Source organism: Pacificimonas aurantium (genome assembly GCF_020092905.1).
GTDB classification, from domain to species: domain Bacteria; phylum Pseudomonadota; class Alphaproteobacteria; order Sphingomonadales; family Sphingomonadaceae; genus Pacificimonas; species Pacificimonas aurantium.
This window is the reverse complement of the sequence record NZ_JAGSGB010000002.1, coordinates 1077623-1282500: the sequence shown is the minus strand read 5'-3', so window position 1 is coordinate 1282500 and position 204878 is coordinate 1077623. Positions and strand designations below refer to the sequence as shown.

The 204878-nt window shown below is 62.7% G+C and carries 188 protein-coding genes and 1 pseudogene (2 of these 189 running past the window's edge); 133 read left to right on the top strand and 56 right to left on the bottom strand.

Features of this window, described 5'->3' with window-relative positions; translation table 11 throughout:
• Positions 1-541: the 3' portion of a hypothetical protein gene (locus KCN53_RS12870; RefSeq protein ID WP_143712206.1), read on the top strand. The gene continues 47 nt to the left of window position 1, outside the view; the window shows 541 of its 588 coding nt (coding positions 48-588); its start codon lies beyond the left edge, outside the window; it ends in the stop codon at positions 539-541.
• 32 nt (positions 542-573) lie between these two features.
• Here the strand turns inward: KCN53_RS12870 and KCN53_RS12865 are convergent, their stop codons facing one another.
• The 3 genes from KCN53_RS12865 to KCN53_RS12855 are packed head-to-tail and all read right to left on the bottom strand — an operon-like array spanning position 574 to position 3149.
• The gene (locus KCN53_RS12865; RefSeq protein ID WP_088712077.1) at positions 574-696 is read right to left on the bottom strand and encodes a DUF2474 family protein; all 123 of its coding nucleotides are present in this window, start codon (positions 694-696) and stop codon (positions 574-576) included.
• A gap of 2 nt (positions 697-698) precedes the next feature.
• Positions 699-1709 carry a cytochrome d ubiquinol oxidase subunit II gene (gene cydB / locus KCN53_RS12860; RefSeq protein ID WP_088712078.1) on the bottom strand — a complete coding sequence of 337 codons (1011 nt, stop codon included), beginning with the start codon at positions 1707-1709 and terminating at the stop codon, positions 699-701.
• 3 nt (positions 1710-1712) lie between these two features.
• Complete coding sequence (locus tag KCN53_RS12855) at positions 1713-3149, bottom strand: cytochrome ubiquinol oxidase subunit I (protein WP_088712079.1); 1437 nt, start codon at positions 3147-3149, stop codon at positions 1713-1715.
• A 265-nt stretch (positions 3150-3414) separates the two neighbouring features.
• Here KCN53_RS12855 and KCN53_RS12850 point away from each other — a divergent pair, with 265 nt between their 5' ends.
• The 3 genes from KCN53_RS12850 (at position 3415) to KCN53_RS12840 (ending at position 15967) form a co-directional block, all read left to right on the top strand.
• Entirely contained in the window at positions 3415-11022 is a 7608-nt protein-coding gene (locus tag KCN53_RS12850) for a choice-of-anchor I family protein (protein ID WP_088712080.1), read from the top strand.
• 225 nt (positions 11023-11247) lie between these two features.
• A complete protein-coding gene (locus tag KCN53_RS12845; protein ID WP_088712081.1) occupies positions 11248-14427 on the top strand; it encodes an Ig-like domain-containing protein in 3180 nt (1059 codons plus the stop codon).
• 73 nt (positions 14428-14500) lie between these two features.
• Positions 14501-15967 carry an alanine/glycine:cation symporter family protein gene (locus tag KCN53_RS12840; RefSeq protein ID WP_088712082.1) on the top strand — a complete coding sequence of 489 codons (1467 nt, stop codon included), beginning with the start codon at positions 14501-14503 and terminating at the stop codon, positions 15965-15967.
• Between the two features lie 9 nt (positions 15968-15976).
• Here the strand turns inward: KCN53_RS12840 and KCN53_RS12835 are convergent, their stop codons facing one another.
• From KCN53_RS12835 to KCN53_RS12810, 6 genes are all read right to left on the bottom strand, one after another.
• Complete coding sequence (locus KCN53_RS12835; RefSeq protein WP_088712083.1) at positions 15977-16759, bottom strand: transglutaminase-like domain-containing protein; 783 nt, start codon at positions 16757-16759, stop codon at positions 15977-15979.
• A gap of 58 nt (positions 16760-16817) precedes the next feature.
• Positions 16818-20150 carry an error-prone DNA polymerase gene (locus tag KCN53_RS12830; RefSeq protein ID WP_088712084.1) on the bottom strand — a complete coding sequence of 1111 codons (3333 nt, stop codon included), beginning with the start codon at positions 20148-20150 and terminating at the stop codon, positions 16818-16820.
• Between the two features lie 21 nt (positions 20151-20171).
• Positions 20172-21596 carry a DinB/UmuC family translesion DNA polymerase gene (locus KCN53_RS12825; protein WP_224199667.1) on the bottom strand — a complete coding sequence of 475 codons (1425 nt, stop codon included), beginning with the start codon at positions 21594-21596 and terminating at the stop codon, positions 20172-20174.
• Between the two features lie 82 nt (positions 21597-21678).
• Positions 21679-22230: an ImuA family protein gene (locus KCN53_RS12820; RefSeq protein WP_224199658.1), complete on the bottom strand. Its 552-nt coding sequence runs from the start codon at positions 22228-22230 to the stop codon at positions 21679-21681.
• A gap of 364 nt (positions 22231-22594) precedes the next feature.
• Complete coding sequence (locus KCN53_RS12815; protein ID WP_088712086.1) at positions 22595-23269, bottom strand: OmpA family protein; 675 nt, start codon at positions 23267-23269, stop codon at positions 22595-22597.
• Between the two features lie 31 nt (positions 23270-23300).
• On the bottom strand, positions 23301-23975 hold the full coding sequence (locus tag KCN53_RS12810) for an OmpA family protein (protein WP_088712087.1): 675 nt from the start codon (positions 23973-23975) through the stop codon (positions 23301-23303).
• A gap of 150 nt (positions 23976-24125) precedes the next feature.
• On the opposite strand from KCN53_RS12810, the gene KCN53_RS12805 reads away from it, so the two are divergent.
• On the top strand, positions 24126-25442 hold the full coding sequence (locus KCN53_RS12805; protein ID WP_088712088.1) for a hemolysin family protein: 1317 nt from the start codon (positions 24126-24128) through the stop codon (positions 25440-25442).
• 6 nt (positions 25443-25448) lie between these two features.
• On the opposite strand, the gene KCN53_RS12800 is transcribed toward KCN53_RS12805, so the two are convergent.
• From KCN53_RS12800 to KCN53_RS12790, 3 genes are read right to left on the bottom strand one after another with little or no spacing between them, the layout of a single operon-like run.
• Positions 25449-26567, bottom strand: a complete 1119-nt coding sequence (locus KCN53_RS12800) for an endonuclease/exonuclease/phosphatase family protein (protein ID WP_088712089.1) — start codon at positions 26565-26567, stop codon at positions 25449-25451.
• Positions 26564-27280 carry a dienelactone hydrolase family protein gene (locus KCN53_RS12795; RefSeq protein ID WP_088712090.1) on the bottom strand — a complete coding sequence of 239 codons (717 nt, stop codon included), beginning with the start codon at positions 27278-27280 and terminating at the stop codon, positions 26564-26566. The genes KCN53_RS12800 and KCN53_RS12795 overlap by 4 nt, the downstream gene beginning before the upstream one ends.
• Positions 27280-28353 carry a phosphotransferase family protein gene (locus KCN53_RS12790; RefSeq protein ID WP_088712091.1) on the bottom strand — a complete coding sequence of 358 codons (1074 nt, stop codon included), beginning with the start codon at positions 28351-28353 and terminating at the stop codon, positions 27280-27282. Before KCN53_RS12790 ends, KCN53_RS12795 begins: the two co-directional genes overlap by 1 nt.
• Positions 28354-28487: 134 nt before the next feature.
• Between KCN53_RS12790 and KCN53_RS12785 the strand changes: the two genes are divergently transcribed.
• A complete protein-coding gene (locus KCN53_RS12785; protein ID WP_088712092.1) occupies positions 28488-29318 on the top strand; it encodes an oxygenase MpaB family protein in 831 nt (276 codons plus the stop codon).
• A gap of 13 nt (positions 29319-29331) precedes the next feature.
• Here KCN53_RS12785 and purD read toward each other — a convergent pair whose 3' ends face one another.
• Positions 29332-30591: a phosphoribosylamine--glycine ligase gene (gene purD, locus KCN53_RS12780; protein ID WP_088712093.1), complete on the bottom strand. Its 1260-nt coding sequence runs from the start codon at positions 30589-30591 to the stop codon at positions 29332-29334.
• A 44-nt stretch (positions 30592-30635) separates the two neighbouring features.
• Here purD and xseA point away from each other — a divergent pair, with 44 nt between their 5' ends.
• The 6 genes from xseA to KCN53_RS12750 all read left to right on the top strand — a co-directional run bounded on the left by xseA (position 30636) and on the right by KCN53_RS12750 (position 37245).
• Positions 30636-32051 carry an exodeoxyribonuclease VII large subunit gene (gene xseA / locus KCN53_RS12775; RefSeq protein ID WP_088712094.1) on the top strand — a complete coding sequence of 472 codons (1416 nt, stop codon included), beginning with the start codon at positions 30636-30638 and terminating at the stop codon, positions 32049-32051.
• Between the two features lie 41 nt (positions 32052-32092).
• Positions 32093-32311, top strand: a complete 219-nt coding sequence (locus KCN53_RS12770) for a DUF2093 domain-containing protein (RefSeq protein ID WP_088712095.1) — start codon at positions 32093-32095, stop codon at positions 32309-32311.
• 197 nt (positions 32312-32508) lie between these two features.
• Positions 32509-33282 carry a M23 family metallopeptidase gene (locus KCN53_RS12765; RefSeq protein ID WP_172406207.1) on the top strand — a complete coding sequence of 258 codons (774 nt, stop codon included), beginning with the start codon at positions 32509-32511 and terminating at the stop codon, positions 33280-33282.
• Between the two features lie 245 nt (positions 33283-33527).
• The gene (locus tag KCN53_RS12760) at positions 33528-36509 is read left to right on the top strand and encodes a TonB-dependent receptor domain-containing protein (protein ID WP_088712096.1); all 2982 of its coding nucleotides are present in this window, start codon (positions 33528-33530) and stop codon (positions 36507-36509) included.
• Between the two features lie 130 nt (positions 36510-36639).
• Positions 36640-36924, top strand: a complete 285-nt coding sequence (locus tag KCN53_RS12755) for a hypothetical protein (protein WP_088712097.1) — start codon at positions 36640-36642, stop codon at positions 36922-36924.
• 36 nt (positions 36925-36960) lie between these two features.
• A complete protein-coding gene (locus KCN53_RS12750) occupies positions 36961-37245 on the top strand; it encodes a hypothetical protein (protein WP_143712207.1) in 285 nt (94 codons plus the stop codon).
• A gap of 88 nt (positions 37246-37333) precedes the next feature.
• Here the strand turns inward: KCN53_RS12750 and KCN53_RS12745 are convergent, their stop codons facing one another.
• From KCN53_RS12745 to KCN53_RS12735, 3 genes are all read right to left on the bottom strand, one after another.
• Complete coding sequence (locus KCN53_RS12745; RefSeq protein ID WP_088712099.1) at positions 37334-39115, bottom strand: sensor histidine kinase; 1782 nt, start codon at positions 39113-39115, stop codon at positions 37334-37336.
• 113 nt (positions 39116-39228) lie between these two features.
• Positions 39229-41802 carry an ATP-dependent chaperone ClpB gene (gene clpB, locus KCN53_RS12740; RefSeq protein WP_088712100.1) on the bottom strand — a complete coding sequence of 858 codons (2574 nt, stop codon included), beginning with the start codon at positions 41800-41802 and terminating at the stop codon, positions 39229-39231.
• A gap of 158 nt (positions 41803-41960) precedes the next feature.
• Complete coding sequence (locus tag KCN53_RS12735; RefSeq protein ID WP_088712101.1) at positions 41961-42596, bottom strand: hypothetical protein; 636 nt, start codon at positions 42594-42596, stop codon at positions 41961-41963.
• Between the two features lie 81 nt (positions 42597-42677).
• On the opposite strand from KCN53_RS12735, the gene KCN53_RS12730 reads away from it, so the two are divergent.
• From KCN53_RS12730 to ubiG, 4 genes are read left to right on the top strand one after another with little or no spacing between them, the layout of a single operon-like run.
• Complete coding sequence (locus KCN53_RS12730) at positions 42678-43517, top strand: ABC transporter ATP-binding protein (protein ID WP_224199656.1); 840 nt, start codon at positions 42678-42680, stop codon at positions 43515-43517.
• A complete protein-coding gene (locus KCN53_RS12725; RefSeq protein ID WP_224199654.1) occupies positions 43514-44998 on the top strand; it encodes a glycine betaine ABC transporter substrate-binding protein in 1485 nt (494 codons plus the stop codon). Before KCN53_RS12730 ends, KCN53_RS12725 begins: the two co-directional genes overlap by 4 nt.
• 19 nt (positions 44999-45017) lie before the next feature.
• Complete coding sequence (locus KCN53_RS12720; RefSeq protein ID WP_224199652.1) at positions 45018-47153, top strand: penicillin acylase family protein; 2136 nt, start codon at positions 45018-45020, stop codon at positions 47151-47153.
• A 16-nt stretch (positions 47154-47169) separates the two neighbouring features.
• A complete protein-coding gene (gene ubiG, locus KCN53_RS12715) occupies positions 47170-47898 on the top strand; it encodes a bifunctional 2-polyprenyl-6-hydroxyphenol methylase/3-demethylubiquinol 3-O-methyltransferase UbiG (RefSeq protein ID WP_088712102.1) in 729 nt (242 codons plus the stop codon).
• Positions 47899-47913: 15 nt separating this feature from the next.
• Here ubiG and KCN53_RS12710 read toward each other — a convergent pair whose 3' ends face one another.
• From KCN53_RS12710 to KCN53_RS12690, 5 genes are all read right to left on the bottom strand, one after another.
• Complete coding sequence (locus tag KCN53_RS12710; protein ID WP_088712103.1) at positions 47914-48372, bottom strand: CYTH domain-containing protein; 459 nt, start codon at positions 48370-48372, stop codon at positions 47914-47916.
• Position 48373: 1 nt separating this feature from the next.
• Positions 48374-49303: a CHAD domain-containing protein gene (locus tag KCN53_RS12705; RefSeq protein ID WP_088712104.1), complete on the bottom strand. Its 930-nt coding sequence runs from the start codon at positions 49301-49303 to the stop codon at positions 48374-48376.
• Positions 49304-49363: 60 nt separating this feature from the next.
• The gene (locus tag KCN53_RS12700; protein WP_088712105.1) at positions 49364-50164 is read right to left on the bottom strand and encodes a LytR/AlgR family response regulator transcription factor; all 801 of its coding nucleotides are present in this window, start codon (positions 50162-50164) and stop codon (positions 49364-49366) included.
• A complete protein-coding gene (locus KCN53_RS12695) occupies positions 50161-51264 on the bottom strand; it encodes a sensor histidine kinase (protein WP_088712106.1) in 1104 nt (367 codons plus the stop codon). Before KCN53_RS12695 ends, KCN53_RS12700 begins: the two co-directional genes overlap by 4 nt.
• 89 nt (positions 51265-51353) lie before the next feature.
• A complete protein-coding gene (locus tag KCN53_RS12690) occupies positions 51354-51671 on the bottom strand; it encodes a 2Fe-2S iron-sulfur cluster-binding protein (RefSeq protein WP_088712107.1) in 318 nt (105 codons plus the stop codon).
• Positions 51672-51772: 101 nt separating this feature from the next.
• On the opposite strand from KCN53_RS12690, the gene KCN53_RS12685 reads away from it, so the two are divergent.
• Entirely contained in the window at positions 51773-52390 is a 618-nt protein-coding gene (locus KCN53_RS12685; RefSeq protein WP_088712108.1) for a DNA-3-methyladenine glycosylase family protein, read from the top strand.
• 42 nt (positions 52391-52432) lie between these two features.
• Here the strand turns inward: KCN53_RS12685 and KCN53_RS12680 are convergent, their stop codons facing one another.
• Genes KCN53_RS12680 through KCN53_RS12665 form a run of 4 tightly spaced genes read right to left on the bottom strand, consistent with a single transcriptional unit; the run spans position 52433 to position 55436 of the window.
• The gene (locus KCN53_RS12680) at positions 52433-53068 is read right to left on the bottom strand and encodes a glutathione S-transferase family protein (protein WP_088712109.1); all 636 of its coding nucleotides are present in this window, start codon (positions 53066-53068) and stop codon (positions 52433-52435) included.
• On the bottom strand, positions 53065-53454 hold the full coding sequence (locus KCN53_RS12675; RefSeq protein ID WP_143712208.1) for a hypothetical protein: 390 nt from the start codon (positions 53452-53454) through the stop codon (positions 53065-53067). Before KCN53_RS12675 ends, KCN53_RS12680 begins: the two co-directional genes overlap by 4 nt.
• Positions 53455-53489: 35 nt before the next feature.
• Positions 53490-54149 carry a hypothetical protein gene (locus tag KCN53_RS12670; protein WP_088712111.1) on the bottom strand — a complete coding sequence of 220 codons (660 nt, stop codon included), beginning with the start codon at positions 54147-54149 and terminating at the stop codon, positions 53490-53492.
• 30 nt (positions 54150-54179) lie between these two features.
• Complete coding sequence (locus KCN53_RS12665) at positions 54180-55436, bottom strand: Glu/Leu/Phe/Val family dehydrogenase (RefSeq protein ID WP_088712112.1); 1257 nt, start codon at positions 55434-55436, stop codon at positions 54180-54182.
• A 112-nt stretch (positions 55437-55548) separates the two neighbouring features.
• On the opposite strand from KCN53_RS12665, the gene KCN53_RS12660 reads away from it, so the two are divergent.
• Positions 55549-56571, top strand: coding sequence for an aspartate-semialdehyde dehydrogenase (locus KCN53_RS12660; protein ID WP_088712113.1), 1023 nt, complete (start codon positions 55549-55551; stop codon positions 56569-56571).
• 48 nt (positions 56572-56619) lie between these two features.
• Here KCN53_RS12660 and KCN53_RS12655 read toward each other — a convergent pair whose 3' ends face one another.
• Together KCN53_RS12655 and KCN53_RS12650 are read right to left on the bottom strand one after the other, a co-directional pair.
• The gene (locus KCN53_RS12655; protein WP_088712114.1) at positions 56620-57849 is read right to left on the bottom strand and encodes a GGDEF domain-containing protein; all 1230 of its coding nucleotides are present in this window, start codon (positions 57847-57849) and stop codon (positions 56620-56622) included.
• Positions 57850-57897: 48 nt separating this feature from the next.
• On the bottom strand, positions 57898-58821 hold the full coding sequence (locus KCN53_RS12650) for a glutaminase (RefSeq protein ID WP_088712115.1): 924 nt from the start codon (positions 58819-58821) through the stop codon (positions 57898-57900).
• Positions 58822-58950: 129 nt separating this feature from the next.
• On the opposite strand from KCN53_RS12650, the gene KCN53_RS12645 reads away from it, so the two are divergent.
• From KCN53_RS12645 to KCN53_RS12625, 5 genes are all read left to right on the top strand, one after another.
• Complete coding sequence (locus tag KCN53_RS12645; RefSeq protein WP_088712116.1) at positions 58951-59706, top strand: DUF4336 domain-containing protein; 756 nt, start codon at positions 58951-58953, stop codon at positions 59704-59706.
• Positions 59707-59847: 141 nt separating this feature from the next.
• Positions 59848-60930 (top strand): class I SAM-dependent methyltransferase, encoded by a 1083-nt coding sequence (locus tag KCN53_RS12640; RefSeq protein WP_207790600.1) that lies wholly within the window; start codon positions 59848-59850, stop codon positions 60928-60930.
• Between the two features lie 82 nt (positions 60931-61012).
• Complete coding sequence (locus KCN53_RS12635) at positions 61013-61771, top strand: alpha/beta fold hydrolase (RefSeq protein WP_088712117.1); 759 nt, start codon at positions 61013-61015, stop codon at positions 61769-61771.
• A 67-nt stretch (positions 61772-61838) separates the two neighbouring features.
• Complete coding sequence (locus KCN53_RS12630) at positions 61839-63668, top strand: M2 family metallopeptidase (RefSeq protein ID WP_088712118.1); 1830 nt, start codon at positions 61839-61841, stop codon at positions 63666-63668.
• Complete coding sequence (locus KCN53_RS12625) at positions 63656-64435, top strand: SIMPL domain-containing protein (RefSeq protein ID WP_088712119.1); 780 nt, start codon at positions 63656-63658, stop codon at positions 64433-64435. The genes KCN53_RS12630 and KCN53_RS12625 overlap by 13 nt, the downstream gene beginning before the upstream one ends.
• Positions 64436-64510: 75 nt before the next feature.
• Here KCN53_RS12625 and KCN53_RS12620 read toward each other — a convergent pair whose 3' ends face one another.
• Complete coding sequence (locus KCN53_RS12620) at positions 64511-64993, bottom strand: peroxiredoxin (RefSeq protein WP_088712120.1); 483 nt, start codon at positions 64991-64993, stop codon at positions 64511-64513.
• A gap of 148 nt (positions 64994-65141) precedes the next feature.
• Here KCN53_RS12620 and KCN53_RS12615 point away from each other — a divergent pair, with 148 nt between their 5' ends.
• The 9 genes from KCN53_RS12615 to trxA all read left to right on the top strand — a co-directional run bounded on the left by KCN53_RS12615 (position 65142) and on the right by trxA (position 78748).
• Entirely contained in the window at positions 65142-65702 is a 561-nt protein-coding gene (locus KCN53_RS12615; RefSeq protein ID WP_088713394.1) for a YqgE/AlgH family protein, read from the top strand.
• A gap of 109 nt (positions 65703-65811) precedes the next feature.
• Entirely contained in the window at positions 65812-67200 is a 1389-nt protein-coding gene (gene ahcY, locus KCN53_RS12610) for an adenosylhomocysteinase (protein ID WP_088712121.1), read from the top strand.
• Positions 67201-67368: 168 nt separating this feature from the next.
• On the top strand, positions 67369-69777 hold the full coding sequence (locus KCN53_RS12605) for a sensor histidine kinase (protein WP_088712122.1): 2409 nt from the start codon (positions 67369-67371) through the stop codon (positions 69775-69777).
• Positions 69778-69800: 23 nt separating this feature from the next.
• Positions 69801-70220: a tRNA (adenosine(37)-N6)-threonylcarbamoyltransferase complex ATPase subunit type 1 TsaE gene (gene tsaE, locus KCN53_RS12600; protein WP_088713395.1), complete on the top strand. Its 420-nt coding sequence runs from the start codon at positions 69801-69803 to the stop codon at positions 70218-70220.
• Positions 70205-71233 (top strand): aminoglycoside phosphotransferase family protein, encoded by a 1029-nt coding sequence (locus KCN53_RS12595; protein WP_088712123.1) that lies wholly within the window; start codon positions 70205-70207, stop codon positions 71231-71233. The genes tsaE and KCN53_RS12595 overlap by 16 nt, the downstream gene beginning before the upstream one ends.
• A complete protein-coding gene (locus KCN53_RS12590; protein ID WP_088712124.1) occupies positions 71230-71991 on the top strand; it encodes a nucleotidyltransferase family protein in 762 nt (253 codons plus the stop codon). The genes KCN53_RS12595 and KCN53_RS12590 overlap by 4 nt, the downstream gene beginning before the upstream one ends.
• A complete protein-coding gene (addB, locus tag KCN53_RS12585) occupies positions 71984-74953 on the top strand; it encodes a double-strand break repair protein AddB (RefSeq protein ID WP_172406208.1) in 2970 nt (989 codons plus the stop codon). The genes KCN53_RS12590 and addB overlap by 8 nt, the downstream gene beginning before the upstream one ends.
• Positions 74946-78320 carry a double-strand break repair helicase AddA gene (gene addA, locus KCN53_RS12580; protein ID WP_172406209.1) on the top strand — a complete coding sequence of 1125 codons (3375 nt, stop codon included), beginning with the start codon at positions 74946-74948 and terminating at the stop codon, positions 78318-78320. The genes addB and addA overlap by 8 nt, the downstream gene beginning before the upstream one ends.
• A 107-nt stretch (positions 78321-78427) precedes the next feature.
• Complete coding sequence (gene trxA, locus KCN53_RS12575; RefSeq protein ID WP_088712127.1) at positions 78428-78748, top strand: thioredoxin; 321 nt, start codon at positions 78428-78430, stop codon at positions 78746-78748.
• A 25-nt stretch (positions 78749-78773) separates the two neighbouring features.
• On the opposite strand, the gene KCN53_RS12570 is transcribed toward trxA, so the two are convergent.
• Entirely contained in the window at positions 78774-79676 is a 903-nt protein-coding gene (locus tag KCN53_RS12570; protein ID WP_172406210.1) for a glutathione S-transferase family protein, read from the bottom strand.
• 82 nt (positions 79677-79758) lie between these two features.
• A complete protein-coding gene (gene argJ, locus KCN53_RS12565; protein WP_088712129.1) occupies positions 79759-80964 on the bottom strand; it encodes a bifunctional glutamate N-acetyltransferase/amino-acid acetyltransferase ArgJ in 1206 nt (401 codons plus the stop codon).
• A gap of 156 nt (positions 80965-81120) precedes the next feature.
• On the opposite strand from argJ, the gene KCN53_RS12560 reads away from it, so the two are divergent.
• The 33 genes from KCN53_RS12560 to rplQ all read left to right on the top strand — a co-directional run bounded on the left by KCN53_RS12560 (position 81121) and on the right by rplQ (position 104519).
• The gene (locus KCN53_RS12560; protein ID WP_317988424.1) at positions 81121-82098 is read left to right on the top strand and encodes a GGDEF domain-containing protein; all 978 of its coding nucleotides are present in this window, start codon (positions 81121-81123) and stop codon (positions 82096-82098) included.
• 146 nt (positions 82099-82244) lie between these two features.
• Positions 82245-84959, top strand: a complete 2715-nt coding sequence (secA, locus tag KCN53_RS12555) for a preprotein translocase subunit SecA (RefSeq protein ID WP_088712132.1) — start codon at positions 82245-82247, stop codon at positions 84957-84959.
• A gap of 315 nt (positions 84960-85274) precedes the next feature.
• Entirely contained in the window at positions 85275-85646 is a 372-nt protein-coding gene (gene rpsL, locus KCN53_RS12550; protein WP_088712133.1) for a 30S ribosomal protein S12, read from the top strand.
• Positions 85647-85710: 64 nt separating this feature from the next.
• Positions 85711-86181, top strand: a complete 471-nt coding sequence (gene rpsG / locus KCN53_RS12545) for a 30S ribosomal protein S7 (protein ID WP_088712134.1) — start codon at positions 85711-85713, stop codon at positions 86179-86181.
• Between the two features lie 60 nt (positions 86182-86241).
• Positions 86242-88392, top strand: coding sequence for an elongation factor G (gene fusA, locus KCN53_RS12540; RefSeq protein ID WP_088712135.1), 2151 nt, complete (start codon positions 86242-86244; stop codon positions 88390-88392).
• A 52-nt stretch (positions 88393-88444) separates the two neighbouring features.
• Positions 88445-89635 carry an elongation factor Tu gene (tuf, locus tag KCN53_RS12535; protein WP_088712136.1) on the top strand — a complete coding sequence of 397 codons (1191 nt, stop codon included), beginning with the start codon at positions 88445-88447 and terminating at the stop codon, positions 89633-89635.
• An 88-nt stretch (positions 89636-89723) separates the two neighbouring features.
• On the top strand, positions 89724-90038 hold the full coding sequence (gene rpsJ, locus KCN53_RS12530) for a 30S ribosomal protein S10 (protein WP_008603064.1): 315 nt from the start codon (positions 89724-89726) through the stop codon (positions 90036-90038).
• 134 nt (positions 90039-90172) lie between these two features.
• The gene (gene rplC / locus KCN53_RS12525) at positions 90173-90892 is read left to right on the top strand and encodes a 50S ribosomal protein L3 (RefSeq protein WP_088712137.1); all 720 of its coding nucleotides are present in this window, start codon (positions 90173-90175) and stop codon (positions 90890-90892) included.
• A 4-nt stretch (positions 90893-90896) separates the two neighbouring features.
• Entirely contained in the window at positions 90897-91517 is a 621-nt protein-coding gene (gene rplD, locus KCN53_RS12520) for a 50S ribosomal protein L4 (protein WP_088712138.1), read from the top strand.
• Entirely contained in the window at positions 91510-91821 is a 312-nt protein-coding gene (locus KCN53_RS12515; protein WP_088712139.1) for a 50S ribosomal protein L23, read from the top strand. Before rplD ends, KCN53_RS12515 begins: the two co-directional genes overlap by 8 nt.
• On the top strand, positions 91821-92663 hold the full coding sequence (gene rplB, locus KCN53_RS12510) for a 50S ribosomal protein L2 (protein ID WP_088712140.1): 843 nt from the start codon (positions 91821-91823) through the stop codon (positions 92661-92663). The genes KCN53_RS12515 and rplB overlap by 1 nt, the downstream gene beginning before the upstream one ends.
• 9 nt (positions 92664-92672) lie before the next feature.
• Complete coding sequence (gene rpsS, locus KCN53_RS12505) at positions 92673-92948, top strand: 30S ribosomal protein S19 (RefSeq protein WP_088712141.1); 276 nt, start codon at positions 92673-92675, stop codon at positions 92946-92948.
• Positions 92948-93325 carry a 50S ribosomal protein L22 gene (gene rplV, locus KCN53_RS12500; RefSeq protein ID WP_088712142.1) on the top strand — a complete coding sequence of 126 codons (378 nt, stop codon included), beginning with the start codon at positions 92948-92950 and terminating at the stop codon, positions 93323-93325. Before rpsS ends, rplV begins: the two co-directional genes overlap by 1 nt.
• 4 nt (positions 93326-93329) lie before the next feature.
• Complete coding sequence (gene rpsC / locus KCN53_RS12495) at positions 93330-94025, top strand: 30S ribosomal protein S3 (RefSeq protein WP_088712143.1); 696 nt, start codon at positions 93330-93332, stop codon at positions 94023-94025.
• A 67-nt stretch (positions 94026-94092) separates the two neighbouring features.
• Entirely contained in the window at positions 94093-94512 is a 420-nt protein-coding gene (gene rplP / locus KCN53_RS12490) for a 50S ribosomal protein L16 (protein ID WP_088712144.1), read from the top strand.
• Positions 94513-94514: 2 nt separating this feature from the next.
• A complete protein-coding gene (gene rpmC / locus KCN53_RS12485; protein WP_088712145.1) occupies positions 94515-94721 on the top strand; it encodes a 50S ribosomal protein L29 in 207 nt (68 codons plus the stop codon).
• A 4-nt stretch (positions 94722-94725) separates the two neighbouring features.
• Positions 94726-95040 (top strand): 30S ribosomal protein S17, encoded by a 315-nt coding sequence (gene rpsQ / locus KCN53_RS12480; RefSeq protein WP_088712146.1) that lies wholly within the window; start codon positions 94726-94728, stop codon positions 95038-95040.
• Position 95041: 1 nt separating this feature from the next.
• Positions 95042-95410, top strand: a complete 369-nt coding sequence (gene rplN / locus KCN53_RS12475) for a 50S ribosomal protein L14 (protein ID WP_088712147.1) — start codon at positions 95042-95044, stop codon at positions 95408-95410.
• 2 nt (positions 95411-95412) lie between these two features.
• Entirely contained in the window at positions 95413-95733 is a 321-nt protein-coding gene (rplX, locus tag KCN53_RS12470; protein ID WP_088712148.1) for a 50S ribosomal protein L24, read from the top strand.
• Positions 95726-96307: a 50S ribosomal protein L5 gene (gene rplE / locus KCN53_RS12465; RefSeq protein WP_088712149.1), complete on the top strand. Its 582-nt coding sequence runs from the start codon at positions 95726-95728 to the stop codon at positions 96305-96307. The genes rplX and rplE overlap by 8 nt, the downstream gene beginning before the upstream one ends.
• 30 nt (positions 96308-96337) lie before the next feature.
• Complete coding sequence (rpsN, locus tag KCN53_RS12460; protein WP_088712150.1) at positions 96338-96643, top strand: 30S ribosomal protein S14; 306 nt, start codon at positions 96338-96340, stop codon at positions 96641-96643.
• A gap of 18 nt (positions 96644-96661) precedes the next feature.
• Entirely contained in the window at positions 96662-97060 is a 399-nt protein-coding gene (gene rpsH, locus KCN53_RS12455; protein WP_088712151.1) for a 30S ribosomal protein S8, read from the top strand.
• Between the two features lie 13 nt (positions 97061-97073).
• A complete protein-coding gene (rplF, locus tag KCN53_RS12450) occupies positions 97074-97601 on the top strand; it encodes a 50S ribosomal protein L6 (RefSeq protein WP_088712152.1) in 528 nt (175 codons plus the stop codon).
• Between the two features lie 2 nt (positions 97602-97603).
• The gene (rplR, locus tag KCN53_RS12445) at positions 97604-97960 is read left to right on the top strand and encodes a 50S ribosomal protein L18 (RefSeq protein WP_088712153.1); all 357 of its coding nucleotides are present in this window, start codon (positions 97604-97606) and stop codon (positions 97958-97960) included.
• Complete coding sequence (rpsE, locus tag KCN53_RS12440) at positions 97961-98728, top strand: 30S ribosomal protein S5 (protein ID WP_088712154.1); 768 nt, start codon at positions 97961-97963, stop codon at positions 98726-98728.
• 6 nt (positions 98729-98734) lie between these two features.
• The gene (gene rpmD / locus KCN53_RS12435) at positions 98735-98929 is read left to right on the top strand and encodes a 50S ribosomal protein L30 (protein ID WP_088712155.1); all 195 of its coding nucleotides are present in this window, start codon (positions 98735-98737) and stop codon (positions 98927-98929) included.
• A 68-nt stretch (positions 98930-98997) separates the two neighbouring features.
• Complete coding sequence (rplO, locus tag KCN53_RS12430) at positions 98998-99483, top strand: 50S ribosomal protein L15 (RefSeq protein ID WP_088712156.1); 486 nt, start codon at positions 98998-99000, stop codon at positions 99481-99483.
• A 163-nt stretch (positions 99484-99646) separates the two neighbouring features.
• On the top strand, positions 99647-101038 hold the full coding sequence (secY, locus tag KCN53_RS12425; RefSeq protein ID WP_088712157.1) for a preprotein translocase subunit SecY: 1392 nt from the start codon (positions 99647-99649) through the stop codon (positions 101036-101038).
• Positions 101035-101682 carry an adenylate kinase gene (locus KCN53_RS12420; RefSeq protein ID WP_088712158.1) on the top strand — a complete coding sequence of 216 codons (648 nt, stop codon included), beginning with the start codon at positions 101035-101037 and terminating at the stop codon, positions 101680-101682. Before secY ends, KCN53_RS12420 begins: the two co-directional genes overlap by 4 nt.
• A gap of 374 nt (positions 101683-102056) precedes the next feature.
• On the top strand, positions 102057-102425 hold the full coding sequence (gene rpsM, locus KCN53_RS12415) for a 30S ribosomal protein S13 (RefSeq protein WP_088712159.1): 369 nt from the start codon (positions 102057-102059) through the stop codon (positions 102423-102425).
• A gap of 12 nt (positions 102426-102437) precedes the next feature.
• Positions 102438-102827, top strand: coding sequence for a 30S ribosomal protein S11 (gene rpsK / locus KCN53_RS12410; protein ID WP_088712160.1), 390 nt, complete (start codon positions 102438-102440; stop codon positions 102825-102827).
• A gap of 120 nt (positions 102828-102947) precedes the next feature.
• On the top strand, positions 102948-103997 hold the full coding sequence (locus tag KCN53_RS12405) for a DNA-directed RNA polymerase subunit alpha (protein ID WP_088712161.1): 1050 nt from the start codon (positions 102948-102950) through the stop codon (positions 103995-103997).
• A 99-nt stretch (positions 103998-104096) separates the two neighbouring features.
• On the top strand, positions 104097-104519 hold the full coding sequence (gene rplQ / locus KCN53_RS12400) for a 50S ribosomal protein L17 (protein WP_088712162.1): 423 nt from the start codon (positions 104097-104099) through the stop codon (positions 104517-104519).
• A gap of 135 nt (positions 104520-104654) precedes the next feature.
• Here rplQ and KCN53_RS12395 read toward each other — a convergent pair whose 3' ends face one another.
• Positions 104655-105002, bottom strand: coding sequence for a hypothetical protein (locus KCN53_RS12395; RefSeq protein ID WP_088712163.1), 348 nt, complete (start codon positions 105000-105002; stop codon positions 104655-104657).
• A gap of 311 nt (positions 105003-105313) precedes the next feature.
• Between KCN53_RS12395 and KCN53_RS12390 the strand changes: the two genes are divergently transcribed.
• The 6 genes from KCN53_RS12390 to KCN53_RS12365 all read left to right on the top strand — a co-directional run bounded on the left by KCN53_RS12390 (position 105314) and on the right by KCN53_RS12365 (position 111009).
• Positions 105314-106426, top strand: a complete 1113-nt coding sequence (locus tag KCN53_RS12390) for an iron-containing alcohol dehydrogenase (protein WP_243444625.1) — start codon at positions 105314-105316, stop codon at positions 106424-106426.
• 3 nt (positions 106427-106429) lie between these two features.
• Positions 106430-106870, top strand: a complete 441-nt coding sequence (locus tag KCN53_RS12385; RefSeq protein ID WP_088712165.1) for an acyl-CoA thioesterase — start codon at positions 106430-106432, stop codon at positions 106868-106870.
• Positions 106871-106933: 63 nt separating this feature from the next.
• The gene (locus KCN53_RS12380) at positions 106934-107518 is read left to right on the top strand and encodes a hypothetical protein (protein WP_088712166.1); all 585 of its coding nucleotides are present in this window, start codon (positions 106934-106936) and stop codon (positions 107516-107518) included.
• 46 nt (positions 107519-107564) lie between these two features.
• Positions 107565-109124 carry a glutamine-hydrolyzing GMP synthase gene (gene guaA / locus KCN53_RS12375; protein ID WP_088712167.1) on the top strand — a complete coding sequence of 520 codons (1560 nt, stop codon included), beginning with the start codon at positions 107565-107567 and terminating at the stop codon, positions 109122-109124.
• 263 nt (positions 109125-109387) lie between these two features.
• Complete coding sequence (locus tag KCN53_RS12370; RefSeq protein WP_431768019.1) at positions 109388-110674, top strand: tyrosine-type recombinase/integrase; 1287 nt, start codon at positions 109388-109390, stop codon at positions 110672-110674.
• Positions 110674-111009, top strand: coding sequence for a type II toxin-antitoxin system ParD family antitoxin (locus tag KCN53_RS12365; RefSeq protein WP_224199645.1), 336 nt, complete (start codon positions 110674-110676; stop codon positions 111007-111009). The genes KCN53_RS12370 and KCN53_RS12365 overlap by 1 nt, the downstream gene beginning before the upstream one ends.
• A gap of 141 nt (positions 111010-111150) precedes the next feature.
• Here the strand turns inward: KCN53_RS12365 and KCN53_RS12360 are convergent, their stop codons facing one another.
• Positions 111151-111429 (bottom strand): helix-turn-helix transcriptional regulator, encoded by a 279-nt coding sequence (locus tag KCN53_RS12360; RefSeq protein WP_088712168.1) that lies wholly within the window; start codon positions 111427-111429, stop codon positions 111151-111153.
• Positions 111430-111692: 263 nt separating this feature from the next.
• On the opposite strand from KCN53_RS12360, the gene KCN53_RS12355 reads away from it, so the two are divergent.
• The 7 genes from KCN53_RS12355 (at position 111693) to KCN53_RS12325 (ending at position 117751) form a co-directional block, all read left to right on the top strand.
• Positions 111693-112652 (top strand): ArdC family protein, encoded by a 960-nt coding sequence (locus KCN53_RS12355; protein WP_088712169.1) that lies wholly within the window; start codon positions 111693-111695, stop codon positions 112650-112652.
• Positions 112649-113053: a DUF2958 domain-containing protein gene (locus tag KCN53_RS12350; RefSeq protein WP_088712170.1), complete on the top strand. Its 405-nt coding sequence runs from the start codon at positions 112649-112651 to the stop codon at positions 113051-113053. Before KCN53_RS12355 ends, KCN53_RS12350 begins: the two co-directional genes overlap by 4 nt.
• Positions 113054-113177: 124 nt before the next feature.
• Entirely contained in the window at positions 113178-115304 is a 2127-nt protein-coding gene (locus KCN53_RS12345) for a ParB/RepB/Spo0J family partition protein (protein ID WP_088712171.1), read from the top strand.
• Between the two features lie 420 nt (positions 115305-115724).
• On the top strand, positions 115725-115889 hold the full coding sequence (locus KCN53_RS12340; protein ID WP_121583342.1) for a hypothetical protein: 165 nt from the start codon (positions 115725-115727) through the stop codon (positions 115887-115889).
• 194 nt (positions 115890-116083) lie between these two features.
• A complete protein-coding gene (locus KCN53_RS12335; RefSeq protein WP_088712172.1) occupies positions 116084-116632 on the top strand; it encodes a hypothetical protein in 549 nt (182 codons plus the stop codon).
• Positions 116633-116697: 65 nt separating this feature from the next.
• A complete protein-coding gene (locus tag KCN53_RS12330) occupies positions 116698-117114 on the top strand; it encodes a hypothetical protein (protein WP_088712173.1) in 417 nt (138 codons plus the stop codon).
• Positions 117107-117751 carry an antitoxin of toxin-antitoxin stability system gene (locus KCN53_RS12325; RefSeq protein ID WP_088712174.1) on the top strand — a complete coding sequence of 215 codons (645 nt, stop codon included), beginning with the start codon at positions 117107-117109 and terminating at the stop codon, positions 117749-117751. The genes KCN53_RS12330 and KCN53_RS12325 overlap by 8 nt, the downstream gene beginning before the upstream one ends.
• Before the next feature lie 39 nt (positions 117752-117790).
• On the opposite strand, the gene KCN53_RS12320 is transcribed toward KCN53_RS12325, so the two are convergent.
• Both KCN53_RS12320 and KCN53_RS12315 read right to left on the bottom strand, forming a co-directional pair.
• Positions 117791-117964, bottom strand: a complete 174-nt coding sequence (locus tag KCN53_RS12320; protein ID WP_088712175.1) for a YegP family protein — start codon at positions 117962-117964, stop codon at positions 117791-117793.
• A gap of 10 nt (positions 117965-117974) precedes the next feature.
• The gene (locus tag KCN53_RS12315; RefSeq protein ID WP_088712176.1) at positions 117975-118259 is read right to left on the bottom strand and encodes a hypothetical protein; all 285 of its coding nucleotides are present in this window, start codon (positions 118257-118259) and stop codon (positions 117975-117977) included.
• Between the two features lie 225 nt (positions 118260-118484).
• Here KCN53_RS12315 and KCN53_RS12310 point away from each other — a divergent pair, with 225 nt between their 5' ends.
• Positions 118485-121022, top strand: coding sequence for a strawberry notch-like NTP hydrolase domain-containing protein (locus tag KCN53_RS12310; protein ID WP_224199644.1), 2538 nt, complete (start codon positions 118485-118487; stop codon positions 121020-121022).
• A gap of 135 nt (positions 121023-121157) precedes the next feature.
• Here the strand turns inward: KCN53_RS12310 and KCN53_RS12305 are convergent, their stop codons facing one another.
• Genes KCN53_RS12305 through KCN53_RS12295 form a run of 3 tightly spaced genes read right to left on the bottom strand, consistent with a single transcriptional unit; the run spans position 121158 to position 124614 of the window.
• Entirely contained in the window at positions 121158-122162 is a 1005-nt protein-coding gene (locus KCN53_RS12305; protein WP_007015829.1) for a tyrosine-type recombinase/integrase, read from the bottom strand.
• The gene (locus tag KCN53_RS12300; RefSeq protein WP_006832488.1) at positions 122159-123073 is read right to left on the bottom strand and encodes a tyrosine-type recombinase/integrase; all 915 of its coding nucleotides are present in this window, start codon (positions 123071-123073) and stop codon (positions 122159-122161) included. The genes KCN53_RS12305 and KCN53_RS12300 overlap by 4 nt, the downstream gene beginning before the upstream one ends.
• Positions 123070-124614: a tyrosine-type recombinase/integrase gene (locus KCN53_RS12295; RefSeq protein ID WP_088712177.1), complete on the bottom strand. Its 1545-nt coding sequence runs from the start codon at positions 124612-124614 to the stop codon at positions 123070-123072. The genes KCN53_RS12300 and KCN53_RS12295 overlap by 4 nt, the downstream gene beginning before the upstream one ends.
• Positions 124615-124730: 116 nt before the next feature.
• Between KCN53_RS12295 and KCN53_RS12290 the strand changes: the two are divergent.
• The 5 genes and pseudogenes from KCN53_RS12290 to KCN53_RS12270 all read left to right on the top strand — a co-directional run.
• Positions 124731-126527 (top strand): annotated as a pseudogene (locus KCN53_RS12290) (strawberry notch C-terminal domain-containing protein); the annotation flags it as partial.
• The gene (locus KCN53_RS12285; protein WP_088712179.1) at positions 126527-127564 is read left to right on the top strand and encodes a DUF7146 domain-containing protein; all 1038 of its coding nucleotides are present in this window, start codon (positions 126527-126529) and stop codon (positions 127562-127564) included. The pseudogene KCN53_RS12290 and the gene KCN53_RS12285, both read left to right, overlap by 1 nt.
• A gap of 342 nt (positions 127565-127906) precedes the next feature.
• Positions 127907-128833 carry a DUF2493 domain-containing protein gene (locus tag KCN53_RS12280; RefSeq protein WP_088712180.1) on the top strand — a complete coding sequence of 309 codons (927 nt, stop codon included), beginning with the start codon at positions 127907-127909 and terminating at the stop codon, positions 128831-128833.
• A 266-nt stretch (positions 128834-129099) separates the two neighbouring features.
• Entirely contained in the window at positions 129100-129540 is a 441-nt protein-coding gene (locus KCN53_RS12275; protein ID WP_088712181.1) for a hypothetical protein, read from the top strand.
• Positions 129541-130145: 605 nt separating this feature from the next.
• Positions 130146-130472, top strand: a complete 327-nt coding sequence (locus KCN53_RS12270) for a DUF736 domain-containing protein (protein ID WP_047166144.1) — start codon at positions 130146-130148, stop codon at positions 130470-130472.
• A 66-nt stretch (positions 130473-130538) separates the two neighbouring features.
• Here KCN53_RS12270 and KCN53_RS12265 read toward each other — a convergent pair whose 3' ends face one another.
• Together KCN53_RS12265 and KCN53_RS12260 are read right to left on the bottom strand one after the other, a co-directional pair.
• Positions 130539-131780: a type II toxin-antitoxin system HipA family toxin gene (locus KCN53_RS12265; protein ID WP_088712182.1), complete on the bottom strand. Its 1242-nt coding sequence runs from the start codon at positions 131778-131780 to the stop codon at positions 130539-130541.
• Entirely contained in the window at positions 131773-132078 is a 306-nt protein-coding gene (locus KCN53_RS12260; protein ID WP_088712183.1) for a helix-turn-helix domain-containing protein, read from the bottom strand. Before KCN53_RS12260 ends, KCN53_RS12265 begins: the two co-directional genes overlap by 8 nt.
• A gap of 306 nt (positions 132079-132384) precedes the next feature.
• Between KCN53_RS12260 and KCN53_RS12255 the strand changes: the two genes are divergently transcribed.
• The 15 genes from KCN53_RS12255 to KCN53_RS12185 all read left to right on the top strand — a co-directional run bounded on the left by KCN53_RS12255 (position 132385) and on the right by KCN53_RS12185 (position 143100).
• Positions 132385-132633, top strand: coding sequence for a helix-turn-helix domain-containing protein (locus KCN53_RS12255; protein WP_047166147.1), 249 nt, complete (start codon positions 132385-132387; stop codon positions 132631-132633).
• A gap of 117 nt (positions 132634-132750) precedes the next feature.
• On the top strand, positions 132751-133011 hold the full coding sequence (locus KCN53_RS12250) for a DNA -binding domain-containing protein (protein ID WP_088712184.1): 261 nt from the start codon (positions 132751-132753) through the stop codon (positions 133009-133011).
• A gap of 176 nt (positions 133012-133187) precedes the next feature.
• Positions 133188-133463 carry a transcriptional regulator domain-containing protein gene (locus KCN53_RS16260; protein WP_189489600.1) on the top strand — a complete coding sequence of 92 codons (276 nt, stop codon included), beginning with the start codon at positions 133188-133190 and terminating at the stop codon, positions 133461-133463.
• Positions 133453-133947: a DUF2285 domain-containing protein gene (locus KCN53_RS12240; RefSeq protein WP_224199643.1), complete on the top strand. Its 495-nt coding sequence runs from the start codon at positions 133453-133455 to the stop codon at positions 133945-133947. The genes KCN53_RS16260 and KCN53_RS12240 overlap by 11 nt, the downstream gene beginning before the upstream one ends.
• Before the next feature lie 138 nt (positions 133948-134085).
• Complete coding sequence (locus KCN53_RS12235) at positions 134086-134367, top strand: helix-turn-helix transcriptional regulator (RefSeq protein WP_088712186.1); 282 nt, start codon at positions 134086-134088, stop codon at positions 134365-134367.
• Between the two features lie 20 nt (positions 134368-134387).
• Positions 134388-135536, top strand: coding sequence for a replication initiator protein A (locus tag KCN53_RS12230; protein WP_088712187.1), 1149 nt, complete (start codon positions 134388-134390; stop codon positions 135534-135536).
• Positions 135533-136186 (top strand): ParA family partition ATPase, encoded by a 654-nt coding sequence (gene parA / locus KCN53_RS12225; RefSeq protein WP_088712188.1) that lies wholly within the window; start codon positions 135533-135535, stop codon positions 136184-136186. The genes KCN53_RS12230 and parA overlap by 4 nt, the downstream gene beginning before the upstream one ends.
• The gene (locus tag KCN53_RS12220; RefSeq protein WP_088712189.1) at positions 136183-136437 is read left to right on the top strand and encodes a ribbon-helix-helix protein; all 255 of its coding nucleotides are present in this window, start codon (positions 136183-136185) and stop codon (positions 136435-136437) included. Before parA ends, KCN53_RS12220 begins: the two co-directional genes overlap by 4 nt.
• The gene (locus tag KCN53_RS12215) at positions 136434-136955 is read left to right on the top strand and encodes a DUF2840 domain-containing protein (protein ID WP_088712190.1); all 522 of its coding nucleotides are present in this window, start codon (positions 136434-136436) and stop codon (positions 136953-136955) included. The genes KCN53_RS12220 and KCN53_RS12215 overlap by 4 nt, the downstream gene beginning before the upstream one ends.
• On the top strand, positions 136952-137497 hold the full coding sequence (locus KCN53_RS12210) for a S26 family signal peptidase (protein WP_088712191.1): 546 nt from the start codon (positions 136952-136954) through the stop codon (positions 137495-137497). The genes KCN53_RS12215 and KCN53_RS12210 overlap by 4 nt, the downstream gene beginning before the upstream one ends.
• 67 nt (positions 137498-137564) lie before the next feature.
• Positions 137565-137903, top strand: a complete 339-nt coding sequence (locus KCN53_RS12205) for a DUF736 domain-containing protein (protein ID WP_088712192.1) — start codon at positions 137565-137567, stop codon at positions 137901-137903.
• 3 nt (positions 137904-137906) lie between these two features.
• Complete coding sequence (locus KCN53_RS12200) at positions 137907-138677, top strand: lytic transglycosylase domain-containing protein (protein WP_088712193.1); 771 nt, start codon at positions 137907-137909, stop codon at positions 138675-138677.
• A gap of 243 nt (positions 138678-138920) precedes the next feature.
• Positions 138921-140660, top strand: coding sequence for a relaxase/mobilization nuclease domain-containing protein (locus KCN53_RS12195; RefSeq protein ID WP_088713398.1), 1740 nt, complete (start codon positions 138921-138923; stop codon positions 140658-140660).
• Positions 140661-140683: 23 nt separating this feature from the next.
• Positions 140684-142663: a conjugal transfer protein TraG gene (locus KCN53_RS12190; protein WP_088712194.1), complete on the top strand. Its 1980-nt coding sequence runs from the start codon at positions 140684-140686 to the stop codon at positions 142661-142663.
• A gap of 5 nt (positions 142664-142668) precedes the next feature.
• A complete protein-coding gene (locus tag KCN53_RS12185; RefSeq protein ID WP_088713399.1) occupies positions 142669-143100 on the top strand; it encodes a CopG family transcriptional regulator in 432 nt (143 codons plus the stop codon).
• Between the two features lie 100 nt (positions 143101-143200).
• Here KCN53_RS12185 and KCN53_RS12180 read toward each other — a convergent pair whose 3' ends face one another.
• From KCN53_RS12180 to KCN53_RS12170, 3 genes are read right to left on the bottom strand one after another with little or no spacing between them, the layout of a single operon-like run.
• Entirely contained in the window at positions 143201-144187 is a 987-nt protein-coding gene (locus tag KCN53_RS12180; protein ID WP_088712195.1) for a GTP pyrophosphokinase, read from the bottom strand.
• Complete coding sequence (locus tag KCN53_RS12175; protein WP_143712209.1) at positions 144184-144714, bottom strand: nucleoid-associated protein; 531 nt, start codon at positions 144712-144714, stop codon at positions 144184-144186. Before KCN53_RS12175 ends, KCN53_RS12180 begins: the two co-directional genes overlap by 4 nt.
• Positions 144653-145267 (bottom strand): hypothetical protein, encoded by a 615-nt coding sequence (locus KCN53_RS12170; protein ID WP_143712210.1) that lies wholly within the window; start codon positions 145265-145267, stop codon positions 144653-144655. The genes KCN53_RS12175 and KCN53_RS12170 overlap by 62 nt, the downstream gene beginning before the upstream one ends.
• A gap of 389 nt (positions 145268-145656) precedes the next feature.
• Between KCN53_RS12170 and trbB the strand changes: the two genes are divergently transcribed.
• From trbB to KCN53_RS12085, 17 genes are all read left to right on the top strand, one after another.
• Positions 145657-146661 carry a P-type conjugative transfer ATPase TrbB gene (gene trbB, locus KCN53_RS12165; RefSeq protein ID WP_088712198.1) on the top strand — a complete coding sequence of 335 codons (1005 nt, stop codon included), beginning with the start codon at positions 145657-145659 and terminating at the stop codon, positions 146659-146661.
• A complete protein-coding gene (locus tag KCN53_RS12160) occupies positions 146658-146990 on the top strand; it encodes a TrbC/VirB2 family protein (protein ID WP_088712199.1) in 333 nt (110 codons plus the stop codon). Before trbB ends, KCN53_RS12160 begins: the two co-directional genes overlap by 4 nt.
• Entirely contained in the window at positions 146990-147271 is a 282-nt protein-coding gene (locus tag KCN53_RS12155) for a VirB3 family type IV secretion system protein (RefSeq protein ID WP_088712200.1), read from the top strand. Before KCN53_RS12160 ends, KCN53_RS12155 begins: the two co-directional genes overlap by 1 nt.
• Before the next feature lie 10 nt (positions 147272-147281).
• Entirely contained in the window at positions 147282-149774 is a 2493-nt protein-coding gene (gene trbE, locus KCN53_RS12150) for a conjugal transfer protein TrbE (RefSeq protein ID WP_088712201.1), read from the top strand.
• Positions 149771-150553: a P-type conjugative transfer protein TrbJ gene (gene trbJ / locus KCN53_RS12145; protein WP_088712202.1), complete on the top strand. Its 783-nt coding sequence runs from the start codon at positions 149771-149773 to the stop codon at positions 150551-150553. The genes trbE and trbJ overlap by 4 nt, the downstream gene beginning before the upstream one ends.
• A gap of 20 nt (positions 150554-150573) precedes the next feature.
• A complete protein-coding gene (gene trbK-alt / locus KCN53_RS12140) occupies positions 150574-150858 on the top strand; it encodes a putative entry exclusion protein TrbK-alt (protein ID WP_088712203.1) in 285 nt (94 codons plus the stop codon).
• 6 nt (positions 150859-150864) lie between these two features.
• The gene (trbL, locus tag KCN53_RS12135) at positions 150865-152229 is read left to right on the top strand and encodes a P-type conjugative transfer protein TrbL (protein WP_088712204.1); all 1365 of its coding nucleotides are present in this window, start codon (positions 150865-150867) and stop codon (positions 152227-152229) included.
• Between the two features lie 2 nt (positions 152230-152231).
• Positions 152232-152915: a conjugal transfer protein TrbF gene (trbF, locus tag KCN53_RS12130; protein ID WP_431768022.1), complete on the top strand. Its 684-nt coding sequence runs from the start codon at positions 152232-152234 to the stop codon at positions 152913-152915.
• Positions 152912-153928 (top strand): P-type conjugative transfer protein TrbG, encoded by a 1017-nt coding sequence (gene trbG / locus KCN53_RS12125; RefSeq protein ID WP_088712206.1) that lies wholly within the window; start codon positions 152912-152914, stop codon positions 153926-153928. The genes trbF and trbG overlap by 4 nt, the downstream gene beginning before the upstream one ends.
• Positions 153929-153963: 35 nt before the next feature.
• Positions 153964-155064, top strand: coding sequence for a TrbI/VirB10 family protein (locus KCN53_RS12120; protein WP_172406304.1), 1101 nt, complete (start codon positions 153964-153966; stop codon positions 155062-155064).
• Positions 155065-155066: 2 nt separating this feature from the next.
• Entirely contained in the window at positions 155067-155297 is a 231-nt protein-coding gene (locus KCN53_RS12115) for a DUF2274 domain-containing protein (protein ID WP_088712208.1), read from the top strand.
• A 129-nt stretch (positions 155298-155426) separates the two neighbouring features.
• Positions 155427-156341, top strand: a complete 915-nt coding sequence (locus tag KCN53_RS12110; protein ID WP_317988423.1) for a WYL domain-containing protein — start codon at positions 155427-155429, stop codon at positions 156339-156341.
• The gene (locus KCN53_RS12105) at positions 156334-159201 is read left to right on the top strand and encodes an SNF2-related protein (protein ID WP_088712210.1); all 2868 of its coding nucleotides are present in this window, start codon (positions 156334-156336) and stop codon (positions 159199-159201) included. The genes KCN53_RS12110 and KCN53_RS12105 overlap by 8 nt, the downstream gene beginning before the upstream one ends.
• Before the next feature lie 29 nt (positions 159202-159230).
• Positions 159231-162500 carry a DNA methyltransferase gene (locus tag KCN53_RS12100; protein ID WP_088712211.1) on the top strand — a complete coding sequence of 1090 codons (3270 nt, stop codon included), beginning with the start codon at positions 159231-159233 and terminating at the stop codon, positions 162498-162500.
• Between the two features lie 3 nt (positions 162501-162503).
• Complete coding sequence (locus KCN53_RS12095) at positions 162504-165758, top strand: DEAD/DEAH box helicase family protein (RefSeq protein WP_088712212.1); 3255 nt, start codon at positions 162504-162506, stop codon at positions 165756-165758.
• 111 nt (positions 165759-165869) lie between these two features.
• Positions 165870-169403 carry a DEAD/DEAH box helicase gene (locus tag KCN53_RS12090; RefSeq protein WP_088712213.1) on the top strand — a complete coding sequence of 1178 codons (3534 nt, stop codon included), beginning with the start codon at positions 165870-165872 and terminating at the stop codon, positions 169401-169403.
• Positions 169400-172573 (top strand): sacsin N-terminal ATP-binding-like domain-containing protein, encoded by a 3174-nt coding sequence (locus tag KCN53_RS12085; RefSeq protein WP_143712211.1) that lies wholly within the window; start codon positions 169400-169402, stop codon positions 172571-172573. Before KCN53_RS12090 ends, KCN53_RS12085 begins: the two co-directional genes overlap by 4 nt.
• Positions 172574-172597: 24 nt before the next feature.
• Here KCN53_RS12085 and KCN53_RS12080 read toward each other — a convergent pair whose 3' ends face one another.
• Positions 172598-173269 (bottom strand): HEPN domain-containing protein, encoded by a 672-nt coding sequence (locus tag KCN53_RS12080; protein ID WP_207790601.1) that lies wholly within the window; start codon positions 173267-173269, stop codon positions 172598-172600.
• A 20-nt stretch (positions 173270-173289) separates the two neighbouring features.
• A complete protein-coding gene (locus tag KCN53_RS12075; RefSeq protein ID WP_088712215.1) occupies positions 173290-174273 on the bottom strand; it encodes a helix-turn-helix transcriptional regulator in 984 nt (327 codons plus the stop codon).
• 118 nt (positions 174274-174391) lie between these two features.
• On the opposite strand from KCN53_RS12075, the gene KCN53_RS12070 reads away from it, so the two are divergent.
• From KCN53_RS12070 to KCN53_RS12060, 3 genes are read left to right on the top strand one after another with little or no spacing between them, the layout of a single operon-like run.
• Positions 174392-177685, top strand: a complete 3294-nt coding sequence (locus KCN53_RS12070; protein ID WP_088712216.1) for a TM0106 family RecB-like putative nuclease — start codon at positions 174392-174394, stop codon at positions 177683-177685.
• Positions 177686-180916 (top strand): AAA family ATPase, encoded by a 3231-nt coding sequence (locus tag KCN53_RS12065; RefSeq protein ID WP_207790602.1) that lies wholly within the window; start codon positions 177686-177688, stop codon positions 180914-180916. It begins immediately after the preceding gene.
• A complete protein-coding gene (locus KCN53_RS12060) occupies positions 180916-182232 on the top strand; it encodes an McrC family protein (RefSeq protein WP_088712217.1) in 1317 nt (438 codons plus the stop codon). The genes KCN53_RS12065 and KCN53_RS12060 overlap by 1 nt, the downstream gene beginning before the upstream one ends.
• A 36-nt stretch (positions 182233-182268) precedes the next feature.
• Here the strand turns inward: KCN53_RS12060 and KCN53_RS12055 are convergent, their stop codons facing one another.
• The 5 genes from KCN53_RS12055 to KCN53_RS12035 form a co-directional block, all read right to left on the bottom strand.
• Positions 182269-184812, bottom strand: coding sequence for a S8 family peptidase (locus KCN53_RS12055; RefSeq protein WP_088712218.1), 2544 nt, complete (start codon positions 184810-184812; stop codon positions 182269-182271).
• A gap of 51 nt (positions 184813-184863) precedes the next feature.
• Positions 184864-185874, bottom strand: a complete 1011-nt coding sequence (locus tag KCN53_RS12050) for an AAA family ATPase (protein WP_088712219.1) — start codon at positions 185872-185874, stop codon at positions 184864-184866.
• A gap of 401 nt (positions 185875-186275) precedes the next feature.
• Positions 186276-187205: a plasmid partitioning protein RepB C-terminal domain-containing protein gene (locus KCN53_RS12045; RefSeq protein ID WP_088712220.1), complete on the bottom strand. Its 930-nt coding sequence runs from the start codon at positions 187203-187205 to the stop codon at positions 186276-186278.
• Positions 187198-188067 carry a plasmid partitioning protein RepB C-terminal domain-containing protein gene (locus KCN53_RS12040; RefSeq protein ID WP_210319917.1) on the bottom strand — a complete coding sequence of 290 codons (870 nt, stop codon included), beginning with the start codon at positions 188065-188067 and terminating at the stop codon, positions 187198-187200. Before KCN53_RS12040 ends, KCN53_RS12045 begins: the two co-directional genes overlap by 8 nt.
• A 29-nt stretch (positions 188068-188096) precedes the next feature.
• Positions 188097-189665, bottom strand: coding sequence for a recombinase family protein (locus tag KCN53_RS12035; protein WP_263435062.1), 1569 nt, complete (start codon positions 189663-189665; stop codon positions 188097-188099).
• Between the two features lie 112 nt (positions 189666-189777).
• Between KCN53_RS12035 and KCN53_RS12030 the strand changes: the two genes are divergently transcribed.
• The gene (locus KCN53_RS12030; protein ID WP_088712222.1) at positions 189778-190443 is read left to right on the top strand and encodes a DeoR family transcriptional regulator; all 666 of its coding nucleotides are present in this window, start codon (positions 189778-189780) and stop codon (positions 190441-190443) included.
• A gap of 48 nt (positions 190444-190491) precedes the next feature.
• Here the strand turns inward: KCN53_RS12030 and KCN53_RS12025 are convergent, their stop codons facing one another.
• Positions 190492-192795, bottom strand: a complete 2304-nt coding sequence (locus KCN53_RS12025) for a UvrD-helicase domain-containing protein (RefSeq protein WP_224199642.1) — start codon at positions 192793-192795, stop codon at positions 190492-190494.
• Between the two features lie 21 nt (positions 192796-192816).
• Here KCN53_RS12025 and KCN53_RS12020 point away from each other — a divergent pair, with 21 nt between their 5' ends.
• Positions 192817-193260 carry a hypothetical protein gene (locus KCN53_RS12020; RefSeq protein ID WP_224199640.1) on the top strand — a complete coding sequence of 148 codons (444 nt, stop codon included), beginning with the start codon at positions 192817-192819 and terminating at the stop codon, positions 193258-193260.
• A 149-nt stretch (positions 193261-193409) separates the two neighbouring features.
• Here the strand turns inward: KCN53_RS12020 and KCN53_RS12015 are convergent, their stop codons facing one another.
• Genes KCN53_RS12015 through KCN53_RS12005 form a run of 3 tightly spaced genes read right to left on the bottom strand, consistent with a single transcriptional unit; the run spans position 193410 to position 194644 of the window.
• On the bottom strand, positions 193410-193607 hold the full coding sequence (locus tag KCN53_RS12015; RefSeq protein ID WP_028035883.1) for a hypothetical protein: 198 nt from the start codon (positions 193605-193607) through the stop codon (positions 193410-193412).
• 13 nt (positions 193608-193620) lie between these two features.
• A complete protein-coding gene (locus KCN53_RS12010) occupies positions 193621-193818 on the bottom strand; it encodes a hypothetical protein (protein WP_088712224.1) in 198 nt (65 codons plus the stop codon).
• Positions 193819-193843: 25 nt separating this feature from the next.
• On the bottom strand, positions 193844-194644 hold the full coding sequence (locus KCN53_RS12005) for a DUF1883 domain-containing protein (RefSeq protein WP_088712225.1): 801 nt from the start codon (positions 194642-194644) through the stop codon (positions 193844-193846).
• 259 nt (positions 194645-194903) lie between these two features.
• On the opposite strand from KCN53_RS12005, the gene KCN53_RS12000 reads away from it, so the two are divergent.
• From KCN53_RS12000 to arsH, 5 genes are read left to right on the top strand one after another with little or no spacing between them, the layout of a single operon-like run.
• Positions 194904-195272 carry an ArsR/SmtB family transcription factor gene (locus tag KCN53_RS12000; protein WP_317988422.1) on the top strand — a complete coding sequence of 123 codons (369 nt, stop codon included), beginning with the start codon at positions 194904-194906 and terminating at the stop codon, positions 195270-195272.
• Positions 195265-195807, top strand: coding sequence for an arsenate reductase ArsC (locus KCN53_RS11995; RefSeq protein WP_088712227.1), 543 nt, complete (start codon positions 195265-195267; stop codon positions 195805-195807). The genes KCN53_RS12000 and KCN53_RS11995 overlap by 8 nt, the downstream gene beginning before the upstream one ends.
• Before the next feature lie 8 nt (positions 195808-195815).
• Positions 195816-196241, top strand: a complete 426-nt coding sequence (gene arsC / locus KCN53_RS11990) for an arsenate reductase (glutaredoxin) (protein ID WP_088712228.1) — start codon at positions 195816-195818, stop codon at positions 196239-196241.
• A 9-nt stretch (positions 196242-196250) separates the two neighbouring features.
• Complete coding sequence (gene arsB / locus KCN53_RS11985; protein ID WP_088712229.1) at positions 196251-197306, top strand: ACR3 family arsenite efflux transporter; 1056 nt, start codon at positions 196251-196253, stop codon at positions 197304-197306.
• On the top strand, positions 197306-198019 hold the full coding sequence (gene arsH / locus KCN53_RS11980; protein ID WP_047165825.1) for an arsenical resistance protein ArsH: 714 nt from the start codon (positions 197306-197308) through the stop codon (positions 198017-198019). The genes arsB and arsH overlap by 1 nt, the downstream gene beginning before the upstream one ends.
• A gap of 42 nt (positions 198020-198061) precedes the next feature.
• Here the strand turns inward: arsH and KCN53_RS11975 are convergent, their stop codons facing one another.
• Together KCN53_RS11975 and KCN53_RS11970 are read right to left on the bottom strand one after the other, a co-directional pair.
• Entirely contained in the window at positions 198062-198976 is a 915-nt protein-coding gene (locus KCN53_RS11975; protein WP_088712230.1) for a nucleotidyl transferase AbiEii/AbiGii toxin family protein, read from the bottom strand.
• A complete protein-coding gene (locus KCN53_RS11970; protein ID WP_047165823.1) occupies positions 198976-199824 on the bottom strand; it encodes a type IV toxin-antitoxin system AbiEi family antitoxin domain-containing protein in 849 nt (282 codons plus the stop codon). The genes KCN53_RS11975 and KCN53_RS11970 overlap by 1 nt, the downstream gene beginning before the upstream one ends.
• 404 nt (positions 199825-200228) lie before the next feature.
• On the opposite strand from KCN53_RS11970, the gene KCN53_RS11965 reads away from it, so the two are divergent.
• The 3 genes from KCN53_RS11965 (at position 200229) to KCN53_RS11955 (ending at position 201880) form a co-directional block, all read left to right on the top strand.
• On the top strand, positions 200229-200459 hold the full coding sequence (locus KCN53_RS11965; protein WP_088712231.1) for a YrhK family protein: 231 nt from the start codon (positions 200229-200231) through the stop codon (positions 200457-200459).
• 72 nt (positions 200460-200531) lie between these two features.
• On the top strand, positions 200532-201239 hold the full coding sequence (locus KCN53_RS11960; protein WP_088712232.1) for an endonuclease III domain-containing protein: 708 nt from the start codon (positions 200532-200534) through the stop codon (positions 201237-201239).
• Positions 201233-201880, top strand: coding sequence for an endonuclease III domain-containing protein (locus KCN53_RS11955; RefSeq protein WP_207790603.1), 648 nt, complete (start codon positions 201233-201235; stop codon positions 201878-201880). Before KCN53_RS11960 ends, KCN53_RS11955 begins: the two co-directional genes overlap by 7 nt.
• 4 nt (positions 201881-201884) lie before the next feature.
• On the opposite strand, the gene KCN53_RS11950 is transcribed toward KCN53_RS11955, so the two are convergent.
• Positions 201885-202367, bottom strand: coding sequence for a methyltransferase family protein (locus KCN53_RS11950; RefSeq protein ID WP_172406211.1), 483 nt, complete (start codon positions 202365-202367; stop codon positions 201885-201887).
• A gap of 67 nt (positions 202368-202434) precedes the next feature.
• Between KCN53_RS11950 and purT the strand changes: the two genes are divergently transcribed.
• The 4 genes in view from purT to panB are tightly spaced (at most 11 nt apart) and all read left to right on the top strand, a layout consistent with a single transcriptional unit that may run on beyond the window.
• On the top strand, positions 202435-203610 hold the full coding sequence (gene purT / locus KCN53_RS11945) for a formate-dependent phosphoribosylglycinamide formyltransferase (RefSeq protein ID WP_088713404.1): 1176 nt from the start codon (positions 202435-202437) through the stop codon (positions 203608-203610).
• Positions 203607-203993 (top strand): ArsC family reductase, encoded by a 387-nt coding sequence (locus tag KCN53_RS11940; protein WP_088712234.1) that lies wholly within the window; start codon positions 203607-203609, stop codon positions 203991-203993. Before purT ends, KCN53_RS11940 begins: the two co-directional genes overlap by 4 nt.
• A 6-nt stretch (positions 203994-203999) precedes the next feature.
• Positions 204000-204863 carry a DMT family transporter gene (locus tag KCN53_RS11935; RefSeq protein ID WP_207790604.1) on the top strand — a complete coding sequence of 288 codons (864 nt, stop codon included), beginning with the start codon at positions 204000-204002 and terminating at the stop codon, positions 204861-204863.
• An 11-nt stretch (positions 204864-204874) separates the two neighbouring features.
• A protein-coding gene (panB, locus tag KCN53_RS11930; protein WP_088712235.1) for a 3-methyl-2-oxobutanoate hydroxymethyltransferase crosses the window boundary here: on the top strand, positions 204875-204878 show its 5' end (the start). The gene runs 863 nt beyond the window's last position; only the first 4 of its 867 coding nucleotides appear in the window; it begins with the start codon at positions 204875-204877; its stop codon lies off the right edge, out of view.

Here is a 204878-nt window from a genome sequence, read left to right as displayed (position 1 = left end):
CGAAGCCGGGGAACTTGTGCAGGCCGATTGCGAACGGCTTCTTTCCGGGTCTGCAACGCGCAGCCTGACGAAGACGTCTCTGACGGAAATGGCAATCCGCTGTTTCGAACGTCGTGTGGAAGGGGCAGTCGAAGCCTGCCTTTCCCAGCCGGGGGACCGTTGCCGAGAGGATGAAGCCTTTCTGGTGGAGCTTGATCACGTACTCGACATATTCGTCGACCGGATGCCCCTGCTGGTCGCGCCCTTTACCAGCGAACTCGCGCTCGCCAGGAACGATATCCACCGACTGCATGAGATTCTGGCGAGTATCGTCGCGGATGAACGCAAGCAGATCGCGCAGCTGCTAAAGCGGCGGATTCAGCAGAGCGCGGAATTCCGCGTGCCGGCCTCCGCGAGCCTGTCGGTTGTATCGGCGCTGAGCAGCGGGCTGGGACAGTGCGCCGCGTTCTGGGCCCGTCTCCCTCGCGCGGGCATGGCATCGGTGGTCGCGCGGGCAGTGGAGTTCAGTGCAAAGACCTCTCAACACGAGGTTGCGGCATAGCCCTATCGCCCTTCCGGGCAGCGAGCTCAATCTCAGCTGCCCAACCAGAACTTAATGGCGAGCGCGACGAGGCCGAGAATGGTAATGCTGGCCATGTACAGGCCGACCAGCCATCCGACGCGCTTCCAAAGCGGGCGCTTTTCCCCGCTGTTCATGCTCAGTGATAGCCCTCTGCGCCGACCTTCCCGCGAAAGACCCAGTAGGCATAGGCGGTATAGGCAATGATCAGCGGCATGATGATGAGCGCCCCGACAAGCATGAAGATCTGGCTCTTCTCCGGCGCTGCGGCGTCCCAGATGCTGACGGCGCCCGGTATGATGTCGGGCCACATCGAGACCCCAAGGCCGATGAAGGTGAGAAAGAAAAGCGCGAGCGACGTGAGAAAGGGCGTGGCATGCGTTTCCCGCTTCATGGCGCGCCAGAAGGCAAAAGTCGCGATGACCGTGAGAAGCGGGACCTGCGAGGTCACATATATGGCCGGTGCCTCCAGCCACTTGTCGCGATATCCCGCGCCGAGGAGCAGCGTCGCGATGCTGACGGCGACGATGCATGCCAGGACGGCGAAGAACAATGTCCAGGCGAGCCGCTTCGCCCGGTCATGCGGCCGCCCGTCGAGCTTGTACATCAGCCAGGTGGCGCCGAGCAGCGCATAGCCGATGACGACACTGACCCCCGTCAGCAGGCTGAAGGGCGTCAGCCAGTCCCACCAGCCGCCGGCGTAGGCCCGGCCTTCGACATCGATACCTTGAAGGAGCGCGCCGAGAGTTATCCCCTGGGCGAGCGCCGCCACGATCGATCCGCCGGTAAAAGCCGCATCCCAGAAGGCGCGGTGACGTGGATCCCGCCAGCGATATTCGAAGGCGACGCCGCGAAAGATCAGACCCAGGAGCATGGCGATGATGGGCGCATAGAGAGCCGGCAGAATGAGCGCGTAGGCCAAGGGGAAGGCGGCAAACAGACCGCCGCCGCCGAGGATCAGCCAGGTCTCGTTGCCATCCCAGACGGGCGCGATCGAGTTCATCGCACGATTACGTCCTTCCCCGGCGGGGAAGAACTTGAACAATATACCCACGCCCAGGTCGAAGCCGTCCATCACGACATAGGCAAAGATCGCTAAGGCGATGATGACCGCCCAGATGACCGTCAGGTCGAAATTATAGTCGAGCATGGCCTATGCTTTCCCGTCCACCGGCTCGGCATCCGGAATGGTGCCGCGCCGCTCCACCGAGGGTGCGGGGGTGATCCCTGCGGATCTTATGGGCGTTTGTGCGGGCTCCTCCTCATGGCTGTGCGGCAGCGTGCCCATCAGTTTGAGGAGATACCAGGTGCCGGCGCCGAAGACTGCGAAATAGACGAGAACGAAGGCGACCAGCGACGTTCCCACAGCCGGTGCATCGAGCGGCGAAACGCTGTCGACTGTCCGCAGTACGCCGTAGACGGTGTAAGGCTGCCGCCCGACCTCCGTCGTGATCCAACCGGCAATAACGGCAACGAAACCGGACGGGCCCATGACGAGCGCGAAGCGGTGTAGGAGCGGCCAGTCGTACAGCTTTCCGCGCCAGCGCGCGACTAGGCTGAGGGCCCCGAGCCCCAGCATCAGGAAGCCGAGCGCGACCATCACCCGGAAGGACCAGAAGACGATCGCGACCGGCGGCCTTTCTTCCTCGGGAACCGTATCGAGCCCGTCGAGCGGAGCGTTCGGATCATGTTTCAGGATGAGTGACGAGAGTTTCGGAATTTCGAGCGCATAGTCGACGCGTTCCCGCTCTTCGTCGGGCAGCCCGAAAAGGATGAGCGGTGCGCCCTCCGGATGGCTTTCGAAATGACCCTCCATCGCCATCACCTTGGCGGGCTGATGCTCCAAGGTGTTGAGGCCGTGGAGATCGCCGAGGAAAATCTGCAGCGGTGCGACGAGCGCTGCCATCCACATGGCCATCGAGAACATCTTGCGGGCATGTGCACTTGTCCGGTCGGACAGAAGGTGCCACGCGCCGACCGCCCCGACGACCAGGCTCGTGGTGAGATAAGCCGCGGTCACCGTATGAGCGAGACGGTAAGGAAAGCTGGGATTGAAGATGATCTCCAGCCAGCTTGCGACCGGGAGAAACTGTCCGTTTTCGGCGATCTCGAACCCCGTGGGCGTATGCATCCAGCTGTTGACGCTGAGGATCCAGAAGGCGCTGATGAAGGTGCCGGCGGCGACCATCAAGGTGGCGAAGAAATGCAGCTTCGGCCCGACCCGGTCCATCCCGAACAGCATCACGCCCAGAAAACCGGCCTCGAGAAAGAAGGCGGTCAGGACCTCATAGGCCATAAGGGGGCCGAGAATGGGACCAGTCCTGTCCGAGAAGACCGACCAGTTGGTGCCGAACTGGTAGGACATGACGATGCCGGACACGACACCCATGGCGAAGGCGACGGCAAAAATCTTCGCCCAATATTTGAAGAGGTCGAGATAGAGCGGGCGGCCGGTCGCCAGCCACATCGCGTTGAGGACCGCGAGGAAGCTCGCAAGGCCGATGGAGAATGCCGGAAAGATGAAATGAAAGCTGACCGTGAAGGCGAACTGGATCCGCGCCAGCAGGACCGGGTCGGCGAAATCAAACATGTCCCCTCCGTTCGAGGCGTACCTTGTCCGCTCCCCTTCTCCGTCGCAACCACCTAGCGGAACAGGTCCGCCTCGTCCTGCGGTGCATCGGCGCACATGCGGGAATTCTGCGGCGCAAAAAAGCGTCCGCAACAAATCCTACACCAAACTGACGCCCATTCTTCAAAGATTTGGGCGCCCAAGTGTCATGAACCGATCCTAACCGCCCCTCGACAGAGCGTCCTGCTCTGATCGGAAAACGGGTCTGTTAAGAGGGGTTTGGCTCATGGATTTCGATATCTCGCTGGTAGGGACGTTCGATAGCGGCGTCGGTGAAGCCGGTTCCGAAGTCGTCTCGGTCGATGGCGACATTCTGGCGGTAACGAACGGGGCCGCGGGCCGCGTCGACCTGTTCTCCCAGTCGAGCGGCGAGCTCGTCCTTGCCGTTTATCTCGGAGCGGAGCTGCCCGACGACGCGCCGGCCGGCGCGGTCCTTCTCCCGGTAGCAGGCTTTGACGGCCTTCAGTCTGTCGCCATCAACAACGGCATCGTCGCCGTGGCGATTGCGCGCGACAGCGCCGACGGCGTCGTGCAGACCTTCAGCGCCGCCGACGGCAGCGCCCTTGGGACTTATGAGGTCGGCAATCTGCCTGACCAGGTCAGCTTTTCGCAGGATGGTACGAAGATTTTCGTGGCCAACGAAGGCGAGCGCGGCGACGCGCCCGCCAGTGAAGATGGCGGCGCCGGCACGATCTCGATCATCGACCTGACCGTCGATGCCGACGCGCCAGGGGCGGTGCGGAACTTCGGGCTTCAGCAGTTCAACGACATCACCGGCGACGGCGTGTTCACCGCCGAAGATCGCGCGCAATATCTCGCGCAAGGCATTCGCGCCGCCGCCGATTCCGTGCCGTCGCTCGACTTCGAGCCGGAATATATCGTCGAAGGTGAGGACGGGCGACTTTATGTCAGCCTGCAGGAAGCGAATGCGATCGCCGTGTTCGACCTCGAAACAATGGCTTTCGTCGACCTGTTTTCGGCGGGCCTGAAGGACTATTCGGTTCCGGGCAACGGCTTCGATCCGTCCGACGAAGACGGCGCGATCACGATCCTCAACTATGACGTGATCGGGTTCAACATGCCCGACGCGCTTGCCAGCTTCACGATTGGCGGCGAGACCTACATCCTTACCGCGAACGAAGGTGACAGCCGCGACTTCGACGAAACCCGCGTCGAGGATCTCGATCTGGATCCGACGGCCTATCCCAATGCTGCCGAGCTCCAGGCCGAAGCCGCTCTCGGCCGGCTGCAGGCCGTGAATACCGAGGGCGACACCGACGGCGACGGCGACATCGACCAGATTTACGCCTTCGGCGGACGGTCGTTCACCATCCTCGATTCCGACGGTAATGTGGTGTTCGACTCCGGCGACGATTTCGAGCAGATCATCGCGGCCGCGCGCGTTCCGAACGCCTTCAACAACGACGACTATGTGCCCGGGGAAGGCGACCCTGCCGAAGTCGACGACAACCGCTCCGACGCCAAGGGGCCCGAACCCGAAGCCATCGCGGTCGGAGAGATCGATGGACAGGTCTACGCCTTCATCGGCATGGAGCGCGACAGCGGCATCTTCGTCTACGACGTGACGAACCCTCAGCTGGCAACGTTCGTCGACTATATCGATGCGCGCGCCGACGGCTTCATCTCGCCCGAAGTGATCCAGTTCATTTCCGCCGCCGAATCGTCCACCGGTCAGGCGCAGATCGCCGTCAGCTTCGAGGTCTCGGGCAACACGGCGGTTTACGAACTCGGCCTTGACGGCTTCGGCCTCGACATCGGCCAGGTACAGGGTACTGGCCAGGTCTCCGAATATGCCGGTACGCGGGTCGGAGTGCGCGGTATCGTTACCGCCGTCGACTCCAATGGCTTCTACCTGCAGGACGCCGACGGCGACGGAAATATGGCCACCTCCGACGCCATCTTCGTCTTCACCGGCGGTGCGCCCGCCGTGGAGCTTGGCGACGAGCTCGATGTCCAGGGCACCGTTTCCGAATATACGCCCGGTGGCAGCTCCACCGGCAACCTCTCCACCACCCAGCTGTCGAGCGCCGATATTACCGTCCTGTCATCGGACAATGCGCTTCCCGAAGCCGTGCTGATCGGCCCGTCCTCGGGCATCCTGCCGCCGACGGCCAGTGTCGAAGAGGGCGTCGCCTTTTACGAACAGTTCGAAGGCATGCGCGTCACCTTCGAAAGCCCGGTACTGGTGGCGCCGCAGTCGCAGTTCCGCGAGTTCTTCGCGGTGCTGTCCGACGGCGAGGGCAACCTCTACGGCACGAACTTCTCCGACCGCGGAACGATCAACATCGTTGGCGGTGAAGGCGGCCTGGGCTTCACGAATACCATCGGCGGCGACTTCAATCCGGAAATCGTCCAGTTCCAGAGCGACTTCTTCGGTGTGTCCGACGGCATCAGCCTGCCCGATGTCATCGCCGGCGCCCGGTTCGGCAATGTCACCGGCGTGCTCAGCTACGACTTCGGTGTGCCGGAGCTGCTGGTGACCGATGCGCCCGAACTCATCTCGGATGGCACGATCGAGCCGGAAGTCACGACCGTCGCCGGCGATGAAGACACGCTAACCGTTGCTTCCTTCAACGTTCTCAATCTCGACCGCGTCGATGCCGACGGCAACGGCGAGTTCGACGTGGATGCCGACAGCGATGTGGCGGAAGGCAGGTTCGACGCGGTTGCCGACATCATCGTCAACAATCTCGGGGCGCCGGATATCATCGCGCTGCAGGAGGTGAACGACGATAGCGGCACGCTGCTCGACGGCGTCGTGACGGCGGAAATGACGCTGGAGGATATCGTCGCCGCCATCGAAGCGGTTGGCGGTCCGACCTATTCCTATATCGATAATCCCTTCATCACCGACGAGGCATCGGGCGGCGTTCCGGGCGGCAACATCCGCAACGTCTTCCTGTATCGTGACGACCGCGTCGACCTGGTCGAGGGCTCGGTGACGTCGATCCAGTTCGAGGATCAGGCGACGAACGAAGAGAACCCCTTCTACGACGCCCGCCTGCCGCTTGTCGCGGAGTTCGAGTTCGGCGGCGAAAGCTACACCATCGTCAACAACCACTTCTCATCGAAGGGCGGCTCCACGCCGCTGCTGGGTGTCGAGCAGCCGCCGGTCAACGGCAGCGCACTGGAGCGCGCCGCACAGGCAGATGCGGTTGCCGACTATGTGGAAAGCCTTGGCGGCGATGCGCAGGTGGTCGTGCTGGGCGACCTCAACGAGTTCGAATTCGAAGAGCCGCTAGACCCGCTCTACGATGCCGGGCTCGTCAACCTGACCAACCGGCTGCCCGAGGAAGAGCGCTACACCTATCTCTTTAACGGCAACTCGCAGGCTCTCGATCATATCTTCGTCTCGCAGAATGTCGCCGGCGGCGCGGAATACGACATCGTTCACGCCAGCGCCGAGTTCAACGACCGCGGGGCGCCGCTCAGCGATCACGATCCGGTCATCGTTTCGATCGATACGGGCGTCGACTACAGCCTGCAGCTCCTCCATGTCGGCGACCCGGAACTGGGGCAGTTCTCCGAGACGGCCGAAAATGTTGCCGCGCTGATCGACATTTTCGAAGGCCAGGCGGACAATTCCATCACGCTCTTTTCTGGCGACAACTACATTCCGGGTCCTTTCCTGACGGCCGGCTATCTGACGACGGGCGACTTCGTCGACATCCAGATCATGAACGCCATGGGTGTCGAGGCGTCAGCCATCGGCAACCACGAGTTCGACCTGGGAACGGGCGTCTTCGCCGACGCGGTGTCCACGGCCGCATTCCCCTATGTCAGCGCCAATCTGGATTTCTCCGGCGATAGCAGTCTGGCGGACCTGTACTTCGACACCTCTGCCACGAGCGGGCTCGACAATGCGGCCGATCTCGCTGGCCGCATCGTGCCGGCAACGGTCATCGAAGAGGGCGGCGAACGGATCGGTGTCGTCGGCGCGACCACGCAGATCCTGGAGAGCATTTCGTCCACTGGCGGCGTCGAAGTCATTGGACCGAATGCGGACGACATGTCCGCGCTCGCCGCAATCCTGCAGCCCTACATCGACGAAATGACGGCGGCCGGCGTGGACAAGATTATTCTTGTCTCTCACCTGCAGCAGATCCAGCTCGAAGAGGCGCTCGCACCGCTTCTCGACGGCGTCGACATTATCATCGCCGGCGGCTCGAACACGCTTCTTGCCGATGACAATGACGAGCTGGCGGCGTTCACCGGCCACCCGGCCGAGGCGGACGGTCCGTATCCGATCATGACCAATGACGCGAGCGGCAACACGACTGTCATCGTGAACACCGACAACGAATATACCTATCTTGGTCGTCTCGTCGTCGACTTCGATGCGGATGGCAACATTATCGCCGATTCCATCGAGGAAAATGCCGACATCGCCGGTGCCTATGCCGCGACGAAGGAAACCGTAGCCGATGCCTACGGGGTCGACATCGACGAACTCGACGACACCGCCTTTGCCGACGGCACGCGCGGCGGTGAAGTCCGCGACCTGATCCAGCCGGTCCAGGACGTCATCGACGATGCAGGATCGAACGTGTTCGGCTATGTGAGCGTCTATCTCGAAGGTGCGCGCGGCGAGGTCCGAACCCAGGAAACCAACCTGGGCAATCTGACCGCCGATGCGAACGCCTACGCCTACCGCGAACGCGCCGGAGAAGGTGACGATACGGTCGTCGTCTCCATCAAGAATGGCGGCGGCATCCGCGCCGCCATCGGCACCTTCTCTTCGCCGGGACCTAACGGCGAAGTCGACGAGCTGCCCCCGGCCGGCGGCGGTGTCAGCGAACTCGACATCGCCAACAGCCTGCGGTTCAACAACACGCTGGTGGCGCTTGATACCGATCCGGCGGGTCTGAAGGCGATCCTCGAAAACGGCGTATCGGGCATTGCCGGCGCGACCGAGGGCCGCTTCCCGCAGGTGGCGGGCGTCCGCTTCAGCTTCGACCAGTCCCAGCCCGTCGGAGAGCGGGTCGAGGATATCGCTCTCGTCGATGGTGACGGGAATATTATCCCGCTCTACGATGACGGTGTCCTGATCGAAGGAGCGCCGGCGAACATAACGGTCGTGACGCTCGGCTTCCTCGCTGAGGGCGGCGACGGCTATCCGTTTGCGGATGTCGGTACCAACTTCCGCGCCATCACCGAGGACGGCATCGAAGATGTCACTTTCAACCAAGACGGCGAACTTGACCTGCCCGGCGACACGCTCGGCGAACAGCAGGCGTTCCAGGACTATCTGTCCGAGGAGTACCCGACGCCGGAGCAGGCATTCGATAGCGAAGATACGTCGATCGAGGACGACACCCGGATCCAGAACCAGGAGTTCCGCGAGGATACCGTTCTTACCGGTGATCCTGTCGGCGGCTCGGGCGCTGCGACACTGCAGTTGCTCCATTTCGGCGATCCGGAATTCGGCCTTCTGGCGGGCGATACCGCCCCGCTGGTCGCCGCGCTGCTCGACGCCTATGCGGACGATTATGCAAACACGCTGATCCTGTCGTCAGGCGACAATTACATCCCCGGCCCGTTCCGCACCGCTTCCGACATCAACGGGACGGGTTTCGCCGAAATCCAGGTGCTGAACGCCATGGGCGTGCAGGCAACGGCAATCGGCAACCACGAATTCGACCTCGGTACGGGTCTGTTCGCCGATGCCGTGTCGGCGTCGGACTTCGCGCATATCTCTGCGAACCTCGACTTCTCATCCGATAGCTCGACTTCGGACCTCTTCGTCGAAACGGTCGGAACCGGTGGGCTCGAAACTGCCGAGGAACTGGCTGGTCAGATCGCGCCTTCCGCCGTCATCGAACAGGACGGGGCAACCTTCGGCATCGTCGGGGCGACGACGCAGATCCTTGAGACCATCTCCTCCACGGGCGGTATCGACGTGGTCGGCCCGGACATGGACGACATGCAGGCGCTGGCGGCAATCCTGCAGCCGGTTATCGACGACCTGACCGCGCAGGGTGTGGATAAGATCATCCTGCTCTCGCATCTCCAGCAGATCCAGCTGGAGCAGGCGCTGGCGCCGCTGCTCGAGGATGTCGACATCATCGTCGCGGGTGGGTCGAACACTCGTCTGGGCGACGAGACCGACGAGGCGGTTGCCTTCCCCGGTCACGAAGCGGAGTTCGAAGGCAGCTATCCGATCGAAACCCAGGACGCGAACGGCAACCCGCTGCTGATCGTCAACACCGACAATGAGTTCACCTATCTCGGTCGGCTCGTGGTCGATTTCGACGAAAACGGCAACGTCATCAGCGACAGCCTGGAAGAGAATGTCGAACTTTCGGGTGCCTATGCGGCGACCCTGGAAAATGTCGCCGAAGCCTACGGTTTCGACACGGTCGGTGCGCGCGTCAGCCTGAATGCCGGCCAGTCCGGCGGACTCGGTGCCGGTCGCTTCAACATCTTCGGCACGGCCTCGGCGGATGAGACGATAACCGTTCTCGACGGTGCTGTGCTGACTCTCGACGCCTCGTTCAACCGCGGCGGCGACACGATTTCCTTCGCGGGCGAAAGCGCCGAATATAGTGTCGACCTGACCGGATCGGTGCTGGTCATCCGGGGCGACGACGGCACCATCGTCGCCCTGCCCATCGGGGCCGAAGGGGCGACCCTCGAATTCGCTGACGAGAGCTTCGTGGCTCGCTTCGACGGCGCCAACGTCTTGGTTGGCGATCAGGTGGTCACCTCCACCGAGACCTATATTGGCGGCGAGGAAGCCGACCGGGCCATCGCCGACGATATGTTCGGGCTGAACGGCCTTGCCTTCGAGGAGGGCAGCCGTGCCGACGAGGTTCGCGATATCATCGCGCCGGTCCAGGAAATCATCGACGAGGCCGGGTCGAATATCTTCGGCTTCACCGATGTCTATCTGGAAGGTGCCCGCGGGGCGGTTCGGACCGAGGAAACGAACCTTGGCAACCTGACCGCGGACGCCAACCTCAACGCGCTGGAAGACCGGATCGACCTGGGCGACAATTTCGCAGTCTCGATCAAGAATGGCGGCGGCATCCGCGCTGCCATCGGAACCTTCTCCTCGCCGGGTCCGAACGGCGAGGTGGACCAGCTGCCGCCGCCGCCGAACGGCGGGGTGTCGGAGCTCGATATTTCGAACGCGCTGAGGTTCAATAACCAACTCGTCGCCGTCGATGTCGATGCCATTGGCCTGAAGGCGATCCTGGAGCATGGCGTGTCCGGCATTGCCGGGGCCACCGAGGGCCGCTTCCCGCAGGTCGGCGGCGTCCGCTTCAGCTTCGACCAGTCGCAGCCGGTCGGGGACAGGGTCGAGGATATCGCCCTTTTGACCGAAGACGGGACGCTGGTCCCGCTCTATTCCGACGGCGAACTGGTGGACGGCGCCGGCGACCTCGGCATCACCATCGTCACGCTGAACTTCATGGCCGAGGGCGGCGACGGTTATCCCTTCCCCGACGTCGGTGCGAACTTTCGGGCCCTGACGGAGGACGGGGCGGTCGCGATCTCGCCGGACGAGAACGACGAGCTGCCGTTGCCGGGCAATTCGCTCGGTGAACAGCAGGCTTTGCAGGAGTATCTGGCGGAAGAATATCCGACCGAGGGCGAAGCCTTCTCGATGGAGGAAACCTCGATCGAGAACGATACCCGCATCCAGAACGAGGAGTTCCGCGAAAGTACTGTACTCGAGGGCGAAGCAGACAGCGCTGCGGCGGCCTTCGCCCCCCTCAGCGCCGACGACGACCTCATCGAGTGTTTCACGGGCTTCGACGATCTCATTCCGCCGATGCTTGTCGAGGAGACGGCCGCCTTGATCCTCTAGGCTCACCCCCGACGCAGCACGTCCCCGCGACATGGACGGTATGCGAACCCTGTCAGGTCCGTCGGCGACGCTCTCGCCTGCGGACCTTTTTCTTTTCGGCCCCTTTTCGGCATTCGGCGCGTTTTCTGCTCGCCTCGGCGTGCCGTTCACTCGCCGGCCAGCTAAGGCTGGCTATCTGTTTCGGCACACAGACATTACCGATCCACCGCATTGGGGACCTGCGCCATGGGCTTTCTGCCGACCGAATTCGAACAGCTGCAGCTGGAGCTGATCAGTCTTTTCCGCATGGACCCTGAGGGGGAGTTTGACCGGCTGATCGTGAACGGCGAAGGCGTGACGCCGGAAGTCGAAGCGGCGATCCAGTTTTTCGGCGTCGATCTCGCAGCGCTGGAATCCCAGTTGGATGCGCTCTCGGCCGTGGCACCCCTGGCATGGAATACGGCTCTGGCGGATGCCGCCGACTTCCATTCCGGCATCATGATCCAGACAGATAGCCAGACGCATCAGGCACCGGGTGAACCTGGCCTGCGAGAGCGAACTCTCGACGCGGGTTATACTGGTCAGAGCGCGCTCGGTGAGAATGTCTTCGCCTTTACGGATGATCCCTTGCAGGGGCATGCGGGCTTTATCATCGACTGGGGCTATGACGCCAGCGAAACGGGTAGCGGCAACTTTGCCGAGACCGGCGACGGAATTCAGGATCCCCCGGGGCACCGCGATAGCCTGATCAACGCCACCTTTACGGAAATCGGCATCAGTGCCCTGCAGGAAAGCGACCCCTCTACGCAGGTGGGGCCCTGGGTGGTGACGCAGGACCTGGGCGGTGCGCTCGACTATGAGGCTCAGTTCGTCGGCGTCGTGGCCGACGACCAGGATCTGGACGGTTTCTACGACATGGGGGAGGGGCTTGGCGGCGTCGATATCACGCTGACCAATTCCGCCACCTCTCAGCAGTTTTCGACGACGAGCTGGGATTCCGGCGGATGGCAGATCGCTGTTCCGTCGGGCACCTACCAGATCACCTTTTTGGGCGGGGGGCTGGCGCAGTCATCGACCGAAACGGCGACCCTCGGTACCGAAAATGTGAAGGTGGACTTCTACCAGGGCGCGGTTGTGGTTCTGACTGCCTCTGACGACCAGGCAGAGGTAAGCGAGGACGGGATGCTGATTCTCGACGTGCTTGCCAATGACGAGGGCGGGACCGGCCCGTATTCCATAACAGCGACCAGCACGCCCGGCTTCGGCGAGGTGGTCGTGAACGACGACGGCACCATCACTTATACGCCCTCCGCCAATGCGAACGGCACCGACGGCTTTACCTACACAGTTGCGGATTCGACGGGGGCTTCCGACACTGCCGCTGTCGAGGTGGTCGTCTCGCCGGTCAACGACGCGCCCACGGCATCCGACGTGGCCGGGACCGGCGCGGCGGGCGAGGCCATTACTCTGACCCCGGACCTCGCCGATATCGACGGAGACGGCGTGACCATCGTCTCGGTCGGCAATCCCGATGGCGGAACGGTGGAAATCGTGGGTGAGGGGCAGTCGCTTCGCTTCGTACCTGACGCCGACTTCGCTGGAGTGGCAACGGTCGACTTCATCGTGTCAGACGGAAATGGCGGAGAGGCGCTGGCCTCGGCAGCCTTCACCGTCACCGCTGCCAATGCGCCGCCGGTGCTCAACGACGACGAAGTCGTTACTGCCGAGGGCGAGGTGGTCACCGTCGAACCGCTGGTCAATGACACCGACCCCGATGAAGATTCGCTTGTCATCACCGCCGTCGGCTCGCCGCAAAACGGCGCTGCGGTTATCGTATCCGGCGGCCTGGCGATTCAGTATACGCCGTCCGCCGGTTTCAACGGCGCCGACAGTTTCAGCTACACGGTCGACGACGGAAATGGCGGCACCAGCACCGCCACCATCAGCGTCCTGGTCGACGCCCGCAACGATGCGCCGGCGGCTGCCGACGATGCGGCCTCGGTCGATGAAGATGCCGCGATCCTGATCGACGTGCTGGCGAATGACAGCGACCCGGACGGCGACCCCTTGAGCATTGATTCGGTCCTGTCGCCCAACCGGGGCGGGACAGTCTCCGTCGAGGGCGATCAGATCCGCTTCGAGCCGTTTGCGAACTTCAACGGCCAGGCCGAGTTCAGCTATACGGTCGTCGATGCGGGCGGCCTGACGAGCGAGGCATCGGTCATCGTCACCGTCGATCCGGTCAACGACCTTCCCGAGGCAACGCCGCTCACGGTGGAGATCGAAGCCGGCGAGCCCGTCACGCTGACCCCCACCGGCGAGGACATCGACGACGATCCGCTTACCGTGGTGAGCATCGGGACCGCCGCGAACGGCGCCGCGGTTCTGAACAGTGATGGCAGCGTCACCTATACGCCCGCTGCCGGTTTCACGGGCGAGGACAGCTTCTCCTTCCTCATCAGCGACGGAAATGGCGGCACCGACGAGGGGCAGGTTACGGTTCTTGTGGGTGAAGAGGGCGATCCGACGGCCTTTCCCGCAATCGGTGCCCGGCTCGTCCTTGGTAGCGGTGAAATTGCCGGCATCGGAGAGGCGGCCACGGAAATTCTTGGCACCCGGTTGGGCAGCGAAACGGTCATCTTGCTCGGAGAGGGGCAGTACCGGTTCGGGGGCAGCTTCAATCAGGGCGGCGACACCATCGTCGTCGCCGGTCAATTCATGGACTTTACCGTCACTCGTGAAGGCTCGACTCTCTTTCTCTACGACTCTGGTGAAACGCTGATCTCTCTGGCGCTTTCCGGAACGGATCCGGTTACGATGATTTTCGACGATGCGGCCTACGATGTCAGCTTCTCAACCGCGCTTGGGGAGGTGCAGTTTGAAGAGGTCGTGCCTATCCCCGTTTCCGTACCTGCCGTGCCCGAGGGGGAGCCGCCCGCTATCGCGTCCGCAGGCGGCTCGCAGTTGATCCTGTCAGCCGGTGAAAGCGTCGTGACGGGCCGCGGATTCGTTCAGGTTTTCGGAGTGGGCCAGGACAGCGAAACCGTGGAAGTGGCCACCGGTTCGCAAGTCCGCTTCGATCCCGGCTTCAATGCGGGCGGCGACATCATCGTGCTACCCGGAAGCCAGGCCGATTTTACGCTCGCACGATCGGGCTCCACCGCCATAATCTATGGTGAGGAGGCCGCCGCTGCGCTGCCCATTTCGCAGGACGTGGCAACGCTCATTCAGTTCGACGACGTTACCTTCGAACTGTTCTTCGACACCGCGGAGGGCGAATTGGTGTTCCGCGAGGAAGAGGCCGATATGCCGGCGTCGATGGCGTTTGCCTCCAGTGAAAGTGCAGACCTGTCGCCGGCTGAGTTGGAGACGCCGTTGACGGCGGTCGTTTTGCCCGAAACGGAGGTGCTTCCGTTCATCGCCTGACGCTGGACACGGCGCGCGAATTCGCTAACCCCCTGTGAAAATTTTCTGACAAAATCGCGGGGGCGCGCGTCATATGAGCCTGATCGATCAGGTCACCAACATCAGTGATTTCATCTGGGTCGGCACCTGGGCGGGGGAAGAGGTTCTGGCCTTTCCTCCCATGGTGATCATCCTGTTCGGTGTCGGCCTGTATATCATGGCCGGCCTGCGCTTCTATCCGATCCGGAAACTCGGCAGCGCCTTTGCGGGGCTCTTCACCGGCAGAAAGGGCCAGGGCGCGGGCGAAATTTCGCCATTCGCCGCTCTCTCGACGGCCCTTTCCGGGCAGGTCGGTACGGGTAATCTGGCGGGCGTTGCGACGGCGATCACGCTCGGCGGACCGGGTGCGATTTTCTGGATGTGGATTACGGCGCTGATAGGTATGGCGCTCGCCTTTGCGGAAGGGTCGCTGGCGATTCGCTTTCGCGAGCGCGCCGCCGACGGCAGTTATCGCGGCGGTCCGATGACCTACATCATGCTGGGTCTTGGCAAGAAGTGGACCTGGCTGGCGATCCTTTTCTGCATCGGCACGCTCTTCTCCGCTCTCGTTACCGGCAATTCGATCCAGGCAAACGCGGTTGCGGACGGCCTTAATGAACTGTTCGGTATCGAGGAATGGCTCGGCGGGCTGATTACGGCCGTTGCGGTCTTCGTCGTCATCATTGGCGGTATCAAGTCGATCGGCTCGGTCGCGGAGAAGGTCGTGCCGGTCATGGCCGCGGCCTATCTTGTCATGGCGATCCTTGCGATCATCCTCGACATTCAGGATATCCCCGAAACCTTCGGCCGGATTTTCGACGGCGCATTCAGCACTCAGGCCGCTAGCGGCGGCTTCCTTGGCGCGGCGGTGATTATCGCCATTCGCGCGGGTGTGGCCCGCGGGCTGTTCTCCAACGAGAGCGGGCAGGGTTCGACGCCGATTGCGCACGCGGTTGCCCAGACCGACGACCCCGCGCTGCAGGGCCGCTTCGCAATGATGGGCTGTTTCATCGACACCATCGTGATCTGCACCATGACCGCGCTCGTCATTCTGACCGTCGAAGGCGACTTCATTGGAGGGGGAGAGGCGGTTCGCCATGCTTGGCAGTCCGACCTCAATGGCTTTGCCATGACCTCGGGGGCCTTTGCAGCCGCGTTTCCCTATCTGATCGGCGGCATCCCGATCGGGACGCTGATTGCCTCGCTCGCGCTGATCCTGTTCGTCTTCACCACGCTTCTGACCTGGAGTTACTACGGCGAACGCGCCATTACCTTCATTTACGACCGCGTACCGGGAGCAACGCCGGGCGGCGAGAAGGTGCTGCACATGCTGTGGCGGGTGCTTTGGTGCGTCGGAATCTTCGTTGGAGCTTCGCAGCCGCTTGAGCTGGTTTGGCGCCTCGGCGACATTTCCAACGCGACCATGGCGCTTCCCAACCTGATCGCGCTTGCCGCCTTGTCGGGTGTGGTGTTCGCGCTTGCTCGCGGTGACAAGACCGCGGGCCGGAAGACCGAGGACTAGCCGGCTCGTCTAGCTCTTCATCTTTTTCACGGTCACGGACTGGTCGTTCATCTGCGCCTGTCCGTAGACCGTGAGGAAGCTGATATCGGCGGCGTCCCGGCCGACCCCGATCTTGGCGATGCCGTCCGGCGTCGTCATGCCGGTGGGGTCGACCAGATGCCACGCATCGTCGAGATAGACCTCGCACACGGCATGAAAGTCGGGCGGTTTGACACCCAGCGCGTAGACGCTGACCATGCGTGCGGGAATGGCCGAGGCGCGTGCGAGCGAAATCAGCAGGTGGGCATAGTCGCGGCAGATGCCGCGCCGGCTGACGAATGTATCGACGGCCGTGGTTTCCGCGTTGCTGGCGCCGGGGGTGTAGGCAAGCTTCTCTTCGACCCAGTCGCGCATCGCCATGATGCGCTTCCCCCCCTCCAGATCGGAAAACTTCTGACTGACGAAGCTCTGGAATTTGGTCACGTCGCAATATTGCGAGCCCATCAGATATTTGATCACGTCTCCGGGCAAGTCGTGCATGTCGACCTTTGCCAGGTCGGTACAGTCGATGGCCCCGCGTGTGACCGAAACCTTGGCTTCGTACTCGACGGTCAGCCGCTTTTCGCAGCGTAGCCATCGGCGCGTGCCGATATTGTCCTCGCCGGGCACCTGATAGTTTTCGAGGTCACCGGTAATCTTGAGTTTTTTCTCGAAGACCGACTGGTCGTCCAGTTCGCCGACCTCGACTTGAAGGAGGACGTCGCTGGGGCCGGAAAGGGAATAATCGAGCGAGCTTGCGAGGTGGATGTGCATGTCTGAGCAACCGCCGACATGGCGCTTTGTGCCACCCGTTTCGGGGAAAGCTGCGTCGCTAGTGGAAATCGCGGGAACGGGGAATGACCTGCACGTTGCGCGGATGTTTCGCCACCTGCGACGGAAGCGGGCTGACCACATGATCAGCCCGCGCTAGCGGCTGGCGCAACATATCGTCCGACAATTCCGACAGCCGGTTCGTATGGTCCAGCATTTCCCGTGCCACGACATGGATGACGGCATCATCCATCTGCACTGTGCCATGAACGGCCATCAGCCGCGCGCCCATGACGGTCTTGCGATAGGCTTGAAGTGCGTCCGGCCAGACGACGAGGTTCACGACGCCCGTTTCATCCTCCAGCGTGATGAAAACCACGCCCTTCGCGCTGCCCGGCCTTTGCCGGATAAGGACGACGCCCGAGATGGAGACGCGCTGTCCGAAGCGCAGGCGCCGCAAATCGGCAGCTTTCGTAAACCGCTCTGCCTCGTACCGGGCGCGCAGGAACTGCATGGGATGCGCCTTCAGCGACAGGCGCGTTGTCTGATAGTCGGAGACCACATGTTCGCATAGCGGCATGGCGGGTAGCAGGACCGGCACGTCCTCGCCCTCATCGGCGGTCTCGGCAGCGGTAAACAGCGGCAGGTCCGGACCGCCCTTCAGCGCCCGCGCATCCCACAAGGCCTGGCGGCGATCGAGGCCCAGCGAGCGAAAGGTATCGGCAGCGGCCAGTCGTTCGATCGAGGGGACCCCCATCCCGGCCCGTTCCTTCAATTCGGCGATCCGCGAATAGGGCCGCTGCCGTGCCGTAAGCAGCCGCGCGGCGTCGGCCTCTTTCAAACCGTCGACCTGGCGCAGACCCAGCCGCAGCGCGAAGCTGCCCGGTGGGCCGCCTGCTTGGGGTTCGAGCACATTGTCCCAGTCACTCATATTCACGTCCGCCGCGCGCACATCGACGCCGTGTTCGCGAGCGTCGCGGACGATCTGGGCGGGGGCGTAGAAGCCCATGGGCTGCGAATTGAGGAGGGCGGCGGCAAAGGCGGCTGGATAATGGCATTTCAGCCAACTCGAGACATAGACCAGATGGGCAAAGCTGGCCGCATGGCTTTCGGGAAAGCCATACTCGCCGAAGCCCTCGATCTGGGAAAAGCAGCGCGCGGCGAATTCCGGGTCGTAGCCGCGCCCGATCATGCGGCTGACCATCTTGTCCTTATGCTCGGACACCATGCCCTTCGACCGGAAGGTTGCCATCGCCTTTCTCAACTGGTTCGCCTCCTCGGGCGAGAATTCGGCTGCTACCATGGCGATCTTCATCGCCTGCTCCTGGAAGATCGGCACCCCCAGCGTACGGCCGAGAATCGCCTGCAATTCGTCCCGGGGGCCATGTTCCGGGGATGGGTAGGGGTAGACGACAGGTTCCTTCCCCTGCCTGCGCCGCAGATAGGGGTGCACCATGTCGCCTTGGATGGGACCGGGCCGCACGATCGCCACTTCGATGACGAGGTCGTAGAACTTGGCCGGCTTCAGCCGCGGCAGCATGTTCATCTGCGCCCGGCTTTCGACCTGGAAGACGCCCAGCGAATCTCCCTTCTGCAGCATGGCGTAGGTAGCCGGGTCCTCTTCCGGAACGGCGGCGAGGGTCAGCCGGCGGCCATATTGCGCGGCGAGGATGTCGAAGCATTTGCGGATGCAGGTCAGCATACCGAGCGCCAGGACGTCTATCTTCATGATGCCGAGCGCGTCGATGTCGTCCTTGTCCCACTCGATGAAGCTGCGGTCGGGCATGGCGCCGTTTCCCACGGGCACGGTTTCCACCAGTGGGCCCTGGGTCAGGATGAAGCCGCCGACATGCTGGGACAGGTGGCGCGGCATGCCGATCAGCTGGTCGGCAAGGGCGATGGTACGCTTCAGGTGCGGATCGGACAGGTCCAGGCCCGCTTCGGCCACCTTGTCCTCGTCGACCGAGGAGCCCCAGGATCCCCAGACCGTCCGGGCGAGAGCGGCGGTCACATCCTCCGACAGCCCCATGGCCTTGCCGACTTCGCGGATCGCCATGCGCGGCCGGTAGTGGATCACGGTGGCGCAGAGCCCGGCACGGGTGCGGCCATAGCGGCGGTAGATGTGCTGGATCACCTCCTCGCGCCGTTCATGTTCGAAATCGACGTCGATATCGGGCGGCTCCCGCCGCTCTTCCGATATGAACCGCTCGAACAGCAGGTCGTGCTTGGCGGGATCGACGGCCGTGATGCCGAGGCAGTAGCAGACGGCGCTGTTCGCGGCGGACCCGCGTCCCTGACACAGAATGCCTTCTCCGCGGGCGAAGGTCACGATGTCATAAATGGTCAGGAAATAGCGCGCGATGTCCATTTTAGCGATCAGCGCGAGTTCTTTCGTCACCAGGCTCCGGACCTTCTGCGGAATGCCTTCCGGATAGCGGCCAAGAGCCCCTACCCAGGTCAGGTCGGCCAGCCGCTCTTCCGGCGTCTGGCCTTCCGGCACGGTTTCCTCGGGATATTCATAGTGCAACTCGCGCAGGTCGAAGGTGCAGGCGTCGGCGATGGCCCGGGTCTCCGCCACCGCGCCGGGCCAGTCCGCGAAGAGCTGCTGCATTTCCGCCGGCGTTTTCAGGTGGCGTTCGGCATTGGAGAGCAGGCGGGTCCCCGCCTCGAATATGGTGCACTTTTCGCGGATGCAGGTCAGGATGTCCTGCAGCGGCCGTCGCTGCGGAGTGTGGTACAGCACGTCGTTCACCGCGACCAGTTTCAGGCCATGCGTGACGGCCAGCGCCTGCAGCCGGTTGATGCGCGCGCGGTCGTCGCCCCGGTAGAGATAGGCAGCAGCGATATGGCTGAGCCCGGGTAGCGCCTGTACCAGGCGCGGCAGTGCGGCGGCAAAGCCGTCCAGCTCCGTCGCCGCTTCCGGCACGGCGATCAGGGTGACGCCGCTGTCCGGCGCGCCGAGCCGGTCGGCAACCATGGCGAGATCGAGTTCGCACACGCCCTTTTCCTGCCAGGCGCCCTCACGGGTCTGCATCATGCCGCCGGACAAGAGCGCGGTCAGGCGGCCGTACCCCTCCCGGGTTCGGGGATAGGCGTAAAGCGACGGGGCATCGCACAGGTCCAGCCGGCAGCCGGTCAGCGGCCTGATCTTTGCCCGGTGCGCTTCCGACCAGTGACGCACGGCCCCCGCCAGCGAATTGCGGTCGGCAAGGCCCAGCGTGTCGTAGCCCAGCAGGTGGGCCGTCAGGACCAGGTCGATGGGGTCCGAAGCGCCGCGCAGAAAGGAAAAGCTGGTGGCTAGGCCCAGCTCGACATAGGGCGCGCGCGGATTGGCCCGGAAATCCTCCGGGTTCGCAATGGTCCGTTTGTCGGGCGTCAGGGGCGGTTCGGGCATGGGGGCGGCAGCCTCGGGTCGTCACCCGAACAGTCCCTGCACGAACCATTGCGGCGCGCCGCCGCGTCCATCCCCCGGCACGCCTTCGCGGTACAGCCAGTAACGGCGTCCCTCATCATCCTCTACGCGGTAATAGTCGCGCAGACGGGTGGTGGATTTTTCGCGCCACCATTCCGGCGCGATCCGTTCCGGCCCTTCGCTGCGCACGATCCGGTAAGTGCGGCGGCGCCAGGTCATGCGTGCGGGCGGTCCTTCCGGCACGGCGTAAAGGACCTGCGCGGCTTCCGGCCGTGTCAGCAGGCGGGCGGGGCGCCCGTGTCCCCGGGGGACTGCATCCCAGCCTTTTGCAGAAGACGGGGAGGGGGGGGCGTCGCCGGCTGCCAATGCCGACACATGCACCTGTGCCCGTTCCGGAAGGTGACTGCCTGCGGGATGCAGACGCGTGACGTTGCGAGGACCGAGACGCGCCACCAGCCGGTCGACGAGCGCTGCCAGCGGGACGCCCGCCTCGGCCTCGCCGGCCAGTTCGTCCTGCCGTGCGGAAAGCGGGTCGTGGCGCACCGCTTCAAGTCCCACGGCGTCGAAACCGAAGCCCGGATCGAGGCGGGGAAGCTCTTCGGCAAACAGCCGCGCCAAATGACCGGCGTCCCGGCTGGGAGTGGAGGTCCGCGCTTCGATGGCCTGCAGGGTGCCATCGACCCGGTATCCCAACAGGCGCAGGTGGCGTGCGCCCAGCTCCTCCTCCGCCAGGCGGCGCACCAGGTCCGCTACCAGATCGCCCAGAATACGCGAAAGGTCGTCCGGGTCGCCCACCGGCTCGGCGAAGCGGCGAATGGCGGAAGGGGGAGGGGCTTCCCGTCCGGGAACCAATGGTTCGGCCAGCCGCCCCAGCGCCTGATCAAGTCGCAGGACGGGGTTGGCGTCCATGCCTGCCTTGCGAAACCGGCGCATCAGCGCCTCGCGCGGCACCGCCATCAGGTCGCCGACCCGCTTCAGGCCCAGCCGGTTGAGTAGCAGCAATGTATCGCCTTCGAGGCGCAGGCTGGCGGCGGGCAGCGGCGCGAGCATGGCTTCGAGGTTTTCCGCTTTGCAGGACAGGCGGCGGGAGGGGCCGTGACGGCACAGGGCCCAGGCGGCGCCCGCCGTAGCGGCGGCGGCGGCGTAGATGGTCAGACCCGCGGCGGCAAAGGCCCGGGCCATGTCGTTCAACAGGGCTGTTTCGCCCCCGAACAGGTGCGCACAGCCGGATATGTCGAGGAGAAGGCCATCCGTTCCGTCGACCTGCGTCCAAGGGCACCAGCGCCGCGACCATATGGCTAGCCGCTCCAGGTCGGCTGCATCATCCGCGGGCATCGCATCCTCCACCAGCAGGTCGGGGACGAGCGCGCGCAGGTCGGTGACGCGCGCACCGCGTTCCAGACCCATCGCGCGGGCTGCGCCGTTCATGTCATGCACAACGGGCCCATGGGGGCCGGGCAGCGCCAGTACCAGCGCGTTTGAAGGTGCCTGACTCTCGGGTGGCCCCTGTTCACGCGGCGCGGCGGCGGTCTCCTGGCACCGGTCCCGGCTCGGCTGTCCTGTGCGCCGGGCGGTCCATCTTTCGATCGGGAAGTGGGGCAGCCAGATCGAGACGATGCGCCTGCCGGTCATAGCGCGCGGTCCATGTGCCGGGCGCCCGCCCCTGAACGCGGAACAGCTCCGCCTGCCAGACCGGTTCTCCCGCAGCCCGGCCGTCCAGCCGGTTCGTGGCGGAAGGCAGGGAGGTCAGCCGCCATCGCCGACGCGCCGCCGAAAGGGTGGGGACAGCCTGCCAGCGAATGAGCGCGGCATGGATACCGCTTCGCTCGGCGCGCCGGACCAGACGTTTCGTGGCGGTGAAGCCAAGCTCGCGCGGGTTTTCCCAGATTTCCCCGACGACGGCGGCAAGGCTGCCACAGTGGAGCCCTTCCTCCATGGTCCACAGCACATCCGCAGCGCTGCGACCGCACACCAGCAGCAGTTCGTCCATCTGCCGGCCATAGCTGGCCAGGCCGGGTCCGTAGGGGCTCCCCGCTTCCAGCGCGCTCAGCTTGTCCTGCACCCACAGGATCTTTCCCGGTGGCAATTGTGCCAGGGTGAACGCTGCTGCAGCGGCGTCTCGTGCGTGGCCGAAGACTTCCCACAGGCTCGGAAGGCCGGGCAGAGGGGGAGGAGCGTGCAGTGTCGGCGAGTCGGGCGCTGTCGCCCTTAGCTCCCTGGCATAGCATACCCCTGAAATGTTGGAATAATCTTGAGAAGACATGCATGGATCAGCGGACATTGTTCATGGTTTGTTCCACATGAATCCAGAAGTGCCCTATGGAGTCAATCATGGGCAGTGCGACCGATCGCGCGCAGGCGATCTGCGTCGGGGCAATGGGGACGAGGGCAGGGCCCGAAGGTCCTGCCTCAGGGGCGTAAGGGTATTAGGTGGCCGGCCCTGTAGCCGTGACGGGGATGATACGGATGTCGACCCGGCGGTTGAGCGCCCGGCCTTCCTCCGTTTCATTGGTCGCCACGGGCTCTCGCTCCCCGGCTCCTCGCGTGGCGATACGCACACGCTTCACGCCCCGCGCGGCTAGATAATTGGCCACGCTTGCCGCGCGGCGCTGCGAAACCTCAAGATTGACGGCATCCGATCCGGTCGAATCGGTATGGCCGATCACATCGACATAGCTTTGCTGATAGGTGCCGAGTACCTTGGCGATCTCGTCCAGAGTCTGGCGAAAGACCGGTCCTATGACTGCCGAATTGACGGCGAAGGCAGCTGTACCGGGCATGGTCAGCTGCAGGGCGGCTTCCTCTCGGCCTACGCTGAAATCGCTGCGGCTGCCGATCCGTTCGAACTGGGCCTGCTGAAGGTCGAGATAGCCCGGCACCTGGTTCAGCGGCAGCGGTTCGATCGAACCTTCGTTCCGGATGATGTCGAACCGGTCGGCATAGCCGCCGATAGGTGGACGGGACGGAAGTGTAACGGACGGCCGTTCGGCAGTCCGCGGCACCGCTTCCGGTGCCGGGCTGGTCTGCCGGGGCGCCGGTGCCTGCGGTGCCGTGCACCCTGCCAGAATGGCGCTACCGAGTAGAAGGGCGAACCCCCTCATCTTCCGTTCCCCCAGTTGTCAGCTTGTCGCCTCAGGCGCTCGGATCTTCCGTGATCGGCACGATCTTGAGTTCCACCCGGCGATTCTGCGCTTTGCCCGTGGCGGTTTCGTTGCTGGCGATGGGCTGGGTTTCGCCGAAGCCGCGCGTTGCGATACGCTGACGGATGACGCCGCTGGAAATCAGATAGTCCGCCACCGACTGGGCGCGCTGTTCGGACAGGCGCTGGTTATAGGCCTCGGTACCGTCGGAATCGGTATGGCCGTAAACGTCGACGAAGCTGCGCTCATACTCGTTCAGGACCTGGGCGACTTCATCGAGCACGGGCCGGAATTCGGGGGAAATGGTCGAGGAGTTGGTGGCGAAGGTTACTTCGCTGGGCATGTTCAGCAGCAGCGAATCTCCGGTATTCTCGACTTCGATGCCGGTGCCTTCGGTGGCCTCTTCCAGCTTTTTGCGCTGGTTTTCCAGATAGACGCCCACTGCCGTCCCTGCGACGGCGCCGATACCGGTGCCCACCAGCACTTCCGTGCGGTTGTTCTTGCCGCCAAGTACGGCGCCGAGAAGGGCGCCTACGCCCGCACCCGCCGCGCCGGTATAGACCGCCTGATTCACACGCTGCTCGCCCGTAACGGGATCGGTCATGCAGCCGGTCAGGGCAAAGCTGGATGCCGCGGTGAGGAGAAGCAGGGAAGAACGAATACGCATGGGAAGGTCCCTTCTGTTGGACTTGCCTCCCAAGTACGAAAGGAAGCCTCTGGGGTTCCCACAGTCTTTTCCCGCATGACGAGAAGAATCCAGCCTGCTTGTTCGGGAATCGCCAAATAGCGTCCTTGAGGGTACAGAGCCGCCTGCATCATGACGACATTTCCCTGGACCGACCTTCTCATCATCCTTGCCCTGATCGCCGCGAATGGCGTCTTCGCCATGTCGGAAATGGCGATCGTTTCCTCACGTGAGACGCGGCTTCAGGCGATGGTCAATCGCGGGACTCGGGGAGCGGAAACAGCACTGGGTCTCCACCGCGAACCCGGGCCGTTCCTCTCCACAGTTCAGATCGGCATCACTCTCGTCGGCATCGTGAACGGTGCCTATTCGGGTGCGACGCTCGCCGAGCCGGTAGGGCTCGTGCTCGTAGATGCGGGCGTTTCTCCGGACCTGGCGGGAAATATCGGCCTGGTTCTCGTCGTCACTCTCATCACTTATCTGACGTTGACGGTGGGCGAGCTTGTCCCAAAGCAGATCGCGCTCCAGTCACCCGAAAAACTGGCGGCACTGATCGCTGCGCCGATGTCGGTGCTTGCCAAGATAGCCGCGCCGTTCGTCTGGTTGCTCGACAAGACGACCGGCCTCCTTCTGAGGCTTGCCGGTCAGGGCGGCGAGACGGAACAACGGGTTACGGCCGAGGAACTTCATCTGCTGGTAGCGGAAGCCCAGCGGTCCGGAGCCATCGAGGAAACGGAGCGGCTGATGATCTCGGGCGTCATGCGCCTTGCCGACCGGCCGGTGCGGGGCGTGATGACCCCGCGCACCGAAATCGACTGGCTGGATGCCAATGCGCCGCCAGAGGCCGTCCGCGCTCATCTGGCGGAAAGCCCGCATACGCGTATTCCCGTTGCAGACGGTACTGTCGACCGCATCGTCGGGGTGCTGCAGGCGCGCGATGTTCTTTCTGCGCTGTTGAACGACGACCCGTTGGACCTGTCCGTTCTCGTGCGCTCCGCGCCCCTTATTCCCGACGTGATGGATGCCTCGGACGCTCTCGATATCCTTCGCAAATCCGACATACCCATGGGTCTCGTTCACGACGAATATGGCCATTTCGAGGGGGTTCTGACGCCCTCCGACCTGCTGTCGGCGATCGCCGGGGTGTTCCAGTCCGACATCGACGAGGGCGCAAGCGAGCCGGCCGTTGAGCGTCCGGATGGATCGTGGCTTCTTTCCGGGGCCATGCACGCGGACGAGATGGCCGACCGGCTCGGCATCAGCATCCCCGACCCCGATGACCGCGACTTCGAGACCGTGGCCGGCTTCGCGCTCGCGGTTCTCACGCACATCCCGCATGTCGGCGAGACATTCGAATTCGATGGCTGTCAGTTCGAAATCGTCGATCTGGACGGTCACAAGATCGACAAGGTTCTCGCCATTCCGCAGGACGAGGAAGAAAAGGAATAGGGCCGGTCAGTCGGCTTCCGGGGTCATCGTCTCGTCCTCACCCTTCGCGACTTCTTCCGCTTGCTGCTCAAGCCCCTCCTGGACTTCCTCGATCGCCTCTTCATTCAGCGCCGGGTCGCGCGCATCCTGCTCCTCGTAGGGCGGGTCGGGGTCGGTCAGGCAAAGCGCGGCGTAGAGCGGCTCGTGGTCGCTGCCGTGCCGATCCAGCGTTTCGATTGCCAGAAGTTCGAAATTGTTCGTCGCGTAGATGCTGTCGAGCGGCCAGGACAGGCCGGGTACACCGGGGAAGAAGGTCGGGTAATTCCCCCGTCCTTCGCGGGTTTCCTTGACCTTCGCGAGCGACGCAAAGAGCTCCGACGTCTCCGACCAGGGAACGTTGTTCATGTCGCCTGCGACGATGGTGGGATGAGGCGAAGCGGTAACGTCGCCTGCCGCCAGAACGATTTCCGCGTCGCGCGTACCGGTATCCTTGCCCGGAAGCGGAGGGCGCGGATGCAGGCCCACGAAGCGGACCGTTCGCCCCTCCGGCAGGCTGAACTCGGCAAGGATGGAGGGAATGTCCGGCTCCACCACATATCGAACCGTCTCGCTTACGAGCGGAAAGCGCGAATAGAGGATCATCCCATATGTGTTGTCGAGGGGGACAGCCGAACCATAGGGCAGGTCCGCGCGCAGAGGTGCCAGGGCTTCCTGCCATGCCTGGTCGGTTTCCAAGGCCAGGATGACATCGGCGCCCACGGCATTCAATTCGTTCAGCGTTCTGCGATAGTGGCGATTATCCTGCAGGACGTTGGCGACGATGACCGAAATCTCGCGTTCCGCTTCGCAATGCTCGATATCCGGCATGCCGCTGGGATAAAGCGGGCTGTACGGCAGGATGCGTTCAAGCTGCAGGCCGATGGCTGCCGCGGCTACGGCTAGCCACAAGAAGGTGGAGCGGCGCGTGAAGACCGCGACGGCGACTGCGGCAAGGATCGCGGCAACCATGAACTGGAGGCGCGGAAACTCCAGGCTTCGCACCCACCAGATGTCCACGTCCAAGAGCGGCAGGGCTCCCGCGACAAGAAGCACCAGGAGGACGATCTGGGAGAGAAGTCGCAGCCCTTTCGCCAAGCGCGAACTCACTGAAGCCGGTCCTCCAGCAGGTCGGTAAAGTCTCGCCAGCTGCGGCGGTCCGCATGCGCATCATAGGCTATGCCGGCTGAGGTGTCGTCACCTGCATCGGGCCTCGTGAAGGCGTGGACGGCATGGCCGAACCCCATCAGGTACCAGTCCGCCTGTCGGTCGCTGAGCTCCTTTGCCAGCGACGTTACATCGGAAGGCGGAACCATGGGATCGTCCCACCCGTGGTAGACTGCGATCGTCGCCTTGATCTTCGGCTTGTCCAAACCCTCGGGCGGCGAGAACAGGCCATGAAAGCTGGCGGCGCAGCGAATGTCGGCGCCGGCCCGTGCCAAATCCAAGGCGCAAAGTCCGCCGAAACAGAAGCCGGCGACACCCAGCCGGTCGCTGTCGATGTCGGGCGAGGCCCCTACCGCTTCCATAAGGTCAAGCAGCCGTCGGCGCAGTTCCGCGCGGTCGTCCAGCAGAACCTGCATGAGAGCCTGATTCTCGGCCTGGCTCGTGCCGCGCCGGCCGTCCCCATAGAGGTCACAGGCGATGCCGGCATAGCCAAGCTGAGCGAGCTTTTCCGCAAAGCTATCCTCCGCCGGTGACCGGCCGCTCCATTGCGGCAGGATCAGCACCGCCGGTACGGGAGCATCGGCGTCCGGCATCACGAACAGGCTTTTCGACGTGACCGATCCCGCCGGAATTTCTGCTTCGTGACGCCGGGTCATCAGTCGGTGGCTCCTGCCTTCTTCGCCTGCTCCCAGGCCAGGCTGGCAAGCGGCTGAACCCTCTCTGCCATGGCGGCGGCATGCTTGTTCGATGCGGTGCCGCGCAGATAGCGTCCGCGGATGCCGTGGACGATCGCGGCGAGCCGGAACATGTTGTACGCCATGTAGAAGTCGACGTTGGGCAGGGTCTCGATGCCGGTGCGTTTCATATAGGCTTCGACATATTCCTGCTCGGTCGGGAGGCCGAGTTCGCTAAGGTCGCGCCCCACGAGGCCCGCCGTTTCGGTCGGAGGCATGCGGTACATCATCAGATGATAGGTGAAGTCCGCGAGCGGGTCGCCCAATGTCGAGAGTTCCCAGTCTAGAACGGCGATGACCCGCGGTTCGGTGGGGTGAAAGATCATGTTGTCGCAGCGATAGTCGCCATGAACGACGCGCGCCGGTCCCTCATCCGGGATGTTGGCGGGCAGCCATTCGCACAGCTTGTCCATTTCCTCGAACCGGCCCGCCTCGGCATCATCTTTATACTGCCGGCTCCAACGACCGATCTGCCGCGCCAGATAGTCTTCCTTCTTTCCGAAATCGCCGAGGCAGATCGCGTCTGGATCGAAACTGTGAAGCTTGGCGATCGTGGCGTTCATCGCGTCGAAATAGGCGCCGCGTTCTTCCTTATCGATCTCCGGGAAGGTCGTGTCCCAGAAGATGCGGCCGTCGACGCAGTCCATGATGTAGAACCAGGTGCCGATGACCTCCTCGTCGGTGCACAGTCCATAGGTACGCGCGACCGGGAAGCCCTGGGCATGAAGCGCGGTGATCACCTTATATTCGCGGTCGACCGCGTGCGCGGATTTCAGCAGCTTGCCCGGCGGCTTTCGGCGCAGGACATAATTCTTCTTCGGGGTCAGCAGCTTGTAAGTCGGGTTCGATTGGCCGCCCTTGAACTGTTCGACCGTCAGCGGACCTTCATATCCCTCGACGTTCGTCTCCATCCAGTTGGCGAGCCGTTTCTCGTCGAACCGGTGAGCCTCGCGCACTTCCTGCGTGCCTGCGAATTGCGCTTGTTTATCTGTCATGGGCGCCTCCCTCATTCGTTGGCGGCCTGTGTGGCATTTGCACGTTGAGAAGGGAAGGTGCGCAAAATGAAGGGGGTGGAAGGGACATTTGGTCGCTTGTCCGCGGCCTCGCCTTAAGCGTTAGGGTATGTACCATGAATCCTCTTGCCCGGGCGATAGGCTCGGAAATCCGTACCATGTTCGCTCCGGCTTCCGACGGCAGCGACAGTTTCGAGCCGGGCCCCGGTCTGTTCGCGGCGGATGCCGTGTCTCGCCGGATTCACGGCCATGTGGCAGCCATGATGATCGGCGGTGTTTCGGCGCTGCTGTTGCAGATGCTCCATCCGCGCGCGCTCGCCGGCGTGTGGGACCATTCCAATTTTCGTGAAGATATGCTCGGCCGCCTGCGGCGTACCGCCCGGTTCATCGCGGCCACCACATATGGGCGTCAGGAGGATGCCGATGCCGCCATCGCACGTGTTCTGAAGGTGCATCGAATGGTGCGGGGAACCTTGCCGGACGGCACATCGTACAGCGCCCACGACCCGGTCCTTGTGAACTGGGTTCACATCACTGAGCTGAGCAGCTTTCTGGCGGCCTACCGTCGGTATCGGGGGCGCGTTTCTTCCAGCGAGGCGGACCGCTATTTCGCTGAAAATGTGGTCGTCGCCGAACGGCTCGGCGGCCGCGATGTGCCCGCCAGCGAAGGCGAGGCCCAGGCCTTCCTGCGGGACATCCGAGGCGATCTGGCTGCCGACCGGAGAACCCGCGAAGTGCGCCGTTTCCTGCTCGAACACCGGGCCGGGAATCCTGCGCTTCAGCCCGCCCTGTCGCTCATCATGCGGGCGGGTTCGGATCTTCTGCCCGGTTGGGCAGAGGACATTCACGGCATTCACTTTCGGCCCGGCGAGCGGCTTGCCGTTCGAACCGGCGCGAAGGCCCTGGTCGGAACGGTCGGATGGGCGATGGCGGCAAGCCGAAACTGATCCGCCTTGACCGTCAGAGGGCGCGGTGGCCGATGTCGCGGCGATAGAATCCGTCTTCCCACTGGATGGCAGCGCAGGCCTTGTAGGCTGTATCCGCGGCGACTTTCAGCGACGGCCCCGTGGCCGTGACGTTGAGAACCCGTCCGCCATTCGCGACCAGTTTTCCGTCTGCCACCTTCGTGCCGGCATGGAATATTGTCGCGCCTGACGCCTCCGCAGTATCAAGCCCCCGAATCTCACCGCCCTTTTTGGGTGTGCCAGGGTAGCCCTCTGCGGCCATGACGACGGTCAGCGCACTCTCGCTGCGCCAGGCGACCGAGATATCGGCGAGCGTCCCGTCACAGACGGCGACCAGCGCCGGCAGAAGGTCCGAATCCATGCGCTTCATCAGCACTTGGCATTCGGGATCGCCGAAACGGCAATTATACTCGATAAGCTGGGGGCCATCGGGACCGATCATCAGCCCGGCATATAAGACCCCCACATAGGGCGCGCCTTCGGCAGCCATGGCTCGCGCCGTAGGCTCGACAATGTCGCGCATCACGCGGGCGGTCATCGCGTCGTCCAATATGGGCGCCGGGGAATAAGCGCCCATTCCCCCCGTATTCGGACCCGTATCGCCGTCGCCCACCCGTTTGTGGTCTTGAGCGCCTGCCAGCGGGACGACCGTCTTTCCGTCGCAGAGCGCGAACAGGCTTGCCTCCTCCCCCTCGAGGAATTCCTCTATCACGACTTCCGCGCCGGACCCGCCGAACGCACCACCGAACATGTCGTCGAGTGCTGCATCCGCGGCGGCGCGGTCCTCTGCGATCACCACTCCTTTCCCGGCCGCGAGCCCGTCGGCCTTGATCACGAAGGGGGGTGACCGTCCGTCGAGGAAGGCCTTGGCGGCGGCGGCATCCGTAAAGCGGCCATAGGCAGCAGTCGGAATGTCGTACTTGGCACACAGATCCTTCGTAAAACCCTTCGACCCTTCCAGCCGGGCTGCTGCAGCCGAAGGTCCAAAGCAGCGAATGCCCGCCCGCTTCAAACTGTCCGCCAGCCCATCGACGAGCGGCTGTTCCGGGCCCACGACGACGAGTTCCACGTCGTGCCTGCCGCAAAATTCGATGACGGCGCGATGATCGGAAATGTCGAGGTCTGTGCATTCGGCATGTTCCGCAATCCCGGGATTTCCCGGGGCTGCGAACAGCTTGGTAAGGAGAGGGGATTGCGCCAATTTCCAGGCGAGCGCATGTTCGCGGCCGCCGCCGCCGATCAGCAATAGGTTCATGGCGCGGCTTGTAGCCTGCCTGCCGCCTCCATAACAACCGAACGATGGCAAGCGATGCACCACCAGCCGAGGGGCCTTCAAACGCCTATGAATTCACGGTCGGGGAATTGTCGACCGAGCTGAAGCGTGCCGTCGAGGACCGCTTTGGCCATGTGCGGCTGCGCGGAGAGATTTCTGGTTGGAAAGTGCCCGCCTCGGGCCACGCCTATTTCACGTTGAAGGATGAGAATGCCTGCATCGATGCGGTGATGTGGCGCTCGGGCCGAGCCTCGCTCGACTTCGACCCGGAAGATGGGCTGGACGTGATCGCGGAAGGGCGTGTCACCACCTATCCCGGCCGATCGAAATATCAGATCGTCGTGAACAGGATGAAGGTCGCCGGGGCGGGCGCCCTCATGGCGCTACTCGAAAAGCGCCGCGCGGCCCTTGCCGCCGAGGGCCTTTTCGCTTCGGAAAGAAAGCGTCGCCTGCCGTTCATTCCGCAGCGCATCGGCATTGTGACGTCGCCGACCGGGGCGGTGATTCGCGACATGATGCACAGGCTTTCGGAGCGCTTCCCCCGCGACGTTCTTCTGTGGCCCGTCAGGGTACAGGGGGAGGGCGCTGCGGCCGAGATCGCTGCCGGGATCGCGGGCTTCAACGCCTTGGCCGAGACACAGCGGCCGGACCTGATCATTGTCGCGCGGGGCGGCGGATCAATCGAGGATTTGTGGGCCTTCAACGAAGAGGTTGTGGTGCGGGCGGTCTCCGCAAGTGCCATACCGACCATCAGCGCAGTCGGGCATGAAACCGATACGACGCTTTGCGACTTTGCCGCCGACCACCGCGCGCCTACGCCTTCCGCGGCGGCGGAGCGCGCGGTTCCGGTTCGTGCGGAACTGGGGGCGTGGCTGGCCGACCAGGCGGCGCGCTTGGAAGGCGGCGTCTTGGCGGGGCTAGCCCGGCGGACCGAGCGGGGGCAGATGCTGGCGGCTCGGCTCGGCGATCCGGGACAGTTTGTGGAAATGCGGCAGCAGCGGCTGGACGACCTGGCAGCGCGCCTTCCCGCGCCGCGAGAAATATTCGCACTTAGGGCCGAGCGGCTCTCCATGCTCTCCGAGCGTCTCCGGTCTTCCGGCATGACAGCGGTAAAGGCGGCGAGCGCAGACTATCGCCGTCTTGGAGGCCGCCTGTCTCCGCATCTACTCGACACCGCAGAGAGGCGAGCGGTGCGCAGGCTCGAAGATCTCGTCAGGCTGTTCGCCTCGCTCGATCCGAAGGCGCCGCTCTCCCGCGGGTTTGCGCTCGTCAGGGATGCCTCCGGGGATGTGGTCCCGTCGGCGGCCGCCGCGGGTAAGGCGCAGGGACTGAAGCTGTCCTTCTCCGACGGAGACGTGGATGTTGTTCGCGGTTCGGCAAAAGGCAGGAAGAAAGCGCCGGCCAAGCCGTTGCCGTCCGGCGGTCAGCGGCAACTTTTCTAACTTTGGTTGAGCGCGCCGCCGGGCATGCCTAAATCGTTTGCATGCTGAAACTCGGAAAAGACCGGCTCGCGCGCCTCGACTACCAGTCTGGCAGCTTTCGCGTGGTGTCCGCTGGCGATCATGTATTCTGTGCCGTAAGCGGGGAGAAGATCCCGCTCGCAGATCTGCGTTACTGGAGCCACGAGCTTCAGGAAGCTTACAAGAATGCCGAGACCGCGAATGTCCGCTATGCCGAAGCGCGCCAGCGGGGAGACCTTTGAGGTCGGCTTTTCGCGTAGTCCCCGCCGCGCTGGCATTCACCCTGGCCGGTTGCGGGGATGCGCCGGAGTCGGCGCGCTCCGATGGAGACGCGGAGAGTTCCGGGGCCGCCGTCCAATCTGAGCCCCGGCGACCCGCCCAAAGGGCGGAGACGTCCAACTCGTCGAGGGGCGAGGCTAGCACAGCCAAAGCTGCAGACGTGCAGACGGACGAAGTACGCGCCGTCGACTTGACCGGTCGCCTTGCCCAGGGCGGCTGGGCGAGAGGGGAAGTTCGTGGCGGTTCGGTCGGGACTGTCGAGCTGAACGGTGAACCCGTCCCTATCCTCGACGACGGCCGCTTTTTCATTGCTTTCGGCCGGGACGACTCGCTCAAGGCCGAACTGACCGTTCGCTATGCGGACGGGGAGACGCTGACCGAGAGCTTTGCTCTAGCCCCCACGGACTTTCCCGAGAGCCACCTTCCGGCAAGGACGACCACGGCTCTCGAAGCCGATCCTGCTTTCGAGCGCCGCCGGGCCCGCGAGCTCCGTAAGATCCGGGAGGCTCGCGCCACTCCCGGCAAGCATGATGGCTGGACGGAAGATTTCATCAGGCCAGTGGCCGGGGAGATTACCAGCGTCTTCGGCGCCCAGCGTTTTTACGGCGATGTCGCGCGCAGTCCTCATTCCGGGACCGATTTCGCCGGAGGGATAGGTGACCCCGTCGTGGCTCCCGCCAGCGGGACGATCGTGCTGGCGGGCCCCGGCTATTCCTATGAGGGGAACCTCATCATCCTCGATCACGGCCTGGGGCTCTACTCGGCTTTCCTGCACCTGTCCGACCTTGGTGTCGAAACAGGCGAGGAGGTCGAGCGGGGTCAGCTCATCGGCAGGGTTGGACAAAGCGGACGTGCCACCGGTCCTCACCTACACTGGGGGCTGTGGTGGAACGGCGTGCGCTTCGATCCGGCTATGCTGCTCGCGCAACAATAGGCCATTGGCCGGGCTCGTTCCGGCACTGTTGCTACCAGAACACAGTGTGACGCCCATAGGCCATTCCATTGTGACGAGCGCTTTACAGCTTCACGAAACGACATCTACATGCCCAGCCATGCCGATATCGGCACAGGGATTGCGCTTCTTTTGTCGGAGGGGGAAGTTTTCCAGCCAAAGAGAGAGCAGGTTCTCTCGGCCTGAGGGGCGCAGGCAGTTCAAGATCTTAAGAGAGGGATTGGGACGTGACCAAATCAATCTTCCGTGCGGCTCTCCGCACGAGTACCGCGCTGGTCGCGGCGACGGCTGTCGTCGCTCCGGCGCTTGCGCAGGACGCGGGTGAGGATGAGACCATCACCACCGCACCCGACGCACTTAGCGACGCTCCTGTTACCCGCGACGTCATCGTCGTTACGGGTTCGCGCATTTCGAATCCGAACCTCGAGCTGACCAGCCCGGTCACCGTGATCGGCGAAGAAGAGCTGGCCTACCGCCAGACCAACACCGCCGAGCAGTTCATCCGCGAACTTCCGGGCGCGGTTCCGAGCATCGGCTCCGCGGTCAACAACGGCAACGGCGGTGCGTCGTTCGTCAACCTGCGCGGTCTCGGCTCCGTGCGTAACCTGGTCCTTCTCGACGGCCGCCGCTTCGTGCCGGCCGACACGACGGGCCGCGTCGACCTTAACTCCATTCCGCTCGCGGTGATCGAGCGTACCGACATCCTGACCGGCGGTGCGACGACGACCTACGGTGCCGACGCCGTGGCGGGTGTCGTGAACTTCATCACGAAGGACGATTTCGAGGGCGCCGAGCTGGTCGGCAACATGCAGATCGCTGAAGAGGGTGACGCCAAGACCTACCGTCTCGAAGGCACCATCGGTGCGAATTTCGACGATGGTCGCGGTAACGCCGTCTTCTCCATCGGCTACCAGAAGCAGGATCCTGTTTATCAGGGTGACCGCGACTTCTCCGAATTCAACGTCGGGTCCTTCTCGGGTGAAGCGTCTGGTTCGTCGAACGCCGTTCCGGCCGTGATCGTCGGGCCGGTTCCGGGTGGTGCTGGCCAGATCACGCAGGATCGTGGCTTTACCAACGATCTGACGCTGTTCAACTTCAACCCGTTCAACATCTTCCAGACGCCGTTCGATCGGTTCAACATCTTCGGTAGCGCGCGTTACGAGCTGGTTCCGGAAGTTGAGTTCTACACGCAGGGTGCGTTCTCGAAGCAGACCGTCAGCACGATCATCGCGCCGGGCGGCTCCTTCTTCAACACGTACCGCCTGAACCTCAACAACCCGTTCCTCGGCGACGGCCTTGTCGATGCCTTCTGCGAAGGTCTCGGCCTGACCGCTGCGGAATGTGCCGCCGGTCGTTCGACCGAATTCGGTCCGACGCTCGCCGATGGTTCCACGAACCCGGACTATGTCGAATTCGACACCCAGGTTCGCCGCCGTACAGTCGAAGCCGGTACGCGTAATTCCGACTTCACGACGACGCTGTTCAACTATGTCGCGGGTTTCCGTGGTGACATCACCGACAATATCTCCTGGGATATCTACGGCACCTACGGTGAGTCCGAGCGTATCCAGCGCCAGGGCGGCTTTGCTCGCTTCTCGCGTCTGCAGCCCGCTCTCCTGGCCATTCCCGATGGATCCGGCGGGGCGCAGTGTATCGACCAGAGCGGCGGTTGTATTCCGCTCGACATCTTTGGTCCTGGCGGTTCTCTGAACGCGGACGGTGCGGACTATGTGTTCGGTCTGACCCAGCAGGTGATCAACCAGGCGACGATCAAGACGGTCAACGCGTCCATCACGGGCGACTTTGGCGACTTCCGTGTCGCCGAAGAGCCGATCGCCTTCGCCATCGGTGCCGAGTACCGCGAGTTCACGGCAACTCGTATCTCCGACGAAGCCTCGCAGACCCCGGGTGAAGTCGTCGGTGGCGGCGGCGCCGCACCGGACGTCGACGGCAGCTACGATGTGAAGGACCTTTATGGTGAGCTTTACATTCCGCTGCTGGCCGGAACGCCTGGCTTCGAGGAACTGACCCTCGAACTGGGTGCTCGTTACTCCGACTACTCGACCGCTGGCACGGAATTCACCTGGAAAGCCGGTGGTTCCTGGACGCCGTTCTACGGCGCGACGGTTCGTGGTAACTTCCAGAAGGCAGCCCGTGCACCGAACATCGGTGAACTCTTCCTTCCGGTCGTTACCGGCCTTGACAACCTGGCCAACGACCCCTGTCAGCTCGACGCCCCGGTCAACGACTCTGCTCTCGCAGCTCTCTGTATCGCTCAGGGCGCTCCGGCAGCGGTTGTGAACGCCGGCGGCATTCTCGCTCCGGCGGCGGGTCAGATCAACATCACCACGGGCGGTAATCCGGACCTCGGTACGGAAGAGGCCACCACCTGGTCGGTCGGTCTGCTGCTGCAGCCGGAATTCGTCCCCGGCCTGGCCCTGACGGTCGATTACTTCAACATCGAGATCACCGACGCGATCTCGTCTCCGACTGTTGGTGATATCATTCAGGGCTGTTACTTCGGTGGCGATCTGAACTACTCGACCAACGATTTCTGTCAGCTCATCGAGCGTAACCCGTTCACGGGCGGTCTCGACGGTTCGCCGGATTCTACCCCCGGTGTGATCCTGCAACAGTCGAACCTTGGTACGCTCAAGACGGATGGTATCGATGCTACGGTGAACTATGATTCTCAGCTGACCGATACGGTCGGCCTGGGCCTCAGCTTCACGGGAACCTGGACGTTCAAGAACGAGTTCCAGTCCACCCCGGACGCTCAGTTCCGCGATTGCGTCGGATTCTACTCGGTGAACTGTGGCTCGATCCAGCCGGAGTTCGTGTTCAACCAGCGCACGACGCTGTTCTTCGGCGAGAGCCTGAACGCCTCGCTGCTGTGGCGCTTCCTCGACGGCGTCGAGCAGGAACCGCGTGATATCGCTGAAAACGGCGAAGCCTTTGTCGGCAACTCCCCGCTGTTTGGCGACGTGGACTTCACGCAGATCGACTCGTTCAGCTACTTCGACCTGTCGATGCAGTATGCGGTTGAGCCGGTCACGCTGACCTTCACGGTGCAGAACCTGTTCGACAAGAAGCCGCCGATCGTTGGCTCGGACATCGGTTCGACGGCCTACAACAGCGGTAACACCTATCCGTCGACTTACGACGCGATTGGTCGCCGTTACGGCGTGACGGCGAAGCTCCGCTTCTAAGTCGCATCGCCAAGTTAAGAGAGGGCGCGTCCTTTGGGGCGCGCCCTTTTTTTATGCGCCTCAATCCACTATGGTGCACTTTGTGGATGGGGACTTTACCCGGACGGGGATTGATCCGGAGGAGATACTTATGACGAAGTTTATTTCGACGGCGCTGGCCGCTGGCTTGCTTCTTGCCGCGCCAAGCTATGCGCAGACCGAGAAGGTTTCGGTCGAAGAAGCCAATGAGGGCCTGGAGAGGGACGATCCGAACTTCCTCCGGTGTAAGCGGATGAAGGTCATCGGCTCGCTCACCAAGCGGAAGGAAGTCTGCATGACCAATCGCGAGTGGGAGGAAGCCCGTGTGCGTGGCCGCTCGGGTGCGCGTGCGATCGTGGACTCCGGTATGCCTGGCGCCCTACCGGGCTCAAACTAGGCTTCATGCCCGCAGAAATAATCGAGGAGACAATCTGTGACTAAATTCGTGTCCCTAGCTCTTGCCGCCGGCATGCTGGTCGCTGCCCCGACGTTCGCGCAGCCGAAGGAAGTGTCGCTCGAAGAGGCGAATGAGGGCCTCGATAAGAGCGATCCCAACTATCTTCGCTGCAAGCGGTTGAAGGTGATCGGTAGCCTTGCCAAGCGCAAAGAAGTTTGTATGACGAACCATGAGTGGGAAGTTGCACGGCTTCAGGGCCGCTCGGGCGCGCGCTCTATTGTCGATTCTGCCAGAAACGGTTTCCTTGAGCTATCCAACTAGCACGGAAGAAGGGGGCTCCGGCCCCCTTCTTCTTACTGGACCAGCCGTTCACATCTCTCTGAACCGGTCTTGTCCAACTGGGTTGGTTTCAGGCGCCCAGGCGCCGCTCACGCGGAAGAGTAATCGTCGCGCATGTCCCCCTGCCGGGTTCGGACTCGAGCGACAATTGTCCGCCATGTAGGCCGACAAACTCTTTCACCAACGACAGCCCGAGGCCCAGTCCACCAAATTTGCGGTTTTCGCTGCCTTCCAGCTGGACGAAGGCCACTTTGACTTCCTCGATCATCTCGGCCGGAATACCAATTCCGTTGTCGCTGACGATGATAGTCGCGGGCCCGTTCGTCGGCGCATCGACTTTCAGTTCGATGTGCGGACGCTGCGGGCTGAACTTCACTGCATTCTCGATCAGATTCATGACCGCTTGCTTCAGCAGGCGCTTGTCCGCCCAAAGCAGCACGGCGTCGTCCGGATAGATTTCATGAAACTCGGCCTCCGGCGACGTGCGGCGCGCGGTCACGAGCACGCGCACACTCTGGACGAGTTCGACTAGATCAACTTCGCTTTCCTCGAGCGGTACGCGGCCTTTTTCCACCCGCGTGAGATCGAGAAGGTCTTCGACGATTGTCAGAAGGTGGCGACCGCTGTCGGAAATCAGCCGGGCATAACCCACATGCCGCTCCGGATTGTGTCGCCCGCGGTCATAATCCTGCGCCATCAGATCCGCGAAGCCGATGACGGCGTTCAGCGGTGTGCGCAGTTCGTGGCTGATCTTCGCCAAGAATTCAGACTTCGCCTCGTTCGCCGCTTCGGCGCGGTTTCGTTCCGTCAGCAAGATGTCGCGAAGGGCGAGCAGCTTTGCCTCATTCGCCTTCAATTCCGTCACGTCGGTATGCGATACCACGACATGGCCGCTGGCGAGCGGCGTGATCGTACTCCGATACCAGCGTCCCTCGCGCTCGAGCGTCTGCGTCTTGGCGGTGTCGAACCGCCCCTGCGTTCGGCACTGTTCGAATTCGGTCAGCGTCGTGCGCTGATGCGCGGGAATCTCCCCTAGCGACGTCCCGGAAGAAAGGTCGTCCGGACCCACGCCGAGAAGGCGGCGATATTCGTCATTCCAGAGGAGGAGGCGGCAGTCTTCGTCGAACAGGGCGAAGGCTTCGGCCGACCCGGAATATTCCTGCCACAGATGCTGGGACTTTCGGTATGTCTGCCACGCCGTGTCTATATCGGCTCTTGCCTGGAGGACTTCCTCGCGAATGGCGATTTCTGCTTTGAAGCTCAGGCGGTTCAGACGGAGGCTGATCAGCATGACGACCATGTACAAGGTGCCCAGCGTGACGAAGAGCCACCCGATCCCTTGCGCGTTCAGCAGTTGGAGCAGCAGGAACGGGATCCAGGCGCAGGCGATGAAGGCTGCTCCGGCTCGCGGGGCGGCGCCGAGCGTGGCCGCCGTGGCCGCAACGACCGCAAAGGTGATGACGGCAAGCGCCAGCCTGTCGGCGAACTGCAGGTAGGGAAATGCAAAGGCCGCTGCGCCGAAGACTATGCCCAGCCCGGCGAAGACGAGCGGCGCCCGGTTGAGGAGATTTTGCGCTGTCGCTGTGGTAAGCTGGCCGCGGTTGTCCCGCCATCTGCGAACAAATTCGCCAATCAGCAGCAAGCCGGTGGCGATGGTCCAGATTTCGCCTAGTCGATGAGGAAGGTCGCCCCACAGAACACGGCCGGCAGCTGCCCACCCCAGCACGAGAAATGCTAGGTTGAGGTAGGATTGGCGCAGGTAGAAGCTCGCAAAAAGCCGCTCCCCGGCAAGCTCTCTCGCCGCAATGCCCTTGGACAGCAGTCCATCAAGCCAGGCTAAGGCCCGTGTCACACAAGTGCCCCCCGCTGCTTTTCAGCCGAACCCTACGCGCCGCTTCAATACGGCAGCGTCTCGACCCTAGTCGCGAAGTGGCCCCGTGCCAATCTGCAACACCACTGTCTTCTTTAGGCTACGCTGAAGGTTAATTCCTTTTCGCCTTCGTCGATGGTGACCACGGACCCGTCCGGAACTTCGCCCGCCAGGATCCGATCGGCCAGCGGGTCTTGGACATAGCGTTGGATTGCGCGCTTCAGGGGGCGGGCGCCGTAGACAGGATCGTATCCAACGCGGCCGAGCCACTGGCGTGCTTCCGGCGTCAGGTCGAGTTCGATCTTGCGGTCCGCCAGCAGCTTCTGCACCCGGTGGAGCTGGATTTCGACGATCGGTCCCATATGTTCCTCCGCCAATCGGTGGAAGAGGATGATATCGTCCAGCCGATTGAGGAATTCCGGCCGGAAATGCCCTCTGACAACCTCCATGACCTGGTCTTCGACTTCGCTAACGTCGCCGCCTGGACGAAGTTCGGAAAGATATTGGGAGCCCAGGTTCGAGGTGAGGATGATGATCGTGTTCGAGAAGTCGACCGTGTGGCCGTGGCTGTCCGATAGCCGACCGTCATCTAGAAGCTGCAAAAGCACGTTGAAGACGTCCGGATGGGCCTTCTCGACCTCGTCGAACAAAACGACCTGATAGGGCTTGCGCCGGACCGCTTCGGTCAGCACGCCGCCTTCGTCATAGCCGACATAGCCCGGCGGGGCGCCAATCAGCCTCGCCACCGAATGCTTCTCCATGAATTCCGACATGTCGATGCGCACCATTGCGTTTGCGTCGTCGAACAGGAATTCCGCGAGCGCTTTCGTCAGTTCCGTTTTCCCGACGCCGGTCGGACCCAGAAACAGGAAGCTGCCAAGCGGCCGGTTGGGGTCCTTGAGGCCCGCCCGCGCGCGGCGAACGGCGCGTGATACGGTCTCGACCGCATCGGTCTGGCCAATGACGCGCTGACCGATCACCTCTTCCATGTTCAGCAGTTTCTCGCGCTCGCCTTCCATCAGGCGGTCGGTGGGAATGCCCGTCCAGCGCGCGACCACTGAGGCAATGTCGTCCGCCGTCACTTCCTCGCGCAGCATGGCGCCTTCGGACGCCTCGGCCGCTTCCTGTACGCGCCGCTCAAGGTCCGGAATCACGCCATAGCTGAGCTCCCCGGCCCGCTGAAGGTCGCCGGCCCGCTGCGCCTGTTCCAGTTCGATGCGCGCCTGGTCGAGATCTTCCTTCAGTCGCTGCTCGGCGTCGATCTTCCCTCTTTCGGCCTGCCAGCGCTGGGTGAGGGACGCCGACTCCTCCTCCAGATCGGCAAGTTCTTTTCGGACATTGTCGAGGCGCTGGGCGGAGGCGTCGTCGCTTTCCTTCTTCAGCGCTTCCTCTTCGATCTTCAGCTGGATGATCCGCCGGTCGAGATTTTCGATCTCTTCGGGCTTCGATTCCACCTCCATGCGAATGCGGGAGGCGGCCTCGTCCATCAGGTCGATGGCCTTGTCCGGCAGGAACCGGTCGGAAATATAGCGGTGCGATAGCTGCGCTGCGGATACGAGAGCGCCGTCGGTGATCCGAACGCCGTGGTGAAGCTCGTATTTGTCCTTGATGCCGCGCAGAATGGAGATGGTGTCTTCCACGGACGGCTCGTCGATCACCACCGGCTGGAAGCGACGCTCGAGGGCAGCGTCTTTCTCGATATATTTGCGATATTCGTCTAGCGTCGTGGCACCGATACAATGCAGCTCGCCGCGCGCCAGCGCCGGCTTGATCAGGTTCGACGCATCCATGGCGCCGTCGGTCTTCCCCGCGCCCACAAGGGTGTGCATCTCGTCGATGAACAGGATGATCTGTCCATCCGAGCCCTTCACTTCGTCGATAACGCCCTTCAGACGTTCCTCGAATTCGCCGCGATATTTTGCGCCGGCGATCAGCGCGCCCATGTCGAGTGCCATCAGGGTGCGGTTCTTGATGCCGTCGGGAACGTCCCCGTTGGCGATGCGCAGCGCCAGCCCTTCCGCAATGGCGGTCTTGCCGACGCCGGGGTCGCCGATCAGCACGGGGTTGTTCTTCGTGCGCCGCGCCAGGACCTGGATCGTGCGGCGAATTTCCTCGTCACGGCCGATGATCGGGTCGATTTTTCCGTCGCGCGCCTTTTCGGTTAGATCGGTGGCGAACTTCTTCAGGGCGTCATACTGGTTCTCGGCCGATGCCGTATCGGCCGTGCGGCCGCCCGTCAGCTCTTTGATGGCGTCGTTCAGCCCCTGCGGGGTCACGCCCGCAGATTTGAGGATACTGCCCGTTTCACCGGGGGCGAGGGCCAGTGCCAGGAGGACTTGCTGCACCGTCACATAGGTATCGCCGACCTTACCGGCATTTTCTTCGGCCTGGGTGAGCACTCGCGCCGTGTCGGCACCCCAACTGACATCCTGTGCGCCGGAGCCGCTGACCTTCGCGATCTTGGACAGGGCCTGATCGGTGAGCTGGATCGCTGTGTGCGGATCCCCCCCGGCCTTTGAAACGAGTCCCGAGGCCATGCCCTGTTCGTCGTCCAGGAGTGCCTTCAGAAGATGCACCGGTTCGACCCGCTGGTGACTCTCTCGGACCGCAGCGGTTTGGGCCGCCTGCAGGAAGCCTTTCGCCCGGTCGGAAAATTTCTCGATATTCATACAGCCTTACCCCTGGTCTCGTCTTCTGAGCGGAGCAGGCTGGCAGCCAGCTCACCCCTGCCCGGAAATCGTTGCCAAAACGATATAGTGTGTCGTTTATGCAACACAAGAAGGTGTCCCGTGGACTTTCCGGGCAGAGGCGAGAGGCGTCAACCGGTCTAGGCGAACTTTCGCCGGCTGAATCCCAAGAGGCAGAGTGCAAGCCCCAGCAGGCCCAGCGAGCCCGGCCCGGGGACCGCGATGTTCGCTTCTTCCAGCTCCAGCGCGAAGTTGGAAAATCCCCAGCTTTGCGATGCAGTCGATTCCGGCGTGTGAAACAGGATGACCCCGAATGCCTCATGGCCTTGCTGTACCGCGAAATTGAACGACTGGGTGACATCCAGTTCGAACCGGTCGCCTGCGGAGGTCGTCGCGCCGGAGATGGGGAGGTTGGCGATCGTGCCGAGGGACGTGGCCTGATAGTCGGCCACTTCCAGAAGATTGTCGCCCTCATATTGAACGAGACCGAAGAAGCCGTCGAAGGTGGCCTGGCCGCAACAGCCATTGGCCTCGTCGACGACGAAGCTCAGCGTGACTTTCGTGTCCTCGTCGAAGACCGAAATGTCGAACTCGGCGACTGCTCTGGAAATGCTGCTGCCGTCTCCCCCGATCTGGGCGAAGTCGATAGGGACTACGGAGGATCCCGTGTTTCCGTCTCCCAGGATCGAGAGACTGTCCGAAGTTATAACAAGCGCCGAACCGGGCGCGGACGAAACCGCCAGAAGGCTGGCGGCGATGAACCGAAGAACTCGCATCTGTGTTTCCTACAGAGTTTTCGGTCCCCCCGCCGCTCGGGTAAGCAAGTCCCGTGCCTGTTCCGCTAACCATCTGAAAGCGTGGTAGAGCGGCTGTCGGCACCGTCAGAGACGCGCTGCGAATGTAAGCTCAGCCGACGCTTCGGCAGGTCGCTTGCCCGCCTGCGGGTTGCTCAGACGCCCGGCATCGGCTTTGCTCCGCCCGTGTTTTCCCTGAACAACGTATCGGTCCGCTACGGCGAGACAGTCGCTCTCCGGCCGGTAAGTCTCGACGTGCGTCCGGGCGCGACACTGGTTCTGATCGGTCCCTCCGGATCGGGGAAGACGACGCTGCTGCGGGTGCTGGCCGGCCTCGTCGCACCTGAAGGCGAAGTCAGATTCGACGGCGAAGTCGTGACCGACTGGCGTGGCGTGCGGCGCCGCCTCGGATATGTTGTGCAGGATGGAGGTCTTTTTCCCCATCTCACCGCGCGGGAAAATGTCGCGCTGATGAGCCACGAGCTGGGGCGCGACCGGGCCGAGACCGAGGCCCGGATCGAGGAGTTGGCGGACCTCACTCATCTAAACCGCGCGCAGCTGGACCGCTATCCGGCCGAGCTCTCCGGTGGTCAGAAGCAGCGGGTGGGAATCGTGCGGGCACTGATGCTCGAGCCCGATGTGCTTCTGCTCGACGAACCGCTCTCCGCACTCGATCCGATCATTCGGGCCGAGCTGGCGAAGGAATTGAAGACGATCATCGAGACGCTGGGAACGACCGTCGTTCTGGTCACGCACAGCTTGTCGGAGGCGCAGTTCTTTTCCGACCGGCTGGTCCTGATGCGCGGCGGGTCCGTGGTGCAGGAAGGGAGTTACGAGGAGTTCGAACGCGCGCCGGCCGATCCCTTCGTCACTCAGTTCATCGAAGCCGAGACGTTGCTGTGAGGATCTTTCTCTGCCTCCTGGCAATGCTTTTCGCGACCCCGGCAGCGGCGGAAATCACGGTCGCGTCAAAGGTTTTTACCGAAAATGTGATTCTGGGCGAGATGGCGCGGCTCGCCATCGCGCAGGGAACCGACGAGCCTGTGCGTCACAGACAGGAGCTTGGGGGGACGCGCGTCGTCTTCGACGCCGCCATTGCGGGCGAGGTGGACGTTTATCCGGCCTATACCGGCACGCTACGCTACCAGACGCTCGCGTCGGAGCGGATCGAAAGTCACGGTGATCTGGTGGCAGCCCTTGCCAGTCGCGGGCTCCGCATCACCGAGCCGATCGGCTTCTCCAACAATTACGCCATCGCGATGATGCCCGAGCGCGCCGCAGAACTTGGCGTCCGGACCGTCAGCGACCTGAAGGATCATCCGGACCTGATCTGGGGGGTGGAAAACGAGTTCCTCGACCGCGCCGACGGCTGGCGGGCGTTGAAGGCTGCCTACGGACTGCCGCATGGCAATGTGCGCGGCCTGCTGCATGATCTCGGATACCGCGCGCTTGCGAGCGGCGAGACCGACCTGATCGATGCCTACACGACCGACCCGCAGATCGCTCAACATGATCTCGTTCTGCTTGAGGACGACCTCGAACACTTCCCGACTTATGATGCCGTCTATCTCTACCGCGATGATCTGCCCTCCGCTGCCGTCTCCGCCCTCGAAGGGCTTGCAGGCGCGCTCGACGAAGCGGCGATGCAGGAGATCAACGGCCGTGCCCAGTTCGGCGGCGAGGATGAAGGGGTCCTGGCGGCAGAGGTGGTCTCGCGGGTCACCGGGACCGCGGTTGAGGATGACAGTGCCGAGGCCGGACTGGCCGCGCGTATCTGGGCGCGCACGCTCGAACATCTCGCGCTGGTCGGCATCGCGCTTGGCGCCGCAATTCTGATTGCGCTCCCCGTCGGCATCCTCGCCGCGCGCCTGCCGCGTTTCGGAAATTTGATCTTGGGCGCCGTCGGAATCCTTCAGACGATTCCCAGCCTGGCGCTCTTCGTCATCCTCATTCCGCTATTGGGCATCGGCTTTGTGCCAACCATCGCGGCACTGTTTGTCTATTCGCTGCTGCCGATCGTCCGGAATGTACATTCCGGGCTGACCAACATTCCGGCTGCGCTTCTAGACAGCGCCGATGCGCTCGGCCTGTCTCGCCGGGCCCGCCTCCGCCGGGTCGAGCTGCCGCTGGCGGCTCCCACCATCATGGCCGGTATCAAGACGGCAGCTGTCATCGCGGTGGGCCTTGCCACGCTTGGCGCGATCATCGGTGCCGGGGGGTACGGCCAGCCGATCCTGACCGGCATCCGCCTTGCGTCCACGCCGCTGATCCTTGAAGGTGCCATTCCGGCGGCCGCGCTCGCCTTGGTGATCCAGGGCTTGTTCGACGCTGCAGAACGGTGGGTAACACCGCGCGGTCTGCGCCTGAAGCAGGCGCGCTCCTGATCTTGGGGGACAGGGAATAGTGTCGATTGCGAGCCGGGCGCTGCTGGGTGCTCTTCTGGTTCTGGCCTTGGCGGTCCTTGCGCTGATGCTGTGGGAACCACTGACAGCAGCCAGTTACGCGCCGCCGCCGTCCCGCGACTATGATGTCGAAATCGTACGCGACGAGTTCGGCGTGCCCCATGTGTTCGGCGCCACCGATGCGGATGTCGCTTACGGCGTCGCCTGGGCACATGCCGAAGACGATTTCACGACACTTCAGGACGTGGTTCTGCAGACGCGCGGGCGCTACGGCACGGTAGCGGGCGCCGATGGAGCGGCAATCGACTTCGCCTATCACCTGCTGGGCGCACGTGAGACCGCCACACGCGACTATGCCAAGCTGAGTGAAGCGACCCGGGCCATTGTGGAAGCCTATGCGGCCGGGCTCAATGCCTTTGCGGAGGCGAATCCCGGGCAGGTGAAGCGAATGAGCCTGTTTCCGACAACCGGTATCGACGTGGTGACGGGCTTCGTTCTCCGCTCACCCTTTTTCTACGGTCTTGATGGCGTGATCTCGCCGCTGGTCGCGGGAGAGCTTCCGCCGCGCCCGCCCGTCACTCTCGTGGCCGAGGAAAAGGGTTCGAACGCCTTCGCGCTGTCGCCGTCCGGTACGACCGACGGCGCAACACGCCTTGTCATCAATTCGCACCAGCCCTGGACGGGGGCCGTCGCGTGGTACGAGCTACATGTGAAGTCGGATGAGGGTCTGAATTTCGCAGGAGCCAACTTCCCCGGCTCGCCCTTTCCGCTCCTCGGCCACAACCGTCATCTCGGCTGGGCAAATACCGTGAACCGGCCCGACCTCGTAGATACCTACAGGCTCGTTCTCGACGAGAGCGGGGAACGCTACCGGTTCGGAGAGGAATGGTTGCCGCTGGAATCCCGGCGCATCTGGCTGCGCGTCGGCTTCGGTCCGCTGACAGTGCCCGTTCCGCGCACAGTTCACCGGTCGGTCCATGGCCCGGTCATCGTCAATGCCCGGGGCGCCTTTGCCGTGCGCTATGCCGGGATCGACGATGCGCGCGGCATCGAGCAATATGTCCGTCTGCCGAAGGCTGAAAACTTCGCCGAGTGGAAAGACGTGATGGCAATGCAGGCCGTTCACGGGACAAACTTCGTCTATGCGGACGAGGCCGGGAATATCGGGCTCCTTTACAACGCCAGCTTTCCGCAGCGGGCCGAAGGTTACGACTGGGCCGGCGTCCTTCCGGGCGACGACCCCGACGCCCTCTGGATGGACTATGTGCAGCCAGAGGAAATCCCGGCGCTTTACAATCCTCCGTCGGGCTTCATCGCCAATGCGAACAATTCCCCCTGGGTGGCCAGCGCCGACGCCGACAATCTGAGGCCGGAGGACTATCCCCGACGACTGGGCGTGGAGGACCGGGTCACGAACCGGGCGCTTCGGATGATGGAAATCTATCGAGAGGACGAGGATGGCCGGCTGTCGCGCGAGGAGCTGCTCGCGCTGAAATTCGACAAGGGCTATTCGCGCGACCCGTCCGGCTGGCCCGCCGGGTGGTGGAAATTGCTGATGGCCGTAGAGCCGCAGTCGGAGGATGAACAGGCTGCAAAGCGCCTCCTTGCCACTTGGGACTGGTCTCTCGACGGCGAAGGGGACGCCGACGCGCTTGCTGCCTACGTCATGCAGGACGGCGCCCGGCGCGGCTATCAGGGCGAGGAGATGGGCGGTGCAGCTGAGACGCTGTCGCGCGCGACGGAAAAGCTGCTTCTACATTTCGGCCGCCTCGACCCGCCCTTGCAGGACGTTCTGCGCGTTCGCCGCGGGTCGGCAGATGTGGGGACGACCGGCGGTCCGGAGGCGCTAAGGGCAATCTATTATGCGGAGGAACCGGACGGGCGCCTGCGGGGCACGATCGGCGACAGCTTTATCATGCTCGTCGAATGGCAGGCGGACGGCGAGCTGAAGTCGTCGTCGATCCACCAGTTCGGCAGCGCGGTGGAACGTCCCGGCACGCCGCACTACAACAGCCAGGTGGAAATGTTCGCCAGGGAAGAATGGAAGCCTGTACTTCTGGACGAAGCCGCCGTGCGCGCCCGCGCCGCGGAGATTTACCGTCCCGGCGATGCCAGAAGCGGGGATGGGAAAAGATGACCAAGGAGACAGTCCGATGAGTACGACCGTCGATCCCGCCCAGGCCGAACTCTTCTCCGGCATGGCCGCCGAATGGTGGGACCGCAAAGGCTCTTCTGCACTGCTCCATCAGGTGAATCCGGTACGCCTGAAATATATCTGCGAAGTCGCAGGCGCCGAGTGGCAGCTCGATACGAGCGCGCGCAGGTGGCTAGAGGGGTGCGAGGTTCTGGATGTCGGATGCGGCGGCGGCATTCTATCCGAATGTCTCGCCCGGCTGGGCGGCGAGGTGACGGCGATCGATGCCGCGTCCGATTCGATCGACGTTGCAAGGTCTCATGCAGCGGACCAGGGTCTGGAGATCGACTATCGTCTCGCGACGACCGACGTCTTGGAACGCGAGGATAGGCGTTACGACCTTGTCACCTGCATGGAGGTCGTCGAGCATGTTCTGGACGTTCCGGCGTTTCTGAAAAGCCTGCGGGCTCTTCTGAAGCCCGGCGGCCTGCTAATTTTTTCGACGCCCAACCGCACGGCGATGAGCTTCGGGGTGATGATCCTGGGCGCCGAATGGGTCCTGAAGCTGCTTCCGCGCGGCACGCATGACTGGGACAGGTTCCTGACGCCGGAGGAACTGACCTCCGCACTTGCACTGGCCGATCTGGACGTCTTCGACTGCCGGGGGATCAACTACGCGCCGGGTACGGGCTTTGCGCTGGGGCCGGACAAGCGGGTGAATTATATCGGGGCAGCGCGGCCGCTCTAGTCGGGTCTAGCTCGGTCAGCTCTCGTTCCTGGCCAGCACGGCGTTGTAGTAGCGCTCGTCACCCGTCACTTCTTCACCCAGCCAGTCCGGTCGCGGAAATGGGGCATCCGCCGCTTCGAGTTCGAGTTCGGCTATCACCAGGCCGGAATGACGACCGTGGAATTCGTCCACCTCGAATGTCGAGCCGCCGACGGGAACCTTGTGCCGGGTTTTGCGAATAGGGTTTGTGGGCGCGAGGTCCATCAACGCGTCGGCATCCTCGACAGGTATGGGGTATTCAAATTCTGAACGCTCGGTGTTCTTGCCGCCGCCCTTGATGGTGATCACCGCCTCGTCGTCGCCCAGCACGCGCACCCGGATCGACAAATCGCCGCCCGCGTCGAAATAGGCCTGCCGGATCGGCATCGTGCTCGCTGCGCCTGCGCGCCAGCCGTCACTGGCCGCGAGGAACTTCCGCTCGATCTCCCGTCCCATTTCAGCCGGTGGCGGCCAGCTTGCGGTCGGGGGCGCCCTCGCGCCAGCTTTCCCAGTAGCTGCCGATACGGGCAAGGAGGTCGTCCTCGGTCTCCGCATAGAGCTTCGGACCGAGGTCGAGGGCGGTGCGCTCCAGCCTCGCCATCAACTTGCCCGCCAGCCCAGTCAGGACGTCCACCTTTTCCACCGGCCCGTAGCGCCCCGCGTCCTCCGTCAGCAGGTCGACGAAAAGGGCGAGATCATGGTGATCGCCCAGATCGTCCGACAGCGCATGCGCCTGGTCGGCGCGCTCCGACATCATCGGCGGCCAGACTTCTTCCAGCAGCCTCATATGGTACCAGTGATATTTCGTGCGTTTGCGCCATTCATGCAGGCGGCGGGGTTCCGCATTTTCCTCCGCCTTCTCCATCGCGCTGACGCCCCGCGAATAGGTTTTGGCAAGGCCACCGGTCAAGACATCCCAGCCGCTGCCGTCCAGAGACCAGCTTTTCGCTCGCTCCCGAGCGTCCGTCAGGGCGCTCTCGGCATCGGCAAGGCGCGCCTGCAGCGACTGCCTTTCGCGGATATCGTCGCGGCGGGCCGTCAGGTTGCGCCGGACGCTGCCCAACTCGCTGCGGTCGAGCGCGTCGTCGTAGGCGTTGCAGATGCGATCGTAACAATCCTGCATGACCTTTGCATCGCGCAGGTCCGACAGCGATCTCGCAAGATCGCGGAAGAAGGCGTTCTCCTCCTGATAGGCGGGGAAGGACGGCCGGACGATCCGGATCAGGCCGCGCAGCTTCTTGCAGCGCTTGCGCAGGTCGTGGACCTTCTCCTCCTCAGCTTCCGTACCGTCGCGCAGCGTCGCGAGGGCCTTGTCGATCTGTTCGCCGGCGATCCTGCGCAGCCCTGCTTCCACCGAGGCATCGCTGGCAAGGAAGCGATACGCCATTAACCCATCTCCTTCATTCTTCCGAAGAGGAGCGGTTGCCACGGGAGGAAAGTTCCTGAGCTAGAGGAAGCGCGCGATCACTTCTCGATAGGACCGGCTGACCTTCACCTGTGCGCCGGACGTTAGCACGAGGAAGCTCTCGCCATTGGTGTGCGGTTTCACTTCGCGAACCTGGTCAAGATTAACGATCGTCGAGCGGTGCACCCGCTGAAACATGCGCGGATCGAGGCGCTTTTCCAGGTCTTTCATCGTCTCGCGCAGGATCAGCGTGTTGTCGCCGGTATAGATGCACATATAGTCGCCGGCGGCATCGATGCGCTCGATGCTTTCGATATCGACGCGAAATATCTGCCCGCGATCCTTGATATTGAGAAGCTTCTCGTACCGGTCCTCGTCGGAGGAGGCGGAGCTGCCTTCGGCGAACTGCTCGGCGGCTTCGGGCGCCACTTCCTCCAGCAGCTCCTGCAGCTTCGCCTTCTCGGTGGAGGCGGACTTTTCCGACAGGCGCCGACGGATGCGGCCCATCGTTTCGGCCAGCCGGTCCTCCTCGACCGGTTTCATCAGATAGTCGACCGCGCGCGCTTCGAAGGCCTTCACGGCATATTCGTTATATGCCGTGACCATGACGAATAACGGCGGATCCATGTCCGCCAGCGCCCCTATGACCGAAAAGCCGTCGAAACCCGGCATCTGGATGTCGAGGAAGACGAGATCGGGCTTGTGCGTCTTGATCGACTTGATGGCCTCGCGTCCATTTGCGCAGCGGTCGACGATTTCCACATCCTCGAAGGCTTGCAGACGCATTTCGAGACCCTTGATCGCAAGGGGTTCGTCATCGACGAGAATGGTCCGGATCGTCATTCTGCGGCTTCTTTCAAGTCGGGCAGTTTCGTTTGATACGGTATCTCGATGGCGGCTACCACGCCGCCGTCCTGCCCATCAGCGATTGAGAAGCGCGATTGCTCCCCATAGGCCTGCGCCAGGCGGTCGCGAATGTTCTTCAGGCCTACGCCCGCGCCGTCGACAAAGGCCGGCTTGTCGGCCTTTAATCCGGGTCCGGTATCGGTGACGTGAATGAGCAGGCGCCCTTGCGAGACGCGGGCCGATACGGTGATCTCGGCGCCCTCTTCCTGCGGCGTGACGGCATATTTGATCGCGTTTTCAGCCAAGGGTTGCAGGATCATGGACGGCACGCAGGCGTGCTGGGCCTCCTCTTCGATGGAGAAATTCGTCTGCAGCCGGTCCTCGAACCGCATCCGCTCGATATCGAAATAGAGTTTCAGGGCTTCCAGCTCCTGCGCCAGCGTAACCTGCGACCCCGGCTCTTCGGCCAGGGAATAGCGCAGGAAGCTCGACAGGCGGGACAGCATCGCATTCGCGCGCTCATTCTCCTTGAGAAGAACCAGCGTCGAGATGCTGTTCAGGGTGTTGAACAGGAAGTGGGGATTCACCTGATAGCGCAGCATGGCGAGGCTGGCTTCCGACGCCTGCGCGGCGACGGTCAGCATCCGCTCGGTCTGGCGCGAAAGCAGCAGGTAGAAATTGATGCCGTAGTAGAGGCCGGACCAGGCCCCGAGCACGCTGATGTCGAGCAATATTGCGCCGAAGAACTGCAGCCCCTCCGGCTGGTACGTCGGATTGTAGAAGCGCGAATGCGCCCAGACCTCCAGGATCGAGAATAGAGCGGCCGAGGGGATGAGGAGAAGGAGCGTCAGGCTCCATACATAGACCGGCTTCATGCGGATGATGCGCCGGAACCCCGCGCTGAGGAGCAGGGTGATGGAAAAGCCCGTCAGGGTTACGATGGCCGTGGGAATGACGAAGGACAGACCCATGGAGTTGGCCAGCCCGCCCAGCGTGCGGACGACGAAATAGGCCGCCCAGCCGCCGCATTGCAGCAGCCAGAACGCACGCTCCTTGTCTGAGAAAAAACTCGGCGTTCGGTCTGCGTCCGGCTCCATGACTGTCCGGATAGCAGGCTAAACGCCTAACAGCCAAGAAAAGGGATGCCGGCGCGTTAACGCCAGCGCCGGCGCCGCGCCGGGCTCTTTCAGTCTTCGGGGGCGATCTGAACCGTCAGACCGTCCAGATCGTCGGTCATTTCGATCTGACAGCTGAGGCGGCTATTCTCATTCTTGTGATCGGAGGATTCCAGCAGATCGTCCTCGTCGTCGTTCGGCGGGCCCACCTTGTTGATCCAGTCGTCGTCGACATGCACATGGCACGTCGCGCACGAACAGCACCCGCCGCACAAGGCCAGCAGCTCGTCGAAGCCGTTGTCGCGAATATTCTCCATCACGCTCAGGCCGGTTTCCGCATCCACGGTCCGGGCGTCTCCATCACGGGTGAGAACGGTAAGCTTCGGCATCGACAGATTTCCTCCCTGGGGCGCGGATGCGCCGTTCGCTTTGGCAGCGCCCACGCTAATAACGTTCGCGATTCCACTGTCAAAAAGGAAGGGGTCCCCTCATGGGCCTGACGCGTGAACAGCTGATTTCGGACCTGGACCGGCTCGCGGCGATATCGCCGCCCATTGCCCGGACGATCGAGCGCGTGGGCTATCCCGAACCGCGGATTCGTCCGGCGGGTTACGAGACGCTCCTGCGAACGATCGTCGGGCAGCAGGTCAGTGTGAAGGCGGCCGCCAGTATCTGGGACAAGCTTTCCGCTGCCGTCGGCTGGATCGAGGATCCCCTTGCGCTCTCGGCTCTCAGCTTCGACGAGTTGCGCGCCGCAGGCCTCTCGCGCCAGAAGGTCGCTTATTCGCAAAGCCTTGCATCGCTCGTGGGCGATGGGGCTCTGTCGCTGTCCGAGCTTCCGGAAGATGACGAGGAGGCGATTGCGCGGCTGACGGCGGTGAAGGGTATCGGGCGGTGGTCGGCGGAGATCTACTTACTGTTCGCGGAGGGGCGGCGGGATATCTGGCCCGCCGGGGACCTCGCCGTCCAGGTCGAGACCGGCCGTATCCACGACCTCGCCGAACGGCCCACCGCAAAGCAGGCGCGCGAACTTGCCGAGCCATGGCGCCCGTTTCGCGGCGCAGCCGCGATCCTCATGTGGTACAGCTATAACACGGACGTGTTCTGAGGGGCGGTCGTCACGTCGCAAACGCTGCCCGCCCGCGGCGGTCTAGCCGTCCTTCTTCTTCTTCTTCTTTTCAGGCGTTTCCTTGGCGATCGCGCGCTTATAGCCGTCCCGGGCACTCATGCGCTCCCAATAGGCCGCCACATTCTCCGGAAACTCACCCAGTTCCAGCTGCGCCGCCAGCTTAAGGGCATAAGAGAAGCAAATGTCGGCGATGGTGAAGCGGTCGCCGGCAACGAATTCCCGGTCGCCCATCATCCTTGCCACGGCCCTGAGGCGCGAGAAGAACCACTGTACATAGTCGTCGCCCGCCTGACCCAGATTGCGCTCGGTCTCGAACACTTTGTAGCGCAGGAACAGGGTCTGCGGGAACGTCAGGGTCGCATCCGACTGGTACAGGAAGTTGAGGTAGGTGCCATAGTCCGCCTCGGTCGGCTTCATGCCGAGCGTGGTGCCGATGTTCGTCTCCACGAGGTAATGGCAGATCGCGACGCTTTCGGTGAGAACGGTATCTTCGTCCACCAGGGTCGGCACCGTTCCGAGAGGGTTGATGTCGAGATACCCCTCCTGCTTGAAGCGCGGCGGGAAGGGCATGACCTCAAGGTCATAGTCGATGCCCAGTTCCTCTAGGGTCCAGAGCGGCCGGAACGACCGCGCGCCTTGGCAGTGATAAAGCTTCATGCGCACTTCACCAGGTTGACCGTCTGTCCCTCTTCACCGGTGATCGTCATCGTTTCCGCATCCTCGCCATATTCGATATTCCAGGTTTCGCGGACACCGCCCTCCCGGGTCCGGCAAAGCGTTCTGAGTTCGGTATCCGAAAAGCTCGCGTCGGGCGGCAGGATATCGCAGCGCAGCCCTTCGGTGGCGGTGCGCAGCTCGTCCGCCCAGAAGCGCCACCAGTCCGTGGTGCACTGGTCGTCCGACCGCGCCCAGCGACCGATGAAGCGGCGCGGGTCCTTCGGCGGCGGCGGCAGGGCGTCCTCTTGCTCTTCGGCCTGGTCTTCGGCGGGCGCGGCCGTCCGGGGATCCGGCTCGCAGGCTGCGAGCAGGACAAGGACCGGCAATGCCGCTACCGAAAGGGGAAGCCTGCACGGCCGGATCATTTGGCGGGGCCCAGCTTGCCGAAGCGCGCTTCATATTCGGTCACCCGTCCTGCGGCGAGCAGTTCGGCCTGCTCCCGCAGCTTGTCTCTTGCGATGCGACCTTTGAAGTTGCCCAGCTTGGCATCGACCTCGGCCAGCTCCTCGTCCGTCCAGCCGGCAATCTGCGCGAAGTACCACACGCCGACATCGTGAAACGTCTGTTCCAGCTTTGGTCCGACGCCCTTTAGGAGGGAGAGGTCATCCGGTTCCGCGGGGCGTTCCGGAAGGAAGGTCGGCAACTTCCCATCCGGCTGGAAGGCCCGCGGGCCGTCTGCCGGGGCCGAGGGCGGCGGGGCCGGTACTGCCGCAGCCGCGGCCACCGGTTCGCTCGAAGGCTCGGCGGTTTTCGTGGCCCGTGCCTTCAGGCGCGAGGTCTCGGCACGTAGCTTGTCGACTTCGTCGGCCAGCGGTTTCACCTGATCGCGGGCCATCGCGACATCCTGTTCCAGGGTCTGCTGCCGCTCTTCGGCGACACGCAGGGCGGCCTCGCGTTCTCCCAGCTTCTCGCGCAGGGTCGCGCGCGCCCGGGAGCCGTTGAACAGGAGATAACCGAGCAGCAACCCGATCAGGAAACCGGGCAGGGCATAAATGAGGAAGAGGTTCAGGTCGAAGGTCATGGGGTCGTCCTATCGCCTTTTGTCAGTGGCTCAAGCGGGGGCGAAATCCTCCGCCGTTCCCGATACGCTGATTGCCTCGCACAAGCGGACCATGGCCGCGCCATAAGCCGCCGTCCGCATGTCGACATGCTGCGCATCCATTGCTTCGCTAGTTCGGCAAGTGGCCTTCTTCATCTGCGATTCGAGATAGTCGTCGACGCGCTCTTCGCTCCAGCTCAGGCCTTCCCGGTTCTGGACCCATTCGGCGTGACTGACGGTGACGCCCCCGCCGTTGGCGAGGATGTCGGGCACCACCTCGATACCCTTGTTACGCAGGGTTTCATCGGCTTCGGGCAGGATCGGGATGTTGGCAATTTCCAGAATCACGGGGGCGTCGACCTGATCGGCGTTTTCCGAGGTGATGACCCCGCCCAAGGCGGCGAGAGCAAGCACGTCGCAATCCGCCGAAACGATATCCGCGCCATCGGAAAGATCCGCGCCGTCCAGGTCGGACAGGTGATTTCCCTCGGCTTTAAGCTTCGCGATGGTCTCGATGTCGAGGCCATCGGGGTCCGAGACCATGCCGGAGCTGTCCGACGCGGCAACGATCCGGTGGCCGGCCTCGACGGCGCTCTTTGCGAACCAGATTCCGGCATTGCCGAGGCCCTGAAGCGCGATCTTCAGACCGCCGTTCGGCAGGTCGAGCTTCGGCCGCATCTCTTCCAGCGCGATCAATGCTCCGCGGCCAGTGGCGGCAGTGCGGCCGCGCGCCCCGCCCAGGACGACCGGCTTGCCCGTAAACGCTCCCGGCAGGATCCTGCCTTCGAGTTCGCTGTATTCGCTCGCCATCCAGGCCATCTCCTGCTCGCCTGTCGCGACATCCGGTGCGGGGATGTCGCGTTCGGGGCCCAGGATACGGGCAAAGGCGCGCACATAGCCTCTCGTCAGGCGTTCTTTTTCCATCGCCGACAGGCCGCTTGCGTCGACATGAACGCCGCCTTTGCCGCCCCCGAAGGGAAGGCCCATCAGCGCGCACTTCATCGTCATCAGGAAAGCGAGCGTCTGGACTTCGCCGAGGCAGACGGACTGATGAAAGCGTACACCGCCCTTTGTCGGACCAAGCGTCGAGTTGTAGCGGCAGCGCCAGGCCTTCAGTTGCAGGAGGGTCCCGTCGTCGCAGCGCAGCGGTATGGATGCCGCCAGCGTCTCCGACGGATAATCGAGCCGCTCGACAAGTTCGTCCGCAACGTCGAAATATTCTGCGGCCCGGTACATCCGGTCGCGGGCGGCCCTCAACTCATCACTCATCCGGGTCCCTTTCGGCGTCTCTGCTCTTGTGCGGGCGAACGGTTCGGACCACGTGCCGTTGCACAGAAGCGGGCTGCGTCCTATTCGCGCGGCGCCAATCAGGGAGTTCGATATGGGTTACCGGGTCGCCGTCGTGGGAGCGACGGGAAATGTGGGCCGCGAAATGCTCGCCATCCTCGCAGAGCGCGAATTTCCGCTCGACGACATTGCCGCCGTCGCATCCAGCCGCAGCCAGGGCCGCATGATCGATTTCGGTGATACGGACCGCGAACTGAAGTGCCAGTCCATCGAACATTTCGACTTTTCCGGTTGGGATATTGCCCTGTTCGCTGCTGGCTCGGGTCCTGCCAAGGAACATGCACCGCGGGCCGCGGCGGCGGGCTGCGTGGTTATCGACAACAGCTCTCTTTATCGCATGGAGCCCGACGTTCCGCTCATAGTGCCGGAAGTGAACCCGCAGGCGCTCGGGCGCATGAAGCGGAACATCATCGCCAATCCGAACTGTTCTACGGCGCAGATGATGGTCGCGCTGAAGCCTTTGCACGATGCGGCGACGATCAAGCGGGTCGTTGTTTCGACCTATCAGTCGGTTTCGGGCGCCGGAAAGGAGGCGATGGACGAACTGTTCACGCAGACCCGCGCCATTTTCGTCGGTGACCCGAAGGAAAGCGAGGTTTTCACCAAGCAGATCGCCTTCAACGTCATCCCCCATATCGACAAGTTCATGGATGACGGGTCCACCAAGGAAGAGTGGAAGATGGTCTCCGAGACCCACAAGATTCTCGACCCGGATATCGAGGTGACCGCCACGTGCGTCCGCGTTCCGGTCTTCGTCGGCCATTCGGAAGCCCTGAACGTGGAGTTCGAAAAGCCCCTCAGCGTCGAGCAGGCGCACAAGATTCTGAGAGAGGCTCCGGGCTGCATGCTGGTCGATAAGCGAGAGAATGGCGGCTATGTGACGCCGGTGGAATGTGTCGGCGAATACGCGACCTACATCAGCCGCGTGCGCAAGGACCCGACCGTGAAACACGGTCTGAACCTGTGGTGCGTCAGCGACAATCTGCGGAAGGGCGCCGCATTGAACGCGGTCCAGATTGCGGAACTTCTGGGCCGCGAGCGGCTGCAGAAGGGGTAGGCGCAGGGGCCTTCCCGAGACGCCGCTTCTAAACGCAGACGTGCGCCCTCAGGCGGCGGCAGGGGTGGCGAAGGCGGTCCTGTTTCGGCCCTTTCGCTTGGCGTCGTAGAGCGCGCGGTCCGCCATGTTCAGGAGCGGCGGGCCAGCTTCGCTTGCCATGGAGGGTTCCATGCGGGCGGCGGCCACTCCGATACTGATGGTCACGAACCGGTGCGGCGGCGCGGGATGGCCTAGCTTCAGATCCTCGATCGCTTTGCGAAGAGATTCTGCCGTGCGGCGCGCTTCGACCGGCCCGGCGCCCGGCAGGACGACCGCAAATTCCTCGCCGCCGTAGCGCGCTACGAACGCGTCGCTTTCCCGCAAGGCTTCTTTCAGCGCGCCGGCCACCGTGCACAGGCACACATCGCCTTCCTCGTGACCGAGCGCGTCGTTGAACTGCTTGAACCGGTCGATATCGATCATCAGCAGGCCGATCCAGTCGTTCGCCTGCTGCGCTTCGGCCAGCAGGCGCGCATAGGTCTCGTCGAACCCGCGACGGTTGGCCAGGTCGGTGAGCTGGTCGGTGCGTGTGAGTTCGGCAAGCCGGGCATTGGCGTCGCTCAACTCCGCAACGCGCAAGTGGTCGCGCAGGCCCAGTAGAAAAGAGCGCTTCTCGCCCAATTCCGTTCGATAGGTCGCCACCAGCGTTGTGAGGATCAGAAACGCGAAAAAGGCCCCCAACTCGATGAAGCCCAGTTCTCCGCTGTCCACCGCGAAGAGCAGGATCAGGGCCGTGTTGGCTGCCGCCGCGAAGGCAGAGTAGCGGAAGCTCATCGGGAGCACGAAATTTGCCGCCAGCGCGACCAGACCCGCGGCAAGCAGGTAGCGGTCGCCGACGATCGGACCGGCAATGGTGGAAAGATGCGCGGGAACGCTCACCAACGCCAGCAGCGAAATCACTATGGCCGGGTAGCTAATCCGCGGTGATACTCTGGCCCAGACGAGCGCGAAAGCGAGCAGCTGAGGTCCGAAGACCACGCCGAGACGGAGCGGCAGACTATGCCGGAGGAAGTCTTCCCCGATCCTGGCGTCGATTGCCAGGCAAGCGAGATTGCCCGCCATCCCGAAACCTATTGCGAGGAGAAATTGCCAGCGCCGCGACGAGCTGGTCAGCGCCAGATATCTCGATCGCAGGAGCGGCGGCAGAAACCACATCGCCTTCCGGCTCGTAAGCGCGGATTCGATCGTCTCCCGGTATATATGATCCGGCTGGATTTCCGAGATCGGGGGCGTGGTCATGCGCGCCTTGTAAGGCCTCCGGCGCGATTGTCATGGACGTGAAACTACCTAGCCGAATACCGACCAGCCCGTTCGGTGGGCAATCTCTCTAAGGGCCCGGGCACCGAGAAGGCTTGTGCCTTCGCGGTTCAGGCCCGGGGCCCATACGGCGATCGAGGCTTTGTCAGGGACGATCGCGAGGATTCCGCCGCCCACGCCGGACTTTCCGCAAAAGCCGACCTCATAGGCGAACTCGCCCGAATTGTCGTAATGGCCGCAGGTCAGCATCAACGCGTTGATGCGCCGTGCGCGCTGGGTCGATGTAAGGACGTGACCCGTGACAGGGTCGGTGCCGTCGAACGCCAGAAAAAGCGCCGCCTCGGCGAGCTGCTTGCACGTCATCGTCAAGGCACACTGGCGAAAGTAGACCGACAGCACGGTCTCTACCGGGTTCAGCAGTCGGTCGAAGTCCGCCATGAAATAGGCGAGACTGCGGTTGCGCGCGCCGGTCCGGCTCTCCGATTGCGCCACCTCCTTGTCGATGCGGATATCGTCGTCGCGCGCCATCTTCTTGAGCGCCGCGAGCAGCTCTTCCACGGCTTCTTCGGTACTCCGGTCGTCGATCAGCCGGTCCGTGGTGACGATGGCGCCCGCATTGATGAACGGGTTGCGGGGAATGCCTTTCTCCCGCTCCAGCTGGACGATCGAATTGAACGGGTCGCCCGACGGTTCCCGTCCGACCGCTTCGAACAGAGCAGAGCCGTGGCGGTCTAGCGCCATGGCCAGCACGAACACTTTCGAGATGCTTTGGATAGAAAAAGGGACTTCGCCGTCTCCTGCGCAGTAGGTGCGTCCATCCCTGGTTGCCAGCGCGATCCCGAAGCAGTTCGGATCGACCTCCGCCAACGCCGGGATATAGTCGGCCACCTTGCCCGCGCCGCGCTGATCGGCGAGCGAATTCCAGACTTCTTCGACCATGTTCTGCAAATCCATGGCGGTCTCGCTAGCCCATCTCGGCCTTCGTCTGAACTCAATTTGTCGCCAATCCTTACGGCGGCGCAGTGCTCGCTCTGATCCGGGCGAAATGCTACCATCGGTGCGGCATTTTCTAAGGAGGCGCGAATGACGGATCTGGCGTTCCAACCATATGAGCCTCTGAACGAACCCAAGCCCTTCGGTCCGAATATCTGGATTGTCGACGGCCCGGAAATCCGGATGGACTATGGGCCGGTCGAACTGCCTTTCCCAACCAGGATGACGATCATCCGTCTGGCTGACGGACGGTTGTGGCTTCACAGCCCCACCCAGCCAAGCGAGGCGCTCTTCTCTGCGATCGATGCCCTCGGCACCCCTGCATTTCTCCTGGCTCCGAACAGCATCCACTATTGGTATGTGCCGGACTGGCATGCGCGATACCCGCAGGCAGAGCTGTTCGGAGTACCGGGCTTGTCCGAGACCGCGAAACGGCCGCTCCCCTCTCTCCGGGCACTGGGGGCCGCCGCGCCGCACTCTTGGGCCGGGGAGATCGAACAGGTCCTCGTGCCCGGCACTGCGGTGACGGAGGCGGTTTTCTTTCACCGCGAGAGCCGCACCACGATCCTCTGTGACCTTATCGAGAATTTCGAGCCCGTCCGCGTCAGGTCTTGGTGGCTGCGGTTGCTGTTGCGGCTGGCAGGCGCTGCGGATCCAGACGGAAAAGCGCCGTTCGACCTTCAACTGACATTCCGCCCCAAGATCACAGCGGTGCGCCGCGCGCTGCACCAGGTTCTCGGCTGGGATACGCGGGGGGTCATCATGTCCCATGGCCGGCCCTATCCCCGCGACGGGCGGGCGGAACTACGACGCGCCTTTCGTTGGGCTGTGCCCCGAAGCGCCTAGGATTTACAGCGACTTGCCGGGTCGGGTGGGGCCGCCCGGGTAAATACAACGCTTTTGCGATCCAATTACCACGCTGTCTGCGACGCTGCGTCCAACGCTGCCTTCCGAATGAAGGGAAGACAGGTTTTGGGGAATTGGACGATGGGCTTCCTGGCAAAGGCGCCGCGCGCCGTGGATATGGTGCAGGGCAACGATCTTCCTGACTTCGCGCAGAAGATGGTGGACATGCTGAACAAGGCAGGTGCCGCCATGATGGTGTCCGTCGGTCACCGCACGGGGCTGTTCGACGCGATGCATGGCGGCGCCTGGAAAAGCAGTGCGGGCTGGGCTCGCGAGGCCGGTCTGTCCGAACGGTATGTCCGCGAATGGCTGGGGGCGATGACCACTGCAGGGATCGTGGAAATCGACCGGATCGCCGAAACCTACCGCCTGCCCCCTGAACATGCCCGTTTTCTTGGCGGCAACGCGGACGCCGTGAATCTCGCCGCGATGATGCAGTGGATTGGCGTTCTCGCGCCGGTGGAAACCGAGATCGTCGAATGCTTCCGCAATGGGGGCGGGGTTCCGGCAGCCGCTTTCGGACGCTTCCGCGAGGTGAAGGCGGCGGAAACCGAACTTTCGCTCGATCTCGATGCAACCATCGCGCTGTCAGCCGGTCTTCGGGAGCGTCTGATCGAGGGCATCGACGTACTCGATGTCGGATGCGGCGGAGGCCGCCTCGTGCGCGAACTCGCTCGGCTGTACCCGAACAGCAGCTTCACCGGCTATGATCGCAGTCCGCGCCAGATTGCAGAGGCACGGGTTCAGGCAGAGGGGCTGGACAATGTCCGCTATGCAGAACTCGACGGGACGGCGATGACCGATCACCGGGCGTTCGACCTTATTCTGACGTTCGATGCGGTCCATGGTCAGCGACATCCCGATGCGCTGCTCGCCCGCATTCGCAATGCTCTGCGACCCCGCGGGGTCTACATCATGCAGGATATTCACGCACACAGCTCTCACGCTGGCAATGTGAACCACCCGCTGGCGCCGTTCATCTACACGATGTCGTGCATGCACTGCATGACGGTCAGCCTGTCCCAAAACGGCGCAGGGCTCGGTTCGGCCTGGGGTGTCGAGCTGGCGCAGCTTCTCCTGGCAGAGGCCGGGTTCGATTCCGTGGCCATGCACCGTCTGCCCCACGACCTTCGCAATGCTTACTTTGTCTGCCGGGCGAACTAGACCCTCGGTCTCGGCAGCGGTGCCGCCGCCTTTCCTCGTCCTACCCCTAGGCGGCGGCACCATTTTTTGCTTCACCGGGGCTATGTCGGTGCATCGCTTCAGCAGTTTCGACGGCGCCCGCCTCGCATGGCACGAGATGGGCCCGGTAGAGGGACGTCCGCTTCTTCTCCTCCATGGCCTGTTTTCCAGTGCGGAGGTCAACTGGATCAAGTTCGGGACTGCGGATCGCCTCGCGCGGGCCGGCTTTCGCGTCCTTATGCTCGACTTTCGCGCGCACGGGCAAAGCGAAGCGCCCACCGATGCGAAGGCCTATCCCGTCGGCGTCCTGGAGCGGGATACGTCCGCCTGGCTCGACTATCTGGCAATTTCGGATTTCGACATGGCCGGATTCTCTCTCGGCGCGCGTACTGCCGCGATCACGACTGCCGAACGCATGCTCGAGCCCGGCCGTCTGGCTCTTTGCGGCATGAGCCTTGCCGGCATCACCGATCATGGTGCCGGCACGCGCATTCCGGATTTCGTGCAGACGATCGACAGCTACGGCAGCCACAAGCCCGGGACCGAAGCCTATATGACTCAGCAGTTCCTGAAGACGAACAAGGTCGATCTGACGGCTGCCCGCGCGCTGCTGCATGCCGTAACCGACACTTCGGATACCGCATTGCGAGCCATCGACGTTCCCACCCATGTGATCTGCGGTGCCGAGGATATCTATCTGAACGGCGCGCGTGAGCTTGCCGACGCCATTCCCGGCGCCTCGTTTGCCGAGATTCCCGGGACGCACATGTCTTCCGTAACGAAGCCGGAGTTCGGCGAGGCCCTGGCCTCCGCTTTCGGTTGACTTGACGGCGGAGACGACCGGCCCTGAAACATGGGCCGTTCGAAACCTGCTTTGGGAAGTGGAGCCCATGCTTCGTCAGATATCTACCGCCGCGCTTGCCGCGGCCCTGCTCACCGGTGCCGCCAGGGCCGATCACCATCAGCCTGCCGAAACGGGTCAGCCGACCGCTGCCGATGCCAGGTCTTTCGTGGAAAGCGCCGAAGAGCGGCTTGCGGATCTCAGCATCTATGCAGCGAAGGCGGCATGGGTGAACGCGACCTATATCAACGTCGACACCGACTTCCTCGCTGCGCGAGCGGGCGCGGAGTTTACCGAAGCGGCTGTCGAACTTGCCAATCAAGCCGCCCGCTACGCGGAGGTCGAGGGGCTCGACTACGACACAAAGCGTAAGCTGAATATGCTGCGCCAGGGACTTACGGCACCCGCGCCGGACATTCCCGGCGCGGCCGACGAGCTGTCCACCATCCTGACCGGGCTCCAGTCCGCCTATGGCAAGGGGACCGGCACCTACAAGGGCGAGACGACCCGCGGGAATGAGCTCGAAGCGCTTATGGGGACCGTGCGCGATCCCGAGCTTCTGGAGGAAATGTGGACCAGCTGGCACCGTGTCGGCGTACCCATGAAAGAAGACTATGCGCGCTTCGTGGAGATTTCCAATGAGGGCGCGCAGGCGCTCGGCTATGCGGATACCGGTGCCATGTGGCGATCGGGATACGACATGGACCCGGACGAGTTCGCCCGACTTCTCGACCGCACCTGGAACGAAGTGAAGCCGCTCTACGATCAGCTTCACTGCTATGTCCGCGCCGAGCTGAACGAGGAATATGGCGACGAAGTGCAGCCCGCCGACGGCCCCATCCGCGCCGACCTTCTCGGCAATATGTGGGCCCAGGAATGGGGTAACATCTACCCTCTCGTGGCGCCCGAGGGGGCGGGCGACATCGGCTATGACCTGACCGACCTTCTGGAAGGCGCCGACTACACGCCCGTGAAGATCGTCGAAACGGGCGAAGCCTTCTTCACCTCGCTGGGGTTCGACGAGCTACCCGAAACCTTCTGGCAGCGCAGCCAGATCACCGCTCCTGCAGACCGTGAAGTCGTCTGCCATGCGTCCGCTTGGGACGTCGACAACGAGGACGACCTGCGCATCAAGATGTGCACGCGGGTAAACGCGGACGACTTCGTGACGGTGCATCACGAACTCGGCCACAATTTCTACCAGCGCGCCTATAGCAACCAGCCCTTCTTGTATAAGGGCTCGGCAAATGACGGCTTTCACGAGGCCGTCGGCGATTTCATCGCGCTTTCCGTAACACCGGAATATCTGGTCGACCTTGGCCTCCTCGATCCCGCGAATGTTCCGGACGAGTCGAAGGATATCGGTCTTCTTTTGCGTCAGGCGCTGGATAAGGTCGCCTTCCTCCCCTTCGGACTGCTTATCGACAAGTGGCGATGGCAGGTCTTCTCGGGCGAAATTCAGCCGGCCGACTATAACAGCGCGTGGACCCAGCTTCGCTTCGACTATCAGGGTATAACGCCGCCGGGCGGCGACAGGCCGGGAGACTCGTTCGACCCCGGCGCCAAATATCATGTGCCGGGGAACACCCCGTACACGCGCTATTATCTGGCGCGGCTCCTCCAGTTCCAGTTTCACAAGGCTGCCTGCGATCAGGCCGGCTGGGAGGGTCCCTTGCACCGCTGCTCGATCTATGCGGACGAAGAGGTCGGCGAAAAGCTGAATGCAATGCTCGCCATGGGATCCAGCCGCCCGTGGCCCGATGCTCTCGAGGCGTTTACCGGCACGAGGGACATGAACGGCAGCGCGATGGCGGAATACTTCGCCCCGCTGACGGAATGGCTGGAGGGCCAGAATAGGGGCCGGTCATGCGGCTGGTAGATTCTGTGCGCGCCGTTGCCGGATGTCTGGCGATCGCCACGCTGGCGCCTGTCTGTTCTTCGGCGGCCGCCCAATCCTTGCCGGAGTTAGGCGGTGCCACCCTGCTTCAGGTGCGGGCGCGCGGGGAAGCCGTAGCGGTTCCCGACGTCGCGGTCTTTTCCGTCGGTATCACGACCACCGGTGACACCGCGCGGCAGGCGATCGACGAGAATAGCGCGCTGGCAAGCAAGATAGCCGATACTCTCGACCGGATGGAGGTTGCGCCGCGCGATATCCAGACGCGCTCGGTCAGCGTGCAGCCGGAGTTCGAACGGGGCGAGCGGGGAGCCCAGACGGCGGCTCCCCGCATTCTCGGCTATGTTGCAAATAACAGTGTCACGGTGCGGCTGCGCGACCTCGACAAGGCCCCCGACATCCTCGATGCCCTGTTCGAAGCGGGAGCGAATACGGTAAACGGTCCGAGTTTCCAGCTGGAGGAGGGGGAAGAGGAGGTCCTCTCCCTGGCCCGCCGCGACGCGGTGCGGCAGGCGCTGGCGGAGGCGCGTGCCTACGCCGAAGGGTTCGGCATGAGCGTCGCGTCCATCCTACGAATTTCGGATAGCGGCCCGCTCGGCGTGTCCGCCACCGATGTGATCACGGTAACTGGTTCGCGAGTTCAGAACTACGAGATGGCGGTTCCGGCTCCGCCGCCGCCGCCGCTCGCCCAAGGGGAGATCACGCGCAGCGCGCAGCTTTATGTCGACTTTCTGCTCGTCCCCGCCGACTAGGTATGAGCTCCGGGCGCGCGAATGCCCTTGGCGTCCAGCACGCCCGGAGGTTCGAGATCAGGTCAAAGCTGGCTGTTAAAGCTGGCTGAGCATGTGCTCCGCGCTCGAAACGCGGAAATCGCCGGGGGCCTCGACATTCAGTTCGCTGACCTTGCCGTCCTTCACGATCATGGAGAAGCGCTGCGAACGCTTGCCCATGCCGAAGCCGGACGCGTCCATGGAAAGCCCAAGCTTTTCAGCAAATTCGCCATTTCCGTCGGCGAGCATGGTGATCTTGTCGACGGCGTTCGCATCGCGGCCCCAGGCGTCCATGACGAAGGCATCGTTCACCGACACACAGGCAATCTCGTCGATGCCCTTTTCCTTCAGCTCGCCGGCCTTTTCGATGAAGCCGGGGAGGTGTTTGGCAGAGCATGTCGGCGTAAACGCGCCGGGGACGGCGAATAGCGCCACGCAGCGGCCGGAGAAGAATTCCTCAGTGTTGACGGGACGCGGCCCGTCGCTGGTCATTTTCGTCAGCGTGGCGTTCGGGACCTTGTCTCCAACCGAAACCGTCATTGCGTATCTCCTCCTGCAGATGTGATTTTCAAGCGCCTTCGAGGGCCGCCTTGTTCCGTGAATTGCGACTGGCCATCCGGCGGACGCGTTATGATGTTGCCCTGTTCTCTTCTTGGCAGCCACCAGCAAGCTCCGATAGGCTATGCATATGACAGAACCGCAATTTCTCTCCGGCCAGTTTCTTTTGTCCATGCCGGGGATGGGCGATGACCGCTTTGCGCGCGCTCTCATCGCCGTCTGCTCGCATGACGAAGAGAGTGCCCTCGGTATCGTCGTGAATCATCTGCGCGGAGATGTGACGCTTCACGGGTTGTTCGAACAGCTCGGCGTCGATCCCGGCGACATGGAGGACGGCCCGGTCTATGCCGGCGGCCCCGTCGAACCCGCGCGCGGGTTCGTGCTGCATTCGACCGACTATGAAGGGCAGGGGACGCTGAACGTGGCAGGCCGCTGGGCGCTCACGGCGACGCTCGACATCCTCCGCGCGATCGCGGCGGGGACGGGTCCGAAGAAATGGCTGGTGGCGCTCGGCTATACCGGTTGGGGAGAGGGCCAGCTCGACGGCGAACTGACCCAGCATGGCTGGATGCGGGCCGAAGGGACCGAGGCTTTCCTGTGGGACACGCCGGTGGAAGACCGCTGGCGCCTGGCGTTCGAAAGCGAAGGCATCGACGTCGGCCTTCTCTCGCCCAGCGCGGGAACCGCCTGAGCCTTTCAGGCGATCATATAAAGACATCTTTATATTTGCTCGGTCCCGGTCCTCTCCCTAAGGGCCGGGGCAGAGATCATACCCGTTTTATCCGAAAGGAGCGCTCGCCATGGCCGAAGACTACATCATCGCCGACATCGGACTTGCCCAATATGGCCGGACCGAATTGGACATCGCCGAAACCGAAATGCCCGGGCTGATGGCCACGCGCGAGGAATATGGTGCGGAGAAGCCGCTGAAGGGCGCGCGCATTGCCGGGTGCCTTCACATGACCATCCAGACCGCGGCGCTGATCGAAACGCTGACCGAACTCGGTGCGGAGGTTCGCTGGGCGTCCTGCAATATCTATTCGACCCAGGATCATGCCGCGGCGGCGATGGCCAAGGCCGGCATTCCCGTATTCGCGAAGAAGGGCGAAACGCTCGAGGAATATTGGGAATATGTCGACAAGATTTTCCAGTGGGGCGACGAGCCCTGCAACATGATCCTCGACGATGGCGGCGATGCCACCATGTACATCATCTGGGGCGCCCGCGTTGAGGAGGGCGAAAGCCTTCCCGCGCCGCAGAACGAGGAAGAAGAGGCGTTTCAGAAGGTTCTGCAGCAGCGCCTCAAGGAGTCGCCCGGCTTCTTCAAAAAGACGCGCGATGCCATCCGCGGCGTTTCGGAAGAGACGACGACCGGTGTGCACCGCCTTTATGACCTTGCGAAAAAGGGCAAGCTGCCGTTCCCGGCGATCAACGTGAACGACAGCGTCACCAAGTCGAAGTTCGACAATAAATATGGCTGCAAGGAATCGCTGGTGGACGGCATTCGCCGCGGCACCGACGTAATGATGGCGGGCAAGGTGGCCGTGGTGGCCGGCTATGGCGATGTCGGCAAGGGGTCGGCGGCTTCGCTGCGCGGCGCGGGCGCCCGCGTGATCGTGACGGAAATCGATCCGATCTGTGCGCTGCAGGCGGCCATGGACGGCTTTTCGGTCATGACGATGGAAGAGGCCGTGAAGCACGGCGACATCTTCGTCACGTCGACCGGCAACAAGGATGTCATCACCGTCGACCACATGCGCGAAATGAAGGACATGGCCATCGTCGGGAACATCGGCCATTTCGATAACGAGATTCAGGTGAACGGCCTGCGCAACCTCGAACATGTCGAAGTGAAACCGCAGGTGGACATGTACACCTTCCCGGACGGACACCGTATCCTGCTGCTGTCGCAAGGCCGCCTTCTCAACCTGGGCAACGCCACCGGCCACCCGAGTTTCGTCATGTCGGCAAGCTTCACCAACCAGGTGCTCGCGCAGATCGAACTTTGGAAGAATCACGGCGAGTACGAGAACCAGGTCTATGTGCTGCCGAAGCATCTCGACGAGAAGGTCGCGAAGCTTCATCTCGACAAGCTGAACGTCCATCTGACCGAGCTGTCCGACGAGCAGGCCTCCTACATCAACGTGCCGAAGGAAGGTCCGTACAAGACCGACGCCTACCGGTATTGATCGATCGATCAGGCCAAGCGGCGAGGGGCCGGGGCGGAAGCTCCGGCCCTTTCTCGTTGGTCACCGGTGTCGCCTTCGGTAGCGTCGATCGCATGGGGGCGACGGCGGCCTGACAAATCGCCCAGCGGCGCTATAGGCTGCTGAACGGGAAATCGGATTCCAGGCGAAATGACGCTTTTTTCCACAACTCTGGATGTCCGCACTGCGGCGGTGCTGATGGTCAGCGCGGCTTGGCTCCTGTTCGCGGTCTGGGCCGTTATCCGCTCCGCGCGCATCGGTGCCCAGGCGCAGCTCGCGCAAGCCTGGGGCCTGCGGCTGCGCGGCCTCCTGTCCACGGCGCCGGGAGCCTATCTGATCGTCGGCGACGAGGGCCACGTGACCATATCCGATACGCTGCGTTCCTGGTTGGGCCTCGACAGCCGCGCGGTCCGGTTCGAGGATATCGGTCCGGCGCGGACGGCCGGGCTGGAGGGCGCGGGCTTCACCGAACTGGAGCAGGCGATTGCGGCGACGTCCGTTTCGGGCGTGCCCTTTTCCCTCACCTTGAAAACGGCGGCGGATGGCCGGCTTCTCAAAGCCGATGGATCTAGCGCCCCTCCCGAGGTTGCCGGCATGCGCGGCGTGGTCGTGTGGTTCAGCGAACTCACGGAAGTGGCCGAACGTCTGTCGGCCCTCGAGCGTGAACGCGACGAACAGCGCACTCTATTGGAGGCGACGCGCGGGATTATCGCCAGCGTTCCGCTTCCCGTGTGGCGCCGCAACGCGGATCTCCAACTCGTCGACGTCAATCACGCCTATGCCGAGGCGGTAGAGGCAGCCTCACCGACCGAAGCTGTGCGGCTTGGCGTCGAACTTCTACCCGACAGCGCCGACCTGCCGCCGTTGAAGGCCGCTGCTCAGGTCAGGGACGGCGGGAGGTCCATGTTCCGCGAGGAGACGGCGATTGTTTCGGGCGAGCGCAAGCGGCTGAGGATCGTCGAGACTCCCTTGCCTTCGGGCGACATCGCCGGCCTCGCCATCGACATCAGCGAAATCGAAGCTGCGCGCCTGCGATACCGGCACTTTGCCGAGGCCCAGGCCGACATGTTGGAACGGCTTTCCGCCGGCGTGGCTCGTTTCGGACCGGACCGGCTGCTGATGACCGCCAACCGCGCGTTCATGCGCCTGTTCCAGGTCGAGGAGCAGTTCATCGCGACGCGGCCGGAATTCGACCGGGTGCTCGAACATATGCGCGAGATGCGGCGCCTGCCCGAACAGCGGGACTTTCCCGGATGGCGCAAGGAACGCGGGGAGTGGTTCCACAGCGCCGAGCGCGGGATCGAGGAAACCTGGGTGTTGCCGGACAATATGGTAATCCGCGTGCTGGCGCAGCCGGAACCGGATGGCGGCCTCCTCATGATCTTCGAGGATCAGTCCGAGCGTCTGCGGCTGGCCTCGTCGCGCGAGCAGCTTATGCGCGTCCAGGGCGTCACCCTGCAGAATTTGCGGGAGGGGGTTAGCGTCTTCGCTGCGTCCGGCCGCCTGCAATTCCACAATGATGCCTTTGCGCGGCTGTGGGGCATTCCGGAACAGGTGCTGGCACGAGACCCGCAGCTAGACGAAGTGTTCGCCGCGGCCGACGTAAGTGTGAAAGAGGGGTCGCTGGAGGACCTGATGCGCGGGCTCGTGCGGGCTGCCAGCGAAGGCCGGTCGGAGCGCAGCGGCAGGCTGGAACTCGCCGACGACCGCTACGTCCGCTATTCTGCCGTGCCGCTTCCGGACGGTAATGCGCTGTGCACCTTCGAGGATATCACGGATACCGAACGGGTGGAGATCGCACTTCGCGAGCGCACCGACGCATTGCAGGCTGCGGATGTCGCGAAAAGTCGGTTCGTGGAAAACATGTCCTACGAACTTCGAACGCCCCTCACCAATATCACCGGCTTCGGCGAGATGCTGCACTCCGGCATGGCGGGGACGCTGACCGAGCGGCAGATCGACTATGTCAGTTCGATCCTCATTTCCGCCGAACGCCTGCGGGTGATGATCAATGGCATTATCGACCTGGCCGCCAGCGACGTCGGGGCCTTGTCGCTGGAGGCGGAGGACGCGAACGTTTCGGATCTGATCGCAAATAGCGTCGACTTGTTGGCTGGGGCCGCGAAAGACCGCGGTATCACTGTCGACTGGGCGGTCGAGGAAGAGGCCTCGACATTGATCTGCGACCGGATGCGTATGCGCCAGGCGCTGTACAACCTCATCGCGAACGCTTTGCGTTTCACGCCCGACGGCGGTCAGGTCGAAATTCGTGCGGTTCGGGAGGCTGCCGGTGTTTCTGTCCGGATCAAGGACCGGGGCATCGGCGTGCCCAAGGACGAGCTGCCGCGCGTGTTCGAGCGATTCTACAAGGCGTCCAACGCGGCTCGCACCTCCGGCGTCGGTCTCGGCCTGCCGCTCGTGCGCGAGGTTGCCGAGCTTCATGGCGGCAGCGTGGAACTCCAGCCGCGCGACGGCGGCGGAACGGTGGCGGTTCTGCAACTTCCCGACCGTCCGGCGCGAACTCTGCTCGCCAGCACCGACAGGTCCGGTTCGTCGTGACGCGGCTTGCAGGCGAGGAAGAGATGCTGAGGTTCGGGCAGCGGCTGGGTGAACGCCTGGCTCCGGGCGATATCGTCACATTGTCCGGTGACCTTGGCGCGGGAAAGACCACGCTTGCGCGCGGAATTCTTCGCGGGGCGGGTCATGCGGGTGAAGTGCCCAGTCCCACCTTCACGCTCGTGCAGGCTTATGAGGGGGCGGAGCTTCGTCTGCCCGTCTGGCATGCTGACCTCTACAGGCTGGAGACCCCGCGCGAGGCCGAAGCCCTCGCACTCGACGAGATCCTTTATGACGGTGCGCTCCTGGTTGAGTGGCCTGATCGCGGCGGCGCGTGGGTTCCCGGACCTGCGCTCGGCTTGCGGATCGATGGGAACGGCGAGGGACCGCGAACATTGACAGCGGACGTTCCGCCGCCTTGGAAGACGCGATGGCAAGAGATTTAGCCATGCCGCCCGGTGCGGCAGACTTTCTGGCTTCATGTGGGTGGGATGGCTGCGATGCGCGCGAATTCAGCGCGGATGCGGCATTCCGGCGTTACTTCCGGTTGGCGAAGGGCGGGGAAACCCGCGTCCTCATGTTCGCACCGGATCCTAGCGAACGAAGCGAATGGTTCGTTGAGCTGGCGCGCTATATTCGCGGACATGATCTCAGCGCCCCGGAGATTTTCGCGGAGGATCTGCCAAGGGGCTTCATCCTGCTCGAGGATCTGGGCGAAGAGCAGTTCTTCGCCGTCTTGGGCACGGCGCCCGGTGCTTATGACGAGCCTCTCATGTACCAGGCCGCGACCGACGTTCTGGGATCGCTGCATCGCCAGCCCATGCCCCGGCGGCTTGGCCCGGTCTCCATCGAACATTACGGTCAGGATCGTCTGATTTCCGAGGCCAGTCTGTTCCTGGACTGGCACTGGCCGGAACTGCAGGGCGTGTCTGATACGCCGCCTTACGACAGCTTCCGGCAGGCGTGGGAGGCGGTGCTTCCCGCCGCGGCCTATGATGCCGAACGGCTCGTCCAGCTGGACTATCATTCGCCGAACCTCATGTGGCTGCCGCAGCGCGACGGGCTGCAGCGTGTCGGCATTCTCGATTTTCAGGACGCCATGTGCGGCCCATCGAGCTATGATCTCGTGTCGCTGCTTCAGGATGCGCGGCGCGACGTTGCCGCAGGCATCGAGCCTGAGATGTTCGAGCGCTATCTGGCGGCGCGTCCCGACCTCGACCCCGAACGGTTCGCCGCCAGCTACGCGGTCATGGGTGCCCAGCGCGCCAGCCGGATTCTCGGCGTGTTCGTCCGCCTGTGGCGGCGGGACGAAAAGCCTCGATATCTCAGGCATATGCCCCGCCTGTGGCGGCATCTCGAAACGAATCTCTCCCACCCGGCCCTTGCGCCGCTAAGGGACTGGTTCGACCATCACGTGCCGCCGGACCGGCGAAGAGATTTTACGGAAGAGCTTGCATGACGGCAGCGCAGGAAACCCTGACCCTGAGACCGAGAATCGATGCGCAGGTCCCCGGGGCCGCCATGATCCTATCGGCCGGGCTCGGCCGCCGCATGCGCCCGCTCACGGCTACGCGGCCCAAACCCCTCATCCAGGTGCGGGGCCGTCCGCTCATCGACTACACCCTCGACTCGCTGGCCCGCTCCGGCGTGCAGCGCGCGGTGATCAACACCCACTATCTGGCTGACCAGGTCGAGGCGCATGTCGGACGGCGAAGAGCCGACATCGAGATTCGCCTGTCCGACGAACGCGCAGAACTTCTGGAAACGGGCGGCGGCACCAAGAAGGCGCTGGACCTGCTGGATGCCGATCCCTTCCTCGTAACCAACAGCGACAACATCCTTGTCGACGGTCCGACCGACAGCATCTCGCTTCTCGCGCAGCGCTGGAACCCCGAAGAGATGGACGCGCTCCTTCTCCTCGTCCCCTTGATGCGCGCGCATGGCTATGCAGGCCGCGGCGACTTTCGTCTCGACCGGGCCGGACGCATCACCAGGCGCAGCGGTCAGCGGATCGCGCCGTTCGTTTATTCCGGCACGCAGATCGTGAAACGAAGCGTTTTCGAGAACACGCCCGACGGCAAGTTCAGTTTCAACCTTATCTTCGACAGGCTGCTCGAGAAGGGCCGTCTGTTCGGCCTCGCACATCAGGGCGACTGGTATCATGTGGGTACGCCTGAGGCGGTACAGGCGACGGAACGACTTCTCAGCGATGAATGAAGCGTCCGGCGGTCCGGGCGCGGCGGGCGGACGCCCGCGCATCTTTACGGTCCCGCCGCATGGCGCCTTTGCGGACCGGCTTGTGGCCGGTCTGATGTCGGGTAGGGCGCTGCCCTTGCCGGGCGAGCTCGGATTGGCCCGCACGACGATCCTGCTGCCCAATCGCCGCGCCGTGCGCGCGGTTCGCGATGCGTTTGTCCGGCACAGTCGCGGCGCGTTGCTGCTCCCGCGGCTGGCAGTGCTGGGCGACCTAGACGGTGAGCTGATGCCGGGACTTCCGGCCGATGCCGCCGAGCTGGAAACGCCGCCGGCGATTTCCGACCTCGAACGGACCATGAGGCTCATGCCGCTTGTCGAGCGGTGGCAGCAGCGCACCGGACAGGCGCGCGCGAAGGTCGAGACCTGGCGCTATGCCCAAGCGCTGGGACGCGCGCTCGATCTCATCCAGCTATACGGCGCGCAGCCTGAGGATCTGTCCGGCGCCGTCGATGCCGACATGGCCGCGCATTGGCAGGCGACGGCCCGCTTTCTCGATATTGCCGTTGCAAGCTGGCCCGATCTGCTCCGCGCGGCCGGACTCAGCGACCGGGTCGAACATAGACAGGCGCTTCTCGGGCGTACGATCGAGGCATGGCGCGCATCCCCGCCGCAGACGCCGATTGTCGCTGCCGGGATCGCAAATGCGGACCCTGTGGCGGCGCGCCTTCTGGGAACGATAGCCCGTCTGCCCGCAGGAGCGGTAGTGCTGCCGGGTCTCGACCTCGATATGGCGCGGGAGGACTGGCGCGCGCTGGCGCCGCATGATTCGCATCCTCAGGTCCCGCTCAAGCTGCTTCTCGATGAGATGGACGCAGCGCGGGGGGAGGTCGATATCTGGCCTTCCGAGTCCGATCTCGATGGTCCGGCGGAACGATCGGACCTCATTGGGGCGGCGTTGTGCCGTCCCGATCGCACGGTAAGCTGGGGTGCGTCGCAGCTGCGCTCACCTGGCGGACTGACACGTGTCGAGTGCCGCACCCCGGCAGAAGAGGCAGCGGCAATCGCGCTTGCGATGCGGCGGGCTCTGGACACTCCCGGTAAGACGGCCGCGCTCGTTACGCCCGACCGGGCGCTTGCTCGCCGCGTTGCCGTGCAGATGCAGCGGTGGGGCGTGGAGGTCGATGATTCGGCCGGCGTGCCATTGTCGCTGACGCCGCCGGGCGCCTTCCTTCGGCTTGCACTGGAGGCTGCCCAGAGCGGCTTCGCGCCCGTGCCTCTCATGGCTCTCCTCAAACATCCCCTGGCGGGTCCGGGCGGCGAAGAACGGACCGAATGGCTGCGCAAGGTACGGCGCCTGGATCAATTCCTGCGCGGCGTGCGTCCTGCGCGCGGCCTGCAAGGCGTGCGCAACCGTATCACCACGTCCTTGGAGCGGACATATCCGTGCTATGAAGAGCTGGTCGGCTGGTGGAAGGGACTGGAGGGAATATTCCGCCCCGTCGCGGCGCTGTTTCAGCGTCGGCGAACGGGTGACGTGGCAGAGGCCGCCGGGGTTCTTTCCGCTTTGGTGCAGGCGTTGTCCGACGAGCGGTTCTGGCAGGGGCAGGCGGGACGCGCGGTCAGCGACCTTCTCGAAGAGCTCGAACGGCTGGGAACCGAGCAGTTGAGCGGGCGCGTCGGCGCGAGCGACCTACCCACTCTTGTCGACGCGATCGCTGCCGGGATCGCGGTTCGTCCCCTTTACGGACGCCACCCGCGCCTCGCCATTTACGGTTTGCTTGAGGCGCGCCTCCAGCGCGCCGACCTAATGATCCTTGGCGGGCTGAACGAGGGCGTCTGGCCGCCGGCCGATGCATTCGACCCGTGGTTGCCGCCAAAGGTTCGGACGGCGCTGGGCCTGCCGCCGACCGACCGGGCGCTTGCACTTTCTGCGCATGATTTCCAGCAGGCTCTTGGCGCGGCCGAAGTCCTGGTAACGCGCGCGGCGCGGGACGAGACCGCCCCTACCGTAGCCTCCCGCTTCTGGCTTCGTCTCGATGCCCTGCTGGGGAATGACTGGCCTGTGGACGAGGAGATCGCAGCCCTCGCCGCGAGCTTCGATGGCAGTGCAGAGCGCTGCGCCGCCGCGCGGCCCGCGCCGTCACCCCCCATGCAGGCCCGGCCGCGGCAGATCAGTGTCACGCAGGTCGAGACGCTCCGCGCCGACCCCTACCAGTTCTATGCGCGCGAACTGCTCGGCCTGAGGAAACTGGACGCGCTGGGGGAGGAAGCTGGGCCGGCCGAGCGGGGCACGATTGTTCATGATCTTCTGGAGCAGCTGTGTAGCGACGGCGGCCTTCACGATCCGCAGAGACGCAGCGAAGCGATCGCGACCGCGCTTAAGGGTTATTCGGACCATCCGCTCCTGCTCGCGCTGTGGGCGCCGCGGGTGGAGCGTATGCTCGGCTGGGCGGCGGACAGGATGCAGGAGCATGAAGACCGTGGCTGGCGCATCGCGGCGGTCGAACGCGCCGGTGAGATGGAGATCGGCGGTGTAACGCTGAAGGGAAAGGCCGATGTCATCTTCGACACCGGCGGGAGCTACGCGGTTGCCGACTACAAGACCGGACAGCCGCCCGCGCCCGGCCGGATCAGGGAGGGATATGCGGACCAGCTGGCGCTTCTTGCATGGATGGCTGAGGTCGGCGCCTTCCACGATCTCGATGCCAGGGAAGTTAGCGAAATCGCATATTGGAAACTGTCGGGCGGAGAGACCGAGGGGCAGATCATGTCCAGCGCCAATCCGCGAATTGCCGCCGACAATGTCTGGCGCGATCTTCCCGCCTATTTCGAGGAAGCGCGTGCGCGGTTCCGGCAGACCATGGCCCGCTGGCTGACCGGAGACGAGCCCTTCACGGCGCGTCTGCGTCCGGAATTCGCGCCATATAAGGACTATGAACAGCTTGCCCGCGTGCAGGAGTGGGAGGGCAACTCGCGTGGCTGAGCGGGGGCGCCTCATCGAACTTACCGAGGAGCAGAAACGCGCGGCAGAGCCCACCGTACATGCTTGGGTGTCGGCGTCCGCGGGTACAGGCAAGACGCAGGTTCTTTCGGCGCGAGTCCTGCGCCTGCTCCTGAACGGCGCTCGGCCGGAGGGCATTCTCGCCCTGACCTTCACGAAGGCCGCCGCAGCGGAGATGAAGAGCCGCATCTTCCGTGACCTGGGCCGATGGGTCACAGCCTCCGATGAGGAAATCGCTGCGGATTTGAATGCGATCGGCGAGCTTCCCGACGCCGAACTCTTGCGCCGCGCGCGGACCCTGTTCGCGGCAGCGCTGGAAGCGCGCGGTGGTCTGAAGGTGCAGACGCTGCACGCATTCGCCTCCTCTCTCCTTGCCGCCTTTCCCATCGAAGCCGAAATGACGCCGGGATACCAGACGCTCGACGACCGCTCCGGCGCGCAGCTGAAGGCTGAGGTGCTCGAGCGGGCGATCAGCGATGCCGCAAGCGGAGAGGATCGCGACTTTCTCGCCGATCTCGGCCGTCTCGCCGTTCGCCATGGTGATGCCCGTGCCGCCGATCTTCTCGGCTCGCTCCTCAGGGAACGGCGCCGGCTCGCGAGCTTTGGCAGCGATGCCGACATCGAAACCGAATTGCGCAGGATTCTGGGCATCCGCGCGGGCGACGTAAATGAAATCCTTCGGGCGGACATGCAGGCCAGCGGACTTGACGAAGCGCTTCGCGGCTATGCGGAAGCTCTGGAACGCTGGGACACGAAGTCAGGCAGGGCCCGGCTGCAACCGATTACGGCGTTTTTCGCGGCCGAAGGGCAAGAAGAGGCGCGCCGCCTGCGCGACCTGTTTCCGGCCTGCTTTACGGGGAAGTCTAAACGCTTCGCCTCGAACGCCAAGCTGGAACCGGAGCAGAGCCGTGCGGCTGACTGCCTGGAACAGCTTCGCGATACGGTCTGGCGGCTTGAAATCGCCGAGCTGGCGTCGCTGCATCTGCGCGTCGGTCGGCGCATGGCGGCGCTTTACGAACAGGCGAAGGCCCGTCGCGGGGCGGCCGATTTCGATGACCTGATTGCCGAGGCGGCAAGGCTTCTGACGCAAGTGCCCGGAGCGTGGGTGCTCTACAAGTTGGATCAGCGCCTCGATCATGTGCTGGTCGACGAGGGGCAGGACACGAACGCGGCGCAGTGGCGTATCGTCGAAGCGCTAACCGAGGAATTTTTCGCCGGACGGGGAGCCCGGGCGGAAGACATGGAGGAGGCAGAACTGCGTCACCGCACACAGTTCGCGGTGGGCGACTACAAACAGGCGATCTTCGGGTTTCAGGGAACCGATCCGGAAGAATTCCGCGCCGCCAGAGACCGTGCGCGCGAGCGCGCCGAGGCTGCCGAACAACATTTTGAACCCGTGCCGCTCAGCCGGTCGTTTCGCTCGGTGCCGGCGGTTCTCACCGTGGTCGACCGGGTGATCGCGCAAAAGGGGGCTGCCGCGTTCGGGATGGCGGGAACTGCCATTCCACCGCACGACCCGCATCGGAAAGGACAGGCGGGTGCCGTCACGCTGTGGCCGCGGCTGGGGACGGAGGAAAATCCTCTTTCTCAAGACGATGCCGACGGCAAGGAACGCGCGCTGGCCAGTCGGATCGCCGAGGAAGTGGGCGGCTGGCTGGACGAGCGGCGCTTTCTGCCCTCGCGGGGCAGGGCGGTCGAACCGCAGGATATCCTCATCCTCCTTCGCTCGCGCGGCGATCTGGTGCCCGAACTGGTTGCCGCTCTTCATGCGCGCGGCGTTCCGGTTGCAGGCGCGGACCGGCTACGCCTGACGGCACCGCTCGCGGTCAAGGACTGCCTGTCGCTGATCAAGTTCGCAATGCAGCCGGAGGACGACCTTTCCTTGGCGGAGCTGCTGGTGTCTCCCTTCCTCGGCTGGTCCCAGCAGCAGCTCTACGATCTCGCGCAGCCGCGCCCGCGCAATCGCCGTAACCGGCCCACCGAAAGTCTGTGGTTCTCGCTTCGCCATGCGTCCGGTCCGCATGCGGAAGAGGCGCGAGCCTGGCTTGGCGAGGTGCTGAGTATGGCCGACTATCGCCCGCCCTACGACTTCCTCGAAACGATCCTGTCAGGCCCGCTGCAGGGACGTTCGAAGCTGCTGCGGCGACTGGGGGAAGAGGCGCGCGATCCTCTGGAAGAGCTCTTATCGCAGGCGCTGGCTTACGAACGGCTTGCCGCGCCGTCGCTACAGGGCTTCCTCGACTGGCTCGCGGTCGCCGACGATATCGAGGTCAAGCGCGATCCGGACGCTCCGCAGGCGGCGGTTCGCATCATGACGGTTCACGGTGCGAAGGGGCTGCAGGCACCTGTGGTCATAATGGCTGACGCGGCGAAAGCCGCGGCGGGGCAGGGCGGCGGGGGAGTCGATGGCCTGCTGGCGGGGGAAGAGGAACCTCGCCTTCCCCTTTACGGTCTCCGCCGGGCCGAACTGCCGGAAAGGCTTGGCGATCTCCAGGCCGAGCGCGAGCGCAAGGATGCCGAGGAAAGCCTGCGCCTGCTCTATGTCGCCATGACGCGCGCCGAGGATTATCTCTTTGCCGGCGGCCTTGCTGGTAAAGGCAGTGACAGCTGGTGGCATGTGATGCAGGCCGCGCTTCTCGACTTGGAGCATGAAGAGGTGGAGGCGCCCCGGTGGGGCGGTCTTGCCCTGCGTTACCGCGAGGGCGAGATCGCGCTCGGGGGGCGAAAGGATGACACGCGGTCGCCCGGCGTTCCGGAGTTGCCAGACTGGGCGCGCACACCTGCCCCCGAAGAAGCGGCCCCGCCGAGGCCTCTGACCCCTTCGGAAGGGGAGGATGAGGACGGTCTGCCGCCTCCGGGCCCCGCACTTGAACGTGCGGCGGAACGCGGCCGCGTGCTTCACAAGCTGTTCGAGCGGCTTCCCGATTTGCCGCCCCAGTCCAGGCGCCAGGCTGCGGCGGCTTTCCTGGAGCGGCGCGCGGGGCGATCCGAGGTGGACGGTTTGGATCGCGAGGCGCTTCTTGGCGAGTTGTTCGCAGTCCTCGACGACCCTGCGCACTCTGAGCTGTTTTCCGGCGAAGCTCTTAGGGAGGCGCCTCTGACCGCGGTGGTGGAGGACCGGGTCATCGCGGGGACCGTCGACGTCATGCTGGTCGAGCCCCACCGGGTGCGGCTGGTGGACTTCAAGACCGACCGCAATGTTCCAGCCTCGCTTGCTGACGTGCGTGAGCGGCACAAGTCGCAGATGGACGCCTACCAGCGCGCGGCGGAAGCGATTTTTCCGGGGAGGCGGGTGGAGTGCGGACTCCTCTATACGGCGGGGCCGAGACTTCTCTGGTTGAACGAGTAGCCAGCCTTGCGCCTGGCACAGAAAGGCTTGCACTGGCGGGCCTTGTGTCGGTCCCTTGCCACCGCCATGTTTCGACCAAGCCGTTTTTCCCGGAAGGAGAGTATGTCATGGCGACGACCGCGATTACGCCGGAGAATTTCAACGCCGAGGTCAAGGAATCGGACAAGCCCGTCCTCATTGACTTCTGGGCACCCTGGTGCGGGCCGTGCCGCCAGATCGCTCCGGCGCTCGAGGAGTTGTCGGAGGAGATGCAGGATGTCCGCATCGCCAAGCTGAATACGGACGATCATCCCGACCTTGCGGCGGAATTCGGCATTCGCGGAATTCCCACCATGATCCTGTTCAAGAATGGCCAGCCTGCCTCGACGAAGGTGGGCGCGCAGCCGAAAAGCTCAATCAAGGACTGGCTCGAAGGCGAAATCGCCTAGCCGAAGTCTCGGTCCGCCGGGCGGTTCAGTCCACCGGCAGGATCGACTGGCCGATACGGGGAAGGTGCACGTGCACCTTCCCGACCCGCTCGTGGCTGCGCTCGACCGTGATGGAGCGGTCGTCGAGGCCGATAAGCGTGCCTACGACCCGGCCGGGATCGGGTCCCTCCGGGCCTACCGAGACTTTGTCACCGACCTGGAGGCCTGCGCCCGGCAGCACTGCGCAGTCGTGTAGCGGTTCCGACTTCTTGGCGAGGTCCAGTGCCTTGTCGGCGGTCCATTCCGTGGAACTGCCATGCCCGCCGGCGGCGATCCTGCTTGCCCACTGCGCAACGCGGTCACCGTAATCGGCCGGCTTTCCGCCCCGCATCTCCTGGAACCAGACCAGCATATAGAGTGCCAGATCGGCATGACCGGGCGCCTCGCCGCCGATGAAGGTTCGGCCGTCCGAAAGGATTTCCTCCAGCAAGGTCATCGCCGCTGCGAACTGCTGCTGCAGGTGCGGCACCATCGGCAGGAACTGCTCCTTCTTCATTCCGAAACGGCCCTCGCGGTCCTTCCAGAACTCCTCCGGCAGCATATCCTTCGCCGGTCCGAGCGCGGCGCCGACAGCGGGGGTGAAAACCGGCCCTCCGGCCCATAGCGCCAAAGCTCTGCCAGCGAGTCCCAGCGGCTGCGGGTAGAGGCTGGGGCTGGGCGCGTGATCTTCCAGCGCGTCCATGATCGCGGCGGTGTCGCAATAGATGTCGGCGTCAATCTGCAGGACCGGCACGCGGGCGTAGCCACCGGTCAGGATCTCGAGGTCCGGTTTCGGCAGGATGTTCGGCACGACGACCGATTTCCAGGGCAGGCGCTTCAGTCCCAAAGCTAGTCGCACCATCTCTCCGAAGGGAGACTGCGGGTAGTGATGGAGGACGATGTCGCTCATGCTTTGGGCCCCTCGCTGGCTTGCATCAGCTCTTTCCTTCGCGGGGCACCGTCGGCTTGGCAACCGGTGTCGGCCCGGCCTCTCAACTCCGGTAGTCTGCGTTGATCGAGATGTATCCATGGGTGAGATCGCACGTCCAGACCGTCGCGCGGCCGTCGCCCAAGCCCAGGTCGACCTCGATCAGGATATCTGTCTCTTTCAGGTGACGGGCGACGGGCGCTTCGTCATAGCCGTCCACCCGGGCGCCGTCCTTGGCGACCTCGATCCCGCCGAAGCGAATCGACAGGCGGTCGCGATCGGCTGGTTCGCCTGCCTTCCCCACGGCCATGACCACCCGCCCCCAGTTCGCGTCCTCGCCCGCGATGGCAGTTTTGACGAGCGGCGAGTTTGCGACGGAAAGGGCAATGCGGTGGGCGCTCTCGTCGCTCTCGGCGCCCGTGACATGCAGCGTGATGAACTTGCTGGCGCCTTCGCCGTCGCGCACGATCAGCTTGGCGAGGTCGGTGCAAACCTGTTCGATTGCGGCGTAAAGCGCGTCCGCCCCTGGATCGCCCCATCCAATAAGCTTCGGCCCGTCGGCCGCCCCCGTGGCGAACAGCAGGCACGTATCGCTCGTAGAGGTGTCCCCGTCGACGGTAATGCAGTTGAAGCTCTTGGCGTTGGCGGCGCTCAGCATCTCCTGCAAGAAGGCGCGGTCGACATTCGCGTCCGTGAACAGGAAGGCAAGCATGGTCGCCATGTCCGGCGCGATCATGCCGCTGCCCTTGGCGATCCCGGTCACCGAGACAGTTTCATCGCCGACGACTGCCTGCGTAGAGGCCACCTTCGGAAAAGTGTCCGTCGTGCCGATCGTCCGCGCCGCGGCGGTCCAGTCCTGCTCGCGCCCCAGGCGGGAAACGGCTTCGTCCAGGACGGCCACGCCTTTCTCTGCCGGCAGCGGTTCGCCGATGACCCCGGTTGCTGCCACGAACACGCCGCGCGTCGTTCCGGTCGCCGTCGTCACCGCGTCCGACAGCGTCGTCATCGCTGCCGCGCCCTTGCCGCCGGTGAAGGCGTTTGAATTTCCGGCCGACACGACCAAGGCGCCGGCCGACGAGTCCTGTGACAGGAGGTGGCGGCAGCGCTCGACCTCGGGAGACGCACAGGCGGACCGGGTCAGTACGCCGGCAGTCTCGGCTCCCTGGGGAAAGCGGGCCAGGAGAAGGTCGGTCCGCTGCGCGTATTTATACCCGGCCTCGGCTGCGGCCAGTTCAACTCCGGCAATCTCATGCGCCACGTTCACGTCCATCTTCCGATATATTAGCGACAATATGCCCCCTTGTCGGAGCGAGCGGCGACCATGACCTGACCTTCTCGTCCCGACCGAACCTTTTCATGCCGCTTTCGTTACAGCTTCTTAACGGTTCAGACACCCATTCCTGTTATCACCTTCTTCTTCGGGGAGTTGGCAATTTTCGATCACCAGACAGATGACGCCGGGGATACTCCCGACAACGGACCTGCGCGCGTTCCGTATGATCGGGATAGCGTAGCGGAGCTGCGCGCGCGGGTTCGCGAGCTTGAAGCGCGGAATGACCAGCTGCTGCTCACTTTGGAAAAGACCCATCTCGGTCTTTGGCGCTGGTGTCCACAGACAGGTGAGAAATGGGTATCCCCGGCAGCGTTCCGCATGTTGGGCTATAGCGATTCCAGCGAAGCCGACCTGTCCGACCTGAAGGCCTATTTCGTCGATGAGGGCGAGTGGCGCGGTTACCGGCACATGGTCGCCCGGTGCCTGCGCGGTGAAATCGACATGGGGCAGCATGAACATCGCCTGCGTCACCGCGACGGGCAGGTGTTGTGGACCGTGGAGCGTATTGCAGTCCTCGAACGCGGCGCGGACGGTCGCGCCACCATGGTGTGCGGTGCCCGTGCCGATATCTCCGACCGGCTGGAGGAGGAGCGCACCTATCGCTGGCTGGCCATGCACGATCCGCTGACCAGCCTTCCCAACCGCCGCGCCTTTCAGGAGTCGCTTGAGAACCAGTTCGGCCTTGGCGGTCAGAAAGACCGGACCATCGGGCTGGTTTTCGTCGATCTGGATCATCTGAAGGCGATCAACGATGCCGACGGGCATGCGGTTGGGGACAGTGCGCTGCGCACGGTTGCCCGCGCGCTCGAAGCGGCCTGTCATCCACCCATGACTGCGGCACGCATCGGCGGCGACGAATTTGCCGTGCTGCTGCCCGGGGTGACCGCTGACGAACTCGATGAATTCGCAAGCGACCTTGCGAGCGCTGCGAACGAGGTTTCCGTCAGCGTCGGCGGCGCTCTGTTTCCCCGCGATGCAGTTGACCAGCCCTCGCTGGAGAAGGCGGCTGACGCGGCGCTCTACCGGGCGAAGGAGTCGGGCCGAGGCCGGGCCGTCACGACCATCGGCTGAGCGCGCACCGCAGGCGAACAGCCTTCCTCGACGCGGCGCCGGGCCGGTTCATTGACCCGTAGTGCGGCGCTACCTATGTCGCGAAAATGTTATCGCGGCGGGGCATTCGGCCCCCGATATGCCGCGCCTCGACGATAGGGAAGTCTATGTTCGGTCTCAACGCGTTCGCGAAGCGTATCTTCGGGTCATCGAACGACAGGTACGTCGCCTCGCTGGGCGGCACGGTTCGCCGGATCAACGAACTGGAACCGGAGATTGAGGCACTTTCGAACGATCAGTTGACCGCCAAGACGGCCGAGTTCCGTAGCCGCCTCGACCAGGGTGAGAAGCTCGACGACCTTCTGCCCGAAGCCTTCGCAGTCGTTCGCGAAGGGTCGAAGCGCGTTCTCGGCATGCGCCACTTCGATGTCCAGATGGTCGGCGGCATCGTGCTCCATCGCGGCGAAATCGCCGAGATGCGGACAGGTGAGGGTAAGACGCTCGTTGCCACTCTTGCCGTCTATCTGAACGCGCTGGCGGGCAAGGGCGTTCATGTGGTCACGGTGAACGACTATCTGGCGCGCCGCGACGCGGAATGGATGGGCCAGCTCTACCAGTTCCTCGGCATGTCTGTTGGCGCCATCGTTCCCGACCTGCCGGAGGAACAGCGCCGCCGCGCCTATGCCGCCGACATCACCTACGGCACGAACAACGAATTCGGCTTCGACTATCTGCGCGACAATATGAAATATTCGCGCTCGTCGATGGTGCAGCGCCCCTTCCACTTTGCCGTGGTCGACGAGGTGGACTCGGTCCTCATCGACGAGGCGCGCACACCGCTGATCATTTCCGGGCCGACCGAGGATAAGTCCGAACTATATGTCTCCGTCGACAAGCTGGTGAAGCAGCTCGGCGAGGACGATTATGAACTCGACGAGAAGCAGCGCTCTATCGGGCTGACCGAGGACGGGACCGAGCGCGTCGAGCGCCTTCTGGAGGAGGCCGGCCTGCTCGTCGGTTCGAACCTCTACGACATCGAGAATACGCAGGTCGTGCACCACACGAACCAGGCCCTGCGCGCCGTGAAGATGTTCAAGAAGGACAAGGATTACATCGTCAAGGACGGCAAGATCGTCATCATCGACGAGTTCACCGGCCGCATGATGGAGGGGCGTCGCTGGTCCGACGGCCTGCACCAGGCTGTCGAGGCCAAGGAAAGCGTCGACATCAAGCCCGAGAACCAGACTTTGGCGTCGATCACCTTCCAGAATTTCTTCCGTATGTACCCCAAGCTTGCCGGTATGACGGGGACGGCCGCGACCGAGGCTGCGGAATTCTACGATATCTACAAGCTGAACACGGTGGAGATTCCCACCAACCTGCCGATCGCGCGCATCGACGAGGACGATCAGTTCTTCAAAAATGCCGATGACAAGTTCAAGGCGATCGTCGGCGCCATTCGCGATGCCTCGACTGCCGGTCAGCCGGTCCTGGTTGGCACGACTTCGATCGAGAAATCGGAAATGCTGTCTGCCTTTCTGAAGAAGGAAGGCGTCGAGCACAGCGTCCTCAACGCCCGTTTTCACGAGCAGGAAGCGCATATCGTCGCCCAGGCAGGTCGCCTCGGCGCCGTCACCATCGCCACCAACATGGCCGGTCGCGGAACCGACATCCAGCTTGGCGGCAATGTTGATTTCCGTGTCGCCGACGAACTTGCGGGAATGGAGGACGGGCCGGAGAAGCAGCAGGAAATCGCGCGCATCGAGAAGGAGGTCGAGGCCGAACGCCAGGCCGTGATCGACGCGGGAGGCCTGTTCGTACTTGGTACGGAACGCCATGAAAGTCGCCGCATCGACAACCAGCTGCGCGGCCGCTCGGGCCGGCAGGGCGATCCGGGCCTCTCGCGTTTCTTCCTGTCGCTCGACGACGACCTGCTGCGCATCTTCGGGCAGCAGAACCTCCTCAACAAGATGATGCACAGCTCGCTCGAGGAAGGCGAGGCCATCGAGCATCCCTGGATCTCGAAAGCGATCGAGACGGCGCAGAAGAAGGTGGAGGCGCGCAACTACGACCAGCGCAAACACCTGCTCCAGTTCGACGATGTCATGAACGACCAGCGCAAGGTGATTTACGAGCAGCGCGAAGAGGTGATGGACTCCGCGAAGGTCAATGACGTCGTGGAGGAAATGCGCGACGAGACCATTCACGAACTCGTGCTGACTTACGCCCCCGCCGGTGCCTATCCCGAGCAGTGGGACGTCGAGGGCCTGAAGGAAGAGGCTGCCCGCGTGACCGGCCATGAATTCCCGGTCGACGACTGGCTGCAGGAGGAGGCGGTCGATCAGGAGATCTTTACAAGCCGCATGATCGAAGCCGTTGCGGCCGATATCGAGGCGAAGGCTGCGAAGCTGGAAGACGGGCGCTGGTTCGAGCTGGAGAAGAATATCCTCCTCCAGTCGATCGACTTCCGCTGGAAGGAGCACCTGGCGACGCTGGACGCCCTTCGCTCGTCCATCGGCCTGCGCGCCTATGCGAACCAGAAACCGCTCAACGAATATACCAAAGAGGCCTTTGCCCTATTCGAGGCGATGCTCGGCACGATTCGCGAAGACGTGACGCGTACGCTTGCCACCCTGCGGGTTCGGGATCCCGAAGCGGAGGCCGTTCCGGAGCCGTCGGCACCTCCCCCTTCCGACATGACGACCACCCATATCGATCCGTTCACGGGCGAGGACGACAGCCATCCGCGCGCACCGCGCCCTGGCCCACGGCAGCAGTCGCTGCCGCCGCTCCCGGAAGGGGCGGGGCCGGTCTCGCGCAATGCGCCGTGCCCCTGCGGCTCGGGCCGTAAGTACAAGCACTGCCACGGCGCGGTTTCCTGATCGCCGGGCGGCCCCGCTGGCCGCGCGAACGGGGCCTGCTCGCGCCCGAATCCATGTTGACCGCCTGCGGAGGCGTCACTATATGCGCCGCCTAATGCTCGCGGACAGGTGGTAGGCGATCGCCCTAAACGCTGTCCGGTGGCGAGGCGATGGACTGGCAAGAGGCCAGCGAATTCGCAGGGTTACATAGTTTTGGGTCAGGTCCGGGCAGGGGCCGCACGAAAGCGCACCTGCAGGGTCTGACTATTGTCGTTCGCGCCGGATGCCGGGGCGGGCGTGCATTTGAATTGGAAATGAAGAAGGCGATAGCGACCGATGCCGACGATTAACCAGCTGGTGCGCAAGGGGCGTGAGCCGCAGAAGGCCCGCAACAAGGTTCCCGCGCTCGAGGCGAACCCGCAGAAGCGCGGCGTGTGCACGCGCGTCTACACGACGACCCCGAAGAAGCCGAACTCGGCGCTTCGTAAGGTTGCGAAGATTCGTCTGACCAATGGCTTTGAGGTCATCGGCTACATCCCGGGTGAGGGGCATAACCTCCAGGAGCACTCCGTGGTCCTGATCCGCGGCGGCCGCGTGAAGGATCTTCCCGGCGTTCGCTATCACATCCTTCGCGGCGTGCTCGACACCCAGGGCGTCGCCGACCGCAAGCAGAGCCGTTCCAAGTACGGCACCAAGAAGCCCAAATAACATCAGCCAGAGTAAGCGCCGGACAGGTTCCGGGTAAGCTGAAGATCAATAAGGAAGTTTTGTAATGGCTCGTCGTCGCCGTCCGGAAAAGCGCGAAATCCTTCCCGATCCCCGTTTCGGGGACACCGTCCTGACGAAGTTCATGAACCTCGTCATGTATCAGGGCAAGAAGTCCACCGCCGAGCGTATCGTCTACGGCGCCCTCGATACGATCGAAGGCAAGATGAAGACCGATCCGCTGAACGTCTTTCATGAGGCGCTCAACAATGTGAAGCCGGCCGTCGAGGTCCGCAGCCGCCGTGTCGGCGGCGCGACCTACCAGGTCCCGGTCGAGGTTCGCCCCGATCGCGCTCAGGCGCTTGCCATTCGCTGGCTGATCGCTGCGGCGCGTTCGCGCCCCGAGAACACCATGTCTGCGCGCCTGTCCGGCGAGCTGATGGATGCCAGCCAGAACCGCGGCAACGCGGTCAAGAAGCGCGAGGACGCGCACCGTATGGCAGAGGCGAACCGCGCCTTCTCCCACTACCGCTGGTAGCAACGAATATATGCCCGCATCCGTTGGGTGCGGGATCCTAACTTCAAGGCAGGAACCAAAATGGCCCGCGATTATCCGATCGAAAAATACCGCAACATCGGTATCATGGCGCATATCGACGCCGGTAAGACGACGACGACCGAGCGGATTCTCTACTACACCGGCAAGTCCTACAAGATCGGCGAGGTGCATGACGGTGCCGCGACGATGGACTGGATGGAGCAGGAGCAGGAGCGCGGCATCACCATTACGTCGGCGGCAACGACGACGTTCTGGACTGCCGAAGATCACACGATGGATCCGATGTCCGACCCCGAGGCGCTGCGCGCCAATACGGAGAAGCACCGGATCAACATCATCGACACGCCCGGCCACGTCGATTTCACCATCGAGGTCGAGCGCTCGCTGCGCGTCCTCGACGGTGCGGTAGCCGTTTTCGACGGCGTCGCCGGTGTCGAGCCGCAGTCCGAGACCGTGTGGCGGCAGGCCGACAAGTACGGCGTTCCGCGGATGTGCTTCATCAACAAGCTCGATCGCACGGGCGCTGATTTCTATTACTGCGTCGACAGCATCGTCGAACGCCTGGGTGCGACCCCGCTCGTTCTCTATCTCCCGATCGGTGCCGAAAGCGATCTGCAGGGCGTCGTCGACCTCGTCGGCAACCGCGGCATCGTCTGGGAAAATGATGGCCTCGGCGCCACCTACAAGCATGTCCCGATTCCCGACGACATGAAGGAAAAGGCCGCTGAGTATCGCGAGAAGCTCATCGAGCTCGCCGTCGAGCAGGACGACGAGGTCATGGAAGCCTATCTCGAGGGTAACGAGCCGGATCTTCCCACGCTGAAGAAGCTTATTCGCAAGGGAACGATGGCCCGTGCGTTCGTGCCCGTGCTTTGCGGTTCGGCCTTCAAGAACAAGGGCGTGCAGCCGCTGCTCGACGCCGTTGTCGACTATATGCCGGCACCGACCGACGTTGCGGCGATTAAGGGCATCAAGCCCGGCACGGAAGACGACGAGGAGCCGGTCACCGATACGCGTCCTTCGTCCGACGACGAGCCGTTCTCCGCGCTTGCGTTCAAGATCATGTCCGACCCCTTCGTCGGCACGCTGACCTTCGCCCGTATCTATTCGGGCAAGCTCGAGGCCTCTTCGCAGGTACTCAACACCGTGAAGGACAAGAAGGAAAAGATCGGCCGCATGCTGCTCATGCATGCGAACGACCGTGAGGACATCAAGGAAGCCTTTGCCGGCGACATCGTTGCTCTGGTCGGCCTGAAGGACGTGACGACTGGCGATACGCTGTGCTCGCCGTCAAAGCCGATCATCCTCGAGCGCATGGAATTTCCGGATCCGGTTATCTCCGTCGCTGTCGAGCCGAAGACAAAGGCCGACCAGGAAAAGATGGGCATCGCGCTCAACCGGCTTGCGCAGGAGGACCCGTCCTTCCGCGTCCAGTCCGACGAGGAAAGCGGCCAGACCATCATTAAGGGCATGGGCGAGCTTCACCTCGACATCATCGTCGATCGCATGAAGCGCGAGTTCAAGGTCGAGGCGAATGTCGGCGCGCCGCAGGTCGCCTACCGCGAGAGCCTGAAGCGCGAAGTGAACATCGACTACACCCACAAGAAGCAGTCGGGTGGTTCGGGTCAGTTCGGTCGCGTTAAGATGACCGTGGCCCCCGGCGAGCGTGGCACGGGCGTCGAGTTCATCGACGAGATCAAGGGCGGCAATATTCCGCGTGAATATATCCCCTCCGTCGAGAAGGGCATCCGTGAAGTCGCCGAGTCCGGTGCGCTGATCGGCTTCCCGATCATCGATTTCCAGGTTCGCCTGACCGACGGTGCGTATCACGACGTCGACTCCTCCGCGATGGCGTTCGAGATCACCGGTCGCGGCGCGATGCGCGAAGCCGCCGAGAAGGCGGGCATCAAGTTGCTCGAGCCGATGATGGAAGTGGAAGTCACGACGCCCGAGGAATTCATGGGTGACGTGATCGGCGACCTCAACAGCCGCCGCGGCCAGATTCAGGGCACCGAAGCCCGCGGCGTCGCGCAGGTGGTTGAAGCGATGGTCCCGCTTGCCAACATGTTCGGATATGTGAACCAGCTGCGTTCGATGACGCAGGGCCGTGCACAATATTCGATGCAGTTCAGTCACTATGAGGAAGTGCCTCAGAATGTGGCCGATGAAGTGAAGGCGAAACTGGCTTAACAGCGCCTCCTGAAAGACGAGTATAACCTTAGGAAAAGCAGAGGGTTAGAGAATGGCTAAGGAAAAATTCGAGCGCAGTAAGCCGCACGTCAACGTCGGCACGATCGGTCACGTTGACCATGGCAAGACGACGCTGACGGCGGCGATCACGAAGGTGCTCGCGGAAGTTTATGGCGGTGCGGCCGTCGACTTCGCGAACATCGACAAGGCGCCTGAAGAGCGCGAGCGCGGCATCACCATTTCGACGGCTCACGTCGAGTATGAGACCGACCAGCGCCACTATGCGCACGTCGATTGCCCGGGCCACGCCGACTATGTGAAGAACATGATCACCGGTGCCGCCCAGATGGACGGCGCGATCCTGGTTGTGAACGCTGCTGACGGCCCCATGCCGCAGACGCGTGAGCACATCCTTCTCGCCAAGCAGGTCAACGTGCCGGCAATGGTGGTTTTCCTCAACAAGGTCGACCAGGTCGACGACGAGGAACTGCTTGAGCTGGTCGAGCTGGAAGTTCGCGAACTTCTGTCCGAATATGACTTCCCGGGCGACGATATCCCGATCATTTCCGGCTCGGCTCTCGCCGCGCTCGAAGGTCGCGACGACAATATCGGCAAGGAAAAGGTCATCGAGCTGATGAAGGCCGTGGATGAGTTCATCCCGCAGCCCGAGCGTCCGCTGGACCAGCCCTTCCTGATGCCGATCGAGGACGTGTTCTCGATCTCCGGTCGCGGTACGGTTGTCACCGGCCGTGTCGAGCAGGGCGTCGTCAATGTCGGCGACGAAGTCGAGATCGTCGGGATCAAGGACACCACCAAGACGACCGTCACGGGCGTCGAGATGTTCCGCAAGCTGCTCGATCGCGGCGAAGCCGGCGACAACATCGGTGCGCTGCTGCGCGGTACGAAGCGCGAGGACGTGGAACGCGGCCAGGTGCTTTGCAAGCCGGGCTCGATCACGCCGCACACCGAGTTCAGTGCCGAGGTCTATGTCCTGTCGAAGGACGAGGGCGGCCGTCACACGCCGTTCTTCGCGAACTACCGTCCGCAGTTCTATTTCCGCACGACCGACGTTACCGGCGAAGTGGTCTTGCCTGATGGCACGGAAATGGTTATGCCCGGCGACAACGTGAACCTTGGTGTGAAGCTGATTGCGCCGATCGCCATGGATTCGGGTCAGCGCTTCACCATTCGCGAGGGCGGCCGTACGGTCGGCGCGGGTGTTGTGTCTGAGATCACGAAGTAAGAATTAAAACGTTGAAGCGGGCCGGTCCGATGCCCCGAGCATCCGGACCGGCCCGGTTCTTTTTGTTTGAGGGTTTGAGGCACTAGGTATGGAAACGCAGAACATCCGCATCCGCCTGAAGGCATTCGACCACCGCGTGCTCGATCAGGCAACGGGCGAGATCGCCGATACGGCGAAGCGCACGGGTGCGATGGTGCGCGGTCCTATCCCGATGCCGACGAAGATCGAGAAGTTCACGGTCAACCGCGGCCCGCATATCGACAAGAAGTCGCGCGAGCAGTTCGAGATGCGCACGCACAAGCGTCTTCTCGATATTGTGCAGCCGACGCCGCAGACGGTGGACGCGCTGATGAAGCTCGACCTGTCGGCCGGTGTCGACGTCGAGATCAAGCTGGGCGCCTGAGGCGCTCGCTAGAGTTTCGCCGCTGCCCGCAACGGTAGCGGCACAAGGGTGGGCCGGGCCTCGACCGGCACGAACATAAAGTCGCACGCCCCCGAGTTACGGCAAGGGGGCCTCTGTTAGGAAAGGAACGGATCATGCGTACCGGCGTGATCGCGAAGAAGATGGGTATGACCCGCCTGTTCCAGGACGACGGCCAGCATGTGCCCGTCACGGTCCTGGCCCTGGACGGATGTCAGGTCATTTCGCAGCGTACGTCCGAGCGTGACGGTTATACCGCCGTGCAGCTCGGTGCAGGCAGCCGCAAGGCCAAGAACGTGAAGAAGCCGCAGCGCGGCCATTTCGGCAAGGCCGAGGTGGAACCGAAGGCGCGCGTGGCCGAATTCCGTGTGTCCGACGACGCTCTCGTCGATGTCGGCGCGGAAATCGGCGCGGATCACTTTGCGCAGGGTCAGAAGGTCGATGTGACCGGCACCACGCAGGGTAAGGGCTTTGCCGGCGCCATGAAGCGCTGGGGTTTCGGCGGTCTGCGCGCCTCGCACGGCGTGTCGATCAGCCACCGCTCGCACGGCTCGACTGGCCAGTGCCAGGACCCGGGCAAGGTGTTCAAGGGCAAGAAGATGGCGGGTCACATGGGTGCCCGCAATCGCACTCAGCAGAACCTCGAAGTCGTCCAGATCGACACCGATCGCGGCCTTCTGTTCGTCAAGGGCTCGGTCCCGGGGCACAAGGGCGGCTGGCTGCTCGTCAAGGACGCCGTGAAGAAGAAGCATTCCGCCGACCTGCCGTTCCCGGCTGCGGTGAAGGGTGCGAACGACACTGCTCCGGCCGCTGAGGCCGAGAGCGCGGAGGCGTAAGGTCATGAAGGTCAAGATGCAGACCCTGGAGGGTAAGGCCTCCGGCGATATCGAACTGCCGGAAGCGATTTTCGGCCTCGAGGCGCGTGCGGACATCCTGCACCGCGTGGTGACCTGGCAGCTTGCCAACCGGCGCGGCGTTGCCCGCCCGGCGCGCGAGCGGTCCGACGTGGCGCGTACGGGCAAGAAGTTCGGTCGCCAGAAGGGATCCGGCGGCGCTCGTCACGGTGATCGCGGTGCGCCGATCTTTGTCGGCGGCGGTAAGGCTCATGGTCCGCGCAAGCGCACCTTCGAGCAGAGCCTGAACAAGAAGGTTCGCGCGCTCGGCCTGAAGACCGCGCTCAGCGTGAAGGCTGCCGAAGGCAAGCTGGTCGTGCTGAAGGATCTCGAGCTGAAGGACGCGAAGACGAAGGCCGTTCTGGCGTCGCTTGGCAAGCTCGGCATCGAGAAGGCGCTGTTCATCGACGGCGACAAGCCCGAGGCGTTCGGCAAGGCCATCCGGAACCTGCCGCACCTCGACGTGCTGCCGTCTGCCGGTGCGAACGTCTACGACATTCTCAACCACGACACGCTCGTCCTCACCGAGGCGGCGGTCGCAAAGCTGGAGGCGCGCTTCAATGGCTGACACGAAGCAGGCGGCGCTGTCGCACTACGACATCATCCGCGCGCCGATCATCACCGAGAAGTCGACCATGGTGTCCGAGCACAACCAGGTCGTCTTCGAAGTCGCCAAGGGTGCGACGAAGCCTGAGATCAAGGCCGCCGTCGAAGCGCTGTTCGACGTGAAGGTGACCGGGGTGAACACCCTGATCTCTAAGGGCAAGACCAAGCGGTGGAAGGGTCGCCCCTATCGCCGCACGGACGTCAAGAAGGCGATCATCACGCTGGCCGAAGGCGAGATGATCGACGTGACGAGCGGAGTTAACTGATGGCACTGAAGCAATATCGCCCGTCGAGCCCGGCCCGTCGCGGCCTGGTGCTTGTCGACCGGTCGCACCTGCACAAGGGTGGCCCGGTCAAGGCGCTGACCGAAGGTCTCACGAAGACCGGCGGCCGTAACAATACGGGTCGCATCACGTCGCGCGGCATGTCCGGCGGTCACAAGCGCAAGTATCGCGTGATCGACTTCAAGCGCCGTAAATGGGATGTCGAGGGCACGGTCGAGCGGCTGGAATATGATCCCAACCGTACGGCTTTCATCGCGCTCGTCGCTTACGCAGATGGTGAGCAGGCCTATGTCCTTGCGCCGCAGCGGCTGCAGGTTGGCGACAAGATCGTGGCCGGCAAGAAGGTCGACGTGAAGCCTGGCAATGCGATGCAGACCAGCCAGATGCCGGTCGGCACGATCATTCACAATGTCGAGCTGAAGCCCGGCAAGGGCGGCCAGCTGGCGCGTTCTGCAGGGACGTACGCCCAGGTGGTCGGCAAGGATCGCGGCCTGACGATCATTCGTCTGGGCTCTGGCGAGACGCGCTACATTCGCGGTGAGTGCATGGCGACGGTCGGTGCGGTGTCGAACCCCGACAACGCCAACCAGAACCTGGCGAAGGCCGGCCGCAATCGCTGGCGCGGCAAGAAGCCGCTGACCCGCGGTGTTGCGAAGAACCCGATCGATCACCCGCACGGTGGTGGTGAGGGCCGCACGTCGGGTGGCCGTCATCCGGTCACGCCGTGGGGCAAGCCGACGAAGGGCGCGAAGACTCGCGACCCGAAGAAGGCGTCGAACAAGATGATCATCCGCTCGCGTCACGCGAAGCGCAAGGGGCGGTAAGGACTAGGCATGGCACGCTCACTGAAAAAGGGTCCGTTCGTGGACCTTCACCTTCTGAAGAAGGCCGAGGACATGCAGGACGCGTCGAAGAAGTCGCCGATCAAGACCTGGTCGCGCCGCTCGACGATCCTGCCGCAGTTCGTGGGTCTCACCTTCAACGTGTACAACGGCCGGAAATTCATTCCGGTCTCCGTCAACGAAGACATGGTCGGCATGAAGCTGGGCGAGTTCTCTCCCACGCGCACCTATCTCGGCCATGGCGCTGACAAGAAGGCGAAGCGCTAATGGGCAAGGCAACCAATCCCCGCCGGGTCGGTGAGCGCGAGGCGCTTGCGACCGCAACGGCCGTGCGCGGCAGCCCGTACAAGCTCAACCTGGTTGCGGGTCTTATCCGCGGCAAGAAGGTCGACGAGGCGCTGAGCATTCTGAAGTTCTCCGAGAAGGCGATGGCCGAGCCGGTGTCGAAAGTTCTCGCAAGCGCCATTGCGAATGCCGAGAACAATCACAATCTGGACGTCGACGCGCTGGTCGTCAGTGAGGCTTCCGTTGGCAAGTCGATCACGACGAAGCGCTGGAAAGCGCGTGCCCGTGGCCGCGCCAGCCGGATCACGAAACCCTTCAGCCGCATCCGCATCGTGGTGCGCGAGACGGACGAGGACTAGAGATATGGGTCACAAAAGCTCCCCCGTCGGCCTGCGCCTGCAGATCAACCGCACCTGGGACAGCCGCTGGTTCGCCGACGGCGATGCCTATGCGAAGCAGCTGGTCGAGGATCTGAAGATCCGCAACCACATCATGAAGACGGTGCCGCAGGCGGCGATCTCCAAGGTGGTTATCGAGCGTCCGGCGAAGCTCTGCCGCGTCAGCGTCTATGCCGCGCGCCCGGGCGTGATCATCGGCAAGAAGGGCGCCGACATCGACAAGCTTCGCAAGAAGCTGACGGAGATGACGGACAGCGAAGTCTCGCTGAACATCGTCGAGATCCGCAAGCCGGAAGTCGACGCCCGCCTGGTGGCGCAGTCCGTCGCCGATCAGCTGGAGCGCCGGATCGCGTTCCGCCGCGCCATGAAGCGCGCCGTTCAGTCGGCGCTGCGTCTCGGCGCCGAGGGTATCAAGATTGTCTGCGGCGGCCGTCTCGGCGGCGCGGAGATCGCCCGCGTGGAATGGTACCGCGAAGGCCGTGTGCCGCTGCACACGCTGCGCGCGAACATCGACTATGCAGAGGCCGAGGCGCACACCGCCTATGGCGTTTGCGGCGTGAAGGTCTGGATCTTCAAGGGCGAGATCATGGAGCATGATCCCCTCGCCCAGGAGAAGGCCATGATGGACGCTCAGACATCGGGGGTCCGGCCGGCGCGGTAAGTCGAAAGACCATACCGCGGCTGCTGGCCTGATCGAGGACCTCTTTTCCTGTCAGAAGGCTAAATAAATGCTGCAACCGAAACGCACCAAGTACCGGAAGGCGCACAAGGGTCGTATCCATGGCAATGCCAAGGGCGGCACCTCGCTGAATTTCGGCTCGATCGGCCTTAAGGCGATGGAGCCCGAGCGGATCACTGCGCGCCAGATCGAAAGCGCGCGCCGCGCCATTACCCGTCACATCAAGCGCCAGGGGCGCTTGTGGATCCGCGTGTTCCCCGACGTGCCCGTCAGCTCCAAGCCTGCGGAAGTCCGCATGGGTAAGGGTAAGGGTTCGCCGGAATATTGGGCCGCGCGTGTGAAGCCGGGCCGCATTCTGTTCGAACTCGACGGTGTCAATCCCGCCCTCGCGACGGTCGCTTTCGAGCGCGCGGCGGCGAAGCTCCCCATTCGCACGAAGGTCGTGCGCCGCTGGGGTGAGGAGGTCTGAACATGGCGAAGATCGCAGATCTGAAATCGAAGAGCGACGACCAGCTCTCCGAAGAGCTGACGCAGCTGAAGAAGGAGCAGTTCAACCTGCGCTTCCAGTCGGCGACGGGTCAGCTCGAGAAACCGAGCCGCGTCCGCGAGGTGCGTCGTACCATCGCGCAGATCAGGACGCTGCAGAACGAGCGCAAGACCGCTCAGGCGGAAGGATAAGGACATGCCGAAGCGCATCATGGCCGGACCGGTTGTGTCCGACAAAACCGACAAGACCGTCACCGTTCTTATCGAGCGGAAGGTGAAGCACCCGCTGTACGGGAAGATCATCCGCCGGTCGAAGAAATATCATGCCCATGACGAGAACAACGAGTTCTCCGTCGGCGATGTCGTGCGCATCGAGGAATGCGCGCCGATTTCGAAGACGAAGTCGTGGAAGGTGATCGGGGCTGCCGGCAAGGGCGCGGACGTCGCGTCGATGCCGTCGGATGCCGAAGAGATCAACACCGAGACCCTGACTGAGGGGGAGGCCGCCTGATATGATCCAGATGCAGTCAAACCTCGAGGTCGCGGACAATTCGGGTGCGAAGCGCGTGCAGTGCATCAAGGTGCTGGGCGGATCGAAGCGCCGGTTCGCCGGCGTCGGCGACACCATCGTCGTGTCGGTCAAGGAAGCCCAGCCCCGCGGCCGCGTGAAGAAGGGCGACGTGCACCGCGCCGTCGTCGTTCGCACCGCGAAGGACATCCGCCGTCCCGATGGCAGCGTCATCCGCTTCGACACGAACGCGGCGGTGCTGATCAACAACAACAAGGAGCCGATCGGCACCCGTATCTTCGGGCCGGTCACGCGCGAACTGCGCGCCAAGGGTCTGATGAAGATCGTCAGCCTGGCGCCGGAGGTACTGTAACCATGGCATCCGCGAAGATCAGGAAGGGCGACCGCGTCGTCGTCCTCAGCGGCAAGGACAAGGGCAAGCACGGCGACGTGACCCAGGTTCTGCCGAAGGACGGAAAGGTCGTCGTGTCTGGCATCAACGTCATGACGCGCCACCGCAAGCCGAGCCAGGCGAACCCGCAGGGCGGGCTCGACCGCTTCGAGGCGCCTATCGCGCTGTCGAAGGTCGCGGTCGAGGACCCCAAGACGGGCAAGCCGACGCGCGTCGGCTTCGAGGTGCGCGACGGCAAGAAGGTCCGCGTGGCCAAGAAATCCGGTGAGGTGATCAATGGCTGACAACTACAAGCCGCGCCTTCAGTCTGTTTACGAGGACAAGGTCCGCGCCGCGCTGAAGGAAGAGTTCGGCTATTCGAACGACATGCAGATCCCGAGGATCGAGAAGATCGTCCTCAACATGGGCGTCGGCAAGGCGGTCGACGACAAGAAGCATCTGAACAATGCGGTTACCGAGATGACGGCGATCGCGGGTCAGAAGCCAGTCGTGACCAAGGCGAAGAAGTCGATTGCCGGCTTCAAGCTGCGCGAGGGCAATCCCATCGGTGTGAAGGTCACGCTTCGTGGCCAGCGCATGTGGGAATTTCTCGACCGCCTGATCAACATCGCGCTTCCGCGTGTCCGTGACTTTCAGGGTGTGAACCCGAAGTCGTTCGACGGTCGCGGCAACTATGCGATGGGCGTCAAGGAACAGATCGTGTTCCCCGAAATCAATTACGACCAGGTCGACGAAGTTCGCGGCATGGACGTGATCGTGACGACGACCGCCCAGACGGATGACGAGGGCCGTGCGCTGCTTCGCGCGCTGAACATGCCCTTCATCCGGTCCGAGGCCGAAGAAAAGCAGGCCGCCTGAGGCGGACGAAAGGAAGAAAGAACTTAAGTCATGGCGAAACTGAGTTCAGTCAACAAGAACGAGAAGCGCAAGCGTCTCGCGAAGAAATATGCGGGCAAATATGCCCGTCTGAAGGCGATTGCCGAAGACGAGACGAAGGATGACGAGGAGCGTTTCCTCGCCCGTCTCAAAATGGCGGAAATCCCTCGGAACGCAAACCCCACGCGCGTGCGGAACCGTTGCGAACTGACGGGCCGCAGCCGCGGTTATTACCGCCGGTTCGGTCTGTCGCGCATCATGCTTCGGGAGCTGGCCAATAAGGGCCTGATCCCGGGTGTCACGAAGTCGAGCTGGTAAGAGAAGGGAGACCGATCCATGTCTATGACTGATCCGGTTGCGGACCTGCTTACCCGCATCCGCAACGGCCAGCAGGCCAAGAAAGATTCGATCGTCACGCCGACGTCGAAGCTGCGCAAGAACCTTCTCTCCGTGCTGGAGCGTGAGGGCTATATCCGCGGCTTTTCCGATGAATCGGCGGAGGGCAACAAGGCCTTCACGCGCATTGAGCTGAAGTATTTCGAAGGTGAACCGGCGATCCGCTACATCCAGCGCGTCTCGAAGCCGGGTTTGCGCGTCTATTCGGGTGCGAAGGACCTTCCGAAGGTCCGCAACGGCCTGGGCATTACCATCGTTTCGACGCCCAAGGGCGTTCTGTCCGACGCTGAGGCGCAGGAACAGAATGTCGGCGGCGAAGTCCTCTGCCAGGTCTTCTAAGGAGAGCGCGAGAATGTCACGTATTGGAAAAAGGCCGGTCGCGCTGCCTGAGAAGGTGTCGGCGGCAATCGACAGCGGCACGCTGACGGTGAAGGGTCCGAAGGGCGAGCTGTCCATGCCGCTCCGCGACGAGATCGACTACAAGATCGACGACGGTGAAATTTCCGTCACGCCGCAGAAGAAGGCGGGCCGCCCGTTCTGGGGCATGCAGCGTACGCTGGTGCAGAACCTGGTCACGGGTGTGACCGAAGGCTTCACGAAGACGCTCGAGATTTCCGGCGTCGGCTACCGCGCGCAGTCGCAGGGCAAGACCCTGAAGCTGCAGCTCGGCTACAGCCACGATGTCGATTACGACATCCCGGAAGGCATCGAGATCAAGACCCCGGACCAGACGACTGTCGAGATTTCCGGGATCGACAAGCAGAAGGTCGGGCAGGTCGCCGCCGAGATCCGCCGCTGGCGGAAGCCGGAACCCTATAAGGGCAAGGGCATCAAGTATCGCGGCGAATACGTGTTCCGCAAGGAAGGCAAGAAGAAGTAGTCATGAAAGAGAAACTGACACCCTTCGCGCGCCGCCGCCGGCGCGTTCGCACTGCGCTGAAGTCCCGCTCCGGGACGAAGCCGCGCCTTTCCGTGCACCGCACGTCGAAGCATATCTATGCCCAGGTGATCGACGATCTGCAGGGGCAGACCATCGCTGCGGCCTCCACGCTGGAAAAGGACGCACGTCCCGATGGCGGCGCGACCGTCGCCGCGGCGACCGAGGTCGGCAAGCGTATTGCCGAGCGTGCCAAGCAGGCCGGCGTCGAGAAGGTCGTTTTCGACCGCGGTGGTTTCATCTTTCACGGCCGTGTGAAGGCGCTGGCTGATGCCGCGCGCGACGGCGGACTGGAGTTCTAAATGGCTGACGAACAGACCCCGACGCCGGTCGCTGCCGATCCGGCGCCCAACAAGGAAACGCCTGCCGCAGAGCATCCCCAGGGTGGTCCCAGCGAGCATGACGGTCGTCGTGGCCGTGGCCGCGGTGGTCCCGGCGGCGGCGGTGGTGGCCGCGGCGGTCGCGGTGGACGCGACGGCGGTCGTGGCCGCGGTCGCGGGCGCGACAATCGCGATGCCGAGACCGGTGAAGAGCTGATCGAGAAGCTGGTTCACATCAACCGCGTCTCTAAGACCGTGAAGGGTGGTAAGCGCTTCGGCTTCGCCGCGCTCGTGGTCGTCGGCGACGGCAAGGGCCGTGTGGGCTTCGGCCATGGCAAAGCCCGCGAGGTTCCTGAGGCCATCAACAAGGCGACTGCGGCGGCCAAGAAAGCCATGATCCGCGTGCCGCTTCGCGATGGCCGCACGCTGCACCATGACGGCTATGGCCGTTTCGGTGCCGGCAAGGTTCACGTACGGTCCGCGCCGCAGGGTACCGGCATCATTGCCGGCGGTCCGATGCGTGCCGTGTTCGAGAGCCTTGGCGTTGCCGACGTCGTGACCAAGTCGGTCGGCACGTCCAACCCCTACAACATGATCCGCGCAACCTTCGAGGCGCTGGGCGACCAGTTCAGCCCGAAGACGGTTGCACAGCGCCGTGGCAAGAAGATCGCCGATCTGGTCGGCCGCCGCGACGACATCCAGCCGGACACGGCGGCGGCAAGTGCCGAAGCCGAAGCCGTTACGGAGTAATCTGACATGGCTGCCAAGAAGACACAGACGATCAAGGTGAAGCAGGTCGGTTCGCCGATCCGCCGCCCGAAGGAACAGCGCAAGACCCTTTCGGGTCTCGGCCTCGGCAAGATGCACAAGGTCGTCGAGCTGGAGGACACTCCGGCCGTGCGCGGTATGGTTGCAGCCATACCGCACCTGGTGCAGGTCGTCGAAGACTGATCATCCGGCCCCTCTTGTGGGGGGGCGTCCATTCCAGCGCGAACAACAGCGAAAGCGAGTGCAGACTTATGAAGATTTCCGACCTCAAGGATAATCCCGGCGCGCGTAAGAGCCGCATGCGGGTTGGCCGCGGCGAAGGCAGCGGCAAGGGCAAGACCGCCGGGCGCGGCATGAAGGGCCAGAAGAGCCGTTCGGGCGTCGCCATCAAGGGCTTCGAAGGCGGTCAGATGCCGCTTCACATGCGAATCCCGAAGCGCGGCTTCAACAATCCGTTCGGGCGCGACTATGCCGAACTCAACGTCGGCAAGCTGCAGGCCGCCATCGACTCCGGCAAGCTGAAGGAAGGCAAGTTGGGCGAGGACGACCTGCGCGGCGCGGGCATCGTGCGCGGCGGCCGTGACGGCGTCAGCCTGATGGGTAAGGGCGAACTGAAGGCGAAGGTCGAACTGACCGTTGCGCGCGCCACCAAGGGCGCGGTCGCGGCGGTTGAGAAGGCCGGAGGCTCGGTCAGCCAGACCATCGGTCCGAAGACGAAGAACGACAAGAGCGAATAGTCTTGGCGAGGGCCCGTCCGGGAAAACCGGGCGGGCCTTCTCGCTATGGGGAGGAGGACCGGCAACAGCCGGCCTGCCAAGGCACTGTGAAGGAGCGGCGCTGGCGTACCTAGTCCGCCGCTCCTATGTATCGCTGATCATCTAGCGGGGTTCCTTAAACTTCATGGCATCATCAGCCGATCAACTCGCCGCCGGCCTCAACTGGTCGTCATTTTCGAAGGCAAGCGACCTGAAGAAGCGCATCTGGTTCACCCTGGGCGCGCTCATCATCTACCGCCTGTGCACCTTCGTTCCGCTACCGGGGATCGACCCGGTGCAGCTGGAAATGCTGTTCGACCGCACGCGCGGCGGCGTGCTCGATTATATCAACATGTTCTCCGGCGGCGGCCTGGAGCGCATGTCGATCGTCGCGCTCAACATCATGCCGTACATCACGGCATCGATCATCGTGCAGCTGATGACGTCGCTCAGCCCCAGTCTTGCCCAGCTCAAGAAAGAGGGCGAGCAGGGCCGCAAGAAGATCAACCAGTATACCCGCATGGGGACCGTCGTCCTCACGCTGTTCCAGGGCTATGGCATTGCCGTCGGCCTCGAGGGCTGGGGCGGTTCCGGCTCCGCCGTGATCGATCCGGGCTGGTTCTTCCGCATCACGACCATGATCACACTGCTTGGCGGTACCATGTTCCTGATGTGGCTCGGCGAGCAGATCACCGCGCGGGGCGTCGGCAACGGTATCTCGCTCATCATCATGGCGGGCATCGTGGCGACCCTGCCGGGCGCGTTCGTGGGTATTTTCGAGCAGGCGCGCACGGGCGCACTCAGCGACTTCACGGTCATCCTGATCGTCGTCGGTGCGCTCGCCACCATCGCGTTCATCTGCTTCATGGAGCGCGCACAGCGCCGGGTGCTGATCCAGTATCCCAAGCGCCAGGTCGCGCAGAACCGTCCGGCGCAGCAGGAGAGCTCTCACCTGCCGCTCAAGCTGAACACGGCGGGCGTCATTCCGCCGATCTTCGCCAGCTCGATCCTTCTGATGCCGCTCACGGTGGCGCAGTTCTCCGGCCAGGGCGCGGCTCAGCCGGCCGGTGGTGATGTGTCGGCAGCCGGCGGCGGCGGGCTAAGCGACTTCCTGCTCCAGATGACGGCAGCGTTGCAGCACGGAACGCCGCTCTACATGGCGCTGTACGGCATCGGCATTGCCTTCTTCTGCTTCTTCTACACAGCCGTCGTCTTCAATCCGGAGGAAACGGCCGACAATCTGAAGCGGCAGGGCGGCTTCATTCCGGGCATCCGTCCGGGTCAGCGCACGGCTGACTATCTTAGCTACGTGCTCGACCGGATCACCTTCGTGGGCGCTGCCTATCTTGTGGTGATCTGTCTGATCCCGGAGGCGGTCATTGGCGGCCTCGGTATTGCGCTGCTGTTCGGCGGCACCAGCCTACTCATTGTGGTGAATGTCACCATGGACACGGTTGCGCAGATCCAGTCGCACCTGTTAGCGCACCAGTATGAGGGCCTCATCAAGAAGGCCAAACTAAGGGGTAAGCGCAGGTGAATATTATACTGCTTGGGCCTCCGGGCGCAGGGAAGGGGACCCAGGCTTCGCTGCTGGAGCGCGAGCGGGGCATGGTGCAGCTGTCCACGGGCGACATGCTGCGCGCCGCGGTCAACGCCGAGACGCCGGTGGGCGTGAAGGCGAAGGCGGTCATGGAGCGCGGCGAGCTGGTGTCGGACGAGATCGTTGCCGGCATCATCTCCGAACGTCTCGACGCCGACGACGTGAAGCGCGGCTTCATTCTCGACGGTTTTCCGCGCACCGAAAAACAGGCGCAGATGCTCGAGGAAATGCTCGCGAAAAAGGGCATGACCCTCGACCATGTCATAGAGCTCAAGGTCGACGAGCAGGCTTTGGTCGAGCGTGTCGAGGGCCGGTTCACCTGTGCGAATTGCGGCGAAGGCTATCACGACAAGCACAAGCTGCCCTCCGTCGAGGGCAAATGCGATATCTGTGGCGGCGAAGTCTTCAAGCGTCGGCCCGACGACAATGCAGAGACCGTCCGTACCCGGCTGCAGGAGTATCGCGCGAAGACGGCTCCCATCCTTCCCTTCTACGAGGGCAAGGACATGGTCAGCCGCGTCGACGGCATGGCGTCGATGGAGGAAGTTCACAGCAGTATCGTCGAGGTGCTCGGCAGCTGAGCGCGGCGGTTTCGGCGCTTCCGACCTCGAGGGCCTCTTCGTAGGTTCCCAGCGTTCCATCAGAACAGATTGGTAGGCTGTTGAGGGTGGCCGAAGCGGTGCGGCAGGGTGCAGGACTCTCGGGTCCGACCGTCTGGGGTCTTTACGTCGGCGGTTCATTCGGGGTAGGGTCTGGAAATGCCCGCTGATCGGCGGCGCTGCGGCTTGACTTTGTTCGGGCCGCCTCCTATTTCGCGTACTTCCGATCATTCCGGAACACAATAGATTCGTTCGCACCGGCCGGCCCCGTTCCTATGGGCGCCTTTGCCGGTGCAATGCTTTGAGATAGGCCGCGCACGCCCAGCACGGCCTGTGGAGCTGAGGAGACCAGACGAGTGGCACGTATTGCGGGCGTTAACATCCCGACGAATAAGCGCGTCGAGATTGCCCTTACCTACATTCACGGCATCGGTCGCACCACTGCGCTCGATATCGTCAAGAAGCTGGACATCGCGCGCGAGCGCCGGGTCCAGGACCTGACCGACCAGGAAGTCATTCGCATCCGCGAGCTCATCGATTCCGAGCTTACGGTGGAAGGCGACCTGCGCCGCGAGCGGTCGATGAACATCAAGCGGCTGATGGACCTTGCGTCCTATCGCGGCCTTCGCCACCGCCGCGGCCTTCCGGTCCGCGGTCAGCGCACCCACACGAATGCGCGTACCCGTAAGGGTAAGGCAAAGCCGATCGCCGGCAAGAAGAAGTAAGGCAAGCTCGACATGGCAAGAGAACCGCAGCGCGTTCGCCGTCGCGAGCGCAAGAACATCACTTCTGGCGTCGCCCACGTGAACGCCAGCTTCAACAACACGATGGTCACCATCACCGATGCGCAGGGCAATGCCATCAGCTGGTCGTCCGCCGGCATGATGGGCTTCAAGGGCAGCCGCAAGTCGACTCCCTATGCCGCTCAGGTTGCCGCCGAGGATGCCGGCCGCAAGGCGCAGGAGCATGGCATGCGGACGCTCGAGGTCGAGGTTCGCGGTCCCGGGTCCGGGCGCGAGTCCGCGCTTCGCGCGCTGAGTGCCATCGGGTTCACCATCACGGCCATTCGCGACGTGACGCCGATTCCGCATAACGGTGTCCGCCCGCCCAAGCGCCGCCGCGTCTGATCCGCCGGTTCGGAAAATTCCGGGCCGCGCCAGGCGCGGTCCTTTTCTGACCAACCGGCACTGGCGGGGACGCCCGCGGCGCCGGCCTAGAATATACTCTCCCGAAGGGAACAGGACTACATGGCAGTCAACGCAAAGAACTGGCAGGAACTTACCAAGCCCACCGCCCTGGAGACGAAGTCCACCGATGGCCGCCGGAAGGCGACCTTCGTTGCGGAGCCGCTTGAGCGCGGCTTCGGCCTGACGCTCGGCAACGCGCTGCGCCGCGTTCTGCTCTCGTCGCTCCAGGGTGCGGCCATCACGTCGATCAAGCTCGACGGCGCGCTGCACGAATTCTCCTCCCTGCCGGGTGTGCGCGAGGACGTCACCGACATCGTCCTCAACGTGAAGCAGATCGCGCTGAAGATGGAAGGCGGCGAGCAGAAGCGTCTGCAGCTGTCCGCCACCGGCCCGGGCGAAGTCACGGCGGGTCAGATTTCGGTATCCGGCGACATGGAGATCATGAATCCGGACCACGTCATCTGCCATCTCGACGACGGCGCGACGTTGAACCTCGAGCTGACCGCCGATTCCGGCAAGGGCTACACGGCTGCCGCCGCGAACCGCGCTGCGGACGCGCCGATCGGCCTGATCCCGGTCGACTCGCTCTACTCGCCGGTCCGCCAGGTGTCGTACAAGGTCGAGAATGCCCGCGTCGGTCAGGAACTGGACTATGACCGCCTGGTGCTCACCATCGAGACCGACGGCACGGTAAAGCCCGATGATGCTGTGGCCTATGCCGCGCGCATTCTTCAGGACCAGCTGGCGCTCTTCATCAACTTCGAGGAACCCACGGCGATCCAGGCCGCTCCGTCGACCGCTGCCGCGACGACGGAAGAGAGCGACGACGCGCAGATGAATCGCTACCTTCTCAAGAAGGTGGACGAGCTCGAACTGTCGGTCCGCTCGGCGAACTGCTTGAAGAACGACAACATCATCTACATCGGCGACCTTGTGCAGAAGAGCGAGGCGGAGATGCTCCGTACGCCGAACTTCGGTCGCAAATCGCTCAACGAGATCAAGGAAGTCCTCTCCTCCATGGGGCTGCGCCTCGGCATGGAACTGCCGGGCTGGCCGCCGGAGAATATCGAGGAAATGGCGAAGAAGCTGGAGCAGGACCTGCTCGGCTGATCATGCCCCTAGGGGTCAGTGGCGGCCGCCTCTTCATAAGCGCCGCCGGGACGGGAGTACCTGATACGGCTCCCGCACGAACCGGAAGGAAAGTGACAGATGCGTCATCGTTACGGACAGAAGAAACTGCAGCGCACCTCGGCGCACCGCCAGGCCATGCTGCGCAACATGGCTGCCGCGCTGATCAAGCATGAGCAGATCAAGACCACGCTGCCGAAGGCGAAGGCCCTGCGGCCCTATGTCGAGAAGCTCGTCACCCTCGCCAAGAAGGGCGGTCTATCGAATCGCCGGCTCGCCATGTCGCGGCTGATGGACGAGCAGCAGCTGAAGAAGCTGTTCGACGTCCTTGCGGATCGCTACGCGGATCGTCCGGGTGGCTATACGCGCGTGCTGAAGGCGGGCATCCGTTCCTCCGACGCGGCGCCGATGGCGTTCATCGAGCTGGTCGATCGCGATACGTCGGCCAAGGGTCAGGATTCCGGCCCGGTCGAATCCGACGAGGACTTCGAAGAAGCCGCCTGAGCGTCTCGCAGTTCAAAAGTTTCGAAAGGGGAGTGGCCTTCGCCGCTCCCCTTTTTCGTGTCGGTAGTTCCGTCGCGAGCGCGAAGGTTCAGTGGCGCGAAGGCTTAGTGGCTTCGCCGTCTCAGCCGGCGCGTCTTATCGGGTGCAGCAGAGAAGCAGGCCGCACTTCGCGCGGCCCGTCGGGCATTCCACCGTCGCGGCGATGATCGCTTCGCAAGGGCCAGCCTCCAGAACGTTGCTTACCCGGTCGTCGTTGAAACTTACCAGGCCCAGCGCTTCGGTCGCGTCGGCTATGCCGTCGATCGGCAGGGTCCGCCCGTTCGGGTCTCTCAGATCAGAGCGGGCGATGATGCGCCCGTCATTGGTGACGAGCGCGGCGGCGACGAAGCCGGGATAGAATGTCGTGAACCGGTGCAGCCGGATGGCGGCGGTACTCGCGCTGGGGCGGTCTCCCGGAGCGCCCGCGGCGATCCGTAGGGGCATTTCCGATGCCAGAGAAGCGGCGAGGTCTCCAAATCCCGGAGGAAGCGGCGGCGGTGCAAGATCATGCACAGCCTGATTTGATAGCTTTGAACGCGCGATTTGAAGCATAAGGACCCCCTGAGCGGACTCGGCCTCATAGGCCCGCTCAAAATCTTCTACAGGTCTTATGACAGTCAGGTCTTAAGCCTTCCTTTAGGGGACAATTCGCCTCCGATCACGCAGGCGGCCCCCAATCCGCCTTGCGGATGCGAACATGAAACCGCAATACGGCCAGAATGCAAACGGAATTTTCCTTTTCATATGGTCCGAAGGTGCGTTCGGGCCCCGGCTCAACTGCCCAGCTGGCAGAGGTTTTGCCCTCCGGCCCGGTGCTTTTCGTCACGGACAGGACCGTTCGCCGCCTCGGCCTCGCGGACGCCGCTTTTGCTGCACTGCAAGAAAGCGGGTGCGAGATCAGTGTCTTCGAGGATGTCGAGGCCGATCCGAGCGCTGACACGGTAGAGGCCGCTGCCGCGCAGGGGCGAGAGGCAGGCGCGGCGTCGGTCGTCGGCTTTGGCGGCGGCAGCCCGATGGATGTGGCGAAGACGGTCGCCTACCTGCTCGGCTCCGGCGACTCGCTCGATGACATTTACGGCGTCGACATGGCTAAGGGCGAGAGCCTGCCGCTCATCCTGGTGCCGACCACGGCCGGCACCGGTTCGGAGGCGACACCGATCGCCATTCTGACGGTGGGCGGTGCGGAAAAGAAGGGCGTGGTGTCGCCGGCCCTCTATGCCGACTGGACCTTCCTCGATGCGGAACTGACCATCGGCCTGCCGCGTGCCGTGACCGCTGCGACCGGCATCGATGCGATGGTTCACGCGATCGAGGCCTATACCTCGAAGCGGCTGAAGAATCCGCTCTCCGACGCATTGGCGCGCGAGGCGCTGCGCATCTTGTCCGCGCATATCAGGACCGCGTGCGACGACCCGGAGAACCGGGAGGCGCGCGGCCAGATGCTGCTGGGCGCGCATCTTGCCGGCGTTGCCTTTTCCAACGCTCCGGTGGGGGGCGTCCATGCGCTCGCCTATCCGCTGGGCGGGCATTTCCATGTCCCGCACGGCCTGTCGAACGCGCTGATGCTGCCGCATGTCCTCGGCCACAATATGGAGGCTGCTCGTGAGCATTATGCGGAACTCGCCGTCGACGTGAATCCGAAGCTTGGATCGCTCGGGTCGCAGGGACGGGCGCAGGGCTTCGTCGAGGAAATGCGCTCACTGATTGCCGAGACGGGTCTCAGCCCGCGGCTGCGCGACGTCGGCGTCGAGGCCTCGCATCTCGACCTTCTGGCAACGGAGGCGATGAAACAGGAACGGCTTCTGATCAACAATCCCGTCGACATCAGCCGCGCCGATGCTCGCCGCCTTTATGAAGCGGCGCTCTAGCCGATGAGCCGGGATCCGCTGAAGGGCCGAGAGGCCTATCCGGTCTTTCGCCGCATCGTCACGCGCTGGAACGACAATGACGTCTACGGCCACATCAACAATGTGGCCTATTATTCCTTCTTCGACACGGCGGTGAACGCTCACCTTATCGAAGCAGGCCTTCTCGATATCGAAACCAGCGAGACCATCGGCCTGGTGGTGGAAACCGGCTGCCGATACGCCGCCCCGCTGGTCTATCCGCAGGAAATCGAAGCGGGAATCCGCGTGGCGAAGCTGGGCACGTCGAGCGTCCGCTACGAGGTCGGGATCTTCGCGTCCGGCAGCGAAGAGGCCGCCGCGGAAGGGTTCTTCGTGCACGTCTATGTCGACCGCGAAACCCGCCGGCCTGCTCCCTTGCCGGCGAGCTGGCGCGCGGAACTGGAGCGTCTCGCCGGTTCAGCATGAATTCAGAAGCCGGCGCGCACCGTGGCGACGTCATTCAGCTCTAACTTGGGGGAGCGCCGGATCATGCGCCCTGTCCGAACCCTGATCGCCATTCCCATCGCCGCCATGGCCATCACCACCGCTGCCGATGCGCACCGGAAGCCCTATCGCCATCATCACGAGGACAAGTTCGACGTTGGCGATGCCATTGTCGGCGCCGCCATCGTGGGCGGGCTGATCGCCATTCTCAGTTCCGGCAAGGACAAGGACGAACGCCGCGCGGACCCGCCCGCTCCACCCGCGCCCTATCCGGCGGACGACGACTATCCGCCGGCGCCCGACTGGAACGATCGGCCGGGCGGCTATGACCGCGGTCAGGACTATGGCTATGCGGACCCCGACTATGAACGGCGCTTTCCGTCGGAACGCGCGGCGGTGGATGCCTGCAGCGAAGAGGCCGAAGCTCTTGGCGGGCGCTACGGTGCCGACGCCCGGCTCAGCCGGATTTTCGATGTCGATGCCTATGAGCGGGAATATCGCGTGTCGGGAGAAGTCCGCATTGACGACCGCCGGTCTTCGCGCATCCACACGGCGGGCTTCACCTGTTTCGCCGATGGCGGTGACGTCACGGGCTTTCGCTTCGAAGAGCAGGTTGCCTATCGCGACTGACCGTCTGCCGCTGGACGAATCTGGCCGGCGGGAATAACCGCGCGGCATGAGCGTCACTCCTGCAGAAACCATTCTGGTCGTCGACTTCGGCAGCCAGGTCACCCAGCTGATCGCCCGCCGCATTCGCGAAGCCGGCGTCTATTCCGAGATCGCGCCCTTTTCGAAGGCCGAGGAGGCCTTCGCACGGCTGCAGCCCAAGGGGATCATCCTGTCGGGCAGTCCGGCCGGCGTGCCGGAAGAGGGCAGTCCGCGTGCGCCGCAATGCCTGTTCGATGCGGGAGTTCCCATTCTCGGCATCTGCTACGGCCAGCAGGTCATGACCCACCAGCTCGGCGGCACGGTCGAGCCTGGCGATTCCGGCGAGTTCGGACGCGCCTTCCTGACCGTGACCGAGGAGTGCAGCCTGTTCGACGGGCTGTGGGAAGTCGGCGAGCGGCATCAAGTCTGGATGAGCCACGGCGACAAGGTCACGTCCTTCGCGCCCGGCTTCTCGATCGTTGCCACATCCGATGGTGCCCCCTTCGCACTCATCGCCGACGAAACCCGGAAATATTACGGCACGCAGTTCCATCCCGAAGTGATGCACACGCCCGACGGCGCGAAGCTGCTCGCCAATTTCGCGCGTCATGTCTGCGGCATCGCCGAGGACTGGACCATGGCGGAATTTCGCGACCAGAAGATCGCCGAAATCCGCGAGCAGGTCGGCGACGGCAAGGTGATCTGCGGCCTTTCGGGCGGCGTGGACTCCGCCGTTGCCGCGGTACTTATTCATGAGGCGATCGGCGACCAGCTGACCTGCGTCTTCGTCGATCATGGCCTGATGCGCGCGCAGGAGGCCGAGCAGGTCGTTTCGCTGTTTCGCGGTCACTACAATATCCCGCTCGTCCATGTGAACGCGGAGGAGACGTTCCTGTCGGGCCTTGCGGGCGAAACGGACCCGGAAAAGAAGCGGAAGTTCATCGGCAAGACCTTCATCGACATTTTCGAGGAAGAGGCCCGCCGCATCGGCGGCGCCGACTATCTGGCGCAGGGGACGCTCTACCCCGACGTGATCGAGAGCGTCAGCTTCACCGGCGGACCTTCGGTGACGATCAAGTCGCACCACAATGTCGGCGGCCTGCCGGAACGTATGAACATGCAGCTGGTCGAGCCGCTGCGCGAACTGTTCAAGGACGAGGTGCGCGACCTAGGCCGCGAACTCGGATTGCCGGATGCCTTCGTCGGCCGTCATCCCTTCCCCGGACCGGGCCTTGCCATCCGCATCCCGGGCGAAGTCACGAAAGAGGCCTGCGACATCCTCAGGAAGGCGGACGCCATCTATCTGGAGGAAATCCGCAAGAACGGCCTCTACGACGCGATCTGGCAGGCCTTCGCCGTACTGCTTCCCGTGCGTACCGTCGGCGTCATGGGCGATTACCGCACCTATGACCGGGTTTGCGGATTGCGCGCGGTTACCTCGACCGATGGCATGACCGCGGACGTCTTTCCCTTTTCCGCCGAGTTCCTGTCGAACGTCGCGACCCGCATCGTCAACGAGGTGAAGGGCATCAACCGCGTCGTCTACGACTATACCAGCAAGCCGCCCGGCACGATCGAATGGGAATGATTCAGGGCCATCCGAACGCCGCCGACAATGCGCCAGAATTTCCCCTAACACTCTGATTAAAAATAATTTTTTATCCGCTACCTATCGAGACCTATCGGTGGGTAGCAATCACAAACACCGTCACGATTGACGGTGCTCGCTCATATTGATCACGGCCGTCTCAGAAAGTACCGTCACAAGAGCTGAGGATTGTGACGGTACTTTTTCCAAGGTAAGGCACTGATAATAAAGTGATTTAGGCGTCACGAACCTCCCAAAACCGCATGACGGTACTTTTCGGAGGCTGCGCGAAGATGTTGACGGACGCTGCGCTTAAGGCGCTCAAACCAAAAGACAAAGTCTACAAGGTGTCAGACAGGGACGGCATGTATGTCCGTGTCACGCCGACGGGTCTGATCTCCTTCAGCCTGGATTACCGGCTGAATGGGCGCCGCGAGACCGTCTATCTCGGCAGATACGGACGTGACGGCATTTCGCTCGCACGGGCTCGCGAACTCTGCTTGGACGCCAAGCGCGCAGTCCGAGAGGGCCGCTCACCCGCAATTGAAAAACAGCGCGAGAAGCGCCGTCTGAAAGAGGCCAAGAGCTTCGGTCAGTTCGGCGAGAAGTGGCTGGACAAGGCTCCGATGGCGGACAGTACCAGAGCGATGCGGCGCTCGATCTTCGATCGAGAGTTGCTGCCCGTCTGGCGCAACCGGCTGCTGCGCGAAATCACCCCAGATGATCTGAGAGCTCTCTGCGCCAAGATCGTCGATCGCGGTGCGCCTGCAACGGCCATCCACGTCCGGGACATCCTCAAGCAGATCTACAGTTTCGCGATCCTGCACGGCGAGAAGGTGCCCAATCCCGCCGATGAAGTCGGCCCAGCTTCGATTGCTGCATTCCGGCCCAGAGACCGTGCGCTTTCACCGACAGAGATTCGCATCATGCTCAGGCAACTGGAACATGTCCCGACTTTGCCGACCATTCGCCTCGGCATGAAGCTCTTCCTGCTGACGATGGTTCGCAAAAGCGAGCTGCAGGACGCGGTTTGGGACGAAGTGGACTTCGAGAACGCGGTTTGGAGCATTCCGAAGGAGCGGATGAAGCGCTCCAAGCCGCACAATGTGTACCTTTCCCGACAGGCGCTCGACATCATGATCGCGCTCAAGACCTGTGCCGGCAATTCCCGGTATCTGCTGCCCTCGCGCTACGATGCGGATGCGCCCATGTCGCGGGCGACGTTCAACCGCATCACCTACGCGGTGGTCGATCTGGCGCAGAAAGAGGGGCTGCCATTGGAGCCGTTTACAGTTCACGACTTACGACGGACCGGCTCAACGTTGCTGAATGAACTCGGCTTCAACAGCGACTGGATCGAAAAATGCCTCGCCCACGAAGACGGACGGTCTTCGCGCGGTGTCTACAATAAGGCGGAATACGAGGTTCAGCGCCGCCATATGCTCCAGGAGTGGTCGGACGTTGTTGACGCCTGGGTGGAAGGTCGCAAGCGGCCAGTCACACTGCTCCCCCCGACCATGCCTATGCTTGAGCCCGACCCTGCCCTTTGATGGGCCAGCGCTGGGCGGATGCCGGTTCGATCGATATCAGTGGGACATTGGCATATATTGCCAATGAACCGATGGAGCCTCGCATGGCCACAAGAAATCTCGTGCTCACCGATAGTCAATCTGCCCTGGTCGACCGACTGGTGGCGTCAGGGCGATATCAGAATGCATCCGAAGCCCTTCGTGCGGGATTGTGTCTTTTAGAACGCGAGGATGCCGAGCTTGATGATCTACGACTCTTGTTGATGACAGGTCTTGGACAAGCCCGTGGTGGCGAGTTGGCTGAAGGAAGTGGTGAGGACGCGATCCGTCGCGCGTTTGCTGCGACTCGCTTGTAATCCTGATGCCCAAATCCTGACGCTTGACACAACACGCAGAGCTATCGCTTGCCATCGTAGTTGTCGGTCACCGGAATGCAAACCAGGGTTATGTGGGGCATCGGTATGACGGGCGCTCGACTGCTCCTGACCCTCAAATACTTAAGCTGAATTCCGCCCATGCCCTTTGACGGGTCGGAACTTCCGCCGGGTGACGTCGGGGTGATTGGCACGCGGGATTGGCTTGGCGCGCCGGCTTTCGAGCCACGCTTCGACCTCGGCAAGATCCCAGACGACGCATCTGGGTGAAAGGGCAAAGCGGCGGGGAAATTCTCCGCGCTGCTCCATCTCGTAAATGGTGCTGTCCGCCAGAGGAACGATTTCTCGCAGTTCATTCCTTCGGATCGAACGTTTGACGGGCCGGTCGCTAACGGATGGCATCTGCAGCTCCTGAACGTGGTGCGCTGATGCGATTGGAGCCGATATGTGCCGATAAGGGCCAGCAGAAATTCGCCGCGGCGTATGGTCGGCGGCCATGGCGTGCAGATCGGATAGGCTTGATGCTGATCGCGGTCTCTTCTCGGGCGGGTCTCCCCCTTTTAGGCCTCACCCCGGCTCCTAGAGTAAGAGTGCGGACGGGGTTTGCCGTGACGGGTTGAAGGTCGGGAGAGAGGCTTCCGGCGCCCGTCGCGGAGACAATCCCGATGGCCAGACAGAACCGCGCCGCACGCGACGGCGGCGACCGCACCAATCTCTATGACGAGATTACCGCGAAAATCATCAACGAGCTGGAGCAAGGGCGGTTGCCCTGGGTCCAGCCCTGGGGCACGGCGGCGAAGGCACCGCTCGCGATGCCGAGGAACGCCGCGACGGCTCGGCAATATTCCGGGATCAACATTCTGATCCTCTGGGGCGCCGTTGTTCAATACGGCTATCCGACCCAGCATTGGCTGACTTTCCGTCAGGCCCTGTCGCTCGGCGGTAATGTCCGGAAAGGTGAGCGCGGCACGACCGTCGTCTATGCTGACCGCTTCACGCCCGAGGATGAGAAGCGCCGCGCGCGAGAGACGGGGGAGGAAGCTGGCAGTATCCCGTTCCTCAAGCGCTTCACCGTGTTCAACACGGCGCAATGCGAGGGCTTGCCTGAGGATGTTGTTGTCGAGGCGCCGCCACCGCCGCCCCACATGATCGAGCCAAGGGTCGAGGCGCTGATCCGGACGACCGGAATCGACTTCCGCATCGGCGGAAATCAGGCCTTCTATGTTCCCGCACATGATTACGTTCAGGTGCCGCCGCCACAGGCCTATTTCGAGCCGATCGACTGGCACCGGACGGCCCTGCACGAGCTGGGCCACGCCACGGGTCATGCCTCCCGGCTCGGGCGGGATATGTCGGGCCGCTTCGGCACCAGGAAATACGCATTCGAAGAACTGGTCGCCGAAATGAACGCGGCCTTCTGCTGCGCCTCGCTTGGCGTTGTGCCGACCGTGCGCCATGCCGACTACATCGGCTCCTGGCTCGAGGTGCTGCGCGAGGACAACCGCGCCATCGTCCGCGCCGCTTCCCAGGCCAGCAGGGCGGCCGATTGGCTTCTGGCGCATCTGCCCGCCGAAGACGCTGGCGAAGTGGATACAGCGTCGACGGATCGGAGGGCTGCGGCATGATCCTCCTAACCAGCACCCAGTGCGAGCAGCTCCTCGCCAATGGCCGCCAGCGCGATGTCGACCACATCCCCGTGGTAAAATTCTTCAATCCGTTGGGTAGCGGCGTCTGGCTTGCCACCGAATTGGATAGCGACGGTGACATCCTGTTCGGCCTCGCCGATCTGGGATTTCCAGAGCTTGGAAGCTGGAGTCTTGGCGAAATGCAGGCGTTCCGCTTGCCCTTTGACATGAGGATCGAGCGCGATCTGCACTTCACCGGCGATTTCCCGATCTCGGTCTGGGCTGACATGGCGCGGCGAGCAGGTGGCATCCGCGAGGCCGAGCGCATTCTTTACTCAGGCGCCCGAGCTCCCTCCACGCCGACCCCGAAACCGACCGATACGCAAAGCCGGAAACACTGAATCCCGCTTCTCCGGCTTTGCGATTTTGCGCCGCTCTCTTGAGAGGAAGAGGGCGGCGCTTTGCTTCGTGACGGGTTGGTGGCCGGAGAGAGAGTCTCCCGGCGCCCGTCATGGAGTAAGGCATATGGCTACTGCCGTTCAGAAGATCACCCTCGCGTCCTCGCGCGATATTCCGTTCAACAAGCTGGCGCTGAGCCAGGCCAATGTTCGGCGCGTCAAAGCTGGCATCTCGGTCGAGGAACTGGCCGAATCCATCGCCCGCCGCGGACTGATCCAATCCCTGCATGTCCGGCCGGTTCTCGATGCCGAGGGCAAGGAAACCGGCATGTTCGAGGTGCCCGCAGGCGGTCGCCGCTATCGGGCCCTGGAATTGCTGGTCAGGCAGAAGCGTCTCGCAAAGACTGCGCCCGTCCCGTGCGTCATATCCGAGGCCGATGCTGACATCCTGATCGACGAAGTCTCGCTCGCGGAAAATATCGAGCGCGCGCCGCTTCATCCGCTCGATCAGTTTCGGGCCTTCCAGGCGCTGCGCAACAAGGCGATGAGCGAGGAAGCTATAGCAGCCGCCTTCTTTGTCGACGCGAAAGTCGTCAAGCAGCGCCTGCGTCTTGCTGCGGTCTCGCCCGTGCTTCTCGACGTTTACGCCGAGGACGGCATGACGCTCGAACAGCTCATGGCCTTCACCGTGTCAGAAGACCACGCGCGGCAGGAACAGGTCTGGGACGCGATCAAGGATTCCTGGCAGAAAGAGCCGCACTATATCCGTCGCCTCCTGACCGAAACCGCAGTGCGCGCCTCTGACAGGCGAGCGCTTTTTGTCAGTATCGAGGCCTATGAAGCCGCCGGCGGCTATGTGCTGCGCGATCTCTTTCAGCGCGACGACGGCGGTTGGCTTCAGGACCCTGAGCTGCTCGACCGCCTGGCGGGCGAAAAGCTCAAAGCCGAAGCCGAGTCCATTGCGACCGAAGGCTGGAAGTGGGTCGAGGTAGCGGTGACCTTTCCCTATGGCCACGATCACGGTCTGCGGGAACTTGAGGGTTCGGTCGCCGATCTGACCGACGATGAGCGGGCCACCCGCGAAACCCTGCGCGAGGAATATGACCGGCTCGAAACCGAATATGCCGAGGCCAACGAGCTGCCCGATGAGGTCGATCAGCGGCTTGGTGAGATCGAGCAGGCGCTAGAAGAATTCGAGCGCAGGCCGATGATATACGATCCCGAACAGGTTGCGCGGGCTGGTGTCTTCGTCAGCATCGATGGGAACGGCAAGCTGCGGGCCGAACGGGGTTATGTTCGGCCCGGGGATGAAGCGGCAATTGATGGCGAAGATCCCGATGGCTCTTCCGGGCCGGCCACAGAGGGCGCTGTAGCTGGTGTGTCGCGTACGGTCGTCAACGTTGGTGGCGACAGCGAACCTCAGGACCACGACGATGAGGCCGAGATTGTGCGGCCGCTGCCGGACCGGCTAATCAGCGAGCTGACCGCACATCGCACGCTCGCGCTGCGCGATGCTGTTGCGATGAACCCCCATATTGCGATGACCGCGCTGCTGCATCGGCTGGTGATGGACACCTTCCTGCCGCAGCCCGCCAGGGGATGCCTGGAGGCCCATGTCCGCCAGGTTCACTTGCCGGCACAGGCTGAGGATTTGCGCGACAGCGTCTCGGCGCAGTCTGTTACCGAACGGCACGAACGCTGGGGCGATCACATCCCGGCTGACGATGAGGCGCTCTGGAACTGGCTGACCGATCTCGATGACGAGTCCCGCATGGAGCTTCTCGCCCATTGCGTCAGCTTTGGCATCAACGCCCTTTACGAAAAGCCCAATCCTTATAGCGGCACGGGCGTCAGCCAGCACGGGCTGGAGGTGCGTCTCTCCCAGGCGAACCGTCTGGTGCGCGCTACCGGCCTCGATATGGTGGCGGCGGGCTGGAAGCCGACCGTCGGCAACTATCTCGGCCGTGTGACCAAGCCGCGCATCCTCGAGGCGGTTCGCGAAGGTGCAGGTGAACGGGCCTCGGAGCTGATCGGCCATCTCAAGAAGGGCGACATGGCTAAGGAAGCCGAGCGCCTGCTCGCCGATACCGGCTGGCTGCCCGAGCCGCTGCGCACGATCGATCCCGCTGTGGAGCCTGACGCTTTGGCGAAAGGCGATGTCGATGTGGACCTTCCTGAATTCCTGGCAGGCGATGGCGAGGATGACATCGTCGATGACGAGGACGAGGCGCAACAGATGGTCGCCGCGGAATGACCGTAACCCGGGGCGGCTCCGGCTGCCCCGTCTCTTCCTGAGGCGATCGGAATGGAGTGAGCCGCGCCAGTGTCGCCCAGGATCAATCCCGTCATGGCTGGCGCAATGGGTGCCGTCCCAGGCTGAGGGAACATCGCTTATTGCTCGCGTGGCATCCAGGCTGGCGCGGCGAACCGATCCGTAACGGATATGCGGATTCCTGTCGGATGCAGAACACCACCCCCGCTTCCATTCGCAAACCTTGGTCTGAGCCGTCGTCTTTGCATTCAACCCGCAAGGGGTCGGCTTGACGCTCTGCGTGCCGCCCTCGCGGATTCGGACAAGCCGAACGCGCGAGGGTGATTGCAGATCCGGTCAGACACTTCGGGCGCCTGTCGCGCGGGGGATGGTCCCCCGCCTCCAAGACAGGAGCCGGAACCCATGTCCTATGCAGATGCTACTGCCTTTGCCGCCAGCCTCGCCGCCACGCTGATGACTGTGATCGTCGTGTTCCAGGCCGGAGATGGCACCCATGGCGCCATGCCCGCCAATGAGTTCGATGGCGACGAAGAGATGGTGAAACTCGAACTCGATCCGTGGGCCTGAAGGCACGGGAAGAGCCTCCTCCCGATGGCCCGGCGCGCAGGCAACGCAGCCGGGCCATCGCTTTGCGGGTGACCTCTTACCGCCGGCGATAGCGGCCATACCCGGCACGAAAGAGGTAGAGTGCGGGCCGGTTGGCCGTGACGGGTTGGTGGCCGGAGAGAGAGGCTCCCGGCGCCCGTCGCGGAGTAGCTCCCATGTCCCTTCACCGCTCATCCGGGTTTCGCCCGATCGGCGAAATCCTCGCCCGGCAGGTGCTGCCCGGGCTGCGTAGCGCCCTTCGGTATCCGCTACGGGTTTCCTGTCTCGGCACTGTCCGTTTTGTCGATGATCACGATGCAGACGAATTCGACCGGACTGTCGTTCTCGGCGAATGTACCTCTCCCCAAGACGCCATGACGATCGCGGCACAGCGCGTTTCGCGTGACGATATTCGCGTTGGAGAGGACGACACGCTGCGCTTTGAGGCGCGCATCGCCGCAATTCATGACTCGACCTACGGTCTGGTCCTCGCCGGAGAAATTCGGGCTCGGGCCATTGTCTGGCAGCAGCCTGTCACCTCTGACGCGCAAGCCCGCCGTATCGTGAGCGAGGCAAGCCGATTGCGCGGCAGCGCCTCGGCAGCTTGCAATGCCCGGTTGGCCCGCAACCTGCGCTATCGCGCCAGTCTCCTCGAGACACGCCTGGTCGATCGCGGCTGGCGGGAGACCGCCGCGGAACTGCTTAGCCTGCCCCGCGCCGCCTGATTTTCATCCCCTTCCACGCAATAGGCCTGGTCCTGCGCCAGGTCTCGTCATGTCCGGAGGCCGTCATGGCTGACTATTACACCCATTTTTCCTGCCTGCTCGATGTGGGCAGCCCTGAGAACGCTGTCCGCGCGCTCGAACTCTATAATGCGCTGGCGGACGAAAACGCCGCCGAAGATCCGTCATCGGATGGCTTCCTGCTGTCGATCCAGCCCGAACATGGCGGTACGCAGCTCTGGATACGCGACGATCCCACCGGGGATCCCGAGCACGTCATCCAGTTCGTCAAGCGCTGCGCCGCGGCGTTGGGGCTCAAGGGCCGGTGGGGCTTCCAATATGCCAACACCTGCTCGAAGCCGCGCCTCGATGGTTTCGGCGGCGGAGCGCACGTACTCGATCTTTCGACCGGCGAGACCGTGGACTGGATCTACACCGACGGCTGGCTCGCGACCGTGCTGGAGGGAGGTGATCCCCATGCCTGAGATCATCGAAACCACGGTCTATGGCCTCAACGAGCTTTCCGACACGGCGAAGGACAAGGCCCGCGCCTGGTATCGTGAAGGCGGCTTCGACTACGATTGGTTCGACGCCGTCTATGAGAATTTCCAGCGCATCGCCGAGATCCTCGGTATCCGCTTCAAGACCCGGGCTGCGCGCCTGATGGGCGGCGGATCGCGGCAGGAACCCTGCATCTGGTTCCGGGGCTTCTGGTCGCAAGGTGACGGCGCGTGCTGGGAGGGCTTCTACTCGTATGGCAAGAATGCCTCAGCCGCGATCCGGGCTTACGCGCCGCAGGACGAGATGCTGCATGGCATCGCCGATGCGCTTCAGGATGCCCAGCGGCGCAACTTTTATCAGCTTCGCGCTGACGTTGGTCATCGCGGCCATTATTACCACGAATACTGCATGGAAATCTCGGTCGAGCGGGCCAGCCCGAACTGGCAGGACATGACCGCCGACGCGGAGGACGTCGTTACCGAGGCGCTGCGCGATCTGGCGCGCTGGCTCTATCGCCAGCTCGAGCGCGAATATGACTACCTGTCCTCCGATGAGGTGGTGGACGAGACCATCCTCGCCAACGGATATACCTTTACTGAAATCGGTGGCCGTTTTGGCTGAATTGCCCCAACAGCCACCGATCGCTGAGCCGCGCGATGCTTAGCTGTTATCCTCGACCGGCGCGTCGGGACCATTCTTCTTGATTGAGTCGATCGCGTTCTGCGCGCTGGCCTTGCTCGTGTAGCCCTCGGTCGAGAACATCACTTCGCTGTTATATTTGAAGCGCACCCGGAACTCGCCCGCCTTATCCTTGTAAATCTCAAACTTATGCATGAATGGCTCCCTATGCCTTCTTGATGAATTTGTTGATGACCAGACCGGCCACGATCTGTACGATCGCTCCTGCAACACCGCCGCCAACCAGTTGGCCGGCAAGGGCAGCAATATCGAGACCACCGGCCGCGCCGCCAGCGCCTAGCAGTGAACCCAACAGCGTACCGCCGCCAACGCCGCCCACGGCTCCGGCGATCAGATTGCCGATATTGCCAAGGTCGGCGCCTTTGACAGCCTTGCCGCCGGCGGCGCCGCCGGCGAGGCCGCCAATGAGTTGAGCAAGAATAGCTTCCATAATACGCCCCTCTCTCAAGACGTGGGCACAGTATCGTCTTGAGAGACGAAGGACGACGCTACCGTATGCGTCATCCCCATATTTTCATTTCGGGTTTGGTATTGTCGGGAAACTGCGTTCGACCGTAGTCTACAAGAGGAAGAGGGCGGCCGGAACGGGTTAGTTTGGGCAGCAGAGAGAGCGCTGCTCGGGCTCTCCTGTTTCTGCTCTCCCGAGGTTCCTCTCATGAACATGGTGTCCCCCGTGACCGGCTCGGCCACATCCGTTGCCACAGCGCCTGCCATTCTTTCCGCCGCGACCATCCTCTTGGGCTATCTGGAACGCGGCCAGCATGTCCGTGCCGCGACGCTGCGCGATGCGATGGAAACGGCTTTCGGCGCCTCCGATGCTACCGGTGCCTGGGACTGGAAGACGGCCTATGAGGCCTGCGAAGTCGCGACAGTCCTCTTCTTGCACAAATACGGGAAAGCGCTTTTCCGGAAAGCCGCGTCTCCGGCTGCACGACTTTCCGCCATTGCCCGGCTCGCAGACCGGTTGCCGACCCACACGCGCCGATCCGAGGAAAGCCAGGCGCTCCAACAATTCTCGACGCCCGCACCGCTCGGTCTCGCTGCCATGGCAGCAGCCAAAATCACCGCCAACGACGTGGTGCTGGAACCGTCGGCCGGAACCGGCCTCATGGCGATCCTGGCCGAGATTGCCGGCGGCAGGCTGGTGCTGAACGAGCTGGCCGATACCCGCGCTGAGCTGCTTTCCTCCCTCTTTCCGGCTGTTTCCACCACCCGCTTCGATGCCGCACAGATCGACGATCACCTCCGACCGGCGATCGTCCCCTCGGTCGTGCTGATGAACCCGCCATTCTCGGCGACGGCCAATGTTTCGGGGCGAATGGCTGACACGGCGTTCCGCCATGTCGCCTCGGCTCTCGCACGGCTGGCCGATGGCGGGCGGCTCGTAGCTATAACGGGAGCGAATTTATCTCCTGATCAAGCTGGCTGGCGCAATGCTTTCGTCCGCCTGCAAGAGCAGGGCCGCCTGATTTTCAGCGCAGCCATCGCCGGATCGGTTTACGCAAAGCATGGCACGACCTTCGCGACGCGCCTGATCGTTATCGACAAGACGCCGGCCGAAGATCCGTCGCAGTTTCTGGCTTCATCCGGCACTGCGCCCGATGTTGCGAAGCTGCTCGACTGGATCGAGACACAAGTTCCACCACGCTTGCCGGTTACACACCCGAAACTGCCGGAATCCGTCCTGGCGGCTGTGCCAAAGTCAGTGCGCGGCACCCTCACGCGCGCGGCGATGGCGCGATCCGCCACCGCTCCACTTGGCGATCCTGAGGGTGTTGAACTCGTCTATGAGACGGTGGACTGGACGCCGCCCGAGGGCGCACGACTAACCGATGCGATCTATGAGCAATACGGATTGCAGTCGATCCAGATTCCCGGTGCACAGCCGCATCCAACCAAGCTTGTCCAATCGGCTGCCATGGCTTCGGTTGCACCACCGAAGCCATCTTATCGGCCGGTGCTGCCTGGCGACATCCGTGAGCGCCTCTCCGATGCCCAGCTCGAGACGGTGATCTATGCCGGTGAAGCCCATGCCGATTATCTGGCCGGCGCCTGGTCCGTGGACGAAACCTTCGACACGATCAGTGCTGCGCCCGCGGACGCAGAAGGCGCTGTACGGTTCCGCCGGGGGTTCATGCTCGGTGACGGCACCGGAGCCGGAAAAGGCCGCCAATCGGCCGGGATTATCCTCGACAGCTGGCTGCGCGGGCGGCGCAAGGCCATCTGGATCAGCAAGTCGGACAAGCTGATCGAGGACGCGCAGCGCGACTGGTCGGCGCTCGGCATGGAGCGGCTTCTGATCACGCCGCTATCGCGCTTCTCGCAGGGCAAGCCGATCACGCTGTCGGAAGGCATCCTTTTTACCACCTATGCCACGCTGCGCTCGGATGATCGCGGCGAGAAGGTTTCGCGCGTCCGGCAGATCGTGGATTGGCTGGGATCGGATTTCGACGGTGTCATCATCTTCGACGAGAGCCATGCCATGCAAAACGCCGGTGGCGGCAAGGGAGAGCGCGGCAATATCGCCGCATCGCAGCAGGGGCGTGCCGGGCTGCGGCTTCAGCACGCACTGCCCGATGCCCGGATTGTCTATGTCTCGGCGACGGGCGCAACGACGGTGCATAACCTCGCCTATGCCCAGCGGCTCGGCCTCTGGGGCGGCGCGGACTTTCCTTTCGCCACCCGCGCCGAATTCGTCGAGGCGATCGAGGCTGGCGGTGTGGCGGCGATGGAGGTGCTGGCGCGCGATCTGCGTTCGCTTGGGCTCTATACCGCGCGGTCCCTTTCCTACGATGGCGTCGAATATGAACTGGTGGAGCATCGGCTGACGGACGAGCAGCGCCGCATCTATGATGCCTATGCCGGCGCTTTTGCGGTCATTCACAGTAATCTCGATGCGGCGATGGAGGCGGCAAACATCACCGGCAGCGAGGGCGCACTGAACCGCCAGGCCAAGAGCGCCGCCCGATCCGCCTTCGAATCCGCAAAACAGCGCTTCTTCGGGCATCTTCTGACCAGCATGAAAACCCCGACATTGATCCGGTCCATCGATGCCGATCTTGAGGCCGGGCATGCCGCCGTCATCCAGATCGTCTCGACCGGCGAGGCGTTGATGGAGCGCCGCCTCGCCGAACTGCCGACCGAAGAATGGAACGACGTCCGCGTCGACATCACGCCAAGAGAATACGTCTAATGTTGAGCTCAGCATTAGACATATTCTTTGCAGTCGCAGTTTATGTCGAGCGTCGCAGCCGGAGGCGCGGGATTGCGTCGGTTCGTCATGATTTTACTCCAGATAATTGTGCGGTTGGGGCAGCGTGGCCGAAGGCTATGCCCGCTTGCGGACGTCGTTGAGCATGGCGATCAGAGTGTCTGACGGCGGCTTGAAGCGTCCAGGGCTGATTTCCGGCCCGCCATGCGCAGCCAAAATCCGCAGCTTCTCCTCTGAATCGGCGCGCAGATATGTTTCGGTGCTCTGGATGCTGGCATGTCCAAGCCATAGTGCGACCTTGCGAATATCGCCTGTCGCTGCGAGCGTGTGCATCGCGCAGGAATGACGCAATACATGCGGCGTGACTCGTTTGCGCAGCAACGACGGCTGCTTCTTTGCTGCCGCGTTGACATGTTTGGCGAGACGGAATGCGAAGCCATCGCGGGTGATGGGCTGCCCGTTCGCGTTGAGAAATACCTCGGCGACCTCAGTCTCAGGACGGATGACAAGCCATGCGCGGAGTGCGGACTGGGTCTCTTTCCATAGCGGCAAGACCCGCTCGCGACGGCCTTTACCCATGATGTGGACCGTCGAGAGCGATCGATCCGGGAAATCGCGCAGTTGCAGCGACACGAGTTCCGATACCCGAAGCCCCGCTGCATAGGTCAAGTGCAGCATAGCGCGATCGCGCGTACCGAGCCGTGTCCGAGGATCGGGCGCGTCGAGTAATGCCTTGATCTCGGCCCGGTCGAGATAATCGATCAGCGTCTTGTCTGCCTTCTTGCTGGGGATCGATCGAACCCGAAGCGCCTGGTCAAGACACGCCGGAACCCGATACTCGATGTACCGGAAGAAGGATCTGATCGCAGCGAGCCTGCCATTGCGGGTCCGCACACAGCTGCCGCGCTCGACCTCGACATGGCCGAGAAAGGCCATGATCATGTCGGTGCCGAAATCCTCGATCTCGAGATCGGTCGGTCGACGCTTCAGCCGATCGGATGCGAACCGGACCAGCAGGACGAAGCAGTTGGCATAGGTCTTCACCGTATGCGGGCTTACGGCGCGTTCCCGCGGCAGATGTTCGCGCAGGAAGGCTGTGAGATGGGGAGCAAGCGCCGTCATGCCGCTTCTCCCAGATACAGATCCTCGCTCGCGGCAGCGATGTCGCGCAGCAGCACTGGCGTGGCTTCGAGATACCAGTAGGTGTTGGCGACCGAGGTGTGACCGAGATAGACACTGAGCGCGGCCATGTGATGCGTCACGGCGTCCCGGTCCGGCGAGCAGGACTCGAGCGAGCGTACGGCGAAGGTATGCCGCAAATCGTGAAGCCGCATACCTGCAGTCCCGGTTGGTCCACGATATCCGAGCTGTCGCGCCAGCCTGACGAACACGACGTGGGCGCGGACCTTATGGGGTGCTCTTCCCCGGATCGTCACGAACAGATCGTTGCCCGTGGCACCGAGCCTTGCCCGGGTTGCGAGATAGGCCTCGAGAGCCTGACGGATTGATGGCTGCAAGGCGATTAGGCGCTGCTTGCCGAACTTGCCGTCGCGGACGATCAGACCGTCTTCGACCAGATCGTCGCACTGTAGTGCTAGAGCTTCGGAAATCCTCAGACCGGTCGCCGCCAGCAGACCGAACAGGTAATGATAGGTGAAGGGACTGATCATGCCCTTGGGCGGAAGATCGAGCGCCGCCTTCATGATCGCCCGGACCTGTTCCGGTTGGATGATGTGCGGCGTTGGTCGCGGACGCTTCCCCCGGCCAAACACACCGGCGGGCGGAACCTGGTTGGCTGGATCCTCGGCATGGGCAAACAAGCAGAAGTTGCGCACGAAAGTGAAGCCGGTCCGCGCGGTGTTCTGCGAAGTCGTCGCTCGGCACCAGTCGTAGATGCGGTCGATACGGGTGTGGCTGTCTCCGAAGCCAGTCGCGTAGGTGCCGAACTTGCGAAGCAGGCGCTCCTGCTCGAAAAATTTGCGACCGAGGCTGCGATGCAAAGCGACGTACCGCGAAATCTGTGCGTTTATCATGACAGGTCTCCGGGCCAGGGTTGTGCGATCTTCAAGAGCATCGGCAGATCGGTCTTGGCGTAAATGGCGGTGGTCTCGGTCGAGCTGTGGCGCAGGATGGTCCCGATGGACTCCAGGCCTGCACCAGAGCGCAGCATGTTGGTTGCAAGCGAATGCCGGAATATGTGCGATCCGGTCGGCAGACCTTCGATCCCGCCGCGCTCGAGTGTGCGTGCAACGATGCCGGCGATCTCGGCTGACGAACTGAATGGCCGGAACGGGGCTTGCGAACGCAAGAACAGGTGCGCTTCGATGGCCGTCGGGCGGGCCGCAGCAAGATATGCCAGGATCGCGTCGCCAACACCCTGTGGCAATGGCAAACGATCCGGTCGACGCGTCTTGCCCTTGACCTTCAGATGGCCGGATCGCCAATCGATATCGTCGAGACGCATATCCCGAATATCTCCTGCTCGCAGGCCAAGTCTGGCAAGCAGGAGAATGATCGCCTTATCCCGAACTTCCACCGGCCGACCTGTCGGGCAGGCTGCAATGATCCTCTCGATCGTTGCCGGGTCGATGTAGCGCGGCAATGCCGAAAGCCGGTATCTCCGTACGGAAGGCATTGCGTGCAGCAGCGCTGGGCGGCATTGGCCTCGGCCAATAAGAAACCGAAGATAGCTCCTCATGATCGTGGCGAGCAGCGAAGCCGATCCCGGGATCTCCTTGCTGCGACGCTCGAACGCATCTCGCAGAGTGGCAGCATCCCATTGTGCCGGCGCGCCGAGCATGGGCATCAGCCGCTCAATCTCTGCCCGGTATCGCCGGATCGTCTCGTCGGTCACGCCTCGATCCTGCCTGAGCCAACCGACATATGCCGCGACCTGCGGATCTTCGACCACCTTCACCGCGACCGGAGCGATGGCGCGCCGATCACGAAGAAACTCAACGAAGTGCCGTGTGCAACGCCGCCGTCGCTTCCTGCCGGAAGTGGTCAGCTTGCCGCGCTTGCGGAAAACCGGGCACCGACAATCGTGATCGGCATACTGTTTGGTGACCGTGTCATCGACATCGGTCCATGGACATCGCGATACCCGCAGCCAGGCCGCGAAGTGCTCCGCCTCTGAACGGTAGGCTTGCGCCACCCCCTTCGCGAGTTGGAGGCCATCGATCATATGCGAATAGTCAGCAAGATGACGCCCGAGATCGTAAATCCCATCGGCTACGTCGATGTAACCCTGGTCTTCGAGAAACCGGACAAAGCGCCTGACACGCGCCGCAAGATCGGCCTTGTAGGCTGTCGCTTGCGCTGAATACCTTGGGCACCGGCATCGATGCTGCTCAAAACGGCGCACGATGCGATCATCAACCGTCCCGAGCGCAATCCCGCGTAGTCCCAGCCAACACAGAAAATGGCGGATCGCTGCGCTGTACAGGACCGCACAGGCTGTTCCCTCTTCAACCGACAGAGAGGAGAGGAATGCACTGAATAGGGCGTTAGTACTGGGCGGCTCTCCAACCCTGCTTGGTGCAGGCTGAAACGACACAAATGATCTTGTTGGCATGGTGGTTCCTTCGACATGTTGAGGTCGAAGGACCGGTAATTATCTGGAGTAAAATCATGACGAACCGACGCAATCCCGCGCCTCCGACTGCGACGCTCGACATAAACTGCGACTGCAAAGAATACGTACTCGATTATCTCGCCCATTCCTTCCCGGTGCAGCTCTACGAACCCTTCACCGATAGCGAGGGCAATCTCTCCTCGCGGCCGGTATTTCGCGATGGCGAGCCCGTCGAATGTCGGGCGGCTGTTGCCCGGCGCGACGCGATGATCGAGCACCTGGCCTGTCTCCCGCCCGTTCCCGGCGCCCTCGACCAGATCGTGCAGCGGTTCGGGACCGATGTCGTGGCCGAGGTCACGGGCCGTTCGCGCCGGATCATCCGCAAGGGCGAAGGCCCAGCGGCACGGCTGGCAGTCCAGAACCGCGCGCCTTCCGCGAACCTTGCCGAAACCGCTGCCTTCATGGATGATCAGAAGCGCATTCTGGTCTTTTCCGATGCGGGCGGCACCGGGCGCAGCTACCATGCTGATCTTGGTGCGCGGAACCGGCGCCTGCGGGTCCACTATCTTCTCGAACCGGGCTGGAAGGCAGACGCTGCCATTCAGGGGCTGGGCCGCACCAATCGCACCAACCAGGCGCAGCCGCCGCTGTTCCGGCCCATCGCGACCGATGTGAAGGCCGAGAAGCGTTTCCTTTCGACCATTGCGCGGCGTCTCGACACGCTCGGCGCGATCACGCGCGGTCAGCGCCAGACCGGGGGCCAGGGCCTCTTCCGGCCCGAGGACAATCTGGAAAGCCCCTATGCCCGCGATGCCTTGCGGCAGCTCTATATGCTGATCGTGCGCGGCAAGGTGCACGGGTGTTCGCTCGGCCGTTTCGAGCAGATGACCGGTCTGAAGTTGATGGATGCGAATGGCATCAAGGACGACCTGCCGCCGATCACTACCTTTCTCAACCGGCTGCTGGCGCTGACCATCGACCTGCAGGCCATCTTGTTCTCGGCTTTCGAGCAACTGCTCGAAGCGCGGGTCGACGGGGCTATCGCCTCCGGCACATACGATCTTGGTCTCGAAACGCTCCGCGCCGAAAGCTTCACCGTGACCGGCCGTCAGGTCATTTACACCCACCCCGCGACTGGCGCTGAGACCCGGCTGCTTTCAATCAGCGAGCGCAAGCGCAACCAGCCGATATCACTCGATGCGGCCCTGCATGAACTGACCGACCCGCGGGCAAAACTGCTGGTAAATGAACGCTCGGCCCGCGCCGCCGTCCAGATCCCGGCCACTAGCGTCATGCTGGACGATGGCGAGATCGAGCCGCGCGTACGGCTGCTCCGGCCGATGGAAGGCACGACTCTTGCTCTTCGTGCGATGGGCGAAACGCGCTGGATCGAAGCTGATCGGAACAGCTTTTCGGCCATGTGGAGCCGGGAAGTCGCACAGGTGCCGGCCTATTCCGAGGGCACCCTTTACATCGTGGCAGGATTGCTCCTGCCGGTCTGGAAGCGCCTGCCGCAGGATTCTACCCGTGTTTATCGGCTCCAGACCGATGATGGCGAGCGCATCATCGGCCGCCGTGTCTCGCCGGCATGGGCAGCCAGCGCCGCCGCCACAGAAAGCGTCAGCCTGACAGCCAACGCTGCTTACGCCGCTTTGATCGACGGGCGCACAATTCTCGACCTCGCCGAAGGGCTGCAACTGCGCCGCGTCCGGGTCATGGGTGCCTATCGCATTGAACTTACAGGCTTCAGCGATGCCATGCGCGAACGCCTGCGCGCCTATGGGCTCTTCAGCGAAATCATCTCGTGGAAATTGCGCTTCTTTGTGCCGGTCGGGGCAGCCGGCAGCGGGATTATCGGCAGGCTGGTCGAGCGCTTCCCGATCGAACGCATCGCAGAACGGGAGGCGGCCTGATGTCCCGTCTTTACGCCACCGAGCTGGCGCAGCGTCTCGGACGGCAGGCTGAGTCGGTTTGTCGTCACTACCTCTCGAATGGCCATAAACAGGGCCATTACTGGCAGGTCGGCGACGTCCGCAATGGCGCGGGACGCTCGATGTTCGTGCGGCTGCATGACAGCGCCAGGGGACCGGCGGGCAAATGGTCCGATGCTGCCACCGGCGAACATGGTGATCTGCTCGATGTAATCCGCGAAAGCGTCGGTCTCCTCGACTTCGCCGAGGTCGCTGCGGAAGCTCGCCGCTTTCTCAGCCTTCCTCATTCGGAACCGGGGCCCACGGGGCCGCCTCGCGGAACTCCGGCTATATCGGGGTCGGCAGAGGCCGCACGCCGCCTCTGGCGCATCGCACAACCGATCTCGGGCACTCTCGCAGAGACGTATTTGCGGAGACGCGGCATTACGGATTTGCACGGAACCGACGCGCTGCGTTTCCATCCGAACTGCTACTGGCGGCCCGAGCATGAAGGGCCAACCGAGACCTGGCCGGCGATAATCGCGGCGGTCACCGATGGCGATGGCGACATAACCGGCGCTCACCGCACCTGGCTCGCGCGTGACGGGTCGGGCAAAGCGCCGCGTGATCCGCCGCGCAAGGCCATGGGGGACCTGCTTGGTAACGCCGTCCGGTTCGGAACGGCACAAGATGTCATGGCGGCGGGAGAAGGCATCGAGACCATTCTGTCGCTGCGGCAATTGCTGCCACAGATGCCGATGGCTGCCGCACTCTCGGCCGGGCACCTCGCCGCTGTCCTGTTCCCGGCCCATCTGCGCAGGCTCTACATCGTGCGTGACAACGATCCGGCAGGCGAAAGTGCACGAAACAAGCTCGTCGAACGGGCGCTGGCGGCCGGAATCGAGACCATCACGCTCTCGCCGATGATGGGTGACTTCAACGAAGACCTCACTTCGTGCGGGCTGGATGCATTGCGGGTACGGCTTCGCAGGCAACTGGCTGCAGACGACGCCAGCCGTTTCATGGCTTTGGCTGCATAGCCGGGATGAGAAGCGGGCGGGTGCTCGTATTCCGTTGCGGCATACAAGAAGCCTTCCCTATTCGGCAGGGGACCGCGCCTCGGCCTTCGAGAGGGCGAGCGGCCCACAAACGGACCGGCCGGGCAATGGCGGCGCCCGACTGATTTCCGTCGGCGGCCCGCCACCCCACGCGACGAGTCGCGTGGGGACCCCGTCTCCCCCGCCTTTACAGCGCGAAGCAAATCAGCCGGGCTTTGCCATCGAGGCCCTCGCGAAAGGCTCGGGCTGCCTGGCCGGACCGCCTGCGGGCTTGTCGTCGCCATAAGGCCGCGACGGTCGCGGTCCTTGCCATTGGAGCCTGCCATGCACACCCATGACGAACGCGAACCCCATCACGCGACATCTGCCACCGGCCATGTCATCGAGGAGCTTGAGCTTTACGGCTATCGTCCGTCAGAGGACGAGCCTGATCTCCGGATCACGCCCGAGGATCACATCATCCAGAGCGCGGTCGCTGACATTTTCGACGCCCTGATCTCCACCATGGCCGACACCAGTCTCGATTTCGACCTTGCCGAGATCCTCTGGTCGAGCGTCAATACCTTCCACCGCGCTGTCGAACGGATCGAAAAGAAGCTCGACGACAACGAGCAGGCCCAGAAGCGTCTCCAGCGCGAACAGGACGGGTCCGAGGTGAAATCCGTCCAGCTCGAGACCCTGATCGGGGTCGGGCAAAGTCTCATCGAACGCCGTGACAGTCTTGAGCTTTTCCGCGAGACCGCTGCCGATATCTATCTGCGCACCCTCGGCATGCCCTGGTCGCCGCGCTCGGGTTCACGGGTCAATCATCGCCAGATGACGGCGGCCATGATCGATAGCCGGGACTTCATCGCCGCCAAGCGACGCGCCGACAATGACGTGCTGTTACCGGCCGGCACGAAGATCGCCTTTTCGGGTGGCGAGACCACCGACCATCGATTGATCTGGGACAAGCTCGATCAGGTTCATGCCAAGCACCCGGACATGGTGCTGCTGCATGGTGGATCGCCGAAGGGCGCCGAGCGCATCGCCGCCACCTGGGCCCACAATCGCAAGGTGCCGCAGGTCGCCTTCAAGCCCGATTGGGCCAAACACGCCAAGGCCGCGCCTTTCAAACGCAACGATCAGATGCTCGGCACGATGCCGATCGGGGTCATCGTCTTTCCCGGTACCGGGATTCAGGACAATCTGGCCGACAAGGCGCGCAAATTGGGCATTCCTGTCTACCGCTTCGGGACGGGCGGCGCGTGAGCGCCGCCCGCAATCCCTCAAGGCCTTCGACGAACCGGAGATGGCTCAACGTCCTGTCATGCCGGCGAAACACATCGCCTTTAACGTGATGGGCCGCTGGATCCGAGCATGTCCAGGCAGAGCAAGGAAAAGGGCCGGACAAGGTCAGGGGATCTCTTTGATCCCTATTTGTTCTTACTGATCGCTGACACTTCTGCTACTGTTCAGATCGCGCCGTGGAGGTGGTGGCAGGCGCACCGTCCAATCCATTGCACGGAGACACCACCATGACCTTTCTCGGTATTCTCGTCGCCATGGCCGCCATAGGTTTCATATGCTGGCTGCTGTTCAACCTTGCTGTCTTTGCGTTGCCCTTCTTCATCGGTGTGAACACCGGTATCTGGGCCTACGGCACCGGCGCGGGCTGGCTTGGGGCCGTTCTTGTCGGATTGCTCGCTGCCGGCCTGACCTTGGCGGCAGCCCAAGGCCTGCTCATTGTGATCCGGCCGCTATGGGCTCGGTTGCTGATCGCGCTCGTCTTTGTCGCTCCGGCTGTCGTCGCCGGCTTTTACGCTACTCTCGGCATCGTCAAACATATGATGCCGTCCGAAACCTGGCAGCTCATCTTCTCGGTCATTGGCGCAATTGCCGTGGGAGTGACGACCTTCTTGCGACTTGCGGCAATGGCATCTGCCGAGTCTGCTGACACGGGCCATGCGCGCATCTAGCCGCGTGTGTAGAATCCGGGTGGAGGCCAGAACAGAGGGATAAGCTCGCTGTCGTCAAAGATAAGTGGCGCGGGACCGGCGTGGTGAACTCGCATCAACCCGGTGGAGCGATGCGGCCCATAGCGGGAGCGCAGGACGGGTGGCGCGAACCTCGCGGGCACATTGCGGAACCCAGGCGGGATGCGCTCTCGCCGACTTCGGTTGGGTCAAATAGCGGTACGCGTGCCAAGGACAGGAGCGACGTCACGGGCATCCGTCGCGACCGGTCTGGCGGAACCTTGAATGCGCCAGACTCTGCGTTCTTCTCGTATCTCTGACCGCTCCAAGCGGCCTCTTCCATGGCCTGATCTGGCCGAAGACCAGCGCACGGGGCGCGCTTCGATCGCTTTGGCGCAACAGCGACGTCACAACTTTCTTCCCCTGACGGCCCCACCCCATGTTCCATGGGGCCCCGAGGCGCGTCATTCCTCGCGCGAGCAAGAAAGTCCCTCCTATGCTGTCCAGTCCCCGCAAACGGGGATGCGCCAGCGATCGTCTCCGTCCCGTCGATCGCCATCGAGGTCGCAATGGTGCGGGCTCGAAAAACGGAAAACGGAGATTTGAAAATGGCGACCATCGGTACCTTCAAGAAGACCGGTTCGAACGAATTCACCGGCGAAATCGTCACCCTCAGTGTCCAGGCCAAGGGCGTGCGTATCGTTCCCGACATCCGCGCAAACGGCGAGAACGCTCCCAGCCACCGGGTCCTGGTCGGCCGCGCCGAGATCGGTGCCGCCTGGTCCAAGCGCTCGGGCGAAGGCCGCGATTATCTGGGTCTCAAGCTCGATGATCCTAGCTTCACCGCTCCGATCTACGCCAACCTCTTCGATGACGAGGACGGCGAAGCCTACTCGCTGATCTGGTCCCGCCCCAACCCGCGTCGCGGCGACTGAGGCGCAAATGGCCCCGGCAACAAAGCCGGGGCCATTTTCTCCGCTGGGTGCACCAAGGAACGGCGCTCAGTCCAAGAGCACAGGCATCATGGCCCTGACATGGGCGTCGATCCGCTCCAGAACGATCGATGGGACGGCATCGCGTTCCGGCAATTTCCACCAATGCGCATCGATACGCCTTACAGTTTCGCTGACAGTTTTCAGGACGGCGGGCTCTGGAAGCCGCGCTCGATTGGCGAAAGCCTTCCACCGTGGCAGCGTCAGGGCCTTGAATGCGCGTTCGCCGCCAAGGGACAAAGCCAGATTGTCAGCCGGGATATAGGGAACTGTCGAAAGCACGTCGTAGATCGGCGCCAGGGCGGGCGAATTGCCGTCACCGGGGTAGATCAGCGACCAGTTTTTCAGGTGCATGTCGCCATTGCCCATGACCACCGACAGGGTCAGGCGGCGGACGAACTCCAGCGCCGCTATCGGCGAGATCGCCACATTCAGCGCCGCGGCGATGTCGTGATAGGCCGCGCCTTCGTATTTCCGTGCCGGATAGATGCCGAAGACCTGGGCGAAATCCTCGATATGGATTCGGCGCGCGCCGGCGGCGCGATCGAACCGCCGGATAAGAAGGACCAGCCCCTCGGCCAGGGTCTCGAATTCCTCGGGAATACCCTCGAACTGGTCTTTGCCGACCAGCTCGCGTTCGGGCACGTCCATGCCGATCGCTTCGGCCAGCGCGAGATTGGCGAACTCGTTCTCCGACACGCCTGGAAAGGCGGTCGAAGGAAACTTGGCGATGTACTGACCGTCGCTGTCTCCGAGCGGCACTGTCAATCCGCCGCCCTTGCCGGTGTTCTTCATCACCGAAAGCTTCATCTGCACGCCGGCGAGCGAGAAGCGCGCTTTCGGCTTGCCCTCAGGTGCAGCGGTTGCAGCGACGATATCTCCATTACTCGGGACAACCCGCACAGCGCCTGGCAGGTCGGCGCCCAGCGCGGCCAGCAGATCGAAATCATTGCCGGGCCGGACGGTCCGGGCGTGATGCTTTTCCATCGCCTCGCGCAGCTTGTCCTCGGGCAGGAGGTTGGCAAAGAAGGCCGGCAAGGCGCCTGCCACCGGGCGCGGATCCTTGCGCAATCCTCCCGTCGCCGCGCGGAAGGACAGGCTCAACACGGGATGTCCTCCGCTCGCGCGGTAGGCAGGATCGAAGCTGTAGGCGTTGAAGTCGCCCGGTGTCCTGACGATCGTGCCGACCTTCACCTCGTTGAGGAAAACATCGAGAGACAGGAGGGCTTCGGCGGAGCGGGCTCTATTCATCGTCACCCTCCGCTTGTGGGCTGAAAGCCGGCCGGTCGTCCTCGCCCTCAGGGCTGAGCAGCGCCTCGATGGCCGGGACCATCGCCTGAGGAACCAGCATCATCTCCAGGCCGAGCGCCCTCGCAACATTGATCAGAGTCGTGGCGCGGGCCGCTGCAGCTCCGGTCTCGACGTCGCGATAGCGGGGACGGGATATGCCGGCGAGATCGGCGACCTGTTCCTGCGTCAGGCCCGCCGCTAGCCGTGCGCGCCGAAAATGGTCGCCGATCATGTCCAGAGCCTCTGCTTCGGCTTTCATGTGAACCCTTTACAGATCAATTGTCTCTATTTGATCCGAAAACGTATCACAGTGAGGTCTGGAAGGCAAGGCAATGATCCGCAAGCATATCTCCACATGAGAGATTGATACGTTTGAAGATCATGCAATGACCTTCCATGGCCAATCCCGTCAGCCTTCGTTGGCCGAATCAGTCGTCCGACAACAAAGGTCAGCGCCGCCGTAGCGGCGGAACAGACGGCCAATTCCCGATGACTATTTGCCAAGAACGACTATTATAGTCGTAGTTCTGGAGTGCGCGCCGGTCGCAATGGGAGGTGATCATGCATGATCACCGCCCGACAGTCGCGGGCCGCGCGCGCCTTGCTGGGTTGGACACAGGAGACGCTTGCTGACAAGGCCCGTGTATCACTGACCGCGCTCAAGCGCCTCGAATCCGAAAGCGGCCTCGAGGTGTACGAAAGCACGCGCGATCAGGTCCGTCGGGCTCTCGAAGCAGCCGGTGTCGTCCTCTTGTCGACCGAGCGTGGACACGGAGTGCTGCTGGTCCATGATGGTGGTGACAAAAAGCGCTGACGGGCGAGCGGCAGACGCCGTGTTCCCTCCGAGCGATATTCTCCCAAAACACACAATCCTGGAGTATCTGGTGTTATCTCGCGTCCTGCAGTGGGCAGCACGCACCAGGCAACTGACATGCCCCCGATAGAACCCTTCGAGGATGCACCGCCGGTCTCCAGCGAATTAACCGCCTACGACCGTGCCCATATCAAGCTGTACATGCGACTGCTGGATGCCGCTGCCGATGGTGCCGAGTGGACCGAAGCCGTTCATATCCTGTTTGGCATCGACCCCAATCTCGAGCCGGATCGCGCGCGCCGGGTCCATGATACTCATCTGGCGCGCGCCAAATGGATGGCGCAGACCGGTTACCGTCATCTTCTGTGGAAGCGATAGGTCTGAAGTTCGCGTCCGGCGCGGCGCACGGCGACACGCGGGCGAGATACGGCGTTTCGCGGCCTGTCGGCAGATTTTCCGCATTGCTGGCCGCCCTGTCATGCTGCTGCAACAGATCTTGTCGTAAATAGCTCGGCGAAAAATCTGACCTGCGCTTTGCACGTGAGGAGGGACGGGTGCGACCGGACACTTCCCATTGGCGAGACGGTCGTCGCTATGAATTCTTCGACACGCTCTCGGTCGAAGGGCTCGCATGGGAATGTTTGCGGCGGTTTGAACGCTACCAGGAGCATTATGGCGAACTCGTCGCCATGAAGGCCGAAGATCATCCCTATTCAACCGACGCCCAGCGTCACTGGGGGTTGCGATTTCCCGGCTCGTCCGAGCCTTTCCGCGCTTCGTCAGGACGTCCTATGGTCGCCGCTCGCCAATCCGGCGGTCTTGCTCGCTGACGACGCTCCGGAATTTCTGCCGCCGTCATCGTCACTGGCCGCGCCTGCTGACGTTCGCCCGAGTCCGGAAGGTCTCCATGCCATCCATCGCGGGGGCATCGTCGCGCAGATCCTCCTGCTGTCGGGCCGAAAAACCGATAGAACCTCGGCTGTCATCCTGCCACTCGACGACGATCTGCCCGATCGGGTCGAGGCAGTGCTGCGGCTCTGGCAAGCGCTGAACGCGCGCCCCGTTACGCGCGACGGACGCATCACGCCGTACCAGCGTCGACGTATCCGACTGATGATGCGAGCCGCCGACGGCCGGGCCAATGGCGCGACCTATCGCCAGATCGCCATCGCGCTGTTCGGTCCCGAGCGGGTCGCGGCCGAGCCCTGGAAGACCTCACCCTTGCGCGATGCTGTGATCGGGCTGATCGAAAGTGCCGGGCCGTTCATCAATGGCGGCTATCGCAAATTGCTACGGCATCGTCGCCGATCCTGAGCGCGCTTCGACGCCCGGGGGGTGGGGATTGTTCGCCTGTTATCTTCCCCATCCACCCCGCCTGCATTCCTTCGCCACCGTGATCGCGATCCGCCGTTGCTCCGCAGCGGCGCCCGGCAACGCCACGGAGGCCCGACAATGCGACCCAATCTCACCGCCCTGCCGCCACGCTACCTGCGCACCAAGGAAGCGGCGGTGTTTCTCAGCCTTTCGGCGCGCACGCTGGAAAAGCACCGCACCTATGGAACCGGCCCGGCCTATCGCAAGCTCGGTGGGCGCGTCGTCTATTCGGTAGCTGATCTCGAAGCCTGGGCTTCGCGCGGCGCGGTCACGTCAACCTCCGATCCGCGCGGACAGGTTCTGCCAGCCAAACGGCACATGCCAGCGGCCTGTGGGTCGGCCGGCGGCATCAATCGCTGACCATCGCGCGAGGATTACCCATGGCGATCCGGCGACGTTCCCCGTCCGAGCGCGGGCAGCTCGACCTGTTCAGAGCGCTTCCCGGTGACTTCGCACCGCGGGACGCGCAGGACCTCATGGCGTATCCATTCTTCTCGCTCGCCAAATCACATCGCATCACCCCGATCGACTTCACCGCCGGAAAAATCTCGATTCGCGTCGAGGCGGTTGCCGACCACGGCATGGCAACGATCTGGGACGCCGATATCCTGATCTGGGCTGCCAGCCAGATCGTCGAAGCGCGCGACACAGGCTTGCGCACCTCGCGGCTCATGGCGGCGACGCCCTATGAGATTCTCACCTTCATTGGCCGTGGCACCAGCCTGCGCGATTACCAGCGTCTCAAGGCGGCGCTCGACCGGCTGCAATCCACCACCATCTCGACCACGATCCGCCAGCCCGCTGAAGGGCGGCGACACCGCTTCTCCTGGATCAATGAATGGCAGGAACGAACCGACGGCAACGGGCGCCCCGATGGTATCGAACTGATCGTGCCGGACTGGTTTTATCGCGCTGTCCTGGACGATGCGCTGATCCTGACCATCGATCGGGCCTATTTCGATCTGACCGGCGGGCTCGACCGCTGGCTTTACCGGCTCGTGCGCAAGCATGGCGGCCGCCAGAAGGGCGGATGGCGGTTCGATTTTCGTCATCTGCACCAGAAGTCCGGCTCTCTCTCGCCCTATAAGCGCTTTGCCTTTGAACTGCGCGATATCATCCGCCGTCAGCCGCTGCCCGGCTACAGGCTCTTTACCGAGATCGAGACCGGGCGCCGGGCGCTGCTCGCCTTCGAGCCATGGCCGGCCTGTGGAAAAGCTGTGGACGGCCTCGTGCTATCGGGAACCCGGACTATCGTGCCATCGGGAACCGGCGGCTCGTGCTATCGGGAACCCGATCCGGGTTTAAGGCACGGAGATCGTTCGGCAAATCGCCCCCTTAACAGAGAGTCTAACACAGAATCTAACCTTGAAGAGCGCAGGCGCGATGTTGAAAACCTCATCGCCCGCACCGGCCAGGCGCTCAGAGCGACGGCGAACCGGCGGCCACCAACGCCATCCGATCACACATCAGAAATCCGCTTCGACACCATGCGCCCGCTGCGCGGTGAGCGTGAGGACGGTCAGCGATGATCGTGGCTCTGCTCAACCAGAAGGGCGGTGTCGGCAAGACGACACTGGCGCTGCATCTCGCCGGAGAATGGGCCGGAAGGGGGCAGAGGGTCATTTTGGTCGATGCCGATCCGCAAGGCTCGGCGCTCGACTGGTCTGAGCAGCGCGGTCATGAGGGCTCGCCGAGGCTGTTCGGTGTCATCGGCCTTGCTCGCGATACGCTGCACCGGGAAGCGCCGGAACTGTCCCGGCAGGCCGATCATGTCGTCATCGATGGGCCGCCGCGTGTCGCCGGCCTCATGCGCTCCGCGCTAATCGCCGCCGACCTGGTGCTGATCCCGGTGCAGCCCTCGCCCTTCGATGGCTGGGCTTCCGCCGAGATGCTGTCGCTCATCGCCGAAGCGCGCATTTACCGGCCCGATCTCGTCGCCCGCTTCGTCCTCAATCGCTGCGCTGCGCGCACCATCCTAGGCCGCGAAACCGCCGCTGCGCTCGCCGATCACGATCCTCCGGTGCTCGCGAGCCGGATCGGGCAGCGTGTCGCCTTCGCCAGCGCCGCCCAGACCGGCCGTCTCGTTCACGAACTGGACGGCGCCACAGCCGCGGCCGCTGAGATCGCAGCGCTGGTTGACGAAATCGAGCGGCTCCCGCGCACGCGGAGGGTATCATGAGCACCCGAGCGCCCACGAGCGGCTTTGCCCGCCGGCCGGCCGATCCCGAAACCTGGGTGAGAGCCGCAAAAGAGCAGCCGGCCGGTAGGGCGGACGGCGCTGCGAACACGGCGCGGCTCACCATCGATGTGACGCCGGCGCAGCGCGGCCGCATCAAGATCGCGGCCTTTGAGCGCGGCATGACGGTCGCCGACATGCTGCGCGCGCTGCTGGAGCGTGAATTTCCACCTGCCGGGGACGATGGGCAATGACCGGCTTGGCGGCCCATCGAAAGCTGGTGGTCGAGGGCGCGCGCTCCTCATCAGCTGCGGCGCTGACCGAGGTGGAGCTGATCTGGATCGAGAAGTCGATCGAATATTGGGTGCGGTTCGGGAATCCGGTTCAGGAGCGTGTTATCGACCGCAGGCGCCGTGTCCTCGGCTTTCCTCCCGGGAGCCTTTTCGCCTTCGTGCGCTGGACGGCAAATGACTACGGCACCGTCGCCTCCCATCTCGACATCCTGCGCGCGGTCGCGGCGCACGAAGCCTACCAGACCGTTCCCGCCGTCACGCCGGGCGGCGAACTTCTGTTGACAGTCTCTGGCTGGCCGAAAGTCGAGCGCGTGCTCCAGCTCATCGACGCGATCGAGGCAGGCGGCATCGACGGGGCCGATGTCGCGCCCGATCACTGGCGCCACGTTCATAACCGACTGGCGGCCGGGGAAAGCCCCCGCGCCTACACGCGCGCGCAGCATCGCGCCTGGATCAAGCGGCGAAGCATTCGCCCATGACCCGGCGCGCCATTTTCGCTTCCGCGCTGGTGTCGGTCGGGCTGGTCATAGCCCCGGTGGTCACCGGGCATGGTCCGCGCTTCATCTGGAACGCCTCGGCCAGTGCGCCCATCGGCCTCTACGCCGTCGAGCCAGCCGGCCCTATCGAAGTCACCGATCTGGTCGCGGTCCGGCCGCCAGACGCGCTGGCGGAGCTGCTTGAAGCGCGCCGCTACCTTCCGCGCGGCGTGCCACTGATCAAGCGCGTCCTGGCGCTCCACGGCACGAGAGTCTGCCGCCATGGCACGGCCATTACCGCTTACGACCACCTTTATGGCCATGCCCGTGAGCGCGACCGGATGGGCCGCGACCTGCCCTCCTGGCAGGGCTGCCGTGTGATCGCCAAACGCGATGTGTTCCTGATGAACTGGGACGCCGCCGACAGTTTCGATGGCCGTTATTTCGGGCCGCTTCCGCTTTCTGCCGTCACCGCCCGCGTCGTGCCGATCTGGACCGATGCGAATGGTGACGGTCGCTTCGAATGGCAGGCGTCAACGCGGTGAACGCCTGTCCAAGGGCGGGCGCGATGTCCGCCCGATCGTCTTCACCGCTTGAGGAAAGGAAACCGCCATGCCGCAGATCGGTGAATTTACCAGGCACAAGACAGGCTTTGCCGGGCGCATCCAGACACTCACGCTCGACCGCGAGATCGCCATCGTCGCGGTGGATCCGGCCAATGTCGAGAATGCCCCGGACCATCGCGTCCACCTCGGCGAAGATGACACCGGCCCCGAGATCGGGGCAGCCTGGACACGCACTGGCGAGAAGGCCGGAGAATATCTCTCCGTGTTGATCGACGATCCGGCCTTGCCGTATCCGATCCGTGCCGCGCTGTTCCAGAACGGCGCTGATGCGGCGTCCTGGTCGCTGCACTGGAACCGGCCGCCCAAACGCGATGCAAAGGACTGAGCGATGCCGCGTTGTCGCCTCGGTCACTCCGTTGCGATCGGGCGTCATCGCGCCGCCCGATCCATTGCCTTCCTTCTCCTTACCGGCCTGTTCTGCAGCCCGGTCGGCGTCGCGGCGCAGGCGCAACCGAGCCTGCTCGCGCCGCGCATCCTGCACGATGCAAATGCCGACCATATTGCCGAAGCTTCGCAGCGTTTCGGCATTCCCGAGTTCTGGATCGATGCGGTCCTGCAGGCCGAAAGCGCGGGCGATCGCCGCGCCATATCCTCGGCCGGGGCGATGGGCCTGATGCAGATCATGCCTGCCACCTGGTCGGCGCTGCGGCAGCGCCATGGCCTGGGCCGCGATCCTTATGATCCGCGCGACAATATCCTCGCGGGCGCGGCCTATTTGTGCGCGATGTTCGATCGCTACGGCAATGTCGCGGCGATGCTGGCAGCCTATAATGCCGGGCCGGGCCGCTACGATGAATACCTTTCGGCGGGCCGCGTCCTGCCCGCCGAAACGCGCGCCTATGTCGCCAGGCTCGCACCAATCCTGGGCAATGCGGTGCCGTCTCGCGGCGCTTCCATCCCCGCTGCGTTGCCGCCCGATTGGCGCGAGGCGCCGCTCTTTGTTGCGCGCAGCGGCAACCGAACGAGCGCTATCCGCGACCCGGCGTCTGCGCAGGGCACCGACACCCGCACCCCCGTTCCGGATGCAGCCGGTGCGCCCGACCGGCGACAGCACGAGGCCATTTTTGTCACTCGAGCCGATAGCGGTGCCGCACCATGATGCGGCTTTTGCGCGATCGCACGGCATCGTGGGCCAGCGCGCCATGGCGTGCTGGCTGGCAGGGGAGGACCGCAACAACCGACCGATGGCAGGATAAAAGGCCGCACATTGTCGGCCAGACGGTCGGTTGTTTTTGCTCAGGATTTTCTGCGATTCCGCACCTTGTGGCGCAAGGGCGCAATGTGCGCGCAAGGCATGATTGCCCGTTTTTGCTCCGGTTTTCACACATTGCGGGACCGCATCATGCCCGATGAGCGCGAGTTCCGTATTCGTCCCGGGCGTATCCGTTCGACCCGCGCTCAACAGGCGCGGCCGTTCATTGCCCAGGCACTGGCGGCGGCCAAGAAGGCCGGCGGCGGCGTTTCACGCTCAGGCCGGATTGTCTCGGGCAACCGCTCGCGGTTTGGGCATGGCCAACGCGCCAGCATTCAGGCCAATCGTTTTATCACCGCCCGCTCGCGCGGCGCCGTGATCAAGGCGCGCGTTGTCCGTCACACCGCTCGCAAGACGCCGCTTGGCACGCATCTCGATTATCTGCGCCGCGATGGCGTCACCCGGGACGGGGAGAAGGCGCGGCTGTTCGGGCCAGAGCGCGATTCAATGGATGGCGGCGCCTTTACCGAACGGTGCGGCGGCGACAGGCATCATTTCCGCTTCATCGTCTCGCCCGACGACGCCCTCGACATGGCGGACCTCAAATCCTTTACCCGCGATCTGGCCGGGCAGATGGAAAAGGATCTTGGCACACGGCTGGACTGGGTGGCGGTCGATCACTGGAATACCGAGCATCCCCATGTCCATCTGGTCGTGCGCGGGGTGCGCGATGACGGCCAGGATCTTGTCATCGCGCGCGACTACATCAAGGAAGGGATGCGCGACCGGGCGCGCGATCTCATCACCCAGGAGCTCGGGCCGCGCACCGAACACGACATTCGCCGAACGCTCGAGCGTCAGGTAGCTGCGGAACGCTGGACTGGTCTCGACCGCCAGCTGGTACGCGACGCACGCGGCACCGGGATCATCGATATCGCTCTGCGGGCTGGCGAGCCGCCCGATGAATATCGTGCGCTGAAACTCGGACGGCTGCGCAAACTCGAAACTCTCGGCCTGGTCGAGCAGATCGGTCCCGGCCAATGGGCGATCGACGACAAGGCGCAAGCGGTGCTGCGCGAACTCGGCGAGCGCGGCGACATCATCAAGCGCATGCACCGCGCGCTGACCGAGCGCGGCATAGAGCGCGGCGCGGCAAGCTATGTGCTCGCCGGTGAGAGCCTGGAGGCGCCTGTGATCGGCAGGCTGGTCGAGCGCGGGCTCGATGATGAACTCAAAGGCACCGCCTATGCCGTGGTCGACGGCGTCGATGGCCGAACCCATCATATCAGGCTTCCCGATCTCGATGCGGCCGGCGACAGCGCACCCGGTTCCATCGTCGAGCTGCGCGGGTTCGACGACGCCAGAGGGCAGCGGCGGGTCGCAATCGCGGTGCGCTCCGATCTCGATTTGCAGGCGCAGGTCTCGGCACCCGGCGCCACCTGGCTCGACCGGCAGGCCCTGGCGCGCGATCCGGCTGCGCTGTCCGCGGGCGGTTTCGGGGCAGAGGTGCGCCAGGCCTTGGATGAACGCGCCGAGCATCTGGTCGGTGAAGGGCTGGCCTCGCGCCAGCATCGCCGGATCGTCTTCAGCCGCAACCTGATCGAGACCCTGCGGCGGCGTGAGCTCGACGCGCTAGGCGACAAGCTGTCGCGAGAAACCGGCCTTGCGTTCAACCGCGCCGCCGAGGGTGACTATGTCGCCGGCACCTACCGCCAGCGTCTCACGCTCGCGTCGGGCCGCTTCGCCATGATCGATGACGGACTCGGCTTTCAACTCGTCCCCTGGTCGCCCTCGCTCGAAAAGCACCTCGACCGCCATGTCTCGGGTCTCGCCCGCGGCAATGGCGGGGTGGACTGGAGCTTTGGACGACAGCGCGGGCTTGGCCTCTGAGCGCCGCATCGAAAGGACCTGCCATGTCAGCCACGAAAATCCTCTGGGGCCAGATCCTCACGGTCTTCCTGATCATCCTGGCGACGACATGGGCGGCCACGCAATATGTCGCCTGGGAGCTCGGGTTTCAGGCCCAGCTCGGAACCCCGTGGTTTCGCCTTGCGGGCTGGCCCGTCTACTATCCGCCGGCGATTTTCTGGTGGTGGTATTTCTACGAGGCCTATGCGCCGGAAGTCTTTGCCAAAGGCGGGATGATCGCCGCTTCGGGCGGGTTCATCGCCATCGCCGTCGCGATTGGCATGTCGGTCTGGCGCGCCCGCGAAGCCAGGAATGCCGAAACCTACGGGTCGGCCCGCTGGGCGAAACCGCAGGAGGTAAAGACGGCGGGCCTGCTCGATCCCGACGGCGTGGTGCTCGGCCGCTATGAGGGGAGCTATCTTCGCCATGACGGACCAGAGCACGTGCTGTGTTTTGCGCCCACGCGTTCCGGCAAGGGCGTCGGCCTCGTCGTGCCTTCGCTTCTGACCTGGCCAGGCTCGGCCATCGTTCACGACATCAAGGGCGAAAACTGGCAGCTCACCGCCGGCTTTCGCGCCCGGCATGGCCGCGTCCTGCTGTTCGATCCCACCAATCCGAAATCGTCCGCCTACAATCCGCTGCTCGAGGTCCGCCGCGGCGAGTGGGAGGTGCGCGATGTTCAGAATATCGCCGATATCCTGGTCGATCCCGAAGGCAGTCTCGAAAAGCGCAATCATTGGGAAAAGACCAGCCATTCGCTTCTAGTCGGCGCGATCCTGCATGTCCTCTATGCCGAAAAGGACAAGACCCTCGCCGGGGTTGCCGCCTTCCTTTCCGATCCCAGACGGCCAATCGAGACAACGCTCGCGGCCATGATGAAAACCGCGCATCTGGGCGAGGCCGGCCCCCACCCGGTCATCGCCAGCGCGGCGCGCGAATTGCTGAACAAATCCGACAATGAGCGCTCGGGCGTGCTTTCGACCGCCATGTCCTTTCTCGGGCTTTACCGCGATCCGGTCATTGCCGAAGTCACCCGCCGCTGTGACTGGCGCATTGCCGATATGGTGAAAGCGACAGTGCCGACGACGCTCTACCTTGTCGTGCCGCCTTCCGACATCAATCGCACCAAGCCGCTGATCCGCCTGATCCTCAATCAGGTCGGGCGTCGGCTGACCGAAGACCTTCAGGCCAATGGCGGCCGCCACCGGTTGCTCCTGATGCTCGACGAATTTCCCGCGCTCGGGCGCCTGGACTTCTTCGAAAGTGCGCTGGCCTTCATGGCCGGTTACGGGCTCAAGAGCTTTTTGATTGCGCAGTCGCTCAACCAGATCGAGAAGGCCTACGGCCCCAACAATTCCATCCTCGACAATTGTCATGTGCGCGTCAGCTTCGCCACCAATGACGAGCGCACCGCCAAACGTGTGTCCGATGCGCTTGGCACGGCAACCGAGATGAAGGCGATGAAGAACTATGCCGGGCACCGGCTGTCGCCTTGGCTCGGACATCTGATGGTCTCGCGATCCGAAACCGCCCGCCAATTGCTGACGCCCGGCGAAATCATGCAGCTTCCGCCAACCGACGAGATCGTCATGGTCGCCGGAACCCCGCCGATCCGGGCGAAGAAGGCGCGCTACTATGAGGACCGCCGGTTCACCGAACGCGTTCTGCCGCCGCCGGAATTGCTTGCGGCCGCAGCGACGCAGACCGACGATTGGAGTGCTTTGCCTCTGCCGGTAAGCCCAGGTTCCGCGATCGAAACGGTGATGGTTGACGATGAGGATCCCACTCAATCGGAGCACCGGCAGCAGCCGGAGCTGAGACGCGTCAACTCGGTCGAGAAAAGGGCGCCGATCGAAAACGAGTTCGACCCCTTGCCCTATGACGGCAGCGACGATGAGGCCGCCCGCAGCCAGCGGCTGACCCGCGTGATGCGCGGCGTCGCGCGGCAGGTCTCGATGGATCCCGGCGACGGCATGGAGCTTTGAGCATCATGGTTCGTCGCAAGAAGAAGGCGCAAGTCTCGGTCTATCTCGATCCCGAGATCATGACGATGCTTGCGGACTATGCTGCTCGCCGGGACCAGTCCCAGTCGATGATCGCCGAAGCCGCTATCGCATCTTTCCTCTCGCCCGACGCCGATGAGAGGCGCGAAGCGGCCATCGCTAAGCGGATCGATCAGGTTGACCGTCGTCTGATGCGCCTCGAGCGCGATCTCGGGATCAGCGTCGAGACCATGGCGGTGTTCATCCGCTTCTGGCTCTCCTCGACCCCGGCGCTGCCCGAACCCGCCGCTCAGGCGGCGCGAGCTAAAGCGGCCGAGCGCTATGACGCTTTCGTGGCCGCGCTCGGGCGGCGGCTGGCGCAAGGGCCCAAGCTGCGGCAGGAAATTAGCGAGGACATAGATCCAGCGGACAATAGCTGAGTGGCCTGCTGCCAGCTAAAAGTATTGGGCGCGCAATCGAGCCGACAGCTTCCGACCCAATTTTCGGCTCTCGCTTTAACGCCTCGGACTACTTTGGTGGCTACTGCGGGAGGGCCAAGCCAAGGTCGGAGTATATCGGCCCCAGTTCCTCATCGGTCAGCAAACCGGGCGAGGTGGCGATGCTCGGGAAATTGCCCACCACGAAATAGAGCAACAAGATTGAGGGCAAAGCGAACAGGGTCTGGTCCTCTCGTCGGCCCTTGATGCGTTCCATGATGAACCCCTTGGTGTTCAGCCAAAGGAGGATGTCGTCAATCGAGCTCTCGTCGGCCAATGGGAGGTACGCGTCGATCAGCTCGCCGTCCAGAGCGGTGACAGTCGCGTCCGCTCCGGTCTTATCTCGATAATACACGGACAAGGCCTCGATCAGCGCCCTGACGCCCTTGACTGATGCGTCGATGAGACTGCCGACTTGGCGGAAGTAGTCGTCAGTCGCTTCGATCAACGCCATCGCCTTTGCCGCAGCCCGCATCATCTCGGGCGTCGATTTGACGCTCGGCTTGTAGATCGTGTCGTGGGTGACTTCGCTGAATGCGTGCTGCAGCAGCGTGCGGACCTGGATCTCGCACGGAATGTCCAGCGGTATAGGGAGGCCCTCGAAGACGATCCCCGTTTTTGCCCGAACCACGTAGTGGACCGACTGGTACCCGAACTCCCAAGGCTTACGGTCTCGCTCTTCGGCGAAGTCCCGCGCCTTTTCCCAGAACCAGTACTTGTCGCCGAATTCGGTGATCGCCTTCTCGACGATGGGTATTTCGTCCGAGGTGAGCACGACGAAGCGAATACCCACCTTGTCCTCGATGTCGTCATACGGGTTGGCATAGCCTTTGCCACGATAGAGTGCCTTCTGGATGAGCGACTTGCTCTCCTTCAGCCTGTGCTTAACTGGAAGGCGCAAGAAAAGATCCGGCGCCTCCACCTGAGTCGAGAGCCCGTCGATGACCGTGTGGACGATGAACCTGCCCCAGGCATCGTAGTGCTGCTGCTCCGCCTCCCAGCGCCGCAGGATCTCGAACTCGGTCGTCATAGTTGTTCGACGACTGGCCTGCGGACCGTGATCTTGGTCCAGCTTGCAGCCACGCCCTCGGAAGCATCGCCGGGCGGTACATCCTCGATTGTCACTGTGCCATTTCGTATCGCGTCCGGGGATGCCGAAAACTCGATGTCTGGACCGAACTTGTACTTCCGGCGCCGCAACCTGCCACCCATCTCGCTGATGTCCCGAACCACGGCTCTATTGGTTGGGAATTTCTTGGCTTCAAGGAACTTGTTAAACGGGTCGCGCAATTCGGGCGGCAGATAGGTCTCGCCGAACTGTTGTGAGGTGAACGTGGGCGCCTGATCCACCTTAACGAAGGCGAACAGCGCGTCGCTCAGGTCCCTTCGAAGATCTCGGTCATTTACTGATGTGCGAACGAATTCCTTCGTGAGATCAAAGAATTTCGCAGTTTCGTATTTCCCGTTCTCAGGAAAGGCGCAGCCAAGAAAGCCATCATAGAAATATACGGCTGCATTCTCTCGCCGAGCGGGCCGTGATATTACTGTCAAAAACAAAGCATCTCCAAATTGTGCTCGCCGTAACAGCGACGTCATCAGAGATGAACAGGGCGAGCTTGTAAAGTCTCGTGGCTGGAGTAAGAAAGATGTTCTCAAGGAATTCGGTCACAACTTTTGCTGCAGCCGATCGGCGCTGAAAGCCGGACTGCATCTCCGCTTTAATCACCCCGACGAAGGGCTTTGCGTCGCCACCGACTTTACCATCAAAGACCAGAAGCATTCCCCCGGGAATCCCTCGTGATTTCTGTGCATCAGCGAGGGCATCGGCCATGTGATTGGAGACGTCGGGGAAATCGGTGTCGGTTGCGAGAACAAGACGTCGAGCCGTTCCAACCACGCTCGCATCCTCGGTCTTCACTATCCGCATCTCTATGCTCTTGGACTGTGCTGAGAGCGCGTCAGTGATGCGCATTCCAAAGTGACTGAGAGCCTTGGCATCCAGAATTTCGAGCTCATTGCCATAGGATGGCGGCACTACATTGGGCCCGTCTTTCCTCTGGAAGACCTCGTGCATAACAACTCGACCGATAGAAAGATTCTCTACAAGCACACTCGATCCCCCCTGCAAAATATTGAAGAATACTATTCCGAGCGAGTTAAGGAAGGATACCAGAACAAATCAAGAACACAAGAGCCGCGGTCGCAGCGATAACGAGCGGACCGTCGGGAGGGGGCACGCTAATCGGCTCCGTTCTGCGGGGGCTGGCGCCTGTCGAAACCGCATTCTATCGTGAGGCGCGTTCGCGCCTTGGCTAAGCTCCACGTGCATCGAGTCCGTGTAGCTACAGGATCCAGTCGACCGTACCCTACGCTTTTTCCTGTATTTGCACGCTAGGCTACGACGCCGCCAAGCAGGTGTTGAATCGGCCCTGTTTCGGGTTCTTTTAATCGTCCCCGTCGGGACAGGATCGTCTTGTCTCCGGCCAGAACGGGGACACAATGGCGGCCTCCTACCACAATAGCGAAGGACACGCTCGCAGCTCACGCATGCTGCGCACCGCGCTCGGGGGCGCCATCACCCGGCTTCTCGATGACCCCGGCGTGGTCGAGGTCATGCTGAACCCGGATGGTCGCATCTGGGTCGATCGTCTCTCCGAAGGTCTTGCCGACACCACAGAACGCCTCTCGCCCGCCGATGGCGAACGCATCATCCGCCTGGTCGCCCATCATGTCGGCGCGGAAGTTCATGCCGGAGCGCCGCGCGTCTCGGCCGAGCTGCCCGATAGCGGCGAGCGCTTTGAAGGTCTGCTGCCGCCTGTGGTGACGGCACCGGCTTTTGCCATCCGCAAGCCCGCCGTCGCGGTGTTCACCCTCGATGATTACGTCGCTGCCGGGATCATGACAGCGCTCCAGGCCGAAGCGCTGCGCGTTGGGGTTGCCGAGCGGGCCAATATCCTAGTCGCAGGCGGCACCTCGACCGGCAAAACGACGCTGACCAATGCGCTGCTCGCTGAAATGGCGCGGACGTCGGATCGCGTTGTGATCATCGAAGATACGCGCGAGCTGCAATGTGCCGCGCCCAATCTTGTCGCCATGCGCACCAAGGACGATGTCGCTTCGCTGTCCGATCTGGTGCGCTCATCGTTGCGCCTGCGGCCTGACCGGATCCCCGTTGGCGAGGTGCGCGGCGCCGAAGCGCTCGAACTGCTCAAGGCCTGGGGTACGGGCCATCCCGGTGGCGTTGGTACCATCCATGCCGGAAGCGCCATCGGCGCGCTGCGGCGCATGGAGCAGCTGATCCAGGAGGCGGTGGTCACCGTTCCGCGTGCGCTGATCGCCGAAACCATCGACCTCGTCGCGGTCCTGTCTGGCCGTGGCTCAGCGCGCCGCCTCGCGGAACTCTCGCGCATCGAGGGCCTCGGCCCGGACGGGGACTATCGCGTCGTGCCGGCCTGCGAGCCTTCCGCCGCCCATCCCGAAATCCTTGAGGAGCCTCAAGCATGACCCATGCCTTGCGCACCCTTCGTCGCCATTTGTCGCTTGCCGGCTCCGTCATCGTGCTCAGCATGATGATGGCGCCTGCAGCCCATGCTTCCGGTTCATCGATGCCCTGGGAAGCACCGCTTCAGAGCATTCTGGAATCGATCGAAGGTCCGGTCGCCAAGATCATCGCGGTGATCATCATCATCGTTACCGGTCTCACCCTGGCCTTCGGCGATACGGCGGGCGGCTTTCGGCGGCTGATCCAGATCGTTTTCGGCCTGTCGATCGCCTTTGCCGCCAGTTCCTTCTTCCTCAGCTTCTTCTCATTCGGCGGCGGAGCGATGATCTGATGGCGGTGGGTCTCGAACAGCTTGGCGAGGTGCCGGGCTTCATGGTCCCGGTCCATCGCGCCCTGACCGAACATATTCTGCTCGGCGGTGCGCCGCGTTCGATCGCCATCATGAACGGCACGCTTGCCGGAGCGGTCGGTCTCGGTCTGCGCCTCTGGCTGGTCGGTCTTGCTATCTGGGCAATCGGACATTTCGCCGCGGTCTGGGCGGCCAAGCGCGACCCGCTTTTCGTGGAAGTCGGTCGGCGCCATCTGCGCATCCCACCCTTTCTGGCGGTGTGAGGGCGGAGGCATGATGAACCTCGCCGAATATCGCAGCCGCAACGCCAGACTGGCCGACTATCTGCCCTGGGCGGCATTGGCCGCTCCCGGCGTGGTGCTGAACAAGGATGGTTCGTTTCAGCGCAGCGCAAAGTTCCGCGGCCCTGATCTGGATTCGGCCGTGGCGGCCGAACTGGTCGCGGTCGCCGGTCGCATCAACAATGCCTTCCGCCGACTGGGTTCGGGCTGGAGCATATTCGTCGAAGCGCAGCGCTTCGAAGCCGCGACCTATCCTGAAAGTCTCTTTCCCGATGCCGCGTCTGCCTTGGTCGACGCCGAGCGAGAGGCCGGGTTCGAGGAAGCCGGGGCGCACTTCGTGTCCAGCTACTTTCTGACCTTCCTCTGGCTGCCGCCGGCGGAAGACGCCGCTCGCGCTGAAACCTGGCTCTACGAGGGACGCGAGCAGTCTGGTGTAAATCCTCACGAATTGCTGCGCGGCTTCATCGATCGCACCGACCGGATACTGGCGCTGCTCGACGGGTTCATGCCCGAGTGCCGCTGGCTCGATGACGCCGAGACGCTGACCTTCCTTCACTCGACCGTTTCGACGAGCCGCCACCGCGTGCGCGTGCCCGAGACGCCGATCTATCTCGACGCGCTTCTCGCGGATCAGCCTCTCGCAGGAGGGCTGGAGCCGCGTTTGGGTGACCAGTATCTGCGGGTCCTCACCATCATCGGATTTCCGAGCGCAACAACCCCGGGTCTTCTCGATGAAATGAATCGGCTGGCGTTTCCCTATCGCTGGAGTACCCGCGCCATCCTGCTCGACAAGCTGGAGGCGACGCGGCTGCTGACCAGGATCCGCCGCCAGTGGTTTGCCAAACGCAAATCCATCGCCGCGATCCTCAAGGAAGTCATGACCAACGAGGCGTCCGCTCTGGTGGACACCGATGCGGCCAACAAGGCCGCCGATGCCGACCTGGCCTTACAAGAACTCGGCGCCGATACCGCAGGCATGGCCTATGTCACGGCCAGTGTCGCGGTCTGGGATACCGATCCGCGCATCGCCGACGAAAAGCTGCGACTGGTCGAGAAGGTCATTCAGGGCCGCGACTTCAATACCATGACCGAGACCGTCAATGCGGTCGATGCCTGGCTCGGAAGCTTGGCCGGACATGCATACGCCAATGTCCGGCAGCCACCGATATCGACGCTCAATCTTGCCCACATGATCCCGCTGTCGGCCGTGTGGGCGGGGCCGGAACGGAACGAACACCTCGCAGCGCCCCCTTTGCTTTACGGCAAGACCGAGGGATCGACGCCGTTCCGGCTTTCCCTTCATATCGGCGATGTGGGCCATACCCTGGTCGTCGGCCCGACCGGCGCGGGAAAGTCAGTGTTGCTGGCGCTGATGGCGCTGCAGTTCCGTCGCTACGCGCGTAGCCAGATTTTCGCCTTCGACTTCGGCGGTTCGATCCGCGCCGCCGCGCTCGCCATGGGCGGTGACTGGCATGATCTCGGCGGCGGGCTGACCGAGGGGTCGGATGCTTCGGTCTCGCTGCAACCGCTCGCCCGCATCGACGAGTCGCACGAACGCTCCTGGGCCGCCGATTGGATCGGCGCGATCCTGCTGCGCGAAGGTGTCGCCATCACGCCCGAGATCAAGGAGCATATCTGGACGGCACTGACCTCGCTCGCCTCGGCGCCCGTCGACGAACGCACCATCACCGGGCTCGCGGTGCTGCTGCAATCCAGCGATCTCAAACAGGCGCTGCGACCGTACTGCGTGGGCGGCCCCTATGGGCGATTGCTCGATGCTGAAACCGAACATCTCGGTTCCGCCGATGTCCAGGCGTTCGAGATCGAGGGTCTGGTCGGCACAGGCGCGGCGCCGGCCGTCTTGTCATACCTCTTCCACCGCATTGGTGACAGGCTCGATGGCCGCCCGACACTGCTCATCATCGATGAGGGTTGGCTAGCGCTGGACGATGAGGGGTTTGCCGGCCAGCTGCGCGAATGGCTGAAGACGCTGAGGAAGAAGAACGCCTCGGTCATCTTTGCCACGCAGTCGCTATCGGACATTGACGGCAGCGCGATCGCGCCTGCCATCATCGAAAGCTGCCCGACGCGGCTGCTCTTGCCCAATGAGCGGGCCATCGAACCGCAGATTACCGCGATCTATCGCCGCTTTGGATTGAACGACCGGCAGATCGAGATCCTGGCGCGGGCTACGCCCAAGCGGGATTACTATTGCCAGTCGCGGCGCGGCAATCGGCTGTTTGAGCTGGGACTGAGCGAAGTCGGGCTCGCGCTCTGCGCCGCATCCTCCAAATCCGATCAGACCGCCATCGCGGGCATCCATGCCGAGCATGGAAGCGATACCTTTCTTGAGGCGTGGCTGCGTCATCGCGGCGTCGATTGGGCCGCTGACCTCATTCCCGATCTCACCAATCTCGCAAGCCGGCCGGAATTGACGGAGCCCGCCGTGCTTGGTGGCGCGCCAGAAAAGGAGACCCACCCATGATCCGTATCCCCATTGCCCGTTTCGCGAGGACGTCGCTTCTGGCATTTGCGCTCGCCGTGCCGGTCGCGCTTGCGCCCATCGCATCGAGCCCGGCTCATGCCCAGTTCGGGTTCGGGCGCATCGTCTATGATCCGACGAATTATGCGCAGAACGTTCTGACCGCCGCGCGTACGCTCGAGCAGATCAACAATCAGATCACCTCGCTTCAGAACGAAGCGCAGATGCTCATCAATCAGGCCCGCAACCTCGCCAGCCTGCCATATTCCGCGCTCCAGCAGCTTCAGCAAAACGTGCAGCGCACCCAGCAGCTTCTGGGCCAAGCGCAGAACATCGCGTTCGAGGTCGGCCAGATCGATCAGGCGTTCGAGCAGCAATACGGCCAGATCTCGCTCTCTGCTACCGATCAGCAGCTGATCGCGGATGCGCGCACGCGCTGGGGAAACACCGTGGGCGGCCTGCAGGATGCGATGCGCGTCCAGGCCGGCGTGGTCGGCAATATCGACACCAACCGCGCTGAAATGGCCACCCTCGTTGGTCAGAGCCAGAATGCCAGCGGAGCGTTACAGGCAACGCAGGCCGGCAATCAGCTTCTCGCGCTGCAGTCGCAGCAGCTTTCCGATCTGGTCGCGCTGTTATCGGCCAATGGCCGGTCCGAAGCGCTGATCGAGGCCGAGCGCGCCACTGCCGCCGAGCAGGGGCGTGTCCAGCGCGAGCGCTTCCTCACGCCGGGTTCGGGTTATCAGCCTGGCAATGCGCAAATGTTCGGCAGCGGCAATTAAGACGCTGGGGAGGGGTGGCCATGGACAGCAAAATGCTGGTCCGGCTTGGCGCGGTGATATTCGTCGCCATCGCGATTACCGCCACGGTGATCGAGCTGACGCGGCAGGAGGATACCACGCGCGTCAGCTCCGTGCCGCAGCTTCAGCCCTCGGCGAACCCTTTGCAGGCGATGCTCCGCCGCTGCCAGGGACTTGGCGAAGCCGCCACCCGTGATCCCGATTGCCTGTCGGCATGGGCTGAATCTCGCGACCGCTTTTTGGGCAACACGCCGGCGCCCGCCGCGCCGCAACCGGGCGAGAGATAGCGATCCATGGGCGGAACCGGCGTCATCGACAATTTCCTGGGGGTCTTCACCAGCTACATCGATTCCGGTTTCGGTCTGCTTGGCGGCGAGGTCGCTTTCATCGCCACCACCCTGATCGTCATCGATGTGACGCTGGCGGCCCTGTTCTGGAGCTGGGGCGCCGATGACGACATCATCGCGCGCCTCGTCAAGAAAACGCTGTTCGTCGGCGTCTTCGCTTATCTCATCGGGAACTGGAACAACCTGGCGAAGATCATTTTCGAGAGCTTTGCCGGGCTCGGGCTGCAAGCCTCGGGCACCGGCTTTTCCGCCGCCGATCTCATGCGGCCCGGCCGTGTGGCGCAGACCGGGCTCGACGCCGGCCGCCCGCTGCTCGAATCCATCTCCGGCTTGATGGGTTACTGGTCCTTCTTCGAGAACTTCATCCAGATTGCCTGCCTGTTTTTCGCCTGGGCGCTGGTGCTGCTCGCCTTCTTCATCCTCGCCGTCCAGCTCTTCGTCACGCTGATCGAGTTCAAGCTGACGACCCTCGCTGGCTTCGTTCTCATTCCCTTCGGACTCTTCGGCAAGACGGCCTTCATGGCCGAGCGTGTGCTCGGCAATGTCGTTTCCTCGGGCATCAAGGTGCTGGTGCTTGCTGTTATCATCGGCATTGGCTCGACCCTGTTCGGTCAATTCACCGCGGGCTTTGGCGGCGCCATGCCGACCATTGACGATGCCATGGCAATCGTCTTGGCGGCGCTGTCACTGCTTGGGCTCGGCATTTTCGGACCCGGCATTGCGTCGGGGCTCGTTTCGGGCGGGCCGCAACTGGGCGCAGGATCGGCCGTCGGCACCGGCCTTGCCGCCGGCGGCATGATGGTCGCCGGAGGCGCTGCCACAGGCATGGCGGCGAAAGGCGGCCTTGCAGCGCTTTCCGGTGGAGCCGCCGCTGTCCGGGGCGGTGCGGCCGCCGCGGGCGCTGCCACATCCGCCTATAGCCTTGGCTCGTTCGGTCAGACTGGTGCGGCCGGGGTGGCGTCCGGTGTCGGCGGCGTCGCCCGGGCAGCAGGGTCGGCCGCCATATCGCCGTTGAAAAACGCCGTCTCCAGGGCTTCGCAAAGCGTGAAGTCCAGCTTCTCCGACGGTGCGCGTGCCGGTCTCGGTCTGACCGGAGGCTCATCCTCCACGGGCGGTGTCGGGGGTGCGAGTGTCACTCCAGGGGCAGCAGGGTCGTCCTCGCCGGCCGGTGGCCCGCCCGCTTGGGCGCGGCGGATGCAGCGGCGGCAGGCGCTCAGCCACGGCACCACCATGACCGCCCATGCCGTCCGCTCCGGCGACAGCCATGGCGGCGGCTCTTCCGTCTCCGTCTCCGAAAGTGACCGATCATGAGCTTGTTTAAACGCCCGGCCGCCCATTACGGCAAATGCCCCGAGCCTGAGACACCCTATCAGAAGGCCGCCCAGGTCTGGGACGAGCGCATCGGCTCGGCCCGCGTCCAGGCGCGCAACTGGCGCTATATGGCATTCGGCTCCCTGATCCTTACCGCTGGATTTGCCGCGGCTCTCGTCTGGCAATCGGCGCGCGGGACCGTGGTGCCCTGGGTGGTGCAGGTCGATAATCTCGGCCAGGCGCAAGCGGTCGCGCCGGCCCAGGCCGACTATCGGCCGACCGATTCTCAAATCGCCTGGCACCTCGGCCGCTTCATCGAGCAGGTCCGCTCGATTCCGGCCGATCCGATCATTGTGCGGCAGAATTGGCTGCGCGCCTATGAATGGACGACCGATCGCGGAGCGGCGGCTTTGAACGATTATGCCCGTGCCAACGATCCGTTCGCCCGTGTCGGGCGCCAGCAGATCGCCGTTGAGGTGTCCTCGGTTATCCGGGCCTCACCGGATTCCTTCCGCGTCGCCTGGATCGAGCGGCATTATGAAAACGGTCAGCTCTCCACCACCGAGCGTTGGACTGCGATCCTCACCATCGTGATCCAGACACCGCGCGATGCCGAACGCCTGCGTGCCAATCCGCTTGGCATCTATGTCAACGCCATCAGTTGGTCGCGGGAGATGAGCCAATGATCTCCGCCATCCGTACATCCGCAGGTCCGGCTTTCCGCAAACCCGTATCGGTAGCTTTACTGCTCGGCACGACCCTGCTCGCGGGCTGTGCCACAAACCGAACGTCGCAGTTCAGCTACGACGCTGACGTGCCGCCGCTGCCGGCAGTCCAGGCCTCTATTGCCGATGATCGGCCGCGACCGCTGCATACGCCCCCTGGCTGGACCGTTGCGCGCGGCGGAGAACCTGCGAGCACCGCGGCCGGCCGCGTTGAAAATGCCAACGCTGCCGCGCGCGTCGAGCCGCGCCGTGCGGGTTATTACAATGCCATCCAGATTTATCCGTGGTCACAGGGCGCGCTCTATCAGGTCTATGCAGCACCGGGGCAGATCACCGATATCGCGCTCGAACCAGGCGAAAGCCTGACCGGCGCGGGGCCGATCGCGGCCGGTGACACCGCCCGCTGGATTATTGGCGATACGACGAGCGGGTCGGGCAATGCCGCGCAGGTGCATATTCTGGTCAAGCCGACGCGGCCGGAAATTTCGACCAATCTGGTCATCACCACCGACCGGCGCACTTATATGATTGAACTGCGGGCTCGCGAGGCGCTCTATATGCCGGCGGTGGCCTGGGCCTATCCGGCGCCACCACCCGGGCAGCGGCAAAGTACGCCTGCCGCGCCGATCATCCCCAAGGAAGCCGCGCGTAACTACCGCTATGGTCTGACCGGCGACAGCCCGCCATGGCGTCCTATCTCGGTCTTCGATGATGGCCGCCGCGTCTATGTCGTTTTCCCGCGCGGCATCGTGCAGGGCGAGATGCCGCCGATCTTTGTTCTTGGGGCCGATGGCGAGCCGCAGATCGTCAACAGCCGCGTCCACCACAATATCCTGATCGTCGATCACCTGTTCGGTGCGGCCGAGCTTCGCCTTGGCAGCGGTGATCGCCAGCAGACGGTCCGGATCGTCCGCATCGAGCAAAGGCAAGCTGCGGCATCGTCCTCTTCTGCGACCGGAGGCGCCCCGTCATGACGGAAGCCACTACTCCCAAGGACGCCGCAGCTCCAATGCGGCTGCGCGCGGAGCCGCCCCGGGTCACCCGCCTATCCCGCAGGATGCTCGCCGCTATCGGCGGTATCGTACTTCTCGGCATTGGCGGTGCGCTCATCTACGCGCTGCAGACGCGCGATGCCGAGCCTGGAGGCGAAGAGCTTTATTCTGTCGAGAACCGTCCGACGGCAGACGGGCTATCCGGACTGCCGCGCGATTATACCGGCCCGGTTCTTGGATCGCCCTTGCCGGGCGATCTCGGCGGTCCGATCCTCGATGCCCAGAACCGGGGGCAGCCGGTCGCGCCGCCTGCAATCACAGCGCCAGCCGTCGATCCCGAGGAGCAGCGCCGTTTGGCTGAAAAAGAAGCCGCTCGCACCAGTCGTGTGTTCTTTCAGGCCGCTCCTGCAACTGGAGCCACACCGAGTGCGGCTGCATCCAGCCTTGCCGGCCTCGATCTTGGGGGGCTGCCTGCCGCACAGGACAGACACACCGCTTTCCTCAATGAGCCCGTCGATCGGCAGACAGTCGCCCTCGATCGCGTCATGGCACCTGCATCGCCCTACATCCTTCAGGCGGGAGCCGTGATTCCGGCGGCGATGATCACTGGTATTCGTTCCGATCTGCCAGGACAGATCACCGCCCAGGTGACCCAGAATGTCTATGACAGCCCGACCGGTAGCCTGCTTCTGATCCCGCAGGGCACCCGCATCATCGGTGAATACGATGACGGCGTGACTTTCGGTCAACGGCGCGTGTTGCTGGCGTGGAACAGGCTGATCTTCCCCAATGGCCATTCGATCGTGCTGGAGCGTCAGCCCGGCGCGGACGCTTCGGGCTATGCCGGACTTGAAGACGGCGTCGACTATCATTGGTGGGATCTGATGAAGGCCGCCGGGCTCTCGACATTGCTCGGCATCGGAACCGAGCTCGCGACCAGCGACGAGGACCGACTGATCCGCGCCATCCGTGACGGCGCGCAGGACACCATCAATCAGGCTGGGCAGCAGATCATCCAGCGACAATTGCAGGTCGAGCCAACGCTCACCATCCGCCCGGGTTTCCCGGTTCGGGTAATCGTCACCCGCGACCTCGTGCTCGAGCCCTACAGGAGCTGATCATGGCGAAGTTGAAACTGGGTCCCATCGTCGAGGACAAACCCGTTAAGGTGACAGTGGCGCTGCCCGGGCCGCTCCATCGGGATCTGGCCGCTTATGCCGAAGTGCTGGCCCGCGAGAGCGGTCAAGCCGCGGCGGATCCGGTGAAGCTGATTGTGCCGATGCTCGAGCGGTTCATTGCCACGGATCGCGGCTTTGCCCGGGCTAGAAGGGGCTCCGCAACCACGTCCTGATCCGCGCGATCTGAAGCGGCCACCGACATTCGCCATCTCTCGTAGATTGACCTGCCCTCCAGATGGGGATAATAACTTAACGGGTCACGTCGATATTCCCATCGAGTCTCTGTTGCTATCGACTTTGGGATGCTTGCGATGCCGGGGGGCAAAACGGTGCTGAAATGGGGCGTAGAGCGCCGGCTCGAATTCATTGAGTTTCGTCTTTATTGGGAAGGCGGGGTCAACCGATCCGATATCGTCGAGGCCTTTGACGTGTCGGTGCCGCAGGCATCGAAAGACCTGACGCTTTATCAGGAACGCGCACCGCACAATGCCGTCTACGACAAAAGCGCCAAACGGTACGTGGCGAGCGAGGCGTTCCAGCCGTGCTTTTTAAGGCCTGACGCCGCCCATTATCTCACGCAGCTGCGATCTGTCGCCGAAGGCATATTGCCGGCTGCAGCGTCGTGGATCGCGCATTTTCCGCCTTATAGTGGCCCACCTGTACCCGCGCGGGATGTCACGAACGAAACGCTACGGACCGTTCTCGGCGCCATTCGCGATAATCTCGCCATCGAGATCAAATATCAGTCGCTTTCGCGGCCGGAGCCGCGCTGGCGCTGGATCGCGCCGCACGCCATCGGTTTTGATGGCTTTCGTTGGCACGCGCGGGCCTTCTGCCAGATCGACCAAACCTACAAGGATTTCCTCCTCGCTCGGTTTGTCGAAACGCGTGGTTCCAAACCCAGTGGGGTTGAGCCCGACGCCGACACCGATTGGAACGAGGAAATCACGTTGGAGGTCGGACCGCATCCCGAACTGTCCGATACACAGCAGAGGGTTGTCGCCCTCGACTACGGAATGCGCGGCGGGAAAGCCAAGATCCCGGTCCGGAAGGCGCTTCTCTACTACGCGCTCAAGCGCCTGGGTCTGGATACAGACCCTGCTGCGAGACGGCCCCAGGACCAGCAGATCGTACTTCTGAACAGAAGTTTGATCGAAGCAGCTCACCCTTCCCTTAGCCGTACCTGGAACGAGGATGCGAGCGCTATCAATGAGTGAGGGGACCAATTTTGTAACAGACTACCACGCGAAACTTTTCGCCTATGAGCTGAGTAGGCGACATTCGGTCGGAGACGCCGAGAAGCTTGCGGGCGCCCTTCTCGATGCGCAAGTGGACCTTAATCCGCATCAGGTGGAAGCCGCCCTGTTTGCATTTAAGTCACCGCTCTCGAAAGGAGCCATCCTCGCTGACGAGGTTGGCCTCGGCAAAACCATCGAGGCGGGGCTGGTCTTGGCGCAGAAATGGACAGAAGGCAGGCGCAGGATCCTTGTCATCACTCCGGCAAATCTGCGCAAGCAGTGGTCGCAGGAGATTGAGGAAAAGTTCTTTCTGCCAACCGTAATCCTGGAGGCCAAGAACTATAATAGAATGGCCAAGGAAGGGGCTCGCCGGCCATTCGAGCAGAAGAAGCTCGTCATCTGCTCGCTCCAGTTCGCCGCGCGGCATGCCGAAGAGTTGATGGTCATCCCGTGGGACCTGGTAGTCATTGATGAAGCTCACCGGCTCAGAAATGTTTATAGGCCGGATAACCGGATCGGCCGAGCACTGAAGGGCGCGCTTGCAAATGTTCCGAAGGTACTTCTGACTGCGACCCCGCTTCAGAACTCACTGATGGAGTTGTACGGTCTCGTCAGCCTGATCGATGACTACACGTTTGGCGATGCGAAGAGCTTCAGATCCCAATATGCGCGTTTGACCGGTGACGGCCAGTTTGAAGAATTGAAGCATCGCCTTCAGCCCGTTTGCCACCGGACTCTGCGCCGACAGGTGCTGGAATACATCCGCTACACCAATCGGATCCCCATCACTCAAGAGTTCGCTCCAAGCGAGGCGGAACAATCGCTCTACGACATGGTTTCTGACTACCTTCGGCGACCATCTCTGCAGGCACTGCCGTCTAGCCAACGGACGCTGATGACCCTGATCATGCGCAAGCTGTTGGCTTCTTCCACGTTCGCCATTGCGGGCGCCCTCGACTCCCTAGCCCGGAAGCTGGAACGCCAGCTCAAGGATGACACGAACCTTCGGGAGAAGCTCGAAGAAGAGCTGTCCGAGGACTACGAGGAATACGAAGAGGTTGCCGACGAATGGTCGGACAGCGACGAGGAGCCAGAGCTCCTTACGGCTGAAGATATTGCGGTCATCCGGCAGGAAATCGCTGACCTTCGCGAGTTTCGAGACCTTGCTGTTTCAATCTCCGAGAATGCCAAAGGGCAGGCGCTGGTGAGCGCATTGAAAGCCGGCTTCGCCAAGACGCAAGAGCTTGGTGCAGCACAGAAGGCCATCATATTCACGGAGTCGCGCCGGACGCAGGAGTATCTCGTACGCTTGCTTTCGGAAAATGGGTACGCCGACAAGCTTGTGCTTTTTAACGGCTCCAACAGCGATCCTCACTCGAAAGCTATTTACGAAAATTGGTTGCGGAAGCACGCGGGGACTGATCGTGTCACTGGTTCCCGCGCCGCCGACATTCGCGCCGCACTGGTGGAATATTTCCGCGAGCAAGCGTCAATCATGATCGCAACCGAGGCTGCGGCCGAAGGTATCAACCTGCAATTCTGTTCCATCGTCGTGAACTACGACCTGCCGTGGAATCCGCAGCGAATTGAGCAACGGATCGGACGCTGTCATCGGTATGGCCAGCTTTACGATGTTGTCGTGATTAACTTCCTCAACAAGAACAATGCGGCCGATCAGCGTGTCTACGAGCTGTTGGCTGAGAAGTTTCAGCTGTTCTCCGGGGTATTCGGCGCTTCGGACGAGGTGCTCGGAGCCGTTGAATCTGGCGTCGAGTTCGAGAGGCGGATCGTTTCCATCTACCAAAACTGCCGATCCACGGAGGAGATCGAGGCTGAGTTCGAGCGCCTACGCGCCGAGATGGACGAGAACATCAATGCTGCCATGGAAGATACGCGTCGCAAGTTGCTGGAGAACTTCGATGCCGAGGTCCACGACCGCCTCAAATTCAATCTGGACAAGAGCAGAGAATATATCGGGCGATACGAACGAATGTTGTGGGGCGTTACCCAGCATGAGCTGCGACAGCACGCCAATTTCGATGACGAATACCTCACCTTCACCTTGAAGCGCGTGCCTGACGGCTTGGACGTCCCGACCGGGGGCTACGGCATCGCCAAGAATGGCTTAAGCGAGCACAGATACCGTTTGGCGCACCCACTCGCACAGCACGTGATTGCGAGGGCACGTGAGCGCGATCTGAACGGTGCAAACATCGTTTTCGATTACTCCGGATGGCCAGCCAAGGCAGTCAGCATCGAGCCGTTGGTGGGGCAGTCAGGCATCCTCGCCGCTCGCTGCCTCAGCTTTTCCGGGTTTGACGAACAGGACCACATCCTGTTCGTGGCCAAGACGGATGACGGGCGTGATATTGATCCCAGCATTGTTCGGCGTCTGTTCGAGATGCCCTGCCGACAAGCCCATGGCGAAAGCAGGGACGAGCGGGCGCTGTTGGAATCCATACTGGTACAACGCGAACAGGACCTTATCGAGTCGCTGAAACGGCAGAACGCCCATTGGTTTTCCGAGGAAAGTCGGAAGCTGGAAAAATGGGCCGAGGACAAGGTGTTTGCCGCCGAAAAGGAATTGCAGGACGCGAAGGCGCGGATTCTTGAGCTCAAGCGCGAAGCGCGAACAGCCGAATCTCCCGAGCAGCAGCATCGCATCCAGACGCAGATCCAGGAGCTGGAAAAGTCCAAGCGCCGGCTGCGCCAGCGAATCTTTGAGGTGGAGGACGAGATCATCGAGGAACGAGATCAGATGATCTCCGACCTGGAAGCCCGCCTTAAACAAGACATCAGCAAACAAGAGCTCTTCACCGTCCGCTGGGCGGTGGTGTGAGCCAACAGAACGCAGGAGAAACCCGTCACATGCCGAACGTCGAGAAACAACGAGAACGTCTGATCAGCCTGCTGAAGGAGCTGTTCCAGCTCGACCAGCCGGACCTGGACTTCGGCTTCTATCGCATCATGCATGCGAAGGCCGGTCAGGTGACCAAGTTTCTCGAGGAAGATCTGCTTGGCATCATCCGCAACGCCTTCGGCGAGGCGGACGGCGCCCGTGTCGAGAAAGCGAAGGCTGCCTACGAGGCCGCGCGCAAGCAGGCCGAGGATTTCGGCGCACCCGATCCGGATGCCGCGCCGAAAGTGAAGGAAGCCAAGGCCGCCTGGGACGCGGCCAAGGACAGCGGCAGCAACGAGGGCGACGTCTACGACCACCTCTACCGCTTCTTCGAGCGCTACTACGACAACGGCGATTTCATAAGCCGCCGCTACTTCGCGCGCGAGACGGACGGCAAGGCGGCCCCCTACGCCGTTCCCTATGACGGGCGCGAGGTCTATCTGCACTGGGCAAACCGCGATCAGTACTACATCAAGACATCCGAGTACCTGACCAACTTCACCTTCGATCCGACGCAGGCGAAGGAATTCAAGGGCAAGCACGGCGCGCTGTTCGAACAGAAGCCGCTTAAGGTCCATTGCCGGATCGTCTCGGCGTCCGAGGGTGAGCACAACAACGTCAAGGCGTCCGAGCAGACCGAACGCTACTTCATCATCCACGAGCCGGAGCCGGTGAAGATCGTGACGGGCGACACCGGCGAGCCGGAGCTGGTGATCCAGTTCCAGTACCGCCCGGACCCCGAAAAGACCGGCCAGGAAGGCACCTGGCGCAAGAAGCGCCTCGCCGAGGCGGCCGACAAGGTGAAGGCACTGCTGCCCAAGCTGGAGGGCGCGGACGATTATGTGACCGCGCTGATGACCCCGGCGCCGACCGAGGCCGAGAAGGACCGGACGCTGCTGGAGAAGTACCTGGCCCAGTACACGGGCCGGAACACGATGGACTACTTCATCCACAAGGATCTGGGCGGGTTCCTGCGGCGCGAGCTGGATTTCTACATCAAGAACGAGGTCATGCGGCTGGACGACATCGAGTCTGCCGATGCCCCGCTCGTGGAGGTCTACCTGGCCAAGGTCAAGGTGCTACGCCGAATTGCGCAGCACCTGATCGACTTCCTGGCCCAGCTCGAAGACTTCCAGAAACGCCTTTGGCTGAAGAAGAAGTTCGTCGTCGACGCCCAGTACTGCATCACGCTCGACCGCATCCCAGAGGAGTTCTATCCGGAGATCGCCGCGAACAAGGCACAGCGGGAAGAGTGGTCATCGATCTGCGATTTCCCGAAGAGCAATTCTCTTCCCAAGAGATCTGACGCTCAGGCCAGAAACCTAGTCTTGGACACTGCTTACTTCTCCGCCCCTTTCGTCGAGAAATTGGTCTCCAAAATCGACGTATCTTCTGAGGCGCTCGATGGCCTTCTGGTCAACTCAGAGAACAGTGATGGCCTGAACATCATTCGCCGTTCAACGACCGAAGGTGTGAAGTCTATCTATATTGATCCGCCCTTCAACACTGGAGATGACGGCTTCGTCTACAAAGACAACTATCCACATTCGAGTTGGCTATCATTGATTCGAACTCGCCTAACCCAAGCATTGCCACTCCTGGATCAATCGGGAGCTTTCTCGATAAGTATTGGGCCAGAAGAGATTGGATCTCTTCGATTCCTCTGCGATGATATATTCGGTGAGACAAATCGCCTTCCACTTGTAACCGTCAAGCGCGGCAGTGTCACAGGGCATAAGGTTATCAATCCCGGCGTGGTCACGATCTCTGACTATCTTCTAACCTATGCGAAGAAAAAGAAGTCCTGGATCGGTAATGACGTCTACTCCGAACGAGAGAGGGACGTTCGATACAATCAATTCATCCGAAATCGCGCGGAGAGCCATACAGAATGGAGCTTTTGTTCCCTGCTTGATGCCTTCTCTGAACACGTCGGGGTCGAAAAGAGGCAGCTCAGGAAGCACTTCGGCGATGAACTCGAGTCCGAGATAGTAGACTTTGTCAGCGAGAACGCGGATGCAGTTGTTCAAACGGTGACAGTTGATCGTGCCGGCGTTGGAGCCGATTTTCTTGTTGCCGTTGATCGCTCAGCAGACGAGCCAGGCGTTGTTCACTTGCATGCTCGAACCGGAAACCCGGATGTATATCTCCTCGGCGGAAAGAAGATAATTTTCTATGCCGATAAGCTGCAAACAATCGGGGATCGGCGCGTCACTGCTGAGCGTGCCTCTGATATCTGGCTCGATGTTCTGCCAAATGATCTTCACAATGAAGGCGGCGTCGAGTTGAAGAAAGGCAAGAAACCTGAGGCGCTTCTTGCTCGGATTATTGAGATGAGTACGAATAAATCAGACGTGGTGCTCGATTTCTTTCTGGGCAGCGGAACTGCCTCTGCGACTGCACAAAAGATGGGTCGGAAGTGGATTGGGATTGAGGCAGCCGCTTACTTTCGAGAGAAATCGCTCGCGCGGATGAAGCAGACCTTGGCGGGTGATGCGCGAGGCGTAAGCAAGATGTTTAATTGGAAGGGAGGTGGCGCCTTCAAATACTTGCGCCTCGAGACATATGAGGACGCGCTAAACAATCTCGCTTTCAGGTGGTCACCGACCGCTTTTGAGGCATCACGGGACTTCGCACGCGACTACATGCTCCGCTACTGGCTCGACTTCGAGACCAAGGGCAGCCCGTCGCTCCTGAACATCGAATGGTTCGACGATCCGACTGCCTACAAACTGAAGATCAAGAAGCCCGGCACGGACGAGTATGTCGAGAAGGCCGTGGACCTGGTCGAGACGTTCAATTGGCTGATCGGCCTGCATGTCGAGCATCTGGACCGCTGGCGCGGCTATGACGCCGCGTTCAAACGCGAGGTCGATCCCGAGCTGCCGGAGGACACGAACACGCGGCTGATGCTGGACGGCGCGCTGAAGGAGACGGACGACGGCGCCTGGCGCTTCCGCAAGGTCGAGGGCTACACCCTGCGCACCCCCGGCGATCACAACGACCGGGAGAAGGCGCTGGTTGTCTGGCGCAAGCTGACCGGCGATCTCGAGCAGGACAACCTGATGCTGGACGAGTGGTTCCGGAAGTACCGCCTCTCCGCGCAGGACACCGAGTTCGACGTGATCTACGTGAACGGCTCCAACAACCTGCCCAATCTCCGCAAGGACGAGGAGACCTGGAAGGTGCGCCTGATCGAGGAGGCGTTCCATCAGGCGATGTGGGACGTGGAGGGCTGAGCGATGGCGAGAAAGCCCAAATCCAAGGTCAAGCCGCTCCCCTTCGGCCACAAGCTGGTGCTGAACCAGTGGATCGTCAGCCTGTTCGGCTTCGATCCGCTGAAGGACCACAAGGACGGCAAGCGCACCCTGCGGCCGGTGCAGCCGCTGGCCAAGACGGTGAAGGATGCGCCCGAGGGCATGACGTCCGAGAACCTGCACCACTTCTACAAGGCGCTGGACGTCCATCTGCAGGCGGGCGCCGAGATCACGCATGCCGACCTGTTGCGCTACGAGCACAACATCGTCAGCCACACGCTGGCGATCAACGAGAAGCGCGACCGGCCGATCGTCTGGAAGTACTACCAGTGGCTCTCGCTGCTGTTCGCCGAGATCTATCTCGACCGGTTCTTCGCCGACCGCGCCGCGCTGCTAGATGCGCTGAATGAGTACGTCGATGCCTTCGACACGTACTGGACCGACGAAGGATACGAGACGGGGATCACGCCCTACGAGATCGATGACCTGAACAAGCTCTGCCTGCAGAACGCCACTGGCTCGGGGAAGACGCTGCTGATGCACGTCAACTTCCTGCAATTCAGGCATTACGCCTCGAAGTCGCCACTCAAGCACGACCTGACGCGGACGGTATTGATCACGCCGAACGAGCAGCTTTCCCTGCAGCACGCGCGTGAGATGAAGGGCAGCAACATTGTCGCGTCACGCCTGCTGACGGACAGCGGCGACCTGCTGTCCTCGGGGAAGAACGGGCTGCGTCAGGTGGACTTCACCGAGGTGACCAAACTCGGGGAGACCGACGGACCCAACGTCATCGCGACGCGCAATCTGGGCGATCAGAACCTGCTGCTTGTCGACGAAGCGCATCGCGGCATGGGAAGCCAGGAAGAGCGCGGCTGGTTCCGGAGCCGCGCCCGCCTGTCGGAGAAGGGTTTTGTTTTCGAGTACTCGGCGACGCTGAAGGAGGCTGTCACTGCCGCGAAGCGTCCCGATATCGAAGCGTCCTACGCGAAGACGATCCTGTTCGACTATTCGTACCGGTACTTTTACGAGGACGGCTATGGCAAGGACTACCGCATCTTCAACCTTCCGAGGACTTTCTCTCAGCTCGAGTTCTCGTACCTAACTGCCTGCCTTCTGAGCTTCTATCAGCAGCTGAAGCTTTACGAAGACAAGCAGGGCATTTATGCGCCCTACAACATCGAGAAACCGCTTTGGGTTTTCGTCGGTTCCAGCGTGACCAAGGCCACCGGATCCAAGGCCGAGAAGGCCACGGTTTCCGACGTAGGCAAGATCCTTGCCTTCATCGCGAAGTTCTTGAAGAGCGAGGGTACATCGGCCGCCGAAATCGAGCGGATCCTCACCGGTAACGCTCAGGAGACCGGTCTTCTCGACGAGAACGGCGGCGACATTTTCGCCGGCGGTTTCGTCTACCTGCAGCAGCTCATGCTTCGGGAGGGCTGGAAGCCCGGCGACCTGTTCCGCGACATCCTCGAAAAGCTCTTTCAGAACAGGGCCGGTGGTGAGTTGTCGATTGCCCGGATCAAGGGCGACGAGAACGAGATCATGCTGCGTGTCGGTCAGGCCGAAAAGCCTTTCGGGCTCATCAACGTCGGCGACGCATCCGGCTTGGCGACCCATATCGCTGAGCAGGAGTTCGACAACGTCGCGGTCCTGGAATCCGAGTTTGCCGAGACCATGTTCGGGCAAATCAACCTGTCCAGTTCCCCGGTCAATCTGCTCATCGGTTCCAAACGCTTTGTCGAGGGCTGGGATTGCTGGCGCGTCAGCACCCTTGGTCTCATGCATGTCGGCAAGAGCGAAGGCGCGCAGATCATCCAGCTTTTCGGGCGCGGCGTTCGGCTAAAGGGGCATGACTGGTCGCTCCAGCGCAGCGGCTTCGCCACCCCGACCTATCAACCGGAGCTCATCCAGTACGTCGAGACACTGAATGTCTTCGGGATCGAGGCTGACTTCATGGAGCGATTCCGAAAGTTTCTCGAAGAAGAAGAGCTGCCTCGCAACGATCAGAAGCAGGTCTTCACAGTTCCGCTGACGGTCACGTACGACTTCGGGCAACGCCTCAAGGTGTTGCGCCCCCGAAAGAAGCGCGGTGACGGTCGCGAGTACGATTTCAAGAGGGATGGCGCTGTGCCGGCCCTGACGTTGGTCCCGGCAAAGATACGCCAAAAGGGCGTCACGATAGATTGGTATCCCCGCATCCAGTCTCTCGAGTCCAAGAAGGGCAGCAGGCTGGGCACCAAGGAGGAGACCGTTTTCGAAGATGGCCACCTGGACTTCTTGGACTACGACGATCTTTTCTTCCGTCTTGAGAAATTCAAGCGTGAGCGCACCTGGCACAATCTCAACATTTCCAAGTCCATGATCAGGGCACTGCTCACTGACCGGACCTGGTACAAGGTCGTCGTGCCTTCGGGGAAGATGGAGTTCTCGGATTTTGGGAACGTCGCGCTCTGGCAGGAGATGGCGGCGGAGCTGCTGCAGAAATTCTCTGAAGAATACTACAACTACTGCAAGGCAGCCTTTATTGAGCCACGTCTTGAACTCCGTGAGATCGAAGCCGGTGACGGAAGCCTGCCTGAAGCGGAGGAATACCAGCTAATCGTCGATGCCAGCGAAACCGCGCTCATCAACGACATCCAGAACCTCACCGGCGAGATATCGGCTCGAAAAGCCGGGGTGTTGCGTGCTGGCGACTTGAAAGGCTGCCTGTTTGGCACGCATCTCTACGAGCCCGTGCTTCATGCGGCCAAGGGAAGCAAAATCCAGATCGCGCCGGTTTCATTGAATGAGAGCGAATTCCAGTTCTTGGATGATCTGCGCCTTTTCATTGAAAAGGATCAAGCACGGCTGGCGGCGGAGGGAATTGAACTCTTCTTGCTTCGCAACGAAAGCCGCGGGCGCGGGGTGGGCTTCTTTGAGGCAGGAAATTTCTATCCCGACTTCCTTCTATGGCTGGTGAAGGACGGCAGACAGCACTTGGCTTTCGTCGAGCCTCATGGCCTCCAGCATGAAGGCCCTGGCCACAAGAAGGTTGAATTCCATCGTGTCATCAAGGACATCCAGGCAAGGCTGACTAGCGAGAATGTTGTTCTGAACAGCTTCATTGTCACGCCCACACGCTTTGGCAAGCTGAATTGGGGCAAGACGATCCAGGAGCTGGAGGCCATGCATGTGCTATTCATGGAGGATCAACGTGACATATACATCGCATCAATCATCCAAAAAATGGCGGCATAATTAAACTATCCAACTTCGCCAGTCGCTACACGTAATTGGGAAGATGGATTGTAAGAAAACTGTTTTATTGGGGGGTATCTTGAATATTCGTGTTTTGGTCGACGGATTGAAATGATCGACCTTCTTAAGGAAGCGACCTATGAGATCGCTGCGTTCCTCGGTGAGCATCTGCCAAGGCTCTCTGCCGATTGGTGGCGTGGCCACGTCGTTGATCGGTTAAGCTTCCAGCAGCAACGAATGGCCTTAGAGCGCGGCATCGCTTCGCTGGAGCAGTTGGACCTTGCTGCGCTGCTGCGCGTGATGGATCAGAATTGGTACGAGCTTTCCGAATTACGCCAGTGGCCGCGAGAAGGTCGTAACTGGATCAAGGAGCTTCAAACGATCCGGAACAAATGGGCGCACCTCACCACCGTAGAACCTGCTTTCGATGAAATATATCGTGACGCAGACACGCTCGGGCGTCTGCTTACATTGATCGGAGCGCGAGCCGAAACGCTCGAGAGCGTGGCGGCCGAAAAGCGGCGTGCGCTGGTGAATATGGCCCCTGCTAATGCGGCCGCGCCGTCGCTTCCTGAAACATTGGCAGGCTCCACGACCGCGTTTAGGGCAGGAGATATCGTGGCGCTGCGTGCCGACCCCGCAAAGCTCCTGCCCGTGGTAGAAGTGCTGCCCGGGGGCGGTGAATGCCGTTATCATGTCTTCGAGAACGGTACGAAAGCGCTCTACTATGAAAGCCAGCTGCAGCCTCTGGCAGCGGCGCCAGGTGACGAGACCTTGCTCGAGGCAGATGAGTTACGAGCGCACCTGACGAGTCTTCAGATCCTTTCTCCATCCACGGCCAACTTGTTTTCGTTGCGCTCCGGGCGCGTACAGTTCGTGCCTTACCAGTACCGTCCCGTCCTGAAGCTGATTCGGGCTGACCGGCCACGCATTCTCATCGCCGACGAAGTCGGTGTGGGGAAAACCATCGAAGCCGGCTTGATCGTCAAGGAACTGCGAGCGCGGATGGACATCTCATCGGTGCTGGTGATCTGCCCAAAGGCGCTGGTTGCCGAGCGCAAGTGGTACAACGAGATGAAGCGCTTCGACGAGAGCTTCTCGGCACTTAACGGCGCCCTCCTGCGCCATTGCCTCAAGGAAGCCGAACTCGAGGGCGAATGGCCGGAACAGTATGCGAAAGCGATCCTGCCGTTTTCGCTGTTCGATTCCGATCTGGTGCTGGGTGCGAGTACCGGACGCCGAAAGGATCAGGGCTTGCTGGGGCTTGATCCCCCGCCGAAATTCGATCTCGTCATCGTCGATGAAGCCCATCACATCCGGAATCCGGAAACGTACCTGCATCAGGGTATTCGATATTTCTGTGACAATGCCCAGGCCGTCGTGTTGATGACGGCCACTCCGGTTCAGCTTGGCAGTAAAGATCTCTATACGCTTCTAAACGTCCTTCGCCCCGATCTTGTCATTGATCCCCCTAGCTTCCAGCAGATGGCGGAGCCGAACGGGTTCATCAATGAGGCCGTGAAGCATTGTCGCGTGGCTGCCCCCGATTGGCAGGAAGCGGCGCGGGCCTGCCTTGATGGCGTCGCGCGGACCGACTGGGGGCGCCTCTTTATTCGTGAGACACCGGAATTTCAGGACATATACGATCGCCTTGGTTCAGGGGCGTTGAGCGATGATGAACGCATCCGGGCCATCTATAGCATCGAACAGATGTATACGTTCAGCAGCCTGATCAATCGGACGCGCAGGCGCGACATCGGAGAGTTTACGAGCCGGAAACCGGAGACGCTCACGGTCGAATTTACGTCTGCCCAACAACAGCTGCATGATGATCTTCTCGCGGTCATTGCCAGAATTCTGGGATATGCACACGGTCAGCAGAACGTCGCGTTCATGATGACAACCATTCGGCGTCAGGCGGCCAGCTGCCTTTATGGCCTCGCGCCACTGCTCACGGACATGCTCAACGGAAAGCTCGACCAACTCGAGCTGATGGAAGCGAGTGACAGCGACGGCAACAGTGACCTGCGCTTTGTGGAGCAGATCAGGCCTGATATCGAGGCGGTGCTTGCGCAGGCCGAAGTGCTTGATGAGGATGACCCCAAGGCCGACGCTTTCCTGAAAATTCTGAAGGATAAGAGCGCTCGCGAGAACAACAAGGTCCTCGTGTTCAGTACATTCAGGCACACGCTGCGCTATCTGCAGCAGCGCACTGCTGACACAGGACTACGCGTGGGCCTCGTGCATGGCGACGTACCGGACGATGAGCGCGCCGAACTGCGGCGCCGCTTTGCGTTGCCAAAGGCTGACGGCGATGCGCTCGATGTGCTGCTCTCCTCGGAAGTTGGCTGCGAGGGTCTCGACTTCCAGTTCTGCGATTTTCTCGTGAACTACGATTTGCCTTGGAACCCGATGCGCATCGAGCAGCGGATCGGACGTATCGATCGCTATGGCCAGGAAAGTGAGACCGTAGCCATCGTGAACTTCGTGACTCCTGGCACAGTCGACGCTGACATCTATGATCGTTGTCTGTGGCGAATAGGGGTGTTTCACCACGCGGTGGGTGGCAGTGAAGAAATTCTGGGCGCCGTCACAAAAGAACTGCACGACATCGCCGAAAGCTTCACTCTGACGCCAGAAGAGCGGGCTGCACGGCTGCAGCAGCTGGCGGACAATGGCATTCGCCAGATTCAGGAAGAGCAGGAACTGGAAGCTCGCCAGGCGGAGTTGTTCGGCCTCAATGTTCCAAAGCAGTCGTGGAAGGACGAGATAGATGCCGCAGAATCCTTTTGGCTGTCGCCGCATTCGATAGAGGCTTGCGTTAGTACCTACTTGGCCAAACGCCTTGGTACGGACACAGAGCATCTGCTCGGCGAAAAAAAGCTGAGGACGCTCCGTGTCAATCAATCCGCCCGTGCGTCACTGCTCGACGACTTCCGCCGCTTGCCGAAGTCGAGCGAGCCCGTAGCGCGTGAATGGGAAAAATGGCTTAGGGGAACACAGTCCACGATTCCGGTGACGTCTGATCAACAGACCGCCGCCGAGAATCCGAAATCGCTGCACCTCACCGTCGTGCATCCTCTCGTTCGGCAAGCTGCATACGCTTTGGAGGTAGCTGATGCACAGGCCTGCGCAGTAACCGTCGAATCCGCCGATTTGGACCCCGGAAGTTATCCCTTTGCGATCTATCGCTGGTCCATGCATGGCGTAAAGCCGGACCGGATGTTGATACCCGTGGCACTGAGTCCCGCACTTGAATCCGCGTTGCTAGACGCTTTGCCCGAAGCACGGACAGCGGATGGCGGTGGTTCCCTTGGTCCCACCGACAAAGATGCTCTTGATGCACGACATCACGCGAAATGGGCCGAGGCGCAGGCACTCCATATCGCTAACAATGAGCAGCTAGTCGCGTTGCGCATCCAAAGTCTGACCGTCAGCAATCGCGCCCGTTGCAAGGCTATCGAGGACCAACTCGCGCGAGCGACCAACAGCAAAATTCGCTTGATGAAGGAAAGTGAATTGGCCCGAGCACAGGCGGATTTCGAGCGGCGTATGAACGATTTGAAGCGTGCGGCCGCTACCGGTGACATTCGGGTTTCTCCGGTAGTCGTAGGCACGGTCACCATCACGAGGCCGTCTGCATGAGTTCCTTCTTGCAAACCTTAATGGAGCAACGGCGCAAGTTTCTCGACGGACTTGATGCCAATGAGGACGATATCAACCTCGATATCTTCGAAGATTTCTATCCTGACCAGGCTCACTTCGTCTTCGAATTGCTTCAGAATGCGGAGGATACGGGCGCAACGGAAGCCGCCTTTAAGCTAACGCGTAATGGCTGCTGGTTTGAACACAACGGGAAAAGGACCTTCACTGAAGCGGACGTACGCGCGATTACCGGCATTCACAACAGCACGAAAACGAAATCGTCGGACCAGATTGGAAAATTTGGCGTCGGCTTCAAGTCCGTATTCGTCTACACGCAGACACCAACCATTTATGCTGCCGATTTCTCATTCAAGATCGTAAAATACGTCATGCCGGAGCCGGTTGTCGGCGATGCGGACATTGGTAGCCGAACGCGATTCTGGCTGCCGTTCAATAACGCGAAGAAAACACCAGCCGCCGCCTATGAGGAGATCGCTGCAGGCCTCAACGAGCTTGCCGAAACAACTCTTCTATTTCTGCCGAACATCGAATCGATTCGATGGGAGGTCGAGGACACACTTGTGGGCGAAATCCTTCGAATTGCTCATACGCCCATTCATGTCGAGGTGCTCAAGCAGATCGGCGGCGAAACGACGACGAGCTCCCACTTCTTGAAATTCGATCAGGCGGTGGCGGCACTGGAAAAGCAGCGGGTCGCCATCGCTTTCGCTTTGGATTTTCTTCCCAATGTAAAGGCATTTACCCCAGAAAAGCCGCTCTCACAGCAGTTGAAGATCGTGCCTGTGCCAGGAAAGGTCTGCGTGTTCTTCCCTGCGCACAAAGAGGTGTCCGGGCTGAGGTTTCATCTGCATGCACCATTTGTTCCTGAATTGAGTCGAGCCAGCATCAAGGCCACTCCCGCGAACAACCCGCTGTACGATCAACTTGCTGAACTTTCGGCTTCGGCGCTTCACGAAATACGAGATCAAGATCTTCTGACGACCGAATTCCTAGGGGTTTTGCCTAATCCTCAAGATCAACTGGGGGAGGGGTATGGTTACGGTCTAATTCGGGATGCAATCTGCGGAGCGATGAAGACGGAGCCGCTGTTTCCGACCTATGGCAAAGGGCATGCACCTGCTGACAATCTCGTGCAGGCGAAGGCGTCGCTTAAGGACCTCCTGAATGAGGACGACCTCGAATATCTGGTCGATTATGAGACCGATCCGCCCCTTTGGGCCGCCAGTCGAGCATTGCAGGGGACCAATGTTGAGCGCTTCATGACCGGCCTCGAGATTCGCGATTGGGATATCGAAGCCTTTGTCGATTGCCTCGATGAAAATGCTGATAAGAACAATTGGGGCGGCGTCGACGAAGAGTTCATGGCATGGCTTGGGCGGAAGAGCGTCGAGTGGCATCAGCAGTTTTATTCGCTTCTCGATCGGGAAAGTGAAGCGAAAGACGAAATTTACCGCTTGAAGCGCTGCCAGATCGTTCGTCTTGCAGATGGCGGCTATGCCGTCGGTTCAGCGTGTCATTTCTTAGAGGAGCAACAGGCGCAAACTGACGGTCTCCATTATGTTGATCGCGCCGTGTACACTTCAGGCAAGAGCAAGGCACAGCAAGAAAGTGCGCGGCGCTTTCTTGAGACGGTCGGTGTGACGGCAGTCGGTGAGCGCCAATTGGTCGAAGCCGTCCTGAAGAGCAAGTATACTGGTGGACACCTCGCGCTCAACGAACGGACCTACCTTGCCGACCTCCGCCGCTTTATGAAGCTTCTCGATGAGGACGCTTCGGCTGCCTCGGTTCTCGCCAGCTATCCCCTTTTCGTAGGGAAGGAAAACAAGTGGCGGAAGGCCTCGGAAATCTACCTTGATGCGCCGTATCTCGACACGGGGTTCGCAGAGTATCTGGAGTTAGGAGGTGAAACTACTCAGTTATCCCCCCTTGCGGATTTCTATGCTTCACTGAAGATCGATACCGTGAAGATTACGCGGTTCGTTGAAAAGCTCGGCGCCCGTACAAAGCTCGCGGTAACGAAGGCCAACTGTAGCAAGAACCCAGAATGGAAATGGCTGAGTTCGGTCTCCGGCGAGCGATACACCAACCCAATTGACCAAGACTTTGTCCTCAGAGGCTTTAATCGTCTGGCGGCAAAAAAATCTGAAAAGCTTGCCAGGCTCGTTTGGGAAACGATGCGCACGCTGGCAGGCACCAGCAACGATGAAATCTCGAGACAGAACCCGTTGTGGGCGGTGTATCGAAAGAACGTGGCGGGTGGTGCACACAAAGCGCGTTCGCAACTGGTGCACCAGCTGCGCCAAGAGGCATGGATCCCGCAGAAGGGAGGCCAGTTCGTAAAGCCTGCCCAAGCTCGAGCGGAGCTTCTTCCTGAGGGTTTTACGTTTGATGCCGGCTGGCCGTGGATCAAGGCTATTGAATTCGGCAAGAGCATTGAGCTTCAGAACCAGAAGGCTCTTCAGGAAGCCGCTGCTGCCAATGAGCGCAAGCGCAGAGATCAGGAGGCGGCCAAAGCACTCGGCTTTGCCGACGCCGATACCGCGCGGAAATTCGCGACGATGCCCGTAGAAGAACAAGCGCGGATCCTTGCGGAGTACGAGCGTCGTGCGAGTGTTGTTCTTCCGGAGCATGAACCGGGAAACCCAGTACGCCGACGTGAACGTGTGCTCGCTCGCTCATCGGATGCGCCGGTGCGTCGTACAGAGGAGCGAACCCGGTCGGTGTCGGTTGGACGCGATGAGGTGAAGGATGAGGCCAAGCAGTATCTGCGGCAGCAGTACACCAATGCGGATGCCGACCAAATTTGCCAAGTCTGCAAGGATGTTCTGCCGTTCAAACGTGACGATGGGTCGTACTATTTCGAAGCAGTGGAACTGCTACCCGAATTGAAGCGGCATCACGACCAGAATTATCTGTGCCTCTGTCCCAACCACGCGGCCATGTTCAGGCATGCAAACGGCTCACGTGAGGTATTGAGAGACGGTATTGCCGGGCAAACAACAAACGAACTAGGCGTGGTGCTCGCACAAATCGACGAGACGATCTATTTCACGAAAACCCATCTTGCTGACTTGCAGGCAATTATCGAAGCCGATCAACATCCAGAAGTGGATGAGGTGCTGCGTCAGCAGGATACTGTGGCCAAATAGGCTCTTCTGCCCTCGGCCTCGGAGTCAGGGAACAACGGGGTAGAAGGGCTTGCCCCAGTCCTTGTCGGGATTGTCCATCATCAGGTCGGTGAAGACCGGCATCAGGAAGCCGAGGATCGCGGCGCCATCGCGGACCTGAGTTCGGTTGATGCCGCTGTTCCAGGTCGAGCCGCCATGAACGAGCTGGTTGCGCAGCACGTATAGCCGGTCGAACACGAAGCTGAGCACGCGCTTGGTATCACCGCTCTGGATGGCCTGCGCGAAGGCCCGCGAGGAGGCTTTGAAACGCTCCTCCCAATCCTCATAGCCGGCAATCCCGTTATGGTGCTGCCAGAACGGATTGAAGACGTAGCGGTTCTCCATCAGCAGCCGCACCGGCCCCGAAAAGCGCTGCCAGATCGCCCCATAGATGCGGCGCTGCTCGTCGAGCGCGATCAACTTGCCAAAGAAGTCCGCGAAGGCAGCGCGTTCGCCCGGCTGGATAGTCTGGAATTCGCCCTCGTCGGCATAAGCGGCGTTGAACGCGATCCATAGGAAGATGAATTTTGCGTCGTCGTCGGTTCCGCAGGCCTCGGCGCGGCCGATCCAGCTGATAGCGCGATGGACGCGCAGACCCATCGTTTCCGGAAAGCCGTCGCGGATCGCGCGCTGCTTGGTTTTCAGTTCTGCATGGGTGAGGCCCGTCTTTGTGGTCATTCCGCGTCGTTCCTGTTGCCTTATGGCAGGGCGCCAAAATCGCTCCTGCGGTAATTTTCGACCAGCGTGCGCAGCCCCTCGGGCGCGATAACCTCAACCGCATCGCCCCATTGATAGAGATGCCACGCCATCTCGAGCCAGCCCGCCGCATGAAAGCGCACGATGAGCCCGCCATCCTCTTGCACCTCAACGGTTTGCTTTGGGTGAAAACAGAACTCGGCCGCCCTTGCTGCGGCATGTGGCGCAAACCGCCAGATGACTTCGTCATATTGCGCCGGGTCCTGGTAGACGCCGAAGGATTGCGCCGCATAGTCCTCCAGCGAAAAGCCGGGCATTAGGCTGAAGCTCTCATCGAGGGTCTGGGCGCTGAGGATCTGATCCATCCGGAAGTTCAGCATGTCTTCGCCGCGCGCCGGCTGGCGCGCCACCAGATAGCTGCGATGCCCCAGCAGGAGCCCGTGCGGCTCGATGATCCGTTCAGGTGCATCCTCGTCCCGGTAGCGCAGCCGCAGACGAAACGGGCCGCGCAGTCCCTCGATCACGGCATCGAGCACCGTCGGCGCCAGATTGACGCGCGGACCGGGGCGTGTCACCGAGCCCATTGCCAGCAGGACCGCCTCGACGTCGGCTTCGGTGCGCAGCGCATCCTTTGGTGTCAGCCGTGCCAGCAATCCGTCGCGCAGGTCTTCAAGGGCCGCCGCGTGGCGTAGCCGGCCATCGCCGCGCGCCGTTCGGCCGGCGATCTCCAGCGCTTCGACGGCCGTTTCCTGGCGTGTCTGAAGCCGGTCGAGCATGGGGTCGGCAACACGCCAGCGCCGCCGGCGGTCGTCTCCATCCACCGCTTCGACATTGGTGAACACGGTTTCCAGCGCATCGGTCATGCGCTGCGCCGTGCGATGCGAAACGCCGAATTCCTCGCAGATCTCGTCGAGGCCGATCCCCGTCCGCCGCGTGGCGGCCAGACGCGCCAGCCTGATCAGGTCCTGAGCCTTGGCGAACGACATGATCCAAATCCTGGTCAAAGACTATGTCAGATATTGACACCCACGCACGCTATGGCTGAACGTGCAATCTGTCGAGATGCAAGTCTTGTTGGAGATTGCGTTCGACGAGGGGGCAGCAATGCGAACTATTGAGGGGGATCGGATACTCTTGTCCGCATCGGATCTGATGCGGTTCATGGGCTGCGCTCACGCGACCGCGCTCGATCTCACCTATATGCGTGGCGAGGGGCCAGTTCCGCGCGAAGATACCGAGGATGCGGCGCTGCTCCAGAAGCAGGGCGATGCCCACGAGGCGGCTCACCTGGCCAAGCTCAAGGCATCGGATGTGTCGGTGATCGAGATCGACCGGTCCGACCTTGCCGAAAATGCGCAGGCAACCCGGGCGGCTTTGGCAAGCGGTCCGCAGATCGTCTTTCAGGGGGCGCTGCTGGGCGACAATTGGGGCGGTTGGTCGGACTTTCTCGAGCGCGTCGAGCGCCCGTCCGATCTCGGCCCCTTCAGCTACGAAGTCACCGACACCAAGCTCAAGCGGCGGCCCCATCCCAAACATGTGCTGCAACTGGTGCTCTACTCGGATTTGCTGACGGAAATTCAGGGCGTCGCCCCTGAATTTGCCCATGTCGAACTCGGCGATGGCAGCCGGGCGCAGCTACGGCTCGCGGACTATCAGGCCTATGCGCGCATGGCGCGTCAGCGGCTCGAGGCTTTCCTGGAAAACCCGGCGCCGACCCGGCCGATCCCCTGTGCCGATTGTGGGCTTTGCCGCTGGGGCGATCACTGCGAAAGCCAGTGGCAGGCTGAGGACAGCCTGTTCAACGTCGCCAACATTACCCGGACCCAGGTCAAGAAGCTCGAGGCGGCTGGCATCACCACCATGGAGCGGCTGGCCGGTCTCGATCATCCCATCCGCGGCATGGCCGAGACCACCCGGGCGCGGCTGGTGACACAGGCGCGCCTGCAGCACGCCCGCAAGACAGGGGCGCCGGCCTTCGAGTTGCGCGAGGCCGAATCCGGCAAGGGCTTTGATCTTTTGCCCGCGCCGCAGCCGGGCGATCTCTTCTACGATATCGAGGGCGATCCGCACTACGAAGGCGGCCTCGAATATCTCCACGGCGTCTGGTTCGATGGCCAGTTCAAGGCTTTCTGGGCGCATGATCACGGCGCCGAAGCGCGGGCTTTGGCGGACCTTCTGGAGTTTTTCCGGCAAAGGCTCGCAGCCTATCCCGAAGCGCGCATCTATCACTATGCGCCCTATGAGATCACCGCCTTGCGGCGGCTGACCGCCCAATATGGAATCGGTGAGGCCTTTCTCGATCGCCTGCTGCGCGAGCGGCGCTTTGTCGATCTTTTCGCGGTGGTGCGCGGCGCTCTCATCGGCTCGGAAGCCAATTATTCGATCAAGTCGATGGAAGCCTTCTATGGCCGGGTGCGCGAAGGTGAGGTCAAAACCGCCGGCGGTTCGGTCGTTGCCTATGAGCGCTGGCGCGAAACCGGCGAACAAACGATCCTCGACGAGATCGAAGACTATAACCGCATCGACTGTATCTCGACTGAGGAGCTGCGCGACTGGTTGGTGAGCATCCGTCCCGCCGCGCCCTGGCCGGTACTTGCGGTGGATGCCGGCGACAAGGAAGTCGAGGAGGACGCCGATACACAAGGCTTGCGCGCGAGGCTTGCCGCATCCGGTCTGCCGCAGGAGCGGCAAGACATGTTGTTCAACCTCGGCCTGTTCCACAAGCGCGAGGCCAAGCCGGCGCAATGGGCGGTTTTCGACAGCGCTGGCAAGGACGAGGACGAGCTGATCGACGATCTCGATGCACTGGCCGGTCTGGAAGCCATAGGTCCGGCAGAACCCGTCAAACGCTCGGTGCTGCGCCGCTATCGCTTTCCGCTTCAGGAGACCAAGCTGCGGGCCGGCCGCAAAGCGACGGTCCCGGTCATCGACGGGCCACCGGCCACTGTCAGCATCGAAGAGCTCGACCGCAGTGAGCGGATCATCGCGATCAAGGCGGGGGCGGCCAAGGCGCATCTTTTGACCGATCGCCTGACGCTCCACCCCGACTGGCCGCTCAATACGGATGTCATTGCCGCGGCCCTGCGCGATGTGATCGACGATCAATGCGGCGTGCGCCGACTGACGGCGCTCGATGATCTGCTGGCGCGCACGGCCCCGCGTCTGGTGACGGGACCGCGCGCCGATCTGCTTGATGGCGCCGATCCCTTGGCCGGCACGATCGCGGCGATCGCCGCCATGGATGGCACCGTGCTGCCGATCCAGGGGCCGCCGGGAACCGGCAAGACCTATGTCACCGCGCGGGCAATCCTTGCGCTGGTGCGCCAGGGGCACCGCGTTGGCGTGGCCTCGAACAGCCATGAGGCCATCCGCAATGTGCTGATGGGATGCCTTGCCGCGCAAGATGATGGTGACCCTGTCCCGGGCCTGTGCATCGGGCACAAGGTCAGCAGCGGCGAAGACGGTTATCCGGACAACTGCTTCGGCGTCATCCGCTCGACGGCCAATGACGATTCCTTATGGAGCCGCGCCCATGTGGTCGGCGGCACCGCCTTCTTTTTTGCCCGGTCGGAGCACGAGCAGGCCCTCGACTGGCTCTTCGTCGACGAAGCCGGGCAAGTGGGGCTGGCCAATATGGTCGCCATGGGGCGCTGCGCTCGCAACATCGTTTTGGTCGGCGATCCGCGGCAATTGCCGCAGGTCATCCAGGGCGCTCATCCCGATCCGGCCAACCTTTCCTGTCTCGAGTGGATGCTGGGCGAGCACGCCACCATCCCGCCCGATCGCGGCATCTTCCTGCCGGTCTCTCGCCGCATGCATCCCGATGTCTGCGGGTTTATTTCGCAGCAGGTCTATGAAGGCCGTCTCAACAGCGCGCCCGATACAGCCGTCCAGGCAGTCCGCGGGACGGGCTTTCCTGTAGCTGGCGCGTTCTGGGCGCCGGTCATCCATGAGGGCAATGCCCAGATCGCAGCCGAGGAAGTCGCTGCCATTGAGGCGGCGATCGACGATCTGCTCTCGGGAAGCTGGACCGACAAGGATGGGACAACGCGCGCCCTTGAGCCCGCCGATATCATCGTCGTTGCGCCCTATAATGCGCAGGTCAATGCCCTGCAGGACGCCTTGCCCGCTGGCATCCGTGTCGGCACGGTCGACAAGTTCCAGGGGCAGGAAGCACCCGTCTGCCTGGTGTCCATGACCGCCTCCTCGGTCGAGGAAACCCCGCGCGGCATGGATTTCCTGTTCTCGCTCAACCGCATCAATGTCGCTGTCTCGCGCGCCAAAAGCCTGGCGCTCGTCTTCGGCGCACCGCGGCTGCGCGAAGCAAAATGCAACACCGTTGAACAGATGCGCCTCGTCAACACGCTTTGCGCATTGCCTGAATTTGGAGACGTTTGAATGTGGGAGAATTTCGAGGCGCGCCTCGATGAAAATGAGCGCGAAGGCTCCATTCCCCTGCGCAGAGCGCTTTTCGACGTGTTGCGCAGCTCGGGGCTTCGTCCCGGCGCGGGTATCACCAAGAAGATGGTGTCGCTTGAATTTGGCGCTGGCGAGCGGCTCGTGTGGGAAATCCAGAATCCATCCAACGTCTTTCTGCACATAAAATGGCGCGATTCTGCCGAGGCGAATGGCTTTGCCACCGAGCTGCGCCCCTATCAGCGCGGCATGAAGGATGGCGGTCGGCATTCCGCCCTCAGCCGCGACTGGTCCTTTGGCGACGCTGACTGCTTTGTCGTGAGGATTGAAGACGCCGAAACCCTGCGCCGGCTGATCGCGGTGCTGTTGCAGTCCGGCGATGCGCTGGTGCTCAATCCGGCGGCGATTACGCGCTGGATCGAGCGGCTACGCCATTTCTTTCCCGCCTTCGACCGGTTCGACCCGCCCGATCCGCATTTCGATGAGGCGGAGCGGACTTACAAGCTGGCGATTGCCGCCGAGCTCAAGACGGCGATCGCGCAGGCTGGTTCCGACCAGGAACTGGCCGATGCCGTCAACACCGCGCTGGCCAAAAGCAATCTGCTGCAATGGCGCGCCTATTGGCCGATGTCGCCCAAAGGCGACGCCGATCGTGAGCAGCTCTGGCCGGCCCTGCGCGCGCTTGTCGACGCCGCGCTTGGCGCAGCCGCCGGTCACGCCTTGGCGCTGGAGGCCTTTGTTGACGCGTGGATTGCGGCCGTCCCGGACGGCAAGCCTGATCCGGCGCGCCAGATCGCCGAATTCCTGTTCCTCCATCTCGCCCCCGATGACGGCATCTATATCCGCCATTCGGTGCGCCAGGACCTTTGGCTGGAAGCGGTTGGCAGCCGCTTTCCCGATCATGCGTCGATGGCCGACGCCTATCGCGACGAATGGCGCTTCATGCAGGCCGTGCGCGTCGCTTTTGTGGATCGGGGTCTGGCGCCGCGCGACATGATCGACGTGCAAAGCGCGCTGTGGATCGTCCACAACTACAAGGAAGAAGACGCGGCGACCTTTTCGCGCGAAGCGATCGAGGCGGCGATGGACGCCTATGACAGCTACCGCCAGTTGGGCGAGCACGCCGCCATCTTCGAGGCCTTTGGTGAGCCGCGCGACTATTGGGTGCGCTCGACACGTGCGCGGCCGGGTCGCGTCTATCCGTCCAAGCCGATCGTCGGCTTCCTGCGCGGCAAGACGCAGCTCAATGGCGGGTGGGGACAGAAGGCCGATGCCGCCGCCCAACTCCACAATGCGGGTTACATCATCGTCGATGCCGATGACGCACCGGTCACCCCGCCCGAGCGCTACGAGCATCTGATCCGCGACGCAGATCGCATCCGGCTCTGCGCGCGAAACTACTATGTCGAACCGGCCCGTGAGAACAGCGCGGCAGACATTGCAATCCGCGCCGGTGACCTTGGCCGCGACATGGGGTTGCGGGACGCGTTCCCAGCGATTTGCAGCGCCCTCGGCGGCGAGAAATTTCAGGAGCTCGCCAACGTTCCCGCGCCCTCGCACACGCTGCCAAATCCCAGCAGTTCCACCGTCTTCACCTACCAGCTCGCCTCAGCCGAAGGGCACCAAACCATGACCTTTGAACCGATGACCGCGATGCCGGTGACCACCAATCTCATCCTTTACGGCCCGCCCGGGACCGGCAAGACCTATGCCACCGCCTGGGAGGCCGTGCGGCTTTGCCTGGGCGAAGCCGCGGCCGAACCCCTGCGCGATGACCGCGATGCCCTGATGGCCGAGTATCGCCGTCTGGCCGGCGAAGGCCGGATCGAATTCGTCACTTTTCACCAGTCCTTCGCTTACGAGGATTTTGTCGAGGGGCTGCGGCCGACGACAGGCGTCGAACAGGAAGGTGACGATGAGGGGGCCAGCACGTCGGGTGGCTTCAGTCTCAAGCCCCATGCCGGCGTGTTCAAGATCATCAGCGAGAGAGCACGGCTCGACACCGGCGATGCGCCGGCCAAGCGGCTCGATCGCTCGCGCCCGATCTACAAGATCGCACTCGGTCAGCGCGGCAGCCAGGAAGACCGAATCCGCGAAGGCCTCGATGGCGGGCTGATCCATCTCGGCTGGGGCGGCGATATCGACTGGTCCGACGAGCGCTTCGATGATTTCGAAGAAATCCGGAAAACGTGGAACGAGGAGAAGGATCCCGACGCATCCGGCAAGGACCCTAATATCGAGATGCTCTACGCTTTTCGCTCCGGCCTGCAGGTCGGCGACTATGTCGTCATCTCCGATGGCCGTGACAGCTATCGTGCCTTGGGCCGGGTGAGCGGCGAGTATTATTTCGATGCCGATGCCGATTTCCATCCGCATCGACGCAGCGTCGAATGGATCTGGCGCGATGATAATGGCGCCGTGCGCGCGCCATTCTACGCCCGCAATTTCCGCCGCCAGTCAGCCTATCGGCTCGATCCGGACCGGATCGACTGGGATGCGCTCGAAGCGGTGGTGATCGATCCCAATGCCGAGCGGCCAGTGGCCGGCGCACGGCCGCATGTCCTGATCATCGACGAGATCAACAGGGCCAATATCTCCAAGGTGTTCGGCGAGCTGATCACGCTGCTCGAAACCGACAAGCGGCTCGGCTGTGAAAACGAAGTCCGGGTGCGGCTTCCCTATTCGGGGACGAGTTTCGGCGTCCCGGCCAATCTGCACATCATCGGCACCATGAACACCGCGGACCGCTCGATCGCGCTGCTCGACACCGCTTTGCGCCGCCGCTTCACCTTCCGCGAGCTGATGCCCGATGTCGAGGAACTGCGGCAGGCGCTGGCGGCCAGGGGGCTCGATGCAGAAAATCTTGAGGGGATCGATCTGTGCAAGCTGCTGCACACAATCAACGAGCGGATCGAATATCTCTTCGATCGCGAACACCAGATCGGCCACGCCTATTTCACCGGTTGTCGTGACCGCGCCGATGTCGAAGATGTCATGCGCTATAAGGTCATCCCGCTCTTGACCGAGTATTTCTACGAGGATTGGTCGAAAGTCGCCGCAGTGCTCGGCGATGGCGACGGCACCAATGGCTCCCATTTCCTCGAAACACGGCGGCTGACGGCGCCGGCCGGCTTTGCCGACGATGAGCTGGGCGGCGACAAGCGGCGCTGGAGCGTCAAGGCGCGCTTCGACTTTTCAGAGTTTGCGGCCTGATGCCCGCCTATACGGTTCGGGAATGGGACAAGCTCGCCTATGGCGAAGGCGCAGGGCAGATTCCCGATGGCCATGCCGAGAAGCTGGCGGCGCTGGCAGCCCGCTCAGCCTTTGCCGGACGCGGCGGCAGCGGCGTGCTCGAACATGGTCGGCATGCCTTGCGCGCCCGCGGCGTGGTCGGAATTCTGGCAGCGGGCGATGCCAGCCTGGAGATCCTGCCCAAGATCGATGTGGCGCCCGGTGAAACAACCGATCACCAGAACGCGGCGATCCGCAAGCGCCTGGTGCACATGTTGGCGGTTGCGCTGGATTTGAAAATTGACCTGGGCGTCATCACCGATCTCGCCTGGCAGCGCGAAACCCTGCTCGAAATCCTGATCCGCATCTTTTGCGACAAGCTGACCGAAGCGCTGCGCAAGGGCATGCCGCGCCGCTATATCACCTGCGAAGACGATCTGCCGACCTTGCGCGGCCAGCTCGACATCACCCGCCAGTTCACCCGTCATGCGGTCAATCCATCGCGCCTTGCCTGCCGCTTCGATCTCCTGTCCGAAGACACGCCGCTTAACCGGATCATGAAAGCGGCCGTGCAGCGCCTGGCGCGCCTCTCGCGCCGGCCCGCCAACCAGCAGCGTCTGCGCGAGCTGGCCTTCGTCTATGCCGATATTACCGACGTACCGGTGTCCGCGCTGCGCTGGGATCAGGTTGTGATCGACCGCACCAACCGATCCTGGCAGGAGCTCTTCGCCATGGCCCGGCTCTTTTTGCAGGACCGCTACCAGACAACCACCGGCGGCGCCGGCCAGGGCACCGCCATGCTGTTCGAGATGAATGCGCTGTTCGAGGAATATGTCGGGCGCTTGATCGCCCGCGCCCTGGCAGGAACCGGGCTCACTGTTTCGTTGCAGGGCGGACGGCTGTTCTGTCTGAGCGCGCAGGACAGCGGACGCGCCCTGTTCCAGACCCGGCCCGATATCCTGATCCGCCGGGGCGGCAGGGTCATCCATGTCATCGACACCAAGTGGAAGCGGATATCGGCGCGGATCGATGATCCCAAGCAGGGCGTCTCGCAGGCCGATGTCTATCAGATGATGGCCTATGCCCAGCTCTATGACGCGCCGCGCCTCACGCTGCTCTATCCCCACCATCCCGGCCTCGGCGGCCAAGACACGGTTCATGGGCATTATGCGATTACCGGACACGCCACGATCCTGGAAACCGCGAGCATCGACGTGGCCAACAGCACCGACATGCTGGGGCGGCTTCGGCGCCTGATCCTGAGTGAAGAGCCGATGGACCTCGAACTGGTGGGGTGATTGCGCTGGCCAAATATCCGAAAACCAGTTTCGGTATCAGCCGAGCAGAACTTCAAGCTCCTTCGCTTCGACGAGCGTGTTGATCTCCGAATAGAGATCGACCCCCTGACCGGGCGCGGAAATGGAGATGACCAGCGAATAGCGGGCCTTGGCCTCAATCCGCTTCTGCCCGGCATGCGATTTCCACCAGCCTCCGACTGGAAAAATGGCGATGGCGTCATGCCCGGCCAGATCGATGGCACGGCCCCGCCACAAATCGCAATGCAGCGAGCCGGCCTGGATCGCCTTCGGTCCCAACAGCCAGCAACTGGTCTCGCTTTCGGTTTCGGTGCCGTCCTTCGCCTGACTCGCTGAGATCCGGCTGCGGAAACGGGCCTTGCTCTCCAGACGCTTTTTCATGTCGAAGCGAAGACCGAAGGAGCGATAGGTGTCGGGGCGTGTCGCCGCCTTGCCGGTGAGGTTCGGCTCGATGAAATAGGACAGCGTGACCTTCATCGTGACGATTTCATTTTCCAGCTGCTCCAATGCCGCTTTCGGCCAGGGCAGGTCGTAGAAATGCATCTCGTTGAAGACGCCGGTTCGCCCATCGGCGCCGATGGCGAAGGGCTGAATTTCGGCTTGAGCGACCAACGTCGCGTCATTGCGGGCCGACAGGATCGCGCGGCCAATATCTGGCACGCCATATCCGAATTCGCGCAGATGCTGCTGCTTTTCAGCTTTCGAGCCGGTTTTCCAATGCGCGCCCCGGCCAATGAAATTCTTACGGATCGGCTCGGGCCAGTGCGCCGAATCCACAGTGAGCGCACGATGCGTTTCAGGCCAGAGGTCAGGCAGGGCGGATTGCAACTGTCCGATGAAATTGCCAGCCAGACCGGCAGCGGCGCTGGTTGCCCAGAACGGGACCAAGGGTGCGGCGGCAATATCAGAGCCTGCAGAGAGCAGCGAAACCGCCGGATCCCAGCCACAAAAGCCGGCGGCGTCCGACATCATGTTGCCTGCCTCGAACAATACCTCGGGTTTGATGGGCGTGAGATCGTCGGGAAGTGATTGCGAGCCGCGGCTGAAGGGACTGCGATGGTTTGCCGGTACGGCCGCATTCAGCACAGGCGGCGGCGCTGGCGGTTGTTCCTTGCGGGTAAAGCCGCCAATGGTCAGAACATTCCAGCTTTGCGAGGGATCTTCCAGCGGCTGTGAGGGAAGAACGTCGATGGCCATACCCCCGGATACATTGCCGGTTGCGACAACCACCAGGCGCTTCGGACGTTCTGACGCAGGACCATTCTCGTCACCCTCGCCGGGCATTGCTCCGGCGGCGACCTGATCGAGGGCACCGCTCCAGGTCGAAGGGCGGCTGGGCGGAAAATCGGTCGCGGAGTTCGCGATACAAAAACTGCGGAGCTTGTCCGGCTGTTCGATCTCCACCGCGCTGACGGCGCCTTGTGTAACGACGCCGTAACTGGGCGGCTTGGTCGGCGGGAAACCATGCGGCGGCAACAGCTTCATGGATTCTGCACCATGGGTCAGTGTCACCGCGCGCGCATCGTTCATGAGCGGCTCGAGATCGCCATAAAGAACAAGCCCGGCCAGTGGCGTACCGTGACCGCCATGGGGCTCGTGGTCATCGACACCCCATTCGGCGTCGTAAGCCCACGCGCCGCGAAGGCCGGGGGCGATCAATGGATGGGTAGCGGCAACACCGGTATCGAGCGTGCAGACCACCGGCGCGTCCTGTGATGGCGCCGTGACCCGCTGCGCCAGCTCCGCGACCCAATCATGTTGACCGACCCCAGCGTCACCGCGATCGAGAAACGGTTCGATCGTTCCCGTCGCCCGGCGGATCTCGGAAATTGCGCCCGGCACGCGCATCGCAAACATCGCAACCGTTGCGGCAGCGCCATGAAGAAACAGAACGGTCGTATCGGGAAAGATCAGGCGGTCGTCGTGAACGTCGATACCGGCGTTGCGCGCCGCCTGAACCAGGCGATCCGCCAGGACGACCGGCTGGCGGACCCATAATTCCCACCATACGAGGTCCGGTGCGGCCAGGTCCACATCGCCGGTGAACAGCGATGCCGTATCGAGTGTGCGGACTTCTTCAACGACCTCGAAGCGGTCGACATCGGGCCGTCGCTGGTTGCCCGGGTCTCGCCCATAGTCGCTGATGCGGCCGCGCAGGAACATGCGTGCATCGTCCGGCACAAAGAGCAGAGCACTTTCGGTGCGATCCTCATTTCGCTCCGAGCGCAGCACCACCACGTCTTGCGTGGGAAATTCGAGTGCGGTCGGAACTTTGACGGCCTTGGTGCGGGAGGTTTCGGCCGGCGGCAAAGTCGCGATCTCGACGATCGTACCGGGTTTCAGGCCCTGGAGGCTGATCCGTGCGTCGTCCCCGGGTAGGGGAAGATCGCCGAGCGCTACCGCAAGTTGGTCGAGAAGCCGGGCTGCGTGCGCCGCATAGTCGTCGCGAAGCGGTTTACGTTCCTGATTGCGTGGTGGACGTTCGTAAGCTGCCGTTTCACGGAAAGCGTCGATGGGAATATGCGGACGGTCTCTCGTATCGAAATTGTCTGGCTCCGCCATAAAATCCTGCTCGTTCGTTCGCGTTCCAGTCTATCCGTTGGCGGAGCCTGCCTAACGGCTGGATTGACGACGGAACTTGCCCCTCAATGTCTGCCGGTTTTCCAAGGCATCTCGCAGTGCCTTTGGTGAAACCTTCGACGCCCCCTCCAAAATGGCATCCTTGACGACCGCATCGGCCGCCCGAACCAATTCGCCCTGGCTGAGGCCGCCCAGCGCGTTTTCGAGCGCGCCCCATTCCTTCGCCGCGAATTTGAACTTACCCAGGCGCCGTTCGATAATGGCCCGCGCCGAGACGGTGTCCGGCAGCGTGTACTCGATCACCTCATCGAAGCGGCGCGCCAGAGCCTCGTCCAGAATCTCAACATGATTGGTCGCCGCCAGGACAAGGCTGTCGGTCGAGTTGGGCTCTTCCATGAAGGCCAGAACCGAGTTGAGCACGCGGCGGATTTCACCAACATCGTTCGGATCGCCCCGGCGCGCGCCGATCGCATCGAATTCGTCGAGTAGATAGACGCCGCGCGTCTGTGCGATCTGATCGAACAGAAGGCGCATCTTGCCCGCGGTTTCGCCGAAAAAGCGGCTGAACAGGGCTTCAAGGCGCACGGTGAAGAGAGGCAGTCGCAATTCGCCCGCCAGGGCCGAGGCGGTCATCGTTTTGCCGGTCCCGGGCGGGCCGACCAGAAGCATATGCGTCGTCGGGGTCTGGCCGTGCTCGCGCAGGGTCACACGTTCCTGCTGCTGACGAACGATCCGCTCAAGCCGCTTGGCGAGATCATCAGACAGCACCATGCTCGACAGCGTAACCTTGGGATAGGCGCTCTCGACCAAGCCCTGCAATTCACCCCGAGGACGCGCCAGCGGGATGGGTGTCTGACCGCCAGCAGGAGAGCCTGTGCGGCGTTGATCGCGCGCCTTTTGAACAAGGCGCTTGAGCTTGTCGGCGTCTTCGGCCCGGCCCTGACGGGCTTCCTGAGCCGCGATCTGCAAGGCGATCGACAGGAGCTGATCTTCATCGCCGTCGATGTGCGAATTCAGGAGCGCGAGTATTTGCTTCGTCGACATGCTCGCCTCCTTTCTCTTGAACGGCCGCGCTAGACTATATTTGCCTCAGATCTTCTTAAGACCGATCATCTGGTTCGCGGGACGTTATCTCAGCAGGGTGAAGAATGCCACTTTTTTGCGGGCATCGTCCAAGTTCACGTCGCCAGCCGCACCGGCATGCAGCCAAAAGCCGAACGCTCTGGAATCGATGGAAATCGGCGTGCCGGATGGCGTCTCCGGCACGCCGATCTGTGGTGCGGAAGCTGGTGGAGCTTCCGCGGGACGGCTGGACCTGATGGCGGCCAGCCTGGTGGGCTTCCTGCGGGTTCGCCGCCATTCCCACCACCATGCTCGATCCGCCCCAGCGTGCGGCGTCTCCCATGGTCCCCGCGCTTATCGGGTCCGGGTCCCCATTGGCTGGCTCAGGCGTCCTGCTCGGCGATCGGTGCCAGCGTGTCGATCTCGGCAATCTTTTCGAATTCGCCGAGATATTCCTGGCGGTGGCTGGCGAGCCAGCGCGCCACCCGGCCATTGGCCAGGAGCTTGGCGATATAGCCGCGTGCCACCGTCAGATGCAGATTGTCGATGCCATAGGTTTCCTCGACCGATTTGACCTGTGTCTGCAGCGCCGCCAGCTCGCGCTCCATGCGCGCAATCTGCTGGCCGGACGGCGTCGGTATGCCGGCGCCTTTACCTTTCTTGGCTGTCGCCAGCTGATTGTCCGGGGTCGCCGCGCGAAGGGCGCGGGCGAACATGATCGAAAAATTGTTCTGTCCGATCATCAGGTCCGCCGCCTCGATCTGCCGCACCGCCGACATCTGCCGCAAAATGTCGAACACCTTCATCGAGCAGGGCGTGTCTTTCAGCATCTCGGCCGCTTCGGGGCTGATGCCCTCGAGCAGGCGAAAGCGCCGGATGACCGATTCCACCTGCAGGTTGAGCGCCTCGGCAATATCGGTCGCCGCCACCCCGCGATCCATGGCCCGGGCGATCATTCGGTGCTCCTGGATCGGCGGTATCCGGTTGACCCGCTTGTTATAGGTATAGGTGTCGTCATCAGTGGCGACCAGGCATTCGACCTGTTCGATACCAAGCTCTTTCAGCGCTTCGATCCGCAAATGCCCATCGAGCAGGAAGTAGGATCCGGTCTTGGCCGTATCGGCCATGACCGCCGGGGCTTCGATCAGTCCGACCGCCTTGATCGAGGAAAGCACCTGCGCGAAGGTTCGGCCTTCGCGCGCGCCGTCGGGCAGCGTCTTGAGCGGCACGATGCTTGCAACGGGTATGGTCACGAACTGGCTTTCGAACGCCTGATGGATGCGCTCTCCAGGATCGTCGATCCGTTCAGCCATCGTGCTCTCCCGCAATCCGCATCGCCAGCGCGCGCGGCATCGTCGCCAGGCCTTCGGCTCTGAGCAGGTTAAGGAAGCTTTCGTCGGTGAGCAGGTCTTTGAGCGCCTCGACAATGAACAAGAGCCGCGTCTGCGTGAAATCGGACTTCTTGACCAGGAGCCGCTGCTTTTCCGCCTCGCGCTGATAGACCTGCATGAGATCGTTGGCGGTCATCCGCCTGCCGCTGCCCTTGCGGCCCAGTCGCCCCGAAGGCAGGCCCTTGCCCTGCGCACGCATGCGCATGTCGAGCATACGCCGCGCTGCCGCCAGCTTCTTGCCTCTGAGCTTGCCGGTCTCATAGGCGTCGAGGAGCAGGGTCTGGGCTTCCTCGCTCTCGGCCTTGGAAATCTCCATCGCCAGCGTGATCGGGATAACGCCGGTTTCGACCGCGGCGACCAGACGCTCCTCGCCGCGTTCGAGCAGCGAAGCGATCATGTTGACCCAGGACGCGCCGACCCCGAGTTTTTCGCCAATCGCCGTGTCGTTATAGCCCCGTGCGCGCAAGGCGCCGATCTCGCGCATGATGTCGATCGGACGCGGCGTGCGGCGGGCAATGTTTTCCACCAGGCTCATCACCAGGCACTGGCTCTCGCTGGCCTCGATCACCACCGCCGGGATCTCGCTCTGACCGAGCATCTGGAACGCTTCGAGCCTGCCTTCGCCGCAGACCAGATCATAACGCGCACCGCCCGGACCGTTATGGCGCGCCACCGTGATCGGGCGCTTGAGCCCGATGGCCTCGATATTGTTGACGATCTCGCGGTGCTGGCGCTTGTTGCGCGCCCGCGAGTTGAGCACCGTGATCCGCGAAATCGGGATCATTTCGACACCGCTGGAACGCACGGCAGACATCAGGCAGCCTCCGGTAAGGGGATAGGAGCGGCGATGGTGTAGAGCAGGTCGAGGTCATCGAAGCGGTAGGCGTCGAGGGCCAGCGCATTGTCTTCGCTCAGCCGGACCCTGTCGGCCAGTTTCTCGAGGCGCGGGAACAGGTAGTAGTCGAACGGGGCGCGATTGGCGCGGTCCATGCGCACGACCACGGTAATGTCAGGGGCAAGCGAGGTGTCGAAACGCAGCTTCCAGCGCAAAAGCCCCGTCGGGGTTTCGAAACAGCGCGCGATCACCACCGAGACGCTGAATTCGCTGTTGACGATCACCCGGTCGCTCTCGTCCTCCTGCCACGCCTCGCTGCCGCTTGCCTGCAGACCGTCGAGCACCTCGCGCAGGATGCCAGGATGAAGCTGGCGCAATTCGCGGTTGATCGCGACATAGCGATAGTCCCGCTCCGGGGTGAACCCGACCAGGCTATAAGCCCTGAGCAGGCTGCCGAACCGTGAACTGTAAGCGCTGCTCGAGGCTATGGCCTCGCATTCGTCGATGATGATCCCCGAAAGCATGCCCTGACGCTGGTAAAGTTCGGCCAGGGCCTCAAGCATCTCCTCATCGCTCAAGCGGAACGAGCGCGCCGCGATGATCGCGCGTGCCGCCTCGAACAGCTCGCGCTCGACAATCGCCTCGAACGCGCCGTCGGCGCGGATCCACATCTCGGGCGCGTTGTGCACCCGCTTCTTCTTGAGCTTGAACGAGCGGCGGTTCCAGACATTGTCGCCGACATATTTCTCATTGATCAGCAGCTGATGGACCGTGCCGCGCGTCCAGGGCCGGCCAAGATCGGTTGTAAGGCCGCGCGCATTGAGATCGGCCGCGATCACGCTTTCGCTTCGCCCCTCATGGACAAAGGCGCGGTAGACATCGCGCACCAGCGCGACCTCTTCGTCCGGCCCAGGCGTGAGGATCACCCGGTCGGTCTGGATGCTCTTGTGCTCGCCGCGGACCAGCACCCCCTTGATCGCGCCATGTTCGTCGATCAGCGTGCGCCTCAAACCAAACCCGGCCGGGCCGCCCTGGCGAAATCCCTTTTCGATCAGCCGGCCTTGCCCGGCAAACACCTTGGTCGAAAGCTCGCGGCTATATTCGCCGGCCATGGCGCGCTTGACGCCTTTGACGATGGTCGAGACCGGGCTGCCATCATTATCGAATTGCTCGGCGCAATATTGCACCGCGATGCCGGCGCGCCGGCAGATATATTCGTAGTAAGCGCTCTCGTCGGCGTCCTGGAACCGGCCCCAGCGGCTGACGTCATAGACCAGCACCAATGTGAAATCGGCCGTGCCGGCCTCAACATCCTCGATCAACTGCCTGAGCGCATCGCGGCCCTCGATCTTGAGCCCGCTCTTGCCAGCATCGGCATAGGTGCGCACGATCTCGATCCCGCGCGCTTCAGCATATTGCCGGATCGCGTCGGATTGGCTTTCAGTCGAATATTTCTGATGATCGGTCGACATGCGGACATATTCGGCCGCGCGCACCAGAGGTGCCGGCTCGGATCGGTTGTCGTCGTTAAGATCCCATCTCGGCAAACCTTGCCCTTTCCTGCTTTACCTGAGGCGGTCCGGGCAACCGACCGCCTCAGCACGTGGCCTCGCCGCCGCTTCCGCACCTCGACCAGTTTAACTGCGGAGAGACCGGAAGATGTTGCAGAAAAAGGGCAGGAAATTACCGCCATGGAAAGGTGTCCTGGCCACGCGCCAGATCTATGCGCAAACCATGGCCGAACTGCTGCGCAAGGAGCACGGCGACAGCCACCGCGCGGTCAAGCAGATCATGCGCCAGACCCATGCCAGCGAGCGCACAGTCAAACACTGGCTTTCGGGCCAACACGGTCCCGATACGGTGTTTTTCTTGCGTCTCGTGGTGTCCTCACCCGTCATTCGCGCTTTCGTCCTCGGGATCATCGAGGGACCGGTGGCCGCCAAACTGTCAGGGCCAGTCGATCGCTATGCGCTGGCGGCGGCCAGGGGCGCCTATGTCGTCGGCGAGTTTGCCGGGGGCAGGAGACCTGCCGATCACCGGCCAAATGACCCTAAAGATGACTCTAATCGCGACCCTATGAATGACCCTGATCGGGCTGAACTCAATGAGCGCCAATACTGGTTTCTGGCCAGACTCGCCGAAGGCGATCGCTGCGGCGCCAGCGAGATCATGGCCTTGTGGCAAGTCAGCCTCAAAACCGCGCGCCGCGACATCGCCGCGCTGAAAACGGCGAACCTGATCTGCTATGTCGGATCGCGGCGGAAGGGGCGATACCGCCGAACAACCGGTGCTCCGGAAACCGACGAGCGTCCGCTCGGCGGATGAGGCCGTCATTGGGGCGAATTGTACTTCGTTACGACCGCAGACCCGGCCTTATGCGCGTCGTCGCAAGCGTGCGGTTGAAGGCGTCTCGGCTCCTTCACTATGCCGACATTCGGGAAACTGGTTGCATCCGCAAAACACCGCGCCGTTCCTGTTGCGCTTTTCGACCATCTGCCCGACCAGGCATTTGGGGCATTGACGCAGCGCCGCGCCTTCGATCGTTTCAAAGCGAATCTCGTCGCCCGCGATCTCGCACAGCTCCCGAATATAGCGGGACGGTTGCCGGCTATTGGTCATAAGATAGGCGCCCCGGCTGGAGCGCGTCAGCGCAACGTAGAACAGACGTCGTTCTTCGGCATATGCGTAAGTCTCAGGACGGGGGATAACCAGATTGAGCAGTTCATCATCCTCGATGCGGCTCGGCACGCCGTAGTCGCCCTCGCTCACGTCGAGCAGAACCGTGTAATCCGCCTCAAGCCCCTTGGCCCGGTGAAAGGACATCCCCGAAACCTCGATATGGGCAAAGGCGGGCGGACGTCCTGCGAACGGATCGAGCAGATTGTACCGCCATAACACCAGAACCTTGAGCTTGGCGTTCGGCTCCTTGCGCCACTGCGCGGCCATACCGCCCAGAGCCGTGTCGAGCCGTTCGAGCAGGCGATGGCAAGCCTTGGCAAAATCGGGTCTGCCGCGCTCATCATCGATGGGAATGACCCGGATCGACCGCGCGATGGCGGGTCGTGTCGAGCGAACCGCCTTAGCGATTTGTTCCGGATTGCGCTGGACGAATTTCGCGGCCGTCTCGGCAATCAGCTGATTGCAGCGATAGGTCTGTTCCAGGCGCCCCCGCCAGCTTGCTCCGAAATTGGCCTCGAACTGCGTGAAGATCGTGATGTCTGAGCCGGCAAAGCGATAGATCGACTGCCAGTCGTCGCCGACGGCGAATACCTTGCTGAACGCCACCTGCTGCTTGAGCGCCTTGATGAGATTGGCGCGCGGTTCGGAGATATCCTGGAACTCGTCGACAAGAATCAGCGAATAGGGGCTCTGATAGCGGCCGGTTTCGACAAGCCTGACGGCATCGGCGATCATGGAATCGAAATCGATCCGGTCGGTCTCTTCCAGGCGGCGGGAATAGCCTTGCGCGATCGACCAGACGACCCGGGCATAGAGCTTTGCCCGCTCCTTGTCGTGCAGGGTTTTGGCGCGTTCGAGCAGCATGTCGAGCGTCAAATGGCTGGCGCGAATGTGCTTGATGCAGATCGATATGAGCTTGTGATAATGCTTGATCACCACCGGCTCGAGCGCCTTGGTGATCTCGGCATAGTCCCTGCGCTCCAATGGCACGGCGCGCTGCGCCAACTCGGCTTCGAGCGTGCTCAAAAGCGTTTCGCTGCTGGCCTGGGCTGACGTCGTTTCGAAGAAGTCGATGCCTTTGCGGCGATAGGCCTGCCGCTTGCTCTCGGCATGCACGGCATAGTCCGCAAATGGCGAGGTCCCATCGGCGTTGAGCGCGAAGTGCTCATGCACCGTGTCAGCCTGCGGATAATAGAAGTCGGGATGGAGGTGGCGCACCGTACCATCATCGTCTTCGACTGCGATCTGCCGCTCGTATTCGAAGGCAACCGAATGCAGCCACAGCCAGTTGACGATCTTCTGCTCCTGCAGGGACTTGACGATAGTGCCGGCAAGCGAGCCGATCGTGGCAGAGCCCTTCCTGAGGCGATCGGAGACATAGCGATTGTAGTCGGTTTCGGTGTCGAAGACCTCGACCGGAATGTCGGCCTTGGGATGCACCACCAGCAGATCGCTCCACATCCGCGCGAACTCCGGATCGCTCTCGACCAAGGCTTGAATGATCTCTTCGATGACCTTGGTTTCGCCGGCAGGGTGCTCGACCCAATTGGCCAGTTGGGGCGGCCGCCCCTCGACCTCTTCGATAATGCCGCGTCCCAGCGCATGAAACGTCGTGACGCGGCAAGCCAGCTCGCTTTCCTCGACCTGCAGCTGCCGGGCGATCCGGGTCTTCAATTCATCGGCAGCACTCTTGTTGAAAGCCAGAAGCAGGATCTCCTCCGGCCGGTAGAGCTGCTTTTCCAGAACATAAGCAACCTTGCCGACCATGGTCGCGGACTTGCCCGAGCCCGCCGAGGCGACCAGCAAATTGTTGTCCTCGAGGCGAATGCAGGCTTCGCGTTGCTGATCGGACAGGGACCGCCCGTCGAGATCGTCGAAGAACGGCCCGAATGTTTCCAGCTCCGCGGCGACGAATGCTTCATTATAGGCTTGGCGAACGCCCGGATCCGTCAGGAAGGTGAACGAAGGCGGCAGAGACGCCTTGAGCTTGGCCGGCATTAACTGTGAATTCAAGAGCGGATGCGCGAGGGCGGCCGCCGCATCGCCTGGCACGCTGGCAATCGCCCGGCCAAGATCGGCCTGAGCGAGATACTGCCTGCTGCCTTCGGTGATTTTCCGAAGCTGGGCATCGACATCGTGCAAGCGGCCCGTTTCGGCGCCAATCAGGCCGAAGAGATGGGTATTGATGAAGGCGTGAAGGTCAGTGACCAATTGCGCGGCTGCTTCACCAGTCAGGCCGGACAGAGCATCCGTTCTGCCGCGAGAGCGGATCTCAACGCTGTGCCACAGCAGAGCCTTGCTGGCCGAAATCGACACAATATCGAGGCAGGCAAGCTCGATATCACCTTCCTGGCGCAACCGGATGCGCCCGGACAGTCTCGGGTCCAGGGTCAGCTTCCATTTTCCGGAAGCAAACAAACGCGCAAGAAAGCCGGGGCGGTATGTCTGCGCTCGGCCGGATAACAATTTGCTCAACGCCACCTTCGATATGCCCGAACATCCAGATTCAAAGGGCTGATTATCAGCAACTTGTTGAGATGTTCCAAACCGGTGGCGGGCAGATTTTTGAATGAGCGGTCATGAGCGCCGCCGCGGAAGTGATACTTTGACTGCTAATCGATGCGGCGCACGCGTACCGCCTTAGGCATGCCCTCGACATGCATATACCGGCCCTCGATCACCACACGCGGCCGGTACTTGTACTGATAGCGATAATAGTACTGATCCTGGCGCCAGACCGTTCCATTGGCGAGCTTGACAATGGTATCGCCGCTCCAGCCCGTCCAGGCTCCTGCAATACGCGTCTGCATCGGCGTTGTTCTCCTAGTCGATCCGGCGGACGCGGATGCCGCGGCTCATGCCCTCGACATGCATGACGTTGCCGGACAGGGTCACTGAGGGGCGGTAGGCGTAGCGATATTCATAGTGATATTCCTCCTGACGCCACACCGAACCGTCGGTCAGCCGGACGATGGTGTCGCCGTCCCAACCGTTCCATTCATCCTCAATCTGCCTTCTCATTTGGTCTCTCCTGCCGCCTCCGGCGTCACGCTGCGTTCGGCAAGCGCACGACGTCGGCGATTTCCGCGGCAATCTCTTCGACGGTGTGGGTGGCGGTGCTGCGCGCCAGTCGATCGGCGAGCGAAGCCGAGTAGCCGATCACTTCGCGTTTGGAGACGTTGTGCCAGATCGGCAGCAGGATCTGTTCCCCCGATACGGCGCGGGTGACGAGCCCGTCGAGCTCGTATTCGGGCCAGCCTTTGCCAAAGAACGCCTGCGACAGCACAACCACGCCGAAGCGGCTGCTTCCCAGGCCTCGGTCGATTTTGCGGCGAAGGCTGTCGCCGATTCGCAGTTCGAATTCATCATACCAGACCGACAATCCTGCTTCGCGCAGTGCATTTGCCAGCGGTCGGACGACCTCGTTCTTGTCTTCGGACGCATGAGAGATGAAAACGTCGAACACTCGGCCATCGGGTGCCTCGGGCGGCGGCGCGAGATCATCATCGGCGTCGCGGACGAGTGTGGGGACACTGCGCAGCGGTGCCTCGTTGATTGTGGGCAGAGGGGTGAGCGCCGCACCCGGGACCACCTGAACTCCGGACCGCACCGATCCGCGAAGCCCCTGCATGTCGATGGCAACATGCCAGGTGCCGGAACGCGGCACCGGTAGGCGCACGGGAGAGCGCTTCGCGAGGCCTCCGACATAACTATGGCGACGGCCCGCTTTGTAGCTGTTGAAGTTCGAGCCATCCATGAGGCGGACGTTGGCCGCACTGCCGCTGAGCGTCACCACGACGACACTGCCCCGTTCGACATGCCCCAGATTGTAATGCGTGAAATTCATCGAGCTCTCCGATCGCGTGCGTTCAGCTAAGAGCAGACTGTTCGAGAGCGCGGAGAGCGATCGCGAATCGTCTATCCTTTTCAGGATAAAATTCGCATACGAAGGTGACAAATCCTGTCACCTACGCCGACTGCCTAACGCGGCCCAAAGTCCGGTCCGTCACCATGCGATGGACAGATGCCGCGCGATGCACACTAGGGACTGGTGCCCTGAGAGCTTTTGCTATACCAATCATCTCAATGATTCTTGAATTATTGAGATGATTATGGATGAGAAACGAGCTCTCGCGGCCTGCGCCGCGCTTTCGCAGGAGACGAGGCTACGCATCGTTCGGCTTCTTGTGACGGCCGGGCCGGAAGGAATGTCCGCCGGTGCCATCGGCGAAGCAGTGGACGGCGCGTCCTCTTCGCGCATGTCTTTTCACCTGAGCCATCTAGAACAGGCCGGGCTTGTTGAATCCCGGCGAGCCGGGCGCTCGATTATCTACACCGCGGCGCTCGGGGTGCTCTCGGGCCTTATCGAATTCCTCATGCGCGACTGCTGTCAGGGGCACCCGGAAGTGTGCAACCCGGCCATGGCCGCGTTGTCATCTTGTTGCGAACCGACGAAAGGCACAGCCCATGTCTGATGCAAGCCAACCCGATCGTATTTTCAAGGTCCTGTTTCTGTGTACCGGCAATTCGGCGCGCTCGATCCTGGCAGAAAGCATCCTGAACAAGGATGGCGCGGGTCGCTTTCGTGCCTTTTCCGCCGGCAGTCAGCCCAAGGGGAAGGTCCATCCCCTCGCGTTGAAGGTGCTGAAAAGCTTTGACTATCCTGCCGACGGCTTGCGCTCGAAGAGCTGGGAAGAATTCGCTGCGTCTGATGCGCCGACCATGGATTTCGTGTTCACGGTCTGCGACAGCGCGGCCGGTGAAGCCTGTCCGGTCTGGCCGGGCCAGCCAATGACCGCGCACTGGGGCATCGAAGATCCCGCCCCGGTGGAAGGCTCCGAGATCGAACAGGAAGCCGCCTTCGTTGCGGCCCTTCGCTACCTCAAGAATCGCATCTCCATTTTTACCGCGCTCCCCGTAGCCAGCCTCGACAAGGCATCCCTGCGCGCCAAGCTCGTGGAGATAGGGCAATCGGATGGGGCGTCCTCGTCCCGCAACAGCGCCGCGTGAGGTCAGCCATGGACGTTGTCATCTATCACAACCCCGAGTGCGGTACCTCACGCAACACGCTGGCGATGATCCGCAATGCCGGTGTCGAACCCCATGTCATCGAATATCTAAAGACCCCGCCCTCAAGGGTGATGCTGGACCAGCTCATCCAGCGCATGGGCATATCGGTGCGCGCGCTGCTGCGCGAAAAGGGAACGCCTTATGGGGAGCTCGGTCTTGGCGATCCGGCGCTGACCGACGACCAGCTTCTCGACGCCATGATGGCGCATCCGATCCTCATCAATCGACCGATCGTGGCCACACCCAAGGGCGTGAAACTCTGCCGGCCGTCTGAAGTCGTGCTCGACCTGCTGCCGCCGCAGCAAGACAAATTCATCAAGGAAGATGGCGAGCGCGTCATTGACGAGCACGGTCACCGCGTAGCGACCGCATAAGGGAAATCCATGTCCACATTCGAACGCTACCTAACCCTGTGGGTCGCGCTTTGCATCATCCTTGGCATTGCACTCGGCCATTTTGTGCCGGGCGTGTTCCAGGCCATTGGCGCAGCCGAAATCGCTAACGTCAATCTGCCGGTGGCGGGGCTGATCTGGCTGATGGTTATACCGATGCTGCTAAAGATCGACTTCACCACGCTCGGCGAAGTTGGCCGGCACTGGCGGGGCATTGGCGTAACGCTGTTTATCAACTGGGCGATCAAGCCTTTCTCGATGGCGTTGCTGGCCTGGCTGTTCATCGGCTGGCTCTTCCGGCCCTTTCTGCCGGCCGGCCAGATCGACAGCTATATCGCCGGCCTGATCATTCTTGCCGCTGCCCCGTGCACGGCGATGGTGTTCGTCTGGTCGCACCTGACCAAGGGCGAGCCGCATTTCACGCTCTCCCAGGTCGCGCTCAATGACGCGATCATGGTGGTGGCCTTCGCGCCGATCGTTGGCCTGCTGCTCGGCCTGTCGGCGATCACCGTACCATGGGGCACGCTCGTTTTATCGGTTGTGCTTTATATCGTGATCCCGGTGATTATCGCCCAGATCGTGCGTCGCTATTTGCTGGCGGCAGGCGGGCAAGCCGCGCTCGACCGGCTGCTCGCCAGGCTAAGCCCGGCCTCGCTGACGGCGCTGCTGGTGACACTGGTGCTGTTATTCGGCTTTCAGGGCGAACAGATCATCGCCCAGCCGATGGTCATCGGGCTGCTCGCGGTGCCGATCCTGATCCAGGTCTATTTCAACTCCGGACTTGCCTATTTGCTGAATCGGATCACGGGCGAGCAGCATTGCGTCGCCGGCCCTTCGGCCCTTATCGGTGCCTCCAACTTCTTCGAACTCGCCGTCGCCGCTGCCATCAGCCTGTTCGGGTTCCATTCGGGCGCGGCGCTCGCCACCGTCGTCGGCGTTCTCATCGAAGTGCCGGTCATGCTCTCGGTCGTGTGGATCGTGAACCGCTCGAAAGGTTGGTATGAGCGGGGCAGCAAGACCGTGGCTGTCGCGGAGGCGAACCACTAATGCTGAACGCTCTGCCCAATATCGATCCCGGTTGCATCGATGTTCCCGATATTGACCGGCTGCGGGCGTCGCCTTCGGCGCATCGGCCGCGCATCCTGCTGCTTTATGGCTCGCTTCGCGAGCGCTCCTATAGCCGGTTTCTGACGCAGGAGGCCGAACTACTGCTGAATGCCTTTGGCGCCGAAACACGCATCTTCGACCCGACCGGCCTGCCATTGCCGGACGGAGCGGAAGTCGCTCACCCGAAAGTGCAGGAGCTGCGTGACCTGTCGCTCTGGTCGGAGGGGCAGGTCTGGACGAGTCCCGAGCGGCACGGCGCGATGAGCGCGGTGATGAAGGCCCAGATCGACTGGATTCCCCTTTCGGTCGGGGCCGTCCGGCCGACACAGGGCCGAACACTGGCCGTCATGCAAGTATCGGGCGGCTCCCAGAGCTTCAACGCCGTCAATCAGATGCGGGTGCTTGGTCGATGGATGCGCATGGTGACGATCCCCAACCAGTCATCCGTCGCCAAGGCGTTCCAGCAATTCGACGAGGCCGGCCGCATGAAACCGTCCTCCTACTACGATCGCGTGGTCGACGTGATGGAGGAGCTGGTCAAGTTCACGTTGCTCACACGGGATGTCTCGACCTATCTCACCGATCGCTATTCGGAGCGCAAGGAAAGCGCCGAAGCGCTGATGGAGCGCGTGAACCTTTCGGCCGCCACCTGATTTGCTCGCCGATGATGATGACGGCTCCGGCCTTCTACGACCCTATGTTGCCAGAACCTCTTCAAGCTGCCGCACCAGTGCCTGGCGTTTCTCAGCCTTCAAACCATCGAGGTTTTGTTGCCGCCATCGCACGGCCGGCAGTTCGGCGCCGGCCTCCAGGTTGAGGGCTGGCCAGTCGGGTTCGCCGCGCTCGAACGCCAACAGAAATTGGCGGTGCGCATTGGGCATCTCTCCGACGATGTCGGCAATCAGTGCTTCACGCGCCGCAAGCAGGGTCTCGAGTTCGACCGGTTGTCGCGTCATGCCGACGAAACCTCGGTCAAATTCTACCGCAATATCTTTGCGCCGCACCGCCAGAACTTCGGCCATGGGGCGGTCGTGGCTGATCAGGTAGATGAGGAAGGCCCGACGCAGCGCATCGTCGATGCCTTCATTCGCCAGAAGATCACGCACGTCGAACAGATCGCGTGGATGCTGACGGTCGAGGGCGGCGACAATCTTGCCGGCATAGAGATCGGGAAACGAGACGATCCGCATTTCGGCAAAGCCGAATTCATCTTCCACGCTGGGGGAGACCGACCGTATGGCGGGCTCGAACACGCAGCCACGCAGGACCGGCGTCACCTCAATCTTGATTTGCGCGCCATCGCCACGGACGACGAGCTTAGTGATCACATTCTCGCGCGAGCGTGACGAAGCGACACGGGAGCCGCGGACTGACTCGGTAATGCGCTCAGCGATGCGCGCCATCGCCGCATTGATCGTTGCAAGCGAGGTCGCGCGGTCCTGCACTGGCAGGTAGGTAAGATCGATATCGACCGAGAGGCGCGGCAGGTCGCGCACGAACAGATTGATCGCCGTGCCACCCTTCATCGCGAAGCACTCTTCCGCAACCACCGAAGGCAGTGTGCGGATCAGTAATGCGACCTGATTTCGGTAAGTGTCCGCAAATGCCATCAATACGCCTCGGCCAGTTCCTTGGGGACAGTGATCTCGTAGGTCGGATCGTACCTGCCGTCCTTGACCAGCATGCGCTTGCCCGAACCCAGTTCGATTGCGGTCCGGTCGACTTGCTTGAGCCATGCATGGCGATGCCGATCGGCAAAGAAGAAGAACAGGCGCTTCACCTTCACACTGCGGCAGCGGACAAGCAGCTTCTGGAGCCGCCTCGGCGCAAGATCGCTCAGACCTTCCATCAGCACGTCGACCTGATCGAAGCTCTCACGCTGGGGCAGCTCATCGAGAAGTTCGAGAACCGCCCGTTCGGGCGTCGATACCGTCAACGGCCAATCCCATTGCCCCCAGGGCAGAGCGCGCAATCCGGCGTCCTGAAAAGATCCCGCAACTCGCGCATCAGGTGCGCGGTCCGAAACGAGGGAAGGAAAGCTGACATCCTCCAGGTCGGCCCCGAAGAGCGGCGAGCTGTTGTGATACACGAACCGTTCCTTCAGTGGGAGCGTCGTGAGCCAGCTGGGCGGCTTCGCTGGACCGTGAAGATGGATCTCGGAACGATCCTGTGAGAGGTAATGGGCATAGCCTTGCAGCTCGAGGGCTGTCCGGCCGCCAACGGTGAGACGATAGCCGAGAAGCGTCTGCAGCGAGACGACCACCTGCTGCCAGCCAAGCTGTCCGCGAGGGCGCCGATACACTCGGCGTGCCGGCTGCTCGAGCCAGCCAGAGGCAACATATTTGGTGCGCAGCGAGGTTGAGTAGCCTTGAGCGGAAAGCCACGCGGCATCGACGAGCAGGCCCTCAGGCAGGACCTGTTCCAGTTGCTTTAACTTTCCTATTGTTTGCTCACTCATAGTGAGTGTTTTAGCATACTTTCAAACCAAGCGCCAGTTTGAAGATGCCCTGGTTTGCTGCTTTGTGGTTAGCAAATCGGCATAAACGCAAACTGACCTCTTGTCCGAGGCAGGCTGCTCGTTGTGGTCAGCGGTGTTTTCTGCTACAGATTGGGTCAATCTGTGGGACGGCGTTCACAGGGTCGAGACTGGCGATTGACGCCGATTGTCCTTGAAACCCACGAATTTTTTTTCGACCCTTTTTCCCTTTAAAATCAAAAGCGTAACATTTTGACTAGCCAGTAGTCGGTTTTTGCGCGCCCCAAGGCCATAATTATACGTGATATCAACGGCTTAATGTTGGTTTGGACGATTGAATGGGAGTGAGCGGCGAACACTAGCTCCTGGACCGGGGAGGTACCTGCATGCGCAACCTGCTCAAGACGGTCGTCGAGGACTATGGCTGGATCCATACGGGGCTCGGACTGCTCGGCAACGTCATGTTCTTTGTCGGCAGCATCCTGTTCCTGCCGCAATTCGAACAGTGGAAGACGACCGGCATCTGGCTATTCATCGTTGGGTCCTTCCTGATGCTCGTCGGAGCGCTGGGTGAGTTCGTCGTCAACCTCCGCAGACGCGGGCGGAACGACGGATGAGACGCCGTCCCTACTGGCTATGCAGGTGAGAACTGGTCTTGGCAGCGAAGACATGGGCGGGCGCGGTCTCCTGTGACGCAGCTTGCTTTCGGCTCTGACGAACGCACCGAGCGTTTGCGCCGCCTGCAGCCGCTACTCGTCCAGCGTTTCGGGCGCATCGAGCGCGCCGCGGCGGCGTGGCGGGCGCCGGAGTGGGTGTTGGTGCAGGGTGTCATCGGCGCACAGACCAGGTCCGAGATTTCGAATGCGGCGACCGACACACTGCTGTCGCGCTGGGGAAGCTGGGAGGCCGTTGCCGAGGCTCCCGTCGAGGACCTGCAGGGTGAACTGGCCACCCAGACCTATCCGAACATGGCGGCGGAGCGGCTCAAGGCCTGCCTGCGCGCGTTGATCGAGCTTCGCGGCGGCGTCGACCTCGCCCATCTCGCGGGCATGGAAACTGCCGAAGCGATGCGCTGGCTCGAGAGGCTGCCCGGCATTGGCCGGAAGATTGCGGCGGGGATCATGAACGCCTCGACGCTGGATCGGCGCGCACTGGTTCTCGATGGTCATCACCGGCGCATCCTCCAGCGCATGGGTCTCGTGCCGGCGAAGGCGACGACCTCTCGCGCGTTCGAGGCGATCATGCCGGTCATGCCGCCCGAATGGGACGCAGCTGACTATGACGAGCATCACCTTCTGATGAAGAAGGTCGGCCAGACCTATTGCCGACCCGCCCGGGCAGACTGCGGACCTTGCCCCGCGCAGGCGCTGTGCGACATGGGCCGCACGCAGTGCTGAGCGATGCCGAGGTCGAGACGATGTTCCGCCTGCTTGCGGACGCCATGCCGGGCGATACGCGCGGTGCGAAGGGGCCGAAGGAGCAGCCGGATCCATTCCGCTCCTGCATCGCCTGCATGCTCTCCGCGCAGTCGCGCGACGCCAACACCGCCAAGGCGACGAGCGCATTGTTCGCGCTTGCCACGACGCCCGAGCAAATGCTGGCGCTCGGCGACGAGGAGCTGGTCGACGCGATCCGCCCGGCCGGCCTCTACAACAACAAGGCGAAGGCGATTCGTCGCTTCTGCCGCCAGCTTATCGACGAGAAGGGCGGGGAAGTGCCGCGCACGCGCGCCGGCCTTCTACAGATGCACGGAATTGGCCGGAAATGCGCCGATATCATCATGGCGTTCACCTTCGGCGAGGACGTCATCGCGGTTGACACGCATGTGGGCAGGGTCTGCGAGCGCACCGGCCTCGCCAGCGGCTATTCGGAGGCGAAGATTGCCGAGCATCTCGATGCTCGCGCGCCCGACTGGGCAAAGGCGGAAGGGCATTTCTGGCTGATCCAGTTCGGCAAGCGCATCTGCACCAGCCGGTCGCCGAAGTGCGGTGCCTGCTTCCTCGTCGATCTTTGCGAGTATGAGGACAAGACCCTTTAGGCCTTCAGATCCAGCGCCGGGTCCGCTTCTTCAGCATCACATACTCGCCGCCGAATTTGCGCTCCAGATAGCGCTCTTCGCGCAGGATCACTCCGAAATGGATGACCAGCAGGGCCAGAAGCAGCAGTGCGAGCGTAAACCAGCAGTCCCAGAGTATCGCGAGACCGGCATAGGTAATGGCCATACCCAGATACATCGGGTTCCTCGTCCGCGCGTAGATCCCTTCCGTCACCAGTGCCGTTGCGGGCTTCCAGGGTTCCGGGTTCGTCTTTGCGCGGCCGAACCGTTCGATCGCCAGCCCCACCAGCGCCGCTCCGGCGAAGATGGCGACAAGACCCAGGGGCCAGCGGACGAGGGCGGGCAGACCCATATCCATAGCGCCGACGGTGTAATGGACCGCCAGTCCCGCGAGCAGAGGGATGGCGAAGATCAGCGGCGGCGGCGCGATGACGCCCGGATGGTCGGGGGGTGCGGTCTTTGAAGTCATGACCGTGAAGGGATACGCGGGTCGGCGAAGGCTGGCAACGCGAACGGCGGGCGTTATGGAAGGCCGCATGACTCCTACGGCAAAGCTCCTCCTTCTCGGCTCCGGCGAACTTGGCAAGGAAGTGGTGATTTCCGCCCAGCGTCTGGGCTGTCACGTGATTGCCTGCGACCGCTATGCGAACGCGCCCGCCATGCAGGTCGCCGACGAGGCGGAGGTCTTTTCGATGCTCGACGGCGATGCCTTGCGGGCCGCCATCCGCAAGCATGCGCCGGACTTCGTCGTGCCCGAGATCGAGGCCATTCGCACCGAAGTGCTCGCGGATTTGGAAGCTGAAGGTTTGGTCGTCGTGCCCTCGGCCCGCGCCGCGCAGCTGACCATGAACCGGGATGCCATCCGCGACCTCGCTGCCGGGGAACTTGGTCTGACCACCTCGCCCTACCGGTATGCCGAAAGCCTGCGAGAGCTTGAGGACGCGGCTTCTGAGATCGGTTTCCCGCTCGTTGTAAAACCGGTCATGTCGTCTTCGGGCAAGGGCCAGAGCACGGTGCGCGGCCCGGGCGACATCGCCGAGGCATGGGCCTATGCCGAGGATAGCGGACGTGGGGACCGGCTGCGCGTCATCGCCGAGGGGTTCGTCGACTTCGACTATGAAATCACGCTGCTTACCGTTTCGTCGGCGGCGGGTATCTCCTTCTGTCCGCCCATCGGCCACCGGCAGGCGCGCGGCGATTATCAGGAAAGCTGGCAGCCGGCGGCCATGAGCGCTGCTGCGCTCGATCAGGCGCAGGCCATGGCGGAGCGCGTGGTCGAAGCGCTTGGCGGCCATGGCATTTTCGGCGTCGAGTTCTTCGTGAAGGGGGAGGAGGTCATCTTCTCCGAGCTCAGCCCCCGGCCGCACGACACGGGGATGGTGACGCTGGTCAGCCAGGACCTCAGCGAGTTCGACCTGCATGTCCGCGCCATATTGGGGCTCCCCGTGCCGCCGGTGCGGGCCGTCGGACCCTCCGCCTCGGCGGTGATCCTTGCTGGCCGCGACAGCCGCGCCTTCTCCTTTACCGGCCTTGCCGAAGCTCTGTCGGTCGAGGCGGACCATGTCGATGTCCGCCTGTTCGGAAAACCGGAAACCCGGCCGTTTCGCCGTATGGGCGTGGCGCTGGTGCGCGCCGGCTCGCTCGACGAGGCAAGGAAGGCGGCGGCCGAGGCGGCGGGCCGCGTCCGCATCGACTATGGAGACAGCGAATGACGGTGACGCTCTACGGCATTCCCAATTGCGACAGCGTGAAGAAGGCCCGGCGGTGGCTCGACGAGCATGGCGTCGCCTATAATTTTCACGACTATAAGAAGGCGGGGATCGAAGAGAGCCGGCTGGCGCTCTGGGCGTCCGAAGTCGGGTACGAGCCGCTTCTGAACCGTCGCGGCACGACATGGCGCCAGCTGGACGAGGCGGATAAGTCCAACGTCGAGGAGGCGAAGGCAATTGCGTTGATGGCGGCGAACCCGTCGCTGATAAAGCGGCCGGTGATCGAACATGGGGGTCCGCTTCTCGTGGGCTATGATGCCGACGCCTATGAGGATGCCGGCCTTCTCGACGGCGAGGCGAGCGACATTCCCGAAGATGACGAGTAACGCCGTGTGCTGAGCCCGGAACTTCTGGCGCTCGCTCTTGGCCTGTTCAGCGCGCTTACGCTTGCGGCTGCCAATCTCAGCGTAAAGGCAGGCGCGGACATTCTCTCCTCGCGCGCCATTCTCCAGTGCAGTGCGGCTCTGATGGTGGCACCGGCGCTGTTCGTCGTGCCGCCGCCCGACGCGGCCACTTGGCGCGCTCTCGCGGTCGCGGTGCCGGCGCACTTCGCATACCAGCTCGTTCTGGTCGGGGCTCTTAAGCATGGGGAGCTCTCGCTCGTCTTCCCCATCATGCGCGGAGGGGCTCCGCTGCTGACCGGGCTCCTCGCCTGGCTCGTCCTGGGGGAGGCGCTGTCGCTTCCTGCGGTTCTCGGCCTGGTCATCGCCACACTAGCGGTCGTCGCCTTTGCCCTGCCGCCGCGGGGTGTCGGGCTGCTGGCCCATCCCGACCGCCGGGCGCTCCTGTTCGCGCTGCTGACGGCGGCTGGTATTGCGCTTTACAATGTTACCGATGCTGCGGGCGTGCGCGCGGCGCCGTCACCTTTCACCTTCATCGTCCTTCTGTTCATGTTCGACTGTCTGGGCATCACTCCCTTGGCTCTGTGGCGCCGCCGCGGCCGCTGGGGCGAGATCATACGTGCGAAATGGCGTTACGGCCTGGCAGGAGGGGGCCTGTCCATCCTCAGCTACGGGGCGGCGCTCTACGCCTTCTCGCTGACGGAGGCGGCGCGCGTGTCGGCAGTGCGTGAGACCTCGGTCGTGTTCGCCGCCCTGTTCGGTGCTCTCATTCTGAAGGAAGGGTTCGGGACCCGGCGGATCGTCGCCGCGCTCATTCTCGCGGGCGGCCTCGCCATCCTGCAGTTCGCCGGTTAGAAGCGCCGCCCATGT

Bases quoted from the DNA above. Each gene is read 5' to 3' on its own strand.
- KCN53_RS12020 (WP_224199640.1), top strand. From the start codon at position 192,817: ATGCGCGAGGGCGGCCGCCGCATCGCCTGGCACGCTGGCAATCGCCCG.
- KCN53_RS12205 (WP_088712192.1), top strand. From the start codon at position 137,565: ATGCCGCAGATCGGTGAATTTACCAGGCACAAGACAGGCTTTGCCGGG.
- KCN53_RS12305 (WP_007015829.1), bottom strand. From the start codon at position 122,162: ATGACGGCGCTTGCTCCCCATCTCACAGCCTTCCTGCGCGAACATCTG.
- KCN53_RS12160 (WP_088712199.1), top strand. From the start codon at position 146,658: ATGACCCATGCCTTGCGCACCCTTCGTCGCCATTTGTCGCTTGCCGGC.
- KCN53_RS12635 (WP_088712117.1), top strand. From the start codon at position 61,013: ATGTCGGTGCATCGCTTCAGCAGTTTCGACGGCGCCCGCCTCGCATGG.
- argJ (WP_088712129.1), bottom strand. From the start codon at position 80,964: ATGGACGTGAACGTGGCGCATGAGATTGCCGGAGTTGAACTGGCCGCA.
- KCN53_RS12230 (WP_088712187.1), top strand. From the start codon at position 134,388: ATGGCGATCCGGCGACGTTCCCCGTCCGAGCGCGGGCAGCTCGACCTG.
- KCN53_RS12065 (WP_207790602.1), top strand. From the start codon at position 177,686: ATGTGGGAGAATTTCGAGGCGCGCCTCGATGAAAATGAGCGCGAAGGC.
- arsC (WP_088712228.1), top strand. From the start codon at position 195,816: ATGGACGTTGTCATCTATCACAACCCCGAGTGCGGTACCTCACGCAAC.
- rplF (WP_088712152.1), top strand. From the start codon at position 97,074: ATGTCACGTATTGGAAAAAGGCCGGTCGCGCTGCCTGAGAAGGTGTCG.
- trbG (WP_088712206.1), top strand. From the start codon at position 152,912: ATGATCTCCGCCATCCGTACATCCGCAGGTCCGGCTTTCCGCAAACCC.
- KCN53_RS12075 (WP_088712215.1), bottom strand. From the start codon at position 174,273: ATGTCGTTCGCCAAGGCTCAGGACCTGATCAGGCTGGCGCGTCTGGCC.
- KCN53_RS12200 (WP_088712193.1), top strand. From the start codon at position 137,907: ATGCCGCGTTGTCGCCTCGGTCACTCCGTTGCGATCGGGCGTCATCGC.
- KCN53_RS12515 (WP_088712139.1), top strand. From the start codon at position 91,510: ATGGCTGACACGAAGCAGGCGGCGCTGTCGCACTACGACATCATCCGC.
- KCN53_RS12360 (WP_088712168.1), bottom strand. From the start codon at position 111,429: ATGCCATCCGTTAGCGACCGGCCCGTCAAACGTTCGATCCGAAGGAAT.
- trbE (WP_088712201.1), top strand. From the start codon at position 147,282: ATGATGAACCTCGCCGAATATCGCAGCCGCAACGCCAGACTGGCCGAC.
- KCN53_RS12080 (WP_207790601.1), bottom strand. From the start codon at position 173,269: ATGACCACAAAGACGGGCCTCACCCATGCAGAACTGAAAACCAAGCAG.
- guaA (WP_088712167.1), top strand. From the start codon at position 107,565: ATGAGCGTCACTCCTGCAGAAACCATTCTGGTCGTCGACTTCGGCAGC.
- KCN53_RS12650 (WP_088712115.1), bottom strand. From the start codon at position 58,821: ATGGATTTGCAGAACATGGTCGAAGAAGTCTGGAATTCGCTCGCCGAT.
- KCN53_RS12620 (WP_088712120.1), bottom strand. From the start codon at position 64,993: ATGACGGTTTCGGTTGGAGACAAGGTCCCGAACGCCACGCTGACGAAA.
- rplD (WP_088712138.1), top strand. From the start codon at position 90,897: ATGAAGGTCAAGATGCAGACCCTGGAGGGTAAGGCCTCCGGCGATATC.
- KCN53_RS12085 (WP_143712211.1), top strand. From the start codon at position 169,400: ATGAGTTCCTTCTTGCAAACCTTAATGGAGCAACGGCGCAAGTTTCTC.
- KCN53_RS12855 (WP_088712079.1), bottom strand. From the start codon at position 3,149: ATGTTTGATTTCGCCGACCCGGTCCTGCTGGCGCGGATCCAGTTCGCC.
- KCN53_RS12215 (WP_088712190.1), top strand. From the start codon at position 136,434: ATGACCGGCTTGGCGGCCCATCGAAAGCTGGTGGTCGAGGGCGCGCGC.
- rpsS (WP_088712141.1), top strand. From the start codon at position 92,673: ATGGCACGCTCACTGAAAAAGGGTCCGTTCGTGGACCTTCACCTTCTG.
- KCN53_RS12310 (WP_224199644.1), top strand. From the start codon at position 118,485: ATGAACATGGTGTCCCCCGTGACCGGCTCGGCCACATCCGTTGCCACA.
- secY (WP_088712157.1), top strand. From the start codon at position 99,647: ATGGCATCATCAGCCGATCAACTCGCCGCCGGCCTCAACTGGTCGTCA.
- trbL (WP_088712204.1), top strand. From the start codon at position 150,865: ATGGGCGGAACCGGCGTCATCGACAATTTCCTGGGGGTCTTCACCAGC.
- KCN53_RS12625 (WP_088712119.1), top strand. From the start codon at position 63,656: ATGCGGCTGGTAGATTCTGTGCGCGCCGTTGCCGGATGTCTGGCGATC.
- purT (WP_088713404.1), top strand. From the start codon at position 202,435: ATGACTCCTACGGCAAAGCTCCTCCTTCTCGGCTCCGGCGAACTTGGC.
- KCN53_RS12735 (WP_088712101.1), bottom strand. From the start codon at position 42,596: ATGCGAGTTCTTCGGTTCATCGCCGCCAGCCTTCTGGCGGTTTCGTCC.
- trxA (WP_088712127.1), top strand. From the start codon at position 78,428: ATGGCGACGACCGCGATTACGCCGGAGAATTTCAACGCCGAGGTCAAG.
- KCN53_RS12060 (WP_088712217.1), top strand. From the start codon at position 180,916: ATGCCCGCCTATACGGTTCGGGAATGGGACAAGCTCGCCTATGGCGAA.
- KCN53_RS12295 (WP_088712177.1), bottom strand. From the start codon at position 124,614: ATGCCAACAAGATCATTTGTGTCGTTTCAGCCTGCACCAAGCAGGGTT.
- KCN53_RS11950 (WP_172406211.1), bottom strand. From the start codon at position 202,367: ATGACTTCAAAGACCGCACCCCCCGACCATCCGGGCGTCATCGCGCCG.
- KCN53_RS12100 (WP_088712211.1), top strand. From the start codon at position 159,231: ATGCCGAACGTCGAGAAACAACGAGAACGTCTGATCAGCCTGCTGAAG.
- KCN53_RS11995 (WP_088712227.1), top strand. From the start codon at position 195,265: ATGTCTGATGCAAGCCAACCCGATCGTATTTTCAAGGTCCTGTTTCTG.
- KCN53_RS12120 (WP_172406304.1), top strand. From the start codon at position 153,964: ATGCGGCTGCGCGCGGAGCCGCCCCGGGTCACCCGCCTATCCCGCAGG.
- KCN53_RS12700 (WP_088712105.1), bottom strand. From the start codon at position 50,164: ATGACGATCCGGACCATTCTCGTCGATGACGAACCCCTTGCGATCAAG.
- KCN53_RS12045 (WP_088712220.1), bottom strand. From the start codon at position 187,205: ATGGCTGAACGGATCGACGATCCTGGAGAGCGCATCCATCAGGCGTTC.
- KCN53_RS12660 (WP_088712113.1), top strand. From the start codon at position 55,549: ATGGGTTACCGGGTCGCCGTCGTGGGAGCGACGGGAAATGTGGGCCGC.
- KCN53_RS12795 (WP_088712090.1), bottom strand. From the start codon at position 27,280: ATGACCCGGCGTCACGAAGCAGAAATTCCGGCGGGATCGGTCACGTCG.
- KCN53_RS12630 (WP_088712118.1), top strand. From the start codon at position 61,839: ATGCTTCGTCAGATATCTACCGCCGCGCTTGCCGCGGCCCTGCTCACC.
- KCN53_RS12345 (WP_088712171.1), top strand. From the start codon at position 113,178: ATGGCTACTGCCGTTCAGAAGATCACCCTCGCGTCCTCGCGCGATATT.
- KCN53_RS12090 (WP_088712213.1), top strand. From the start codon at position 165,870: ATGATCGACCTTCTTAAGGAAGCGACCTATGAGATCGCTGCGTTCCTC.
- KCN53_RS12095 (WP_088712212.1), top strand. From the start codon at position 162,504: ATGGCGAGAAAGCCCAAATCCAAGGTCAAGCCGCTCCCCTTCGGCCAC.
- KCN53_RS12280 (WP_088712180.1), top strand. From the start codon at position 127,907: ATGCACACCCATGACGAACGCGAACCCCATCACGCGACATCTGCCACC.
- KCN53_RS12680 (WP_088712109.1), bottom strand. From the start codon at position 53,068: ATGAAGCTTTATCACTGCCAAGGCGCGCGGTCGTTCCGGCCGCTCTGG.
- KCN53_RS12285 (WP_088712179.1), top strand. From the start codon at position 126,527: ATGTCCCGTCTTTACGCCACCGAGCTGGCGCAGCGTCTCGGACGGCAG.
- KCN53_RS12685 (WP_088712108.1), top strand. From the start codon at position 51,773: ATGGGCCTGACGCGTGAACAGCTGATTTCGGACCTGGACCGGCTCGCG.
- KCN53_RS12705 (WP_088712104.1), bottom strand. From the start codon at position 49,303: ATGGCGTATCGCTTCCTTGCCAGCGATGCCTCGGTGGAAGCAGGGCTG.
- KCN53_RS12000 (WP_317988422.1), top strand. From the start codon at position 194,904: ATGATTATGGATGAGAAACGAGCTCTCGCGGCCTGCGCCGCGCTTTCG.
- KCN53_RS12235 (WP_088712186.1), top strand. From the start codon at position 134,086: ATGCGACCCAATCTCACCGCCCTGCCGCCACGCTACCTGCGCACCAAG.
- trbK-alt (WP_088712203.1), top strand. From the start codon at position 150,574: ATGGACAGCAAAATGCTGGTCCGGCTTGGCGCGGTGATATTCGTCGCC.
- ahcY (WP_088712121.1), top strand. From the start codon at position 65,812: ATGGCCGAAGACTACATCATCGCCGACATCGGACTTGCCCAATATGGC.
- KCN53_RS12105 (WP_088712210.1), top strand. From the start codon at position 156,334: ATGAGTGAGGGGACCAATTTTGTAACAGACTACCACGCGAAACTTTTC.
- KCN53_RS12350 (WP_088712170.1), top strand. From the start codon at position 112,649: ATGATCCTCCTAACCAGCACCCAGTGCGAGCAGCTCCTCGCCAATGGC.
- KCN53_RS12380 (WP_088712166.1), top strand. From the start codon at position 106,934: ATGCGCCCTGTCCGAACCCTGATCGCCATTCCCATCGCCGCCATGGCC.
- rplB (WP_088712140.1), top strand. From the start codon at position 91,821: ATGGCACTGAAGCAATATCGCCCGTCGAGCCCGGCCCGTCGCGGCCTG.
- rplE (WP_088712149.1), top strand. From the start codon at position 95,726: ATGGCTGACAACTACAAGCCGCGCCTTCAGTCTGTTTACGAGGACAAG.
- KCN53_RS12640 (WP_207790600.1), top strand. From the start codon at position 59,848: ATGGGCTTCCTGGCAAAGGCGCCGCGCGCCGTGGATATGGTGCAGGGC.
- rplR (WP_088712153.1), top strand. From the start codon at position 97,604: ATGAAAGAGAAACTGACACCCTTCGCGCGCCGCCGCCGGCGCGTTCGC.
- KCN53_RS12615 (WP_088713394.1), top strand. From the start codon at position 65,142: ATGACAGAACCGCAATTTCTCTCCGGCCAGTTTCTTTTGTCCATGCCG.
- KCN53_RS12015 (WP_028035883.1), bottom strand. From the start codon at position 193,607: ATGCAGACGCGTATTGCAGGAGCCTGGACGGGCTGGAGCGGCGATACC.
- cydB (WP_088712078.1), bottom strand. From the start codon at position 1,709: ATGCTCGACTATAATTTCGACCTGACGGTCATCTGGGCGGTCATCATC.
- KCN53_RS12180 (WP_088712195.1), bottom strand. From the start codon at position 144,187: ATGACGACCGAGTTCGAGATCCTGCGGCGCTGGGAGGCGGAGCAGCAG.
- KCN53_RS12210 (WP_088712191.1), top strand. From the start codon at position 136,952: ATGACCCGGCGCGCCATTTTCGCTTCCGCGCTGGTGTCGGTCGGGCTG.
- KCN53_RS12710 (WP_088712103.1), bottom strand. From the start codon at position 48,372: ATGGGACGGGAGATCGAGCGGAAGTTCCTCGCGGCCAGTGACGGCTGG.
- rplO (WP_088712156.1), top strand. From the start codon at position 98,998: ATGAAGATTTCCGACCTCAAGGATAATCCCGGCGCGCGTAAGAGCCGC.
- KCN53_RS12785 (WP_088712092.1), top strand. From the start codon at position 28,488: ATGAATCCTCTTGCCCGGGCGATAGGCTCGGAAATCCGTACCATGTTC.
- KCN53_RS12665 (WP_088712112.1), bottom strand. From the start codon at position 55,436: ATGAGTGATGAGTTGAGGGCCGCCCGCGACCGGATGTACCGGGCCGCA.
- rpsL (WP_088712133.1), top strand. From the start codon at position 85,275: ATGCCGACGATTAACCAGCTGGTGCGCAAGGGGCGTGAGCCGCAGAAG.
- KCN53_RS12265 (WP_088712182.1), bottom strand. From the start codon at position 131,780: ATGAATAGAGCCCGCTCCGCCGAAGCCCTCCTGTCTCTCGATGTTTTC.
- fusA (WP_088712135.1), top strand. From the start codon at position 86,242: ATGGCCCGCGATTATCCGATCGAAAAATACCGCAACATCGGTATCATG.
- KCN53_RS12055 (WP_088712218.1), bottom strand. From the start codon at position 184,812: ATGGCGGAGCCAGACAATTTCGATACGAGAGACCGTCCGCATATTCCC.
- KCN53_RS12385 (WP_088712165.1), top strand. From the start codon at position 106,430: ATGAGCCGGGATCCGCTGAAGGGCCGAGAGGCCTATCCGGTCTTTCGC.
- KCN53_RS12405 (WP_088712161.1), top strand. From the start codon at position 102,948: ATGGCAGTCAACGCAAAGAACTGGCAGGAACTTACCAAGCCCACCGCC.
- arsH (WP_047165825.1), top strand. From the start codon at position 197,306: ATGCTGAACGCTCTGCCCAATATCGATCCCGGTTGCATCGATGTTCCC.
- KCN53_RS12190 (WP_088712194.1), top strand. From the start codon at position 140,684: ATGTCAGCCACGAAAATCCTCTGGGGCCAGATCCTCACGGTCTTCCTG.
- trbJ (WP_088712202.1), top strand. From the start codon at position 149,771: ATGATCCGTATCCCCATTGCCCGTTTCGCGAGGACGTCGCTTCTGGCA.
- rpmC (WP_088712145.1), top strand. From the start codon at position 94,515: ATGGCGAAGATCGCAGATCTGAAATCGAAGAGCGACGACCAGCTCTCC.
- KCN53_RS12790 (WP_088712091.1), bottom strand. From the start codon at position 28,353: ATGACAGATAAACAAGCGCAATTCGCAGGCACGCAGGAAGTGCGCGAG.
- KCN53_RS12335 (WP_088712172.1), top strand. From the start codon at position 116,084: ATGTCCCTTCACCGCTCATCCGGGTTTCGCCCGATCGGCGAAATCCTC.
- KCN53_RS12830 (WP_088712084.1), bottom strand. From the start codon at position 20,150: ATGCCCGAACCGCCCCTGACGCCCGACAAACGGACCATTGCGAACCCG.
- KCN53_RS12605 (WP_088712122.1), top strand. From the start codon at position 67,369: ATGACGCTTTTTTCCACAACTCTGGATGTCCGCACTGCGGCGGTGCTG.
- rplV (WP_088712142.1), top strand. From the start codon at position 92,948: ATGGGCAAGGCAACCAATCCCCGCCGGGTCGGTGAGCGCGAGGCGCTT.
- clpB (WP_088712100.1), bottom strand. From the start codon at position 41,802: ATGAATATCGAGAAATTTTCCGACCGGGCGAAAGGCTTCCTGCAGGCG.
- rpmD (WP_088712155.1), top strand. From the start codon at position 98,735: ATGGCTGCCAAGAAGACACAGACGATCAAGGTGAAGCAGGTCGGTTCG.
- KCN53_RS12365 (WP_224199645.1), top strand. From the start codon at position 110,674: ATGGGCCAGCGCTGGGCGGATGCCGGTTCGATCGATATCAGTGGGACA.
- KCN53_RS12270 (WP_047166144.1), top strand. From the start codon at position 130,146: ATGGCGACCATCGGTACCTTCAAGAAGACCGGTTCGAACGAATTCACC.
- KCN53_RS12670 (WP_088712111.1), bottom strand. From the start codon at position 54,149: ATGACCTTCGACCTGAACCTCTTCCTCATTTATGCCCTGCCCGGTTTC.
- KCN53_RS12320 (WP_088712175.1), bottom strand. From the start codon at position 117,964: ATGCATAAGTTTGAGATTTACAAGGATAAGGCGGGCGAGTTCCGGGTG.
- KCN53_RS12590 (WP_088712124.1), top strand. From the start codon at position 71,230: ATGACGGCAGCGCAGGAAACCCTGACCCTGAGACCGAGAATCGATGCG.
- rpsH (WP_088712151.1), top strand. From the start codon at position 96,662: ATGTCTATGACTGATCCGGTTGCGGACCTGCTTACCCGCATCCGCAAC.
- KCN53_RS11970 (WP_047165823.1), bottom strand. From the start codon at position 199,824: ATGAGTGAGCAAACAATAGGAAAGTTAAAGCAACTGGAACAGGTCCTG.
- KCN53_RS12595 (WP_088712123.1), top strand. From the start codon at position 70,205: ATGGCAAGAGATTTAGCCATGCCGCCCGGTGCGGCAGACTTTCTGGCT.
- KCN53_RS11940 (WP_088712234.1), top strand. From the start codon at position 203,607: ATGACGGTGACGCTCTACGGCATTCCCAATTGCGACAGCGTGAAGAAG.
- KCN53_RS12805 (WP_088712088.1), top strand. From the start codon at position 24,126: ATGACGACATTTCCCTGGACCGACCTTCTCATCATCCTTGCCCTGATC.
- KCN53_RS12395 (WP_088712163.1), bottom strand. From the start codon at position 105,002: ATGCCCCTACGGATCGCCGCGGGCGCTCCGGGAGACCGCCCCAGCGCG.
- KCN53_RS12300 (WP_006832488.1), bottom strand. From the start codon at position 123,073: ATGATAAACGCACAGATTTCGCGGTACGTCGCTTTGCATCGCAGCCTC.
- KCN53_RS12840 (WP_088712082.1), top strand. From the start codon at position 14,501: ATGAGCCTGATCGATCAGGTCACCAACATCAGTGATTTCATCTGGGTC.
- KCN53_RS11975 (WP_088712230.1), bottom strand. From the start codon at position 198,976: ATGGCATTTGCGGACACTTACCGAAATCAGGTCGCATTACTGATCCGC.
- KCN53_RS12030 (WP_088712222.1), top strand. From the start codon at position 189,778: ATGTTGCAGAAAAAGGGCAGGAAATTACCGCCATGGAAAGGTGTCCTG.
- KCN53_RS12155 (WP_088712200.1), top strand. From the start codon at position 146,990: ATGGCGGTGGGTCTCGAACAGCTTGGCGAGGTGCCGGGCTTCATGGTC.
- addB (WP_172406208.1), top strand. From the start codon at position 71,984: ATGAATGAAGCGTCCGGCGGTCCGGGCGCGGCGGGCGGACGCCCGCGC.
- tuf (WP_088712136.1), top strand. From the start codon at position 88,445: ATGGCTAAGGAAAAATTCGAGCGCAGTAAGCCGCACGTCAACGTCGGC.
- KCN53_RS12330 (WP_088712173.1), top strand. From the start codon at position 116,698: ATGGCTGACTATTACACCCATTTTTCCTGCCTGCTCGATGTGGGCAGC.
- KCN53_RS12005 (WP_088712225.1), bottom strand. From the start codon at position 194,644: ATGAATTTCACGCATTACAATCTGGGGCATGTCGAACGGGGCAGTGTC.
- ubiG (WP_088712102.1), top strand. From the start codon at position 47,170: ATGAGTACGACCGTCGATCCCGCCCAGGCCGAACTCTTCTCCGGCATG.
- KCN53_RS12250 (WP_088712184.1), top strand. From the start codon at position 132,751: ATGCCCCCGATAGAACCCTTCGAGGATGCACCGCCGGTCTCCAGCGAA.
- KCN53_RS12815 (WP_088712086.1), bottom strand. From the start codon at position 23,269: ATGAGGGGGTTCGCCCTTCTACTCGGTAGCGCCATTCTGGCAGGGTGC.
- KCN53_RS12255 (WP_047166147.1), top strand. From the start codon at position 132,385: ATGATCACCGCCCGACAGTCGCGGGCCGCGCGCGCCTTGCTGGGTTGG.
- KCN53_RS12695 (WP_088712106.1), bottom strand. From the start codon at position 51,264: ATGGAGCCGGACGCAGACCGAACGCCGAGTTTTTTCTCAGACAAGGAG.
- KCN53_RS12340 (WP_121583342.1), top strand. From the start codon at position 115,725: ATGTCCTATGCAGATGCTACTGCCTTTGCCGCCAGCCTCGCCGCCACG.
- rpsG (WP_088712134.1), top strand. From the start codon at position 85,711: ATGGCTCGTCGTCGCCGTCCGGAAAAGCGCGAAATCCTTCCCGATCCC.
- KCN53_RS12570 (WP_172406210.1), bottom strand. From the start codon at position 79,676: ATGAGCGACATCGTCCTCCATCACTACCCGCAGTCTCCCTTCGGAGAG.
- rplQ (WP_088712162.1), top strand. From the start codon at position 104,097: ATGCGTCATCGTTACGGACAGAAGAAACTGCAGCGCACCTCGGCGCAC.
- rplP (WP_088712144.1), top strand. From the start codon at position 94,093: ATGCTGCAACCGAAACGCACCAAGTACCGGAAGGCGCACAAGGGTCGT.
- KCN53_RS12645 (WP_088712116.1), top strand. From the start codon at position 58,951: ATGACGGATCTGGCGTTCCAACCATATGAGCCTCTGAACGAACCCAAG.
- KCN53_RS12845 (WP_088712081.1), top strand. From the start codon at position 11,248: ATGGGCTTTCTGCCGACCGAATTCGAACAGCTGCAGCTGGAGCTGATC.
- KCN53_RS12195 (WP_088713398.1), top strand. From the start codon at position 138,921: ATGCCCGATGAGCGCGAGTTCCGTATTCGTCCCGGGCGTATCCGTTCG.
- KCN53_RS12770 (WP_088712095.1), top strand. From the start codon at position 32,093: ATGCTGAAACTCGGAAAAGACCGGCTCGCGCGCCTCGACTACCAGTCT.
- xseA (WP_088712094.1), top strand. From the start codon at position 30,636: ATGGCAAGCGATGCACCACCAGCCGAGGGGCCTTCAAACGCCTATGAA.
- rpsN (WP_088712150.1), top strand. From the start codon at position 96,338: ATGGCGAAACTGAGTTCAGTCAACAAGAACGAGAAGCGCAAGCGTCTC.
- KCN53_RS12040 (WP_210319917.1), bottom strand. From the start codon at position 188,067: ATGATCCCGATTTCGCGGATCACGGTGCTCAACTCGCGGGCGCGCAAC.
- KCN53_RS12850 (WP_088712080.1), top strand. From the start codon at position 3,415: ATGGATTTCGATATCTCGCTGGTAGGGACGTTCGATAGCGGCGTCGGT.
- KCN53_RS12275 (WP_088712181.1), top strand. From the start codon at position 129,100: ATGACCTTTCTCGGTATTCTCGTCGCCATGGCCGCCATAGGTTTCATA.
- KCN53_RS12755 (WP_088712097.1), top strand. From the start codon at position 36,640: ATGACGAAGTTTATTTCGACGGCGCTGGCCGCTGGCTTGCTTCTTGCC.
- rpsK (WP_088712160.1), top strand. From the start codon at position 102,438: ATGGCAAGAGAACCGCAGCGCGTTCGCCGTCGCGAGCGCAAGAACATC.
- rpsJ (WP_008603064.1), top strand. From the start codon at position 89,724: ATGGAAACGCAGAACATCCGCATCCGCCTGAAGGCATTCGACCACCGC.
- KCN53_RS12260 (WP_088712183.1), bottom strand. From the start codon at position 132,078: ATGAAAGCCGAAGCAGAGGCTCTGGACATGATCGGCGACCATTTTCGG.
- KCN53_RS12325 (WP_088712174.1), top strand. From the start codon at position 117,107: ATGCCTGAGATCATCGAAACCACGGTCTATGGCCTCAACGAGCTTTCC.
- KCN53_RS12220 (WP_088712189.1), top strand. From the start codon at position 136,183: ATGAGCACCCGAGCGCCCACGAGCGGCTTTGCCCGCCGGCCGGCCGAT.
- KCN53_RS12835 (WP_088712083.1), bottom strand. From the start codon at position 16,759: ATGCACATCCACCTCGCAAGCTCGCTCGATTATTCCCTTTCCGGCCCC.
- KCN53_RS12370 (WP_431768019.1), top strand. From the start codon at position 109,388: ATGACGGTACTTTTCGGAGGCTGCGCGAAGATGTTGACGGACGCTGCG.
- KCN53_RS12070 (WP_088712216.1), top strand. From the start codon at position 174,392: ATGCGAACTATTGAGGGGGATCGGATACTCTTGTCCGCATCGGATCTG.
- KCN53_RS12315 (WP_088712176.1), bottom strand. From the start codon at position 118,259: ATGGAAGCTATTCTTGCTCAACTCATTGGCGGCCTCGCCGGCGGCGCC.
- KCN53_RS12690 (WP_088712107.1), bottom strand. From the start codon at position 51,671: ATGCCGAAGCTTACCGTTCTCACCCGTGATGGAGACGCCCGGACCGTG.
- KCN53_RS12025 (WP_224199642.1), bottom strand. From the start codon at position 192,795: ATGCCGGCCAAGCTCAAGGCGTCTCTGCCGCCTTCGTTCACCTTCCTG.
- KCN53_RS12050 (WP_088712219.1), bottom strand. From the start codon at position 185,874: ATGTCGACGAAGCAAATACTCGCGCTCCTGAATTCGCACATCGACGGC.
- KCN53_RS12825 (WP_224199667.1), bottom strand. From the start codon at position 21,596: ATGAACGGCGCAGCCCGCGCGATGGGTCTGGAACGCGGTGCGCGCGTC.
- KCN53_RS12655 (WP_088712114.1), bottom strand. From the start codon at position 57,849: ATGACCACGCCCCCGATCTCGGAAATCCAGCCGGATCATATATACCGG.
- rplN (WP_088712147.1), top strand. From the start codon at position 95,042: ATGATCCAGATGCAGTCAAACCTCGAGGTCGCGGACAATTCGGGTGCG.
- secA (WP_088712132.1), top strand. From the start codon at position 82,245: ATGTTCGGTCTCAACGCGTTCGCGAAGCGTATCTTCGGGTCATCGAAC.
- KCN53_RS12865 (WP_088712077.1), bottom strand. From the start codon at position 696: ATGAACAGCGGGGAAAAGCGCCCGCTTTGGAAGCGCGTCGGATGGCTG.
- rpsE (WP_088712154.1), top strand. From the start codon at position 97,961: ATGGCTGACGAACAGACCCCGACGCCGGTCGCTGCCGATCCGGCGCCC.
- KCN53_RS12355 (WP_088712169.1), top strand. From the start codon at position 111,693: ATGGCCAGACAGAACCGCGCCGCACGCGACGGCGGCGACCGCACCAAT.
- KCN53_RS12185 (WP_088713399.1), top strand. From the start codon at position 142,669: ATGGTTCGTCGCAAGAAGAAGGCGCAAGTCTCGGTCTATCTCGATCCC.
- rplX (WP_088712148.1), top strand. From the start codon at position 95,413: ATGGCATCCGCGAAGATCAGGAAGGGCGACCGCGTCGTCGTCCTCAGC.
- KCN53_RS12010 (WP_088712224.1), bottom strand. From the start codon at position 193,818: ATGAGAAGGCAGATTGAGGATGAATGGAACGGTTGGGACGGCGACACC.
- rpsC (WP_088712143.1), top strand. From the start codon at position 93,330: ATGGGTCACAAAAGCTCCCCCGTCGGCCTGCGCCTGCAGATCAACCGC.
- trbB (WP_088712198.1), top strand. From the start codon at position 145,657: ATGGCGGCCTCCTACCACAATAGCGAAGGACACGCTCGCAGCTCACGC.
- purD (WP_088712093.1), bottom strand. From the start codon at position 30,591: ATGAACCTATTGCTGATCGGCGGCGGCGGCCGCGAACATGCGCTCGCC.
- tsaE (WP_088713395.1), top strand. From the start codon at position 69,801: ATGCTGAGGTTCGGGCAGCGGCTGGGTGAACGCCTGGCTCCGGGCGAT.
- rplC (WP_088712137.1), top strand. From the start codon at position 90,173: ATGCGTACCGGCGTGATCGCGAAGAAGATGGGTATGACCCGCCTGTTC.
- parA (WP_088712188.1), top strand. From the start codon at position 135,533: ATGATCGTGGCTCTGCTCAACCAGAAGGGCGGTGTCGGCAAGACGACA.
- rpsQ (WP_088712146.1), top strand. From the start codon at position 94,726: ATGCCGAAGCGCATCATGGCCGGACCGGTTGTGTCCGACAAAACCGAC.
- KCN53_RS12110 (WP_317988423.1), top strand. From the start codon at position 155,427: ATGCTTGCGATGCCGGGGGGCAAAACGGTGCTGAAATGGGGCGTAGAG.
- KCN53_RS11965 (WP_088712231.1), top strand. From the start codon at position 200,229: ATGCGCAACCTGCTCAAGACGGTCGTCGAGGACTATGGCTGGATCCAT.
- KCN53_RS12810 (WP_088712087.1), bottom strand. From the start codon at position 23,975: ATGCGTATTCGTTCTTCCCTGCTTCTCCTCACCGCGGCATCCAGCTTT.
- arsB (WP_088712229.1), top strand. From the start codon at position 196,251: ATGTCCACATTCGAACGCTACCTAACCCTGTGGGTCGCGCTTTGCATC.
- KCN53_RS12115 (WP_088712208.1), top strand. From the start codon at position 155,067: ATGGCGAAGTTGAAACTGGGTCCCATCGTCGAGGACAAACCCGTTAAG.